General features: G+C 71.4%; 187 protein-coding genes, 4 tRNA genes and 10 pseudogenes (1 of these 201 only partly in view). 109 read left to right on the top strand and 92 right to left on the bottom strand.

Annotation, left to right across the window (positions count from 1 at the left end):
• From IPT68_RS13590 to IPT68_RS13580, 3 genes are all read left to right on the top strand, one after another.
• A protein-coding gene (locus IPT68_RS13590) for a LamG domain-containing protein (RefSeq protein WP_308438785.1) crosses the window boundary here: on the top strand, positions 1-842 show its end. The gene continues 2,812 nt to the left of window position 1, outside the view; 842 of the gene's 3,654 nt are visible here — the last part of the coding sequence; the start codon falls outside the window, past its left edge; the stop codon is at positions 840-842.
• Positions 843-939: 97 nt separating this feature from the next.
• The gene (locus tag IPT68_RS13585) at positions 940-7,434 is read left to right on the top strand and encodes an RHS repeat-associated core domain-containing protein (RefSeq protein ID WP_228040542.1); all 6,495 of its coding nucleotides are present in this window, start codon (positions 940-942) and stop codon (positions 7,432-7,434) included.
• A 44-nt stretch (positions 7,435-7,478) separates the two neighbouring features.
• On the top strand, positions 7,479-8,324 hold the full coding sequence (locus tag IPT68_RS13580) for a hypothetical protein (RefSeq protein WP_189699026.1): 846 nt from the start codon (positions 7,479-7,481) through the stop codon (positions 8,322-8,324).
• 16 nt (positions 8,325-8,340) lie between these two features.
• On the opposite strand, the gene IPT68_RS13575 is transcribed toward IPT68_RS13580, so the two are convergent.
• From IPT68_RS13575 to IPT68_RS13560, 4 genes are read right to left on the bottom strand one after another with little or no spacing between them, the layout of a single operon-like run.
• Positions 8,341-9,501 carry an acyl-CoA dehydrogenase family protein gene (locus tag IPT68_RS13575; RefSeq protein ID WP_189699025.1) on the bottom strand — a complete coding sequence of 387 codons (1,161 nt, stop codon included), beginning with the start codon at positions 9,499-9,501 and terminating at the stop codon, positions 8,341-8,343.
• Between the two features lie 6 nt (positions 9,502-9,507).
• Complete coding sequence (locus tag IPT68_RS13570; protein WP_189699024.1) at positions 9,508-10,455, bottom strand: hydroxymethylglutaryl-CoA lyase; 948 nt, start codon at positions 10,453-10,455, stop codon at positions 9,508-9,510.
• Positions 10,452-12,455: an ATP-binding protein gene (locus IPT68_RS13565; protein WP_189699023.1), complete on the bottom strand. Its 2,004-nt coding sequence runs from the start codon at positions 12,453-12,455 to the stop codon at positions 10,452-10,454. Before IPT68_RS13565 ends, IPT68_RS13570 begins: the two co-directional genes overlap by 4 nt.
• 8 nt (positions 12,456-12,463) lie before the next feature.
• Positions 12,464-14,080, bottom strand: a complete 1,617-nt coding sequence (locus tag IPT68_RS13560) for a carboxyl transferase domain-containing protein (RefSeq protein WP_189699022.1) — start codon at positions 14,078-14,080, stop codon at positions 12,464-12,466.
• An 86-nt stretch (positions 14,081-14,166) separates the two neighbouring features.
• On the opposite strand from IPT68_RS13560, the gene IPT68_RS13555 reads away from it, so the two are divergent.
• From IPT68_RS13555 to IPT68_RS13540, 4 genes are all read left to right on the top strand, one after another.
• Positions 14,167-14,757 (top strand): SACE_7040 family transcriptional regulator, encoded by a 591-nt coding sequence (locus tag IPT68_RS13555; protein WP_189699021.1) that lies wholly within the window; start codon positions 14,167-14,169, stop codon positions 14,755-14,757.
• A gap of 123 nt (positions 14,758-14,880) precedes the next feature.
• Positions 14,881-15,582 carry a CPBP family intramembrane glutamic endopeptidase gene (locus IPT68_RS13550; RefSeq protein WP_189699020.1) on the top strand — a complete coding sequence of 234 codons (702 nt, stop codon included), beginning with the start codon at positions 14,881-14,883 and terminating at the stop codon, positions 15,580-15,582.
• A 108-nt stretch (positions 15,583-15,690) separates the two neighbouring features.
• Positions 15,691-16,848 carry an acyl-CoA dehydrogenase family protein gene (locus tag IPT68_RS13545; RefSeq protein WP_189699019.1) on the top strand — a complete coding sequence of 386 codons (1,158 nt, stop codon included), beginning with the start codon at positions 15,691-15,693 and terminating at the stop codon, positions 16,846-16,848.
• Between the two features lie 35 nt (positions 16,849-16,883).
• On the top strand, positions 16,884-17,762 hold the full coding sequence (locus IPT68_RS13540) for an acyl-CoA thioesterase (protein ID WP_189699018.1): 879 nt from the start codon (positions 16,884-16,886) through the stop codon (positions 17,760-17,762).
• Here IPT68_RS13540 and IPT68_RS13535 read toward each other — a convergent pair.
• The gene (locus IPT68_RS13535; RefSeq protein WP_189699017.1) at positions 17,759-18,547 is read right to left on the bottom strand and encodes a phosphatase; all 789 of its coding nucleotides are present in this window, start codon (positions 18,545-18,547) and stop codon (positions 17,759-17,761) included. The genes IPT68_RS13540 and IPT68_RS13535 overlap by 4 nt on opposite strands.
• An 86-nt stretch (positions 18,548-18,633) precedes the next feature.
• Positions 18,634-20,172 carry a PucR family transcriptional regulator gene (locus IPT68_RS13530; RefSeq protein WP_228040425.1) on the bottom strand — a complete coding sequence of 513 codons (1,539 nt, stop codon included), beginning with the start codon at positions 20,170-20,172 and terminating at the stop codon, positions 18,634-18,636.
• 216 nt (positions 20,173-20,388) lie between these two features.
• Between IPT68_RS13530 and IPT68_RS13525 the strand changes: the two genes are divergently transcribed.
• From IPT68_RS13525 to IPT68_RS13515, 3 genes are read left to right on the top strand one after another with little or no spacing between them, the layout of a single operon-like run.
• Positions 20,389-21,849: a sodium:solute symporter gene (locus IPT68_RS13525; RefSeq protein ID WP_189699015.1), complete on the top strand. Its 1,461-nt coding sequence runs from the start codon at positions 20,389-20,391 to the stop codon at positions 21,847-21,849.
• A 56-nt stretch (positions 21,850-21,905) separates the two neighbouring features.
• A complete protein-coding gene (gene speB, locus IPT68_RS13520; RefSeq protein ID WP_189699014.1) occupies positions 21,906-22,880 on the top strand; it encodes an agmatinase in 975 nt (324 codons plus the stop codon).
• Positions 22,877-24,562, top strand: coding sequence for a thiamine pyrophosphate-binding protein (locus IPT68_RS13515; RefSeq protein ID WP_189699013.1), 1,686 nt, complete (start codon positions 22,877-22,879; stop codon positions 24,560-24,562). Before speB ends, IPT68_RS13515 begins: the two co-directional genes overlap by 4 nt.
• A gap of 14 nt (positions 24,563-24,576) precedes the next feature.
• On the opposite strand, the gene IPT68_RS13510 is transcribed toward IPT68_RS13515, so the two are convergent.
• The 5 genes and pseudogenes from IPT68_RS13510 to IPT68_RS13490 all read right to left on the bottom strand — a co-directional run bounded on the left by IPT68_RS13510 (position 24,577) and on the right by IPT68_RS13490 (position 26,804).
• Complete coding sequence (locus IPT68_RS13510) at positions 24,577-24,936, bottom strand: peptidase inhibitor family I36 protein (protein WP_189699012.1); 360 nt, start codon at positions 24,934-24,936, stop codon at positions 24,577-24,579.
• Positions 24,937-25,083: 147 nt separating this feature from the next.
• Positions 25,084-25,233: a hypothetical protein gene (locus IPT68_RS13505; RefSeq protein ID WP_189699011.1), complete on the bottom strand. Its 150-nt coding sequence runs from the start codon at positions 25,231-25,233 to the stop codon at positions 25,084-25,086.
• 324 nt (positions 25,234-25,557) lie between these two features.
• A pseudogene (locus IPT68_RS13500) lies at positions 25,558-25,695 on the bottom strand (IS5/IS1182 family transposase); the annotation flags it as partial.
• A 100-nt stretch (positions 25,696-25,795) separates the two neighbouring features.
• Positions 25,796-26,017 (bottom strand): DUF397 domain-containing protein, encoded by a 222-nt coding sequence (locus tag IPT68_RS13495; RefSeq protein ID WP_189699010.1) that lies wholly within the window; start codon positions 26,015-26,017, stop codon positions 25,796-25,798.
• Complete coding sequence (locus IPT68_RS13490; RefSeq protein WP_189699009.1) at positions 26,010-26,804, bottom strand: helix-turn-helix domain-containing protein; 795 nt, start codon at positions 26,802-26,804, stop codon at positions 26,010-26,012. The genes IPT68_RS13495 and IPT68_RS13490 overlap by 8 nt, the downstream gene beginning before the upstream one ends.
• A 127-nt stretch (positions 26,805-26,931) precedes the next feature.
• Here IPT68_RS13490 and IPT68_RS13485 point away from each other — a divergent pair, with 127 nt between their 5' ends.
• On the top strand, positions 26,932-27,129 hold the full coding sequence (locus IPT68_RS13485; protein ID WP_194074085.1) for a hypothetical protein: 198 nt from the start codon (positions 26,932-26,934) through the stop codon (positions 27,127-27,129).
• Complete coding sequence (locus IPT68_RS13480) at positions 27,126-27,464, top strand: hypothetical protein (protein WP_189699008.1); 339 nt, start codon at positions 27,126-27,128, stop codon at positions 27,462-27,464. The genes IPT68_RS13485 and IPT68_RS13480 overlap by 4 nt, the downstream gene beginning before the upstream one ends.
• On the opposite strand, the gene IPT68_RS13475 is transcribed toward IPT68_RS13480, so the two are convergent.
• Complete coding sequence (locus tag IPT68_RS13475; protein ID WP_189699007.1) at positions 27,427-28,233, bottom strand: endonuclease I family protein; 807 nt, start codon at positions 28,231-28,233, stop codon at positions 27,427-27,429. The two genes, IPT68_RS13480 and IPT68_RS13475, sit on opposite strands and share 38 nt — an antisense overlap.
• Before the next feature lie 259 nt (positions 28,234-28,492).
• Positions 28,493-28,864 (bottom strand): hypothetical protein, encoded by a 372-nt coding sequence (locus tag IPT68_RS13470; RefSeq protein ID WP_189699006.1) that lies wholly within the window; start codon positions 28,862-28,864, stop codon positions 28,493-28,495.
• A gap of 272 nt (positions 28,865-29,136) precedes the next feature.
• Between IPT68_RS13470 and IPT68_RS13465 the strand changes: the two genes are divergently transcribed.
• The 3 genes from IPT68_RS13465 to IPT68_RS13455 all read left to right on the top strand — a co-directional run bounded on the left by IPT68_RS13465 (position 29,137) and on the right by IPT68_RS13455 (position 34,869).
• Positions 29,137-32,850: an ABC transporter ATP-binding protein gene (locus tag IPT68_RS13465; protein ID WP_189699005.1), complete on the top strand. Its 3,714-nt coding sequence runs from the start codon at positions 29,137-29,139 to the stop codon at positions 32,848-32,850.
• A 78-nt stretch (positions 32,851-32,928) separates the two neighbouring features.
• Positions 32,929-33,318, top strand: a complete 390-nt coding sequence (locus IPT68_RS13460; RefSeq protein ID WP_189699004.1) for a hypothetical protein — start codon at positions 32,929-32,931, stop codon at positions 33,316-33,318.
• Positions 33,319-33,450: 132 nt separating this feature from the next.
• Entirely contained in the window at positions 33,451-34,869 is a 1,419-nt protein-coding gene (locus IPT68_RS13455; RefSeq protein ID WP_189699003.1) for a S28 family serine protease, read from the top strand.
• A gap of 17 nt (positions 34,870-34,886) precedes the next feature.
• Here the strand turns inward: IPT68_RS13455 and IPT68_RS13450 are convergent, their stop codons facing one another.
• The 3 genes from IPT68_RS13450 to IPT68_RS13440 all read right to left on the bottom strand — a co-directional run bounded on the left by IPT68_RS13450 (position 34,887) and on the right by IPT68_RS13440 (position 37,659).
• Positions 34,887-35,084: a WD40 repeat domain-containing protein gene (locus IPT68_RS13450; protein WP_189699002.1), complete on the bottom strand. Its 198-nt coding sequence runs from the start codon at positions 35,082-35,084 to the stop codon at positions 34,887-34,889.
• Between the two features lie 2 nt (positions 35,085-35,086).
• Entirely contained in the window at positions 35,087-35,695 is a 609-nt protein-coding gene (locus IPT68_RS13445; protein WP_373300626.1) for a hypothetical protein, read from the bottom strand.
• 131 nt (positions 35,696-35,826) lie between these two features.
• Positions 35,827-37,659, bottom strand: coding sequence for a glycoside hydrolase family 3 protein (locus IPT68_RS13440; RefSeq protein ID WP_228040423.1), 1,833 nt, complete (start codon positions 37,657-37,659; stop codon positions 35,827-35,829).
• Positions 37,660-38,079: 420 nt separating this feature from the next.
• Between IPT68_RS13440 and IPT68_RS13435 the strand changes: the two are divergent.
• Positions 38,080-38,682, top strand: a pseudogene (locus IPT68_RS13435) (3-phosphoshikimate 1-carboxyvinyltransferase); the annotation flags it as partial.
• A 24-nt stretch (positions 38,683-38,706) separates the two neighbouring features.
• Here the strand turns inward: IPT68_RS13435 and IPT68_RS13430 are convergent.
• The 5 genes from IPT68_RS13430 to IPT68_RS13410 all read right to left on the bottom strand — a co-directional run bounded on the left by IPT68_RS13430 (position 38,707) and on the right by IPT68_RS13410 (position 42,931).
• Positions 38,707-39,507 (bottom strand): sugar phosphate isomerase/epimerase family protein, encoded by an 801-nt coding sequence (locus tag IPT68_RS13430; RefSeq protein ID WP_189698999.1) that lies wholly within the window; start codon positions 39,505-39,507, stop codon positions 38,707-38,709.
• A 48-nt stretch (positions 39,508-39,555) separates the two neighbouring features.
• On the bottom strand, positions 39,556-40,488 hold the full coding sequence (locus tag IPT68_RS13425) for a bifunctional helix-turn-helix transcriptional regulator/GNAT family N-acetyltransferase (protein WP_189698998.1): 933 nt from the start codon (positions 40,486-40,488) through the stop codon (positions 39,556-39,558).
• 88 nt (positions 40,489-40,576) lie between these two features.
• Positions 40,577-41,176, bottom strand: a complete 600-nt coding sequence (locus tag IPT68_RS13420) for a dihydrofolate reductase family protein (protein WP_189698997.1) — start codon at positions 41,174-41,176, stop codon at positions 40,577-40,579.
• Positions 41,177-41,279: 103 nt separating this feature from the next.
• A complete protein-coding gene (locus IPT68_RS13415) occupies positions 41,280-41,717 on the bottom strand; it encodes a nuclear transport factor 2 family protein (RefSeq protein ID WP_189698996.1) in 438 nt (145 codons plus the stop codon).
• 167 nt (positions 41,718-41,884) lie between these two features.
• The gene (locus tag IPT68_RS13410) at positions 41,885-42,931 is read right to left on the bottom strand and encodes a LacI family DNA-binding transcriptional regulator (protein ID WP_189698995.1); all 1,047 of its coding nucleotides are present in this window, start codon (positions 42,929-42,931) and stop codon (positions 41,885-41,887) included.
• Positions 42,932-43,122: 191 nt separating this feature from the next.
• On the opposite strand from IPT68_RS13410, the gene IPT68_RS13405 reads away from it, so the two are divergent.
• Genes IPT68_RS13405 through IPT68_RS13395 form a run of 3 tightly spaced genes read left to right on the top strand, consistent with a single transcriptional unit; the run spans position 43,123 to position 46,255 of the window.
• Positions 43,123-44,274, top strand: a complete 1,152-nt coding sequence (locus IPT68_RS13405) for a Gfo/Idh/MocA family protein (protein WP_189698994.1) — start codon at positions 43,123-43,125, stop codon at positions 44,272-44,274.
• Complete coding sequence (locus IPT68_RS13400) at positions 44,271-45,422, top strand: dihydrodipicolinate synthase family protein (protein ID WP_189698993.1); 1,152 nt, start codon at positions 44,271-44,273, stop codon at positions 45,420-45,422. Before IPT68_RS13405 ends, IPT68_RS13400 begins: the two co-directional genes overlap by 4 nt.
• 32 nt (positions 45,423-45,454) lie before the next feature.
• Positions 45,455-46,255 carry a sugar phosphate isomerase/epimerase family protein gene (locus IPT68_RS13395; RefSeq protein ID WP_189699197.1) on the top strand — a complete coding sequence of 267 codons (801 nt, stop codon included), beginning with the start codon at positions 45,455-45,457 and terminating at the stop codon, positions 46,253-46,255.
• A gap of 78 nt (positions 46,256-46,333) precedes the next feature.
• Here the strand turns inward: IPT68_RS13395 and IPT68_RS13390 are convergent, their stop codons facing one another.
• Entirely contained in the window at positions 46,334-46,819 is a 486-nt protein-coding gene (locus IPT68_RS13390; RefSeq protein ID WP_189698992.1) for a carboxymuconolactone decarboxylase family protein, read from the bottom strand.
• A gap of 173 nt (positions 46,820-46,992) precedes the next feature.
• Here IPT68_RS13390 and IPT68_RS13385 point away from each other — a divergent pair, with 173 nt between their 5' ends.
• Positions 46,993-47,928: an RNA polymerase sigma-70 factor gene (locus tag IPT68_RS13385; protein ID WP_189699196.1), complete on the top strand. Its 936-nt coding sequence runs from the start codon at positions 46,993-46,995 to the stop codon at positions 47,926-47,928.
• 29 nt (positions 47,929-47,957) lie between these two features.
• Here IPT68_RS13385 and IPT68_RS13380 read toward each other — a convergent pair whose 3' ends face one another.
• The 9 genes from IPT68_RS13380 to IPT68_RS13340 form a co-directional block, all read right to left on the bottom strand.
• A complete protein-coding gene (locus tag IPT68_RS13380; RefSeq protein WP_189698991.1) occupies positions 47,958-49,196 on the bottom strand; it encodes a cytochrome P450 in 1,239 nt (412 codons plus the stop codon).
• Positions 49,197-49,221: 25 nt separating this feature from the next.
• On the bottom strand, positions 49,222-50,613 hold the full coding sequence (locus IPT68_RS13375) for an NAD(P)/FAD-dependent oxidoreductase (protein ID WP_189698990.1): 1,392 nt from the start codon (positions 50,611-50,613) through the stop codon (positions 49,222-49,224).
• Positions 50,603-50,827 carry a ferredoxin gene (locus IPT68_RS13370; protein WP_189699195.1) on the bottom strand — a complete coding sequence of 75 codons (225 nt, stop codon included), beginning with the start codon at positions 50,825-50,827 and terminating at the stop codon, positions 50,603-50,605. The genes IPT68_RS13375 and IPT68_RS13370 overlap by 11 nt, the downstream gene beginning before the upstream one ends.
• Positions 50,828-51,243: 416 nt before the next feature.
• Positions 51,244-51,903, bottom strand: a complete 660-nt coding sequence (locus IPT68_RS13365) for a hypothetical protein (RefSeq protein ID WP_189701954.1) — start codon at positions 51,901-51,903, stop codon at positions 51,244-51,246.
• A gap of 276 nt (positions 51,904-52,179) precedes the next feature.
• Complete coding sequence (rbsD, locus tag IPT68_RS13360) at positions 52,180-52,569, bottom strand: D-ribose pyranase (RefSeq protein WP_189701955.1); 390 nt, start codon at positions 52,567-52,569, stop codon at positions 52,180-52,182.
• Positions 52,566-53,468 carry a ribokinase gene (locus IPT68_RS13355; RefSeq protein ID WP_189701956.1) on the bottom strand — a complete coding sequence of 301 codons (903 nt, stop codon included), beginning with the start codon at positions 53,466-53,468 and terminating at the stop codon, positions 52,566-52,568. The genes rbsD and IPT68_RS13355 overlap by 4 nt, the downstream gene beginning before the upstream one ends.
• 45 nt (positions 53,469-53,513) lie before the next feature.
• A complete protein-coding gene (locus tag IPT68_RS13350) occupies positions 53,514-55,466 on the bottom strand; it encodes an ABC transporter permease/substrate-binding protein (RefSeq protein WP_189701957.1) in 1,953 nt (650 codons plus the stop codon).
• On the bottom strand, positions 55,456-56,976 hold the full coding sequence (locus tag IPT68_RS13345) for a sugar ABC transporter ATP-binding protein (RefSeq protein ID WP_189701958.1): 1,521 nt from the start codon (positions 56,974-56,976) through the stop codon (positions 55,456-55,458). Before IPT68_RS13345 ends, IPT68_RS13350 begins: the two co-directional genes overlap by 11 nt.
• Entirely contained in the window at positions 56,973-58,010 is a 1,038-nt protein-coding gene (locus tag IPT68_RS13340) for a LacI family DNA-binding transcriptional regulator (RefSeq protein ID WP_189701959.1), read from the bottom strand. The genes IPT68_RS13345 and IPT68_RS13340 overlap by 4 nt, the downstream gene beginning before the upstream one ends.
• A gap of 297 nt (positions 58,011-58,307) precedes the next feature.
• On the opposite strand from IPT68_RS13340, the pseudogene IPT68_RS34015 reads away from it, so the two are divergent.
• From IPT68_RS34015 to IPT68_RS13330, 3 genes and pseudogenes are all read left to right on the top strand, one after another.
• A pseudogene (locus IPT68_RS34015) lies at positions 58,308-58,632 on the top strand (hypothetical protein).
• Positions 58,633-58,746: 114 nt separating this feature from the next.
• Positions 58,747-61,011 carry an SF1B family DNA helicase RecD2 gene (recD2, locus tag IPT68_RS13335; RefSeq protein ID WP_189701960.1) on the top strand — a complete coding sequence of 755 codons (2,265 nt, stop codon included), beginning with the start codon at positions 58,747-58,749 and terminating at the stop codon, positions 61,009-61,011.
• Positions 61,012-61,281: 270 nt separating this feature from the next.
• Positions 61,282-62,571, top strand: a complete 1,290-nt coding sequence (locus IPT68_RS13330; RefSeq protein WP_189701961.1) for a citrate synthase — start codon at positions 61,282-61,284, stop codon at positions 62,569-62,571.
• A gap of 645 nt (positions 62,572-63,216) precedes the next feature.
• On the opposite strand, the gene IPT68_RS13325 is transcribed toward IPT68_RS13330, so the two are convergent.
• Both IPT68_RS13325 and IPT68_RS13320 read right to left on the bottom strand, forming a co-directional pair.
• Positions 63,217-65,451: a heavy metal translocating P-type ATPase gene (locus IPT68_RS13325; protein ID WP_189701962.1), complete on the bottom strand. Its 2,235-nt coding sequence runs from the start codon at positions 65,449-65,451 to the stop codon at positions 63,217-63,219.
• A 127-nt stretch (positions 65,452-65,578) separates the two neighbouring features.
• Positions 65,579-65,818 (bottom strand): heavy-metal-associated domain-containing protein, encoded by a 240-nt coding sequence (locus tag IPT68_RS13320; protein ID WP_189701963.1) that lies wholly within the window; start codon positions 65,816-65,818, stop codon positions 65,579-65,581.
• A gap of 957 nt (positions 65,819-66,775) precedes the next feature.
• On the opposite strand from IPT68_RS13320, the gene IPT68_RS13315 reads away from it, so the two are divergent.
• Complete coding sequence (locus IPT68_RS13315; protein ID WP_189701964.1) at positions 66,776-67,819, top strand: zinc-dependent alcohol dehydrogenase family protein; 1,044 nt, start codon at positions 66,776-66,778, stop codon at positions 67,817-67,819.
• On the opposite strand, the gene IPT68_RS13310 is transcribed toward IPT68_RS13315, so the two are convergent.
• Complete coding sequence (locus IPT68_RS13310; RefSeq protein WP_189701965.1) at positions 67,800-68,399, bottom strand: GNAT family N-acetyltransferase; 600 nt, start codon at positions 68,397-68,399, stop codon at positions 67,800-67,802. The two genes, IPT68_RS13315 and IPT68_RS13310, sit on opposite strands and share 20 nt — an antisense overlap.
• Before the next feature lie 74 nt (positions 68,400-68,473).
• Positions 68,474-68,674 (bottom strand): helix-turn-helix transcriptional regulator, encoded by a 201-nt coding sequence (locus IPT68_RS13305; RefSeq protein WP_189701966.1) that lies wholly within the window; start codon positions 68,672-68,674, stop codon positions 68,474-68,476.
• A 393-nt stretch (positions 68,675-69,067) separates the two neighbouring features.
• Between IPT68_RS13305 and iolC the strand changes: the two genes are divergently transcribed.
• Genes iolC through mmsA form a run of 5 tightly spaced genes read left to right on the top strand, consistent with a single transcriptional unit; the run spans position 69,068 to position 75,152 of the window.
• Entirely contained in the window at positions 69,068-70,054 is a 987-nt protein-coding gene (gene iolC, locus IPT68_RS13300; protein ID WP_189701967.1) for a 5-dehydro-2-deoxygluconokinase, read from the top strand.
• Positions 70,051-70,932, top strand: a complete 882-nt coding sequence (locus tag IPT68_RS13295) for a Cgl0159 family (beta/alpha)8-fold protein (protein ID WP_189701968.1) — start codon at positions 70,051-70,053, stop codon at positions 70,930-70,932. The genes iolC and IPT68_RS13295 overlap by 4 nt, the downstream gene beginning before the upstream one ends.
• 7 nt (positions 70,933-70,939) lie before the next feature.
• Positions 70,940-71,761, top strand: coding sequence for a 5-deoxy-glucuronate isomerase (gene iolB / locus IPT68_RS13290; protein ID WP_189701969.1), 822 nt, complete (start codon positions 70,940-70,942; stop codon positions 71,759-71,761).
• The gene (gene iolD, locus IPT68_RS13285) at positions 71,758-73,635 is read left to right on the top strand and encodes a 3D-(3,5/4)-trihydroxycyclohexane-1,2-dione acylhydrolase (decyclizing) (protein ID WP_189701970.1); all 1,878 of its coding nucleotides are present in this window, start codon (positions 71,758-71,760) and stop codon (positions 73,633-73,635) included. The genes iolB and iolD overlap by 4 nt, the downstream gene beginning before the upstream one ends.
• A gap of 14 nt (positions 73,636-73,649) precedes the next feature.
• Positions 73,650-75,152, top strand: a complete 1,503-nt coding sequence (gene mmsA, locus IPT68_RS13280) for a CoA-acylating methylmalonate-semialdehyde dehydrogenase (RefSeq protein ID WP_189701971.1) — start codon at positions 73,650-73,652, stop codon at positions 75,150-75,152.
• A 63-nt stretch (positions 75,153-75,215) separates the two neighbouring features.
• Here mmsA and IPT68_RS13275 read toward each other — a convergent pair whose 3' ends face one another.
• Positions 75,216-75,674, bottom strand: coding sequence for a DinB family protein (locus tag IPT68_RS13275; protein ID WP_373300756.1), 459 nt, complete (start codon positions 75,672-75,674; stop codon positions 75,216-75,218).
• 241 nt (positions 75,675-75,915) lie between these two features.
• On the opposite strand from IPT68_RS13275, the gene IPT68_RS13270 reads away from it, so the two are divergent.
• The 4 genes from IPT68_RS13270 (at position 75,916) to IPT68_RS13255 (ending at position 83,183) form a co-directional block, all read left to right on the top strand.
• The gene (locus tag IPT68_RS13270; RefSeq protein WP_189701973.1) at positions 75,916-78,567 is read left to right on the top strand and encodes a CocE/NonD family hydrolase; all 2,652 of its coding nucleotides are present in this window, start codon (positions 75,916-75,918) and stop codon (positions 78,565-78,567) included.
• Positions 78,564-79,442, top strand: a complete 879-nt coding sequence (locus tag IPT68_RS13265; protein WP_189701974.1) for an ABC transporter permease — start codon at positions 78,564-78,566, stop codon at positions 79,440-79,442. The genes IPT68_RS13270 and IPT68_RS13265 overlap by 4 nt, the downstream gene beginning before the upstream one ends.
• 159 nt (positions 79,443-79,601) lie before the next feature.
• Positions 79,602-81,149: a vWA domain-containing protein gene (locus IPT68_RS13260; protein WP_189701975.1), complete on the top strand. Its 1,548-nt coding sequence runs from the start codon at positions 79,602-79,604 to the stop codon at positions 81,147-81,149.
• A 105-nt stretch (positions 81,150-81,254) separates the two neighbouring features.
• Entirely contained in the window at positions 81,255-83,183 is a 1,929-nt protein-coding gene (locus IPT68_RS13255; protein WP_189701976.1) for an AMP-dependent synthetase/ligase, read from the top strand.
• Positions 83,184-83,251: 68 nt separating this feature from the next.
• On the opposite strand, the gene IPT68_RS13250 is transcribed toward IPT68_RS13255, so the two are convergent.
• Positions 83,252-83,647, bottom strand: coding sequence for a rodlin (locus IPT68_RS13250; RefSeq protein WP_189701977.1), 396 nt, complete (start codon positions 83,645-83,647; stop codon positions 83,252-83,254).
• A gap of 246 nt (positions 83,648-83,893) precedes the next feature.
• On the opposite strand from IPT68_RS13250, the gene IPT68_RS13245 reads away from it, so the two are divergent.
• The 3 genes from IPT68_RS13245 to IPT68_RS34805 all read left to right on the top strand — a co-directional run bounded on the left by IPT68_RS13245 (position 83,894) and on the right by IPT68_RS34805 (position 85,777).
• On the top strand, positions 83,894-84,286 hold the full coding sequence (locus IPT68_RS13245; RefSeq protein WP_189701978.1) for a rodlin: 393 nt from the start codon (positions 83,894-83,896) through the stop codon (positions 84,284-84,286).
• Positions 84,287-84,519: 233 nt separating this feature from the next.
• Positions 84,520-84,747 carry a chaplin gene (locus IPT68_RS13240; protein WP_189701979.1) on the top strand — a complete coding sequence of 76 codons (228 nt, stop codon included), beginning with the start codon at positions 84,520-84,522 and terminating at the stop codon, positions 84,745-84,747.
• A gap of 106 nt (positions 84,748-84,853) precedes the next feature.
• Positions 84,854-85,777 carry a chaplin gene (locus IPT68_RS34805; RefSeq protein ID WP_228040421.1) on the top strand — a complete coding sequence of 308 codons (924 nt, stop codon included), beginning with the start codon at positions 84,854-84,856 and terminating at the stop codon, positions 85,775-85,777.
• A gap of 122 nt (positions 85,778-85,899) precedes the next feature.
• Here the strand turns inward: IPT68_RS34805 and IPT68_RS13230 are convergent, their stop codons facing one another.
• On the bottom strand, positions 85,900-87,228 hold the full coding sequence (locus IPT68_RS13230) for a carboxylate--amine ligase (RefSeq protein ID WP_189701980.1): 1,329 nt from the start codon (positions 87,226-87,228) through the stop codon (positions 85,900-85,902).
• Positions 87,229-87,432: 204 nt separating this feature from the next.
• Here IPT68_RS13230 and IPT68_RS13225 point away from each other — a divergent pair, with 204 nt between their 5' ends.
• Positions 87,433-88,725, top strand: a complete 1,293-nt coding sequence (locus IPT68_RS13225; protein WP_189701981.1) for a glycoside hydrolase family 26 protein — start codon at positions 87,433-87,435, stop codon at positions 88,723-88,725.
• Between the two features lie 32 nt (positions 88,726-88,757).
• Here IPT68_RS13225 and IPT68_RS13220 read toward each other — a convergent pair whose 3' ends face one another.
• The 8 genes from IPT68_RS13220 to IPT68_RS13185 form a co-directional block, all read right to left on the bottom strand.
• Positions 88,758-89,864 carry a GNAT family N-acetyltransferase gene (locus IPT68_RS13220; protein ID WP_228040419.1) on the bottom strand — a complete coding sequence of 369 codons (1,107 nt, stop codon included), beginning with the start codon at positions 89,862-89,864 and terminating at the stop codon, positions 88,758-88,760.
• A complete protein-coding gene (locus IPT68_RS13215) occupies positions 89,861-90,517 on the bottom strand; it encodes a YveK family protein (RefSeq protein ID WP_189701982.1) in 657 nt (218 codons plus the stop codon). Before IPT68_RS13215 ends, IPT68_RS13220 begins: the two co-directional genes overlap by 4 nt.
• Positions 90,517-91,680: a glycosyltransferase gene (locus IPT68_RS13210; protein WP_189701983.1), complete on the bottom strand. Its 1,164-nt coding sequence runs from the start codon at positions 91,678-91,680 to the stop codon at positions 90,517-90,519. Before IPT68_RS13210 ends, IPT68_RS13215 begins: the two co-directional genes overlap by 1 nt.
• Positions 91,680-92,435 (bottom strand): polysaccharide deacetylase family protein, encoded by a 756-nt coding sequence (locus tag IPT68_RS13205; protein ID WP_189701984.1) that lies wholly within the window; start codon positions 92,433-92,435, stop codon positions 91,680-91,682. The genes IPT68_RS13210 and IPT68_RS13205 overlap by 1 nt, the downstream gene beginning before the upstream one ends.
• Entirely contained in the window at positions 92,419-94,146 is a 1,728-nt protein-coding gene (gene murJ / locus IPT68_RS13200; RefSeq protein WP_189701985.1) for a murein biosynthesis integral membrane protein MurJ, read from the bottom strand. The genes IPT68_RS13205 and murJ overlap by 17 nt, the downstream gene beginning before the upstream one ends.
• Positions 94,147-94,267: 121 nt before the next feature.
• Positions 94,268-95,632 (bottom strand): O-antigen ligase family protein, encoded by a 1,365-nt coding sequence (locus IPT68_RS13195; RefSeq protein WP_189701986.1) that lies wholly within the window; start codon positions 95,630-95,632, stop codon positions 94,268-94,270.
• A gap of 6 nt (positions 95,633-95,638) precedes the next feature.
• The gene (locus tag IPT68_RS13190; RefSeq protein ID WP_189701987.1) at positions 95,639-97,057 is read right to left on the bottom strand and encodes an exopolysaccharide biosynthesis polyprenyl glycosylphosphotransferase; all 1,419 of its coding nucleotides are present in this window, start codon (positions 97,055-97,057) and stop codon (positions 95,639-95,641) included.
• Positions 97,054-98,220 (bottom strand): glycosyltransferase, encoded by a 1,167-nt coding sequence (locus IPT68_RS13185; RefSeq protein ID WP_189701988.1) that lies wholly within the window; start codon positions 98,218-98,220, stop codon positions 97,054-97,056. Before IPT68_RS13185 ends, IPT68_RS13190 begins: the two co-directional genes overlap by 4 nt.
• Before the next feature lie 404 nt (positions 98,221-98,624).
• On the opposite strand from IPT68_RS13185, the gene chpG reads away from it, so the two are divergent.
• The 8 genes and pseudogenes from chpG (at position 98,625) to IPT68_RS13140 (ending at position 103,259) form a co-directional block, all read left to right on the top strand.
• Positions 98,625-98,864, top strand: coding sequence for a chaplin ChpG (gene chpG, locus IPT68_RS13180; RefSeq protein ID WP_189701989.1), 240 nt, complete (start codon positions 98,625-98,627; stop codon positions 98,862-98,864).
• A 245-nt stretch (positions 98,865-99,109) separates the two neighbouring features.
• Positions 99,110-99,868: a hypothetical protein gene (locus IPT68_RS34010; protein ID WP_228040417.1), complete on the top strand. Its 759-nt coding sequence runs from the start codon at positions 99,110-99,112 to the stop codon at positions 99,866-99,868.
• A 146-nt stretch (positions 99,869-100,014) separates the two neighbouring features.
• The gene (locus tag IPT68_RS13165) at positions 100,015-100,296 is read left to right on the top strand and encodes a hypothetical protein (protein ID WP_189701992.1); all 282 of its coding nucleotides are present in this window, start codon (positions 100,015-100,017) and stop codon (positions 100,294-100,296) included.
• Between the two features lie 196 nt (positions 100,297-100,492).
• Complete coding sequence (locus IPT68_RS13160) at positions 100,493-100,993, top strand: DUF5949 family protein (protein WP_189701993.1); 501 nt, start codon at positions 100,493-100,495, stop codon at positions 100,991-100,993.
• A gap of 152 nt (positions 100,994-101,145) precedes the next feature.
• Positions 101,146-101,253, top strand: a pseudogene (locus IPT68_RS35205) (vitamin K epoxide reductase family protein); the annotation flags it as partial.
• A 110-nt stretch (positions 101,254-101,363) separates the two neighbouring features.
• Positions 101,364-101,876 (top strand): hypothetical protein, encoded by a 513-nt coding sequence (locus IPT68_RS13150; RefSeq protein WP_189701995.1) that lies wholly within the window; start codon positions 101,364-101,366, stop codon positions 101,874-101,876.
• 131 nt (positions 101,877-102,007) lie between these two features.
• Complete coding sequence (locus IPT68_RS13145) at positions 102,008-102,409, top strand: tyrosinase cofactor (protein ID WP_189701996.1); 402 nt, start codon at positions 102,008-102,010, stop codon at positions 102,407-102,409.
• Positions 102,393-103,259: a tyrosinase family protein gene (locus IPT68_RS13140; protein ID WP_189701997.1), complete on the top strand. Its 867-nt coding sequence runs from the start codon at positions 102,393-102,395 to the stop codon at positions 103,257-103,259. Before IPT68_RS13145 ends, IPT68_RS13140 begins: the two co-directional genes overlap by 17 nt.
• A 162-nt stretch (positions 103,260-103,421) precedes the next feature.
• Here IPT68_RS13140 and IPT68_RS13135 read toward each other — a convergent pair whose 3' ends face one another.
• The 4 genes from IPT68_RS13135 to IPT68_RS13120 all read right to left on the bottom strand — a co-directional run bounded on the left by IPT68_RS13135 (position 103,422) and on the right by IPT68_RS13120 (position 104,803).
• Complete coding sequence (locus IPT68_RS13135; protein ID WP_189701998.1) at positions 103,422-103,724, bottom strand: chaplin; 303 nt, start codon at positions 103,722-103,724, stop codon at positions 103,422-103,424.
• Positions 103,725-103,814: 90 nt separating this feature from the next.
• Complete coding sequence (locus IPT68_RS13130; protein WP_308438837.1) at positions 103,815-104,066, bottom strand: winged helix-turn-helix transcriptional regulator; 252 nt, start codon at positions 104,064-104,066, stop codon at positions 103,815-103,817.
• A gap of 160 nt (positions 104,067-104,226) precedes the next feature.
• A tRNA-Gly gene (locus IPT68_RS13125) sits at positions 104,227-104,311 on the bottom strand.
• 90 nt (positions 104,312-104,401) lie between these two features.
• A complete protein-coding gene (locus IPT68_RS13120) occupies positions 104,402-104,803 on the bottom strand; it encodes a hypothetical protein (RefSeq protein WP_189702000.1) in 402 nt (133 codons plus the stop codon).
• A gap of 196 nt (positions 104,804-104,999) precedes the next feature.
• On the opposite strand from IPT68_RS13120, the pseudogene IPT68_RS13115 reads away from it, so the two are divergent.
• Positions 105,000-105,491 (top strand): annotated as a pseudogene (locus IPT68_RS13115) (transposase); the annotation flags it as partial.
• Positions 105,492-105,499: 8 nt separating this feature from the next.
• Here IPT68_RS13115 and IPT68_RS13110 read toward each other — a convergent pair.
• The 7 genes and pseudogenes from IPT68_RS13110 to IPT68_RS13080 form a co-directional block, all read right to left on the bottom strand.
• Positions 105,500-106,690, bottom strand: coding sequence for an IS110 family RNA-guided transposase (locus tag IPT68_RS13110; protein ID WP_189702001.1), 1,191 nt, complete (start codon positions 106,688-106,690; stop codon positions 105,500-105,502).
• A gap of 379 nt (positions 106,691-107,069) precedes the next feature.
• Positions 107,070-107,354, bottom strand: a complete 285-nt coding sequence (locus IPT68_RS13105; RefSeq protein ID WP_228040416.1) for a hypothetical protein — start codon at positions 107,352-107,354, stop codon at positions 107,070-107,072.
• Positions 107,355-107,688: 334 nt separating this feature from the next.
• Positions 107,689-108,939: pseudogene (locus tag IPT68_RS13100) on the bottom strand (IS3 family transposase).
• 483 nt (positions 108,940-109,422) lie between these two features.
• Positions 109,423-109,704, bottom strand: coding sequence for a hypothetical protein (locus IPT68_RS13095; protein WP_194074083.1), 282 nt, complete (start codon positions 109,702-109,704; stop codon positions 109,423-109,425).
• 220 nt (positions 109,705-109,924) lie between these two features.
• Positions 109,925-110,317, bottom strand: coding sequence for a YcxB family protein (locus IPT68_RS13090; protein WP_189698493.1), 393 nt, complete (start codon positions 110,315-110,317; stop codon positions 109,925-109,927).
• A gap of 671 nt (positions 110,318-110,988) precedes the next feature.
• A complete protein-coding gene (locus IPT68_RS13085) occupies positions 110,989-111,630 on the bottom strand; it encodes a GntR family transcriptional regulator (protein WP_189698518.1) in 642 nt (213 codons plus the stop codon).
• A 106-nt stretch (positions 111,631-111,736) separates the two neighbouring features.
• Positions 111,737-111,812 (bottom strand) — tRNA-Arg (locus tag IPT68_RS13080).
• 322 nt (positions 111,813-112,134) lie between these two features.
• Here IPT68_RS13080 and IPT68_RS13075 point away from each other — a divergent pair.
• The 8 genes from IPT68_RS13075 (at position 112,135) to IPT68_RS13040 (ending at position 122,928) form a co-directional block, all read left to right on the top strand.
• Positions 112,135-113,742, top strand: a complete 1,608-nt coding sequence (locus IPT68_RS13075; RefSeq protein ID WP_189698492.1) for a dynamin family protein — start codon at positions 112,135-112,137, stop codon at positions 113,740-113,742.
• 942 nt (positions 113,743-114,684) lie between these two features.
• On the top strand, positions 114,685-116,670 hold the full coding sequence (locus IPT68_RS13070) for a YfjP family GTPase (RefSeq protein WP_228040415.1): 1,986 nt from the start codon (positions 114,685-114,687) through the stop codon (positions 116,668-116,670).
• Positions 116,671-117,112: 442 nt separating this feature from the next.
• Positions 117,113-117,601 carry a single-stranded DNA-binding protein gene (locus IPT68_RS13065; protein WP_189698490.1) on the top strand — a complete coding sequence of 163 codons (489 nt, stop codon included), beginning with the start codon at positions 117,113-117,115 and terminating at the stop codon, positions 117,599-117,601.
• A gap of 254 nt (positions 117,602-117,855) precedes the next feature.
• The gene (locus IPT68_RS13060) at positions 117,856-119,265 is read left to right on the top strand and encodes a Cys-Gln thioester bond-forming surface protein (protein ID WP_189698489.1); all 1,410 of its coding nucleotides are present in this window, start codon (positions 117,856-117,858) and stop codon (positions 119,263-119,265) included.
• Between the two features lie 237 nt (positions 119,266-119,502).
• Positions 119,503-119,823 carry a GYD domain-containing protein gene (locus IPT68_RS13055; RefSeq protein ID WP_189698488.1) on the top strand — a complete coding sequence of 107 codons (321 nt, stop codon included), beginning with the start codon at positions 119,503-119,505 and terminating at the stop codon, positions 119,821-119,823.
• Positions 119,824-120,176: 353 nt separating this feature from the next.
• Positions 120,177-121,841, top strand: coding sequence for an energy-dependent translational throttle protein EttA (gene ettA, locus IPT68_RS13050; protein ID WP_189698487.1), 1,665 nt, complete (start codon positions 120,177-120,179; stop codon positions 121,839-121,841).
• Between the two features lie 2 nt (positions 121,842-121,843).
• The gene (locus IPT68_RS13045) at positions 121,844-122,254 is read left to right on the top strand and encodes an acyl-CoA thioesterase (protein ID WP_189698486.1); all 411 of its coding nucleotides are present in this window, start codon (positions 121,844-121,846) and stop codon (positions 122,252-122,254) included.
• Positions 122,251-122,928, top strand: a complete 678-nt coding sequence (locus IPT68_RS13040; protein ID WP_189698485.1) for a hypothetical protein — start codon at positions 122,251-122,253, stop codon at positions 122,926-122,928. The genes IPT68_RS13045 and IPT68_RS13040 overlap by 4 nt, the downstream gene beginning before the upstream one ends.
• 24 nt (positions 122,929-122,952) lie before the next feature.
• Here the strand turns inward: IPT68_RS13040 and IPT68_RS13035 are convergent, their stop codons facing one another.
• Positions 122,953-123,357 carry a globin gene (locus IPT68_RS13035; RefSeq protein WP_189698484.1) on the bottom strand — a complete coding sequence of 135 codons (405 nt, stop codon included), beginning with the start codon at positions 123,355-123,357 and terminating at the stop codon, positions 122,953-122,955.
• A 107-nt stretch (positions 123,358-123,464) separates the two neighbouring features.
• Here IPT68_RS13035 and IPT68_RS13030 point away from each other — a divergent pair, with 107 nt between their 5' ends.
• The gene (locus IPT68_RS13030) at positions 123,465-124,451 is read left to right on the top strand and encodes a methyltransferase domain-containing protein (protein WP_189698483.1); all 987 of its coding nucleotides are present in this window, start codon (positions 123,465-123,467) and stop codon (positions 124,449-124,451) included.
• Between the two features lie 104 nt (positions 124,452-124,555).
• Here IPT68_RS13030 and IPT68_RS13025 read toward each other — a convergent pair whose 3' ends face one another.
• The gene (locus IPT68_RS13025) at positions 124,556-126,046 is read right to left on the bottom strand and encodes an FHA domain-containing protein (protein WP_456154426.1); all 1,491 of its coding nucleotides are present in this window, start codon (positions 126,044-126,046) and stop codon (positions 124,556-124,558) included.
• Here IPT68_RS13025 and IPT68_RS35200 point away from each other — a divergent pair.
• Positions 126,000-126,347, top strand: a complete 348-nt coding sequence (locus IPT68_RS35200) for a hypothetical protein (RefSeq protein WP_456154427.1) — start codon at positions 126,000-126,002, stop codon at positions 126,345-126,347. The two genes, IPT68_RS13025 and IPT68_RS35200, sit on opposite strands and share 47 nt — an antisense overlap.
• 202 nt (positions 126,348-126,549) lie before the next feature.
• Here IPT68_RS35200 and IPT68_RS13020 read toward each other — a convergent pair whose 3' ends face one another.
• The 11 genes and pseudogenes from IPT68_RS13020 to IPT68_RS12965 form a co-directional block, all read right to left on the bottom strand.
• Positions 126,550-127,896: a vWA domain-containing protein gene (locus tag IPT68_RS13020; protein WP_189698481.1), complete on the bottom strand. Its 1,347-nt coding sequence runs from the start codon at positions 127,894-127,896 to the stop codon at positions 126,550-126,552.
• A gap of 107 nt (positions 127,897-128,003) precedes the next feature.
• Positions 128,004-129,323: a PP2C family serine/threonine-protein phosphatase gene (locus IPT68_RS13015; RefSeq protein WP_228040414.1), complete on the bottom strand. Its 1,320-nt coding sequence runs from the start codon at positions 129,321-129,323 to the stop codon at positions 128,004-128,006.
• Complete coding sequence (locus tag IPT68_RS13010) at positions 129,324-131,858, bottom strand: serine/threonine-protein kinase (RefSeq protein WP_189698479.1); 2,535 nt, start codon at positions 131,856-131,858, stop codon at positions 129,324-129,326.
• A complete protein-coding gene (locus tag IPT68_RS13005; protein WP_189698478.1) occupies positions 131,855-133,198 on the bottom strand; it encodes a hypothetical protein in 1,344 nt (447 codons plus the stop codon). Before IPT68_RS13005 ends, IPT68_RS13010 begins: the two co-directional genes overlap by 4 nt.
• Positions 133,199-133,257: 59 nt before the next feature.
• A complete protein-coding gene (locus IPT68_RS13000) occupies positions 133,258-134,274 on the bottom strand; it encodes a glutamate ABC transporter substrate-binding protein (RefSeq protein ID WP_189698477.1) in 1,017 nt (338 codons plus the stop codon).
• Between the two features lie 14 nt (positions 134,275-134,288).
• Entirely contained in the window at positions 134,289-135,731 is a 1,443-nt protein-coding gene (locus IPT68_RS12995; protein ID WP_189698476.1) for a hypothetical protein, read from the bottom strand.
• Between the two features lie 388 nt (positions 135,732-136,119).
• Positions 136,120-137,094, bottom strand: coding sequence for an N-acetylglucosamine kinase (locus tag IPT68_RS12990; RefSeq protein ID WP_189698475.1), 975 nt, complete (start codon positions 137,092-137,094; stop codon positions 136,120-136,122).
• Positions 137,085-138,353 carry a 6-phospho-beta-glucosidase gene (locus IPT68_RS12985; RefSeq protein WP_189698474.1) on the bottom strand — a complete coding sequence of 423 codons (1,269 nt, stop codon included), beginning with the start codon at positions 138,351-138,353 and terminating at the stop codon, positions 137,085-137,087. The genes IPT68_RS12990 and IPT68_RS12985 overlap by 10 nt, the downstream gene beginning before the upstream one ends.
• An 8-nt stretch (positions 138,354-138,361) precedes the next feature.
• Positions 138,362-138,628: pseudogene (locus IPT68_RS12980) on the bottom strand (carbohydrate ABC transporter permease); the annotation flags it as partial.
• An 86-nt stretch (positions 138,629-138,714) separates the two neighbouring features.
• The gene (locus IPT68_RS34005; protein WP_228040413.1) at positions 138,715-140,145 is read right to left on the bottom strand and encodes an ROK family transcriptional regulator; all 1,431 of its coding nucleotides are present in this window, start codon (positions 140,143-140,145) and stop codon (positions 138,715-138,717) included.
• Between the two features lie 259 nt (positions 140,146-140,404).
• A complete protein-coding gene (locus IPT68_RS12965; protein ID WP_189698473.1) occupies positions 140,405-141,517 on the bottom strand; it encodes a mechanosensitive ion channel family protein in 1,113 nt (370 codons plus the stop codon).
• A 342-nt stretch (positions 141,518-141,859) separates the two neighbouring features.
• Here IPT68_RS12965 and IPT68_RS12960 point away from each other — a divergent pair, with 342 nt between their 5' ends.
• A complete protein-coding gene (locus tag IPT68_RS12960; protein WP_053763139.1) occupies positions 141,860-142,396 on the top strand; it encodes an HNH endonuclease in 537 nt (178 codons plus the stop codon).
• A 211-nt stretch (positions 142,397-142,607) separates the two neighbouring features.
• Here the strand turns inward: IPT68_RS12960 and IPT68_RS12955 are convergent, their stop codons facing one another.
• Genes IPT68_RS12955 through IPT68_RS12945 form a run of 3 tightly spaced genes read right to left on the bottom strand, consistent with a single transcriptional unit; the run spans position 142,608 to position 145,182 of the window.
• Entirely contained in the window at positions 142,608-143,969 is a 1,362-nt protein-coding gene (locus tag IPT68_RS12955) for an ABC transporter permease (protein WP_189698472.1), read from the bottom strand.
• Entirely contained in the window at positions 143,966-144,652 is a 687-nt protein-coding gene (locus tag IPT68_RS12950) for an ABC transporter ATP-binding protein (RefSeq protein WP_189698471.1), read from the bottom strand. The genes IPT68_RS12955 and IPT68_RS12950 overlap by 4 nt, the downstream gene beginning before the upstream one ends.
• Positions 144,649-145,182, bottom strand: coding sequence for a PadR family transcriptional regulator (locus IPT68_RS12945; protein WP_189698470.1), 534 nt, complete (start codon positions 145,180-145,182; stop codon positions 144,649-144,651). Before IPT68_RS12945 ends, IPT68_RS12950 begins: the two co-directional genes overlap by 4 nt.
• A 253-nt stretch (positions 145,183-145,435) precedes the next feature.
• On the opposite strand from IPT68_RS12945, the gene IPT68_RS12940 reads away from it, so the two are divergent.
• The 3 genes from IPT68_RS12940 to IPT68_RS12930 all read left to right on the top strand — a co-directional run bounded on the left by IPT68_RS12940 (position 145,436) and on the right by IPT68_RS12930 (position 148,397).
• Positions 145,436-145,762 (top strand): hypothetical protein, encoded by a 327-nt coding sequence (locus IPT68_RS12940; RefSeq protein ID WP_189698519.1) that lies wholly within the window; start codon positions 145,436-145,438, stop codon positions 145,760-145,762.
• A gap of 77 nt (positions 145,763-145,839) precedes the next feature.
• Positions 145,840-147,987: a 4-alpha-glucanotransferase gene (gene malQ / locus IPT68_RS12935; RefSeq protein WP_189698469.1), complete on the top strand. Its 2,148-nt coding sequence runs from the start codon at positions 145,840-145,842 to the stop codon at positions 147,985-147,987.
• A 134-nt stretch (positions 147,988-148,121) separates the two neighbouring features.
• The gene (locus IPT68_RS12930; protein ID WP_189698517.1) at positions 148,122-148,397 is read left to right on the top strand and encodes a hypothetical protein; all 276 of its coding nucleotides are present in this window, start codon (positions 148,122-148,124) and stop codon (positions 148,395-148,397) included.
• Between the two features lie 173 nt (positions 148,398-148,570).
• Here IPT68_RS12930 and IPT68_RS12925 read toward each other — a convergent pair whose 3' ends face one another.
• Positions 148,571-149,161, bottom strand: a complete 591-nt coding sequence (locus IPT68_RS12925; protein ID WP_189698468.1) for a TetR/AcrR family transcriptional regulator — start codon at positions 149,159-149,161, stop codon at positions 148,571-148,573.
• A 584-nt stretch (positions 149,162-149,745) separates the two neighbouring features.
• Here IPT68_RS12925 and IPT68_RS12920 point away from each other — a divergent pair.
• Complete coding sequence (locus tag IPT68_RS12920) at positions 149,746-151,242, top strand: FAD-dependent monooxygenase (RefSeq protein WP_189698516.1); 1,497 nt, start codon at positions 149,746-149,748, stop codon at positions 151,240-151,242.
• Positions 151,243-151,247: 5 nt separating this feature from the next.
• Here the strand turns inward: IPT68_RS12920 and IPT68_RS12915 are convergent.
• Both IPT68_RS12915 and pepN (IPT68_RS12910) read right to left on the bottom strand, forming a co-directional pair.
• Positions 151,248-151,406: pseudogene (locus IPT68_RS12915) on the bottom strand (MarR family transcriptional regulator); the annotation flags it as partial.
• 265 nt (positions 151,407-151,671) lie between these two features.
• On the bottom strand, positions 151,672-154,290 hold the full coding sequence (pepN, locus tag IPT68_RS12910) for an aminopeptidase N (RefSeq protein ID WP_189698467.1): 2,619 nt from the start codon (positions 154,288-154,290) through the stop codon (positions 151,672-151,674).
• Between the two features lie 112 nt (positions 154,291-154,402).
• On the opposite strand from pepN (IPT68_RS12910), the gene IPT68_RS12905 reads away from it, so the two are divergent.
• Positions 154,403-154,873, top strand: coding sequence for a DUF1203 domain-containing protein (locus IPT68_RS12905; protein WP_189698466.1), 471 nt, complete (start codon positions 154,403-154,405; stop codon positions 154,871-154,873).
• 78 nt (positions 154,874-154,951) lie between these two features.
• On the opposite strand, the gene IPT68_RS12900 is transcribed toward IPT68_RS12905, so the two are convergent.
• Positions 154,952-155,980: an aspartate-semialdehyde dehydrogenase gene (locus IPT68_RS12900; RefSeq protein ID WP_189698465.1), complete on the bottom strand. Its 1,029-nt coding sequence runs from the start codon at positions 155,978-155,980 to the stop codon at positions 154,952-154,954.
• Positions 155,981-156,218: 238 nt separating this feature from the next.
• On the opposite strand from IPT68_RS12900, the gene IPT68_RS12895 reads away from it, so the two are divergent.
• Together IPT68_RS12895 and IPT68_RS12890 are read left to right on the top strand one after the other, a co-directional pair.
• Complete coding sequence (locus IPT68_RS12895) at positions 156,219-156,764, top strand: RNA polymerase sigma factor (protein WP_373300587.1); 546 nt, start codon at positions 156,219-156,221, stop codon at positions 156,762-156,764.
• Between the two features lies 1 nt (position 156,765).
• Positions 156,766-157,482: a hypothetical protein gene (locus tag IPT68_RS12890; protein ID WP_228040411.1), complete on the top strand. Its 717-nt coding sequence runs from the start codon at positions 156,766-156,768 to the stop codon at positions 157,480-157,482.
• A gap of 52 nt (positions 157,483-157,534) precedes the next feature.
• On the opposite strand, the gene IPT68_RS12885 is transcribed toward IPT68_RS12890, so the two are convergent.
• On the bottom strand, positions 157,535-160,837 hold the full coding sequence (locus IPT68_RS12885; protein ID WP_189698463.1) for a S8 family serine peptidase: 3,303 nt from the start codon (positions 160,835-160,837) through the stop codon (positions 157,535-157,537).
• Positions 160,838-161,051: 214 nt separating this feature from the next.
• Between IPT68_RS12885 and IPT68_RS12880 the strand changes: the two genes are divergently transcribed.
• Both IPT68_RS12880 and IPT68_RS12875 read left to right on the top strand, forming a co-directional pair.
• Complete coding sequence (locus IPT68_RS12880; protein WP_189698462.1) at positions 161,052-161,507, top strand: NUDIX hydrolase; 456 nt, start codon at positions 161,052-161,054, stop codon at positions 161,505-161,507.
• A 296-nt stretch (positions 161,508-161,803) separates the two neighbouring features.
• Positions 161,804-162,943, top strand: a complete 1,140-nt coding sequence (locus tag IPT68_RS12875) for a serine hydrolase domain-containing protein (protein WP_189698461.1) — start codon at positions 161,804-161,806, stop codon at positions 162,941-162,943.
• Between the two features lie 88 nt (positions 162,944-163,031).
• Here the strand turns inward: IPT68_RS12875 and IPT68_RS12870 are convergent, their stop codons facing one another.
• Together IPT68_RS12870 and pepN (IPT68_RS12865) are read right to left on the bottom strand one after the other, a co-directional pair.
• Positions 163,032-164,081: a hypothetical protein gene (locus tag IPT68_RS12870; RefSeq protein ID WP_189698460.1), complete on the bottom strand. Its 1,050-nt coding sequence runs from the start codon at positions 164,079-164,081 to the stop codon at positions 163,032-163,034.
• A gap of 208 nt (positions 164,082-164,289) precedes the next feature.
• Entirely contained in the window at positions 164,290-166,896 is a 2,607-nt protein-coding gene (gene pepN / locus IPT68_RS12865) for an aminopeptidase N (protein WP_189698459.1), read from the bottom strand.
• A 150-nt stretch (positions 166,897-167,046) separates the two neighbouring features.
• Between pepN (IPT68_RS12865) and IPT68_RS12860 the strand changes: the two genes are divergently transcribed.
• A complete protein-coding gene (locus IPT68_RS12860; protein ID WP_189698458.1) occupies positions 167,047-167,685 on the top strand; it encodes a mycothiol-dependent nitroreductase Rv2466c family protein in 639 nt (212 codons plus the stop codon).
• Here IPT68_RS12860 and IPT68_RS12855 read toward each other — a convergent pair.
• From IPT68_RS12855 to IPT68_RS12845, 3 genes and pseudogenes are all read right to left on the bottom strand, one after another.
• A complete protein-coding gene (locus tag IPT68_RS12855) occupies positions 167,682-167,915 on the bottom strand; it encodes a hypothetical protein (protein WP_228040409.1) in 234 nt (77 codons plus the stop codon). The two genes, IPT68_RS12860 and IPT68_RS12855, sit on opposite strands and share 4 nt — an antisense overlap.
• A 251-nt stretch (positions 167,916-168,166) precedes the next feature.
• A pseudogene (locus IPT68_RS12850) lies at positions 168,167-168,358 on the bottom strand (Fe-Mn family superoxide dismutase); the annotation flags it as partial.
• Between the two features lie 126 nt (positions 168,359-168,484).
• A complete protein-coding gene (locus IPT68_RS12845; RefSeq protein ID WP_189698456.1) occupies positions 168,485-169,864 on the bottom strand; it encodes an amino acid permease in 1,380 nt (459 codons plus the stop codon).
• A 306-nt stretch (positions 169,865-170,170) separates the two neighbouring features.
• Between IPT68_RS12845 and IPT68_RS12840 the strand changes: the two genes are divergently transcribed.
• Positions 170,171-170,755 (top strand): biotin transporter BioY, encoded by a 585-nt coding sequence (locus IPT68_RS12840; protein ID WP_189698455.1) that lies wholly within the window; start codon positions 170,171-170,173, stop codon positions 170,753-170,755.
• Between the two features lie 230 nt (positions 170,756-170,985).
• Here IPT68_RS12840 and IPT68_RS12835 read toward each other — a convergent pair whose 3' ends face one another.
• Entirely contained in the window at positions 170,986-171,696 is a 711-nt protein-coding gene (locus tag IPT68_RS12835) for an LPXTG cell wall anchor domain-containing protein (RefSeq protein WP_189698454.1), read from the bottom strand.
• A 241-nt stretch (positions 171,697-171,937) separates the two neighbouring features.
• On the opposite strand from IPT68_RS12835, the gene IPT68_RS12830 reads away from it, so the two are divergent.
• The gene (locus tag IPT68_RS12830) at positions 171,938-173,533 is read left to right on the top strand and encodes a serine/threonine-protein kinase (RefSeq protein ID WP_229818424.1); all 1,596 of its coding nucleotides are present in this window, start codon (positions 171,938-171,940) and stop codon (positions 173,531-173,533) included.
• Between the two features lie 34 nt (positions 173,534-173,567).
• On the opposite strand, the gene IPT68_RS12825 is transcribed toward IPT68_RS12830, so the two are convergent.
• Positions 173,568-175,034, bottom strand: a complete 1,467-nt coding sequence (locus IPT68_RS12825) for an amino acid permease (protein ID WP_189698452.1) — start codon at positions 175,032-175,034, stop codon at positions 173,568-173,570.
• Positions 175,035-175,240: 206 nt separating this feature from the next.
• Here IPT68_RS12825 and IPT68_RS12820 point away from each other — a divergent pair, with 206 nt between their 5' ends.
• Together IPT68_RS12820 and IPT68_RS12815 are read left to right on the top strand one after the other, a co-directional pair.
• Positions 175,241-175,726 carry a ribose-5-phosphate isomerase gene (locus tag IPT68_RS12820; RefSeq protein WP_189698451.1) on the top strand — a complete coding sequence of 162 codons (486 nt, stop codon included), beginning with the start codon at positions 175,241-175,243 and terminating at the stop codon, positions 175,724-175,726.
• 154 nt (positions 175,727-175,880) lie between these two features.
• A complete protein-coding gene (locus IPT68_RS12815; protein WP_189698450.1) occupies positions 175,881-176,699 on the top strand; it encodes an Fpg/Nei family DNA glycosylase in 819 nt (272 codons plus the stop codon).
• A 19-nt stretch (positions 176,700-176,718) separates the two neighbouring features.
• Here IPT68_RS12815 and IPT68_RS12810 read toward each other — a convergent pair whose 3' ends face one another.
• Positions 176,719-177,972: a GNAT family N-acetyltransferase gene (locus IPT68_RS12810; RefSeq protein ID WP_189698449.1), complete on the bottom strand. Its 1,254-nt coding sequence runs from the start codon at positions 177,970-177,972 to the stop codon at positions 176,719-176,721.
• 174 nt (positions 177,973-178,146) lie between these two features.
• Between IPT68_RS12810 and IPT68_RS12805 the strand changes: the two genes are divergently transcribed.
• The 16 genes and pseudogenes from IPT68_RS12805 to IPT68_RS33990 all read left to right on the top strand — a co-directional run bounded on the left by IPT68_RS12805 (position 178,147) and on the right by IPT68_RS33990 (position 195,009).
• The gene (locus IPT68_RS12805; RefSeq protein WP_189698448.1) at positions 178,147-179,328 is read left to right on the top strand and encodes a PP2C family protein-serine/threonine phosphatase; all 1,182 of its coding nucleotides are present in this window, start codon (positions 178,147-178,149) and stop codon (positions 179,326-179,328) included.
• A 153-nt stretch (positions 179,329-179,481) separates the two neighbouring features.
• Positions 179,482-179,808: a hypothetical protein gene (locus IPT68_RS12800; protein ID WP_189698446.1), complete on the top strand. Its 327-nt coding sequence runs from the start codon at positions 179,482-179,484 to the stop codon at positions 179,806-179,808.
• Positions 179,809-179,858: 50 nt separating this feature from the next.
• Entirely contained in the window at positions 179,859-180,173 is a 315-nt protein-coding gene (locus tag IPT68_RS12795; protein WP_189698445.1) for a pore-forming ESAT-6 family protein, read from the top strand.
• Between the two features lie 35 nt (positions 180,174-180,208).
• Entirely contained in the window at positions 180,209-180,595 is a 387-nt protein-coding gene (locus IPT68_RS12790) for a DUF6507 family protein (RefSeq protein WP_189698514.1), read from the top strand.
• A gap of 50 nt (positions 180,596-180,645) precedes the next feature.
• A complete protein-coding gene (locus tag IPT68_RS12785) occupies positions 180,646-180,849 on the top strand; it encodes a hypothetical protein (RefSeq protein WP_189698447.1) in 204 nt (67 codons plus the stop codon).
• A gap of 231 nt (positions 180,850-181,080) precedes the next feature.
• Positions 181,081-181,407: a hypothetical protein gene (locus IPT68_RS12780; RefSeq protein WP_189698446.1), complete on the top strand. Its 327-nt coding sequence runs from the start codon at positions 181,081-181,083 to the stop codon at positions 181,405-181,407.
• Between the two features lie 58 nt (positions 181,408-181,465).
• Positions 181,466-181,780: a pore-forming ESAT-6 family protein gene (locus IPT68_RS12775; protein WP_189698445.1), complete on the top strand. Its 315-nt coding sequence runs from the start codon at positions 181,466-181,468 to the stop codon at positions 181,778-181,780.
• Positions 181,781-181,963: 183 nt separating this feature from the next.
• Positions 181,964-184,483, top strand: coding sequence for an ADP-ribosyltransferase (locus tag IPT68_RS12770; protein WP_194074081.1), 2,520 nt, complete (start codon positions 181,964-181,966; stop codon positions 184,481-184,483).
• A gap of 67 nt (positions 184,484-184,550) precedes the next feature.
• Positions 184,551-184,949, top strand: a complete 399-nt coding sequence (locus IPT68_RS12765; RefSeq protein ID WP_189698443.1) for a hypothetical protein — start codon at positions 184,551-184,553, stop codon at positions 184,947-184,949.
• A gap of 6 nt (positions 184,950-184,955) precedes the next feature.
• Entirely contained in the window at positions 184,956-185,780 is an 825-nt protein-coding gene (locus IPT68_RS34000; RefSeq protein WP_228040406.1) for a hypothetical protein, read from the top strand.
• An 85-nt stretch (positions 185,781-185,865) separates the two neighbouring features.
• Positions 185,866-186,330: an HD domain-containing protein gene (locus IPT68_RS12755; protein WP_189698442.1), complete on the top strand. Its 465-nt coding sequence runs from the start codon at positions 185,866-185,868 to the stop codon at positions 186,328-186,330.
• 76 nt (positions 186,331-186,406) lie between these two features.
• Entirely contained in the window at positions 186,407-186,706 is a 300-nt protein-coding gene (locus tag IPT68_RS12750; RefSeq protein WP_189698441.1) for a hypothetical protein, read from the top strand.
• 76 nt (positions 186,707-186,782) lie between these two features.
• Positions 186,783-188,138 carry a type VII secretion integral membrane protein EccD gene (gene eccD / locus IPT68_RS12745; RefSeq protein ID WP_189698440.1) on the top strand — a complete coding sequence of 452 codons (1,356 nt, stop codon included), beginning with the start codon at positions 186,783-186,785 and terminating at the stop codon, positions 188,136-188,138.
• Positions 188,139-188,228: 90 nt separating this feature from the next.
• Positions 188,229-189,692, top strand: coding sequence for a MinD/ParA family ATP-binding protein (locus tag IPT68_RS33995; protein WP_228040405.1), 1,464 nt, complete (start codon positions 188,229-188,231; stop codon positions 189,690-189,692).
• A gap of 34 nt (positions 189,693-189,726) precedes the next feature.
• Positions 189,727-193,584 (top strand): annotated as a pseudogene (gene eccCa / locus IPT68_RS12735) (type VII secretion protein EccCa); the annotation flags it as partial.
• Entirely contained in the window at positions 193,573-195,009 is a 1,437-nt protein-coding gene (locus IPT68_RS33990; protein WP_322734603.1) for a DUF6177 family protein, read from the top strand. The pseudogene eccCa and the gene IPT68_RS33990, both read left to right, overlap by 12 nt.
• Before the next feature lie 111 nt (positions 195,010-195,120).
• Here the strand turns inward: IPT68_RS33990 and IPT68_RS12730 are convergent, their stop codons facing one another.
• Positions 195,121-196,218 carry an acyltransferase family protein gene (locus tag IPT68_RS12730; protein ID WP_189698437.1) on the bottom strand — a complete coding sequence of 366 codons (1,098 nt, stop codon included), beginning with the start codon at positions 196,216-196,218 and terminating at the stop codon, positions 195,121-195,123.
• A gap of 397 nt (positions 196,219-196,615) precedes the next feature.
• Here IPT68_RS12730 and IPT68_RS12725 point away from each other — a divergent pair, with 397 nt between their 5' ends.
• A complete protein-coding gene (locus IPT68_RS12725) occupies positions 196,616-196,810 on the top strand; it encodes a hypothetical protein (protein WP_189698436.1) in 195 nt (64 codons plus the stop codon).
• A 93-nt stretch (positions 196,811-196,903) separates the two neighbouring features.
• On the opposite strand, the gene IPT68_RS12720 is transcribed toward IPT68_RS12725, so the two are convergent.
• Positions 196,904-196,974, bottom strand: a tRNA-Gly gene (locus IPT68_RS12720).
• A gap of 175 nt (positions 196,975-197,149) precedes the next feature.
• Here IPT68_RS12720 and IPT68_RS12715 point away from each other — a divergent pair.
• The 5 genes from IPT68_RS12715 to clpX all read left to right on the top strand — a co-directional run bounded on the left by IPT68_RS12715 (position 197,150) and on the right by clpX (position 201,829).
• A tRNA-Pro gene (locus IPT68_RS12715) sits at positions 197,150-197,226 on the top strand.
• A gap of 169 nt (positions 197,227-197,395) precedes the next feature.
• Positions 197,396-198,778 (top strand): trigger factor, encoded by a 1,383-nt coding sequence (gene tig / locus IPT68_RS12710; protein ID WP_189698435.1) that lies wholly within the window; start codon positions 197,396-197,398, stop codon positions 198,776-198,778.
• 207 nt (positions 198,779-198,985) lie between these two features.
• On the top strand, positions 198,986-199,597 hold the full coding sequence (locus IPT68_RS12705; protein ID WP_189698511.1) for an ATP-dependent Clp protease proteolytic subunit: 612 nt from the start codon (positions 198,986-198,988) through the stop codon (positions 199,595-199,597).
• 77 nt (positions 199,598-199,674) lie between these two features.
• A complete protein-coding gene (locus IPT68_RS12700; protein ID WP_308438773.1) occupies positions 199,675-200,355 on the top strand; it encodes an ATP-dependent Clp protease proteolytic subunit in 681 nt (226 codons plus the stop codon).
• A 187-nt stretch (positions 200,356-200,542) separates the two neighbouring features.
• Positions 200,543-201,829 (top strand): ATP-dependent Clp protease ATP-binding subunit ClpX, encoded by a 1,287-nt coding sequence (gene clpX, locus IPT68_RS12695; RefSeq protein WP_189698434.1) that lies wholly within the window; start codon positions 200,543-200,545, stop codon positions 201,827-201,829.
• A 69-nt stretch (positions 201,830-201,898) separates the two neighbouring features.
• Here the strand turns inward: clpX and IPT68_RS12690 are convergent, their stop codons facing one another.
• Positions 201,899-202,858, bottom strand: a complete 960-nt coding sequence (locus tag IPT68_RS12690; RefSeq protein WP_189698433.1) for a hypothetical protein — start codon at positions 202,856-202,858, stop codon at positions 201,899-201,901.
• Positions 202,859-202,993: 135 nt separating this feature from the next.
• Between IPT68_RS12690 and IPT68_RS12685 the strand changes: the two genes are divergently transcribed.
• The 11 genes from IPT68_RS12685 to IPT68_RS12635 all read left to right on the top strand — a co-directional run bounded on the left by IPT68_RS12685 (position 202,994) and on the right by IPT68_RS12635 (position 218,674).
• A complete protein-coding gene (locus IPT68_RS12685; protein WP_189698432.1) occupies positions 202,994-205,618 on the top strand; it encodes a valine--tRNA ligase in 2,625 nt (874 codons plus the stop codon).
• A 229-nt stretch (positions 205,619-205,847) separates the two neighbouring features.
• The gene (folC, locus tag IPT68_RS12680; protein WP_189698431.1) at positions 205,848-207,380 is read left to right on the top strand and encodes a bifunctional tetrahydrofolate synthase/dihydrofolate synthase; all 1,533 of its coding nucleotides are present in this window, start codon (positions 205,848-205,850) and stop codon (positions 207,378-207,380) included.
• Between the two features lie 6 nt (positions 207,381-207,386).
• Positions 207,387-207,728: a DUF4233 domain-containing protein gene (locus IPT68_RS12675; protein ID WP_189698430.1), complete on the top strand. Its 342-nt coding sequence runs from the start codon at positions 207,387-207,389 to the stop codon at positions 207,726-207,728.
• A gap of 68 nt (positions 207,729-207,796) precedes the next feature.
• On the top strand, positions 207,797-208,210 hold the full coding sequence (gene ndk, locus IPT68_RS12670; RefSeq protein WP_189698429.1) for a nucleoside-diphosphate kinase: 414 nt from the start codon (positions 207,797-207,799) through the stop codon (positions 208,208-208,210).
• Positions 208,211-208,533: 323 nt separating this feature from the next.
• Complete coding sequence (locus tag IPT68_RS12665; protein ID WP_006133575.1) at positions 208,534-209,553, top strand: rod shape-determining protein; 1,020 nt, start codon at positions 208,534-208,536, stop codon at positions 209,551-209,553.
• 166 nt (positions 209,554-209,719) lie between these two features.
• Entirely contained in the window at positions 209,720-210,703 is a 984-nt protein-coding gene (gene mreC, locus IPT68_RS12660; RefSeq protein ID WP_189698428.1) for a rod shape-determining protein MreC, read from the top strand.
• Positions 210,704-210,717: 14 nt separating this feature from the next.
• The gene (mreD, locus tag IPT68_RS12655) at positions 210,718-211,392 is read left to right on the top strand and encodes a rod shape-determining protein MreD (protein ID WP_189698427.1); all 675 of its coding nucleotides are present in this window, start codon (positions 210,718-210,720) and stop codon (positions 211,390-211,392) included.
• A gap of 175 nt (positions 211,393-211,567) precedes the next feature.
• A complete protein-coding gene (gene mrdA, locus IPT68_RS12650; RefSeq protein ID WP_189698426.1) occupies positions 211,568-213,850 on the top strand; it encodes a penicillin-binding protein 2 in 2,283 nt (760 codons plus the stop codon).
• Positions 213,847-215,046, top strand: coding sequence for a rod shape-determining protein RodA (rodA, locus tag IPT68_RS12645; RefSeq protein ID WP_189698425.1), 1,200 nt, complete (start codon positions 213,847-213,849; stop codon positions 215,044-215,046). Before mrdA ends, rodA begins: the two co-directional genes overlap by 4 nt.
• 66 nt (positions 215,047-215,112) lie before the next feature.
• Positions 215,113-216,615, top strand: coding sequence for a CYTH and CHAD domain-containing protein (locus IPT68_RS12640; RefSeq protein WP_189698424.1), 1,503 nt, complete (start codon positions 215,113-215,115; stop codon positions 216,613-216,615).
• A 97-nt stretch (positions 216,616-216,712) separates the two neighbouring features.
• The gene (locus IPT68_RS12635) at positions 216,713-218,674 is read left to right on the top strand and encodes a TIGR03960 family B12-binding radical SAM protein (RefSeq protein ID WP_189698423.1); all 1,962 of its coding nucleotides are present in this window, start codon (positions 216,713-216,715) and stop codon (positions 218,672-218,674) included.
• A gap of 205 nt (positions 218,675-218,879) precedes the next feature.
• Here the strand turns inward: IPT68_RS12635 and IPT68_RS12630 are convergent, their stop codons facing one another.
• Positions 218,880-219,572: a hypothetical protein gene (locus IPT68_RS12630; RefSeq protein WP_228040401.1), complete on the bottom strand. Its 693-nt coding sequence runs from the start codon at positions 219,570-219,572 to the stop codon at positions 218,880-218,882.
• 238 nt (positions 219,573-219,810) lie between these two features.
• On the opposite strand from IPT68_RS12630, the gene IPT68_RS12625 reads away from it, so the two are divergent.
• The 4 genes from IPT68_RS12625 to IPT68_RS12610 all read left to right on the top strand — a co-directional run bounded on the left by IPT68_RS12625 (position 219,811) and on the right by IPT68_RS12610 (position 227,535).
• A complete protein-coding gene (locus IPT68_RS12625; protein WP_189698422.1) occupies positions 219,811-223,386 on the top strand; it encodes a DEAD/DEAH box helicase family protein in 3,576 nt (1,191 codons plus the stop codon).
• Positions 223,383-224,882, top strand: a complete 1,500-nt coding sequence (locus IPT68_RS12620) for a restriction endonuclease subunit S (RefSeq protein WP_189698421.1) — start codon at positions 223,383-223,385, stop codon at positions 224,880-224,882. Before IPT68_RS12625 ends, IPT68_RS12620 begins: the two co-directional genes overlap by 4 nt.
• A complete protein-coding gene (locus IPT68_RS12615) occupies positions 224,879-226,462 on the top strand; it encodes a class I SAM-dependent DNA methyltransferase (RefSeq protein ID WP_228040394.1) in 1,584 nt (527 codons plus the stop codon). Before IPT68_RS12620 ends, IPT68_RS12615 begins: the two co-directional genes overlap by 4 nt.
• Before the next feature lie 236 nt (positions 226,463-226,698).
• Positions 226,699-227,535, top strand: a complete 837-nt coding sequence (locus tag IPT68_RS12610) for a DUF2510 domain-containing protein (protein ID WP_189698420.1) — start codon at positions 226,699-226,701, stop codon at positions 227,533-227,535.
• A 131-nt stretch (positions 227,536-227,666) separates the two neighbouring features.
• On the opposite strand, the gene IPT68_RS12605 is transcribed toward IPT68_RS12610, so the two are convergent.
• Positions 227,667-227,957, bottom strand: coding sequence for a hypothetical protein (locus IPT68_RS12605; RefSeq protein WP_143655869.1), 291 nt, complete (start codon positions 227,955-227,957; stop codon positions 227,667-227,669).
• Positions 227,958-228,295: 338 nt separating this feature from the next.
• On the opposite strand from IPT68_RS12605, the gene IPT68_RS12600 reads away from it, so the two are divergent.
• Entirely contained in the window at positions 228,296-229,210 is a 915-nt protein-coding gene (locus IPT68_RS12600) for a phosphotransferase enzyme family protein (protein ID WP_189698419.1), read from the top strand.
• A 3-nt stretch (positions 229,211-229,213) separates the two neighbouring features.
• Here the strand turns inward: IPT68_RS12600 and IPT68_RS12595 are convergent, their stop codons facing one another.
• The gene (locus tag IPT68_RS12595) at positions 229,214-230,590 is read right to left on the bottom strand and encodes a sporulation protein (protein ID WP_189698418.1); all 1,377 of its coding nucleotides are present in this window, start codon (positions 230,588-230,590) and stop codon (positions 229,214-229,216) included.
• Between the last annotated feature and the right edge of the window lie 96 nt (positions 230,591-230,686).

Raw genomic sequence — 230,686 nt, 5'->3', positions numbered from 1 at the left:
TGCAGTTCGGCCGGGCGAGCTATGTCCACGGCGACTACACGCAGTACTGGCGTGGGCGTCTCGACGAGGTCGCCGTCTTCCAGGAGGCGCTCACCCCGGCCGGGGTCGCAAAAGAAGCCAGGCTCCTGGACTCCACCGACACCGCGACGGCCACCGAGATGGTCGCCTCCTGGAACCCGGAGGGCGCGAGCGGCACCACGCTCACCGACACCCTCACCGGGTACGGCAGGGCGCTGACGCTGACCGGCGGTGCCGCGCTGGACGGTGAGGCGATCGTGCTGGACGGCACCGACGACGCGGCCACCACCACCGGACCGGTCGTCGACGACACCGGCTCCTTCACCGTCACCACCGAGGTCGAACTCGACCAGGCCGCATTGAACGCCAAGGGCAACGGCTTCATCGGCCAGGTACTCGGCCAGCGCACCGCGGACGGCTCGGCCTGGGGCCTGTGGTACGAGACGACCGGCACGAAGACCCTGTTCGACGACAACGACAACCCATACGAAGTACCCGTCGGTTTCTGGCGGTTCGGCCGTCTTGGCGCCGATGGCACATTCACCGCCGTCGACTCCGACAGTGAGGCGGTCGTCGGAAGCCGGGTCCGGCTCACCGGGGTGTACGACGCGCAGGCCGGCACCATCGCCCTGTACCTCGACTCGACCCAGAACGACACGGACACCCCGTACACGGCCGTCCTCGGCTCGGGTGAACTGGCGGCGGGCAAGGGCTATGTGAAGAGCGCCTGGGGTCACTACCTGCCCTCCCGGATCTCCGACATCCGGATCTGGACGGGCGCGGCGGCCGACGGCACCCAGGTCGACACCATGATCGGCGGCTGACCACCGATTTCCTTCCCGTCCTTCGACTCCTTATCCCTCCCTGGCCGCGTGCGCGGCCGTGCCTTGACAGGGGTGTGTCGTGAACACCGGTACGCGAATGGTCCGTCGGCTGCGCGGCAGGCGCGCCTGGATCGTGGTGACGCTGGCCGTGGCGCTGGCCACCGGGGCGCTGCCCGCGGGGGGTCCGGCCGAGGCCGCGACGGGTGGCCTCGGCCGGCCCGAGGTGCCCAAGCAGCGGGACAGCGACGTCCGGGCCCTCACCGGACTCGGCGCGGCGAAGGCGCGTGCCGCCGTCGCCGCCGCTCGGCGGGAGAACGCTGCCCAGGCCGACCGCGCCGCGTCGCAGCAGCACGCCGTCTGGCCCAAGCCGGACCGGGCCACGGTCACCGTGCCCGGCAGCCGCTCGGGCCACGCGACGACAACGGCCGGCGGGCTGTCGGTCACCCTCGCCCCGGGCAGCGTCGGGAACGCGGCCGCCGGCGAGGCGACCGTTCGGGTCCTCGACCGCCGGACCACCACGGCGGCCGGCATCAAGGGCGTCCTGCTCACCGCGACCGCCACGGAACCCGGCCGGGCCCACCTCACGCTGGACTACGCGAAGTTCGCCTCGGCTTACGGCGGCGGCTGGGCTGGGCGGCTGGGCCTCGTACGGCTGCCCGGCTGTGCGCTGACCACACCCGAGAAGGCGGAGTGCCGCAAGGGCACCCCGCTGGCCTCGCACAACGATGTAGGCGAGCAGACGGTCTCCGCCGACGTGCCCGTGACCACGAGCGGCACGCAGGCCACCGTTCTCGCCCTCGCCGCCACGTCCATGACCTCCGCCTCCGGCGCCGGCACCTATACCGCGACCCCCCTGTCCTCCTCCTCGACCTGGGAGGCGGGCGGCAGCGCCGGCTCGTTCAGCTGGTCGTACCCGATGAGCGTGCCGCCCGCCGCCGCGGGCCCCGCGCCGTCGCTGCGGCTGTCGTACGACTCTGGGAGCATCGACGGCCGTACGGCCTCCACGAACAACCAGACCACCCAGGTCGGCGAGGGCTTCGACCTGTCGACGACCTCCTACGTCGAGCGGTCGTACGGCAGTTGCGACAAGGACGGCCAGACCGACAAGCACGACCTGTGCTGGAAGTACGACAACGCCTCACTCGTCCTCGACGGCAAGTCCAGCGAGCTGGTCAAGGACGACACCACCGGCGTCTGGCGGCTGGCCAAAGACGACGCGTCCACCGTCACCCACTCCACCGGAGCCGACAACGGCGACGGCAACGGCGAGCACTGGACGGTGACGACCGGCGACGGCACCAAGTACGTCTTCGGCCTGAACAAGCTCCCCGGCGCCGGCACCGAACGCACCAACTCGGTGTGGACCGTCCCCGTCTACGGTGACGACTCGGGCGAACCCGGCTACGACCAGGGCCTTGCCTTCGCCGACCGCGTGGTCAGCCAAGCCTGGCGTTGGAACCTGGACTACGTCGTGGACGCCAGCGGCAACGCGGCCAGCTACTGGTACACCGCGGAGACCAACGCCTACGGCAAGAACGGCGCCGAAACCGCCACCACCGAGTACACCCGCGGCGGCTACCTCACCAAGATCCTCTACGGCCAGAACAAGGACACCCTGTTCACCGGTGTCACCTCCGACAAGGTCACCTTCGCCTACGAGGAGCGCTGCACCGCCTCCGACTGCTCCGAGCTGACCGATTCCACCGCCCCCAAGTGGCCCGACGTCCCCTACGACGCAATCTGCAAGAAGGACGCCGACTGCGACGCGCACAGCCCGGCCTTCTTCACCCGCAAGCGGCTCACCCAGATCGACACCTGGGCCTGGTCGGCGAGCGCGAGCGACTTCACGCCCGTCGACTCCTGGGCGTTCACCCAGGAGTACCTGGACGGCGGCGACATCGGTGACAGCACCGACCAGACGCTCACCCTGAAGAGCATCGGGCGGACCGGCAAGAACGGCACCGCGATCTCCCTCGACCCGATCACCTTCACCTACCAGATGCGGGAGAACCGGGTCGACGCCACCGACGACATCCTCCCGCTGAGCCGCCCCCGCATCGAGAGCGTCACCTCGGAGACCGGCTCCATCACTCGCGTCACCCTTTCCCAGCCGGAGTGCGTGCGCGGCTCGAACATGCCGGCCGCCGAGGACGACAACGCCAAGTCCTGCTACCCGCAGTATTGGGGCATCAATGGCGCGAGCGAGTCGAGCATCGACTGGTTCCACAAGTACCGCGTCCTCGCCGTCACCGTCTCCGACCCGACCGGCCAGAACGACGCGGTGGAGACCTCCTACAGCTACGCCGACCCGGCCTGGCACTACAACGAGAACCCGCTGGTCGACGCCGACGAGCGCACCTGGTCCGTCTGGCGCGGCTACGGGAAGGTGACCACCACCAAGGGGGTCGGCAGCTCGGCCGTCAAGACGGTCTCGGTGTACCAGCAGGGCATGAACGGCGACCGGCTACTCGGCGCCGACGGCAAACTCGACGCCGACTCCCGCCGCACCGCGACCGTCCAGGGCGTCGACTTCACCGGCCTCGACGTACCCGACCTGACCGACAGCGAACAGTACGCCGGCATGCTGCGCGAGCAGATCTCCTACAACGGTGCCACCCCGGTGACCGTCACCGTCAACGATCCCTGGTCGAAGCGGACCGCCACCCAGCACAAGTCCTACGCCGACAGCGAGGCCTACTACGTCCGCACCGCCAAGACGTACATCCACACCTTCCTGACGGCCACCTCGGGCTGGCGCACCCGCACCACCGCCACCACCTACGACGACTACGGCATGGCCGCCGCCGTCGACGACGCCGGCGACATCGCCAAGAGCGGCGACGAGAGCTGCACGCGCACCTGGTACGCCCGCAACGACTCCGCCGGCATCAACTCCCTGGTCTCCCGCACCCGAACGGTCGCCCGTACCTGCTCGGTCGCCGAGACCTCGCTGTCCCTGCCGGCCGCGTCCATGACCCGCGGCGACGTGCTGTCGGACACGGCGACGTACTACGACAACACCTCCGCGACCGCGTGGAGCGCGAGCCAGACCCCCACCAAGGGCCTGGCCACCTGGGCCGGCCGTGCCGCCGCCTACCCGGCCACGGCGACGGGCGGCGAGCGCCACCCCACCTCCTGGCAGACCACCGGCACCAGCACCTTCGACAGCCTGGGCCGCGTGGTGAGCACCACCGACGCCGGCAACAACGCCACCACCATCGCCTACACGCCTACCACGGCCGGCCCGCTGACCCGGATGGTGGTGACCAACCCCAAGACGCAGAAGTCGTACACCTACCACGACCCGGCCAGCGGCCAGATCACCAAGGTCTACGACGTCAACACCAAGCTGACCGAGACGTCGTACGACGCACTCGGCCGCACCACCGCCGTGTGGCTGCCGGGCCGCTCCCACTCCAGCGGCCAGAGCCCCAACTACGTCTATGACTACTCGGTCACCAGCGGCAAGCCGTCCTGGACGTCGACCGGCACGCTCAAGGCGGACGGCGACACCTACAACACCGCCTACACCGTCTACGACTCGCTGCTGCGCACCCTGCAGGTTCAGGCGCCCACCGCGCTCGGCGGCCGTCTGCTGACCGACACCCGCTACGACAGCCGGGGTCTGGCCTACGAGACGTACGCGGACATCTTCGACCAGGACCACACGCCGACCGGCACCTACACCCGCGCTGAGTACGGCGAGGCCCCCAAGCAGACGGAGACCGCCTTCGACGCGGCGGGCCGCCCCACCACCAACACCCTCTACGTCTACGGCGTCAAGCGCTGGTCGACCACGACCAGCTACACCGGTGACTCCACCGCGGTCACCGCCCTGTCCGGCGGCTCCGCGACCCGCGACATCACCGACGCGCTGGGCCGTACCGTCGAACGCCGCGAGTACGCCGGCACCGCCACCTCCGACACCGACTACGGCGCGAGCACCGGCGCCCCCTACACCAGCACCCGCTTCACCTACACCCTCGACGGCAAGCAGGCCACGGTCATCGGCCCCGACAAGACCAAGTGGAGCTACGTCTACGACCTCTTCGGCCGGCAGGTCTCTGCCACCGACCCCGACAAGGGCACGACGGCCACCGAATACACGGCCCTCGACCAGGTCGCCAAGGTCACCGACTCGCGTGGCGCGTCCCTGCTCTACGAGTACGACGTCCTCGGCCGTAGGACCGGCGAGTGGTCCGGTACGAAGACGGACGCGAACAAGCTGACCGCCTGGGCCTACGACACCCTCGCCAAGGGCCAGCTCGACTCCACGACCCGCTACGTCGGCGGGGCCGGCGGGACGGCGTACACCAAGAAGGTCACCGCCTATGACGCCAACTATCGGGCGACTGGCACGCAGTTGGTGCTGCCGGCGGGCGACGCGCTGGTCACCTCCGGCGCGGTGAAGGCCACGCTGGACTTCTCGACGTACTACAACATCGACGGCACCCAGCAGTACATCAACGAGCCGGCCGCCGGTGGTCTCGCCGCCGAGAAGGTCACCTCCGAGTACAACGGACTCGGCCTGCCCACCAGCCTCTCAGGCGCCAGCGGCTACGTCCTCGGCGTCACCCACTCCGCCCTGGGCCAGACCGAACAGCTCACCCTGGGCACCTCGGCCGCGACCGGCACCAAGAAGGCGTACCTCACCAACACCTACGAGGAGGGCACGGGCCGGCTCACCCAGGCGGTGCTCACCGACCAGACCCACCCGTACGAACTCCAGGAGCTCAACTACGCCTACGACGACACCGGCAACGTCACCTCCATCAAGGACCCGACGACCCTGGGCGGCACCTCGGCGGCCGACAACCAGTGCTTCGCCTACGACGGCCACCGCCGACTGACCGAGGCCTGGACCCCGGTCGACGGCAACTGCCCGGCGAGCCGGACCACGTCCGCACTGGGCGGCCCGAGTCCGTACTGGACGTCGTACACCTACACGGACACCGGCCTGCGTGCGACGGAGACCACGCACACGACGACCGCGACCACGACGAAGACCTACTGCTACAGCGCCACCCAGCCGCACGCCCTCACCGCGACCACCACCGCCGCTTCCTGCACCGGAGTGACACCCGTCTACGCCTACGACACCGCGGGCAACACCACCAGTCGTCCCGACGGCACCGCCACCCAGTCCCTCGTCTGGTCGCCCGAGGGCAAGCTCGCCGAGCTGAAGGAGGGTGCCGCCACCACCGGTTACGTCTACGACGCCGACGGCAACCTGCTCATCCGTCGCAACGCCTCCGGCGAGACCGTCCTCTACCTGGGCACGACCGAGGTCCACCTGGACAAGACCACCGGCAAGTACTGGGCCCAGCGCTACTACGGCTTCGACGGCAACGCGGTAGCCCTGCGCAGCAACAAGACCGGCACCGACGCCCTGTGCTGGCTCGCCGCCGACCAGCACGGCACGGCGAGTGTCGCCCTCGACGCCTCGACCCAGGCCGTCACCAAGCGCTACACCACGCCCTTCGGCGCGACCCGCTCCGGAGGAAGCGGCAGCTGGCCCGACGACAAGGCGTTCCTCGGCAAGACGGCGGACGCGAGCACCGGCCTCACCCATATCGGCGCCCGCGAGTACGACCCGTCGACGGGCCGCTTCATCAGCCCCGACCCGCTCCTGGAGACCGACAAGCCGCAGACCCTGAACGGCTACACCTACGCCGCCAACAACCCGACCTCCTTCTCCGACCCGAGCGGCGAGGCGCTCATGGAGTGCATGACGGGGGAGATCGAGTGCCGGGGCGGCATGCCGGTCAGCAACGGCAAGAAGCCCAGCTCCTCGGACACCGGCGGGAGCGGCAAGAGTGGCAAGACGGTCGTCCGCAACGGCGGCAAGAGCAACGTCGGGTCCGCCTGCGCCCTGACCTTCCACATGAGCGGTCACGACGCTGCCGTCTGCCAGTCCGGCTACGCGGCACAGGTGTGGGCCATGGAGATGAAGGTCGAGGGCTACGTCACGGTGGACATCGGCGACGGCGGCACGACCGCCAACTCCATCCCTGGCGCAAGCGGCAACGACACCGGCAACGCGGGCGCCGCCGACGTCATCCTGTGGACGAAGGACAGGGTGTACATCTGGGAGGTCAAGCCGGGGAACGAGTACGGCATGACGGACGGCCCCAATGATCTGACCAGGTATGTCGAAGGCATGGAGGTTTACCTGGACAGCCAGGGCGACAACCGGGAGGTCGAGCGGGGCCACGGCCTGCTGTCTGGCCGGGCGGCATCCCGGGAGGGCATTGTGAACGTCTGGTCCAAGGCCACAGAGTACCCCGGCATGCGCTTCTACGGACGCAAGAACCGGGACAAGCCCACGCCCAAGCCCGGCCCCAGCCCCACCCCGAAGCCCACCGCGAGCACCGCGGCACCGGTCGAGGAACCCGCGCCGGGAACGGTCGACGCCCCGGTTCTGGAACCCGCGCCGGGCCCGACCGGGGTGGCGTCGGCCGGCGGGCCGGCGGGGGGATTCCAGATCTCTCCAGAAGCGCAGAAGGTCGGAGCGGGTGCGGTCGTCTTCACCGGCGTGCTGTTCACAGTCGGCTTCATCTTCAACGGCCTGACCGGCGGGGCTTTCGCCTAGCGAGGGCAAGTAGGCTCGGGGAACGACAGGAGAAGGAGGCGGCCGTGACGGAGAACGAGGCCCCTGGCATGGACGTGCACATTGAGGTCACCCTCGACGAACGGCCGGCCGTGTCCCGCGGCGACGTCCTGGCCCGCTGGTTCAGGGGCGCGGTCGACTCCTTCTTCCCCGATCCGTCCGCGTACGCGGAGGCTCACGTACTCGTGGACCACTCGTTCGAGAGAGGCGGGGAAAAATTCCGCACCAAGGGGTTTGAGGAGAGCTGGCCGTCGCTGGAGGAGAGGCTGCGCCGCTATCCTTTCTACGCCTCGGTCAACTTCTTCGTGCCGGTGGACCACCCCTACGAAACGGTGGGCAGCTTCGGGCGCGTGACCGCCTCATATCTGCGGAGTGACGGCAGCTACGCGGCACTGGCCGTCGGGCTGCAGGCCGCGGAACGGACGGCCGACCCGCGGCTGTGCGCCCGAATCTGGGATTTCCTGGCCACCGCCCTGGACGGCTCGGACCCCGCCTTCGCACGCGTGGAGCACCGGGACTTCCACGACACGACCCACTTGGAGGCTGCCCTGCGCAGACCCCGGCGCAAGTCGCTGCGCGAGTCCCGCACCTACCTGCGCGGCTATTCCTGGGTCACCGGTGTGCCCGGCGAGGTCGCCGCCCGCCTCGGGGGCGCCTCGCGCCTCGCGGCCACCGGCGCCTTCCACGCCGTACGGGAGCTGCGCGGCGGCGGGCTGCTGTTGCAGGCGACCGAGACGCTCGCCGGGTACGACGACCGGGCGATGCGCGAGGTGTTCCGCGCGCTGGCGCCGGTGCTGCCGCCGGGCATTCCGCAGGACGACCCCGCCCGCGAGCACCTCCGGGTGGTGTTCGAGGACGCGAGCGGGGTCTGAGGCGGCGGCGTCCGGGTCAGCCCGCCAGGCCCAACTCCCGGGCGATCAGCATCCGCTGGACCTCGCTGGTGCCCTCGCCGATCTCCAGGATCTTCGAGTCGCGCCACATCCGGGCCACCGGGTACTCGTTCATGAAGCCGTAGCCGCCGTGGATCTGGGTGGCGTCGCGGGCGTTGTCGACGGCGATCGTGGAGGAGTACAGCTTGGCCAGGGCCGCCTCCTTCTTGAAGGGTTCGCCGGCGACCAGGCGGGAGGCCGCGTCGCGCCACGCGAGGCGGGCCGTGTGGGCCTTCATCTCCATGTCGGCGATCTTGAACTGGATGGCCTGGTTGGCGCCGATCGGCCGGCCGAAGGCGTGACGTTCCTTCGCGTACTTGACCGACTCGTCCACGCAGCCCTGCGCCAGCCCGGTGGCCAGGGCCGCGATGGCGACGCGGCCCTCGTCCAGGATGCGCAGGAACTGGGCGTACCCGCGGCCCTCCTCGCCCAGCAGGTTCGCCGCCGGGACCCGGACGTCGTCGAAGGACAGCTCCCGGGTGTCGGAGGCGTTCCAGCCGACCTTTGAGTACTGCGGCGCGACCGTGAAGCCCGGCGTGCCGGACGGGACGATGATCGCGGAGATCAGCGGCTTGCCGTCGGGCTTGCGGCCCGTGACGGCGGTGACCGTGACCAGGCCCGTGATGTCGGTGCCGGAGTTGGTGATGAAGCACTTGGTGCCGTTGATCACCCACTCGTCCGTGTCGGGGTCGAGCCGGGCCGTCGTGCGGGTCGCGCCCGCGTCCGAGCCGCCGTCGGGCTCGGTCAGGCCGAAGGCGCCGAGGATCTCGCCCGAGCACAGCCGGGGGAGCCACTCCCGCTTCTGCTCCTCGGTGCCGAACAGGTGGATCGGCATGGCGCCCAGCGAGACGCCCGCCTCCAGCGTGATGGCCACCGAGGAATCCACGCGGGCCAGTTCCTCCAGGGCGATGCCCAGGGCGAGATAGTCGCCGCCCATACCGCCGTACTCCTCCGGGAACGGCAGCCCGAACAGGCCCATCCGGCCCATCTCGCGGACGATCTCGTACGGGAACTCGTGCCGCTCGTAGTAGTCGCCGATCTTGGGTGCGACGACGTCGTGCGCGAACTCCTCGACCGTGCGGCGGAGTTCTTCCAGCTCGGGGGTGAGGCGGTGGTCCATGATGCGTCACTGCTCCTGGTGGGAGAGGGCTCTTACGGTGCGGGACGGGCTGGGTCGGCCCAGGTGGCCGGCCATCCACACGCTGGTGGCGGTGAGACGGCCGAGGTCGACGCCGGTGTCGATGCCGAGGCCGTGCAGCATCCACACGAGGTCCTCGGTGGCGAGGTTGCCGGTGGCGCTCTTGGCGTACGGGCAGCCGCCGAGGCCGCCCGCCGAGGCGTCGACCGTCGTGACGCCGTGCTGGAGCGCGGCCAGGGTGTTGGCCAGGGCCTGGCCGTAGGTGTCGTGGAAGTGCACGCCGAGGGCGGTCGCGGGAACGCGGTCGGCGTCGAGCGCGGTGAGGAGTTCGGCGACGTGACCCGGCGTGGCCACGCCGATCGTGTCGCCCAGGCTCAGCTCGTCGCAGCCCATGTCCATCAGGGCCTTGCAGACGCGGACCACCTGGTGGACCGGCACGGGGCCCTCCCAGGGGTCGCCGAAGCACATGGACAGATAGCCGCGGACATGGACCCCCTCGGCCTTGGCCCGGGCCACCACCGGCTCGAACATGGCCAGCGCCTCGTCGACCGTGCGGTTGAGGTTGGCCTTGGCGAAGGACTCGGTGGCGCTGGCGAAGACGGCGATGCGGGTGGCGCCCAGGGACAGCGCCCGGTCCAGGCCCCGGTCGTTGGGGACGAGGACCGGGAGCGCGACCGGGAGAGCGCTGACGAGCGGGAACAGCTGCTCGGCGTCGGCCAGTTGGGGCACCCACTTGGGGTGGACGAAGCTGGTTGCCTCGACCGTCGTCAGGCCCGCGTCGGCCAGCCGGCGGATGAACTCCGCCTTCACCTCGGTCGGGACCTGCCCCTTCTCGTTCTGCAGGCCGTCGCGGGGGCCGACCTCGTGGATCCGGACCCGGGCGGGCAGGCCCGGGGCCGGTACGACCATCGGGAGGCCGGATTCGGGGGCGCTCATGCCTGCTCCTCCTCGGTCGGCGTGATGACCGCGAGGACCTGGTCCATGGCGACCGTGCTGCCCGGGCTCACGTCCAGCTCGGCGACCGTGCCGGCGTGCGGCGCGGAGATGACGTGCTCCATCTTCATCGCTTCCACCACCAGCAGGCTCTGACCGGCGCTCACCTCGTCGCCGACGGCGACCTTCACGACCGTCACCGTGCCCGGCATGGGCGCGGTGAGCGAGTCCGCGCCGGAGTGGGCGGTGCGGGAGAGGGACGCCTCCACCGGGTCGTGGTCGCGCACCTGCCAGGCGTCGCCGTCGCGGCCCAGCCAGGTACCCGACGGCAGGGCGGCGAAGGTGTGGGCGACGCCGTCGAGCCGGAAGGTGAACCGGCGGTCCGCCCCGGACGGGGCCGGGCCCGCGGACGCCCGGGCCGGGGCCTCGGCGCCGTCGAGCAGCAGCTCGAACCCGTCGTCCGCCGTGTCCCGCAGGCGGACGGTCACCGGGTCGTGCCCCGGCACCCGCAGGTGGTGCGATGTCCAGGCGCGCTCACCGCCCAGGCGCCAGCCCTGCGGGACGGAGAACGGATCGACCCAACCGGTGCCCCGGGCGGGGGCGGCCAGCGCGGCCTGGCGCAGCAGGGCCGCCGCCGCGTAGACCTCCGTCGGGACCTCGTCCGTCACGAGGCCCGCCACCTCGCGTTCGACGAGCCCGGTGTCCAGGTCGCCCTCGACGACCGCCGGATGGGCGAGCAGCCGCCGCAGGAACCCGGCGTTCGTCGGCACGCCGAGCACGACCGTCCCGGCGAGGGCGGCGCGCAGCCTGCGCAGGGCGGTGGCGCGGTCGGGGCCGTACGCGACGACCTTCGACAGCATCGGGTCGTACAGGCTGCCGACCTCGGTGCCCTCGCTGAGGCCGGAGTCGGTGCGGACGCCGTCGCCCTGGGGTTCGTGCAGGGCGAGCACCGTGCCGCCGGAGGGCAGGAAGCCCCGGGTGGGGTCCTCGGCGCAGACGCGGGCCTCCACCGCGTGCCCGGTGAGGGCGATGTCGTCCTGGGTGAAGGGCAGGCGTTCGCCCGCAGCGACCCGCAGCTGCCACTCCACCAGGTCGAGGCCGGTGACGAGTTCCGTGACGGGGTGCTCCACCTGCAGGCGGGTGTTCATCTCCATGAAGCAGTACGCGGCCGGGTCGCCGCCGGGGACGATGAACTCGACCGTGCCCGCCCCGACGTACCCGCAGGAGCGGGCCGCCTGCACCGCCGCCTCGCCCATGGCCGCCCGGGTGGCGTCGTCCAGCAGGACGCTGGGCGCCTCTTCGATGATCTTCTGGTGGCGGCGCTGGAGGGAGCACTCGCGCTCGCCCAGGTGGACGACGTTGCCGTGGCCGTCGGCCAGGACCTGGATCTCGATGTGGCGGGGCCGGTCGATCCACCGCTCCACGAGGAGCGTGTCGTCGCCGAAGGAGGCGGCGGCCTCGCGCCGGGCGGCGGCGATCTCGTCGTCGAGCCGGCTCAGGTCCCGTACCAGGCGCATGCCCTTGCCGCCGCCGCCCGCGGAGGGCTTGAGCAGCACGGGGGCGCCCAGTTCGCGGGCGGCCCGCGCGAGGTCGGGGTCCCGGCCGCCGGGGACGACGGGGACCTTGGCCGCCGAGACGGTCTCCTTGGCGCGGATCTTGTCGCCCATCAGGGCGATGGCGTCGGCGGGCGGCCCGACGAAGACGAGTCCGGCGTCGGCGCACGCGCGCGCGAAGCCGGCGTTCTCGGCGAGGAAGCCGTAGCCCGGGTGGACGGCCTGGGCGTTCGTGGCGGCCGCCGCCTGAAGGATCCGCTCGACGGACAGATAGCTCTCGACGGCCGGCGCGGGCCCGATCCGTACCGCCGTGTCGGCCTCGCGCACATGCCGGGCGTCGGCGTCCGCGTCGGAGAAGACGGCCACCGAGCGGACGCCCAGCGAGCGCAGCGTGCGGATGACGCGGACGGCGATCTCGCCGCGGTTGGCCACAAGAACGGTGTCGAACATCGGTCCCCTCACATCCGGAAGACGCCGAACTGGGGGTCACCCAGGGGCGCGTTGGCGCACGCGGTCAGGGCCAGGCCGACCACCTGACGGGTCTCCAGGGGGTCGATCACCCCGTCGTCCCAGAGGCGGGCGGTCGCGTAGTAGGCGTTCCCCTGACGCTCGTACTGCGCGCGGATCGGCGCCTTGAACGCCTCTTCCTCCTCGGCGGGCCAGTCCTCGCCGCGGCCCTCGATCTGGTCCCGCTTGACGGTGGCGAGGACGGAGGCGGCCTGCTCGCCGCCCATGACGGAGATCTTGGCGTTGGGCCACATCCACAGGAAGCGCGGCGAGTACGCCCGGCCGCACATGGAGTAGTTCCCCGCGCCGTACGAGCCGCCGACCACGACCGTCAGCTTCGGTACGCGCGTGGTGGCGACGGCGGTGACCATCTTCGCCCCGTGCTTGGCGATGCCGCCGGCCTCGTAGTCCCGGCCGACCATGAACCCGGAGATGTTCTGCAGGAACAGCAGCGGGATGCCGCGCTGGTCGCACAGCTCGATGAAGTGGGCGCCCTTCTGGGCGGACTCCGAGAAGAGGATGCCGTTGTTGGCGACGACGCCGACCGGGTGACCGTGGATCCGGGCGAATCCGGTGACGAGGGTCTGCCCGAACTCGGCCTTGAACTCGGCGAAGCGGGAGCCGTCGACCACGCGCGCGATGATTTCCCGCACGTCGTAGGGGGTGCGGGAATCGACCGGCACCGCCCCGTACAGCCCGTACGGGTCGGCCTTGGGCTCGACCGCGGGCCGCACCTCCCAGGGCAGCGCCCCGCGCGCGGGGAGCGTCGCGACGATGTTCCGCACGGTGCGCAGTGCGTGGGCGTCGTCCTCCGCGAGGTGGTCGGTGACACCGGACACGCGCGCGTGCACCTCGCCGCCGCCGAGCTCCTCGGCGGTGACGACCTCGCCCGTTGCCGCCTTCACCAGCGGGGGGCCGCCGAGGAAGATCGTCCCCTGGTTCCGCACGATGACGGCCTCGTCGCTCATCGCCGGGACGTACGCCCCGCCGGCGGTGCAGGAGCCGAGGACCGCGGCGATCTGGGGGATGCGGGCGGCGGACATCCGGGCCTGGTTGTAGAAGATCCGCCCGAAGTGCTCACGGTCCGGGAAGACCTCGTCCTGCATGGGCAGGAAGGCGCCGCCGGAGTCGACGAGGTAGAGACAGGGCAGCCGGTTCTCCAGGGCGACTTCCTGGGCGCGCAGGTGCTTCTTCACCGTCATCGGGTAGTACGTCCCGCCCTTGACGGTCGCGTCGTTGGCGACGACGACGCACTCCCGCCCGCTCACCCGCCCGATGCCGGCGATGACGCCGGCGGCGGGGGCCTGGCCGTCGTACATCCCGTCGGCCGCGAGCGGGGCCAGCTCCAGGAAGGGCGAGCCGGGGTCGAGAAGGGTGTCGACCCGGTCGCGCGGCAGCAGCTTGCCGCGCGCGGTGTGCCGGGCGCGCGCCTTCTCACCCCCGCCCAGCCGGGCGGTGGCGAGCTTGGCGCGCAGCTCCTCCACGAGCGCGAGATGCGCTGCCTCGTTGGCCTGCCAGGCCTCCGACGCGGGGTCCGCCGCGCCGTGCAGCTCCGGTGCCTGGTCCATCCTGCGGTCCCCTCACCTTGTTAATGAGCGTTAACGCATTTCCTCCAGGTTAACGACCGCTAACCTCGCTGTCTAGAATTACTTCCATGGCCACGAGAACCGACGCTCCCACCCGCCGCGAGCAGATCCTCAAGGAGGCCGCGCGACTGTTCGCCGAGCGCGGCTTCCACGGCGTCGGGGTGGACGAGATAGGCGCGGCGGTCGGGATCAGCGGTCCCGGCCTCTACCGCCACTTCCCGGGCAAGGACGCGATGCTCGCCGAGCTGCTGGTCGGCATCAGTGGCCAGCTCCTGACCGGCGGGAAGCGCCGGGTGGCGGAGGCGGACGGAGATCCCGAGGGGGTCCTCGACTCGCTCATCGAGGGCCATATCGACTTCGCGCTCGACGACCGCCCGCTCATCACCCTGCACGACCGCGAGCTGGACCGCCTCCGGGACAGCGACCGCAAGCTCGTGCGCCAGCTCCAGCGCCAGTACGTCGAACTGTGGGTGGAGGTGGTCCGCCAGGTCTACCCGGGGCTGTCCGAGCCGACGGCCCGCTCCGCCGTCCACTCGGTCTTCGGGCTGCTGAACTCGACGCCGCACCTGGGCCGCCCGGGCTCACTGCCGGGGCGGGGCGCCACGGCGGAGCTGCTGCACCGGATGGCGAAGGGGGCGTTCGCGGCGGCGGGGGAGTAGAGCTCCGCGGGGGGAACGCGGTGCGGTGCGGCGCCGTCGTGGCGCGTCGCGCCCACCCGGCGGAGCCGGACACCGAGTCGGCCCCGCGCCCCCACAGGGCGTTGCCGAACAGCGGGAGGCGGCATGTCGATCGTCTGTGCCATCGCCGTCCTGGTCGCCGCGAACCTGGTCAACAACCGGCTCGCGCGCGGCCCGCTCACCTATGTCCTCACCTGCGTCGCCGCGACGGCCGTCCTGCTGCTGATCGCCCGCCGGGACGGGCTGACCCGGGCCGATCTGGGGATCGACGCGGCGGGCCTGCGCCGCGGACTGCGGTGGGCGCCCGTACTGGCCGGCGCCGTCCTGGTCGTCTGCCTGCTGCTGCTCGCCGTTCCGGCCGGCCGGGAGGTGTTCCGGGATGCCCGGGCCACGGATCTGTCCGCCGGGCAGCTGCTGTGGAACGTCCTGGTGCGCGTGCCGCTCGGCACCGTGCTGCTGGAGGAGACCGCCTTCCGGGGGGTGCTGTGGGCCATGCTCCGGCGCCGGTGGGGCACGGCCCGGGCGACGGCCGGCTCGTCCGCGCTCTTCGGCCTGTGGCACGTGCTGCCCTCCCGCGGCCTCAACCGGTCCAACGCCGCCGTGGGGACGGCGTTCGGGAGCGGCTCCGCGGACGCGGCGGCGACCGTCGCGGCGGCCGTCGTCGTCACGGCCGTCGCCGGCGCGTTCCTGTGTGAGCTGCGCCGCCGCTCCGGCAGCCTCCTGGCGCCCGCGGCCCTGCACTGGGCCGTCAACGGCTTCGGCTACGCGCTTGCCTGGGCGGCGCCCCGCTGGTGGCTCCCCGGCTGAGTCACGGGCGTGACGAGGGTTACGCGCGGCCCGGTCTTGTCGGCACTTCGTACTCGCCGGTACGGTAAGTGAGCAAGCGCTTAGACATGTACCCGTGGAGGTGGCGGCGTGCGCCGTACGGTGTTCAACGAGGATCACGAGGCGTTCCGGGAGACCCTTCGGGCCTTCATCGAGGCCGAGGTCGTCCCGGTGTACGACGAGTGGTTCGCCGCCGGCCAGGCGCCGCGCGAGTTCTACTACAAGCTCGGCGAGCTGGGGATCTTCGGCATCAACGTGCCGGAGGAGTACGGCGGCGCCGGCATGGACAGCCACAAGTTCGAGGCCGTCCTCTACGAGGAGACGGCCCGTGCGGGCGTCCAGTTCGGCGGCTCCGGCGTGCACGTGCTGCTCGCCCTGCCCTACATCAAGATGCTGGCCACCGACGAGCAGAAGAAGCGGTACCTGCCGACGTTCGTCACCGGCGAGGAGATGTGGGCCATCGCGATGACCGAGCCGGGCACCGGCTCCGACCTCGCGGGCATGAAGACCACCGCCAAGCTCTCCGAGGACGGCACGCACTACGTCCTCAACGGCGCCAAGACCTTCATCACCGGCGGCGTGCACGCCGACCGGGTGATCGTCTGCGCCCGCACCTCGGCCCCGCGCGAGGACGACCGCCGCTTCGGCATCTCCCTGTTCGCCGTGGACACCAAGTCCGAGGGCTACTCCGTCGGCCGCAAGCTGGACAAGCTGGGCCTGCGCACGTCCGACACCGCCGAACTCGCGTTCGTCGACGTCAAGGTGCCCGCCGAGGACCTGCTCGGCGAGGAGAACCAGGGCTTCTCCTACCTCGGCCACAACCTGGCCTCCGAGCGCTGGGGCATCGCCTTCGGCGCCTACGCGCAGGCCAAGGCCGCCGTCCGGTTCGCCAAGCAGTACGTGCAGGAGCGCACCGTCTTCGGCAAGCCGGTCGCCCACTTCCAGAACACCAAGTTCGAGCTGGCCGCCTGCCAGGCCGAGGTGGACGCCGCCGAGGCCGTGGCCGACCGCGCGACCGAGGCACTGGACGCCGGTGAGCTGACGCCCGCCGAGGCCGCCTCCGCCAAGCTGTTCTGCACCGAGGTCGCGCACCGCGTCATCGACCGCTGCCTGCAGCTGCACGGCGGCTACGGCTACATGAACGAGTACCCGATCGCCCGCCTGTACGCGGACAACCGCGTGAACAGGATCTACGGCGGGACCAGCGAGATCATGAAGTCGATCATCGCCAAGGACATGGGCCTGTAAGGTTCCGGAAATTACCGGCCAATAGAACAGTGGCCATGAGTCAGGCACTACAGGATCTCCTCGACCTGCTCGACCTGGAGCAGATCGAGGAGAACATCTTCCGCGGCCGGTCCAGGTCCGCCGTCGTCCCGCGCGTCTTCGGCGGACAGGTCGCGGCCCAGGCGCTCGTCGCCGCCGGGCGCACGGTCCCCGAGGACCGGCCCCCGCACTCCCTGCACGCGTACTTCCTGCGCATCGGGGACCCCGGCGCGCCCATCGTCTACACGGTCGACCGCCTCCGCGACGGCCGCTCCTTCACCACCCGGCGGGTCGTCGCGGTCCAGCACGGCCAGCCGATCTTCGGCATGTCCGTCTCCTTCCAGACGTACGAGGAAGGGATGGACCACCAGACGCCGATGCCGCCCGCGCCCGACCCGGCGACATTGCCGACGTCCGAGGAACGGCTGAGCGGCTACGGCCATCTCCCCCCGCAGGTGGTCGAAAGGTTCCTGGAGGCACGGGCCGCCGTCGATCTGCGCTACGTCGACGAGCCTCCGTACGGCAGGTTCGGCGAGCCCCGCGCGCCGCACTCGCAGGTGTGGTTCCGCACCAACGGCAAACTCGCCGACGACCCCCTCCAGCACATCGTCCTCGCGACGTACGTCTCCGACATGACCCTGCTCGACTCGGTGCTCCTCGCGCACGGCCGGGGCGGCTGGGCCGTCGGTGACGTCGTCGGGGCCTCGCTGGACCACGCGATGTGGTTCCACCGCCCGTTCCGCGCCGACGAGTGGCTCCTGTACGACCAGGAGTCCCCTTCGGCGTACGGCGGACGCGGCCTCGGCCAGGCCCGCATCTACACGCAGGACGGGCGCCTGGCCATCACCGTGATCCAGGAGGGCGTCGTCCGCATCCCCCGGACCGAGGCGCCCTAGGCCAGCCCGGCCTCCGACAGCAGGTACGCCGTCATCGGGTCGTAGTGGCGGGGGCTGACCACGTGGTCGTCGAGCGGGACCGTCACCTGGACGGTCCCCTCGGCCTCCGCGATGAACAGGGCCGGATCGTTGCAGTCGGCGTAGCCGACCGAGTCGACGCCGTGCTGCCCCGCGTAGCCCGCCCAGCCGTGGTCGGCGACGACCAGGTCGGGCAGCGGGCGGCCCTCGCGCTCCAGGGTGGTGAGGATCGCCTTCATCGGTTCGCCCGAGTGGGTGTGCCAGAGGGTCGCGCCGTGCTCCAGCACCGCCACGTCCGCGAACTGCATGACGTAGCCCTCGTCCGTCTGCAGCCCCTCCGGGATCACCACGATCTCGCAGCCCGCGGCGCGCAGCGCGGCGGCCGTGGCGCGGTGCACGTCGAGCAGGCCGCCGGGGTGGCCGGTGGCGAAGAGCACCCGCTGCTCGCTGTCCGCCGCCTTGCGCAGCCGGGCGGCGAGGCGCTCCAGCGCGGCGACCGTCAGCTCGGGGTCGATGGTGTCCTGGCCGTGCCGGTACTCCGGATCGTCGTTCACGCCGACCCGCTCCGCCATCACCGCGAGCACGTCCTGCTCGTCGGTCCAGCGGTCGCCGAGCTCCAGACCGAGCCAGAAGTTGCGCACACCGTTCGACAGTTGGCGGTAGTGGGAGAGGTTGTTCTCGCGCGGGGTGGCGACGTCGCCCGCGATACGGGTCTTCACGAGGTGCTCGACGAGCTCGGCGCGGCTGGGTGTCCCGGATATCGGCATGGCTCTTATTGTGCGGCAAGCGCCCGGACCCGTCCCCGACGTCCCGCACGCTGGGACGTGGGTCACGTACCCGAGGTCACCCGGCGTCACAGGCGCCGCAGCGCGAACCACAGCTCCATCCGTACGTCCGGATCGTCCAGGTCGGTGCCGAGGAGCGCCGCGCACCGGGCGATGCGCTGGCGGACGGTGTTGCGGTGCACGGCCAGGGCGACGGCGGTGCGGTCCCAACTGCCGTGCAGGGACAGCCAGGTGCGCAGGGTCTCGGCGAGGGCGGGGTTCGTGGCGACGGGGGCGAGCAGGGCGGCGGCGTGGGCCTCCGCCTCGGCCGCCGGGAGCAGGTCGGCGAGGCCGGGGCGACCGGCGCCGTGGTGGGCCACGGGAGTGCGGGTGGCGCGGGCCCGGGCCAGCGCGCGGGCCGCCTGGGTGTCCGCCGCCGGCCACTCCCGCGGGCCGGCGGGGGCGCTGACCCCCAGGGTCCAGCCGGGTTGCGGGGCCGGTGCGCGGTCCGCGGGCAGCAGGACGCGTACGACGTCCCCGGCGAGGTCCACCAGCGGCGACCCCAGCGCCGCGCCGAGCGCCGAGGCGGCGACCGGGTCCGGGGCCTGGGCGTCGGGCCGCGCGCGCACCACCAGCCACCGTTCCGCGCCGAGCAGCGGGGTCACGGCCTCGGGCTCGGCCCCCAGCAGCAGCCGCACCAGCGCGCTGGAGCGGGCCGCGCCGGTGCCGCTCCGGTGCTCGCCGGTGAGCAGCGAGAGCAGGACGGCTGCGACGGAGGCGATGGCGTGGTCGGCGGGCTCACGGCGCGGTGCGGCGACACCGAGCACGAAGCCCTGGCCCACGGTGAGGGCGTAGGCGGACAGATGGGTGCCGCCGACGGTGTCGGTGGCGGAGGAGGGGGTGGGGGACGGGGCGGCGGCGGGCGTGGAGGCGGCGGGCGTGGCGGGGCGTACCACCCCGGCCAGTGCCGCCAGCGCCCCTAGCACCTCGTCCGTCGGTGTCCTGCCCGCCGTGGCGACCTCCGCGCCGTCCGCCCCGTACAGCACCGCGCGGCCGCCCACCCGCTGGGCCAGCTGCCGCAGGACCGAGGGCACCGGGTCGGGGCGGGCGGCGGCAGCGGCCAGGCTCTGCTGGGCCTCCGTCACGCGGCGGAGTTCGGCGTGCCGGGCCCGGGCCATCAGCTGCCAGACCGCGCGGGCCACGCCGGAGAAGGTGGTCCGGGGCGGGACCTCCAGCAGCGGCAGGGCGTACGCCTCGCACGCCGCGACCAGCGCGTGCGGCACCGTGTCGTGCACCGGCGCCAGCCCGAAGCCGAGGGCCGCGCCGCCCGCCGCGACGATCCGGGAGACGTAGTCGTCGAAGTAGTCCCCCAAGTTCTCGGCCGCGCTCGAGCGGAGGGCGCCCCCGTCCGAACCCGCCGCCTCCGGGATGTGCACGCCGGCCGTGAGCAGCAGCTCACCGCCCAGCAGGTACGGGTACGGGTCGGACATCTCCGAGGTGTGCGCCCCGTGAATCACGACGTCCGGGCCGGACGGTCCGGCGATCTGACGCAGGGCGAGGTCCTCCCTGGCCAGCAGGGCGGAGAGCGGCACCGGAGGGGTCGGCGGGGTGGCGGGAGCCTCGGACATGGTGTGCGTTCCCTCCAGTCCGTTCGACGTGAATGGATGAAACGTACACTTCGCAGTCGCTTTCCAGCCACCTATGGTCGGTCCAGCCGGCAGCCGCGATGGGGGTCCCCCGCGCGAGGGCATTCGAGCGTGGGGGAGGGCGGATGTCCCCGCGTCGACAGGCCGGACCATCCCATTTGCACGACACGTCACCGAAAGTGCGCGAAGGAGGGCCCCATGGCCGTCGACTACATAGTGATCGTCGTCTATCTGGCCGGCATGCTGGCCATGGGCTGGTGGGGCATGCGCCGCGCCAGGTCCAAGAGCGAGTTCCTGGTCGCGGGCCGCCGCCTCGGCCCGGCCATGTACTCCGGCACCATGGCGGCGATCGTCCTCGGCGGCGCGTCCACCATCGGCGGCGTGGGCCTCGGCTACCAGTACGGCCTGTCCGGCGCCTGGATGGTCTTCACCATCGGCCTCGGCCTGCTGGCCCTGTCGGTCTTCTTCTCCGCCCGCATCGCCCGCCTGAAGGTCTACACCGTCTCCGAGATGCTGGACCTCCGCTACGGCGGCCGGGCGGGCGTCATCTCGGGCGTGGTCATGTGGGCGTACACCCTCATGCTCGCGGTGACGTCGACGATCGCGTACGCGACGATCTTCGACGTGCTGTTCGACATCAACCGCACCCTCGCGATCGTGCTCGGCGGCTCCATCGTCGTCGCGTACTCGACGCTGGGCGGCATGTGGTCGATCACGCTGACCGACATGGTGCAGTTCGTGGTCAAGACGATCGGCGTGCTGCTGCTCCTGCTGCCCATCGCCGTCGTCAAGGCGGGCGGCTTCAGCGAGATGAAGGCCCAGCTGCCGACCGAGTACTTCGACCCGCTGGGCATCGGCGGCGAGACGATCTTCACCTACGTGCTGATCTACACGTTCGGCATGCTGATCGGCCAGGACATCTGGCAGCGCGTGTTCACCGCCCGCAGCGACAGCACGGCGAAGTGGGGCGGCACGGTCGCCGGCACCTATTGCCTGGCCTACGCGCTGGCCGGTGCCGTCATCGGTACGGCGGCCAAGGTGCTCTACCCGAACCTGGCCAGCGCGGACGACGCCTTCGCCACCATCGTCAAGGACGAACTGCCGGTCGGCGTGCGGGGCCTGGTGCTGGCCGCCGCGCTCGCCGCCGTGATGTCCACCTCGTCCGGCGCGCTGATCGCCTGCGCGACCGTCGCCAACAACGACATCTGGTCGCGGCTGCGCGGCGTCGTACGGCCCGGCGGCGACGAGCACGACGAGGTCAAGGGCAACCGGACCTTCATCCTGGTCATGGGTCTCGCCGTGATCGGCACGGCGATCGCGCTCAACGACGTCGTCGAGGCGCTGACGGTGGCGTACAACCTGCTGGTCGGCGGGCTGCTGGTGCCGATCCTCGGCGGGCTGCTGTGGAAGCGCGGCACCGCGCAGGGCGCACTGGCCGCCGTCGCCGTCGGCGGCGTCGCGGTGATCGGACTCATGGCGACGTACGGCATCCTCGCCAACGAGCCCGTCTACTACGGCCTGCTGGCCTCGCTGGCCGCCTACCTGGTCGTCTCGCTGGCCACGCCCGCCACCGACGCCGCCGTCCTCGCCGCCTGGCGCGAACGCCTCGCCGGGCGGGCCCCCGAACCGGTGTCCGAGCGGGTCCCGGCTCCCCAGTAGAGTCGTCACACAAGCAGTACATACGCGATGAAGCGTGAGAAAGAAGGCACTTCCCGATGAGCAGCAACGAGACGCCCACCCCCCGCGGCCCCGTCGACTCGTCCCGCGTCCCGCGGTACGCCGGCCCCGCGACCTTCGCCCGGCTGCCCCGCCTCGACGAGGTGGGCACCGCCGACGTCGCCGTCGTGGGCGTGCCGTTCGACTCGGGCGTCTCGTACCGGCCGGGCGCCCGCTTCGGCGGCAACGCGATCCGCGAGGCGTCCCGGCTGCTGCGGCCGTACAACCCGGCGCAGGACGCCTCGCCGTTCGCCCTCGCCCAGGTGGCGGACGGCGGCGACATCGCCGTGAACCCGTTCAACATCAACGAGGCCGTGGAGACGGTCGAGGCGGCGGCCGACGAACTGCTCGGCACCGGCGCCCGCCTGATGACCCTCGGCGGCGACCACACCATCGCGCTGCCGCTGCTGCGCTCGGTGGCCAAGAAGCACGGCCCGGTCGCCCTGCTGCACTTCGACGCCCACCTCGACACCTGGGACACGTACTTCGGCGCCGAGTACACGCACGGCACGCCGTTCCGCCGCGCGGTGGAGGAGGGCATCCTCGACACCTCGGCGCTCTCCCACGTCGGCACGCGCGGCCCGCTGTACGGCAAGCAGGACCTGACCGACGACGAGAAGATGGGCTTCGGCATCGTCACCTCCGCGGACGTCTACCGCCGCGGCGCCGACGAGGTCGCCGACCAGCTGCGCCGGCGCATCGGCGACCGCCCGCTGTACATCTCCATCGACATCGACTGCCTCGACCCGGCGCACGCGCCCGGCACGGGCACCCCCGAGGCGGGCGGCATGACCTCCCGCGAGCTGCTGGAGATCCTGCGCGGCCTGGCCTCCTGCAACCTGGTGTCGGCCGACGTCGTCGAGGTGGCCCCCGCGTACGACCACGCGGAGATCACGTCGGTGGCGGCCTCCCACACGGCATACGAACTGACCACGATCATGTCCCGACAGATTGCCGAGGCACGGGCGAAGTGACGCACGACCACGACCTGGTACTCCGCCCGACGCCCGCCCAGACGGAGGCCGCCCTCAACCCTCCCGCCGGCCGCAACGGCGGAGACCTGGTCATGGAGACGCTGGCCGGGCTCGGCGCGACGACGGTCTTCGGCCTGCCCGGTCAGCACGCGCTCGGCATGTTCGACGCGCTGCGCCGCTCGCACCTGCGCTACATCGGTCTGCGGGTGGAGAACAACGCCGGCTTCGCGGCGGACGCGTACGGCCGGATCACCGGCGAGGCGGCGCCGCTGCTGCTGTCGACGGGCCCCGGGGCGCTGACCTCGCTGGCCGCGCTCCAGGAGGCGGCGGCGGCCTCGGCGCCCGTGCTGGCCATCAGCAGCCAGGTCCCGACGGCGGGCCTCGGCGGCGGCCGCCACGGCTACCTGCATGAACTCCCCGACCAGGCGGCCTCCTTCAGGGGTGTCGTCAAGTCCGTCCACACCGTGCGCACCCAGTCCCAGATCCCCTCCGCCGTCGAGGCGGCCTGGAAGTCGGCGCTGACCGCCCCGCACGGGCCGGTGTGGGTGGAGATCCCGCAGGACGTGCTGCTGGCCGAGACGTCGATCCCGGTGGTGACGGGCGGCGACGCCTTCCCCGAGGAACTGCCGCCGCGCCCCGAACTCACGGCTGTCGCGGCCGACCTGCTGTCGAAGGCGGCCCGCCCGGCGATCATCGCCGGCGGGGGAGTGGTCCGTGCGGACGCCTCGAAGAAGCTCCGTCAGCTGGCGGAGGCGCTCCAGGCGCCGGTCGTCACGACCCCCGGTGGCAAGGGCGCGTTCCCCTGGGAGCACCCACTGTCGCTCCAGTCGTGGATCGAGGACCGGCACACCACGGACTTCCTCGAGGACGCGGACGTACTCCTCGTCGTCGGCTCGGGGCTCGGCGAACTCTCTTCCAACTACCACACGTTCAAACCGCGCGGCCGGGTCGTCCAGATCGAGGCGGACCTCGGCAAGCTGGAGTCCAACCACCCGGCGCTGGGCATCCACGCCGATGCGCGGCTGGCGTTGCAGGCGCTGCTGGAGACGGTGACGGAACGCAAGGACCCGTCGGCGCCGGAGCGCGTACGCGAGGTCCTCGCGAGGGTCGCCGAGCGCATTGCCGCCCAGGAACTCACCCTGGAACAGGACGTGCTGGCGTCCGTCCGCGGGGCGCTCCCCGCCGACTCCCCGTCCTTCTGGGACATGACGATCCTGGCGTACTGGGCCTGGTCGGCCTTCGACGCCAAGGGCCCCAACACCATGCACTCCGCCCAGGGCGCGGGCGGCCTCGGCTACGGCTTCCCGGCGGCGCTGGGCGCGGCGGCCGCCGACCCGACCCGCCCGGTGCTGGCGGTGTCCGGGGACGGCGGCGCGCTGTACTCGATCGCCGAGCTGGCGACGGCCCGGCAGTACGACCTGAACGTCACCTGGCTGATCGTGGACGACGGCGGCTACGGCATCCTGCGCGAGTACATGACCGACGCCTTCGGCCAGGCCACGGCGACGGAGCTGACCCGCCCCGACTACGTGGCGCTGGCCGAGTCCTTCGGCGTCCCGGGAGTCCGGACGACCCCCGGGACGCTGGAGCAGGACCTGGCGAAGGCCCTGAGGTCACCGGGACCGTCGGTGGTCGTGCTCCCGGCGGTCCTGCGGATGTTCGCGCCTACGCATCTCGGCTAGTCCAGGCGGCAGGATCAGCAGGCACCCGGGCCGACCCCGTCGATGCGGCCGCCGAAGTCGCCGAGGTAGCGCGAGCGCCAGTCGCCGTTGAAGACGTCGCGCTTCTCGACCGGGCTCCAGTTGATGAAGCAGGCGCGGGTGCTCGCGACGACCGAGCCGACGTGGTCGTGCAGGCGGGGCGGCATGTCGCGGTAGCCGCTGCGTGCCGTCCACTCCCAGTAGTCGCCGCCGAAGCCCTCACCGCTCCAGAAGCACACCGACCCGTCCGGGCAGGCGGGCGGGGCGGCGGCTTCGGCTGCGGTGGCACCGTGGGCCGGCAGGACGAGGGCGGTCAGGGCGAGCGCGGCGGCGACGGACCAGGAACGCAGTTTCATGAGGCTCCTTCGATGACTCGCGGTACGCCCCGGCACGGTCGCCGAGGCGCCTACATCGTCCCGAGGGGGTGCGGCGGCATGCCCCGCTGCCGGGGCCGTACACCACCTCTTGGAGGGAACCGGAAGCGCTTTCCGGGGAGCGCGTTCCTACCAGATCGCCTCGACCCACTCCGGGTGGTCGATGAACGGGTTGCGGTCGCACTCGAAGGAGCTGGAGTCGGTGAGGCTGCCGCCGCTGTTGGTGAAGCCGCTACCGGAGCCTGGGCTGCGCGGCGGACGCTCGGTCCCCAGTCGCACCGGGGAAGCGGGGCACGATGGGAAGGCGGGCCTGGCTCGACGCGGCCCCGGTCCCAGGTCAGAAGGTCGCGCTCGGCACGCGGCCAGGGACATCGGTGTCGGACGGTGCGTCGGACGGTGTCGGCGGCTGACCCGGTCTGCCCCAGGCTCCGGGCGTGCAGCCCGCGACTTCACGATCCCTCCCGGTGAGGAAGACTGGGGAACCGGCACACACGCCTCCTCGCCCTCAGCGCCCTCGTGGCCGCCCCACTCGTCGCTGCCCCGACCGCCCTCGCAGCGGTCCCGCGGCTCTCGCCGGCCGTCGTTCTGAAGGGTGTCGGCGGATTACGGCCGGAGCCAAAGGCGAATCGCAGCCACGGAGACGGTGCCGTGGAAGACGTAGGCCCTCTTGTCGTAGCGGAGGGCGACGGCCCGGGAGTCCTTGAGGCGGTTGATCGCCCGCTCCACCTCGTTGCGGCGCTGGTGGATGGGGCCTGTCCGCGAGTGGTGGACACCTCTGACTCCGGGCCCGGCAGGAGCCGGGTGGGAGGCACGCCATCGCCCGGGCTGCTGCCGAGCCTGTTCAGGCTGGGAGACGGTCGGTCTTGAGCGCAGTGATGAACGACGACCAGCCGGGGGCTGAGAAGAGCACCGCTGGTCCGTGCGGGTTCTTGGAGTCGCGGACGGGGATGCCGGAGGGATGGTTGTCGAGGACTTCGAGGCAGCTGCCGGCGTTGGCGTCGCTGTACGACGACTTGCGCCAGCCGCTCAGTATCGCTGCGTTCCGGACGGCTCGGTCAGTCACGATCCCGGTACTCCTTAGCGATGGCCCTGAGCAGGGCGAGTGACTCCTTCAGCGGCATTGCGTCGCTCAGCGCGAGTTCGTAGCGACTCTGCAACTGGCGGACCCTGGAAGGGGAGTCGTGCAGCTTCCCGTTCCACATGCCCTCACCGTACGCCAGGGGCGGCTGGTCCTCGAACCACATCAACGTGAGCATGCTGTCCATCAGCGGATGAAGGCCCGCGCCGAACGGCATCACATGGACGCGGATGCGCCCGGTCTCGGCGAGACGGACGACGTGCATGATCTGCTCCGCCATGACGTCACCGTCGGCCTCAGGGCGCCGCAGTACCGCCTCGTCCAATAGCGCCCACACCACCGGCGTCACCGCATCTTCGAGAATCCTGGCGCGCTCAAGGCGTGTGACAACGCGCTTGTCACGTTCCTCTTCACTCACCGGAGGGAAGGCCGAGCTCAGTACCGCACGTGCGTACCTTTCCGTCTGGAGGATGCCCGGAAAGTACGCCAGAGCGAACTCCCGGATCATCACCGCCTGTTGTTCGAGTACGCGGACGGCCTCGAAGTAGTCGGCCGTCGCCGCATCGTCCTGCGGCAGAAAGCTGCTCAGCACATTCCCCGTGCCCAGAGCCCTGTCCAGCCGCCGCGCGTCCTCCCTCGACGGCATCCGACGTCCGGCCTCGATGTGCGCGATGTGCGAACGCGTCATGAACGCCATGTCGGCCAACTGCTGTTGTGTCAGGCCCGCCGCCTCGCGCTGCTCCCTGAGCCAGTCGCCGTAGATGGTGCCCATCCGATCAACCCCTTGTGACAAGAGCTCTGTCACCTGCTCCCGCCTGGCGAGCCCAGCCCGAGCGGTCCCACTCTGTGAGTGGATCGCTACACAGCGCCATGCCCCCGAGTCACAAGGAGTTGCCGAAATGCGTCGCCGTATCGCTCGTCTCGTCGAACCGTTGCGTCTCCTGCTGCGTCGACCGCGCCCGCGGGCCGACGTGAGCGGGCCGGCCGTCCGCCACCACGGCTCTCAACCTCCGTCCGCGGCAGACCTCGTCCCCGTCCCGGGCATCGGTCTCGGCTCGCTCGGCATGCCCCGGGTGGACGAGGAGGGCGCGAGGTGACGGGCCGTGGAACCCACGTGCGGCTCCTTCCCTGGGCCGGGGCGGACGGCAAGCACTGTCTGCTGGTGACCGACGGGACCGGCGTTCTCTCCCGGCCGGCCGACGCCGTCGAGCACGTCCAGCTGGAGATGGCCGCCGGGCTCCTCGATCACGCGGCCGACATGCTCGCCGACACCCGGGCGACCCCGGCACAACTGCGCTTCCTCCTCGCCCGCATGCACGAGGCGCTGACCGACGTGCACCGGATCGCCGACAGCCGGGGCGCCGGTGCCGGGGCCGGTGGCGGGCCCGCGGCGGCTACCAGATCGCCTCGACCCACTCCGGGTGGTCGATGAACGGGTTGCGGTTGCGCTGGTAGGAGTTGTAGATGACGTCGTTGCGGCGCTCCTCGAAGGCGCTCGGCGGGTCCTGCTCGTGCCACTGCTTCAGCACCGAGAGGCGGCCGTGGTACGGGACGCTGCCGTTGGTGGTGGAGTCGTTGGGCTCCAGGTCGGGCCAGCTGTCGCCGCCCTCGTAGCGGACGGCCATGTAGAGGATCATGCGGGCCACGTCGCCCTTGACGGCGTCGCGCGGCTCGAAGGAGTTGGAGTCGGTGAGGCTGCCGCCGCTGTTGGTGAAGCTGCTGCCGCCGTTGTCGAAGTCCTTGTTGCCGCGGATGGAGTTGACCTGGACGTCCTCGGGGCGCAGGTGGTGCAGGTCGGTGCCGGGGCCGGCGGACGTGCCGAAGTCGCCGTGCGACTGGGCCCAGACGTGCTCGCGGTTCCAGTCGCCCAGGTCGCCCCCGTTGAGGGACTTGCTGCGGGAGATGCCCGAGTACAGCAGGATCACGTTGCTGCTGTTGTTCGGGTCCTGGTCGGTGACCTTCAGCGCTTCCCAGACGGCGGAGTAGGAAAGCTTCGTCTGGCTGCTGATGATCGTGTGCAGCGAGGACTTGAGGCCGGTACCCGTCTTGCCGATCGCGTTCTTGTAGTACGTCGAGTCGTACGCGGTCGTCGTGGCCGCCGCCGGGGTCGCGGTCAGCGTCGGTGCGATGAGGCCGGCCAGCACGGCGGAGGTGGCGAGCGCCACGGTCTTCCAGCGGCGGCGAATCTGCGTCGCGGGCATGGGGTGTCCGTTCTACGCGGATTGAACGAGCGGGACACCGGGAGGGTGGCATGGACATGCATACTTTGGCGTGAACGGAATGTGTCAGGTGTGTGTCGGTACCTGCCGGACGAGCCCCGACCGAGCCGGTCGGCCCCCACGAGTTGGCGACCGTGAGGGGCTCTCCCCGCGTTGGCCGTGCTGGGGCGCCCGCCGCGAAGGAACCCGGCCGCCGCCTCCCGGGAACCTGCCGCGCGCCGTCAAGGGTCCTGCGGGCGCGTCACTTCAGCGCGTCGCCGAACCGTTCCTCGTGGTCCGCGCGCAGCGCGCGGTACCCGTCGGCGAAGGCGTTCTGCTCGGGCGGGCTCATGGTGCCGGTCGGTATCCGTCCGTTCGCCGGAAGGAGGTCCGGCAGTTCACGGAAGACGGCGACCGCCGCCTCCGCGCGGGCGTTGCCCCTGCCTTTCGCCTGGCAGAGGAGGTTGACGACGGCTGCCATGTTGTTTTTCAGGAGGTCCGACGGCTGGTCTTTCTTGGCGTACTGCTCCGGCGTCGGCGGTGTCTGCCCGGGTACGGCGAGCAGGCGCAGGGTCCACAGTGCCGCGTGCAGCTGCCCGCACGCGAAGTGCTGGGGATGTCTCTGGTTCGGCATGCTCGATGTCTGCCCAGGACACGCCGTCGTCATGAACGCGCCCGCGCCGCCACACGCTGCACGAGGACGCCGCCCCTCCGCCACCGGCCCCGCCTACGGTGACGCCCGTGCGCCTGAGAACCGTACGCACCGCACTCGCCACCGTCACGACCCGCTTCCACTCCCTGCGCGTGCGTCTTTGATCACTGACTCCGAGTGGTCCGGCGGGATGAAATCCGCCCCGCTCCGCGTTGGTGCCTTCCGGTAGATCAGGACGATCGGAGGGCACCGGCGTGGTAGCGCAGCGGGGATGGGCACGACGACTGTGGGGCTACGCCTGGCGCCATCCCAAGGACGTCGTCCTGGCCCTCGGCTCGTCGCTCGGCGGCATGGCCGTCATGGCCCTGGTCCCCCTGATCACCAAGGTGATCATCGACGACGTGGTTGCCGACAGGACCCGTGCCATGGCCCCCTGGGCCTCCCTCCTCGTCGCCGCCGCCGCCCTCGTCTACGTCATGACCTACATCCGCCGCTTCTACGGCGGCCGGCTCGCCCTCGACGTCCAGCACGACCTGCGGACGGAGATGTACGGGACGATCACCCGGCTCGACGGCCGCAGGCAGGACGAGCTGTCCACCGGCCAGGTCGTCGGCCGGGCCACCAGCGATCTCCAGCTGATCCAGGGCCTGCTCTTCATGCTCCCGATGACCATTGGGAACCTGCTGCTCTTCGTGATCTCCCTGGTGATCATGGCGTGGCTGTCGCTGCCGCTGACCTTCGTGGCCCTGGCCGTCGCGCCCGCCCTGTGGTTCATCGCCAAGCGCAGCCGCAGCAGGCTGCACCCCGCCACCTGGTACGCCCAGGCCCAGGCCGCCGCCGTCGCGGGCGTCGTCGACGGCGCCGTCACCGGCGTCCGCGTCGTGAAGGGGTTCGGGCAGGAGGACCAGGAGACCGGCAAGCTCCGGGAGGTCGGCAGGAAGCTGTACGCCGGGCGCCTGCGCACCATCCGGCTGAACAGCAAGTTCACCCCCGCCCTCCAGGCGGTCCCCGCCCTCGGCCAGGTCGCGATGCTCGCCCTCGGCGGCTGGCTGGCCGTGCGCGGCCACATCACGCTCGGCACGTTCGTCGCCTTCTCCACCTACCTCGCCCAGCTCGTCGGCCCGGTCCGCATGCTCGCCGTCGTCCTCACGGTCGCCCAGCAGGCCCGCGCGGGCACCGAACGCGTCCTGGAGCTGATCGACACCGAGCCGTCGCTGAACGACGGGCTCCACGACCTGCCCGCCGACGCGCCCGCCACCGTCGAGTTCGACGACGTCTCCTTCGGCTACGACCGCAGCAAGCCCGTCCTCGACGGCCTCACCTTCGAGATCCGCCCCGGCGAGACCCTCGCCGTCGTCGGCTCCTCCGGTTCCGGCAAGTCGACGGTCTCCCTGCTCCTGCCACGGCTCTACGACGTCACCCACGGCGCCGTCCTCGTCGGCGGCCACGACGTCCGCGAGCTCACCCTCGCCTCGCTGCGCGCCGCGATCGGCCTGGTCCCCGAGGACTCGTTCCTCTTCTCCGACACGGTCCGCAACAACATCGCCTACGGTCACCCCAAGGCCACCGACGAACAGATCGAGGCCGCCGCCCGCGCCGCCCAGGCCGACCGTTTCGTCCGGGAGCTCCCCGACGGCTACGACACCAAGGTCGGCGAGCACGGCCTGACCCTCTCCGGCGGCCAGCGCCAGCGCATCGCCCTCGCCCGCGCGCTGCTCACCGACCCGCGCCTGCTCGTCCTCGACGACGCCACCTCCGCCGTGGACGCCCGCGTCGAGCACGAGATCCACGAGGCCCTCCGGCACGTCATGCGGGGCCGCACCACCCTGCTCATCGCCCACCGGCGCTCCACGCTCAACCTCGCCGACCGCATCGCCGTCCTGGACGCCGGCCGGCTCGCCGACATCGGCACCCACGAGGAGCTCCAGAAACGCTCCGCCCTCTACCGCCGCCTGCTCACCGACCCCGACGAACTCGGCGCCGTCTCCCCGGGCCACGCCCAGCCCGCCGTCCCGCGGGAGGACACCTCCGTCCGGGACGAACTGGACGCCGAGTTCGACGCCGAACGCGGGGTCACGCCCCGGCTGTGGACCGGTGACCGCGAGCCCAAGGACACCGCCCTCGTGGGCACCCCGGCCACCCCGGAGCTGCTCGCCCAGGTCGACGCCCTGCCCCCGGCCACCGACACCCCCGACGTCGACGAGGCCCGCGCCGTGCGGCCGGAGGAGTCGTACGGGCTGCGGCGGCTGCTGCGCGGGTTCGGGCTGCCCCTGCTGGTCAGTCTCGGCCTCGTCGCCGTCGACGCGGGGATGGGGCTGCTGCTTCCCGTGCTGATCCGGCACGGCATCGACAGCGGTGTCACCAACGCCGCCCTCGGCGCCGTCTGGGCCGCCTCGCTGCTCGGTCTGCTCGCCGTCCTCGCCCAGTGGGCGGCGCAGATCGGCGAGACCCGGATGACCGGCCGTACCGGCGAACGCGTGCTGTACGCCCTGCGCCTGAAGATCTTCGCCCAGCTCCAGCGGCTGGGGCTCGACTACTACGAGCGGGAGCTCACGGGCCGGATCATGACCCGGATGACGACGGACGTGGACGCGCTGTCGACGTTCCTCCAGACGGGCCTGGTGACCGCCTTCGTCTCCGTCGTCACCTTCTTCGGGATCATGGTCGCCCTGCTGGTGATCGACGTCCAGCTCGCGCTCGTCGTGTTCGCCACCCTCCCGCCGCTGATCATCGCCACCTACTTCTTCCGCAGGGCGAGCGTGAAGGCGTACGAACTGGCGCGCGAGCGGGTGTCGACGGTCAACGCCGACCTCCAGGAGACCGTGTCCGGGCTGCGCATCGTGCAGGCCTTCCGGCGCGAGCGGGACGGCGGACGGCGGTTCGCGGAGCGCAGCGACAGCTACCGGCAGGCCCGCATCCGCGGTCAGTGGCTGATCTCCGTCTACTTCCCCTTCGTGCAGTTCCTGTCGTCCGCCGCCGCGGCTGCGGTGCTCGTCGCGGGCGCCGGGCGGGTGCAGGCGGGCACGCTCACCACGGGTGCGCTGGTCGCCTACCTCCTCTACATCGACCTGTTCTTCGCGCCCGTCCAGCAGCTCTCCCAGGTCTTCGACGGCTACCAGCAGGCGTCCGTCTCGCTCGGCCGCATCCAGGAACTGCTGCGGGAGCCGACGTCGACGAAGTCCGCCGACGCACCCCGCGACGTGCTCTCCCTGCGGGGCGCCGTCGCCTTCGAGGACGTCCACTTCCGTTACGGGGACGACGAGGAGGCCCTGACCGGCATCGATCTGACCGTCCCCGCCGGGCAGACCGTCGCCTTCGTCGGCGAGACCGGCGCGGGCAAGTCGACGCTGGTGAAGCTGGTGGCGCGGTTCTACGACCCCACCGGGGGACGGGTCACCGTCGACGGCGCCGACGTGCGCGACCTCGACCTCACCTCCTACCGGCACCGGCTGGGCGTCGTACCGCAGGAGGCGTACCTCTTCCCCGGCACCGTCCGCGACGCCATCGCCTACGGCCGTCCCGACGCCACCGACGCCGAGGTCGAGGCCGCGGCCCGCGCGGTCGGCGCGCACGAGATGATCGCGACGCTGGAGGGCGGTTACCTCCACGAGGTCGCCGAGCGCGGCCGCAACCTCTCCGCCGGGCAACGGCAGCTGATCGCGCTGGCCCGCGCCGAACTCGTCGACCCTGACATCCTGCTCCTCGACGAGGCGACGGCCGCGCTGGACCTGGCCACCGAGGCACAGGTCAACCAGGCGACGGACCGGCTGACCGGCCGCCGCACCACCCTCGTGGTCGCCCACCGCCTGACCACCGCAGCCCGCGCGGACCGGGTCGTCGTGATGGACCACGGCCGGGTCGTGGAGGACGGCACGCACGAGGAACTGCTGGCGCGCGGCGGGCGGTACGCGCGGCTGTGGCGGACGTTCATCGGGGCGCCGGAAGAGGAGAAGACCGTAGGCGTCTGAGCCCGTGCAACCATCGGGCGTACGTCGTGCGTCCGTACATCCGTACGTCGATCCGAGGGGCGCGCGGAGGGGACGACTGTGGACACGGGTGCGATACGACGTCGGACGGCGCTCGGCGTGGCCGTGCTGACCGCGTCCGGGCTGCTGGCGCTCACCGCGCCGGCGGAGGCGCACGCGGCGGCGTCGAACTGCGCCGGACGCAAGGTCAGGACGCTGCCGTTCTCCACCGGAGCCGTGCACGTCTACAAGCGCGGCGGGTACGTCTGCGCCGTCACCCTCCCGAAGAACCCCGGCCCGAAGCGGCCGATGATGGTCAGCGTGCAGGCGCGCGGCAACCGCCCCGTCGTCGACGAGGGCCGGTACGCGCACCGCGCGGGACCGGTGACCGTGCACGCCGGGCAGCGCTGCGTGTGGGTGAAGGGCGCGGTGGGGAGAGGCTCGGTCAGCTCCGGCTGGATCCTCTGCTGACCTGCTGACCTGCTGACCTGCTGACCTGCTGACCTGCTGACCTGCTGACCTGCTGGTTCGTCAACCGCCCTGGTGCACAGGTGTGTTGCTCCGATAGCTTCCGGCGCACATCTGTTCTCACAGGGAGGGTGCATGCGCAAGGCGCTCAGATGGCTGCTCGCGCTCACCGTGTTCATAGGCACGCTGAGCACGGCGGGGGCGGCCACCGCGGCCCAGCCGGAGGCCACCGACATCAAGGATCGGTTGCTCTCCATACCCGGCATGAGCCTGATCGAGGAGAAGCCGTACCCCGGCTACCGCTTCTTCGTCCTCAACTACACCCAGCCGGTCGACCACCGCGCGCCCGCCAAGGGCACGTTCCAGCAGCGGATCACGGTGCTGCACAAGGACGTCTCGCGGCCGACGGTCTTCCACACCAGCGGCTACAACGTCTCCACCAACCCCAGCCGCCGTGAGCCGACCCAGATCGTCGACGGCAACCAGGTCTCCATGGAGTACCGCTTCTTCACGCCGTCCCGGCCCAGCCCGGCCGACTGGACGAAGCTGGACATCTGGCAGGCCGCCAGCGACCAGCACCGCATCTTCACGGCGCTGAAACCCCTCTACACCAAGAACTGGATCTCCACCGGCGGTTCGAAGGGCGGCATGACCGCCACCTACTACGAGCGCTTCTACCCGCGCGACATGGACGGCGTCGTCGCCTACGTCGCCCCCAACGACGTGGTGAACAACGAGGACTCGGCCTACGACCGCTTCTTCGCCACCGTCGGCACCCAGGAGTGCCGCGACCGGCTGAACGGCGTGCAGCGCGAGGCGCTGGTGCGCCGGGAGCCGCTGGAGGCGCGGTACCAGGCGTACGCGGCCGAGAACGGCTACACCTTCGACACCGTCGGCAGCCTCGACAAGGCCTACGAGGCGACCGTCCTCGACTACGTCTGGGGCTTCTGGCAGTACGGCCTGCTGTCCGACTGCGACACCATCCCGGCGGACGCGAAGGACGCGACCGACGAGGAGATCTGGAACTCCATCGACACGGTCGCCGGGTTCTCCTTCTACACCGACCAGGGCCTGGCGCCGTACACGCCGTACTACTACCAGGCGGGCACGCAGCTGGGCGCGCCGACGATCGTCTTCCCGCACATCGAGAAGCAGTACATCCGCTACGGCTACCTGCCGCCCCGGTACTTCGTGCCGCGGTCGATCCCGATGAAGTTCCAGCCGAGCGCGATGAAGGACGTCGACGTCTGGGTCCGGAACAACGCGCGGCACATGCTCTTCGTCTACGGCGAGAACGACCCGTGGGGCGCCGAGCCGTTCCGCCTCGGCAAGGGCGCGCGTGACTCCTACGTCTTCACCGCCCCCGGCGCCAACCACGGCGCCAACGTGGCGGGCCTTCCGGAGCAGCAGAAGGCGCTGGCCACGGCGAAGATCCTGACGTGGGCGGGCGTGGCCTCCACGGCCGTCGCGGACGACCCGGCCGCCGCCAGGCCGCTGGCCGAGTACGACGCCCGCCTCGACAAGCGCGGCGCGGAGCGCACACTGCGGCCGTAGGGCCCGTTTCCGGCACGTCAGCCCGCCGGGCAGACGTGCCCCGTCTCGCGACCCGAGAGGTATGCCGTCCGTTCGTCCTGGGTGAGATCCCGGACGACGCGACGGCATACCGCCCGGATCGCCTCGGCCGGGTCGAGCAGGCCGGTGGTCCACAGCCGGGCGGTCATGCCGGCGCTGCCGGTGGCGAGGGTGCGGCCGTCGGGGCTGAAGGCCACCGTCACCCCGTCCTGCGGGCGCAGCCCACCGGGTTCTCGCCGCCCAGGTGAACGTACAGCGCCGTGGTGGCCGGGCAGTCGACGCGGGCGGGGACCGCCTCCGTCACCTGGTACTCGGGCCGGCCGCGACCGGTGCTGTCGCACGCCGTCTCCCGCACCTGCCCGTCCCCGGCGTCGTACAGACAGTCCCCGACGATGGTGCGCGGGCCCCCGCCGCCGCCCGGGTCGCCGGGGTGCGGGGGCTGGAGGGAGCGCATGCAGGCGTAGCCCCGCGGGACGACGCCGTCGCCGTCCTCGTCGTGGGAGGGGCGCCGTTCGCTGATGTGCAGCACGAAGTCCGTGGTCGCCGGGCACGGCGGTCCGTCGCCGGCCCTGCCGTCGTGGCGTGCCACGACCCGCGCCGCCGCGCGCTCACCGGAGCAGGGCACCTCGGTGAAGCTCGTCGTACCGAACGAACTGCACTCGTCGACCGCCAGGAACACGGCCCCGAACCCCGAGGACCGGGCCGGCGTCGGTGACGGGCCGGGCCCCGGGCCGTGCTCCGCCGCCTCGCTCTGACAGGCCATCAGCAGGGCCGCCAGCACCACCCCCGCACACCGTCCGCCACGCATGGTCATTCCCCCCACCCCGTCCAGCGTGACCCGCCACAGCGGGCCCACGCCAGACACGCGGCGCGCTTTGCGCCAGTTTGGGGGTGGTACGCCGGGAGCGCGGCGTACCGCACACTACGTCCGTTCGCCGCCTAGTACGACAACCCGTGCCCGAGCGGATACAGCACCCGCGCCGGATCGTCCGCCCGCTGCACCGGCACCGGCAGCTTGCCGCGCGGCCGGACCTGACCGGCGATGACCCGGGCCGCCGCCCGCAGCTCCACGTCCGTCCAGGAGTAGGACGCCAGGTAGCCGCGTACGCCCGGCAGCTGGGCCACGTCGTACGGATTGCGGACGGCCACCGCGACCACCGGCTTCCCGGTCGCCAGCAACCGCTCGACCAGCGTCTTCTGCGAGCTGGTCGCCGTGACGTTGTACGTCCCCACGACCACCGCGTCCGCGTCCTGGGCCGCGGCGACGGCGCGGTCGACGGTCGCCGCGGACGGCGCGGTGCCGGTGGACAACGCGGTCGCCGTGAAGCCGAGTTCGGTCAGCGCGGCCGCGAGGACGCCGGTGGGCGGGCCCGTCGTGCCGGACGGCGAGGCCGGGTCGGCGCCGACCACCAGCAGCCTGGGGTGCTCACGCGGGGACAGGGGCAGCAGTCCGCCCTCGTTGACGAGCAGGGTCGTCGTGCGTTCGGCGACCCGGTCGGCGGCGGCGAGGTGCGCCTCGGTGCCGACGGCGCGGTCGACGCCCCGCGCGCTGACGTACGGCTCCGCGAACAGCCCCAGCTTCGACTTCAGCCGCAGCACCCGCAGGATCGATTCGTCGAGCCGTTCCTCGGTGAGCTCGCCGTCCTGCACGGCCTTCAGGACCGCGTTCCAGGCGACGTCGAGCTTGGGCGGGTTGAGCAGCTGGTCCACGCCCGCCTTCAGCGCCAGCACCGGCACCCGGTCGTCGCCGTACTTCGTACGCACGCCCTCCATGCCGAGGGAGTCGGTGACCACGACCCCGTCGTAGCCCAGCTCCTCGCGCAGGATGCCGGTGAGGATCGGGCGGGAGAGCGTGGCCGGGTCGCCGGAGGCGTCCAGCGCCGGGACCATGATGTGGGCGGTCATGATCGAGTCGATGCCGGCCTTGATCGCCGCCCGGAACGGGGGAGCGTCGATCGTCCCCCACTGCTCCCGGGTGTGCTCGATGACGGGGAAGCCGTAGTGGCTGTCGACCTCGGTGTCGCCGTGACCCGGGAAGTGCTTGGCGGTCGCCGCGACCTTCGAGCGCTGGTACCCGGCGACCTCCGCCGCGACCAGCCCGGCGACCGCGTCCGGGTCGGAGCCGAAGGAGCGGACGCCGATGACCGGGTTGGCGGGGTTGACGTTGACGTCGGCGACGGGGGCGTAGTCCTGCCGGATGCCCATCGCGCGCAGTTCCTCGCCGGCGATCCGGCCGAGGGTGCGGGCGTCGGCGCGCGAGCCGCCGGCGCCGACGGCCATCGCGCCGGGGAACAGCGTCGCCGGCTTGCCCACGCGGGCCACTATCCCGTGTTCCTGGTCCGTGGAGATCAGCACGGGCAGGCCGCGCGGGAGGTCGAGGGAGGCCTTCTGGATGCCGTTCGACAGGTCCGCGATCTGGTGCGGGGCGCGGGTGTTGTGCGCCCACGCGAAGTAGATGATGCCGCCGAGACGGTACTTGGCGAGCAGTTCGGCGGCCGTGCGCACGCCGAGTTCCCTCAGGTTGGCGTCGATGTCGGCCTGGTCGGGGGCGGTGGCGGAGTGGCCGTAGACCCGGGAGACGAACAGCTGGCCGACCTTCTCCTCCAGGCTCATCCGGGAGATGAGCCCCCGAAGGCGTCGGTCGTCGTCGGCGTGGGCGCTGCCCTGACCGATCGTCAGGGCCGCGGTGACGCCCGCGGTGGCGGCGAGGACGGTACGTCTGGAGGGGGTGGCAGAGGTGTTTCCTGCGCTAGGCGTGCTGGCGTGGTGCACGTGCGCTCCTTCCGGAGGAGATCGCTGAAGGAAACTTCCAAAGGGCCACCAATATCCGGGAAGTTTCTGCCGGTCAAGGGGACGCACAGCCCCGGCCGGACGAGGGGCCGCCATCGGCGCATGGAGGGGGGCGCGCCGATGGCGGCGGACCGCCGGCCGCGGTACGGCGGAGAGGGTGGCCGGCCCTCGCAGCCGGCGGCGAGGGCCGACACCGCAACGCGGAGACTCATCCGGCAGCCGCGCATTGGACGAGCGGAACCCGACTCGGGTTCCCGCCACCGCGGACCGGGTGCCCGAGGGACGACGGCAGGGCCGAGCAGTGGCGGCATGGAGAGTGCGACGAGGAGGGTGGTGCGCCGTCAGGAGGGAGACGCCGGGCGCGGGACGGAGTCGCGGGCGCGGTCCGCGGACGCGTCGGGCGGCGGCTACCGCGCCACGACGTAGGCGATCGAACCGGACGCCTCCACCGCCGGCTCCTTCTTCACGGCCGCCGCGCTGACCGGCGGCGAGGTGACCCTCCCCGGACTCGGCGAGGGCGCGCTGCAAGGCGATCTGGCCTTCGTGGACGTACTGCGCAGGATGGGCGCGCACGTGGAGGTGGCCGCGGACCGCACCACGGTCCGGGGCACGGGCCGCCTGGACGGCCTCACGGTCACCATGCGCGACATCTCCGACACCATGCCGACCTTGGCCGCGACCGCGCCCTTCGCCTCCGGCCCGGTCCGCATCGAGGACGTGGCCCACACGCGCGTGAAGGAGTGCGAGCGCCTGGAGGCGTGCGCGGAAAACCTGCGGCGGCTGGGCGTGGCCGTGTCCACCGGCCCCGACTGGATCGAGATCCGGCCGGGCCGGCCCGTGGCCGCCGACATCAAGACCTACGGCGACCACCGCATCGTGATGTCCTTCGCGGTGACCGGCCTGCGGACGCCGGGGATCACGTACGACGACCCGGGCCGCGTACGGAAGACCTTCCCCGGCTTCCACGAGGCGCTCGCCGAGCTGCGCGGCCGTCCGCCCTGCTGACCGGCCCGCCGGCGCCGTACGGGATCAGGCCGAGTCGTTGAGCAGACGCGCCAGATGGTCGCGGCCCGCGCCCAGCAGGTCGGGCAGCGGCACCGCGTCCTCGTACCAGCGCTTCTCGTACTCCCAGCACAGCCAGCCGTCCCAGCCGTGCCGGGAGAGCAGCTCCACGGTCTCGGCGAGCGGGAGCACGCCGGCGCCGAGGGGGAGCGGAGCCCTGTCGTCGGCCGAGGCGATGTCCTTGACCTGGACGTAGCCGAGGTAGGGGGAGAGGGCCGCGTACGTCTCCGAGGGCTGCTCGCCGCCCAGCCAGGTGTGCATCAGGTCCCACAGCGCGCCGACCCGACGGTGGCCGACCAGCCCCAGCACCCGCATCGCGTCGGCGCCGGTGCGGTGCGAGTCGTGGGTTTCGAGCAGGATGCGCACATCCGCGTCGCCGGCGTACTCGGCGGCCGTGCCGAGGCGGCGGGCCGCGATCGCGTCGGCCTCCCCGGCCTCCTGCTCCGCCGTACCGCCGGGGAAGACCCGGACGTACGGCGCGCCCAGGTCGCCGGCCAGGTCGATCAGGGCGCGCAGTTCGGCGAGCACGGGCTCGTCGTCGCCCGGAGCCGCCACGCGCGTGTACCCGGCGACACCGAGCAGCTCGACGCCGGACGCCTTGAACTCGGCGGCGACGTCCGCCCGTTCGGCGGCCCCGATGCCGGGGTGCACCGGCTCTTCGGGGTGCGCACGCAGTTCCACGCCGTGGTAGCCGTGCTCGGTCGCGAGTCGGAGGACGTCCGGCAGGGGAAGGCCGGGGACACCGAGGGTGGAGAACGCCAGCTTCATGTACCCAGCTTCATATACGCGGGGCCCTCCCGTCACTTCGGTGCCGTGTCATTCCGGGCGCGGGCGCAGCTCCAGCCGCCAGTCCTGGCCCACCAGGTCCCTGCCGAACGAGCGGTGCGGCCGCTCGGCGACCAGGGCGAAACCGTGCCGCTGGTAGAGCCGGCGGGCGGCGGTGAGCACGTCGTTCGTCCACAGCACGAGTTCGCGGTGGCCGGCCCCGCGCGCGAAGTCGACGACCGACCGCACCAGCCGGTCGCCGATGCCGAGACCCCGCGCGTCCGGTTCGACCAGCAGCAGCCGCAGCCGGGCGGTGGCCGGCGCCTCGTCCCGTACGCACATCACGCACCCCACCGGACGCCCGTCCAGCTCGGCGATCCAGACCCGCTCCAGGCGCGGATCGTGCCCCTGTGCGAAGTCCGCGACGATCCGGGCGACCAGCCCCTCGTAGTCGCTGTTCCAGCCGTACTCGGCGGCGTACAGCGCGGCGTTGCGCTGCACGATCCAGCCCAGGTCGCCGGGGCCCGGCTCGCGCAGCACCACGTCCCCGGGGCCCGGGGTCCGATCGCCGCCCAAGACCGTCCGTACCGTCCGCAGCGCCTCGGCGAGCCGCCCCCGCTCCATGGGCGGCACGGTGGCCAGCAGCTCCTCGACGGCCCGATGCGCCCGCTCGTCCAGCAGGCCGGCGGTCTCCCGGCCCCGCGCGGTCAGGGTGATCCGCCGTCGGCGCGTGTCCCGCTCGGAGGGCGTCCGCTCGATCAGCCCGTCCTGCTCGAACCTGTTCAGGATGCGGCTCAGATATCCGGCGTCCAGGTGCAGCTCGACACGCAGGTCGGCGGCGTCCGTGCGCGGCGAGTGGGCGAGCTCGTACAGGACACGGGACTCGGTGAGGGTGTACGGGGCGTACAGGTGGCGGCCGTAGTCGAGGGCGCCGATGAGGTGGGTGTAGAAGCGGTTGAAGGAGCGGATGTCCTGCACGGTCATGATCGGCCCCACTCCGGATGGTTGACTCAGTCAGAGATCCTGTGGGGTCGAGCCTAGGCCGCCATCCGCTCCTCGTCCACGCCCCGGTCTACTGGGGGGTGGCCCGCCGGTAGACGCAGACCTGGGCGCCCGTGTCCGAGGCGGTCGTCGAGACCAGTTCGAAGGCGGCCTTCGTGCCGTCGTCCGGGAAGATCGACTTGCCGCCGCCCAGCATCACCGGCATCACGATCAGCCGCAGCTCGTCCACCAGACCCTCGCCCAGCAGAGTGCGGGCGAGGGTCGGGCTGCCCATCACCAGCAGGACCCCGCCCTCGGCGGCGGCCAGTTCGCGCAGCTCGGCGACGGCGTCGGCGGCCGGGACGCGGGTGGTGTTGTCCCACGCCTTGGTGTCGTCGTCCCCGAGGGTGCCGGTGACGACGTACTTGCGGATGGAGTTCATCCGGTCGGCGAACGGGTCGCCGGCCCGCTCGGGCCACGCCCCGGCCATCGTCTGCCAGGTCCGCCGCCCGAACAGCAGGGCCTCGGCCTCCTCCAGCGCGGCGTTGAAGGCCCCGCCGACGACCTCCGGGTCGAAGAAGGGGTGCGACCAGCCTCCGTGGGCGAATCCGCCGTCGGTGTCCTCCTGGGGCCCGCCGGGGGCCTGGACGACGCCGTCGAGGCTGATGAACTCGCTGATGACGATACGCATGAGAAGGCTCCTGCTGTCCGGTCCGGTCGACTGTGCCGCAACTGCACTGATGGGTAAGTGCATTGAACTCAACTGCACTGAAGACCGCGACCCCGCCCGGAAGTCATCGCTCGGCGGGCGACCGATCCACCGCCGGCGGCCGTCCCTGCGTCCACACCGGCCGCACCGCCATCCGGCTGAACCGCCAGCCGTCCCGTGTCAGCCGCACCTCGGCGTCGAAACGCCCGCCGACGGTGAACAGGGTCTCGTCCTCGTGCACATGGGTCATGTGGGCGTTCCAGGAGACGTCGGCCCGCTCGCCGTCGACGTCGACGAGGATCCCGGACGCCAGGTGCTGCGTCCGCACGAACCGCCCGACGGCCTCCTGCGAGAGCCGGCCGACCGCCTCGGCGCCCTCGGCCGCGCCGACCGGCGTCTCCATCCGTACGTCCTCGGTGACGAGGTCGCGCATCCAGGCCGGGGAGGAGTCGCGGGCGTCGAGGCCGCGGAAGAGACGGTGGACGAGGATGTGGATGTCCAGGGACACGGTGTGATCGCTCATGGGGTGAGCGTCGTACGTCAACCGCGCTTGAGGTCAAGGCGAGCCGGCCGAACCCCGCCCAGGAGTACGCGGGCTGTGAGGTGGGGGAGCCGGAGTCCCGCCCCCGGGACGCGGCACCCGCCTCGGACCCCGCCCGTCCGACCGGAGACGCAGGGACCGCCCGTCCCTCACCCTCGCGGCGTCCCCGTGGACCCGCGGACCATCAGCTCCCCCCGGACCGTGGCGATCCCGCCCGGCGGTGGCTCCTCGCGGCCCATGGCGATCCGCCCGGCCCGCGCCCCCGCCTCCGCGAGCGGCAGCCGCACCGTCGTGAGCGCGGGCACCGCGTCGATGCTGAACGGCAGATCGTCGAACCCGGCGACCGAGACGTCCTCCGGGATCCGCCGCCCCGACTCCCGCAGTGCGGCGCAGGCACCCAGGGCGACCGAGTCGTTCGCGGCGACCACGGCCGTGAGGGACGGATCGCGGCGCAGCAGCTCCAGCGTGGCCTCGTAGCCGGACCGGCGGTCGTAGCGGCCGTGCACCGTCCAGGCCGGGTCCTGCGGTATCCCCGCCGCCTCCAGCGCGGCCCGGTGCCCCTCCAGGCGGTGCCGGGTCGTGGTCCGCTCCTCGGGTCCGGCGATGTAGCCGAGCCGTCGGTGCCCCAGCCCGATCAGGTGCTCCGTCAACCGCCGTCCGCCGCCGCGGTTGTCGAAGGTCAGCGCCACCGCCTGGGTCTCCGGCGCGGGCGGCCGCCCGCACAGCACCACCCGGGTCCCCGCCTCGGTCAGCTTCCGCAGCTTCGCCGACACCGCCGCCACGTGCGCGGCGTTCTCCACGGCGCCACCGGTCAGCACGACCGCCGCGGCGCGCTGCCGCTGCAACAGGGTCAGGTACGTCAGCTCGCGCTCGGGGGAGCCGCCGGTGTTGCAGACGACCGCGAGCCGCTCGCCGCCCGCTCTGCCGCCGGGACCGCCGATCTCCGACTGGATCGCGCTCGCCATGATCCCGAAGAAGGGGTCGGCGATGTCGTTCACCAGGATGCCGACCAGGTCGGAGGTGGCCGCGGCGAGCGCGCTCGCCGGGCCGTTGAGGACGTAGTCCAGCTCGTCGACGGCCTTGAGCACCCGCTCGCGGGTGGAGGCGGCGACCGGGTAGTTGCCGTTCAGCACGCGCGACACCGTCGCGGGCGAGACCTGGGCGCGGGCAGCCACGTCCGCCAGGGTCACCGTCATCTCGTCGTCCTCCGGTAGCGCATCCTGTTTTTCTCCGCGTTGACCATAAGGCCACCCACCCCGGTTGTTCGCCCCCTCGAACAACTCGAGACGGTCACGCCCTTGTCCGTACCCCTGCTCAGAGGCTAGCTTCTCACTGTAGAAAGCGCTTGCTGCAATGCTCGTCCACCAGCCACCGCGAGAGGACCCACGTGAACCGCAAGACGGTGCGTATCGCCATGAACGGCGTGACCGGGCGCATGGGCTACCGCCAGCACCTCGTCCGCTCCATCCTGGCCCTCCGGGAACAGGGCGGCCTCGACCTCGGCGACGGCACCGTGCTGTGGCCCGAGCCCGTCCTCGTCGGCCGCCGTGAGCACGCCCTGCGGGCGCTCGCCGAGCGGCACGGCCTGGAGCACGTCTCCACCGACGTCGACGCGGTCCTCGCCGACCCGGCCGTCGACATCTACTTCGACGCCCAGGTCACCTCCGCCCGCGAGGAGGCCGTCAGGAAGGCCATCGCGGCCGGCAAGCACGTCTACACCGAGAAGCCCACGGCCACGGGACTCGAAGCCGCCCTGGAACTGGCCCGCCTCGCGCGGGACGCCGGCATCAAGCACGGCGTCGTCCAGGACAAGCTGTTCCTGCCCGGCCTGCTGAAGCTGAAGCGGCTCATCGACGGTGGCTTCTTCGGCCGCGTGCTGTCCGTGCGCGGCGAGTTCGGCTACTGGGTCTTCGAGGGCGACTGGCAGCCCGCCCAGCGCCCGTCGTGGAACTACCGCGCCGAGGACGGCGGCGGCATCGTGGTCGACATGTTCCCGCACTGGGAGTACGTCCTGCACGAGCTGTTCGGCCGGGTGAAGTCCGTCCAGGCCGTCGCCACCACCCACATCCCGCGGCGCTGGGACGAGAACGGCAAGCCCTACGACGCCACCGCCGACGACGCCGCGTACGGCATCTTCGAACTCGACGGCGGCGCCGTCGCGCAGATCAACTCCTCCTGGGCCGTGCGCGTCAACCGCGACGAGCTGGTCGAGTTCCAGGTGGACGGCACGGAGGGCTCGGCGGTCGCGGGCCTGCGCACCTGCCGCGTCCAGCACCGCAGCGCCACCCCCAAGCCGGTGTGGAACCCGGACGTCCCGGCCACCTACGCCTTCCGCGACCAGTGGCAGGAGGTGCCGGACAACGCCGAGTTCGACAACGGCTTCAAGGCCCAGTGGGAACTGTTCCTGCGGCACGTCCACGCCGACGCCCCCTACCACTGGGACCTGCTCGCCGGCGCCCGCGGTGTCCAGCTCGCCGAACTGGGCCTCAAGTCCTCCGCCGAGGGCCGCCGTGTCGACGTCCCGGAGATCGCGCTGTGACCATCCGGCTCCCCGACGCGCACGGCACCCTGCGGACCTACGAGCCCCGCGCGGAACCCCTGACCGTCACCCCCGGCGCGGGCTTCTCCTGCCGTACGGTCTTCTCCGCGGCGCACGTCGTCGCCGACCCGTTCGCCGACGTCACCCCCGACGCGCCCGCCGCGATCGACTGGGACGCGACCCTCGCCTTCCGCCGCCACCTGTGGTCGCACGGGCTCGGCGTCGCCGAGGCGATGGACACCGCCCAGCGGGGCATGGGCCTGGACTGGGCGGGCGCGGCGGAGCTGATCCGGCGCAGCGCCGCCGAGGCGCGGGCGACCGGGGGCCGTATCGCCTGCGGCGTGGGCACGGACCAGATCGCCTCCGGCACCCTCGCGGAGGTCCGCGCGGCCTACGAGGAGCAGCTGGCGCTGGTCGAGCAGTCCGGCGCCGAGGCGATCCTCATGGCCTCCCGGGCGCTCGCGGCCGCCGCGACCGGCCCCGAGGACTACCTGGAGGTCTACGGCCACCTGCTCCGCCAGGCCTCCGACCCGGTCGTCCTGCACTGGCTCGGGCCGATGTTCGATCCCGCGCTGGAGGGCTACTGGGGCTCGGCGGACCTCGACGCGGCCACCGACACCTTCCTGGACGTCATCGCCGCCCACCCCGACAAGGTCGACGGCGTGAAGATCTCCCTGCTGGACGCCCGGCGCGAGATCGAGCTGCGCCGCCGGCTCCCCAAGGGCGTCCGCTGCTACACCGGGGACGACTTCCACTACCCCGAGCTGATCGCGGGCGACGACCAGGGCTTCAGCCACGCCCTGCTCGGCGTCTTCGACCCGCTGGGGCCGTTGGCGGCGGAGGCGGTACGGGTCCTGGACACGGGGGACGCGGACGGTTTCCGCGCCCTGCTCGACCCCACCGTCGAACTGTCCCGCCACCTCTTCGAGACCCCGACCCGCTTCTACAAGACGGGCGTGGTCCTCCTGGCCTGGCTGGCCGGTCACCAGACGCACTTCACGATGGTCGGCGGCCTCCAGTCGGCCCGGTCTCTGCCGCACTTCGCCCGCGCCTACGAACTCGCCGACGCTCTGGGCCTGTTCCCCGACCCGAAGCTGGCGGAGGAGCGGATGAAGACGCTGCTCGCGCTGTACGGGGTGACGCAGTGACCACCTCACTGGAGCGCTTCAGCATCAACCAGATGACCGTGAAGCAGCTGAGCATGCCCGACCTGGTCGACGCGTGCGTCCAGTTGGACATCGGCCACGTGGGGCTGTGGCGCGAGCCGGTCCGGGCGTACGGCCTGGAGGCGACGGCCAAGCTGGTCCGGGACGCGGGCCTGACGGTGACGACGCTGTGCCGCGGCGGCTTCCTCACGGCGATCGACCCGGCGGAACGGGCCGGTGCCCTGGCCGACAACCGCCGCGCGATCGACGAGGCGGCGACGCTGGGCACGGACACCCTCGTCCTGGTCTCCGGCGGCCTGCCGCCGGGCTCGAAGGACCTGCGCGGCGCGCGGGAACGCATCGCGGACGCGCTCGCGGAGCTGGGCCCGTACGCGGAGCGGCACGGCGTACGCCTCGCCATCGAGCCGCTCCACCCGATGTACGCCGCCGACCGCTGCGTGGTCTCCACCCTGACGCAGGCCCTCGACCTCGCGGAACGCTTCCCCGCGCACCAGGTCGGCGTCACGGTGGACACGTACCACCTCTGGTGGGACGACCAGGCCCCGCCGCAGATCGCCCGGGCGGGCGCCGCCGGCCGCATCCACATCTTCCAACTCGCCGACTGGACGACGCCGTTGCCGGAGGGCGTCCTCGACGGCCGCGGCCAGATCGGTGACGGCTCGATCGACATGCGGGAGTGGAAGGGGTACGTCGAGGCGGCCGGGTACACCGGGCCGATCGAGGTGGAACTGTTCAACGAGGGCCTGTGGGCGCGGGACGGGCGGGAGGTGCTGGCCGAGACGGCACGCAGGTTCGTGCGGCACGTGATCGCCTGAACGACGGACCCCGAGCCCGGGCGCCGTGCGCGGACCCGGCCCGGGTGGTCCCGGCGCCGGGCCCTGTCCGTCGGCCGGTCAGTCGAGCGCGGCGGCGAACATCCCGGCCCGGTAGGAGCCGCCGCGTTGGCGCACGATCACGTTGAGCCGGTTGGCCGCGTTGATCAGGGCGACCAGTGAGACCAGCGCGCCGATCTGGTCGTCGTCGTAGTGCTTGCGCACCCTTGCCCAGGTCTCGTCGGACACGCCGGCTCCGGTGTCGGCGAGGCGGGTGCCCTCTTCGGCGAGCGCCAGCGCGGCCTGCTCCGCCTCGGTGAACACGGTCGACTCGCGCCAGGCGGCGACCAGGTGGAGCCGGACGTCGCTCTCCCCGGCGGCCGCGGCCTCCTTGGTGTGCATGTCGACGCACAGGCCGCAGCCGTTGATCTGGCTGGCGCGCAGCGACACCAGTTCCTGCGTGGACCGCGGCAGCGACGACTGGTGGATCACCAGGCCGGCGTTGGCGAACCGCTTGGCGAACCTGGCGGCGACCTCGTTCTCGTACAGGTTGAATCGGGCGTCCATGACGTCGTCCTCACTCGTGGTCTCGTACCGGACGACCACGAGATGCCGGCGGCCCGGACCCTGTGACGGGGCGGCGCTGTGACGTGTGCCACCGCTCACGGATGTCACAGCGCGGTGAGGACCGGCGTCCTGTGGGCGTGGCACCTTCGACGGCGAAGAGGCGGGAGCAGCTGATGAGGAGCGCGGGCAACGAGGGCACGAAGGACGCGGCCGGGCAGGCCGGTGAACGCACGGACCCCGCGACGGAGGCGTTCGTCGCCCACCGGAACCTGCTGTTCACCGTCGCCTACGAGATGCTCGGCTCGGCCGCCGACGCGGAGGACGTGTTGCAGGAGACCTGGATGCGGTGGGCTGCGGTCGATCTCGGCACGGTCCGGGACCGGCGGGCGTACCTGGTCCGGATCACCACGCGCCAGTCGCTGAGCCGCCTGCGCACGCTCGGCCGGCGCAAGGAGTCCTACGTCGGTTCCTGGCTGCCGGAGCCCCTGCTGACCGCCCCGGACGTGGCCGAGGACGTCGAGCTGGCCGACAGCGTCTCGATGGCGATGCTGCTGGTGCTGGAGACGCTCACGCCCACCGAGCGGGCGGTGTTCGTGCTGCGCGAGGTGTTCGACCTCGGGTACGACGAGATCGCCGCGGCCGTGGACAAGAACCCGGTCGCGGTCCGCCAGATCGCGCACCGGGCACGCGCCCACGTCGCGGCGCGCCGGCCGCGCGGGACCGCGTCCCCGACCGAGACCCGGGAGGCGCTCGAGGCGTTCCAGCGGGCGGTCGAGACGGGCGATCTGCAGACCCTGCTCGACATCCTGGCCCCGGACGTCGTCCTCCTGGGGGACGGCGGCGGCATCAGGCAGGCCGTCCTGCGGCCCGTCGTCGGGGCCGACAAGGTGGCCCGCCTCCTGGCCGCCGGGCTGGGCAGGGTGACCGGCACGACCTCGCTGCGGCCCGCCCAGGTCAACGGCCACCCGGCACTGGTCTTCCGGCTCGACGACGAGCTCGACACCGTCGTGGCGGTACGCGTCGACGACGGCCTCATCACCGGGCTGTACGCCGTCCGCAACCCCGAGAAGCTGTCCCGCATGCACCGCGAGACGGCCCTGCGCCGCTGAGCGCCGCGGCAGCGACCCGTCCCGGACGGCTACGGACGGATCCCGTCGCAGGCGATGGGCAGATGCCGTGGCCCGCGCAGCACGGCGTTCTGCCGGTACGGGGGCGGATCCTCCAGCAGGCGCGGGTTCTCCAGCCTGCGCGCCAGTTCCGACAGGGCGAGCTGGGCCTCCAGGCGGGCGAGCGGCGCGCCGAAGCAGCTGTGGATGCCGCTGCCGAACCCCAGGTGCTGGACGTCGCGGCGGTCGGGGTCGAAGCGGTCCGGGTTCTGGAACCGCTTCGGGTCACGGTTGCCGGACGCCAGGACCAGCCACACCGAGGCGCCCTTGGGGATGGTGACGCCGTGGATCCGGATGCCGGTGAGGGGGGTGCGCTGCGGCAGCAGCTGCACCGGCGGCTCGAAGCGCAGCAACTCCTCCACCACGGGCACGGCGAGCCGGGGCTCCGCCCGCAGCCGCCGCAGGACGTCCGGGTTGCGCAGCAGCGTCAGCATGCCGTTGGTGACGAGGTTGACGGTGGTCTCGTGCCCCGCGATCAGCAGCAGCGCCGCGGTGCTGAGCAGTTCCATCGTGGTCATCGCGCCGTCCGGGCCCTCGGCCGTCGCCAGCGCGGACAGCATGTCGTCCCGGGGCTGCTTGCGGCGCTCCTCGATCAGTCCGGCCAGGTACATGCCCAGCTGCATACGGGCGTCGTGCGCCCCCTTGCCCCGCTCGGCGGGATCCGCGTCCGGATCGGGGTCCAGGCTCGCCGCGATGGTGTCCGCCCAGCCGTGGAAGCGGGCCTCGTCCTCGCGCGGCACCCCGAGAAGCCGGCAGATCACGGTCACCGGGAACGGGTACGAGAACTGGTCCACCAGGTCGATCCGCCCGGTGTCGCCGATGCCGTCGATGAGGCCGGAGACGATGTCGTGCAGCTCCTGGCGCATCCCGTCGACCGTGTGCGGGGAGTGCGGCGGGCCGAAGGGCCGGTTCGCCATGCGCCGCAGTCGGTCGTGCTCGGGCGGGTCGAGCCGCAGGAAGCTCGGCGGCAGGACGGTCTGCTCCTCCTGGCCGGACTCCGCCAGCGGATCGTGGGCGGCCGAGGCGAGATGGCGGACGTCGGAGCTGAGGCGGGGGTCGTGCAGGAGGCTGCGGATCTCGTGGTAGGTGCTGATGACGTACGGTCCGTCGGCCTCGTGGTGGACCGGCGTCTTGCGCAGCTCGGCGTAGATCGGGTACGGGTCGGGGCGGTTGGCGTGGTCCAGGATCTGATGCAGCGGCGATTGCGTCATCGTGTGGTCCTCGGGGCCGTGCGGGTCAGTGCGCGGGGGTGAACGTCATCCGGCGGTCGGCCGGCGAGTATCCGCTGAGGGTCACCGTCGGGCCGTGGGTGGGCACCGACGGGTCGGGGAAGTCCGCGTCCACCGGCCGCTGCCCGCCCGGGCTCCGGCCGACCATGGGGAACGCCGGTGGGAACGGCGCGGTCGTCTCGATCAGCTCCTGGTAGAACGGCAGCCACCGGGCGTGGTCGAAGGCGACCGCGCCGATGACGCGCCCCTGGTAGCCGTAGACCCCGACGAACCGGCGATCCATGAGCGAGCCCTGCGAGACCAGGATCTCGGTGCCCATCGACGGCACCCCGACCGACTTGATGTTCACACCGAACTGCGCCGACCAGAAGGCCGGCACCCACATGTGGGGGAGCCGGTCGGCGCTCTCGCTGAGCATGTTGTGCGCCGCGATCTCTGCCTGGCAGACGGCGTTGCCCCAGTGCTCCAGCGACAGGAACTGGTAGCCGAACAAGGGGTGCGGCGAGCGGGCGACATCGCCCGCCACGTAGATGTCGTCCGTCACGATCCCGCGGATGTCGAAGGCCCGGCAGCCGGCGTCGCACGCGATGCCGCGGGGGCCGGCACCGAGCCCGGACCCGGCGAGCCACTCGGTGTTGCGGGTGGCGCCCAGCGAGACGACCACCACGTCGGTCTCGACGGTGGAGCCGTCGGACAGGTGCGCGGCCCGCACCCGTCCCGAGGCATCGCCCTCCAGGGCGGTCACCATGACCCCGCACCGCAGGTCCACGCCGTGCTCGCGCTGGAGTTCGGCGGCGACCGCGCCGACCACCCCGCCGAGCGCGCCGACCAGGGGCGCCGCGCCGCGCTCGGCGACGGTGACGGCGAGGCCGCGCTCACGGCACGCCGAGGCGATCTCCGAGCCGGTGAACCCGGCGCCGATGACGAAGACCCGCCGGGGGCCCTCGGCCAGCCGCCGCCCCAGCGCGGCGGCGTCGTCCAGGGTCCGCAGCACGAAGACGCCGTCGAGCCCGGCCTCCTCCTCGCGCGGCCACGGTCGTGCCCGCACACCGGTGGCGATCAGCAGCCGGTCGTACGGCACCTCGTCGCCGTCGGCCAGCCGCACCCGTCGCGCGGCCATGTCCAGGCCGGTGGCCCGCACGCCGAGCCGCCACGTCGCGTCGAGGGCGCGGCGCCTGGGCAGCGCGGTGCCGTCGGCGGTGGCCGCCCCCAGCAGCACCTGCTTGGACAGCGGCGGCCGGTCGTACGGCTCGTGGGGCTCGTCGCCGATCATCGTCAGCGAACCGGTGAAGCCCTTCTCGCGCAGGGTCTCCGCGGCCCGCAGCCCGGCCAGCGAGGCGCCGACGACGACGATGCGGCCCTCGCGTCTGAGCCGGTCCAGCGCTCCGTCACCGTTCACCGGACGCCGCCTCGGCCGGTGCGTCCACCGCGTCGACGACGATGGCCTGGACGGGGCAGGCGGCGGCGGCCTGAGCCAGTCTCCCGCGCTGCGCCTCGTCGGCCTCCGGCCGATACAGCAGCGCCTCCTCGCCGTGCATGGCGAAGACGTCCGGCGCGAGGAACGCACACTGTGCGTATCCCTGACAACGGTTCAGGTCGACGACAAGCCTCACCACGGGAAGAGTCCTCTCCGATGACCGGCCCCCTGCGGCCATCCTGCGAGACCCGAGGGGAGGCGGCGACGAGGAAAGCCCGTTGGAGTGAACGCCGGCCCGCTCAGCCGCCCCCGGCACCGGTCCGGCTCGGCGCACGTCGTCGGCCGGGCTGAGTGCCGCACTGGTCCGGCTCGGCGCACGTCGTCGGCCGGGCTGAGTGCCGCACTGGTCCGGCTCGGCGCACGTCGTCGGCCGGGCTGAGTGCCGCACTGGTCCGGCTCGGCGCACGTCGTCGGCCGGGCTGAGTGCCGCACTGGTCCGGCTCGGCGCACGTCGTCGGCCGGGCTGAGTGCCGCACTGGTCCGGCTCGGCGCACGTCGTCGGCCGGGCTGAGTGCCGCACTGGTCCGGCTCGGCGCACGCCGTCGGCCAGGCTCAGTGCCGCACCGGCCCGGCTCGGCGTACGCCGTCGGCGCGTGGTTCGGCCGGACGCCGGCCCCGCAGGATGCTCAGGCCGACGACCAGCGCCCACGCCGGGAAGACCAGCTCCGACCAGGGCACATCCGCCCCCACCACGAGCAGCGTCAGGCCCGTGAGGTACCCGAGGACGACGAGGGGCCCGGGGAACGCGCCGATGCGGTGACCGATGGCCGAGGTGGCGAAGACGAACACCGCCGCCATCCGCAGCCCGTACGTCGTCAGCAGGGCATGGGCGAAGTGACGGCCGAACGGCGAATCCTGCTGCCCCTCGCCGAGCACGGTCCCCGCCGCCGCGGCACCGGCGAACAGGGTGGCGACGAAGACCAGACCGCTGCCCAGGAACACGGTGGACACGAACCGGTCCTCCCCCTCACCGGCCTGTTGACGCAGGGCTCCCATGAACCACAGGAAGGCGATCCCGGCGAACGGGAGGAGCTCCAGCGCCGTCCGCACGGCGCCGCGCTGCGCGGCGTCGACGGCGACTTCCGTCCCGTCGACCCCGCCGGGCAGCGCGACGCGCATCAGGACGATCGCCGCCGCCATCAGCAGCGCGAACACCACCCCGGCGATCCCGGCGGCCCGTGGTGTCCCGAGCCGCTGGTGCCGATGCCCCATGGTTCCGCCTCGCTTCCCGCCCCGCTCGCTGTCCGCACGTCTGCAGTCCAGACAGCAACAACTCGCGGACGCGCGCCACCGGGGCGGCTCCCGTCGCACGGAATTTCTTGCCGACCGGTGCAACCCTTTCCGGCCCCGACGGGTCGTACTGGGAGTCAGGGCTTCCACAGGGGGGATCCGGGGGGATCACGGGGGGTTCTGACGGGAGGGGAGAGCCGAGGGGGCCGGTCCGTCGACCGGCCCCCTCCATCGCGTCCGGGTCCGGGTCCGGGTCCGCTAGAAGAACACCCCGCAGCGCAGCAGCACATTCGCGTACGGCGACGCCTCCCCGGTGCGCACGACCAACCGCGCGCCGGCCGACAGCTCCTTGAGCCGTTCGTGCGGTACGAGACGGAGCTGCGGGAAGCGCCCGTCCAGCAGCGCCGCCGCCGCCGGATTGGCCCGCCGTATCTCCGTCGCCGCGGTCGCGCCTTCCACGACCAGCTCGGCCAGCAGCCCGTCCAGCACCTCGGCGAACGACGGCACTCCGGCCCGGAAGGCCAGGTCGACGACGCGCGGCCCGTGCGGGACGGGCATCCCGGCGTCGCACACCAGCACCCCGTCGCCGTGCCCCAGCTCGGCCAGCGCCCCCGAGAGGTGACGGTTGAGAATCCCGGCCTTCTTCACAGCGCGGCGACCTCGTCCGGCGTCGGGTACGACTCCTGCGCCCCCGCCTTCGTCACCGCCGCGGCCCCGACCCGCGCCGCGTACGCCGCCGCCTGCGCGAGCGCGTCGCCCTGGCCCAGCCGCCAGGCCAGCGCCGCGGTGAAGGCGTCGCCCGCGCCGGTGGTGTCGACGGCGTCCACCCGCACCGAGGGCACCCGCGCCACCCCCTCCGCGGACGCCACCAGCGCGCCGTCCGCGCCCAGCGTCACGACCACCGAACGCGGCCCGCGCGCCAGCAGGACCCGCGCCCAGTCGGCGGGGTCGTCCCCGGCCGGCGCGTCCCCGAGGATCACCTTCGCCTCGTGCTCGTTCACGATCAGCGGGTCGCACGCCGCCAGCACCTCCGTCGGCAGGGGCCGCGGCGGCGACGGGTTCAGCACGAACCGGCTGCCGGGCGCCAGGCTCCGCACCGCCTCCACGACCGTCTCCAGCGGGATCTCCAACTGCGTCGAGACGACCCGGGAGGCCTGGAAGAGGCTCCCCGACGCCCGCACGTCGTCCGGCGTGAGCCTCCCGTTCGCGCCCGGCGACACCACGATGCTGTTGTCGCCGGACGGGTCCACGGTGATCAGCGCGACGCCGGTCGGCGCACCGCCGACCAGCACGCCCACCGTGTCCACCCCGGCGGCCTTCTGCGAGTCGAGCAGCAGCCGGCCGTACGCGTCGTCACCGACCCGGGCCAGCAAGGCCGTTCGGGCGCCCAGCCGGGCGGCGGCGACGGCCTGGTTGGCGCCCTTGCCGCCCGGATGGACCGCCAGGTCGGACCCCAGCACCGTCTCCCCGGCGCCCGGCCGCCGCTCGACCCCGATCACCAGATCGGCGTTGGCCGACCCGATGACCAGGAGGTCGTAGTCGTACATGAAACGTCTCCCTGCTAGCCGTATCTGGACCCCGGCGGTCGGCCGTCAGCCGCCGAAGCCGGCCACGTTCTCCTTCGTGACCACCTTCACCGGCACCTTCACCGTCGCACTCACCTTCTCGCCCTCGGCCGCCCGCAGGGCGTTGTCCACGGCGATCCGGCCGAGTTCCTTCGGCTGCTGGGCCACCGAGGCGAACAGTGTCCCGTTCTCGACCGCCTTCAGCCCGTCCGGCGTGCCGTCGAAACCGACGACCTGGACCGACTTGCCGGCCTTCGAACCCAGCGCCTTGATCGCGCCGAGCGCCATCTCGTCGTTCTCCGCGAAGACGCCGTCGATGTCGGGGTGCGCCTGGAGGAGGTTCGTCATCACGTCGAGGCCCTTGGTGCGGTCGAAGTCGGCCGGCTGCTTGGCGACCACCTTGATGCCCGGGTAGTCCTTCAGCCCCTCGGCGAAGCCCGCACCGCGTTCTCGGCTCGCGGAGGTGCCGGCCTGGCCCTGGAGGATCACGATCGTGCCGTTGCCGCCGAGCTTCTCGGCGAGTGCCTTGGCGCCCAGCTGACCGCCCTCGACGTTGTCGGACGCCACGAGGGCCGCCGTCTTCGCCTTGTTGACGCCCCGGTCGACGGCGACGACGGGGATGTCGGCCTTGTTGGCGGCCCGCACCGACGGGCCGGCCGCGTCCGAGTCCACCGGGTTGACGACGATCGAGGACACACCCTCGCTGGTGAAGTTCTGCAACTGGTTGGCCTGTTGCGAGGCGTCGTTCTGCGCGTCGGTGACGGTGAGGTCGACCCCGAGTCTCTTCGCCTCGGCCTCGGCGCCCGCCCGGATCTGCACGAAGAAGGGGTTGTTGAGCGTGGACAGCGACAGCCCGACCTTCTTCTGCGTTCCGGAAGACCCGGTGTGCAGCAGCGAGGTCGCCGCGACCACCGCCACCGCGATCACCGCGGCCAGCAGATAGGTGATCGCCTGCTTGCGCTTGTCGCCGCCACCACCGGCACCGACCGGCGTCGAGCCCGCCTTGCGCCGCACGGTGTCGAGCAGCACGGCCAGCGCGATCACCACACCGATGACGACCTGCTGCCAGAAGGCCGACACGGACAGCAGGTTGAGGCCGTTGCGCAGCACCGCGAGGATCAGCGCGCCGATCAGCGTGCCGGACGCCTTGCCGGTACCGCCCGCGAGCGAGGCGCCACCGATGACGACGGCCGCGATGGCGTCCAGCTCGTAGCCCTGCGCGGCCTGCGGCTGCGCGGAGGACAGCCGGGAGGCGAGCACGATGCCCGCCGCGGCCGCGAACAGGCCGGACAGCGCGTAGATGGCGAGCTTCTGCTTCTTCACCCGCAGCCCCGACAGCCGGGCCGCCTCCTCGTTGCCGCCGATCGCGTACATCGACCGCCCGAGGTACGTCCGGGCGAGCACGAACGCCGTGATCAGACCCATGACGATCATCACCAGTACGGGCACCGGCAGCCAGCCGCCGAGCGTGTCACCGAGGTGCGAGATCGAGTCCGGGAACGCGATGGGCGAACCCTGCGAGATGACCAGCGACAGACCGCGCGCCACCGACAGCATGGCGAGCGTCGCGATGAACGGCGGCAGTTTGCCGTACGAGATGAGGAAGCCGTTGACGAGACCGCAGGCGATGCCGGTGGCCACGGCGAGCAGCACCGCCAGCACGACCGGCACACCCTCACTGGTGGCGCTCCACGCCAGCACGGTGGCCGACAGCGCCGCCACCGAACCCACCGACAGGTCGATGCCCGCCGAGACGATCACGAACGTGACGCCGAAGGCGAGGATCGCGGTGACGGCGGCCTGGACGCCGATGTTGAGCAGGTTGTCGGCGGTCAGGAAGTCCCCGGACAGCGCCGACAGCGCGATGACGAGGACGATGAGCGCGGTGAGCGCCCCGTTGTCGAGCAGCAGCCGGCGCAGTCCGCCGGGGCCGGAGGCGCCACCCGCGCCCGCGGAGCTCTTGAGCGTGTCAGTGGCCACGGGAGGCCTCCGTTTCCGTAGAGGGATTGCTGACGGCGAGCGCCATCACGGCGTCCTGGGTCGCCTGGGCGGCGGGCAGTTCGCCCGCGATCCGGCCCTGCGCCATCACCAGCACCCGGTCGCTCATACCGAGCACCTCGGGCAGATCGCTGGAGATCATCAGGACGGCGGCGCCGGCGGCCGTCAGTTCGTTGATGAGCTGGTAGATCTCGACCTTGGCGCCGACGTCGATGCCACGCGTCGGCTCGTCGAGGATCAGCACCCTGGTGTCGGCGAGCAGCCACTTGCCGATGACGACCTTCTGCTGATTGCCGCCGGACAGGGTCCGCACATGCTGACCGAGCCCGGCCATCCGCACCCCGAGCTGCCCCGCGATCCGCGCGGCGGCCGCACGCTGCCCCGCGAGGTCGACCAGCCCGCCGCGGGTGGCGGACCGCAGGGTCACGAGCCCCAGGTTCTCCTCGACGGACGCGTCGAGCACGAGTCCCTGCCCCTTGCGGTCCTCGGGCACGAGCCCGATCCCGGCGGCCATGGCGGCATTGACGTCATGGCCGCGCACGGCCGCGCCGTCGACCTTCACGGACCCCTTGTCGTACGGATCGGCCCCGAACACGGCCCGTACGACCTCCGTACGGCCCGCCCCGACGAGCCCCGCGAGGCCGACGACCTCACCGGCCCGCACCTCGAAGCTCACGTCGTGGAAGACCCCGTCGCGCGTGAGGCCCTCGACGGTCAGCAGCGCGGACCCGGCATCGGCCCGTTCCCGCGGGTACTGCTGCTCGATCGACCGGCCCACCATCAGCCGGACGAGCTCCTCCTCAGCGGTGGAGGCGGGCACCTGCCCGACGCTTTTGCCGTCGCGGATGACGGTCACGCGGTCCCCGAGGGCGGCGATCTCCTCCAGGTGATGCGTGATGAACACGACGCCGACCCCGTCCGCGCGCAGCTGCCGCACGATGGCGAACAGCCTCTCCACTTCCTCGGTGGTGAGCACGGCGGTCGGCTCGTCCATGATGAGCACCCGCGCGTCGAGACTGAGCGCCTTGGCGATCTCGACCATCTGCAGCCGGGCGATGCCGAGTTCACGCACGCGCGCGCGGGGCGACACCCGCACTCCGACGCGCGCGAGCAGCGCTTCGGCGTCGGCCTCCATCCGCTTCCGGTCGATCATCCCGAACCGCCGCGGCTGCCGCCCGAGGAAGATGTTCTCGGCGACGGACAGGTCGGGGACGAGGTTGAACTCCTGGTAGATGGTGGCGATCCCGAGCCGTTCGGAGTCCTGCGCACCGTTGATGCGCACCTCCTCACCGCCCACCAGGATCCGCCCGGCGTCGGGCGTGTAGGCGCCGGAGAGCATCTTGATGAGCGTGCTCTTGCCGGCTCCGTTCTCGCCGAGCAGCACATGCACCTCCCCCCGGCGCAGATCGAAGTCCACGCCGTCGAGCGCGACCACGCCGGGGAAGGTCTTGCGGATGCCCTCGATGCGCAGCAACTCTTCCGGGTCGCTCACGACGTACTCCTTCGTACGGGGGACAGGGGCGGTACGGCTGAAAGGGGCTCGCCGCACGAGCGACGTACGACGAGACGGGCGGGAAGGGTGACGGACTCGCCGGGCAGCCCCTCGATCCGGGCGACCAGCGCGCGCACGGCGGCGCGCCCCAGCTCGCCGGTCGGCTGGGCGACGGCGGTGATCGGCGGATCGGTGTGCACGAACCACGGGATGTCGTCGAAGGCCGCGAGCGCGATGTCGTCGGGCACCCGCAGCCCACGCGCGCGTACGGCGTCCAGCGCGCCGAGAGCCATCAGGTTGTCGGCCGCGAAGACGACCTCGGGCGGCTCGGGCAGATCGAGGAAGCCCTCGGTGACCCGGCGCCCGCTGTCGGCCTGGAAGTCGCCCTGACCCGTGTAGACGTCGGGAAGGTCGAGGCCGTACGCGCCGAGCGCCTCCCTGAAGGCCTCCACGCGTTCCCGTCCGGTCGTGGTGGCCGCCGGCCCCGCGATGATCGCGAGCCGCCGGTGCCCGAGGCCGTGGAGATGGGCGACAAGATCCCGTACGGCCGCCTGTCCGTCCGCCCGTACCACGGGCACGTCCATGCCCGGGATCCACCGGTCCACGAACACCATCGGCGTCCCCGCGCGCGCGGCGTCCAGCATCAGCGGCGAGCCGCCGTCGGTGGGGGAGACGAGGAGGCCGTCGATACGGCGGTCCAGCAGGTTGCGTACGTGGTGGTCCTGGAGTTCGGGCCGCTCGTCGGCGTTGCCGATGATCACGCTGTAGCCGAGCGCACGGGCCTCTTCCTCGACGGAGCGGGCCAGCTCGGTGAAGTACGGGTTCAGCACGTCGCTGATGACCAGGCCGAGGGTGTGGGTCTGATCGGTGCGCAGGGAACGGGCGACGGCGTTCGGGCGGTAGCCCAGCGCCTCCACGGCGGCCAGCACGCGCGTGCGTGCGTCCGCGCTGACCGACGGATGGCCGTTCAGAACACGCGAGACCGTGGCGACGGAAACGCCCGCCTCGGCGGCGACGTCCTTGATGCTTGCCATCGCCGGTCCACCTCCTCGTGGAATGTCATGCAGTCGTGGAATCGATTACATCGGTGTGCGTAGAGGGATTGGAATCGATTACACGGGGGGATGGCAAGGGGTGGAGGGGAGGTCGAGACCGGATTGTGACCTTCCGGTCGAGTGTCCGATTCGGGAACGCAAAAGGGTCCCAGGGGTCGGCCGTATAGCCGGGTTGTGGCGGAACGCGGTTGCAGGTGCGATCGGTGTTGGTGAACATGGTGGGCGTGCTGAAACGCGCAGTGGCGCCAACAAGCAACAGGGGGAGGCGAGTTCGGCATGAAGTTCGACATGGGTGCGAGACGCTGTCGACGCTGATGCGTGATTCGCGGGATCCGAGTGATGATCTCGGCACGTTGATCCGGCAGTTGGTGCAGGCGGCGCAGCCGTTGGAGGGGAAGTTCAACGGTACGGGTCGGGCGATGTTCGACCAGTTCAAGGCGCGGGCGGATGAGATCACGGCGGAGCTGAACGGGTCGCTGTCGGCGATTCCGGATGGTCAGTCGGGTATGGAGTCGGCGTTCAGTTCGGGTGATCAGGAGCAGGGTGACAACGCGCGGCAGCAGATGCTGCGGCGAACTTCGACGCGGCGCGGTTCCGTTAGGCCTGCGTCTGGAAGAAGGTCACTAAAAAGATCTTCGCCAGCCATGCCGGAAGTCCAGGTCCGCAGAAGACAGGGCCTGCCCCCACTGTCACCCCCCACCGGTACCGTCGGATCATGCCCACCCAGCCCGCACCGGCCCCCGGCGAACGCCGACTCGCCGTCCTCGAAGGCGTCCTCGAGCGGATCACGTACGCCAACGAGGAGAACGGTTACACGGTCGCCCGCGTCGACGCCGGCCGAGGCGGCGGCGACCTGCTCACCGTCGTCGGCGCGCTGCTCGGCGCGCAGGTGGGGGAGTCGCTGCGGATGGAGGGGAGATGGGGCTCCCACCCGCAGTACGGCAAGCAGTTCACCGTCGAGAACTACACGACCGTCCTCCCGGCCACCGTCCAGGGCATCCGCCGCTACCTCGGCTCCGGGCTGGTCAAGGGCATCGGACCGGTCTTCGCCGACCGCATCACCCAGCACTTCGGCCTGGACACCCTGAAGATCATCGAGGAGGAGCCCAAGCGGCTGATCGAGGTCCCCGGTCTCGGCCCCAAGCGGACCAAGAAGATCGCCGACGCCTGGGAGGAGCAGAAGGCGATCAAGGAGGTCATGCTCTTCCTCCAGACCGTCGAGGTGTCCACCTCCATCGCCGTGCGCATCTACAAGAAGTACGGCGACGCCTCCATCTCCGTCGTGCGGAACCAGCCGTACCGCCTCGCGGCCGACGTCTGGGGCATCGGCTTCCTCACCGCCGACAAGATCGCCCAGTCCGTCGGCATCCCGCACGACAGCCCCGAGCGCGTCAAGGCGGGCCTGCAGTACGCCCTGTCGCAGTCCACGGACCAAGGGCACTGTTTCCTGCCCGAGGAGCGGCTCATCGCCGACGCCGTCAAGCTCCTCCAGGTCGACACGGGCCTCGTCATCGAGTGCCTCGCCGAGCTCGCCGCGCCCCCCGAGGACGGCGAGGACCCCGGAGTCGTACGGGAGACCGTGCCCGGACCCGACGGCGGCGAGCCCGTCACCGCCGTCTACCTCGTCCCCTTCCACCGCGCCGAGCTCTCCCTCTCCGCCCAGCTGCTGCGCCTGCTGCGCACCGACCAGGACCGCATGCCCGGCTTCCACGACGTCGCCTGGGACAAGGCGCTGACGTGGCTGAAGGACCGTACCGGCGCCGACCTGGCCCCCGAGCAGGAGGCCGCCGTCAGGCTGGCGCTGACGAAGAAGGTCGCCGTCCTCACCGGCGGCCCCGGCTGCGGCAAGTCCTTCACGGTGCGCTCGATCGTGGAGCTGGCCCGCGCCAAGAAGGCCAAGGTCGTCCTCGCCGCGCCCACGGGCCGGGCCGCCAAACGGCTCGCGGAGCTGACCGGCGCCGAGGCCTCCACCGTCCACCGGCTGCTCGAACTCAAGCCCGGCGGTGACGCCGCCTACGACAAGGACCGCCCTCTCGACGCCGACCTGGTGGTCGTCGACGAGGCCTCGATGCTGGACCTCCTCCTCGCCAACAAGCTCGTCAAGGCGGTACCGCCCGGCGCCCACCTCCTCTTCGTCGGCGACGTCGACCAGCTCCCCAGCGTCGGCGCCGGCGAGGTGCTGCGGGACCTGCTCGCCGACGGCAGCCCCGTCCCCGCCGTGCGTCTCACCCGTGTCTTCCGGCAGGCCCAGCAGTCCGGCGTGGTCACCAACGCCCACCGGATCAACGCCGGGCAGCACCCGGTCACCGACGGCATGAAGGACTTCTTCCTCTTCGTCGAGGACGACACGGAGGCCGCGGGCAGGCTCACCGTGGACATCGCGGCCCGTCGTATCCCGGCCAGGTTCGGGCTCGACCCCCGACGGGACGTCCAGGTGCTCGCCCCGATGCACCGCGGGCCCGCCGGCGCCGGCACCCTCAACGGGCTCCTTCAGCAGGCCATCACTCCGGGCCGTCCCGACGTGTCGGAGAAGCGGTTCGGCGGCAGGGTGTTCCGCGTCGGCGACAAGGTCACCCAAATTCGTAACAATTACGAGAAAGGGAAGAACGGTGTCTTCAACGGCACCGTGGGCGTGGTCACCTCGCTCGACCCGGTCGACCAGCGCCTCACGGTGCTGACGGACGAGGACGAGGAGGTGCCGTACGAGTTCGACGAACTGGACGAACTGGCACACGCCTACGCGGTGACCATCCACCGTTCGCAGGGGAGCGAATACCCGGCGGTGGTCATCCCGGTGACCACGGGCGCCTGGATGATGCTCCAACGCAACCTGCTCTACACGGCGGTCACCCGGGCCAAGCGGCTGGTCGTCCTCGTCGGCTCCCGCAAGGCGATCGGCCAGGCGGTCCGCACGGTCTCGGCGGGACGCCGCTGCACGGCGCTGGACTTCCGGCTCGCGCCCCGCCCCATGGAGCGCTGACCCAGGCCCCAGGCCCCAGGCCCGACCCGGACCCAGCCGGCGCGCGGCCACGGACCCGTCCCTGGCGAAAATGATCGATCAAATGAGTCGCAAAGGTCACAGAGCACTTCCGGTTGGCGAATCAACCGGGCAGGATGACAGGTTGGCGGCACTGAGTGCCGCAGATAAGCCCAATGGTCGACCCCGAGTGCACTCTCCTGAGCCAAATGGGGGATGGTAGAGACAGTCAGGGCACCTCGAAGATGAGGCACTACGTCGGTGAGGGAAGACGTGAGCGACAACTCTGTAGTACTGCGGTACGACGGCAGCGAGTACACCTACCCGGTGATCGACAGCACCGTCGGGGACAAGGGCTTCGACATCGGAAAGCTCCGGACCCAGACCGGTCTCGTGACCCTGGACAGCGGTTACGGCAACACCGCCGCATACAAATCCGCCATCACCTATCTGGACGGCGAGGCGGGCATCCTCCGCTACCGCGGTTACCCGATCGAGCAGCTGGCCGAACGCTCCACCTTCCTGGAGGTCGCCTACCTGCTGATCAACGGCGAGCTGCCGACCGTCGACGAGCTCACCGGCTTCAAGGACGAGATCACGCGGCACACCCTGCTGCACGAGGACGTCAAGAACTTCTACAAGGGCTTTCCCCGCGACGCCCACCCGATGGCCATGCTGTCGTCGGTGGTCTCGGCGCTGTCCACCTTCTACCAGGACAGCCACAACCCGTTCGACGAGCAGCAGCGCAACCTCTCCACCATCCGCCTGCTCGCCAAGCTGCCGACGATCGCCGCGTACGCGTACAAGAAGTCCGTCGGCCACCCGTTCGTCTACCCGCGCAACGACCTCGGTTACGTGGAGAACTTCCTCCGCATGACCTTCTCGGTCCCGGCGCAGGAATACGAGCTGGACCCGATCGTGGTCGCCGCGCTCGACAAGCTGCTGATCCTGCACGCCGACCACGAGCAGAACTGCTCGACCTCCACGGTCCGCCTGGTCGGCTCCTCGCAGGCGAACATGTTCGCCTCGATCTCCGCCGGCATCAACGCCCTGTGGGGCCCGCTGCACGGCGGTGCCAACCAGTCGGTGCTGGAGATGCTGGAGGGCATCCGCGACTCCGGCGGTGACGTCGACTCCTTCATCCGCAAGGTGAAGAACAAGGAGGACGGCGTCCGTCTGATGGGCTTCGGCCACCGGGTCTACAAGAACTTCGACCCGCGCGCCAAGATCATCAAGGCCGCCGCGCACGACGTGCTGTCCGCGCTCGGCAAGTCCGACGAGCTGCTGGACATCGCGCTGAAGCTGGAGGAGCACGCGCTCTCCGACGACTACTTCGTCTCGCGCAGCCTCTACCCGAACGTCGACTTCTACACCGGCCTGATCTACCGGGCCATGGGCTTCCCGACCGAGATGTTCACGGTCCTGTTCGCCCTCGGCCGGCTGCCGGGCTGGATCGCCCAGTGGCACGAGATGATCAAGGAGCCGGGCTCCCGCATCGGCCGCCCGCGCCAGATCTACACGGGCGTCGTCGAGCGCGACTTCGTCCCGGTCGAGGAGCGCTGATCCGCCGCGGCCGCCTGACGCACAGCAGGCGGCCGCACTCAGCTGGGCGGCTCGGCTGCTCCGCGGAAACAGCCGAAGCGTCAAAGCGCGGCTGAGCAGCACTGGGCAGAGCAGAGGCACAGCAGAAGGCGCCCCGGCACGCCGGTCCCCCCACGGGCCGACGACCAGGGCGCCTTCCCATGTCCCGGTGCGGATTCCCCCCACGGGATCCGGCCGGGCGTCTGTGAGAACCAGCGCCTGAATCGCTGTTACTGCGTGACCGAGTCACTGCGTCACTCGGCTACTTCCGTGCTTCGGCTGCGGCCTGCCGGGACAGCGCACGCTGGGAGGGCCGCTCAAAGCTTCCCGGTGTACGTGTCCCGGCAACGCATCTCTGAGGAAGTCCCCCAAGACATCCCCAGATGCCAGGAGGCGCCCCCCAAGACGCCGTCTGACATCGCCAACTTAGACCTTCGAACCCCTTCGATGGTTACGTTCACATCACTGTGATCTGCGTCTCTTGCATATGTCCCCATAGATACGCAAGAGGCCCGATACGACGAACGGGGCTCAAGCGTAAGGATGATGCGCGAGCCTTGTGAAGAGCTTATGTGAGGCTCGCGTCGTACTGAAGGGGGATCCCGCGTTTCGCTGGAAGGCCCTGGCTCAGCGGAACGCCCGCAGTCGCAAACTGTTCGTCACCACGAACACGGACGACAGCGCCATCGCCGCCCCCGCGATCATCGGGTTCAGCAGGCCCGCGGCGGCCAGGGGGAGGGCGGCCACGTTGTAGCCGAACGCCCACAGCAGGTTGCCCTTGATGGTCGAGAGGGTCCGGCGGGACAGCCGGATCGCGTCCGCCGCCACCCGGAGATCTCCGCGCACGAGGGTCAGGTCGCCCGCCTCGATCGCCGCGTCGGTGCCCGTGCCCATCGCGAGCCCCAGATCCGCGGTGGCGAGCGCGGCGGCGTCGTTGACGCCGTCGCCCACCATGGCGACCGTGCGCCCCTCGGCCTGCAGCCGCCGTACGACGTCGACCTTGTCCTCGGGCAGCACCTCGGCGATCACCTGGTCGATCCCGACGGTCTCCGCCACCGCCTCGGCCACGCGCCGGTTGTCCCCGGTCAGCAGCACCGGCGTGAGCCCCAGCGCGCGCAACTCCCGTACGGCCTGCGCGCTGGTGTCCTTCACGGCGTCCGCGACCGCGAGCACCCCCCGCGCGACCCCGTCCCAGCCGACCACGACGGCCGTACGACCGCTGCTCTCGGCCTTGTCACGGGCACGGGCCACGTCGTTCGGCAGCTCCTCGAAGAGGCGTCCCGCGGCCACCTCACGGCCCGCCACGCGCCCGCGTACGCCCCGCCCGGGCACGCTTTCGAACCGCTCGACCGCCGGCAACTCGCCGACCCGCTCCTCGGCGCCGACGGCCACGGCCCGCCCGACCGGGTGTTCGGAGGCGTGTTCCAGGGCGCCCGCGAGAAGCAGCAGCTCCCGCTCGTTCGTGCCTTCGGCGACGTACACCTCCTGGAGGGTCATCCGGCCGGTGGTCACCGTCCCGGTCTTGTCCAGGACGACGGTGTCGACGCGGCGGGTTGACTCCAGTACCTCGGGACCCTTGATCAGGATGCCGAGCTGGGCGCCGCGGCCCGTGCCGACCATCAGCGCGGTGGGGGTGGCCAGGCCCAGGGCGCACGGGCAGGCGATGATCAGTACGGCGACGGCCGCGGTGAACGCGGCGACGGTGTCACCGGTCGCGCCGAGCCACACCCCGAACGTGGCGATCGCGAGCAGCAGGACGATGGGTACGAACACCCCCGCGACCTGGTCCGCGAGCCGCTGCACCTGCGCCTTGCCGTTCTGCGCCTCCTCGACCAGCCGCGCCATCCGTGCGAGCCGGGTGTCGGCGCCCACCCGGGTGGCCTCGACGACCAGCCGGCCCCCGGCGTTCACGGTCGCCCCGGCCACCGTGTCCCCGACCGTGGCGTCCACCGGCGCGGACTCGCCCGTCAGCATCGAGACGTCCACGGCCGAGGCGCCCTCCACGACCGTTCCGTCGGTGGCTATCTTCTCGCCGGGGCGTACGACGAACCGGTCGCCGACGGCCAGGTCGGCGACCGGCACGCGAACCTCGCGACCGTCGCGCAGTACCGCCACGTCCTTCGCGCCGAGCTCCATCAGGGCCCGCAGCGCGGCGCCCGCGCGGCGCTTGGAGCGGGCCTCCAGATAGCGGCCGAGCAGGATGAAGGCGGTGACTCCGGCGGCCACCTCGAGGTAGATCGTCGAGGCGCCGTTCGTACGGGAGACGGCGAGCTCGAAGGGGTGCCGCATGCCCGGCATGCCCGCGTCCCCGAGGAACAGTGCCCACAGGGACCAGCCGAACGCGGCCAGCGTGCCCACCGAGACGAGGGTGTCCATGGTGGCCGCGGCGTGCCGGGCGTTGGTCCAGGCGGCCTTGTGGAAGGGCAGACCGCCCCAGACGACGACGGGGGCCGCGAGGGTGAGGGAAAGCCACTGCCAGTAGTCGAACTGGAGGGCGGGGACCATCGCGATGAGGACCACGGGGACGGAGAGGAGCACGGAGACGACCAGGCGCTGCCGCAACGGGGTCGTCGGCTCTTGGTCCTGCGGTGACTGCTCCGGCTCGGGTCGCGGCGGCGCGGGCTCCTCGGCCGTGTAGCCCGTCTTCACCACCGTGGCTATCAGGTCGGCGACCTGGATCCCGGCCGGGTAGCTGACGCGCGCCTTCTCCGTGGCGTAGTTGACCGTCGCGCTGACGCCGTCCATCCGGTTGAGCTTCTTCTCGACGCGGGCCGCGCAGGAGGCGCAGGTCATCCCGCCGATCAGCAGTTCGACCTCGGAGACCGGCGTGGCTATGGAGGTCTGTGTGGTGGTGCTGGTCATGTCCGACTCCAACTGCGACTCCAACTGCGACTGCGACTGCGACTGCGACTCCGGACGACGGACCGGACCGTACCGGGCCGATCTGGGAGTCGGTCCTCCGGTACGGTCCGGTGCGGGGACGTGTGCCTCAGGCGCGGCCGGCCAGCTCGAAGCCGGCCTCGTCGACGGCCGCGCGCACGGCCTCCTCGTCCAGCTCGGCCGCGGAGACGACCGTGACCTCGCCGCTGGCCGCGACGGCCTTCACCGAGCTGACGCCTGGCAGCTGGGAGATCTCGCCGGAGACGGCGCCCTCACAGTGTCCGCAGCTCATCCCGCTCACCTTGTAGACGGCGGTGACGGAGCCCGTGGTGTCGGTCTGCGCGGTCATGTCGTTCTCCTCGTCGAGGCAGGTGGGGCCGACGGGACCCAGGAGGGTCCCCGTACATATGTACAGTATACCCCTAGGGGGTACCAGTCCAGGAGTGTTCGCGGTGGGCCGGCGACCCGCGCCGAGGCCCTCCCGGGCGACGCCTCCGCGAACCCCGATGCCCGCGGCCGGACGGCGGTGCGGTGGCCTGGAGTCCCCCGGGGGTGTGCGGCAGGGCGACTCCGAGACGCGGCCCGGCGACCGGGCCGACGCGACGGAGGCGTCCGTTCGGGTGGCGACGGGCGAGCGGGGTGCCGCCGACGGTCGCCGTCCGGAGGCCGGCCCGAAGGGGGCGGGTACCCCGTGCGGGCCCCCTGTTGCCGGCGCTTCCGAGGCGAGACCGGCGCCGGCGACCGTCGGCGCCCCGCACCTCGGGCGTCCCGCCCGTCGGGAAGCACCCCGGCGTCACGGCGACGGCCGGGTCGGGTGGGTGGCGGGATGGGTCACGGCGGGTCCCTCGTGCTCCGGTGGCGCTCCTGCGGAGGCGATTCGTCCGAACCCTACGCGGGTGCGGCCGGTACCGCAGTCCGGCGACCGGCGTCGGCGTGAGGGCGGGGCAGGTTCCCGGACGGGGTGGGCGGTCAAAGCTGCGTGACGCTCACGTCGTGCGGGCAGGCGGCCAGGGCGGATGTGCTCCGGCGAGCGGGCTGGCGGCCAGGGCCCGTGATCCGCACGGCATGCGGGTCGGCGGCCGAGGATGTGACGCTCGCGACATGCGCTTGGCCCCGGGCCCGTTGCGCCGGCTGCACGCCCGGTTTCGGACCGAGCGAGGGGCGAGTCGGCCGCTGCGGTGACCCGAAGCGGGCGGGACGCGGAGGAGCGGCGGCCGTGCGACAAGGTGGCGGCCGGAGGTTAGCGTTCCGCCGGGTGCGCGGTGTGCGCCCGGGGCGTGGACGACACGGAGACGAGGGGCGACGGATGCGGGCTGTGGTGTTCGAGCGGTTCGGGGAGCCCGCCGAGGTGCGGGAGGTGGCCGACCCGAGACCCGCGGAGCACGGGGTGGTGGTGCGGGTCGAGGCCACCGGGCTGTGCCGCAGCGACTGGCACGGATGGCAGGGCCACGACCCGGACATCACGCTGCCCCATGTGCCCGGTCATGAACTCGCCGGTGTCGTCGAGGCGGTGGGCGCCCGGGTGACCGGCTGGCGGCCCGGCGACCGGGTCACCGTGCCGTTCGTGTGCGCCTGCGGCACCTGCCCCTCCTGCGCGGCCGGCGATCAGCAGGTGTGCGAGCGCCAGACACAGCCCGGCTTCACGCACTGGGGCTCCTTCGCCCAGTACGTGGCGCTGGACCACGCCGACGTGAACCTCGTCGCCGTCCCGGACGGCCTGACCTTCACGACGGCCGCCTCGCTCGGGTGCCGGTTCGCCACGGCGTTCCGCGCGGTGGTGCAGCAGGGCCGGGTGGCGGCGGGCGAGTGGGTGGCGGTGCACGGGTGCGGGGGAGTGGGCCTGTCGGCGGTGATGATCGCGGCGGCGTCGGGAGCGAGGGTGGTCGCCGCCGACGTCTCGCCGGGGGCCCTCGACCTGGCGCGCGCGTTCGGGGCAGCGGAGTGCGTCGACGCCTCGCGCACCGAGGACACGGCTGCCGCGATCCGCGACCTCACCGGCGGCGGCGCCCACCTCTCCCTCGACGCCCTCGGGTCCCCCGCCACCTGCGCCGCCTCCGTCGACGGTCTGCGCCGCCGAGGCCGGCACGTCCAGGTCGGCCTGCTGCCCTCACCGACCGGAACGACGCCCGTCCCCATGGCCCGCGCCGTCGCCCTGGAACTGGAACTGCTCGGCAGCCACGGCATGGCGGCCCACACCTACCCGCCGATGCTGGCGTCGGTCCGGGCGGGCGTCCTGCGCCCCGACCTGCTGGTGACCGCGTCCATCCCCCTGGACGCCGCCCCGGCCGCGCTCGCCGCGCTGGGCAGCGCCCCGGGCGCGGGGGTCACGGTCATCGAGCCGTGGAGCTGACCCCGATGTCCGAGGGGACCTCGACGTGGCCGCGGTGGACGGCCCACTCCCGGTCGAGGACGGCCATCAGTACCTCGTCCACCCAGTCGCCGTCCCGCCGGGCCGACTCCCGTCGTACGCCCTCGACCACGAAACCGGCCTTCCGGTAGACCCGCAGGGCGCGGTGGTTGTCGCCGTACGCCTCCAAGTGGACGCGGTGCAGCCCCAGTCGCTCGAAGCCGTGGCCGACGATGAGCCGGGTGGCCTCCGTGCCGAGGCCACGGCCGCGGCCGCCCGGGCCGATGAGGGTGCGGAAGTTGCAGCTGCGGGTGTGGGGGTCCCACTCGTTGAGGACGACCTCGCCGACGATTTCGCCGGTGTCACGGTCGGTCACGGCGAGGTCGAGCCGGTCGGGCTGTGCGGACCGGGAGCCGTACCAGGAACGCAGGCCCTCCAGGGTGATCTCGGTGGACGGGGCGAAGGTGAAGCGGACGACCTCGGGGTCGCTCAGGATCTCCCCCATCGTCTCGGCGTCGGCCTCCGTGAACGGCCGCAGCACGGTCCTGTCACCGGTGAGCACCGGCTTGTCGGAGAAGCTCATGCGCACGACTGTGCCTCACGGGGGACCTGGGGCACCACGGAATTCCGCCCGGGGGACACCGCGCCGGCGTTCGGTCAGTCCGTCCGCCGGCCCCGGTTGCCGGGCCGGGAGGCGACCCAGGCGCGGACGGTGTCCGCGTACCAGTAGGGCTTGCCGCCCTCCACGTGGTCGGGCGGGGGCAGCAGCCCGTGCTTGCGGTACGACCGCACGGTGTCCGGCTGCACCTTGATGTGCGCCGCGATCTCCTTGTACGACCAGAGCCTTCGGTCGGTCATGAGGGCACCTCCTCGCGCATGCCGCGGCGGCGGCCGGGGGCGGCCGTCCGGGGGAGCCGGGCGCTGCGCCGGCGATCAATCACCACGTCTGTGCCCCGCCAACGACGGAGAGTGACGGCACGAAAGCGCCTGTGAACCGGATGTGGCGCGCGGCCCGCGTACACCGGACATCCGTGACACGGCAGTGGTCTTTGTGACAGAGGTGAAGCAAAGGCGTGCGCCGGTGTGTCGAGCGGGGCGCGTTGACATCGAAGGGCCGGCCGGGTTCCGTCTCGCACATCAACCGCACTGGTCCGAATGTCTGGACAAACTATTGACAGGCCTCCCGCCCGGAGACTAGAAACCGGAGAGGAGCCGCCGACGGAGGCGTGACGGGAACGCGAAGGGATCTCGATGGCGTACGACCTGATCACCATGGGGCGGATCGGCGTTGACCTCTACCCGCTGCAGACCGGCGTCCCGCTCCCACAGGTGACGTCCTTCGGCAAGTTCCTCGGCGGCTCCGCGGCCAACGTCGCCGTCGCCGCCGCCCGCCTTGGCCGCCGCACCGCGGTGATCACCCGCACCGGCGACGACCCGTTCGGCACCTATCTGCACGAGGCGTTGCGCGCCTTCGGCGTCGACGACAGCTGGGTCACCCCGGTGCCCGGACTGCCGACCCCGGTCACCTTCTGCGAGGTCTTCCCGCCGGACGACTTCCCGCTGTACTTCTACCGCCGGCCCAAGGCCCCCGACCTGGAGATCGACTCCGGCGAGCTCGACCTCGACGCCATCCGGGCGGCCCGCGTCTTCTGGGTCACCGGCACCGGCCTGAGCGAGGAGCCCAGCCGCACGGCGACCCTCGCGGCCCTCGCCCACCGCGGCAGGTCCGGCACCACGATCTTCGACCTCGACTGGCGCCCTATGTTCTGGCAGGACCCGGACGCGGCCCGCCCCTTCTACGCCGAGGCCCTCCAGCACGCCACCGTCGCCGTCGGCAACCTCGACGAGGTGGAGGTCGCCACCGGCGTCCGCGAACCGCACGCTGCGGCGGCGGCGCTCCTCGGGGCCGGTGTGTCCGTGGCCGTCGTCAAGCAGGGCCCCAAGGGAGTCCTCGCCGTCAGCGGCGCGGGCGAGTCCGTCGAGGTCCCCCCGCTGCCGGTCGACGTGCTCAACGGCCTCGGCGCCGGCGACGCCTTCGGCGGCTCTCTCTGCCACGGCCTCCTGGCCGGCTGGGACCTGGAGAAGACCATGCGGCACGCCAACGCCGCCGGCGCCATCGTCGCCTCCCGCCTGGAGTGCTCCTCCGCGATGCCCACCCAGGCGGAGGTGGAGGCGGCCCTCAGCGCGGGCGCCGTGCGCGCCGCGGCCCCCGCCCACTCCACGGGAGCCACCCAGTGACCGTCGACGTCGCGGAGCTCGTCCACACCCGCATCCGCCACCCCGAGGCGATCGCCGAGGCCGCCGCCCGCCGCGTCCGCCGCCCGCTGCTCGGCGCGGCCGGCCGCCTCATGATCGTCGCCGCCGACCACCCGGCCCGCGGCGCGCTCGGGGTCGGCGCCCGCAAGATGGCCATGGCCAACCGCGCCGACCTGCTGGAACGCCTCTGCCTCGCGCTCGGCCGCCCCGGTGTCGACGGCGTCCTCGCCACCGCCGACATACTCGACGACCTGCTGCTGCTCGGCGTCCTGGACGACAAGGTCGTCATGGGCTCGATGAACCGCGGTGGCCTCCAGGGCGCCCGCTTCGAGCTCGACGACCGCTTCACCGGCCACCGCCCGGAGGACATCGAGCGCCTGGGCTTCGACGCCGGCAAGCTGCTGCTGCGCATCGACTACGACGACCCGGGCTCCCTGACCACCCTGGAGTCCACCGCCCGCGTCATCGACGCCATGGCGGCGCGCCGGCTGCCCGTCTTCGTCGAGCCGTTCATCAGCCGCCGGGACGCCGAGGGGCGGCTGCGCAACGACCTGTCCGCCGACGCCGTGACCCGGTCCATCGCCATCGCCTCGGGCCTGGGCGGCAGCTCGGCGTACACCTGGCTCAAGGTCCCCGTCACCGACAACCCCGACGACATGGCCCGGGTCATGCAGACCACGACCCTGCCGGCGGTGCTGCTCGGCGGCGAGGTCGGCGACGATCAGGACAGCGCGTACGAGAAGTGGCGCGGCGCCCTCCAGCTCCCCACGGTGCGGGGGCTGGTGGTCGGCCGGTCGCTGCTGTACCCGGCGGACGGCGATGTGGCCGCCGCCGTGGACACCGCCGTAGGACTGCTGTGAGGGCCGCATGAGCAACGAGTTGTACGTCCCGAGGGGCGCCACCGCCGACCCGTACTACGCGCTCGACATCGACCCCGAGCTGGCCGGCTGGACCCACAGCAGTCTGCGGATCGTCGAGCTGGCCGCGGGCGGCACGCACACCTTCACCACCGGGGACAGCGAGTGGATCGTGCTGCCCCTGCAGGGCGGTTGCCGCGTGCGGGTGGCCGACGACATGTTCGAGCTGCTGGGCCGGGAGAGCGTCTTCGCCGGGGTCTCCGACTTCGCGTACGTGCCCCGTGACGCCCAGGCACAGATCACCTCCGGCGCGGGAGGCCGCTTCGCCCTGGCAGGAGCGAAGTGCGGGCGACGACTCCCCGCCCGCTACGGCCCCGCGCCGGAGGTGCCCGTCGAGGAGCGCGGCAGCGGCACGTGCGCCCGGCGGGTGCGCAACTTCGCCTCCGCCGACGCCTTCGCGTGCGACAGGCTCATCGCCGTCGAGGTGATCACCCCCGGCGGCAACTGGTCCTCGTACCCGCCGCACAAGCACGACGAGCACCGGCCGGGCGAGGAGTCCCGGCTCGAGGAGATCTACTACTTCGAGATCGACGGGCCGGACGGCTTCGGCTACCAGCGCGTGTTCCCCTCCCGGGAGGGCGGCGCCGACGTGCTCGCCGAGGTCCGCACCGGCGACGCCGTCCTCGTCCCGGACGGCTGGCACGGACCGTCCATCGCCCAGCCCGGCCACGACATGTACTACCTGAACGTCATGGCGGGCCCGGGCGAGACCCGGGAGTGGCGGATCTGCTTCCACCCGGCCCACGTCGACAGCACAGGGGTGTACCGATGACCACCAGGCTCACCGTCGCACAGGCGCTCGTCCGCTTCCTGACCGCCCAGTACACCGAACGGGACGGCGTACGGCAGCGGCTCATCGGCGCCACCTGGGGCATCTTCGGCCACGGCAACGTCGCCGGGATCGGCCAGGCGCTGGTCGAGTACGCGGACGAGATGCCGTACCTGCAGGGCCGCAACGAGCAGGCGATGGTGCACGCGGCGGTCGGCTACGCCCGCCAGTCGGGCCGCCTGTCCACGCACGCCGTGACCACCTCCATCGGCCCGGGCGCCACGAACCTGGTCACCGGCGCCGCCCTCGCGACCATCAACCACCTGCCCGTCCTGCTCCTGCCCGGCGACGTCTTCGCCGCCCGCCCGGCCGACCCGGTCCTGCAGCAGCTCGAAGTGCCGTACGCGGGTGACGTGTCGGTCAACGACAGCCTGCGCCCGGTCTCCCGGTACTTCGACCGCGTCACCCGCCCGGAGGCCCTGATCCCGGCCGCGCTGCAGGCCATGCGGGTGCTCACCGACCCGGTGGAGACGGGCGCGGTCACGCTGGCGCTGCCGCAGGACGTGCAGGCCGAGGCGTACGACTGGCCGGAGGACTTCTTCGCCGAGCGCACCTGGGTGGTACGCCGCCCGGGCGCCGACCCCACCGAACTCGCCGAGGCCGTGACCACGGTCAGGGCCGCCCGGCGACCGCTGCTGATCGCCGGCGGCGGCGTCCACCACAGCCGCGCCGAGGATGCCCTCGCCGAGTTCGCCGAGGCCACCGGCATCCCGGTCGCCTCCACCCAGGCCGGCAAGGGCTCGCTGCCCCACGACCACCCCCAGGACGTCGGCGCCGTCGGCCACACCGGCACCGCGACCGCCGACGCACTCGCCCGCACGGCCGACCTGGTGATCGGCGTCGGCACCCGCTTCACCGACTTCACCACCGCGTCCGGCACGCTCTTCGCCCACCCGGACGTCCGTTTCCTCAACCTGAACATCGCCGCGTACGACGGCCACAAGCTCGCCGGCTCGCCGCTGATCGCCGACGCGCGCAGCGGCCTGGCGGAGCTGACCGAGGCGCTGGTGCTGCACGGCCACCGGGTGGCGGACGCGTACGTCACCGGCTACACCGAGGACAAGGCCCGCTGGGAGCGGCGCGTCGACGCCGCCTACGCGGCCGCCGAGCCGGACCGACGGCCGACGCAGCCGCAGGTGCTGGGCGCGCTGGACGCCCTGGTGGACGAGACGGACGTGATCATCAACGCGGCCGGTTCGATGCCCGGCGACCTGCACAAACTGTGGCGGGCCCGGTCCTTCGACCAGTACCACGTGGAGTACGGCTACTCCTGCATGGGCTACGAGATCCCGGCCGCGATCGGCGTGAAGCTGGCCGCACCCGACCGGCCGGTGTGGGCGCTCGTCGGCGACGGCACCTACCTGATGATGCCGACGGAGATCGTGACCGCCGTGCAGGAGGGCATCGCGATCAAGGTGTTGCTGGTGCAGAACCACGGGTACGCGTCCATCGGCGGGCTCTCCGAGGAGACCGGCGCGGAGCGTTACGGCACCGCCTACCGCTACCGCGCGGGCGACGGCAGGTTCTCCGGCGCCCCGCTCCCCGTCGACCTCGCCGCCAACGCCGAGAGCCTCGGCATGCGGGTGCTGCGCGCCCGCACCGTACGTGACCTGCGCGCGGCCCTCGCCGAGGCGCGGGCCGCCGACACTCCCACATGTGTCTACGTCGAGACCGAAACGGCAGACACAGTGTCGGGCGCGCCCGAGGCGCAGGCCTGGTGGGATGTACCCGTGGCCGAGACCGCGACCCGACCGTCCGCGATCAAGGCCCGTGAGCTGTACGAACGGCACGTCTCGACCCGACGCCGCCATCTGTGAAGGAGTAACCGGTCATGACGAAGATCGTCAACCACTGGATCGGCGGCCGGACCGTCGACGGCGCGTCGGGCACGTTCGGCCCGGTCACGGACCCGGCGACCGGCGCGGTCACCACGAAGGTCGCGTTCGCCTCGGTCGACGAGGTGGACGCGGCGGTCGCGGCCGCGAAGGAGGCGTTCGCGAGCTGGGGCCAGTCCTCGCTGGCCCAGCGCACCGCCATCCTGTTCAGGTTCCGCGCGCTGCTGGACGCGCACCGCGACGAGATCGCCGAGCTGATCACCGCGGAGCACGGCAAGGTGCACTCCGACGCCCTCGGCGAGGTGGCCCGCGGCCTGGAGATCGTCGACCTGGCCTGCGGCATCAACGTGCAACTGAAGGGCGAGCTCTCGACGCAGGTGGCGAACCGCGTCGACGTGGCCGGGATCCGCCAGCCGCTCGGCGTGGTCGCCGGCATCACGCCGTTCAACTTCCCGGCGATGGTGCCGATGTGGATGTTCCCGATCGCGATCGCGTGCGGCAACACCTTCGTGCTGAAGCCGAGCGAGAAGGACCCCTCGGCGTCGGTCAGGCTCGCCGAGCTGCTGGCGGAGGCCGGTCTGCCCGACGGCGTGTTCAACGTCGTGCACGGCGACAAGGTGGCCGTCGACCGCCTCCTGGAGCACCCCGACGTCAAGGCGGTGTCCTTCGTCGGCTCCACCCCGATCGCCCGCTACATCCACACCACGGCCTCCGCCAACGGCAAGCGCGTCCAGGCCCTCGGCGGCGCCAAGAACCACATGCTGGTCCTCCCGGACGCCGACCTGGACGCGGCGGCCGACGCGGCGGTGAGCGCGGCCTACGGCTCGGCGGGCGAACGCTGCATGGCGATCTCGGCGGTCGTCGCGGTGGGCTCCATCGGCGACGAACTGGTGGAGAAGATCCGCGAGCGCGCCGAGAAGATCAAGATCGGCCCGGGCAACGACCCGACCTCCGAGATGGGCCCGCTGATCACCAGGGCCCACCGCGACAAGGTGGCGTCCTACGTAGAGGGCGCGGCGGCCGAGGGCTGCGAGGTCGTGCTCGACGGGACCGGCTACACCGTCGACGGCCTCGAGGACGGCCACTGGATCGGCATCTCGCTGCTCGACAAGGTGCCGACCGGCGCGAAGGCCTACCAGGACGAGATCTTCGGCCCGGTGCTGTGCGTGCTGCGCGCGGAGACCTACGAGGACGGCCTGGCGCTGATCAACGCCTCGCCGTTCGGCAACGGCACCGCGATCTTCACCCGGGACGGCGGCGCCGCCCGCCGCTTCCAGCTGGAGGTCGAGGCCGGCATGGTCGGCGTGAACGTCCCGATCCCGGTCCCCGTCGGCTACCACTCCTTCGGCGGCTGGAAGGACTCCCTCTTCGGCGACCACCACATCTACGGCAACGACGGCACGCACTTCTACACCCGCGGCAAGGTCGTCACCACTCGCTGGCCCGACCCGGCGGACGCTCCCGCAGGCGTGGACCTGGGCTTCCCGCGCAACCACTGATCACTCGGCAGCACAGCTGTGCCGCCCCACCGCCTCGCCGGCGGAGCGGCACAGCTGGCCTTGTCAGGCGCCGACGGTCCCGTCGACGCCCTCCCGCAGAAAGTCCGCATGCCCGTTGTGACGGCCGTACTCCAGAAGCACGTGCAGCATCACCATCCGCAGTGACACCTCCTCGCCCCACCTTGGCTGGTGGCCGGCCTGGTCCAGGGACTCGGCCGCCCGCTCGACGCGGCGCGAGTTCTCCACCTCGGCCTCCCAGGCCGCGAACGCCTCTTGCCTGGTCGACGCGCTTGCGTCGTACGCCGCCTGAAAATCGATCTTGTCGGACCAGATCATGGGCGCGTCGTTGTCCTCGAACACACGACGGAACCAAGCACGCTCCACCTCTGCCATGTGCCGCACCAGGCCGAGCAGCGAAAGCGTCGACGGAGGCATCGACTGCTTGCGCAACTCCTCGTCGGTGAGCCCTTCGCATTTCATGGCGAGGGTCGCGCGGTGGTAGTCGAGGAAGGCCCGGAGCATGTCGCGTTCGCTGCCGAAGCTGGGCGGTCCTGTGCGACTGTCGCTGCTCACTGGCGCTCCTCGTCCGGCCTGCAATCGGGACCAGTATCCATTCCCCCGGCTGCCTTCGGATGACGCCCGTCCGCACGTACGCCGTACCGCGAGCGCGGTACGCGGCCCGGCCCCGTACTCCCCTGGGAGGGCACGGGGTTCAGCCCGTGAGCTGTCAATGACCGACAGGTTCGCCGCGTACCGTTGACGCATGGATCTTCGACTGCGCGGACCGCGAGGGCTGCTGCGGCGGCCGCGACGGCTGGCCGCCGCCGCGGCCGCCGTCGTCGTGCTCGCCGGTGCCGGTACGTGGACGGCCGTCGCCGACGACGACGCGCCCGCGGTGCGCCGCGCCGACCGGGTGCTGACCCTGGGTGACGGCGTGCGCGTCGACACCTCGTACTTCACCTCCGGAGCCGGCGGCCGCCGCCCCGCCGTGCTGCTCGGACACGGCTTCGGCGGCAGCAAGGACGACGTACGGCAGCAGGCGGAGGACCTGGCCCGCGACGGCTACGCCGTGCTGACCTGGTCGGCGCGCGGCTTCGGCGGGTCGACCGGCAAGATCGGGCTGAACGACCCCGAGGGCGAGGTCGCCGACGTCTCCCGGCTGATCGACTGGCTGGCACGGCAGCCGCAGGTCGAGCTGGACGGGTCCGGCGACCCCCGCGTGGGCATGGCCGGCGGGTCCTACGGCGGCGCGATAGCGCTGCTGGCCGCGGGGTACGACGACCGCGTGGACGCCATCGCCCCGTCGATCACCTACTGGAACCTGGCCGACGCCCTCTTCCCGGGCGGCGTCTTCAAGAAGCTGTGGGCGGGCGTCTTCGTCAGCTCCGGCGGCGGCTGCGCCCGCTTCGAGCCCCGGCTGTGCGAGATGTACGAGCGGGTCGCCGAGCGGGGCGCCCCGGACCCCGAGGCACGCGAACTGCTTCAGGAGCGCTCGCCGTCGGCCGTGGGCGACCGCATCGACGTGCCCACCCTGCTGGTGCAGGGCCAGTCCGACTCCCTGTTCCCGCTGGACCACGCCGATGCCGCCGCGCGGGCCATCCGCGCCAACGGCGCCCCCGTGCAGGTCGACTGGATCGCCGGCGGCCACGACGGCGGCGACATGGAGACGAGCCGGATCCAGCAGCGTGTCACCGCCTGGTTCGACCGGTACCTCAAGGCCGACAAGGGCGCCGACACCGGCCCCGCCTTCCGCGTCACCCGCACCGGAGGCGTCGACTCCACCGACGGCGAGGCCCTGCTGCGGGGCGCGAGCGCGGACGCGTACCCCGGCCTGGAGAGCGGACAGCGGTCGGTGGCCCTCACCGGACGCGAGCAGACCTTCGACAACCCGCCCGGCGCCGGCCCGCCCGCCGTCTCCGCCCTGCCCGGCCTCGGCGCCGGCGGCGGACTCGCCCAGCTCTCCGCGCTCGGCGTCGGCATCTCGCTGGACTTCCCCGGCCAGTACGCGCGGTTCGAGTCGGCGCCGACGACCCAGGACCTGCGCGTCACCGGCTCCCCGACGGCCACCGTCCACGTGCGGTCCAGCAGCGAGGACGCCGTCCTGTTCGCCAAGGTGTACGACGTCGGCCCCGACGGCCGTCAGCAGGTGCTGCCCTCCCAGCTGGTGACGCCCGTCCGCGTCGAGGGCGCGAAGTCCGGCAAGGACGTCACGCTCACCCTGCCCGCCGTCGACTACGAGGTCGGCAAGGGCCATCGGCTGCGCCTGGTCCTCGCCTCCACCGACCTGGCGTACGCCTCCCCGGCCGCCCCGGCGACGTACACCGTCTCCCTGAAGGGCGGCCTCACGGTGCCGACGGCCCCGGGTGTGACCGCCGCGGCCACGCCGCTGCCCGCCTGGGTGTGGTGGCTGCCGCTGACCGGTGCCGCGGTCGCCCTGGCCCTGCTGCTCTCCGCCCGCCGCCGTACCGCCACACCGGCACCGGACCCCGCGTTGGCCGGCGTCCCGCTGCAGATCACCGGCCTGAGCAAGCGGTACGCGAAGTCGGCGGACCGGTACGCGGTCAGGGACCTGTCGTTCCGCGTGGAGAAGGGCCAGGTCCTCGGCCTGCTGGGACCGAACGGCGCGGGCAAGACCACGACCCTGCGCATGCTGATGGGCCTGATCGGGCCGGACGGCGGCGAGATCCGCGTCTTCGGCCACGCCATCCGCCCCGGCGCGCCCGTGCTGTCCCGGGTCGGCGCCTTCGTGGAGGGCGCGGGCTTCCTGCCGCACCTGTCGGGCCGGGAGAACCTGGAGCTGTACTGGCGGGCGACGGGCCGTCCGGCCGAGGACGCCCACCTCGACGAGGCACTTCAGATCGCGGGTCTCGGTGACGCGCTCGCCCGCGCGGTGCGCACGTACTCGCAGGGCATGCGCCAGCGGCTCGCCATCGCGCAGGCCATGGTCGGCCTTCCGGACCTGCTCATCCTCGACGAACCGACCAACGGCCTCGACCCGCCCCAGATCCGCGAGATGCGCGAGGTGATGATCCGGTACGCGGCCGCCGGCCGCACGGTCATCGTCTCCAGCCACCTCCTGTCGGAGGTCGAGCAGTCCTGCACGCACCTCGTGGTGATGGACCGGGGCAGGCTCGTGCAGGCGGGCCCCGTGGGCGAGATCGTCGGCTCCGGCGACACCCTCCTCGTCGGCACGGGCACCCCCGTGGACGAGCCGGTCGTCGAGAAGATCGCCGCCCTGCCGGGCGTCGCCTCGGCCGTCGTCACCGGTGACGGACTGCTGGTCCGGCTGGACGCCGGCGGCAGCGCCTCACGCCTGGTCGCCGACCTGGTCCGGCTGGAGGTGCCGGTCGCCTCGGTCGGCCCGCACCGCCGCCTGGAGGACGCATTCCTCACCCTGATCGGAGGTTCCGCATGAGCGGCAGCACGCTCGCCGACCGCACGGACGCCCACGAGAGCGCGTCCGGCTACCGGGCGGGCCGTACCCTGCCCCTGCGGGTGGAGCTGGTCCGCCAGCTCAAGCGGCGCCGCACGCTCGTCATGTACGGCATCCTCGCCGTCCTGCCCTTCGTGCTGGTCGTCGCCTTCGCGATCGGCGGCGAGCCGGACGGCCGCGGCGACCGCATCACGCTGATGGACACGGCCACCGCGTCGGCGGCCAACTTCGCCGCGGTGAACCTGTTCGTGTCGGCGGGCTTCCTGCTGGTCATCCCGGTCGCCCTGTTCTGCGGGGACACCGTCGCCTCCGAGGCCGGCTGGTCCTCCCTGCGCTATCTGCTGGCCGCTCCGGTGCCCCGGGCGAGGCTGCTGTGGTCCAAGCTCGTCGTCGGACTCGGCCTCAGCCTGGCCGCCATGGTGCTGCTGCCCGTCGTCGCGCTGGCCGTCGGCGTCGCCGCCTACGGCTGGGGCCCGCTGCAGATCCCCACCGGCGGCGCGCTCGACGCGGGCACGGCGGCGCAGCGGCTGGTGGTGGTCGTGGCGTACGTGTTCGTGTCCCAGCTGGTCACCGCCGGTCTGGCGTTCTGGCTGTCGACGCGGACGGACGCGCCGCTCGGCGCGGTGGGCGGAGCTGTCGGCCTGACCATCGTCGGCAACGTCCTCGACGCGGTCACCGCCCTCGGCGACTGGCGGCACTTCCTGCCCGCCCACTGGCAGTTCGCCTGGGCGGACGCCGTACAGCCCGAACCGCAGTGGACGGGCATGATCCAGGGCACCGCGATCTCCGTGACGTACGCCCTGGTGCTGTTCGCGCTGGCCTTCAGGGGTTTCGCCCGCAAGGACGTCGTGTCGTAGGTCTCGGGAAGATCACCCACCGGTCTCGGCGGGCCCTCTCCGTGGCCCCTTCGAGACGTAAGCGCAACGCTTCGTCACGCACGTTTCCGCCCCGTGTGCCGTCACAGTCACTGACGTCGGCGTTCGACGGCACGTCAACGAACACAGGGGGCACGCGAGATGAAGCGGAACCGGACACGACGGCTCGCCGGCGCGCTGCTGGCGCTCACCACGGCGAGCGGCCTGCTGCTGACCGGATGCTCCGGGAGCGGCACCGGCGAGGGCAGCCGCGCGGACGGCGCGGAACGGGCCGACGGCTTCCCGGCCCCGGCCCCGCCCGCCCCCGACTCGGGAGAGGCGAGCGGCGAGCAGCGGCAGGACGGCACGGACGGCGAGTTCGCGCCGGAGCCCGACTACCTCTCCACCTTCGCGCTCGACGTCGACACCGCCTCGTACGGCTACGCCCGCCGCACCCTCGCCGAGGGCGGCCGTCCGCACCCGTCGACGATCCGCCCCGAGGAGTTCGTCAACAGCTTCCGCCAGGACTACGAACGCCCCGACGGGAACGGCTTCACGGTGACCGTCGACGGCGCCCGCACCAGCGAGGCGGACTGGTCCCTGGTCCGCGTCGGCCTCGCCACCCGTCCGGCCGAGAGCGACGGCGAACGCCCGCCCGCCGCACTCACCTTCGTCCTCGACGTCTCCGGCTCGATGGCCGAGCCCGGGCGGCTGGACCTCGCCAAGGAGTCCCTCGGCGTGATGACCGACCGGCTGCGCGACGACGACTCGGTCGCGCTGGTCACCTTCAGCGACGAGGCCGAGACGATCCTGCCGATGACCCGGCTCGGCGGCAACCGCGGCAGGGTCCACGACGCCGTCGCGGGCCTGGAGGTCCAGCAGTCCACCAACCTCGGCGCGGGCGTCGAGACCGGTTACGCGACGGCCGTCGAGGGCCTGCGCGAGGGCGCCACCAACCGGGTCGTCCTGGTGTCCGACGCCCTCGCCAACACCGGCGACACCGACGCCGACACCATCCTGGAGAAGATCGCCGGCGCCCGCCGCGAACACGGCATCACCCTCTTCGGCGTCGGCGTCGGCAGCGATTACGGCGACGAGCTCATGGAACGCCTCGCCGACCGGGGCGACGGCCACACCACGTACGTCTCGACCTCCGAGGAGGCGCGCGAGGTCTTCTGCGAGGAACTCCCGCGGCACGTCGACCTCACCGCCCGCGACGCCAAGGCACAGGTCGCCTTCGACCCGGAGACGGTCGACCGGTTCCGCCTGATCGGCTACGAGAACCGCCAGGTCGCCGACGAGGACTTCCGCGACGACCGCGTCGACGGCGGCGAGGTCGGCCCCGGCCACACGGTCACCGCCCTGTACGCCGTCCGCACCAGGCCCGGCGCCGACGGCCACCTCGCCACGGCCACCGTCCGCTGGCTCGACCCCGGCACCCGCGCCCCGCACGAGGAGTCCGGCCAGGTGGAGACGGCGGACCTGGGCGAGTCCGTCCGCAGTGCCTCCGCCCGCTTCCAGGTCGCGGTGGTGGCCGCCTGGTTCGCCGACGCCCTGCGCCGCGAGGACACCCGCTTCGCGCCCCTGCCCGGCGCACCCGGCCTGGACCAACTCGCCCGGCACGCCGAGGACCTGGCCGACCGCACCGAGGACGACGCGGTACGGCAGCTGGCCACCACCATCGACCGGGCCAGGGACATCGCGTACTGACGCGGGGCGCGGGGAGGGTTCGCGCACGACCCATTGACCTTTCCTTACTTACGGGTAAGTTGACCTTGCGTCAACACGTGCACCGGCAACCCGGGAGCCGCCGCCATGGGCGTACGCAGGGATCTGAAACGGGCCGAGCAGCGCACCGACCTGTCGGCCCGCGGCCGGATCGAGCTGATCAGGGACGAGACGGGCACCGTGCGCGAGGCGCACGCCCAGCCGATGGTCGAGCGCCCCGCCACCGGCAGCATCGCCGACATCCCGTACATCAACGCGGACGAGGCGCCCGGCGCCGTCGTGCTGCGGCGCAGGACGGCGGAGGGCGCCTGGGAACCGGTGACCGCCGCCGCCTTCGCCCAGGAGGTCACCGCCGTCGCCAAGGGCCTGATCGCCGCCGGCCTCGAACCCGGCGGCCGGGTCGCCGTCATGTCCCGCACCCGCTACGAGTGGACGGTCCTGGACTTCGCCGTCTGGGCCGCCGGCGGCCGGACCGTCCCCGTCTACCCCACCTCCTCCGCCCCCCAGGTGGAATGGATCGTCCGCGACTCGGGCGCCCGGCACGTCATCGCCGAGACCGCCGGGAACGCCGCCACCGTCACCACCGGCACGGCCGGCCACACCCGCCCGCCCCGCGTCTGGCAACTCGACGCGGACGCCCTCACCGACCTCATCACCCTCGGCGAGAGGCTTCCCGACGAGGAGGTCACCAAGCGCCGCACCGCCCTCACCCCCGACACCGTCGCCACCATCTGCTACACCTCCGGCACCACCGGACAGCCCAAGGGCTGCGTCCTCACCCACGCCAACCTGCACGCGGAGGCCGCGAACACCGTCGAACTGCTCCACCCCGTCTTCCAGGCGGTCACCCGGCAAGCCGCCTCCACCCTGCTGTTCCTGCCGCTCGCCCACATCCTCGGCCGCACCCTGCAGATCGCGTGCCTGCTGGCCCGCATCGAGACCGGCCACTGCCCGAGCGTGAAACCCGACGAACTGCGCCCCATGCTCAAGGAGTTCCGGCCCACCTTCCTGGTCGGCGTTCCCTACCTGTTCGAGAAGATCCACGACACCGGCCGCGCCACCGCCGAGAAGATCGGCCGGGGCGCCTCCTTCGACCGCGCGGACCGGATCGCCGTCCGCTTCGGCGAGGCACACCTGCGCCGGTCGCTCGGCACCGGCAAGGGCCCCGGCCCGGTCCTCCACGCCGCCCGCGCGCTGTACGACCTGCTGGTCTACCGCCGTATCCGCAAGGAACTCGGTGGCCGGCTGCGCTACGCCATCAGCGGCGGCTCCCCGCTCGACCGCGACCTCAGCCTCTTCTTCCGCACCGCCGGGATCGTCGTCTACGAGGGCTACGGCCTGACCGAGACCACGGCCGCGGCCACGATCGTCCCGCCCCTGAGGCCCCGCCCCGGCACGGTCGGCCTGCCCGTCCCCGGCACCGGCGTCCGCATCGCCGACGACGGCGAGGTGCTGATCAGGGGCGGCATCGTCTTCGACGGCTACTGGAACAACCCGGAAGCCACCGACGCCGTCCTCACCGACGGCTGGTTCGCCACCGGCGACCTGGGCGCCCTGGACCAGGACGGCTGTCTCACCATCACCGGCCGCAAGAAGGACATCCTCGTCACCTCCGGCGGCAAGAACGTCTCCCCGGCCATCCTGGAGGACCGACTGCGCAGCCGCTCACCGATCGGACAGTGCCTGGTCGTCGGCGACAACCGCCCCTTCGTCGGCGCCCTCGTCACCCTCGACCCCGACGCGGTCGCGCACTGGCTGGCCGTCCACAAGCTGCCCCCCGGCACCCCCGTGTCCACCGTGGGCCGGGACCCGCGCCTGCGCGCCGCCGTGCAAAGGGCCGTCGACTACGCCAACGAGGCCGTTTCCCGCGCCGAGTCGATCCGCGCCTTCACCCTCGTCGAGGGCGAGTTCACCGAGGAGAACGGCATGCTGACCCCGTCCCTGAAGGTCAAACGGCATGCGGTGACGACGGCGTACGCGAAGGAGATCGAGGCGCTGTACGCGTCCGGCCGCTGAGCCACCGGGTCCGGATATGCGAAAGGGCGGGCCGCCGGAAGACCGGCGGCCCGCCCCGGGCCGCGACGTCACTCGCTGTTGGCCGACAGGACCGACACGTCCTCCAGCAGGTGAGCCAGCGCACCGTCGCGCTTGGTGTTGGTGGAGTTCTCGGCGCACTGCTGCTGCGTGTGGTCCGACAGGATCGGGATGTCCTGGACCGGGACGCCGACCACGGCGCCGACACCGACCGGGAGGTCGTTCACGGCGAGGCACGGCTTGTTGAAGGATCCCTGGATCAGCGCCATCTGCGGGCTCATGGTCCCGTACGTGGACGAGTTGCCGAAGCTCTGCAGCGCGCCGTTGCCGTTCGCGGTGGTGGGGCCGCTGTCGTCACCGACCGCCAGGGCCTGCGGGGCCGCGGCAGCGGAGACACCCACGACGGAAGCGGCGATCGCAGCGGTGGCAATAACCTTCTTGATCACTGGCCAGTCCTTTCTGAGGAAACCCCGTCCCCGGAGCGTTCTGGTCAACTGCACGGCCATTGAGCGGTTTCTCCCCGTCACCCTGTCGGCCGACATCCCGGTGCTTTGTGTGTTCGTCGTTCCCGGTGATGATCGGGCGGTCGTACGGAATGCCCGGGCCAACCGGGTGAACCTCCGCAACCAATCATTGCGGGCCGGGTTGATGTGGCCGTAGGACACGTGTCGCTACGAAGAAAGGAAAGCGAAGTGCTCAAGAAGGCAATGGTCGCCGCGGCGGCCGCCGCTTCCGTCATCGGTATGTCGGTGGCGGCCGCTCCCCAGGCGCTTGCCGTCGGGGACGACTCAGGGCCGTCCGTGGCCAACGGCAACGGTGCGTCGTCGTCGTTCGGCAACTCGGCGACCAAGGGCGACATGAGCCCTCAGCTCTCGCTGGTCGACGGGTCGCTCAACAAGCCGTGCCTCGCGGTGCAGGACATCCCGGTCGCTGTCGACGTCGCGGCCGTTACGGTCCAGGACATCCCGGTCCTGTCCGACCACACGCAGCAGCAGTGCGCGGACAACTCCACGAACACCAAGCGGGACGGTGCGCTCACCCACATCCTGGAGGACCTGTCGGTCCTGTCGGCGAACAGCGACTGAGCTGTCCTTCGCGCACTTCCCGGGCGGTCCGCCGATTTCTGCGGGCCGCCCGTTGGCGTACAAGGGGGGGAGTTTCTCGGGCGATCGAGTGAATTTCTCCGTGGGACATGTTCCGTGGTTTCTCCGGCGTCAATTTCTCGTTCACAGGCTGCAGGTCATGGTGCGAGCCGTCCAGGCTGTGCTCGCTCGGTTTCGGCCGTCCACAAGGCATGACCGCAGAGAAGGGAAAGTTCATGAAGAAGACCGCTGCTGTCGTCGCGGGCGCGATCATGGCTCTCGGGATGGCCACCCCGGCCTTCGCCGACTCCGGCGCCGGAGCTGCCGCCGTCGGCTCCCCGGGTGTCGTGTCCGGCAACGTGGTTCAGGTCCCCGTGCACGTTCCGATCAACGTGTGCGGCAACACCGTGAACTTCATCGCGGCGCTGAACCCGGCGTTCGGCAACGTGTGCATCAACGACTGACGACGTAACGCACCGACCCGCTCGCTGCGCCACGGCCGGCCTTGGACGACTCCGCTTCTCTCCAAGGCTGGCCTTCTCCACCTCTCCGAGCAGGAAGACAACGAGATTGCGACAGACCCTGAGGAAGGGAGTCGTCGCGGCGGCCGCCGCGACGAGCATGCTGTCCCTGTGCGGCGGCGCCGCCCTCGCCGACTCGACGGCGGGCGGGGCGGCCAAGGGATCGCCCGGCGTGGCGTCGGGCAGCACCGTGGAGGCTCCGCTCGGCGTTCCGGTGAACGCCTGCGGCGACACGGCCGACGCCCTCGCCGGCCTGAACTCGGCCTTCGGCGCCTCCTGCGACGAGGGAAGATACTCGTCCGGGGGCCTCGACGAGGTCGACGCCATCGATGATGCAGGGTCCTCCGAGGACCTTCATGACGACGGCTCCGGCGATGTCCCCGCCGATGCCTCTGCCGATGCCTCTGCCGAAGTCCCTGCCGAAGTCCCTGTCGATGTCCCTGCCGACGTCGACGACGGTGTCCCGGCGGACGAGGCCGAAGCCGGGGACACCTCGCGGACGGGCGCCGCCGACGACACGTCGGGCGCCTACGGGGACACCGCCGAGGGCCTCCCGGGCGGCTATGGCGACGACTCCGGAACCGGCTACGGCGGTTACGGCGAGGACAGCGGTTACGGCGAGGACAGCGGTTACGGCGAGGACAGCGGTTACGGCGACGCCCCCACGCCCACGCCCACGCCGACCCCGTCGAACCCGCCCACGCCCACTTCGCCCCCCAGCACGCCGCCGCCCCCGCCGCCTTCGACCCCCTCGGCACCGCCGACATCGCCTCCCGGCGACGACAACCCGCCCTCGCCTCCGGTGGAGCAGCCGCCCACCGACACACCTCCCACCGGCGGTGACGGCAAGAACCCGCCCTCCCTTCCCGACACCGGCACCGAGGCCGTACTCGCCGCCTCGGGCGCGAGCGCCGCTCTGATCCTGAGCGGTTCCCTGTTGTACTGGCGGGGACGAACCACGCTCCGCAGATGACGTACCCGGTGCCGGAGACCCCCGCACCAGGTCCGTGACAACGACGCGCCCCGGGTGACGAACCACCGTCACACGGGGCGCCGTCACGACCGCACCGGCGGTGCCCACCGGCGGGCCGTGCGTCAGCGACTGCTCGCCCTCTCCACGTCGGAGGAGCCCGAAGCGGTGGGAGAACCCGAGAGGTCGGACAGGCCGGGCGCGCCCGTGAGGCCGGACTCCACAGGTCCCGTCGCCTGCCGGACCAGCGGCACCCGCGGCCGGACCTCCACCGTCGGCCCGGGCCGCAGCCGCCCGCGCAGCCGGCGCAGCACGTGCCGGGTCCACAGGGCGCTCATCGCGAGGCCGGGGGCGAGGTCGTCGCGCGCGTGCCACGCCAGTTCACGGCCACCGAGGGCCGGGCGGAGCGCGGTCAGCGGGGCGTAGTTCTCCACCACGAACGCCCGGCCGGGCCGGGGTGCGCCGTCCGGCAGCGGACGGTGGGTCAGGTCCAGGTGCAGTGCGCGCACGACGTCCAGTCCGGCGGTGTCGGTGAACAGCCGGAACTGCGCTCCCGGGCGCGGGTTGAAGTCGAGCAGGTGGTACCGCCCCGTCGTGCCGCAGCGGCGGAAGTCGAGGTCCAGGATGCCGTGGTAGCCGAGCTCGCCCACGAGCCGTTCGGCGAGCGACCGCACCTCGGGGTTGGGGGACCACTCGCCGACCGCCGTCAGGCCCGCGGCGCGCGGCCAGGCGTGCAGTTTGCGGCCGGGGCCGCCCGCGCGGAGGGTCCCGGAGCGGTCGGCGTACCCGTGGAAGAACCAGTCGCGGTCCGGACCCGGCGGCAGGAACTCCTGCAGCAGCAGCCGGCTGCCCGCCTCCTCGGAGCGCGCGTACAGCTCCCGCGCCTCCTGCGTGGAGCGCACGAGCCTGGTGCTGCGCAGGCCGGTTTCGGTGGGCAGCAGCCAGGGGCGGCTCCACTTCGCCACTACCGGCAGCCCGAGGCGCCAGGCGGCTCCGGCGGCCTCGTCGGTGCTGTCGGGGACCAGCGTGCGTGGGTGTGGCAGGTCCGAGGCCGCGCAGACGGAGGCCAGTTCGGCCTTGTCGGCGACGCGTTCGGGCAGGTCGCACGGGATCGCGGGGAGCAGGTACGCGGCCGCGAGGACGTCGCGCAGGCGGCCCACCGCGATGGCGCTCGCGTCGTCCATCGGGATCAGCACGGCGGGCCGGGCGATCCCGGCAGCGACCCGGAGGAGGACCTCGGCGATGTCGTCGCGGGACGCGTTCGGACCGGGCGGCGGATGCAGTTGCCGGACGTATCGGGACGTACGGACCGGGCTGGCCGCGCAGTCGGCGACCACGTGCACGTCCACCCCCGCTCGGCCGAGCGAACGCACGGCTCCCAGGGTTCCGTGGTGAAAGGGATTCCGGTCGATCCGCAGCAGAACGGCGGGGACGCGGGTGTCGAACAGCGACACGGTGGTTTCCTTCGGTCGTTTCACCCGTGCGGGGGGTGTGGCGCACTCGTACGTCGCACGCGCACTGGCGGAATTCATACTGATGTGACTGAGTGTCAGTAGCTGGACCGGAAAGCCTTCGGACAAGCCGTCACCGTCACCGCCCGTCGAAGAGAACGCCGATCGCCGGACAGGACAAGCGCGAAAGTGCGGAAAGGAGCAGACATGGCCGCACAGCACCGCCGGGTCAGGCCCTGTCGGCTGGCGTGCCTCGCGGCGACGGTCGTCGCGTCGGCAGCCCTGGCCACCGGCCCCGTATTCGCCTTGGGACTGGGGGTGACGGCGACCCCCGACCTGCCGGCCCCCGCGCCCACGACACCCGCGACACCCGCTCCCCCCACGACACCGGCGAGTCCCGCGGTCCCCGGCACTTCGGCGAGTCCCGCGGCGCCCGCGACACCCCAGAGCCCCAAGCCGCCCGCGAAGCAGTTCCCCGCCTTCGGGGCCTACCTCCACTACGGGGAACGCGGCGTTGCGCGGATCGCCCAGCTCAGCCGCTGGCTCGACGGTGCCGAACTGCGCGTCGGGCACACATATCTGCCGGGCGACCGGTGGAGCAACATCGAGGGCGCGCCCGATTTCCTCGAGGCGTGGGCGGACTGGCGCAACGCCGAGGACGACCGGATGTTCGTCCTGAACGTGCCCATGCTGGAGCGCAACGAGGAAGGGCTCTCCGACGCCACGGTCCGGGCGCTGCTGAGGCGTGGTGCGGCCGGGCAGTTCGATCACCACTTCCGGGCGCTTGCCGAGCGACTGGTCGCGTTGAAGGCACCGGACACGGTGATCGTGCTCGGCTGGGAGATGAACGGCATCACGTACACCCATCGCTGCGGGCCGGACCCGCGGGCCTGGAAGCGGTACTGGAACAGGATCGTCACCACCATGCGTTCGGTGCCGGGCCAGGAATTCCGGTTCGACTTCACCCCGACACGCGGCCGGGACGCCATTCCCTGGACGCAGTGCTATCCGGGGGACGACACGGTCGACATCATCGGAATGGACGCGTACGACCAGCCGGCCGGACTGTCCTTCGACAAACAGGTGAAAGAGCCGTACGGACTTCAGGACCACGTGGAATTCGCGAAAGCTCACGGCAAGCAGATTTCCTATCCCGAATGGGGACTGTTCCGCAACGGTGACAACCCGGAATATATGCGCCGAATGCTCGCCTGGATGGATGAGCACAAACCGCTCTACAACACCCTGACCGACTACTGCCCGCACGGCGTCTGGCAGTGCGACGACAATCCGAAGTCCGCCGCCGTGTACCGGACGCTACTCTCCGGCCGCACCGACGCCCCGGCCCCGCAGCCCACGCAGCCGACGCCGCCCGCTCCGACCACGCCGCCCGAGACACCCCCGGCCCACTGCTCGCCGCTGGACCTGGGCGACTGGGTCGAGTACTGGCTCGGCGGGAAGCTGTGCACGCGGTTCGACTGGTGGTCGCGCGCCCGGTGACCCGGCGCGCCGCCGACGGCGGCAGGCCCAGTTCAGGACCTGCCGCCGCCGTCACGCCCTTTCCGCAGGCGCGCCAGCTCCCTGCCCCGGCGTCGCGCTCCGGCAGCGCACACCGCCGCAGCCAGCAGCGGTGCGGTGCGCCGCCGTGCCAGGAGCAGCCGTTGGTTGACGACGGTCGTGGGCCGCCAGTGGTGCTTGTACGGCTCGTCGCCGCGCAGCAGGCTCAGCGTGCCGATCCCTGCGGTGCTGACCTGCTCGGTGCAGGCCTGAAGGAGCATCGCCGCCACGTCCGCCCTGTGCTCCCGCAGCCGCGGGTGGGCGCCGTACAGATAGCCGCCGATCAGCCGCCGCGACATCAGCGTCAGATCGACGACCACCACCTCGCGGTCCAGCCGGAACTCGGTGACCAGCGCGTCCCCGGTGCGCACCATCTCCGCCGCCGCTCGCACCAGATGGTCACGGAACCTCGGCCGCAGGTGCTCCGACGTCACCTTCCGCCCCTGCCACTGCAACCGGTGCAGTTCCAGCAGCCGCGCCAGCGCCCCCTCCACGTCGTCGGGTTTGACGACGCTCGGCTCGATGCCCAGCGTGTGCAGCCGGCGCAGTTTGGCGCGCGCCCGCTGCTGGGACTTCGACGGCAGCCGGGCGATCAGATCCGGCATCGGTACGGCCGGCAGCTCCAGGCACAGCGAGTCGCTCACCCGGTGGCGCGGCCCGCGCCACCGCTCGTACACCTGCTCGGCCGCGCCGCCAGGACGGACCTCCCGCAGGTCGATCAGCGCGGTGCGCGCCGCCGCCGCGAGCCCCTCGGTGAGCGCGGACAGCGCCGACTCCCCGTGCTCGGCGTCCACCAGGACGTCCCCGTAGTCGGAGATCGCCCCACCGAGCGGTACCAGCGACGGCAGGGGACGGGTCACCCGCATCAGCGGAGCCGCCGCGACGAGTTCGTCGCCCGCGCGCACCAGCACCAGCCGCAGCCGCCCGGGCCTGCCGTACGACAGCCACCACGAGTGCAGCCAGGCGTGGCTCTGGAACGGCGTCGCGGTCGCGGACCGCCCGTACAGGCGACCCCAGACGGGGCCGAGTTCGGCGAAGGCGGGCTCGTCGGTGACGACCTCGGTGCGGTACGACGGCTTCACAGCGTTCCGTGCGCGTCGACGGCGACGGCCGGTCCCGGCACGGCGGCGGTCCGCCCGGAGTCGTCCGTGCTTCGCCGGGGCCGTACGAGCAGGGCGAGTCCGCCGAGCAGCCCGCCCGCGCTCGCCCCGACCAGGCCGGTGACCGTGCTGGAGGCGGAGGACGGCTGGGCGGGTTTCGTGGCGCGGGCGAACTGCTGGAGCTCGACGTTGGTGGCGCCCGCGATGTCACCGGCGTGCCGGGTCAGCGCGCGGGCCACGGCGTTGGCCATGTCGGCGGCGAGGTCGGGCCGGGAGGAGGTGGCGGTGACGGCGAGCATCGGCGCGTCCGGCGAGGTCGCCGTTCGCACGCTGTCCCGCAGCGTCCTCACCGGCACGCCCGACCAGACCTGTGCGTCCCCGAGGACCGCGACCTGCGTGGCGATCCGGCCGTAGGCCTGTGCGAAGCCCAGCGCGGTGGCCGGGTCGGACTTCTCGGTCGGTACGGCGACGACGTAACTGGTGGCCGTGTACGTCGGCGTCTTCAGCATGCCGTAGGCGCCGCCGAGCAGTCCGCCGGCGACCGCGCCGGCCGCGAGCAGGGTCCAGGGCGGGAGTGTCCTGACGCGGGCGGGCAGGCCGGCCCGGCGGTGCTGTCCGGTGGGGTTCTCGGTCATCAGGTGCTGGCTCCCTGGGGTGACGGTGACGAGGGCGCCGCCTCACGCGGGGCGGCGAACGCGGTCGCGTAGACGTCCATGAGTCGGGCGGCGTTGCGGGTGATGCAGTAGTGCTGGGCGGCCTCGGGGGCCGTGCGGAGCAGGGGACCGGCCGCGCGGGCCTCGGCGACGGCGCGGGCGAACTCCGGGGCGCCGCCGGTCACCCGGCGGGCGGTGGGCGCGGTGTGCGGGGGCAGGTCCTCGATCGCCGGGCAGGAGGCGTACACGACGGGCAGCCCGGCCGCGAGCGCCTCGACCACCGCGAGCCCGAAAGCCTCCTCCGGGGACGGGGAGACCAGCAGGTCCATCGCGGCCGTGAGGGACGGCAGATCAGGGCCCGGGGAGCCGTCCGCCACGTAGGGGCGTTCGCCGGTGAACAGGACGCGGTCGGCGACACCTGCCTCGTGCGCGGTGCGGCGCAGCACGTTCGCCTCGGGGCCGCCGCCGACCAGCAACAGCCGGTATGCGCCTGGGAGGTGGGCAAGGGCCCGGATGGCGAGATCGAAGCGCTTGCCGGCGGTGAGGCGTCCGACGGCCCCGACGACGTACGCGGTCTCCGGCAGGCCGAATCGCTGCCGGGTGCGCTGCCGCCGGGCCGGGTCGAAGCGGAACCGGGCCAGGTCGATGCCGTTGGGGACGACCGCGATCCGGGCGGCTGGGACACCCCAGCGCTCCAGCCGGGCGGCGACCGTGGGGGAGACGGCGACCGTTCGGCGGCCGAGGCGTTCACTGGCGAGATACAGCGCGCGGACGCCGGCGGTCAGCCGACGGCCCTCCATCTGGGACTCGCCCAGAGAGTGCTCGGTGGCGACGACGGCCCTTATCCCGGCGAGACGGGCGGCGAGACGGCCGTAGACGCAGGCGCGGTAGAGGTGGGTGTGCACCAGGTCGTAGTCGCCGGCGCGGATGTGGCGGGTGAGGCGGGGCAGGACGCCGAGGTCCCGGTTGCCGGCCATACCCACGTGGGTGACGCGGACGCCGTCGGCGATCAGGCCGTCGGCGACCGGGCCCGGGTCGGTGAGCGTCACGACATCGCAGTCGACGGGCAGGTGCCGCAGCAGCAGCCGCAGTTGCTGTTCGGCGCCGCCGACACCGAGGCCGGTGATGATGTGCAGGGCCTTCATCACACCCCCTCCACCGGGCGGCGGCGCAGCCGGTGCAGCTTGTACTTCAGCAGCAGGCGTACGGCGGTGTCGTGCTGCCCGATGTGCAGCCGGGGCAGCGCGTGCGGGCCGGTGAGCGGGCCGGGGTCGATGGCGCAGGCGTACGCGTACCCGGCGTCCCGAACGGCGTCGACGGCCCGCCGGTCCACCGTGCCGTACGGGTAGCAGAACCCGGCGACCGGAGTACCGGTCAGCTCGGCGAGGGCCACTCTGCTTTCGACGACCTCGGCCTTGAGAGTGATGTCGTCGGCCTTCGTCAGATCCAGGTGCGTCAGACCGTGCGAGCCGATCTCGACGCCCTGCCCGGCCGCGGCCCGGATGCCGTCGGCGGTCAGCAGCGGCTTGCGCGGACCCAGCGGATCCCACGCGTTGTGTCCGCCGAGCCGGCCCGGCAGGACGAAGAGGGTGGCGCCGCAGTCGTGACGGCGCAGCACCGGAAGGGCGGCGTCGACGAAGTCGCCGTACCCGTCGTCGAACGTCAGCCCCACCAGACCCCGGTCCTCGCCCCGTTCGCGTGCGGCGAGCAACTCGGCCACGGACACGCCGCGCAGCCCCCGCCGACGCATCCAGGCCAGCTGCCGGTCCAGGCGGTCCGGGGTGACGGTGATGCGGTAGGGGTCGTCCGAGCAGTCGCCCACGGAGTGGTACATCGCCACCCACGGGACCGGGGCCGGGGAGCGTACGGCACGCGTGCCGCTGTCAACGGGAACGGACATACGGAAGCCTTCTGGTCACGGAACGTACGGAACGGAGTGCGGATGCGACGCCCTGCTCGCCCAGCGCGACGCCGAGCAGGACGAAGACGACGGCCACGGCCGCAACGCCCATGAGCAGGCCGGGCAGGGGTGCCTCGAACCGGCTCGCGGCGAAGGCGCCCGAGGCGGTGGCGCCGAAGGCGGCGCCCAGCGGTCGGCCGAGGTGCGTGAGGACATGGCGGAGGCGAAGGGGGACGACGTTGCGGGCGGTGGGGGTGCCGCCGACGCCGGTGCCGGAGTCGTCGGCGAGCCCGCTCCGGCGAGAGCTCTTTGCTCGTGCCCCGCCGAGCAGCAGCCCCGCGGTCAGGGTGATTCCGGCCGCGTTCGCCGCGGCGAGGCCGCTCACCCCCCACGGCCCCACCGTGCCCGCCCCGACAGCGGCGGTCGCGGTGATGCCCGCGGTCATCGCGGCCAGCGGATACCAGTTGGGGCGGCCGTCGCAGAAGTACGTGCGGAGCAGACCGCCGACCAGGGTCTGGCCGAGCAGGCCGAGGGCGTACACCCGCATCACGTCGGCCGTGGCCGCCGTGTCCTGGGCGGTGAACGCTCCTCGCTGGAAGAGGAGTTCGATGATCTGCGGGGCGCACGCGATGACCGTCGCCGCGCCGAGCAGCACGATGCACGCCGCCAGGGCCAGATCCCGCTCCACCCGGTCGCGGGCCCGCTCGGTGTCGCCGTCGGCGAGGGCGCGCGCGACCACCGGGAAGGTGACCGTGACGAGCATCAGCGACAGCGTCATCGGGATCTGCGCGACCTTCTGGGCGTAGTTCAGGTGCGAGATGGCTCCGGGGTCCAGGTGCGAGGCGATGAACCGTTCGACGAGGACCTGGGACTGACGGCACAGCGCGAACAGCAGCACCGCGCAGACCAGCGCGAGCCCCACCGGACGCGGCGTCTCCCCGGCGTCCGCCGGCACACCGGCGCTCTTCCTTCGCAACTGCCGCAACAGCGCGGGAAGTTGGATCGCCACCATGAGGCATCCGCCCGCCGCGACCCCGACCGCCGCCGAGCGCACCCCCCACTGCCCGCCGAGCACGAGCATCGTGGCGATGATGCCGGTGTTGTAGGCGACGTAGATCGCCGCCGGAGCCAGGAAGCGCCGGTGCGCCCGCAGCGCCGCGCTGCAGTACCCGGCGAGCCCGAAGCTCAGCACGCAGGTCGCGGTGAGCCGGGTGCAGTCGACGGCGAGGGCGTGGTCGGGCAGGCCGGGCGCGAGAGCGTCGACCAGGAAGGGGGTGCCGACGACGACCAGCCCTCCGGAGGTGACCAGGGCGAGCGACAGCCGGGGCAGGGTCGTGGCGACCAGCGCACGGACCGGGTCGCCGGGCGCGCCCTGCGCACGCCGGGACAGCGCCAGGCTGAACGCCGGGATCAGCACGAGGGCCAGCCCGTCCTCGATGAGCAGCGTGGCCGCGAACTCCGGCACCGTCCAGGCGACCAGGAAGGCGTCCGTCTCACGGCCCGCCCCGAACAGCCGGGCCAGCGCCTGATCCCGCGCGAGCCCCAGCGACGCCCCGGCGACCGAGAGCGCCGCGGTGAGCAGGGCGGCCTTGGCGAGGAAGCCGCGGGACTCGGAGGGCGGCTCGGCACCGTCCCCGGCGGGCGGCGCGGGCCGCGCGGAGGGCACGGTCGGCCGGACGGACCGCGGGGTCCGAGGAGGCGTCATGTTCATCGCGCCGGTGCCTCCTCGGGGCGCCTTCCGGCCGACGCCCACCACGCCGCACGGCCGAGACCGAGGGCGGTGAGCAGGGTCGAGGATCCGCCGGCGCCGGCGGACACGAGGTCGGTCGGCCTCATCGAGCCGCTGCCTCCTCGGGACGCCGCCCCGCCCGTGTCCGCCCGGCGCCCGCCGCATGCTGCTCCACGGGCCGCCCGCCGATCAGCGCCCACCACGCCCCGAGGCCGAGGCACAGAGCGGTCAGCACGGTCGACGGCCCCCCGATGTCGGCGTACACGAAGTCGGTCAGCTGCCACACCAGCAGGCCGCAGGCAACCAGCGCGCAGTCCAGCCCCGGCCCGGCGTCCGTCCGCCGCGCCCGTACCAACCCCAGCACCGCACACACCAGCACCGCCAGCCAGCTTCCGGCGAGTGCCAGCAGCCCGATGAGCCCCTGCTCGCTGAGCACCAGCAGGTACATGTTGTGCGGGGACAGCAGGGGCTGCCTGCGGAAGGCCGCGCCCGCGCCCTCCGTGTCACTGGCCGCGGACAGCGCGAGGGAGGCGTGAGCGTCGCGGTACTCGGGGAAGCCCTTCAGGCCCACGCCGGTCAACGGCTGTTCGCGCCACATGTCGGTCGCCGCCGCCCACATGGTGTACCGGTCGGTGACCGACTGGTCGGGCGCGTCGGTGACCTGCGTGATGCTCGCGAGCCGCTCCTGCAACAACGCCGTGCCGACCCCGAAGCCGCCGACCAGGACCACCCCGGCCGCGACCGCCGCCGCGCCCACCCGCAGCGCGCGCCGCATCCCGGCGAGCGCCAGTTGCGCCACGCAGGTCACTGCGGTCGCGATCCAGGCGCCCCGGCTGAAGGACAGCGCGAGCGGCACCAGCAGCGCCAGCGCACAGCCGGCGGCGGCGACCCGCTGCCGTACGGGTGCCCGACCGAGCGCCAGCCCGACCGCGCACACCACTCCGAACGACGCCACGCTCGCCATTCCCATGACGTCCTGCGGCCCGAAGGTGCCCACGGCCCGGATCGGCTGCCCCTGGTACGACGCACCGGTCCCGGTCACGTACTGGTGCACGCCGACCGCTCCCTGCCACCCGGCGAGCGCCACCAACGACCAGGCGAGCAGCCGGAAGTCCCCCCGGTCCCGGATCAGCAGCACCACGGCGGCCGGCACCAGCACGAACACCTGCAGATAGCGGCCCATCCCGCTGAGCCCCGTCCCTGGCGAAGCCGCCCCCATGGCCGCCACGGCGAGTCCCACGACGGGCAGCCCGAGGATCACGGCGGCGGTACGGGACAGGGGGCGCCGCCGCTGCCGCAGCAGCCGTACCACGCAGAAGCCGACCACCAGCGCCGAGGCCGCGTCGGCCGGGGTCGCACCCCCGTCGCCGCCCGGCGCGACCGGCAGCCCGAGCAGGGCGACCACGGCCACCACGGGCAGGACGGGGGAGAGGATGCGCGTGCGCGCGGCGGGCACAGCGAAGCTCATCGGCGCTCAGCTCCCCGTCGGACGCACGAGCGCGACCGCCGTGCGCAGCATGATGCACACGTCCTGCCACAGCGACCAGTTGTCGATGTACGCGTTGTCGAACCGGGCTCGGTCCTCGATCGAGGTGTCGCCGCGCAGCCCGTTGACCTGGGCGAGCCCGGTGATGCCGACCGGCATACGGTGGCGGGCCGCGTAGCCGGGGTGGGCCTGGCTGAAACGGTCGACGAAGTAGGGCCGTTCGGGGCGCGGCCCGACCAGGCTCATGTCGCCGCGGAAGACGTTCCACAGCTGGAGCAGCTCGTCCAGCGAGGTGCGGCGCAGGAAGCGGCAGAACCACGGCATGTCGTGCTCGTTCGCCACGCTCCACCGGGTCGCCGACTCGCGCTCGTCGGCCGGGCGGTGGGTACGCAGCTTCAGCAGGGTGAAGGGACGGCCGTCCTGCCCGATCCGCTCCTGCCGGAACACCACGCCCGGTCCTTCGCTGATCCGCAGCACCAGCGCGCAGGCCAGCAGCAGCGGGCTGACCCCCAGCAGCAGCGCCCCCGACACGACCACGTCCAGCACCCGCTTGCCGGGGTCGGCGCGCCGCCCGGGCCCGAGGTCCAGCCGCCGGCACGCGTACCCGGCGAGCTGTTCGCGGGCCTCGTACGACGGCGAGTCCGCATCGAGCTCCCACACCGCGCACCCCGACGCGGCGAGCGTCCGCAGCAGCGGCCCGTGCTCGGTGCGCACGGCGGGATGGACGACCAGCACGTCGCGGACGCCGTTCTGGATGAGCGCCCGGTGGACCTCCTCACCGGTCGTCAGCACCGGCAGCACCTCGGTGCCGTCCGGGTGGTCGGCGACGATTCCCACCGGCCGCACCCCGCAGCGCGGATGACGCAGGACGGCGGCGGCCACCCGCCGCGCGGTGTCGGCGGGCCCGACGACCAGCGCGGCCCGCGGCTGCCGCAGCAGCGTCACCCGCCGCCGCCAGTGCACCAGCCCGCGTCCCGCGCAGCCCGCCGTGGCGTGCGCGGCGAAACCGAGGGCCAGGGCGCCGGCCGGCAGCGCGTGCCGGGGGTCGTACGCGGCGGCCAGTGCGGCGAGCGTCAGCCAGACGATCGCGATCCGGCCCCAGACGGCGGGCAGTTCGTCCAGCATCCCCTGCCCACGCCGGGGAGACCGCCGGGGGCGCAGCAGCACCGCCCCGGCGACCAGCAGGGCCATCAGGGCGGGCCGGCTCAGCGTCAGCGCCCCCAGCACGGCCGCGCCGAGGTCGGCGCCGAGCAACGGCACCGACGCGAGCCGGTCCGTGGGACGCCGAACCGGGAGACGGAGCTCGGCGCTCCTCCCGGGGGCGGGCACGACCGTGACGGCCGCGAATCCGTGGTCCCGTGGCGGGGTGCCGGGGGCCGTAGTTTCCGCAGTACGTTCCGCAGTCACGAGTGGATGGACTCCCTGTACTCGGTGGGCGCGGCGGGCGCCGCGATCCCGGTGCCGAGGAGCGCGCGGTACACGTCCGCCATCGCCTCGGCGGCGTGCCGTACGTCGTGTGCGGCCAGCACGTGCTCGCGGCCCCGGTGGCCGAGCGAGGCCCGTAGGCGCGGGTCGAGCAGCAGCGCGGTGACGGCGTCGGCCAGCGCGGCCGGATCCTCCGGCGGCACCAGGCAGTGCGGCACGAGCGCGGGCGGCAGGCTCTCCCGGGCACCGTCCACGTCCGTCGTCACCACGGCCCTGCCGCAGGCCATCGCCTCCAGCGGGGCCAGCGCCATGCCCTCCCAGCGCGACGGCAGCACCACCAGGTCGGCCGCCTGGTACCAGGGCACGGGGTCGGCGACCGCCCCGGCGAACAGCACCTGTTGCGGCCCGCGCAGCCGCTCCCGGCCGGGCCCGTCGCCGACCAGCACCAGCCGCGCCCCCGGCACCCGCCGGGTCACCGCGGGCCACGCGGCCAGCAGTACGTCCTGCCCCTTCTGCCGGCACAGCCGCGCCACACAGACCACCAGGGGCGCCGCCGGATCGACGTCCGTCCCGAGCGAGGCCCGTACGGCGCCGGCGGCGGGACGGAAACGCCCGGTGTCGATCCCGTTCGGAACGACCGCCCACCGGGCGTCGATCCCGGCCCGCAGCCCCCTCAGCCGTTCCGCCTCGCTCACGCACACCGTGCGGTGCGCCCAGCGCGCCCCGAACCGCTCCCACGTCAGCGCCAGCGCCGCGGTCGGCCCCGTGACCGCCTCGAACGACCAGGCGTGCGGCTGGAACACCGTGGGGACGCTTCCCCGTACGGCGATCCGCCCGGCCAGCCCGGCCTTCGCGCTGTGCGCGTGCACCAGATCGGGCCGCACGTCGTCGAGCAGCCGTGCCAGTCGGCGTACCTCGCCGACGAGCGACGGTCCCGGCGCACGCGTGGCGTGCCAGTGCCGTACGTCGGCCCCCAGCCGCCGGAGTAACGCGCTCAGCCCGCTGTCCGGGCAGGCGACCGTGACCCGCAGGCCGACCGCGAGCTGGGCTCGGGTCAGGTCCGCCACTACACGGGCGACCCCGCCCTCGACGGACTGTGTGAGGTGGAGGACCCGTGGCCGAGGGTCGGTGGCTGACTGGTGCATCGCGCGGTTTCCTCGCTCACGGGTGACGCTGGACGGGCGGGTACGCGCCTCACGGCCGTATGTCGGCGGCGACGAACAGCACACCGGCCCGGGCCGCGTCCCGGTGGGAAACGAGCCGGAGGGCCGACTGGTTATCGTTTGATCGGAAACCCGCGGAAAGATCGAACATGTACGAGTAGTAACCCGTGTGTTCGAAAGGCGTGTTTCAGGGTGAGTCGGACGGTCGGAGACTCTAGCCGATATCGATACGAACCATTCGAAACCAGACAAGAGTGTCGTCATGGTGAACACCGACCCCAGGCCGGATCACCCCATTGGCGGCACAACTCCCGCGCGCTCCACGCGTTGACACAGCGCCGGGCGTCCGCCCGGATGTTTGCGTCAACCCCAAGGAGCACCTCTCCATGTCGCGTATCGCGAAGGGTCTGGTCCTGACCTCCGTCGCCGCCGCCACGGCGGCGGGCACCGCCGGCCTCGCCGCCGCCGACAGTGGCGCCCAGGCCGCCGCCGCGCACTCACCCGGTGTGCTGTCCGGCAACGTCATCCAGGTTCCCCTGCACATCCCGGTCAACGTCTGCGGCAACACGGTCGACGGCCTCGCCCTGCTGAACCCGGCGTTCGGCAACCAGTGCGAGAACGACTGACGCCGCCTCACCTCCTCGGCCGGCCGCTCTCCCAGGTGGGAGGGCGGCCGGATCGCTCTGCCGTGCCTCGAATGGGGCACGGGTGCGATGGGTCGGCGTGCGACGCCTGACGTGCCGTCCCATCAGCGATGACGGCGTTGACGCGGGCGGATTGGCGGTCGCTCGGGGTGAGGTAGCGGTTGCGGTGGGTAAGGGTCACTCGCACGGTGGACGCGAGACCCGACGCACCATCGAAAGGAACGCTCATGCGTGGTCAGCCCGTACGGCGTATCGCGTCCTCGGCACTCTGCGCCACCTTCCTCCTCGGCATCGCGGCCCCCGCTGCCGTGGCGGCCGACCACGCCTCGGCCCGGTCGCGCGCCTCCACCCCCGTCCCCGGCGCGGACGAACTGCTCCTGCAGCTCGAGTACCTGGACAACCTCGACACCGCGCTCACGCCGGTGACCGATGTACTCGACACCGTCCTCACGGACGAGGACGGTCAACTGACCGAGGAGCAGGCGAGCGAACTGGGGGACGCGGTGCGGGAGGCGATCGCGGAGATCCTGGCGGGGATGCCGGTGCTGTCGCCTTCGGTGGCGTCGCCGTCCGTGGTCCTTCCGTCTGCCCCGTCGGTTCCGGCCGCTCCGTCGACGCCTGCGGCGCCCGTGGTGCCGGCTGCTTCCGCGACGCCTGCGGCGCCGTCGTCCCCTGCGGCCCCGTCGGCTCCCGCCGCTCCGTCGACGCCCGCCGCCCCCGAGAGCCCTGCCGCTCCGGCGGCGACCACCCTGCCGGCCGCCGTCGAGGACGAGTCCGAGGCGGTGGCCGCCGACATTCCCCAGGACGCGCTCGCCGAGCTCGAGAAGGTGGTCGCCGACCTGCTGGAGGCGGCCACCTCCGGTGTGGTGACCCAGGTGGTCCCGGCGGCCACGAACGTCCTGACCGACCTGGTCGACGTCCTCACCGTCGCGCTGGGCGGCGCGCTGCCCGAGCCGAGCCGGTCGGCGCGGACGCCCGCTCCCTGAGAAAGCCCGGACAACGGCCGGACACCGGTGGTGGTATCCCGCTGTTATATGAGGAAGCGGAACGCCGTTTCCGCTCCCTGCGGGACTCGTTGGGCACGGCGTCAGATTTCCCTGCGGCGGCGGAAGTCGCCGACGAAAGGAACACGATGAAGTCCCTGAAGGCTGTCGCCGTCGTTGCCGGATCCCTGGTCGCTGCGGGTGTCGCCACGCCCGCGTTCGCCGCCTACGACCCCGCCGACATGACGCCCACCAGCCTCAACGGCGCCGTGAACACGATCACCAAGGGCCCCATCGACGTCTCGCCGCTGAAGCACCAGTCGCATGCGCTCGACACCGAGAACAAGGACTCGGTGCTCGCCACGGTGAAGGAAACCACCACCACGCTGAACGAGAGCAAGCTGCTGGGGGGCCGGCCGAAGAAGCGCTGAGAGGGTCCTCCCCAGTGTTCCCGCAGGGCCGTGCGCCACGAGGGCCGATTCCGTTCCCCGCCGGAGTCGGCCCTTTCGGCCCCTCGCGCGCGACTCCCGGGACGTACCCCTCGTACGGGTGGACCCGCGCGAGGCTCTGGTCCGTTCGGGTGAGCACTCGGCCGGCCCCGTTCCGGTCCGTGGGTAGGGTCGCGCGGTGACCACAACCCCCAGTGAAGCCCGCCCGTTCCACCCCGCCGACCTGGGCACGCTCGTCATCATGCCGTGGACCGGAAAGGTCGGGGACGGCAACGACATGCCCTATCTCCTCGTCTGCTCCCGGGGGGACGCCCCCGATGGTCCGGACGCCGCGAGCGCCGCGGTCGAGAGACTGCTCAACGACATCGGTCTGTCGCTCGGCGAGGACCTGATCGACGGTGCCGCCCGGCCCGGCCTCCCGGTCAGCCTGCTCGTCGTGGCCGGCCAGGCCGTCGTCACCATGCCTCGCCTCACGTCCCAGTGCGCGGTCCCTCCGGCCTGGCTGACGGCCGCGGCCAAGCGGGGTTGCGCCTACTTCCTGTTCGCGACGCGCCCCTGGCCCGATCCCCGGGTCGGCCGGACCGTCACCGCCGATGCGCTGCGCGAGTTCGTCACCGCCGAGGAGACCGTACAAACCTCCACGCATCTGCTTCTGCCGGCGCGCAGCCTCCGGCGATGAGGGCGCGCCCTGCCGGGCAGCACACGGGCCGGGCCGTGGGCGCGGGGACCGGCCGGGCCTTCGCCCTCCTGCTGGTGGTCACGGGAGCGGCGGCACTGCTCGTCTGCCGGCCGGCGCGGCCTTGCCCGCTGGTACTGGCTGACCTTCGGCGCGGGCGGCTGCGGACGTTCTTCGCCCGACGCACACGGTTGACGGTGCTGCATCTGGGATTTTTCGGCCTGTTCATCCTGACGCGATGGTGGGACTTCTGGACGAGCTGAACCTCGTATTACTGCGGCAGTCGGGCGAATTGTGCGCTGGCGGTGTTTTCCGGCTCGTTACTCGGTACGCACCCACAGCTCGCTGAATTCCGAAAGGGACCGCATCCCAGATGAAGTCGACCACCCGAGGAACCCTCGCCGCAGTGCTCACATGTGTGGCGGTCGCCGCGACAGGTGCCGCCACGGCCTCGCCCGCCGCCGCGGTTCCCATCCCTGTGCCTCTGGAGGGCGCCGAGAACGCCCTCGGTATGGAGCTGCCTCAGATCGGTGCCGAGATGCCGACGCCGAGGCCGGGGGTGCCCCAGACGCCGCGGTACGTCGAGGGCCGTCTCCTCCCCGAGCGGACGCTCCCCCGTCTGCCGGTCAACGGGGGTCTGCCCGGCGCGGGCGTGCGCGCGCCGCTGCCGCGGGCTCTCGGTGACGAGTTCGACCACGTGGCGCTGTCCGCGCCCGCCTCCGACCTGCGCACCCTCACCCCGGGCCTCGACGTGGACGCCCCCCTCACCGCCCCCAGCCCCGGCAAGGCCGGCCTGCCCGAGCCGAAGCTGCCCGAACTCGGCCTCCTGGCACCGGAGTTGCAAACGGTCCCGGGCGCGAACCTGATGATGGGCCCCGGGCTGTAGGACGTTCCAGGGCTCGGGCGGCGGCGCCCGGGCCTTTGGGCTGTCCGGGCCGTGACGGTGACCGGGTGCGGCATCGCGCGGTTACTCCGGTACGACAACCGAACCGGAGGAACCGGAGGAGGAGCACACATATGGTCTTCAGGGCGGGAACGGCGGTGGACGCGGCGGGCGGCGGAGGGGCAGCGAGAGCGGGACGGGGGTTCGGAGGGGGTGCGCGGCGGGATGTCGTACGTGGTCTGCTCGGGTCGTTCGCCGCCCTCCTGGCGGCCCCTGCGTGCCGCCCCACCGGCAGTGGCGCGGCGTTCGACGAGACATACCGCGGCCGTCGGATCCGGGGCTCCGGGAGCCAGGTCACCGTGGACGGCCGCCCGCTGCATCTGATGCGCCGTGCCGACGGCACCTGGCTGAGCATGGTCGACCACTACTGCTCGTACCCCACCCCGCTCGAAGCGGCCCGCGCGGCCGTCGACGAGCTGGGCCCGGCAGAGCTGCTGCCGCTGACGGAGGGTGGTCTTCATGGCGTACACGCGTAAGGACGTCAGCACGCTGACCGCCAGTGAGAAGCGCCGGTTCGTCAACGCGCTGCTGACGCTGAAACGGCGGGGCGAGTACGACGAGTTCGTGCGGCTGCACATCGAGCACTACGTCGCCGACGGCGAGAACGGTCTGCGTACGGCCCACATGGCGCCGTCCTTCCTGCCCTGGCACCGCCAGTTCCTGCTGGAGCTGGAGCGGGCGTTGCAGCGGGTGGATCCGTCGGTGACGGTGCCGTACTGGGACTGGACCCGCGACCGCGGGGTGACGTCGGTGCCGTGGACGACGGACCTGTTGGGCGGCAACGGGCGGCGGTCGGACCGGCAGGTGACGACCGGGCCGTTCGCGTACGCGGAGGGCAACTGGAGGCTCAACGAGAACGTGACGGACGTGCGGTTCCTGACCCGGGACCTCGGCCGGGCCCGGGACCCGATCCGGCTGCCCACGAAGAGCGACGTGGAGTGGGCGCTGCAGGACCCGGTGTACGACGTCTGGCCGTGGGACTCGACGGTCGGAAAGGGATTCCGCAACAAGCTGGAGGGATGGGGCGCCGGGCGGGGCAGCGTCTCCTGGAGGAACCACAACCGGGTGCACCGGTGGGTCGGCGGAGCCATGGTCGGCGGTGCCTCCGTCAACGACCCGGTCTTCTGGCTGCACCACGCCTTCGTCGACCTGCTGTGGTCGCGCTGGCAGCGACGGCACCGCGCGCACCGGTATCTGCCGGCCGGGCCGCCCGCGCGGGACGATCCGCAGCGCGGGCGTGTCGTGGCACGGCACCAGCCGTTGCGGCCGTGGGACGTGACGCCAAATCAGCTGGAGGACCACGAGAGGTTCTACCGCTACGGGTGAGCAGGTAGGTCGCGCGGACAGGCGGAGAGGCGGACAGGCGGAGAGGCGGACAGGCGGAGAGGCGGACAGGCGGAGAGGCGGACAGGGGAGAGCCCCGGCGCTCGAGGGTGCCGGGGCTCATCGAGGTACGGGGAGGTACCTCGGGGGTACTGACGGGGGCGCTCAGTTCCCGTAGGCGACGGTCGCCTTCTTCTCGGCGGCCTTGTTCTTGTCCTTGTCCTTGCCGCCGTTGTTCTCGCAGCGGTTGCCGAAGGCCGGGTTCAGCAGCCCGCCCACGTTGACGGTGTTCCCGCACACGTTGATCGGGATGTGGATCGGGATCTGGACGACGTTGCCGGACAGCACGCCGGGCGAGCCGATGGCCGCCCCCTCGGCCTCCGCGTCCGCCATGGCCAGACCGGCCCCGCTGAGGACCATGGCGCCCGCGCCGAGGGCGACACCGGCTGCCTTCGCGATGCGTGACATCACGTTCTCCTTATTGACTCGGTGAGCGCGGCAGCAGGAGGTGCCGCCGACTCCCCGTTCAACGCGGGCAGCCGGACAGGGTCACGGTGATCATCTGGGGATCACCCTTTTTGAACTGGGGATTCGCCGTCGAACGATCCGCCGGGCTTGCCGGTCTCCGGGCAGGTTCTCGGCGGACCGGCGGGCGAGCGCGGTGAAGATCGACGCGAGTCTGCGGCCGAGGTCGCCGATCTCGTGCTCCACCCGGGGTGGCACGTCCGGGTGGCGGGCACTGATCACCGGGCCGTCGCGCTCCATCCGGCGCCGCCGCCGGGTGAGGACCTCGGTCCACCGGCTGAACACGATGTCCAGCGCGGGAGACACTGGACGGGCCAGGGGTGCCAAAGATCATTCCAGAGGTGCTGAGGATCACCCCGGGGGTGCTGAGGATCACCGAACCTCCGCGCTCTGATTCCGATGGCCTGCCCGAACAGCAAAAGCCCTCCGGAGGGAGGGCGGAGACTGGCGCCCCCGGCAGGACTCGAACCTGCGGCCAAGCGCTTGGAAGGCGCGCTGTCTATTCGTTGCATGGTTGCCGCTGACCTGGCCCTACGTGCTGCTTGACCGTGCCTTGCCTGCCAACTTCGACACGCATTCGACACTGTCGCTGCTGGGCGTGCGGGCTGCGGTACGTGCGGCTACAGGTCTTTAAAGGCGTCTTCGCCGGGTCGCCAGGTCATCCAGGAGTGATCAACGAAACCGTTGAGCGTCGCGATCTCTGGACCGACGAGTTCGCTCTCGGCGGGGTGCAGCTCGATGGAGCCGGTCACGAAGTCGACCGCGACCCCAATGCCGGTCTCCTCGTGAGTGGCGGTCACAATCTGAGAGATGAGTCCTCGTAGCGCGTCGGTCCAGCCGGCCTCCGTCGGTGAGAACCGTTGTCCCGACAATTTGACCGTGGGCAGTACGTCGCATGTGAGCACGGGCATGTCGTCGGTCGGGCCGTCGAACCGTAGTTGGACATAGTCCAAGACGAATTGCACCGAGTACAGTCGGAAGCCGACGAGTCGGGTAAGTAGGAAGTTCAGCTCATATGCCACTGCAGGGAGTCTAGGGGGAAGGCAGGGATACGCGGCCCGCTGTGACAGCAGTGTGGGGTAACCATGGTGCGCAGGTCGCCGGCGTATCTCGACTGCGGTGAAGCGTGGTTGAGCGCCCCGTCGGCAACGGCAATGGTACGCGACCTCTTCTTCCCGAAGCAACTCGGGCGGGGGGCTCTGCCTTGGCCTGGCGTGATTCTGCGCCAGCCACAGCCGCTTCTTCTGGGGCCTGCGCCTGCACCTGGTGTGCACTCTGCAGGGCCTGCCGATCGCCTTCGCCCTGACAGGGGCCAAGGCCGACGAACGCGAGACCCTGCTGGACCTGCTCGCCGCCGAACCGGACCTGATCGCCGCACGGCCCGGACAGACGCTGATCGGCGACAAGAACTACTTCGGCCGCGACTTCGAGCACCAGTTGGCCGAGCAGGACGTCCGGCTGCTGCGGCCGGCCCGCAAGGGCGAGCTGGAACGGCCTGGCGCCCCGCTGTTCAAGCCGTTGCGGCAGGTCATCGAGTCGGTCAACGAGACCTTCAAGGGCCAGCTCAACCTCGAACAGCACCGTGGTCGCACACCGGGCGGCGTGATCGCCCGTGTCATGCAGCGCATCCTCGTGCTGACCGCCGCGATCTGGCACAACGATCACACCGGCCAGCCCGTCACGCGGGCATTGACCGTCTACGATTCCTAATCTCTTTGTCAAGCAGCGTTCGTGACGGGGGGTATGGGTTCGTAGCACCGTCCGTCGCGCAACAGGGCCCACAGGACGTTGACCCGGCGGCGGGCAAGGGCGAGGACGGCTTGGGTGTGCCGCTTGCCTTCGGCGCGTTTGCGGTCGTAGAAGCGGCGGGACTCGTCACAGCAGCGGATGCTAATCAGCGCGGAGGTGTAGAAGACGCGCTGGAGCCGCCGACTGTAACGCCTGGGCCGGTGCAGATTGCCACTGATCTTGCCCGAGTCGCGCGGAGCCGGGGCGACGCCGGCGAACCCGGCGAGGCGGTCCGGGCTCTCGAAAGCCATCATGTCGCCGCCGGTGGCGGCGAGGAACTCAGCGCCGAGCAGGGGCCCGATGCCGGGCATGCTCACGATCACCTTGGCGTGCTTGTGCTCGCGAAACCGCGCCTCGATGAGCTTGTCGATTTCGGCGATCTGCTCGTTGAGGCGCATCACCTCCTTGGCGAGCGTGTGCACGAGCTGGGCCGTCGGCTTCTCCCCGGTCACGCTGGTGTGTTGGCTCTCGGCGGCTGCCAGGGCTTTCTCGGCAAGCTCGGCAGCACTGCGGACTTTCCTGTTGCGCAGCCAGGTCTCCAGCCTCCGGGCCCCGGTCCTGCGGATGGCGGCTGGGGTCTGGTAGCCGGTCAGCAGGATCAGCGGGCCGGCATTCGTTAGGTCCAGAGCCCGATCCAGAGCGGGAAAGATGCTGGTGAGGTGGTTGTGGAGCCGGTTGATCACGCGGGTGCGGTCGTCTGTGAGGTCGCGGCGATGGCCAGTGTGGACCTTGATCTCGGCGACCAGTTCGTCACCGGGCCGCACGGGTTGCAGGTCCCGGCGGATCCGGGCCTGGTCGGCGATGATCGCGGCGTCCTTGGCGTCGGTCTTGCCTTCGCCCCAGTAGCCCTCGGAGGCGCGGCTGACGGCCCGGCCGGGGATATAGAGCGTGTGCTGTCCGTGGTTGAGCAGCAGATCGATCAGCAGGGCGGCGCCGCCATCAGCCAGGTCGATGCCCCAGGTGACCTCATCGCCCAGGGCTAGGACGTCGGCCAGGAGCTTCAGCAACTCCGTCTCGTCGTTGGCCACTCGCCGCGACAGCAGCCGCTTGCCAGTGTCGTCGATCACCACGCAGTGGTGATGGGTCCGGCCGGCATCGATGCCGGCCCAAATCGCTGTCACGCGCTCTCCACGGGTCGCTTGCTTACCTGCACCACAGACGACCTCGCTGGCGAGTCCCTACTCAGCGATCGGATGCAATTCCTAATCAGCAGCCGAGTCGTCGGGGGTGTCGGGCGGCGAATCGTAGGAAGCCACGGACGGCAGACCACTGAAAGCCACACCCGACACCCCTGGGTGAGCCAACCCTACGAATGGCTCGCTCATCCCGATCAACAAGGTAGGGATCACTGACCCCTTGGAATAGATCATCTAGGGCTTGCCGTGCCTGTCACCTGCGCTGATGGTCCGCTGACGTCCGTGGTTGTTCGCGGTTGTGCGTCGTGGTTGTCACGCAGTTAGACACTCAGGGCGCCTCGCGTCCGGGGCCGTGGCGCAAGTTCTAGAGGCCGCGTAGTGCCTCGTACAGGTCACCGTATGCGGCCCAACAGTCGATGCTGCCGTCGTCGTACAGGCTGCCCATGTACCAGTCGTCGTCATCGACGGGCTTCACGAGGCACAGACCGTGGAACCCAAGAACGATCTCTGGGCGCAGGGCCTCGTGGGCTCCGGGGCCAGCCACCCAGTTCACCGTCCGTTCGGTGTCCAGGACGACAGCCTCTTGATCCCCGGACACGTCACGGATCCGCTGAAGGGTCCACTGCGCGGGCAGTTGAGCGTGTGTCACTCCCAGATGGTCTCACCAGCCATCTGCACCACCGCTTTAGGAGAGAGGCGGGGGCGCTCAGCCGGTGACCTGCGGCTTCTTGGGTTGAGCTAGCGGGCACGGATGCCCCCGCTCGTCCCCACTGTTGACCGTGGCTGACCCCTGCATCTGGCACGACTGTGGCACGCGACCTCTTCGTCCCGAAGCAACTTGGGTGGGGCTGAGCCTTGGGCGGCTCCACCTCTCACCCTGTGCTGATGGTCCGCAGGCGTTCGCGCTCGTCCGCCGCTGTTCGTCAGCGTTGTCACGCAGTTAGAAGCCGTATCTCTGAACCGCCCCGGGTTCGGTAGAGATCTCAGATTGTGGTTGTGACCTGGGGTTTCGTGAGTTCCGTGTAGTAGTTGGCTTCGTACTCGACGGGCGGGATATGGCCTATCTCACCGTGGAGTCGGCGGTGGTTGTACCAGTCGACCCATTCGGCGGTGGCCAGCTCGACCTGGGAAAGTGTCTTCCAGGGCCGCTGGGGCTTGATCAACTCGGTTTTATACAGGCCGATCGCCGATTCCATCAGGGCGTTGTCGTAGGCGTCGCCGACCGAGCCGATGGACGCGGCTATGCCGGCGGCGTCCAGATGCTCGGCGAGCCTGAACGACGTGTACTGCGACCCTGCATCCGAGTGATGGATCAACTCGCCTGGTCGGCTGGGTCGTTGCTCGCGGTCGCGTTGCCAGATCGCCATCTCCAGGGCGTCCAGGACGAAGACGGTCTCCTTGACGGTGGCCGCCGACCAGCCGACGATCCGGCGGGAGAAGGTGTCTACGACGAACGCGACGTAGACGGTCGCCGACCAGGTCTTCACGTGGGTGAAGTCCGCCACCCAGCAGCGGTTGGGGGCGGCGGCGACGAAGTCGCGGTCGAGACGGTCGGGAGCTCGTTCGACCTGCCCGCCGGGAAGCGTGGTGATCACACGCTTGCCGCGGACCGCCCCCTGGATGCCCATCTCACGCATCAGGCGTTCGACGGTGCACCGGGCCACGACGCGTCCCTGCCGGTTCAGCTCACGCCAGACCTTTCTCGCCCCAGACACGGTAGTTGGCGGTGTGGACCTGGCTGATCAGCTCCTTGAGCTGAGCGTCCCGCACCGATCGTGCGGATGGGGCGGCCAGTCGTTTCTTGTGGGCATAGTAGGTGGAAGGGGCGATCTTGCAGTCGTACTCGGTGAGCGTCCTGCAGATCGGCTCGACACCGCCGAAGCGGTCCCGGTGCTCGTCGATGAACGCTACGAGCGCGTGTGTGGCCGGTCGAGCTCGGCCGCGAAGAAACTTGCCGCGGCCTTGAGGATCTCGTTGGCCCGCTTGAGTTCGGCGTTCTCCTTCTTCAGCGCCTTGAGCTGGGCAGATTCCTCCGTCGTCGTCCCCGGGCGCTGGCCCGCGTCGATCTCGTGTTGCTTCACCCAGTTCCGCAGCGTTTCGCGGGAGCCGATGCCGAGCTTCTCCGTCACCGCTTGCAAGGCGGCCGTCTCGTTCGGGTAGTCGTCGCGCACCTCGGCGACCATGCGCACCGCACGGCGGCGGAGCTCAAGCGGGTAACGGGAAGGTCGTGCCATGACTCGATCCTTTCATGAAATCGAGTCTCTATTCGAACCGGGGCGGTTCACTTTGTGAGCTGAGTCTTCGCTGGTCAGGAACGGTGGGCTCGTGCGCTTGGTGATCGTCGTTTGTCGTCATTGACCACTGCCGAGCGGCCTCGGACGGTCCAAGGACGGCCCAGCCTCGGCGCACTCCGCTGACGGCCGGCACTTCGATATGACCCGTCTGAAGCTCAGCCGACGACAGTCAGTCACGATGGCGGGCGCGTCGACCGACCACACACGCGTATGCCTCGCTGCACCCCACCGCCTCAGCCAGACTGCCGCTGGCGTCGACCACAGCACGCCAGGACGGCCAGCCCGTGACGACGCTTCCTGAACCCTCAGCCTGGGAAGCTGCCTGCGTTTGCGGCCGGTTCGGGCAATGACCTGGGCGAACGTCGCGGGCGTGGCGTCGTCGGGCGCGGCGGATTTCACCGTGATTCCCGGCTACTCCCCGCTCTATCTGGTGCGCTTGTGGTGCGGCGGGTCCACTGCACTGTCGTCTGGAGCCGGCTCAATGACGTCGGCCCAGAGCAGATCGCCCCACGGGTTTCCCTCCACGCCGAGGCGTTCCGCGACGACATCATCGAGGAACCTCGCGTGAGCCACCTCAACCGCTTCGCCCGGCCACCACAACGAGTCGCACTCGGTGCACAGCGAGAAGGGTGCCCCATCGGCCTTGAAGCGGTACGGGTGCACCCAGTCCTGCCCGCAGCGCGGACAGACTCGTTTGACTGGCATGACTTTCACGGTATCCCAGCGGGGACGCACTCTTTCCAACTGTGTTGGCGGTGTGGTGCGCTGTGTGCTGGGGCGTTCATCTGGGTTCATCCAAGGCTGACCGCCAACGTGAGTCGGCCTCGTGATCTCTGTTGAACGGCTGTGAACGCAGCTGAATGAGACGGAAACTGAGACGGTCCCCAGCAGGAGGTACCTCCCGTGCGGGCTCACAGACCTTCGTCTAGAGCCGCTTCAGGTTCCGGTCCAGGATCGCCCGGAGCCGGTCAACGTCCGCAGGGTCCTGGGCGCCCCGCTTGGGCAGTACCGCGACGCCGGCCGCGCGGTCGCCACCCAGCAGTACGAAGAGCCCGGGCGTCTCCAGATACTCCCGGAACACCGTCCACTCCACGGTGAAGGACACCCGCTCGCCGGTGCTGACCGCGCCGCGGTCGTCGGCCACCATGCGGCACTGCCCGTACGGATCCACGATGCTGAACAGGCGGCGGGCCATGGTGCGCAGCCCTCGCACAGTGGCCCAGAACGCGATTGGCACGGTGAGCACCAGCGAGATGATCCACACGGGCAGTGGGGCATCCTGGAGAACCGAGAAGACGCTCACAGCGATGGCTGCCACGAGCGGCGCCATGAGTGCCTGGGCCCGCCCCGACGGTGATCGACGGGCTCGCGCACGGAGCGCCTCTTCGAAGTCCGCTGCCGTTGGCCTGTAGACGAACTCCACGGCCGTACCGGAGTCCGTGTGCTGATGTGAGGGATCCCCGCCCTTGCTGTCCATGGGCAGGGATCGTAGCGAGGAGCTGTGAGGCGGATCCGACCAGCTGGGCCAAGGTCCACCGTGCCCTTGGCTATCGCCGGGCGACGAGTGGGCACTCAGCTTGGGAAGCTGCGGTCATTTAGGGCTGACTCGGGCGTTTACCTGGGCGGACGCTGGGCTGCAGCCTCCTCGGCGTCGATGGTTTTCACCGTGGTTCCCCGCTGTTCCCCGCTCGATCTGGTGCGCTTGTGGTGCAGCGGTGTTGTCAGCGCTCGCCCGTACCCTACGAAGCATTGGGTCGGTCTGCTACCGCTGTACGGCGAGAGCGCGACCAAGGGGGGTGGCTCAGAAGAGGTCCCCGAGCCACGTCGGTCCGGGACTTCGTGAAGCTCCGACACCACCCCCCTCCCAAGCCTCCGGGGACGTGCGCGCTTTCCGACTGTGTTGGTGCCCCACGGGACCGCGTACAGGGTCGTGGTTGTTCCCCGCTCGATCGGGCGCGCGAGGGGCACGGAAGGGGCACGCGCGGACGGCTATCGAGAGATCGGAATCTCGTAGACGATCTCGCAGAGCGCGGCGGGTACCACGATGTCCGCGGTCTCTACAGGTCGCCCGTCGTCGCTGTAGTACGTCCGCCGAATGTGTGTGACGAGCGCGCCCTTCTGGATGCCGAGGAGTGAGGCCTCCTCGGTGGTCGCCTGCCTTGGCTCCGGCTGCTCCACGGCGTGGGTGACGGTGACGCCGATCTCCGCCATGCGGTTCACGACCCCTGCCCCGGCGTGCGGCCCTCCTTCAGGGAGGACGACGAGTGTGCCGGCGGTGAGGTCGTACGGCTCCCAGCTCGTCGACAGCTGCACAGGCCTGCCGTCGGCGAGGAACTCGTACGCCGTCCGCACGCACAGCTCACCTTCGGCGATACCGAGACGCGTGGCGATCTCGGCCGGTGCCGGAACCTTGGCCTCGGTCCGGCTCTCCCAGTCGCCCTGCCTGCCCACGGCCTTCATGTCCGCCCGGAACGGGGAGCCGTCGGGCTGCTCGCGCGCCGATGACCGGACCACCCGTACGCGCTGCCGTGGCTCGGCGACGTAGGTGCCGGAACCGGCGCGACCTTCCAACACACCTTGGGAGATCAGCAGCTCCTGCGCTCGGCGCACCACGTTGTCGCCGACGCACAGCCCCGGAGTCTGCCCTTGATCACGGAGAGGGCTTCCGGGGCTGACGCGTGTCGCGCTTCACCCGCTCTGACCAGCAAAAATGCCCTCCCGGAGGGAGGGCGGAGACTGGCGCCCCCGGCAGGACTCGAACCTGCGGCCAAGCGCTTAGAAGGCGCCTGCTCTATCCACTGAGCTACGGGGGCCGGGTGTGTGGCCTCTGTCGTGGGTGCCCGGGTGTGGGCCGATCCGTGACGTTGCCGGGGACAAGGATAGGGGCTCCCGCATCCTGGACCCTGCTGCTTCGCCTCCGTGGCTCCATGTGGAGGTTCGGTGAAGCGGTCCTGATAATCGCAGGCAGGTACGAATCGTGCATCGCTTTTGACGCCTCACGTGCCGGGTGTTGTGCACTCGTTATGCCTCCACTGTGTCCGTGTCCCGGTCACCCCTTCCGTCCCTTGTGTTCCGTCGGCGCGCAGACATGCTCATATGCTTCAGATATCCCGTAAAATTGGGCATTCTTCGCATGTGGTGACCTTGGACGTACGGCCTCAGCTGCTCGACGCACTTTCCGCGCTACGCGACCGCGTCGCCGCCGCACGCTTCCCGCTACCCCTGGCGGGCGCCCCACGCGCGCGTGCCAACCGCGACGAACTGCTCGCCCAGCTCGACGACTACTTGGTGCCCCGCCTGAGAGAGCCCGAAGCGCCCTTGCTGGCCGTCGTGGGAGGCTCCACGGGCGCCGGCAAGTCGACGCTCGTGAACTCGCTCGTCGGCCGCAGAGTGAGCGAGGCCGGCGTCCTGCGACCGACCACCCGGACGCCCGTACTGGTCTGCCACCCGGAGGACCATCACTGGTTCAGCGGCATGCGCGTCCTGCCCGACCTCACGCGCGTGTGGGTGCCCCACCACGAGTCCGACGACGATCTGCTGGTTCCCGGCCAGAACCCCGCACGCGTCCTGCGGATCGAGACCGCCGAGACCCTGCCCCGTGGCCTCGCCCTCCTCGACGCGCCCGACATCGACTCCCTGGTCGCCGACAACCGCACCCTCGCCGCCGAGCTCATCTGCGCCGCCGACATCTGGATCATGGTCACGACGGCCGCCCGGTACGCCGACGCCGTCCCCTGGCACCTGCTGCGCACCGCCAAGGAGTACGACGCCTCCCTGATCACCGTCCTCGACCGGGTCCCCCACCAGGTGGTCGCCGAGGTCTCCCGGCAGTACGCCGCCCTGCTCACCAAGGCCGGTCTCGGCGAGGTCCCCCGCTTCACCGTGCCGGAGCTGCCCGAGTCCGCCTGGGGCGGCGGCCTGCTCCCGGCCACCGCCGTGGCGCCGTTGCGCACCTGGCTCGTCCAGCAGGTCCAGGACCCCGCCTCCCGCCGGCAGGTCATGGCCCGTACGGCGTACGGCGTCCTCGCCTCGCTCAAGTCCCGGATGCCCGAACTGGCCGGCGCCGCCGCCGCACAGTACGCCGCCGCCCTCCGCCTCACCTCCGCCGTCGACCTCGCCTACGACAGCGAGCACGCGCGCGTACGGCAGCGGCTGCAGTCCGGCGCCGTGCTCGCCGGGGACGCCCTGAAGCGCTGGCGGGCCTTTCCGCTCGACTGCACCGCCGGTGAGCTGCTCGACGCCCTCGTGGAGAGCCTCGGCGCGCTCCTGCTGTGCGCCGTCACGGCCGCCGACGAGCGTGCCGACGAGTCCTGGCGGCGCGAGCCCGCGGCCCGCGCCCCGGAGCTCGTGGACCACGAAGAGTCCCCGGAGAAGGCCGAGCACCGGATCGGGATGGCGGTACGGCGGTGGCGGCGCGAGCTGGAGGAGTACGCCGAGGACGAGGTGCGCGACCTCGACCGCGGCGTCGCGCCGGATCCCGAGGTGATCGCGGCCTTGGCGGTCACCGCGCTGCTGGGCGGCCGCCGGGCACGCTCGGCGGGCGAGGGGCTCGCCGAGCGGATCGGCGCCCACGGGGCGCTGCGGCTGCGAGACCGGGGCGGACGGCTCCTCATGGAGTGCGTGGACCGGGTCATGCACAACGAACGCGAGCGCCGCCTCTCGCCCCTCGACGCCCTCGACGTCCATCCCGAGCCGCAGGCCGAACTCATCGCCGCCTTGTCCGTACTGCAGAAGGAGAGGTGACCGGTGACTGCCGTCACTGACCAGGACCACACGGCATACGCCGATCCCGAGCAACCGGAAGGGCCCGAAGTGTCGGAAGGGTTCGAGCACGTGGAAGGACCCGAGCGGGTGGAAGTTCCGGACCAGGTGGGAGCTCCCCGAGAGGTGGGAGTTCCACGAGAGGTGGAAGCTCCGCAAGAGGGTGAAGCTCCGCAAGAGGTGGGAGTTCCACGAGACATGGAAGCTCCGCAAGAGGTGGCAGCTTCGCAGGAGGTGGAACGGGCCGCTGTGGAGGGAGAGCAGCGCGAGGACGGACGCGAGGACCGACGCGAGGACGCGCGCGTGGAGGAGGGTGACTCCGAGGCGCGTGACTCCGACGCCCGTGACTCCGAGGGGACTGCCTCTGAGGATCGTGCTCATGACGGCCGTAGCCCTGAGGGTCGTACCCCGGAGGCCCCGGAGGCCCCGGAGGCCCCGGAGGCCCCGGAGGCCCCGGAGGGCCGTACCCCGGAGGAGGATGCCTCCGGTGGGGGTGACGTCGAGGACCCAGGCCCCGGGGAGAGCGATTCCGAAAAGGGTGCCGACGGGGATGATTCAGTAAAGGCCTCCGTCGAAGGGGACCATTCCGAAAAGGGTCCTTCCGAGGAGCGCGTCGATTCCGGAAACGAAGCAAAGGGCTCCTCGGAGGACGGCGACTCGGAAAAGGCCGCCTCCGCCGCCGGAAATGGCTCTCCTCGGCGGGCGGATTGGGCAAGCGGCGCCTTTAGGCGCCCTTGGAGGGTGTTGCGCAAGACGGGGGAATCCGGGGGCGGAGAGCAGCGGGGAGCAGCGTCGGGGGAGAGCGAGGGCGACAGTGGCAGCGACAGCGAGGGGCACGCGCGCGTGGGGAACGGCTCCCGCCGTGGCGGCGTCTTCCGGCGTGAGGACAGCTCTCGCCGTGGAGACAGCCCGCCCAGTGAGGGCATGGCGCTGCGCCCCTCAAGCGGCGAGGACGCCTCAGGCCGCAAAGACACCCGTAGCCGCAAACGCAAGTCCGGCAGCGATGGCACACCGCGCCGCACTGAGTCCTCCGATCGCGCTGCCACCTCAGGTCGCGGCAACACCTCCAGCCGCAACGGCATCCACGCCCGCGTCATCCCCTCGGGCCGCGAAGTCCCTTCCGGTCGCGATCGCCCCACCCGAGACGTCCCCTCCCGCCGCAGGGAGGCAGAAGACGCCTGGGACGACGGGCTGATCGCGCGCCGGGTGACCGAGGCAAGCGGCGGTGAGCAGGCCGCCGTGGTGGAGACCAGGCCGAGCGGGTCGCAGAACGTGACGCCGCTGTCGTACGACGGGCCGTTGCGGTCGCGGCTGGACGCGATGCGCGAGCTGGTGGGGCTGTCGCGCACGAGGCTCGACAGCAAGACCCTCGCCGAGGCGGGCCGGGTGCTCGACGAGGCGGCGGCGCGGCGCCAGCTCTCCGGACAGCACACCGTCGTCGGTATCGCGGGCGCGACCGGCAGCGGCAAGTCGCAGCTGTTCAACGCGCTCGCCGGGGTGGCGATCTCGGAGACGGGCGTACGCCGGCCCACGACGGCCGCGCCCATCGCGTGCAGCTGGAGTGACGGCGCGGCGACCCTCATCGACCGGCTCGGCATCCCGGGGCGGCTGCGCCGCCGCCCGTTGCAGAGCCCGGAGGCGGAGGAACAGCTGCGCGGGCTGGTCCTGGTGGACCTGCCCGACCTCGACTCCGCCGCCGTACAGCATCGGGAACAGGCCGAGCGGGTGCTCGCCCTCGTGGACGCCATCATCTGGGTGGTGGATCCGGAGAAGTACGCGGACGCCGTCCTCCATGAGCGCTATCTGCGGCCGATGGCCGGGCACGCGGAGGTCATGTTCGTGGTCCTCAACCAGGTCGACCGGCTCCCCGGGGAAGCGGCCGACCAGGTGCTCGACGATCTGCGGCGGCTGCTCGACGAGGACGGGGTCGCCCTGGGGGAGTACGGCGAACCGGGCGCGACCGTGCTTGCACTGTCCGCGCTCACCGGGGAGGGGATCGCGGAACTGCGGGAGATGCTGGGCGAGTTCGTGGCGGAACGTGGGGCGGCGGCCCGTCGTATCTCCGCCGACCTCGATGCCGCCGCGTCGGGGCTGTGGCCCGTCTACGCCACCCGGCGGCGCACGGGACTCAGTGAGCAGGCGCGCGACGAGTTCTCCGCGCGGCTGGCGGACGCCGTGGGCGCCACCGCCGCAGGTGAGGCGGCCGAGCGAGCCTGGCTGCGCAACGCCAACCGTGCGTGCGGTACGCCCTGGCTGCGACTGTGGCGGTGGTACCAGGACCGGAGTGAACCGCCCACGGGGCGCATGACGTTGCGCACGCAGGCCGACGAGCAGGCCACCGCGCGGCAGCGGGTCGAGCAGGCGGTGCGTACGGTGGCCGACCGGGCGTCGGCCGGACTGCCCGCGCCCTGGGCGCAGGCAGTGCGCGAGGCAGCCGCTCGCGGGTCGCAGGGATTGCCCGAGGCGCTGGACGAACTGGCGTCGCGAACCGGGCTGCCGCCGGGACGGCCGCCCCGGCCGGGCTGGTGGCCCGCGGCCGTGATGGTGCAGGCCGCCATGACGCTCCTTCAGGTCGTGGGCGGCCTGTGGCTGGTGGGGCAGATCGTCGGCGTGATGTCGCCGAATCTCGGGGTGCCGGTGCTGCTGATGGTGTCCGGGATCATCGGCGGCCCGCTCGTGGAGTGGAGCTGCAAGATGGCGGCCAAGGGGCCGGCCCGGCGGTACGGGCTGGAGGCGGAGCGCAGTCTGCGGGAGGCCGCGGCCGGATGCGGGAGGGCGAGAGTCCTCGACCCGGTGGCGGCCGAGCTGCTGCGGTACCGGGAGGTCCGGGAGCAGTACGGGCGGGTTCTGACGACGGGGACCGGGGCGGGGACCGGGGCAGGGGCGGGAGCGGGGGCGAGGACGAGGTAGGGCGTCGGCCCCGGTGCGCCGGCCGTGCACCCGGCCGTTCAGGTGTGCGTAGCCGCCGGCTGGACGGCGACCGCCTGTCCCTTCGTCCGACTGCCTGCTCGTCTGCTCGCCCGCCCGTGCGTCGCCTCCCTCCCGTCCGCCCGTCGTCCGGTTGTCCGTTGTCCGTTGTCCGTCGTCCGGTTGTCCCTTGTCCGTCGTCCGGTTGTCCCTCGATCGGGTTACGGAGTTTTCCACAGGCCCAGGGGCCGTCCACAGCGCTCAGCGGGCCTGCCCCCGGCGGAGGCAGTCTGGCTTCGCGGCGAACGCGGACGGACGCGGTCGTCGCGGTGGTGGCGGTACGCGGACGATCGCGGCCGTCATCGGCAGACGCAGCCGTACGGGACGGGCCCGTACGCGTGTCCGCCCGGTACGAACGGACGGGCGGGGGAGGGGTACGACGACCATGAACGAGACGATGGTGTGCGCGGTGGGGAACGTGGCGACGCAGCCGGTCTACCGGGAGCTGGCGACGGGACCGTCGGCCCGGTTCCGGCTGGCGGTGACCTCCCGGTACTGGGACCGGGACAAGAACGTCTGGACCGACGGGCACACCAACTTCTTCACGGTGTGGGCCAACCGGCAGCTCGCCACCAACGCGGCGGCCTCCCTGGGCGTGGGCGATCCCGTCATCGTGCAGGGCCGCTTGAAGGTACGTACGGATGTGCGCGAGGGGCAGAGCTGGACCTCGGCCGACATCGACGCCGTGGCGATCGGTCACGATCTGGCCCGGGGCACCTCCGCGTTCCGACGCGGGAACGCCAAGGGCGAGCCCACGGTGACCGGTTCACCGTCGCAGCCGGAGCCGGTGTGGGAGACACCCGCCGACGACTCCGAGCCCCAAGCTGCCGAGACCGAGTCTCAACAGCGGCCAGGAGAAGCTGTGTTGACGTGAGACCGACCAAGACTGCCTGAACTGCGCCTTATCGGCACGCGCGTCCCCTGACGACCTCGGTGGATTTGTCGATGAGCCCTGTTCGGAGAGGGTCTCGGCGATAACGATTGCGAGTCGGATCTCCGGTCCGACGGGATCCCCGCGAAGGCTGGTGCGCGCGCGTCCCTAGGATGCCGAGCGTGGCTCTTGTGGCTTGAGATTCTGCTGGTGGGACCGTCCCCCACATCAACGGGTCCTGCTCGAAGGGGAATTCTGTGTTTTCTTCGTTCTCCGTACTGTCCGTGTGCAGGCGAGGGGTTACCCGTCTCGCCGCCGTGACGTTGGCGTCCGGCCTCGCTGCCGGCGGCGCCCTGGTGACGGCAGGACCCGCGGTCGCCGGCACCGCGCCGGCACCCGCCCAGGGCGGAGCGACCGCCACCATAGGCGGCCTGAAGACGTACGGCACGGCGGTTGTGCGCAGCCCCGAGGGCGACCTGGAGATCTCGGCCGGCTTGTTCGAGATGTCCGTCGAGGGCGGCGGCATGCTGCAGACGTACTGCGTGGATATCTACAACCCGACGCAGAAGGACGCCACGTACCACGAGACGCCTTGGAGCGGCACCTCCCTGGGCGGCAACGACGACGCCGGCCGCATCCGCTGGATCCTGCAGCACTCCTACCCGCAGGTCAACGACCTGGCCTCGCTGGCGAGAAAGGCAGGCATACGGGGTGGTCTCAGCGAGCAGGACGCGGCGGCCGGTACGCAGGTGGCCATCTGGCGCTACTCGGACGCGGTGGACGTCGACGCCGTCGACCCGGAGGCCGAGAAGCTCGCGGACTACCTGCACAAGAGTGCCCGTGACATGGCGGAACCCCAGGCGTCGCTGACCCTCGACCCGCCCGCGCTGTCCGGCCACCCCGGTGGGCTGCTCGGCCCGGTGACTGTGCACACCAACGCGGAGAGCGTCACGGTGACCGCGCCGGCGGACGCGGCGACGAGCGGGGTCTGGGTCGTCGGCGAGGACGGCGAGGAGGTCACCACCGCGCGGAACGGCAGCCGGCTGTACTTCCAGGTGCCGGAGGACACCGCGGACGGCTCGGCCGAGGTGACCGTGCAAGCGTCGACCACCGTGCCGGTCGGCCGTGCCTTCGCCTCCGAGACCAGGAGCCAGACGCAGATCCTGGCCGGTTCCAGCGAGTCAACGGTCACCGCGACGGCGAGCGCGAACTGGGCGGAGAAGGGTGCGATACCCGCGCTGTCGGCGGCGGAGAACTGTGCCGAGGGCGGTGTGGACATCACCGTGGCCAACGAGGGCGACGAGGCGTTCACCTTCGAGCTGATGGGCACCGAGTACAGCATCGCGCCCAGTGAGACCCGCACGGTCACCATCCCGCTCCAGGAGGACCAGGCCTACGACTTCACGATCACCGGCCCCGGCGGCTACGAGGAGCGCTTCACCGGCGTCCTCGACTGCCGCACGCAGGCCGGCGTGGCCTCCGAGGCCGGCGAGTCCACCCAGACCCTCACCCGGCCGAGCCCGGCCACGGTCGGCAGCACCTCGGCCGACGTGAACCTCGCCGCGACCGGCAGCTCCGACGCCACACCGGCGATCGCGGGCACGGCGATCGGCCTGGTGGTGATCGGCGGCGCGGCCCTGATCCTGCTCCGCAAGAGGAAGTCGTAACGCCGGAGGAGCGGCGGGGGGCCGGGAAATCGCCGGGCAACGGGCAGCCGGGTCATAGGGGCTCCTGCCGCGGACTCGGACTCCGATCCGGCCTGACTCGGCAGTCGTACTGCAGGGAGGAGCACCGGGACACGTCCGGGTTCCAACGAGTGAATCCGGGCGTTGGGTGAGTGGCAGCCCGCGTGGCAGTGGGAAGGCCATCCTGCGTACCGGACCAGCGCTGGCAGGAGCATCCCGATGCCGAAGTTCCTCATCCAGGCCACCTACACGCCCGAGGGCACGAAGGGCCTCCTCGGCGAGGGTGCGAGTGGCCGCCGTGCCGCCGTCGACCAGGTCGTCACCGGCCTCGGCGGGACGGTCGAGGCCATGTACTTCGCCTTCGGGCAGGACGACATCGTGCTCATCGTCGACTCCCCCGACGCGGTCTCGATGGCCGCCGTCAGCCTCACCGTCAAGGCCAGCGGCGCCCTCCACACCCGGGCCACCCCGCTCCTCACCGTCGAGGAGATCGACGAAGCCACCCGCCGCCCGGTCACCTTCCGCGGCCCCGGCGCTTGAGCCGCGCCATCGCGGCTGGCCGTCAGCACGGTGGCCGCGGCCGATCAGCCGGCCGTCCACGAAGCAGTCGGTGACCACCCGGCCGAACTTCAGGACGACGAGCTCCCGAGCTGAGAGGCCTCGGCTGGTTCTCGGCCGTCCGCGGCCCCGCGACCGCCGGAGGTTTGCCCCAGGCCTCCGCGATCCCTGAGACCGACCGACAGCGATGCGCAGGGGCGGACAGTCACCGCGATCAAGGAAGAACACGCAGGTCAGGGCCACCCGGCCATACGCGTTTCCGCACAGGGGTGGCGGTACGGCAAGATGGGGTGTATCTGCCCACTGCCAGATTTCAAGCTGCCGGACGGTTTCTCTTGGCTGAGTTCATTTACACCATGCGCAAGGCGCGCAAGGCGCACGGCGACAAGGTGATTCTCGACGACGTCACCCTGAGCTTTCTTCCGGGTGCCAAGATCGGCGTCGTCGGTCCGAACGGCGCCGGTAAGTCCACCGTCCTCAAGATCATGGCCGGTCTTGAGCAGCCGTCGAACGGTGACGCGTTCCTGTCGCCGGGGTACAGCGTCGGCATCCTGCTCCAGGAGCCGCCGCTGAACGAGGAGAAGACGGTCCTGGAGAACGTCCAGGAGGGCGTCGCCGAGATCAAGGGCAAGCTCGACCGGTTCAACGAGATCGCCGAGCAGATGGCCACCGACTACTCGGACGCGCTGCTCGACGAGATGGGCAAGCTTCAGGAGGAGCTGGACCACGCCAACGCGTGGGACCTCGACGCCCAGCTGGAGCAGGCCATGGACGCCCTGGGCTGCCCGCCCGGCGACTGGCCCGTCACCAATCTCTCCGGTGGCGAGAAGCGCCGCGTCGCGCTGTGCAAGCTGCTGCTGGAGCAGCCCGACCTGCTGCTCCTCGACGAGCCCACCAACCACCTCGACGCCGAGTCCGTCAACTGGCTGGAGCAGCACCTCGCCAAGTACCCGGGCACCGTCGTGGCGATCACCCACGACCGGTACTTCCTCGACAACGTCGCCGAGTGGATCCTGGAGCTCGACCGCGGGCGTGCCTACCCGTACGAGGGCAACTACTCCACGTACCTGGAGACCAAGGCCACCCGTCTGAAGGTCGAGGGCCAGAAGGACGCCAAGCGGCAGAAGCGCCTGAAGGAAGAGCTGGAGTGGGTGCGGTCCAACGCCAAGGGGCGTCAGGCCAAGTCCAAGGCGCGTTTGGCCCGCTATGAGGAGATGGCCGCCGAGGCCGAGAAGATGCGGAAGCTGGACTTCGAGGAGATCCAGATCCCGCCGGGGCCGCGGCTCGGCAACGTCGTCGTGGAGATCAGCAACCTGAGCAAGGCCTTCGGTGAGAAGGTCCTCATCGACGACCTCTCCTTCACGCTGCCGCGCAACGGCATCGTCGGCGTGATCGGCCCGAACGGCGCCGGCAAGACCACCCTGTTCAAGATGATCCAGGGTTTCGAGCAGCCCGACTCCGGCACGATCAAGGTCGGCGAGACCGTCAAGATCTCGTACGTCGACCAGAGCCGCGAGAACATCGACCCGAAGAAGACGCTGTGGGCCGTCGTCTCCGACGAGCTGGACTACATCAACGTGGGGCAGGTCGAGATGCCGTCCCGCGCGTACGTCTCCGCCTTCGGGTTCAAGGGGCCGGACCAGCAGAAGCCCGCCGGTGTGCTCTCCGGCGGTGAGCGCAACCGCCTCAACCTCGCGCTCACCCTCAAGCAGGGCGGCAACCTGCTGCTCCTCGACGAGCCGACCAACGACCTCGACGTCGAGACGCTCTCCAGCCTGGAGAACGCGCTGCTGGAGTTCCCCGGCTGCGCCGTGGTCGTCTCCCACGACCGGTGGTTCCTCGACCGTGTCGCGACGCACATCCTCGCCTACGAGGGCGAGTCGAAGTGGTTCTGGTTCGAGGGCAACTTCGAGTCGTACGAGAAGAACAAGATCGAGCGGCTGGGGCCGGACGCCGCACGTCCGCACCGCGCCACCTACAAGAAGCTGACCCGGGGCTGATCTTGCGGCACATCTACCGCTGCCCGCTGCGCTGGGCGGACATGGACGCGTACGGTCACGTCAACAACGTGGTCTTCCTCCGGTACCTGGAGGAAGCCCGTATCGACTTCCTGTTCCGCCCGGACAAGGAGTTCAAGCAGGGGTCCGTGGTGGCGCGCCATGAGATCGACTACAAGCGTCAGCTCGTCCACCGGCACGCGCCGGTGGACATCGAGCTGTGGGTCACGGAGATCAGGGCCGCCTCCTTCACCCTCACCTACGAGGTGAAGGACGGCGACCAGATCTACGTCCGGGCTTCCACGGTCATCGTGCCGTTCGACTTCGAGGCGCAGCGGCCACGGCGGATCACCGCGGAGGAACGCGAGTTCCTCGAGAGCTACACGGACGACGAGGAGGAGGCCGTCGCCGCATGACGGTCCTCCACCTCGCCGACGAGGGGGAGGCGGCGGACCTCGCGGCCTTCCTCTCCCGGCTGCTCCACTACGACCGCTCAGCCGCGGTGCGGCTGCAGGCGGCGGGCACCGCACTCGCCGTCTTCGGCCGGCCGCCGTCCTTCGAGGTGCTGGCGATCCGGGCGGTACGGCTGGCCAAGCCGTACGAGGACGGGCTGGACGTCACCCTCGACGTGACCGTGTCCGCCGGTGAGCTGCTGGAGTCCGTGGACGAGACGGCGGCCACGGCGGCCGTGCCGGAAGCGGTGACCGGCCCGCCGTGGGCCGGGGTGCTGCCGCCGCGCGGGGGCTGGCGGCCGGAGCGGGGACTGCCGGGAGCGGCGAACCTGCGGACGACGGTCGCCGCCGCGGTGTCCGAGTTCCGGTCCCGTACGGAGGAGCTGCCGCCGCAGGCCCGTACGCGGGTCGAACTGGACCGGATCGGCCGCGAGATCTGGTCCCGGCCGGTCGGGGACACCCACCTTCCGGTACGCGCTGTGCACGCGGCGCAGTCCCTCGGGTTCCTGCGGCCGGCCGCGGGCGCGCAGGAGCCGGGGCTGTTCTCGTCGGGTGCCTGGCTGCGGCTGCGCACGCCGTACGGGTCGATCGCCGTACGGCTCGCAGGACTCGGGGCGCTGGGCGTCAGCGTGCGCTGACGCCCGCCACCGGTGCGCCGAACCTCAGCCCGCCGTGTTCACCATCGAGGCCGCCGCGTACGTCAGGTAGTTCCACAGCGTGCGCTCGTGTTCCTCGGACAGACCCAGGTCGTCGACGGCGTCCCGCATGTGCTTCAGCCACGCGTCGTGCGCGGCGCGGTCGACGGTGAACGGGGCGTGGCGCATGCGCAGGCGGGGGTGGCCGCGGTTCTTGCTGTACGTCGTCGGGCCGCCCCAGTACTGGATCAGGAACAGCGTGAAGCGCTCCTCGGCCGGCCCCAGGTCCTCCTCGGGGTACATCGGCCGCAGGATCGGGTCCTGGGCCACTCCCTCGTAAAAACGGTGGACCAGGCGGCGGAAGGTCTCCTCCCCGCCGACCTGCTCGTAGAAGGTCTGCTCCTGAAGCGTGCCGCGCCGAATCTCATTCACGCATCCATGGTCTCAGACGCGGCGAACCAGGACTTGAGGCCTAGGACCACGCGGCCGCCGGGCCCGGGGTACTCGCCTCGCCCTGTGATGCGCAGCACAGTGGAGGTATGGGCGCGCATGCACTCGACAAGGAGCTGGAGGCCGTCGCCGCCTCGGCGCGGGCCGCACTGGTGCGGGAGATCGACGCGAGCGGGGCGTGGGCCGCGGACCCCGTGTGGCGGGACGTGTTCGCGACTGTCCCCCGGCACCTCTTCGTGCCGTACTACTACGTCGGCGTCGTCGGCGGCTACGAGCGGCGCTGGGGGCAGAGCCCCGACCCGGAGGCGCGCGAGCGCTGGGTGCGTGGCGCCTACGCCGACACCCCCCTGGCGACCCGGTTGCGGGACGGGGAACTGCTGTCCTCCAGCAGCCAGCCGTCGCTGATGGCGATGATGCTGACCGAGCTGGGGGTCGAGGACGGCGACCGGGTCCTGGAGATCGGCGCCGGCACCGGTTACAACGCGGCGCTGCTCGCGCACCGGCTCCGCGACGACGACCTCGTCACCACCGTCGATCTGGAGCCGGAGATCACCGAGTCGGCACGTCGGCACCTGGAGGACGCCGGGTACCACCCGGTCGTGGTCACCGGGGACGGGGCGCGCGGGGTGCCCGAGCGCGCCCCGTTCGACCGGATCATCGCGACCTGCACCCTGGCCTCGATCCCGCCCGCCTGGCTCGCCCAGTGCCGTCCCGGCGGCCGGATCCTGACGCCCGTCGCCACCGGGCTGGTCGCGCTGACCGTGCGGGACGCCGGGTACGCCGAGGGGAGCTTCCTGAGCACGCCCGCGTACTTCGTGCCGCTGCGGGGCACGGGGCGGCCGGGGCCGGAACCGTCTGCGCTGGGCGCCGTGCCGCGGCGGGGGCGGGAGCACGACCTGTTCCGGTTCCTGCTCGCCCTCACCCGGGGCAGCGTCGACCCGCAGGAGGCGTACGCGCTGTGGGAGCGCGAGGGGCGTCCCGGGCGGGAGCGGTACGGCATCACCGTCGGCGCCGGCAGCGAGTGGGCGTGGCTGGACGACCCGGAGGGGCCGTACACCTGGCCCCTCCCTGCCTGAACCTTCCGGTTCCGAGCCGCCGGTCCGCCCGAGCCGCCGGTCGACCCGAGCCGCCGGTCGACCCGAGCCGCCGGTCCGCCCGAGCTGCCGGTTCGCCGGTCCGCTCAGCCGCGGCGGATCGTGATCGTCGTCCAGGCGCCCACGTGCACCCGGTCGCCGTCCCGGAGTTGCACCGGCACGAAGGGCTGGATCGGTTCCTCCGAGCCGTTCACCGTCGTACCGTTCGTCGAGTTCTGGTCGACGACCGCCCAGCTGCCGTCCGGCTGCTGCACCAGCACCGCGTGCTGGTGGGAGACGCCCGGGTCCTCCGGCGGCACCGACAGGTCGATGTCGGGGGTGTCGCCGGTGGAGTGCCGGCGGCGGCCGATCGTGACCTGGTTGCCGGTGAGCGTGCGCTGCTGCTCCGGGGAGTACGCGGGCAGGTTCAGGCCCGCGGCCTCGGGGCCGGAGCGCTGCATCATCGACATGAAGTACTCGCGGTCCGGACCGATGGTCGCCGTCCAGGTCGCCGGCCGCTGCGGGGCGGCGGGACCGGGCGGTGGCCCGGAACGGGCACCGGGGTGCGGGTAGCCGTAGCCCCCCGGCTGACCGGGGCCACCGGGCTGTCCCGGGCCGCCGGGGCCGGTGGACGACGGCGGGGAGAGCACCCAGTCGTCGTCACCGCCGCCGAAGGACGGGCCGCCGGGCTGCGGCCGACCGGTCTCCTGCGGGAACGCGGGCGGAGCGGCCGGGGCCGACTGCTGGAAGGCCTGTGGGGCCCCCGGGTGCGTACCGGGGCCGGGGCCGACAGGGCTGTGGCCGGGGCCACCGGGGCCGGGACCGGACGGACCGCCGGCGGTACCGGGGCCGCCGGTTCCGCCAGGACCGCCCGGGCCACCCGGACCGGCGTTGGGCGTCGGCCCGGGCGGACCGGACCGCTCACCGCCGAAGTGCGGCGGGCCGGAGACGCTGGGGCGCTCCCCGAAGCTCGGCGGACCGGAGGGACCGGGGCCGGAGGGACCGGAAGCGCCGGGCTGCTCGCCGAAGGCGGGAGGGCCGGAGGGGCCGGGGCGCTCACCGAAGGCGGAAGGACCGGAAGGACCGGGGCGCTCGCCGAAGGCCGGAGGACCCGAGGGACCGGGGCGCTCGCCGAAACTGGGCGGGCCCGAAGGACCGGGGCGCTCGCCGAAGCTCGGCGGGCCGGAAGGACCGGGACCACCCGGCCGTTCACCACCGAACGCGGACGGCCCGGAGGGACCCGAGGGACCGCCGCCACCCGGCCGCTCGCCGAAGGCAGAGGGCCCGGAGGGACCCGACGGTCCACCGCCACCCGGCCGTTCACCGAACGCGGACGGCCCGGAGGGACCCGAGGGACCGCCGCCACCCGGCCGCTCGCCGAACGCAGAAGGATGGGAAGGACCCGAAGGACCAGTAGGCCCGGAAGCCCCCGACGCCCCGGGAACCCGAGCACCAGCCCCGGGAGCCCCACCGGCCCCCGGTCGCTCCCCGCCGAAGCCCTCGCCGAAGCCTCCACCGGGTCCGGACGCCCCGGAGGGACCCCCGGTCTCGTTGCCGAACGGCGGTCCCGGCGGGATCGGCTCGGCCGGACGGTTCATCTGCGACGGACGCGAGCTCTGGTACTCGTACGCGTCACCGCTCCCGAAGGACGGCGGCGGCCCGGACGGCCGCTGGAACTGCGGGGCCGGCGGGCGCGGTGCCGCCGGGGTGTACGAGGTCGCGGTGTTGGTGAGGAAGTTCCACCGGCACTCCTCGCAGAACGGCGCACCGCCCTCCCGGGGCGTGCGGCACTGCGGGCACAGCTCGGGTGCCGCGTCCGGTGCCGGGCGTCCGCCGGGTTGGCTGGCGTTCGGTCCGCCGGACGGGCCGGGACCGCCGGGCGGCGGCGGGAAGCCGTAGCCGCCGCCTGCCGGGGGCGGAGGCGGAGGGGGGGGAGGTACGGCACCCGCCATGCGGTGACCGCAGACCTCGCACCAGTCGTCGGAACCCGACTGGTGTCCGTTCGGGCAGGTCGGCATGTCGGCGCTTCCCCCTCTCCTTTTCCGGCCGTTTTCGACCGGATTTCTCCAACCCCAGAGGGTCGGGCTCGATTTATTTCAGGTCACTTCTTTACACGAACAGTCTTTGTCGACCGAGTTTCGAGCGTCATCTCGTCGGCCTCCGCGACCTTCGCCTTCAGTCGCACAGTACCTGTCGACGCGTCGACCACGTCCACCACCTTCGCAAGCAGTTTCGCAGTATCCGCGTTCCCCGAGGCACTGGCGAGCTGAACGGCCCGGCCCAGTTTGGCCGTTGCTCCATCCAAGTCTCCTGATTTGCGCAGATCCAGCCCCTGTTGGATGACCTGCGCCAGTTCGGCCTGGCCGGTGTAGTGGGCGACCTGAGGGTTGATCGACGTCGAGGCGACCATATCGTCGGTCCACACGGCCCGTACCAGGCCCTGGGCGCCGAGGTTCTGGGCGGTGCCGTCGGGGCGCGGGACCACCAGGGAGACGCGGGCGGCGAGCATCTCCTGGCCGATGTGTGCGGCCGGCACCTCGACGCAGAGGTGGTAGTCGCGGGACTCGTCCCCCCAGGAACCGGTGGGGTAGTCCCCGGCGCGCGGTCCCACCTCGGTGCGGCGGCCGGTCAAGTCCTCCACGGTGGGAGCGACTTGCTTGACGAACCTGATCGTCGTGCCGACCGGGGTCCACAGCCGCAGGGCGACGTCCGCGACCTCCTTGCCCATCGCCGTCTCCATCATCCGCGTGAAGTCGGCGGCGAGGCCCGCCGGGTCGGCGACGATGTCGGCGGTGCCGAGCAGGGCGGAGGCGATGCCTGTGACTTCTTTCACTTCCCAGTCGGTGCCCACGCCCCGCGCGTCACAGGTGAAGCGTCCGGCGCAGGCGTCCAGCGAGGCCCTGAGGTCCTGCGGCGACTCGTGCTCGTTGCGGCCGTCGGTGAGCAGGATGCCGTGCCGGATGGCGACGTCCGCCGAGGACAGCAGGCGGTCGGCGAGCCGCAGCCAGGTCCCGATCGCCGTGCCGCCGCCGGCGCTGAGCCTGCGCAGGGCGTGCTTGGCCTGGTCGCGGGTGGTGGCGTCGGCGACGGCGAGCCGGCCGCCGCCCGGGTAGACCTCCTTCGCCACGTGCGTGCCGCCGATCACCGCGAAGTGCACGCCGTCGCGCAGGGTGTCGACGGCGGCGGCCGTGGCGTCCCGGGCGTTGCGCATCTTGGTCGGTGGGTAGTCCATCGACCCGGAGCAGTCGACCATGATCGCCACGGCCGCGGAGGGGGCCTGCCCCGGCGAGTAGAGGTGGGGTGCCGCGACGGCGCTTCCGATCGTGCCGCCGCCGGTCGCGGTCACCGTGACGATCGCGTTGACCTCCCGGCCGCCCTCCGGGAGGTACTCGTTCTGGTACACGTCCACCGAGAACTGCGGCACGTTCGACTTCGAGAAATTGGCCATACGCTCTCAAATCCCCCTTGAGCGCCCCGCGGAAGGGCGGGGCGACGACGGAAGGCGGACCGGTCCCCTCCGGTCCGCCCAGCCTTCCCAGGCCTTCCCGTGCGGCCTCAGGCGGATCCTGCCCCCTGCGGCGGGGCAGGGAACGGCACGACGGCCACTGTTACGTTGTCGTGGCCCCCGCCGTCCAGGGCGTGTCCGACCAGGACGCGCGCGCTGTGCAGCGGACGCACGGCGGCGTCCGGCGGGAGGACCCCGGCCATCTCCTCGGCCGCCTCCGCGTAGTTCCACAGGCCGTCCGTGCACACCACCACCACACCCGGCCGGTCCGGCTTGAAGGAAGCCGTGTGCGGCTCCAGTTCGTACGCGTCCGCGCCGAGCCAGCCGGTGATCGCGTGGGCGCGTTCGTCGGCGTACGCCTCGGCCTCGTTCATCAGGCCCGCGGCGACCATCTGGGCGGCCCAGGAGTCGTCCTCGGTGAGCCGGGCGGCCGGGGCGCCGCGGTCGACCGGGACCCAGTAGGCACGGCTGTCGCCGACCCAGCCGACCACCAGCAGGCCGGCCGTGACCACGGCGCCGACCAGGGTGCAGGCGGGCGCGTTCTGGTGCGGCTGGTGCTCACGAGCCGTGGCGGGCTCCTGGGCCAGGGCGTTGACCGCGTGCGAGGCGGCGACGATCGCCTCGTGCATCGCCTGCTGCGGGTGGGTGCCGAGCGGCAGGGCCGCCAGCAGCGACTCGCTGGCCGCGCGGGAGGCGGCGAGGGAGGCGTCGTCCGGGCGGGTCGCCGAGGACACCCCGTCGCAGACGATCGCGACGAGCGCACCGGAGCCGTCGGGCAGGGTGGTGCGGCCGATGCCGAACGCGTCCTCGTTGCGGTGGTGGCGCAGACCCCGGTCGCTGACGGCGGCCATGGGGCCGGACTCCTGCTCCATGTGGTCGCGTTCGCGCGGCTGGGCGTGCCCGCAGTTCTCGCAGTAGCCGTCGTGGTCGACACGGCCCGCGCGGCAGGCCACGCACACCGTGGCCGTGTCCGGCTGCGCGGCCGGGTCGGCGGCGACGCGCGGGTCCGGGGCCTGCAGGGGGTACTCCTCGGGCTCCCGGGGCCGGTCGAAGCGCACGCCCGTGGCCGAGTGGTCCGGGGCGGCCGGGGACAGATGGTCCGGAGGCAGGGGGGAGCCGCCCGGGTCCGTGCCCGGCGGATGCCCCGCGCGAGGCGCGCCGAGGCCGCCCGGGTCGGCCGCGCCGGGCGGCCCGGCGGTCGGGGCGGCCGGCGGGGCCCCCGAGCCGTTCATGGCGAGGGTCGGGCTGTCGTCCGGCCGTCGCGGTACGGCGGACAGGTCGTATCCGCACGCACCGCAGAAACGGTCACCCGACTCGAGCGGTTCCTCGCAGCTCGGGCAGGCGGACAGCTGGGGCATCTGCGACATCAACTACACCCATGTCCGGGGGCGGTAACGGTTGGCACGTTCCACCAGGTCGATCCTCTCCTCGCCGCCCCGCGCCAGGCGGGCCAGCGTGCGGTACGAACGCTCCAGGCCGAAGCGCAGGCCCCGTTCGTCCAGGCCACTGCCGAGCAGTGTCCGTCCTCCGGCGGCGGGCGGGACGGAACCCTGGCCACCGGAGAGTATCCAGTCCAGGGCGCTGCCGAGCACTTCCGTGGCCAACCGCTCCCGCCGGGTCGGGTCCAGACCGTACGCGTCCAGCGCCTCGACCTGCCCGGCGGCGGCGGTCAGATCCTCAAGGAAGGGTACGTCGCCGGCGGCGGCCGTGCGCTGCCGCAGCCGGGCCCGCACGGCGGCGACGCGGGCGGCCGTGTAGTGGATGGACGACTCCGGTACCGACTCCAGGGTGCGTACGGCGCCGCGCCGGTCGCCGGTGGCGAGCTGGACGCGGGCCAGGCCGAAGGCCGCGCTCACGTAGCTGGGGTCGGTCGCCCACACCAGGCGGTAGTACTCGGCGGCGTTGTCCAGTTGGCCGAGCACCTCTGCGCACAGGCCGAGGGCCAGCTTGGGCGCGGTCTCGCCGGGGAAGGCGTCGTAGATCGCGTCGAAGGCGAGGGCGCCGCCCTCGTGGTCGCCGGTGACCAGCGCGGCCACCCCGCGGTACCAAACGACCCGCCAGTCGTCGGGCCGGTCCTCCTCCAGCGAGCGCAGGGCGTTCAGCGCGGCCGGCGCGTCGCCGTTCTCCAGCCAGGCCCGGATCTGCCTGAGCCGCGTCTCCACCGAGGGTGCGGACGCGGCGGCGAGCGCGCCGAGCAGCTCGGCCGGGGCAGTGGCCATCAGGCCGGCCAGGAAACCGGCGTGGGGATCGGTGGGGTCGACCCGGGGCACGGGCAGGGCGAGGGCGGCGGCAGCGGTGTCGACCTGTTTGACGAGGCCGGTACCGCCGGCGAGGGAGCGCGGAGCCCCACCGGCCGGGAGCGGCGCGGTCGCGGCCCCGGCACCGGGCACGGACCGGCGTGCGGGCACCACCCGCGCTCCCAGCCGGGACACCTCTCCCTCCAGGCGCGGGAACAACTCCGTTTCCGTCAGTCGCAGTTCGGGTCCGAACAACGTCGACAGCGCCGGTCGCGCCCGCCCCGTCTGCAGGGACACGACCTCCCGCAGCACGCCCGTGAGCTGCTCCGACATCTCCTGCGCGGAGGCGAACCGCCGGGCCGGGTCGGGATCGGTGGAGCGGACCAGGAGCCGGTAGAAGGACTCGTACTGGCGGAAGACCTCGATGTGGTCGGGGTCGGGCAGGGAGTCGACGTAGACGTTGGTGTAGCCCTGGAAGTCGAAGGTCAGCACGGCCAGCGTGCGGCCCACCGTGTAGAGGTCCGACGCCACCGACGGGCCCACCTCCGCCACCTCCGGCGCCTGGTAGCCCACCGTGCCGTAGATCGCCGACTCGTCGTCGTCCAGGCGGCGCACGGCGCCCATGTCGATCAGCTTGAGCTGGTCCTCGGTCTGGATGGCGTTGTCGACCTTGAAGTCGCAGTAGAGCAGGTTGCGGCTGTGCAGGTGGCCGAGGGCCTCCAGCGCCTCGATGCCGTACGCGCACGCCTGCTCCACCGGCAGCGGGTCGCGTCGCCCCTCGGGGGTGCGGCGGGCGTTGGCGATCTCCTTGAGGGACTTGCCGCCGACGTACTCCATGACGATGTACCCGTCGAGGGAGCCCGTGCGCTGGTCGAGGTGTTCCACGAAGTTGTAGATCCGCACGATGTTGGCGTGCTCGATCTCCGCGAGGAACCGTCGCTCGGAGATCGCCGCGGCCATCGCGTCCTGGTCGCCGGTGTCCAGCAGGCCCTTGAGCACCACCCACCGGTCCGAGACCGCGCGGTCGACGGCGAGGTAGATCCAGCCCAGCCCGCCGTGCGCGAGGCAGCCAGCGATCTCGTACTGGCCGTGCACGATGTCGCCGGACCTCAGCTTCGGCACGAACGAGTACGGGTGCCCGCACTTGGTGCAGAAGCCCTCCGTGCGCCCCGGACGGTCACCGCGGGCACGGCCCACCGGAGCCCCGCAGTCCGAGCGCGAGCAGAATCGCTTCCGCTCCGGCACCTCCGGGTTGTCCAGCACCATCGCGCGCGGGTCGGGCCGCGGCACCTGCGGCACCTGCACCAGGCCCGCGCCCAGCCGGCCCCGGGAGGAGGAACCGGCGGTGGAGCCGGAGCTGCGCACCGACACCGAGCGGTTGGAGGAACGGCCCGACAGCGAGCGGGACAGCCGTCCCGACACTGAGCGCCGGGACTTCGACGACTGCGACGACGTGCGGGAAGTGCCGCGGGAGCCGGAACGGGAACTGCCGCTGCCCGCCGAGCCCTTGCCGCCGCCGGTGACTCCGGTGGGCGGGGAGCCGACCATGCCGTTCGCCGCCACCACCGGCGCGAGGCCGCAGGTGTCGCAGTAGAGCTCGCCACCGCCGACGTCCTCGTAGGCGCCCTCGCAGCCCGGCCGCTGGCAGCTCCGCTGTGCCTCACTCATGACGACGACTCCCCCCGACGATCCCGGACCTCCGGCGGAACGCCCTGCCGCGGCACCCGCGGGGCGGTACCGAGCAGTTCGGCCGCCGCGTGCTGGTAGCGCAGCACGGCCTGTTCGGCGACCCGCAGATCGCAGGGCGCGCTCCACAGCATGCGGCGGGCCGCGTCGTACCGCTCGACCAGCAGTGGGTCCTCGCCCAGGCCGTGCCGGGCGACCTTCGCCTTGTAGGCGTCGAGCCGGCCGCGCAGCTCGGCGCGGACCGCGAGCGGCGCGGTGACCGCGGTCAACGACTCCCGGGCGCGCAGCAGTTCGTCCTCCGCCTTCTGCTCCAGGGACTCCAGCAGCGGGGACAGGCGGTGCCACTGGGCCCGCCTGCGGTACTCGGCGGCCGTCGCCAGCTGCTCCTGCAAGGCGGTCGGCGGACCGCTGACCACCGGCACCTCCGTGGCGGCGATCTTCGCCAGCACCTCCCCGCGCGCGGTCCGCGCCTCGGCGAGCGTGCGGTCGGCGCGCGAGAGCACGTCCCGCAGCTTGACCAGCCGCTGCTCGGCGTCCTTGCGGACGGCGAGCACCGCGTCGATCTCCCGGCGCACCTCCTCCAGGGCGCGCGCCTCCCGGTCGTACACCGTGGTGTCCGGCCTGCCGCCGCCGGGGGCCGAACTGCCCTCGGCGCGCTGCCAGAACCCCAGCGGGTCGGACACCACCTGCTCGCGCAGCCGCGTCAGCGTGCGCGTGATGCGCTCCAGGTCGTCGCCCGCCGGGTGCTCGCCGGGGCGTACCCCCACGGAGTGCGCCAGCCGGCGGGTGCGCTGGAGTTCGGCGGCCAGTAAGTCGATCCGGGCGGGCAGCGCCGACCAGACCGCGTCGGCGGCGACGACCATGTCCAGCGACCCGGCGTACAGCTCGTTCATCCGGTCCACGAGCGCGGCCAGGGTGAACCGCTCGCTCAGCTTGCCCGTGCCGTGCAGCGTCGGCGCGTTCGCCGTCGCGGCGGCACCGCCGGCGACCGTGACCGACTCGCCGCGCAGCAGCTCGGTCAGCTCCACCAGGTCCTCACGGCTGGACCAGCGGCGCCGGGCGCGGATCTCACGGGCGGTGCGCAACGCGCCGGTGTACGCCTCGAAGTAGGCCCACAGCAGCGAGATCGACGCCTCCGTGGCCGCCCAGCGCTCCTTGGTCGTGCCGGTGAGCTCGGCGCCTTCGAGGAGGCGGCGGCCCGCGTGGTCCTGGAGGGCGAACAGCGAGGTCTCGATCGCCTCGTGCTCCGCGCCGAGCCGCGCCAGCGCACGGTCCACCTCGTCCCGGTCCATCACCGGACCGGAGGCTCCCGTGACGCCCATCGATCACCTCTCGTGTGCTGGTCTGTACTGGTCTGTGCTGTCGGTGCGCTGCCGGCCGGTCACCTGTAGCGCGGAGTCGGCGGGGTCGCCGACTCCGAGTCCCTACCCAGCGTCGGGGAGAGCCACTTGTCGTACGAGGCCTTCCAGCCGCCGTCCGCGCGGTAGTCCGCCAGTATGCGGTTGACCCGGCGTACCAGATCGTCGGCGTCCTTCTTCATCGCCACGCCGTAGTACTCCGTGGTGAAGCGGTCGCCCTTCAGTTCCACCGTCGGGTCCTGCGCGGCCTGGCTGGCGGCGAGCGCGCCGTCCGTCACCACCGCGTCCACCTCGCCCAGTTGCAGCCTGACCAGGCAGTCGAGCTGGTTCGGGACGGTGGTGGAGATGTCGGTGGAGGCGGGCAGCCTGCCGGACTTCCTGTCCGCCGCCAGGTTGTCGTAGGCCGTCGAGCCCACCGCCGAGCAGATCCGCTTGCCCGCGAGGGTTTTGTCGTAGCCCGTGATCGTGGAGGTGTTGGGTGCGAGGACCTGTTGGCCGGTCAGGAAGTACGGGGCGGAGAAGGCGACGTCCTCCAGCCGGGTGCAGGTGATGGTCATGGTGCGCACCACCATGTCGACCTGGCCGCTCTGGATCGCGGGGACGCGCTGGTTGGTGGGGATGGCCTTGAAGCGGATCCGGTCCGGGTCGCCGAGCAGCTCCTGGGCTATCCGGCGGGCCAGGTCGATGTCGAATCCCTCCAGCTCGACCGTCTCGTCGGTGCTGTTGGGGTCGCGGTAGCCCCAGCGGTAGCTGTTCTGGTCGACGCCGACCGCGACGTAGCCGCGCTGCTTGATGGCCTCGATCGTGGCGCCGTCGGCGTTCGACGGGGGCAGGCTCTGGTCCTGGGGGTCCTCGCACGCCTCGGCCCTGGCCTGCCGGCCGTCGGCCACGCCCGGGCCGCCGAGTCCCGTGCTGCCGTCGCCCCGCGGCTGGGTGTGCGGCAGCAGCAGCACGAAGGCCACGGCGAGGGCACAGACGACCGCCATCGCGCCCACGCCGCCCCAGCCCCTCAGGCTGGCCCGCAAGCGTCGTGCATGCATCCTCACGCCCCCTTTCACCGGTACTCCGAAAGCCTGCGGCCGATGCCCAGCACCGCGCCCGCCGCGCCCAGCACCGCGAGGGCGGCCGCGCCGGCCGGCAGGCCGGTCATCGCGTCCCGGCCGTCGCCCGCGGCCTGCTCGAACTCCAGCGTCTCGTGCTCCAGTGCGATCTCCAGGCTGCGGTCGACGTTGTCGAAGCACTCGCCGGTCGGCTCGTCGCTCCGGGAGCCGATGATCTTGCTGAGCGCCGCCTGGTAGTCACCCGCGTCGTCGGCGTCGCGGGCCTGCTGGTGCCGCTGCTTCCACACGTCCATGCTCTCGGCGGCCGTCCGCACGGGCCGCGTGCCCGCCTGGTCGTCGGCGAGCTCCTCGGCGGCGTCGAGACCGGCGGCGAGGTCCCTCATCGACGCCTGGTGGGCCACGTCGAACTTGTCCTTGAACTTGCCGCCCACCTCGACCGTTTCCGCGCCCCGGCTGACCAGCGTGAGGTTCTCGTTGCCGCGTGCCTTGAGGGAGGCGATGCGTGCGTCGTGCAGGACCGTCAGGGAGCGGACGCCGTGGTCGTAGGAGTCGTTCAGGCCGGCGCGGGCCAGGCTGTGGCCGACGACCAGCCACAGCAGGACCACCGTCGTGGCGGCCGTGGCGGCGACCAGGCCGTGGTTCAGGACGCGGTTGGTCCGCAGGTAGGTGCGGTGCTGCGCCCAGGCCAGGGCGGCCAGGGCGAGCACGCCGAGGGCGATCGCCGTCCACGGGTACGGCGTGGCGTCCGCGTAGTCGCCGCGCAGCCGCTCGTTCTCCGTCGTGTAGAGGTCCTCCGCCGCCGGGAGCATCTTCGTCTGCATCGTGTCGTTCGCGTACCGCAGGTAGGCGCCGCCGAGCGGGAAGCCCTGGCGGTTGTTGGCGCGGGCGCGCTCGATGAGGCCCTTGTACTGCGGCAGGAGCCGGTTGAGCTCGGTGATCGTCTCGGCGGAACGGGAGCCCGGCTCGGAGTTGTTGGCCGCGAGGACGAGCTTCTCGGCGGCTGTGCGGATGTCCTTCTCGTAGCGTTCGCGGGACGCCTTCGTCTCCTGGCCGCCGGCCAGGAAGCCGCTGGAGGCGGCGGTGTTGGCGTCGGCCAGGGAGCGGTAGATGTCGGCCGCGGCGGAGCTGAGGGGCTGGCTGTTGTTCAGCACGTCGTCGGCGGCGGCCGCCCGGTCGGTGGCCTGCCAGGCGGTGACGGCGCCGAAGGCCACGACCAGCAGGGCGATGAGCGCGCCGATGATGCGCAGCCGTCCCGGCTCGGTGGTCGCGGCGGCCCGCAACCGGTCCACGCCCTCGGCGAACGCCGTACGGCGCGGCGGGGCGACGGCGGGCGGTGCCGGCCCCGAGGCGGGGGGTGCGGGACGGGACTGCTGAGGCGGCACGGTGGGCGCGCCCGCTACCGGTGGTGCCGCGCTGCCCTTCGGCGGTTGTGTCACTCCTGACCTCCCCCATGGTCATCCGTCGCCGCAAGTATCGCCGCAGGGACCGACATCCGCACCGGCCTTGCCTGGATCTTGCTCGGATCGCAGCGCGGCGACACGCGTCCTCCCGGCGACGCGAGGCGCCCGCACCACCCCCTTCCCATGAATACGCCGGTGGAATCGGTTCGGTTCCCGGGTGACGGGCGCGCGCCCCGACCACGGCCGGCGGAACGAGCCGCCGGCCCCCGGCAGCTCACACGGCCGCCGGAGCCGGGCGTACCGCCCACGGAGCAGGGGTACGCCCGGTGAGCGAACCGCCGAGCCGGCCGCACGGCCGCGCAGTCCTCGAGGCAGGCGGTACGCCCGGTGAGCGAACCGCACGCCGCCTGCGCCGCACGCCGGCTCAGCCCTCGAAGTGGCCGCGCACCCGCTCCCGTACCCCCGCCTCCACCAGTCCCAGCCGGTCCAGCCCCAGCAGCGCCGCTCCCAGCACCGGAGGAGCCGTCACCACTTGAGGCACCGCCTTCGGGGCGCGTGCCGCCAGCAGGTCCCGTACGCGATCGTCGAGCTGGGGGTGCCGCGCCGCGAGGACGCTGCCCCCGAGCAGCACCGGCGTCTCCTCGTCGAGCAGGTCCAGCCGGGTCAGGGCGACCGTCGCCATGACGACGACCTCCTCGGCGAGCCGGTCGACCAGCGTGCGGGCCACCGGGTCGCCGTCGGCGGCCGTGGCGAACAGCACCGGCGCCAGTTCGTGCCGCCGGTGCCGCGGGAACCGCTCCAGGTGCAGTGCCTCGATCAGCGCGTACATCGAGTCGAGCCCGAAGTGCGCGGGCAGGGTCCGCGCCAGCTCCGTCGGCCCGCCGCGCCCGTCCTCCGCGCGGGCCGCGTGGTAGAGCGCCTCCTCGGCCAGCCCCCAACCGCCGCCCCAGTCACCGGACATGCGCCCGATCGCCGGGAAACGCGCGGTGCGCCCGTCGGGCCGCATCCCGACGCAGTTGATGCCCGCCCCGCAGACCACCGCGACGCCGCGCGGCTCGGTCACCCCGGCCCGCAGGATCGCGAAGGTGTCGTTGCGGACCTCGACGGTGGCCCCCCACGCACGCGCGTGCAGCGCGTCGGTCAGCTGTTCCTCCTCCACCGGGAAGTCGGCGTTGGCGAGACAGGCCGAGACGTGCGTGACGGAGGTGACGCCGGCCGCGGCGAAGGCCCGCTCCACCGCCTCGGCGAGGACGTCCGTCGCCGCCTCGACCCCCACGGCCGGCGGCCGGAACCCGCCGCCGCGCGCGGCGGCGAGCACGCTCCCGTCGGCCGCCACCACCGCGACGTCCGTCTTGCTGTTGCCCGCGTCGACGGCGAGGACACGTGTGGTCAGGCCCACGCCAGGTGCTCCCGGTTGTGTGCGATCAGCTGGTCGGTGAGGGTATCGGCGTACGCGTACTGCCCGATGAGGGGATGCGCGAGCAGGGCCCTGAACACCCGCTCCCGCCCGCCGCGCAGGGCCGCGTCCAGTGCCAGGTCCTCGTAGGCCGTCACGTTCGCCATCAGGCCCGCGTACAGCGGGTCCACCGCGGCGACCGGCAGCGGTCGCGGATCGCCCGTCGCGCCCACCGCCGCCTGCACCTCGATCACCGCGTCGTCCGGCAGGAACGGCAACGTGCCCCTGTTGTACGTGTTCACCACCTGGTACGGGCTTCCCGCACCGCCCAGCAGCGCCGCCGCCAGGTCCACGGCCGCCTCCGAGTAGTAGGCGCCGCCCCGCTTGGCCAGCAGCTCCGGCTTCTCGTCGAGCGCCGGATCGCCGTACATCCGCAGCAGCTCCTTCTCCATGGCCGCCACTTCCTCGGCCCGCGAGGGCCTGCCGCGCTGATCGCGGACGACCTCGTCGTGCGCGTAGTAGTAGCGCAGGTAGTACGACGGGACCACGCCGAGGCGGTCCAGCAGCTCGCGCGGCAGGCGCAGGTCCGCGGCGATCGTGTCGCCGTGCTCCTCGAGCAGCTTGGGCAGGACGTCCTCGCCCTCGGGACCGCCCACGCGGACGCCCGTCTCCCATGAGAGATGGTTCAGGCCCACGTGGTCGAGGTGGACGTCGGCCGGGGCGACACCGAGCAGCGCCGCGAACCTGCGCTGCAGGCCGATCGCCACGTTGCACAGCCCGACCGCCCGGTGCCCGGCCTGCAGCAGGGCGCGGGTGACGATGCCGACGGGGTTGGTGAAGTCGATGATCCAGGCGTCCGGACTGGTACGCCGTACCCGCTCGGCGATGTCCAGGACCACCGGCACCGTGCGCAGCGCCTTCGCCAGGCCACCCGCGCCGGTCGTCTCCTGCCCGACGCAGCCGCAGTCCAGGGGCCAGGTCTCGTCCTGCTGCCGGGCCGCCTGCCCGCCGACGCGCAGCTGGAGCAGCACCGCGTCGGCGCCCTCGACACCGGCGTCCAGGTCGGACGTCGTCACCACCCGGCCGCCGTGTCCCTGCCGGGCGAGGATCCGCCGGGCCAGGCCGCCCACCAGCTCCAGGCGGTCGGCCGCCGGATCGACGAGGACCAGCTCCTCGACGGGCAGTGTGTCCCTCAAACGGGCGAAGCCGTCGACGAGTTCGGGGGTGTAGGTCGAGCCGCCGCCGACCACGGTGAGTTTCATACGTCCAGTCAACCCTTCACTTCGGTGAGTGTGACGCCCTCGACGAACGCCTTCTGGGTGAAGAAGAACACGAGGATGACGGGGGCCATGACCAGCACGGTCGCGGCCATGGTGAGGTTCCAGTCGGTGTGGTGCGCGCCCTTGAACGACTCCAGACCGTAGGACAGCGTCCAGGCGCCCGGGTTCTCGGAGGCGTGGATCTGCGGGCCGAAGTAGTCGTTCCACGCGTAGAAGAACTGGAAAAGGGCCACGGCGGCCACGCCCGGCTTCGCCACGGCCGCTTTTCGGGGCGTTCCGGGCATGGCGAGACCTCCCAGGGCAGGGGCGGGGACGGGAACGAGGGCGGTGTGCGGACTGCTGCTCAGCGCGAGGTGTCGAAGACCTCGTCGCGGGTGGTGACCAGGGCGCTCTCCAACGCGCCGCGCAGGACGGGGTGTTCGCGTACGTCACCGATGACGAGCCGGGGCCGGGCCGCCGCCAGTTCCCCCAACTCGGCCTGTACGAGCGCCCGCAGCGTCTCGCCGCCGGAGGTGAGGGAGGTGCCGCTGAGGACGACGAGTTCGGGGTCGAGCACGGAGACGAGCGAGGCGAGACCGGTGGCGAGGCGTGTGGCGTACGTGTGGAGGAGGTGGCGGTGGGGGTCGCCGCCGGCCCGGGGGGTGGCCGGGTCGACGGCGGGGCCAGGGTCGGAGGGGGAACCGGGGCCAGGGCCGGAGGGGGAACCGGGGCCGGCGTCGGAGGGGGAACCGGGGCCGGAGGCCTCACCGGAGCCTGCGAGGGCGTCGGAGGCCGTGCCGGTGTCGGCGGGGGCCGTGCGGCGGCCCGACGTGCCGTCGGCTCGGTAGTCGCGGCGTCCCGCGTCGTCGTACGCCTCCGCCGCGCGGGCCAGCAGTGCGGCGGCCACCTCGGTGTAGGGGCCCGAGGGGATGTCCGGGACGCCGAGGTCGCGGGCCAGTGCGGGGACGGCCTGGGAGCCGGCCAGCTCCTGGTAGCCGCCGCTGTTGGCCTTGGTGACCTGGCGGACCAGCGGCGCGCCGGGGACGGGCAGGAAGCCGACCTCGCCCGCCCCGCCGGTCCAGCCGCGGTGCAGCCGCCCGCCGAGGACCAGGGCGGCGCCGAGGCCGCCCTCGTTCCACAGCAGCACGAAGTCGTCGTGCCCGCGCGCCGCGCCCAGCCGCTGCTCGGCGAGGGCGACGAGGTTGACGTCGTTCTCGTACTCCACCGGCATCGGCAGCGCGGCGGCGAGTTCGTCCAGGAGGGTGGGGGAGTGCCAGCCCGGCAGATGCGAGGCGTAGCGCAGCCGGCCGGTGTTGGGGTCGAAGGCGCCGGGCGTGCCGATGACGAGCCGCCGGATGTCGTCCCTGGTCAGCCCGGCCGCCTTCACCGCCCCGTCGAGGGCGTCGGTGACCTGGCGCACGACGGGCTGGGCCGGGCGTCTGCCGGGGGTGCGGACCTCGTACGTGCCGACGGTGCGGCCGGTGATGTCGGCGACGGCGGCGAGGACCCGCTCGGGGGTGACGTCGAGGCCGGCGGCGTGGGCGGCGGCCGGGTTCAGGGCGTAGAGCTGGGCGTTCGGCCCGGGGCGTCCCTCGCTGGTCCCGGTCACCAGCACGAGCCCGGCGGCCTCGAGGCGGGCCAGCAGCTGGGATGCGGTCGGCTTGGACAGGCCGGTGAGCTTGCCGATCCGGGTGCGGGACAGGGGACCGTGCTCCAGCAGCAGGTCGAGGGCGGCGCGGTCGTTCATGGCGCGCAGGACGCGCGGAGTGCCCGGGGTGCCTGCGGTTCCTGCCATGCGTTCTCCACCCGCCTTTCGCCCGCTCAGCCTGGCAGTGGGCCGGAAGCCACGTCCATCCCGACCGCTGTTAGGAAGGTTTCCTGTCGGCTGGCAGGAACGTAGGCCCGACGGGAAGCGGGCGTCAAGAGCGAACGCCCCCGCGGCGACGGAGTCGTCGGGCGCGGGGGCGGAGTCGTCGGGCGCGGGGGTGGCCGGTCAGGGGACGTCGGTCGTCCGGAGAAGGGCTCCCGCCTCACGGGCGCGCGGAGCCGTTCCGCTACTTCGTGGTGCTCGTCGGGGGCGCGAGCGGCGACGCGGCGGCCGCCTGCGGGGACGCGGTGTTCGAGTACACCGAGGGCGCCGCCATCCCCGCCGTCGGGTCGGCGGGCTCCTGCTCGTGCTGGATCGGCAGCCCGCCGACGATGCGGATGCCCTCCTGGTCGAAGCGGCGCTTGATGCGCCAGCGGAGTTCGCGTTCGATCGTGAGGGCCTTGCCCGGCATCGTCCTGGCGGAGACGCGGACGACCATGGAGTCCAGCAGGACGCTGTCGAGGCCGAGGGTCTCGATCGGGCCCCAGAGCATCTCGTTCCAGGGCTCCTCCCTGCTCATCGCGTCGCCGACCTCGGTGAGCACGGCCTTGACGTGGTCGAGGTCCTCGGAGGGGCGCACGGTGACGTCGACGCCGGCCGTGGCCCAGCCCTGGGAGAGGTTGCCGACGCGCTTGACCTCGCCGTTGCGGACGTACCAGATCTCGCCGTTGTCGCCGCGCAGCTTGGTGACGCGCAGGCCGACCTCGATGACCTCGCCGGACGCCACGCCGACGTCGATCGAGTCGCCGACGCCGTACTGGTCCTCGAGGATCATGAACACGCCGGACAGGAAGTCCGTGACGAGGTTGCGGGCGCCGAAACCGATCGCCACGCCCGCCACACCGGCCGACGCGAGGAGCGGCGCCAGGTTGATCTGGAAGGTGGCCAGGATCATCAGGGCGGCCGTGCCGAGAATGACGAAGCTCGCCACCGAGCGCAGCACCGAGCCGATCGCCTGGGAGCGCTGGCGGCGGCGCTCCACGTTCACCAGCAGGCCGCCGATCGCCGTGCCGTCCACCGCCTGCACGGTGCGGTTCATGCGGTCTATCAGCTTGGTGATCGCCCGCCGCACCACCACCCGCAGCACCGCCGCGATCACCACGATCAGCAGCACGCGCAGCCCGATCGCCAGCCACGTCGACCAGTTCTCCTCCACCCAGCCGGCGGCGTTCGTGGCGCTCTGCTGGGCGTCCTGGAACGTGGGCACGGACGGGGTCGTCTCCGACGGGGACGGGGACGGCGACGGTCCGGCGGCCGGCGGGACGAGCAAGGACGACACGACGGGTACCTCCAGGTGCAACGGCCCGCCCCCGGCGCGGCGGTCAGGTGCGAGGTCACGAACAGGTCACCGGACGGGCGGAGCAACCACACTATCGGGGCATCGTGTGGGGATCGTTGCGATGTTCGAGGGAGAGACGGTGTCCGCCGGGGGATGTACAGATCAGACGAACAGCAGGTGAGACGAACAGTCCGACGAGGAGGGGGAGGAAGTGGTCGGGAGCCTGGGGAGGAAGCCGATGTGGTCGAAAACACTCCCAGCCCGTTACCGGGACATGGTGGCGCTTTCACCAGGCATGAGGGGAGACTGACTGCAGATCGTCCCGGCGCGAGCCACGCGCCGCCGGCGTACAAGGAGGCATCCGTGCCGCATGTCCTGGTCCTCAACGCGTCGTACGAGCCGCTCGGCGTCGTACCGCTCCGCCGCGCGCTCGTCCTCGTCCTCGAGAACAAGGCCGTATGCCTCGAGGAGTCCGGCGCCTATCTGCACAGCGCGACCGTCACAGTCCCCGCACCCAGCGTGGTCCGGCTCAAGCGTTTCGTCCGGGTTCCCTATCGGGGGCCCGTTCCTCTGACCCGCCGGGCGCTGTTCGCCCGTGACGGGGGCCGGTGCATGTACTGCGGTGGCGTCGCAACCAGCGTCGACCACGTCATCCCGCGCTCGCGCGGGGGCAAGCACGTCTGGGACAACGTGGTGGCGTCCTGCCGCCGCTGCAACCATGTGAAGGCCGACCGTCATCTCGGTGAGATCGGCTGGCGACTGCGCCACAAACCCGCCCCACCCACCGGCCTGGCCTGGCGCATCATCGGGACCGGCCATAGGGACCCGCGCTGGTTGCCGTACTTGCAGCCGTACGGCGCGGACGACGCCTTGGCCCGGATCGACGGCATTTCCGCCTGACGATCCGGGCTTTTGCATGTCCCGCTCATCCCGTGGGGAGGGCGTGTCCGGCCCCGAGGGAGGCGCGTGCCTCCCGAGGGGCGTTCGCCCGCACGGGACCGGGGAGACCCCGTCCACTCCGGTCCCTCGGACCCGCGTGCCCCGACGCGTACCTCAGCTCGGCCGGCCGCACGGAACCGGGAGACCCCGTCCACCCCGGTCCCGCGTGCCCTTACGCGTACCTCAGCTCGGCCGGCCGCACCGACCGGCGCAGCAGCGGCAGCGAAGTGGCCGCCGCCAGCAGGCACGCGCCGTACACCCCGGCCGGGACCAGCAGCGCCGCCCACGGCGGTGAGCCGCCGCCGGCCAGGCCGGCGTATCCGGTGCCGACGACCATGCCGCCGATGCCCGCCGCAAGCATCGCCGACGCCAGCGGCAGGGCGGTCTCCAGCAGCAGTGCCCGGCCCAGCACCGCCTGCGGCACCCCGGTGGCGGTCTGCGCGGCCAGGCCGCGGCGCCGGGCGGCGAGCGACTCGGCGGTGCCGACGGCGAGCGCCGACAGCGCGATGAACAGGGCCACGGCGATCGCGGCGGCGGTCAGGTCGAGACCGGTGGTGTAGAAGGCGCGGTGCGCGGCCAGGTGCTGCCGGTGGTCGAGCACCGCGAGCAGCACCTGCCGGACGCCCATGAACGCCGTACCGACGATCGTCACCAGCAGCACGGCGGCATGCGTACGGGCCGCCGCCCAGGGGTCGTCGCGCAGGCGCTCCGCCGCGATCAGCACCGCCGGCCGGTCGGTCCGGGAGGCGAGAAAGGCACCCGTGAGCCGGGCCGAGGCGCCGGACAGCCAGATCGCACCCACCCCGGTGAGCAGGACGGCGAAGAACACCGCCGACGGCATCTGCGCCGGTCCCAAGGGCTCGCTCTCTGCCGAGGCCACAGCGGCGAGCAGCAGCAGCGCGAGCGCCGGAACCGCCACCAGGAACACGCGCCCCGGCCGGGGCGTGGTCCGCACCCGGCGCACCCGGCCCAGCGGCGAGGCGATCACCCGCCGCAACGCCGACGCGCTCACCAGCGCCCCCAGCGCCGGCACGGCCGTCGCGGCCACGGCGAACCCGGCCCAGACGGTGACCGGCGGCCGCTGCCACACCCCCAGCAGAACCACGACGGAGGTCAGTGTCGCCGCCACCGACCCGGCCAGACAGGCGAGCCCCGCCTCCAGCGCCGCGATCCGCCGCACCTGCCCCGGTGCGGCCCCCGCGAGGCGCAGCCCGGCCAGCCTGCGGTCCCGGTGCACGGCTCCGACCCGGGAGCACTGCCCGAGGAACCCGAGCACGGGGATCAGCAGCATCACCAGCGCGACGACGACCCCCGCCCGTTCCTCGGGCTGGTTCAGCAGGCCGCCGCCGAAGCCGACGGAGTACTGCCCCTCCAGCGCCGCGACGGCCACGGCGGTCAGTGCGAAGCCGGTGGCCTGCGCAGCGCCGGCCACGGTGAGCCCGACCCGCCACCACTCCCGCCGGTCGGAACCACGGGTGAGCAGCCAGGCCAGCCGCAGGTCGGACCTCGGGCCGCCGGTGTCCGTCCTCCTCACGCCGTCACCCCCACCGGTGCCACGGCCCCGTCGCTCAGCCGGACCTCGCGGTCGGCATACGCCGCGACCTGGGCGTCGTGCGTGATCAGCAGGACGGACGTGCCGGTCGCGCGGGCCGTGTGCGCGAGCGCCGACATCACCTGTTCGCTCGCCAGCGAGTCCAGCGCGCCCGTCGGCTCGTCCGCGAAGACCACCCTGGGCCCGGTGACCAGCGCACGCGCCAGCGACGCCCGCTGGGCCTGCCCGCCGCTCAGCTCGCCCGGCCGCAGCTCCCCCTGCGCGCGCGCCCCGAACCGCTCCAGCCACTCCCCGGCCCGCTCCCGCGCCTCCTTCCGCCCGGCCCCGCCGAGCATCAGCGGCAGGGCCACGTTGTCGAGGGCGGTCAGCTCGGGAATCAGCTGCCCGAACTGGAACACCACCCCGAACTCCGTCCGTCTCAGCTCGCTCAGCCGCCGCTCCGGCAGCCGGTCGACGCGTTCGCCGCCGTACGACACCGAACCCCCGTCGGGCCGGACGATCCCCGCCAGGCAGTGCAGCAGCGTCGACTTCCCGCTGCCGCTGGCGCCGGTCACGGCGAGGATCTCGCCGGAGCGCAGCTGGACCGAGGCGCCCCGCAGGGCCTCGGTCCTGCCGTGCGCCTTGGTGAGGTCACGGGCCGCGAGCAGCGGCTCTGGGTTGCTCATGCTGAGTCGACCTCCGCGGTCAGGGTGGTGAGCCGGGCCGCCGTGGTCGTCATCCAGCGGAGGTCGGCGTCGAGGTGGTTGAGGGCGTAGTCCGCCGAGAGCACGGTCGTCAGATCCGCGCCGGGGCCGGTCTTGACCGCCGTGAGCTGCCGCATGCGCTCCATGTGGGCGGCCCGCTGGGCGCGCAGATACGCCTCCGGATCACCGCCGGTCAGGATCGAGACGACGACCTTGGCGAAGATCTCGTTGGTCACGAAGGGCGCGGGCGGCGCGATCTCGCCCGCCCAGCGCGCCAGTTCTTGTGTCCCGTCCGCCGTGCTGCGGTACAGCGTGCGCTCGGGACCCCCGTCGGCGTCGGTGCCGTCGACCTCGGCCAGTCCGTCGCGGACCAGTCGTTGCAGGGTCGTGTACACCTGCCCGTAGGCCAGCGGACGGGCCTGCGGGAAGCGTTCGTCGTGCCGTCGCTTGAGGTCGTAGCCGTGGCTGGGACCGGCAGCGAGCAGCCCGAGCAGGATGTGGCGGGTGCTCATGCGGATCATTATGTACTCAGTACATGTACTGAGTGAATAGCTGTCAGGGGATGGAGCCCGCCGTCCATGGAAGGGAGTGCCAACGAGAGTGGCCGCTGCGCGCCGTTTCGCCGCAACCCGGAGAGAGCGTGTGCGGACGGAATGTGACGAGAAGGACCTTCTTCGCCGTGTGGGCGTCTGGCCCGGCGCTCACTGGGTAGGGCTGCGATGACCACGCGACTCGACGCGACCTCGACTCGACAAGGAGGCTCCCGTGGCCGCATCGGCACACCTTCTGCTGTCCGCCCTCGCCGACGACACGCCCCGCTCCGAGGCAGCCCGCTCCAAACGCCCGTCCCCGCCCGGGGACACGGCCCGCTCCAAACGGACGCCGTTCCCGCGGCAGGCGAAGGCGTCCGCCGACCGGGACGCGGCCGGGGCGGATCCGGCCGACCCGGATCTCGCGCACGTGTGTGTCTTCAGCGCGGAAGGCGCCTGTACGGAGGCCCCGCTGACCAGCGAACCGCCACTGCCCGACGCCGAACCCCTCACCAGCGAGCCACCGCTCGCCGCCCCGGACGCCGACTCCACGCGGCCCTAAATGACCGCACCCCGGCCGCCGATCCTGCGAGGCCGTGGCTGACCGTGCCCCTGGACACCGATCCCGCGAGGTCGTAGATGACCGCACCCCGGCCGGGTGAAGCTCCCGGCGAAGACCTGTGCCGGCTCGCCGAGTCGTACGGCGTCGCCCCCTCCTACAGCCCCTCCCCGGACCGTACGATCGCCGCCTCGGCCGCCGCGCTCGTCCGGACCCTGGCCGCACTCGGCGTCGACGCGAGCACGCCCGAGGCCACGCGCGCCGCGCTCGCCGCCCGCCGCGCGGAACTGCGGGAGCGACTGCTGCCGCCGACCCTCGTGTGCTGGGGCGGCACCGCTCCGGCCGCCCTCGCCGCCCTGCCCGAGGGCACCCGGCTGCGTATCGAGACCGAGCAGGGCGAGACCCGCGACCGTGCCGAGGACCTCCCGCCCGGTGTGCACCGCCTCGCCGTCACCGCACCCGACGGCCGGAGCGCCGACGCCCACCTGATCGCCGCGCCGCCCCGGCTGCCGACGCCGGCGGCACGCTCGTACGGACTCCTGGTCCAGCTCTATTCCCTCCTGTCCCGACGCTCCTGGGGCATGGGCGACCTCGGCGACCTCGACGACCTCACCGCCTGGGCGGGCCGCTCCCTCGGCGCCGGATTCATCCAGGTCAACCCGTTGCACGCGGCCGTGCCCGGCGTCCCCACCGACCCCTCCCCGTACCGTCCTTCCTCCCGCCGCTTCCCCGATCCGGTGCACCTGCGCGTCGAGGCCGTCCCCGAGTACGCCTACGCCGACGACCGCGAGCGGGTGCGCGCACTGGCCGAGCGGGCCGACCGGCTGCGGGAGTCGGTGCTGGAGAAGGGCGCGCTGATCGACCGGGACGCGGTGTGGGAGCTGAAGCGGGAAGCGCTGGAACTCCTGGCGGAGGTCCCCCTGGGCCCCGGCAGACGCGCCGCCTACTGCGACTACCTCGCCGAACAGGGCGAGGCGCTGGAGGACCACGCCACCTGGTGCGCGCTGGCCGAGGTGCACGGCTCCGACTGGCACCTTTGGCCCGAGGGTCTGCGGGACCCGCGGTCGGCCGAGACCGCCCGTGCCCGGCGCGAGCTGATGGACCGCGTCGACTTCCACTCCCGTCTCGCCTGGCTGACCGATGCCCAGCTCACCGCCGCGCAGCGCACCGCACGGGAGGCCGGGATGCCGGTCGGGATCGTGCACGACCTCGCCGTCGGCGTGCATCCGCGAGGCGCCGACGCGTGGGCGCAGCAGCGGTACTTCGCCGCCGGGATGTCCGTCGGCGCCCCGCCGGACGCCTTCAACGCACGCGGCCAGGACTGGGGTCTGCCGCCGTGGCGCCCGGACCGGCTGGCCGAGTCGGGGTACGCGCCCTTCCGGGGGCTGCTGCGCGGCCTGTTCCGCTACGCGGGCGCGCTGCGCATCGACCATGTGATGGGCCTGTTCCGGCTCTGGTGGGTGCCGCTGGGGCTGCCGCCGACGGAGGGGACGTACGTCCGGTACGACGCCCAGGCCATGCTCGCCGTGCTGGTGCTGGAGGCCTCCCGGGCCGGGGCGATGGTGATCGGCGAGGACCTGGGGACCGTGGAGCCGGGGGTACGGGAGGCGCTGCGCGAGCGGGGGGTGTTCGGCACGTCGGTGCTGTGGTTCGAGCGGGACTGGGACGGCGACGGCCGCCCCCTGCCGCCCGACCGGTGGCGCTCCGACTGCCTCGCCACGGCAACCACCCACGACCTGCCGCCCACCGCGGCCCGGCTGACCGGCGAGCACGTCGAACTCCGCGACCGGCTCGGCCTGCTCACCAGGCCCTTGGACGCGGAACGCACCGAAGCCGCCGCCGACACGGGCGAATGGCTGACCCTCCTGGCCCGGCTCGGCCTGCTGCGCGGCACGGGTGGCGGCCTCGGCGCGGGGGAGGAGGAGGCCGAGGTGCAGGCCGTCCACCGCTACCTGCTGCGCACGCCGGCCCGGATGATCGGTGTGTGGCTGCCGGACGGGGTGGGGGACCGTCGGCCCCAGAACCTGCCGGGGACGTGGGACGAGTACCCGAACTGGCGCTTGCCGATCGCGGACGCCGCCGGGCGGCCGGTGACGCTTGAGGGGCTGGCGGCTTCCGTGCGGTTGCGGCGGCTGGTGGAGGTGTTGCGGGAGGACGGGGCTGGGGGCGGGGGCGATGGCGGCGGTGGCGATGGCGGCGGCGGTCGCGAGGGGGCGAGGCGTAGGTGAGGTCGGGGGTCCGCACCCTTCACGGCACCCCGGACACCCTTTACGGCACCCCGGACACCCTTTACGGCACCCCGGACACCCTTTACGGCACCCCGGACACGCGACGCCACCCGGCGTTCGGTACTTTTGGCACCGTGGACAAGAAGAACGCCCTGCGCGCCGGCGCCCTGGCTGCCGGTACGACGCTGATGATGCTGCTCATGTCGTCCCCCGCGCTCGCGCTGACGCGTGACGACGGCGACGACCCCGGCACGGGCCTGAGCGTCATCGAGACGCTGGGTTGGTTCGTGATTGCCCCGATCGCGATCTTCGCGGTGATCGCGGGCCTGGTGATGGTGCTGGACAAGTCCCACAAGGAGAAGGACACGACCACCTCCAACATCAGGACCGAGGCCGACGCGAAGGCCTGACGCCTTCCGCCCGAGCTCACCGCGCACCTGTGAGGGCGCCGTTCCCGTCGTACGTCGACGGGGCCGGCGCCTTCGGCATGTCCGGGCGACGGCGACGGCGACGGCAGCGACGGTGAGGGAGCCGGGGCCGGGGTTCGATTGGGGTTGGGTTCGGTGTCGGGCTCGGCCGGGCGTCAAGGGCTCGGTGCGGTGAGGTAACGCTGGAGGGTGGGCGCCAGCCACGCCACGATCTCCTGACGGACGAGCGCCGTCGTGGGCGGGAACCGCAGCACGTAACGGGTGAGCGCCATCCCCAGCACCTGCGTCGCACAGAGCGCGGCCCGCGTCGGCACCTGCTCGGGATCGGGACAGACCTTCTGGGCGATCGGCAGCAACTGGTTCCGGAAGATCTGCTGCATCCGCTCGGCCCCGGCCTGATTGGTCGCGCCGACCCGCAGCAGGGCGGTCAGCACCTCGTTGTCCTCCCACATGTCGAGGAAGTGCGAGACGAGGGCACGGCCAACCTCGGCGCGGGGGACGGCGTCCAGGTCGGGGAGCTTCAGATCCACGGCGACGGCGGCCGCGAAGAGGCCCTCCTTGTTGCCGTAGTAGCGCATGACCATCGACGGGTCGATGTTCGCGTCCTTGGCGATCGCCCGGATGGTGGCGCGCTCGTATCCGTCGGTGGCGAAGCGCTCGCGGGCCGCGTCGAGGATCGCGGTGCGGGTGGCGTCGGAGCGGCGGGGGGCGGGGGAAGCCGTGGGGGTGGGGGAGGCGTCTGACATGCCAACGAGTGTAGGCCAACGACTGTAGGCGAACCAGTGCCGGTCAACGGCTATGCGTAATCCGGGCCGGTCGGGTGGTTGGCGGGAGGGCCGACCGGGTGACTGGTCGGGGAGCTGGGGTCGATGATGCGCGCCAGCGCTCCCGCTCCGGCGCCCCGCCGCCGAAGCAGGCCTACATGCGTCGGTCAATGCCTGTTGGCCTACATCCGTCGGCCAACAGGCATCGGCCATGAGCTGCCGACCAATACGTGTCGGTCAACATGCGTAGGCCCAGTGCGCCGCTGGCCAACAGATGTTGGCCAGCGGCTGTTGGCCAACAGGCGTTGGTCAATAGGCGTCGGCCAGCGAGCGTCGGTCAACGGGCGTCGGTCAGCGAGCGTCGGTCAACGGGCGGCGGCCGGCACTCGCCGACCAGCAGGCGTGTGCCGCCACCTGTGGACCAGTGGCGCGTCGTCACACCCCCCACGCCGATCAACCCATGCAAGCCAACAGCTGTAGGCCAACACCCGTTGACGCCCCACCTCCTCCGTGCCTACCATTGCCAACAAGCGTTGACCAACGTCCGTTGGCACCAGGAGGCCACCATGAACGGCACCGGCAACACCCCCGACGCCCCCCGCACCTCCGACGCCCCCCGCACCTCCGCATCCCCCCGCTCCGTCATCGTCGTCGGCTCCGGCCCCACAGGCCTGCTCCTGGCCGGTGACCTCGCCCACGCCGGCGTCCCCGTCACCCTCCTGGAGAGGCGCCCGTACGGCATCAGCAACCTCTCCCGCGCCTTTGGCGTCCACGCCCGCACCCTGGAGCAGCTCGACGCCCGCGGCCTCGCCGACCCGCTCATCGCCACCGGCGGCACCCTCACCGAACTGCGCCTCTTCCGCCGCCTCTCGCTGGACCTGACCACGCTTCCCTCCCGCTTCCCGTTCCTGCTGATCACCCCGCAGTACGAGGTGGAGCGCCTGCTGGAGCGGCGGGCGCGTGAACTCGGTGTGGAGTTCGCGTACGAGAGCGAGGTCGTCGGCCTGCGCCAGGACCGCACTGGCGTCGATGTCGACGTCCGGAGCGCCGACGGTACGGTCGTCACCCGCCGCGCGGCGTACGTCGTCGGAGCGGACGGTCACCGCAGCGCCGTCCGGCAGGCGGTCGGCCTGCCCTTCCCCGGCGTCTCCGTCATCAAGTCGCTCTTCCTCGCGGACGTCCGGCTCGCCGAGAAGCCCGAGACCGTGCTCACCGTCAACGGCGCGGGCGACGCCTTCGCGATGATCGCGAGCTTCGGCGACGGCTGGTACCGCGTCATGGGCTGGAACCGCCGTCACGAGGTCGCCGACGACGCCCCGCTCGACCTCGACGAGGTCAAGGAGGTCACCCGCCGCGCCCTGGGCACCGACTACGGCATGCACGACGCCCGCTGGCTGTCCCGCTTCCACAGCGACGAGCGTCAGGCGCCGCGGTACCGGGTCGGCCGGGTCTTCCTCGCCGGCGACGCCGCGCACATCCACTCGCCGGCCGGCGGTCAGGGAATGAACACCGGGCTTCAGGACGCGGCCAATCTCGGCTGGAAGCTCGCCGCCGCCGTGCAGGGCTGGGCGCCCGAGGGCCTGCTGGACACCTACGAGGCCGAGCGCCACCCGGTCGGCAAGGCGGTCCTGCGCAGCAGTGGGGGACTGGTCCGTCTGGCCCGGGCGCAGAGCCCCGTCCTGCGCGCCGTCCGCGCCGTGTTCTCGGCCTTCGTCGACGCGGTCGGCCCCGCCCGTCGCAAGGCCATCGCCCAGGTCACCGGTATCGGCTACCGCTACCCGGCACCTCGTGGCTCCCACCGCCTCACCGGCACCCGCGCCCTCGACGCCTCCCTCGACACCGGGCGTCTCTACGAGTCCCTCCGCTCCGGGCGCCACCTGCTGATCACCCCGGACTCCCACGAGCCCCCGGCCACGCCCCGCGCCGACCGCCTGACGGTGGCCCACTGGACGACGCCCCGCCGCACCACCGTCCTCGTGCGCCCCGACGGCTACATCGCCTGGGCCGCCGACGCCGCCACGCCCGAGACGATCGAGGCGGCCCTGTCGGCCCACCTGGGATGAGCGTCCTACGCCTGCCCCTCGTGCGCCCCCGTCAGCAACGCCCTCAACAGGTCGGCCAGTTGGTCGGCCTGTTGGGCCGTGAGGGCGGAGAGGGCCTCGGTCTGGACCGCCAGGCCGGCGCCCACTGCCTCCTCGATGAGGCGCAGGCCCTGGTCGGTGAGTGATGCGATGGACCTGACGGGTGCACCGCTGGAACGGTAGATCCGACGGGGTGATCAGCGACCAGCGAAGGGACCTCCGTGGCCGAAGCCCCCGACGGACTCTCCAGCACCACGGCCCGCAGCTCGGCCACCGCCTCGACGTCCGCCCCCGACGCCGGCCGAAGCTCTCAGTCGCCCATGATCGCCACGCTGTCGCGCGCTCCATGCGAAGGGGCGCCCCCCGAGCCGAGCTCGTCGGGCGCCCCTGGCGGTGGGCGGACAGGTGGTCCTATCCCTGGGCCCCCGCCGCCGCGTCCGCGGCCTGTGCGCGCAGCGCGCGCTCGATGCCGGCGCGTGACTCCGACACCAGCCGCCGCAGCGCCGCGTTCGGCTCGGCGGCCGACAGCCAGGCGTCCGTCTTGGCCAGGGTCTCCTCGGAGACCTGCACCGTCGGGTACAGCCCGACCGCGATCTGCTGGGCCATCTCGTGCGAGCGGGAGTCCCAGACGGTCTTCACCGACTCGAAGTACTTGTCGGTGTACGGCGCGAGCAGCTCCCGCTGGTCCGTCTGGACGAAGCCACCGATGACCGCCTCCTGGACGGCGTTCGGAAGCTTGTCGGACTCGACCACCGAGGCCCAGGCCTCCGCCTTGGCCTCCGGTGTCGGGCGGGCGGCGCGGGCGGTGGCGGCGTGGCGTTCGCCGGCCGCCGTCTTGTCGCGCTCGTACTCGCTCGCGATCTCCGCCTCGTCGAACCGGCCCACGGCCGCGAGCCGCTGGACGAACGCCCAGCGCAGCTCGGTGTCCACCACCAGCCCCTGCACCGTCTGCGAGCCGTCGAGCAGCGCCTCCAGCAGATCCAGCTGCTCCGGCGTACGGGCGGTGGCCACGAAGGCCCGCGCCCAGGCCAGCTGGTGGTCGCCGCCCGGCTCGGCGGAGCGCAGGTGCGCCAGCGTGGCGTCCGTCCAGCGGGTCAGCAGCGTCTCGCGGGCGGCCGGGTCGGCGTACAGGTCGATCGCCAGCTTCACCTGCCGCTGGAGCGACTGCACCAGGCCGATGTCCGACTCCTTGCCGATGCCGGACAGCACGAGGGACAGGTAGTCACGGGTGGCGAGTTCCGCGTCGCGCGTCATGTCCCACGCCGACGCCCAGCACAGCGCGCGCGGCAGCGACGACTCGAAGTCGCCGAGGTGGTCGGTGACGAAGGCCAGCGACTGCTCGTCGAGGCGGACCTTCGCGTACGACAGGTCGTCGTCGTTGAGCAGGACGACGTTCGGACGCTGCCGCCCGACCAGCTGCGGTACGGCCGTCAGCTCGCCGTCGACGTCGAGCTCGACGCGTTCCTCGCGCACCAGCTTCCCGGCGTCGTGGTCCATCTCGTACAGCCCGACCGCGATCCGGTGCGGCCGCAGCGTCGGCTCGCCCTTCGCGCCCGTCGGCAGCGCCGGCGCCTCCTGCCGGATCGCGAAGGAGGTGATGACGCCGTCCGCGTCCGTCTCGATCTCCGGGCGCAGGATGTTGATCCCGGCCGTCTCCAGCCACAGCTGCGACCAGGTCCTCAGGTCCCGCCCGGAGGTCTCCTCCAGTGCGGTCAGCAGGTCGATCAGCCGGGTGTTGCCGTACGCGTGCCGCTTGAAGTAGGTCTGCACGCCGCGGAAGAACTCGTCCTCCCCGACGTAGGCGACGAGCTGCTTCAGCACGGACGCGCCCTTGGCGTAGGTGATGCCGTCGAAGTTGACCAGCACGTCGTCCAGGTCGCGGATCTCCGCCATGATCGGGTGCGTGGACGGCAGCTGGTCCTGGCGGTACGCCCAGGTCTTCATGGAGTTCGCGAACGTCGTCCACGCGTGCGGCCAGCGCGACGCGGGGGCCGCGGCCTGGCAGGCGATGGACGTGTACGTGGCGAACGACTCGTTCAGCCACAGGTCGTTCCACCACTCCATGGTGACGAGGTCGCCGAACCACATGTGGGCCAGCTCGTGCAGGATGGTCTCGGCGCGCATCTCGTACGCGGCGTCCGTCACCTTCGAGCGGAAGACGTACTGGTCGCGGATGGTCACCGCACCCGCGTTCTCCATCGCGCCCGCGTTGAACTCCGGCACGAACAGCTGGTCGTACTTCTCGAAGGGGTACGCGTAGTCGAACTTCTCCTGGAACCAGTCGAAGCCCTGCCGGGTCACCTCGAAGATGGCGTCCGAGTCGAGGTACTCCGCGAGGGACGGACGGCAGTAGATGCCGAGCGGGACGGACCGCCCGTCCTTCTCGTAGACGCTGTGCACGCTGTGGTACGGGCCGACGATCAGGGCCGTGATGTACGTCGAGATGCGCGGCGTCGGCTCGAAGACCCAGACGTTGTCCTGCGGCTCGGGCGTGGGCGAGTTGGAGATGACGGTCCAGCCCTCGGGGGCCCGCACGGTGAACTGGAAGGTCGCCTTCAGGTCCGGCTGCTCGAACGAGGCGAACACGCGGCGGGCGTCCGGCACCTCGAACTGGGTGTACAGGTAGGCCTGGTCGTCGACCGGGTCGACGAACTTGTGCAGGCCCTCGCCGGTGTTGGTGTACGCGCAGTCGGCGGCCACCCGCAGCACGTTCCGGCCCTCCAAAAGGCCGTGCAGGGCGATCCGCGAGTCCTTGAAGACCGCCGCGGGGTCGAGCGGGTCGCCGTTGAGCGTGATCTCGTGAACCGCCGGCGCCACCAGGTCGATGAAGGACTCGGCGCCTCCCCCACTCCCGGCTTCGCTCGAGCGGGAGGGGCCCCCGTCCGCGACGTCGAAGCGCACCGTCGTCACGGACCGGAAGGTGTCGCCCTCCTGCGCCCCGGAGAGGTCGAGCTCGACCTCGTAGGAGTCAACGGTGAGCAGCTTCGCCCGCTGCTGCGCCTCTTCGCGAGTCAGGTTTGTGCCAGGCACGCGGTCATCTCCTCGTCATGTGTCAGTTCCGCCATCCTTCCACGGGACCAGCACCGAACGCGATGTCCGTTCACCGCCGGTGGACGGGGCGGTCACGCGCGAGTCTGGGTGCATGACGAGGTACTGCGCACGAGCCGTCGAACCGACGGTCCTGAAGGAGCTGCGTTCGGCCGACGACGCGGGACGGGAGACGGTTCCCGTGACGGACGAGGAGGGCGGGGCGCCGCTGCGCTGCTGCCTGCGCCGCAGCCGGCCGGGCGAGCGGATCGCGCTCGTCTCCTACGCCCCCCTGCGGCGCTGGGCGGCGGAGACGGGGGCGGACCCGGGGGCCTACGACGAACAGGGCCCGGTCTTCATCCATGCGGGGGAGTGCCCGGGGCCGCGAGGGGGCGGCCTGCCCTTCACCGACTCGCACCGCACGCTGCGCCGCTACTCGGCCGAGGGACGCATCCTGGGCGGACGGCTGGTGGAGGCGGGCTTCGAGGCGGTGCTCGCGGACGCCTTCGACGACCCGGAGGTGGCGCTCGTCCACGTCCGGGCCGTCGAGTACGGCTGCTTCCTCTACGAGGTGCGCAGGCCCTGACGACAGGCCCGGACGTCAGGCCTGTAGTCAGACCGCGCAGTCAGGCCCTGACCTGCGCCCCGATCCGAACGGCAGTCCCTAGCCGGCGGCCTTGGCCGACAGCTCCGCCGCCACCAGCTCGGCGATCTGCACCGCGTTCAGCGCCGCGCCCTTGCGCAGGTTGTCGTTGGAGACGAACAGCGCCAGGCCGTTGTCCACCGTCTCGTCGCGGCGGATGCGGCCGACGTACGACGGGTCCTGACCGGCCGCCTGCAGCGGGGTAGGGACGTCGGTCAGGGCCACGCCGGGGGCGCCCGCCAGCAGCTCCTTGGCCCGCTCGACGCTGATCGGACGGGCGAAACGGGCGTTGACCTGGAGCGAGTGGCCGGTGAAGACCGGGACGCGGACACAGGTGCCGGAGACCTTCAGCTCGGGGATGTCCAGGATCTTGCGGGACTCGTTGCGGAGCTTCTGCTCCTCGTCGGTCTCGTTCAGGCCGTCGTCGACGATCGAGCCGGCCAGTGGCAGCACGTTGTACGCGATCGGCGCGACGTACTTGCTCGGGGCCGGGAACTCCGCCGCCGAGCCGTCGTGCGTCAGCTTCGGCGCGTCCTCGCCGACCTTCTTGACCTGCTCGAACAGCTCGTCGACGCCTGCGAGGCCGGAGCCGGACACCGCCTGGTAGGTGGCGACGACGAGGGCTTCGAGCCCCGCCTCCTCGTGCAGCGGCTTCAGCACCGGCATCGCGGCCATCGTCGTGCAGTTCGGGTTGGCGATGATGCCCTTGGGGCGGCTCGCGATCGCGTGCGGGTTGACCTCCGACACCACGAGGGGCACGTCCGGGTCCCGACGCCACGCGGAGGAATTGTCGATCACGACCGCGCCCTGCCCGGCGACCTTCTCGGCCAGCGCCTTGGAGGTCGCGCCGCCCGCGGAGAACAGCACGATGTCCAGGCCGGTGTAGTCGGCCGTGGCCGCGTCCTCCACCGTCACGCCGTCCAGGACCGTCCCCGCCGAACGGGCCGAGGCGAACAGCCGCAGCTCCGTCACCGGGAAGTCGCGCTCCGTGAGGATCCTGCGCATGACCGTGCCGACCTGACCGGTGGCTCCGACGATTCCGACCCTCACGACGACTCCTTTGCGTGGCTTGCGGCGCGCCCCTTCCCTGACCGGGGCATTTCCATCATGCGGGGCACCGGGGCCCCTGTGTCCAATCCTTTGGGCTTGTGCCCGCCTGGTGGGACGGGACCGCTAGGACGTATGCCACTGACGGCGGCCCCTGAAGCGGGTCGAACGTTTCCGGCCCGGACGGGCCGAACGTTTCGGCCCGTCCGGGCGTCATAGGGGAAACGCGGCGAGGAGAGGGGTGGCTGTGCTGCGCAGAAAGGCGCACCGCGGCCAGGGGGGCGACGGACACCGTGATGTCGCGGATCCCCTGGACGCGGCCCAGGAGCGCCGGGTGCGGGCGGTGCTCGCGCTCGGCGGAGTGCCGCAGGCGGACCTGCCGGACGGGGTGCAGCAGGTCCGTCTGCGGCTGCTGGAACGGGCGGCCGGCGGCCGGGAGGCCCCGCGGGACGTCTCCGCGTGGGCGGCGGTCGTCGCCTCCAACCTCGCCATGGACTGGCACCGCGCCAAACGCCGGCAGGAGCGCCTCGGCGAGCGCCTGGCCGCGCTCCACCAGCCCGCCCACGCCTCCGGCGAGGACACCAGCCTGCTGTCCCTCGCGGTCGCCCAGGGCCTGGACGAGCTGCCCGACGCCCAGCGTCAGGTCCTCGTCCTGCGGTTCTACGCCGATCTGCCGGTGCGTTCCATAGCCGAGGAGCTCGGCGTCCCGGAGGGCACGGTCAAGAGCAGGCTGCACACGGCGGTACGGGCTCTGCGGGCCCGCCTGCACGAGGACGAGGTGGTGTGAGGTGACCGTCGACCGTGACGGGCGGGGTGGCTTCGACCGCGACCCGCTGATGGCCGCCGTCACCGGCGAGCCGCTGCCCGAGGCGGCTCGCGCCGACGCCGTCCTGCTGGCCGAATACCGGTCCGCCGAGACCGATGTCGCCGTGCTGCGCAAGCAACTGGAGATCATCGCGGACGCCTTGGCCGACCCCGCTCCCCACCCGGCCCCGGCGCCGCCGCGGCCCCGGTCCCGGTACCGGCCGCTGCGCCTCGCCCTGAACGGCCTCGCCGCCGCCGTTGCCGGCACCGTGCTGGTGGGCCTGGGTTGGCTGGTCGTCCGGGCCACGGACGGCGCGGCGGACATCACCGCTGGGACGGGGGCCGACAAAGCCCAGCAGGATGCCAAGGCCGGCGGCCCCTTCGGCTCCCCCGACTTCCTGGCCTGCGCGCGCCTGGTGGCCGAGGGCGAGGTGACCGGCACCCGGCCCGTCCCCGGCACCGGCCAGGAACGCGTCACGCTGCAGGTGAGCCGCTCCTACATCCCCGCGAGGAGCGAGGCCGAGGTCACGTTCGTGATCCCCGCCGCGGCCGGCCTCGACGAGGGACAGCGGGCACTCGTCGCGATCCGCCGGGGCAGCGCGTCGCCCGAGGAGTGGCTCGTCGGCGAGGAGGCCATCGCCGCCGAGCGCCCGCTGCTTCTGCAGACGTTGCCGCGGGCGCGCACCACACCCTGCCCATGAGGAAGGGGCGGGCGCCCGCACGGACGCCCGCCCCCACTGCCGTACCGCTGACTTACGGCGTGACCTTCTCGATCTTCACGTTGCCGACGCCCGCGACCGTGCCGCGCGCGTTGACCAGCTGCACCTGGCCGAAGAACTCCCGTCCCTCGGGTGCGGCCGCGGCGGCGGTGACGGTGCCGGACACCGTCGCCGTGTCGCCCGTGCCGAGCTTCACCGGCGTCGAGCCGTCGACGCTCACGCTGCCGAGGGCGGCGGAGAAGAAGACGTCCCGGTAGTCGTACGCGGTGGAGCCGGCCGGCACGCCGTAGCCGAAGACCTCGATGGTGTAGGTCCCGGCCTTCGGGGAGGCGAGCGTCACCCGCTCCTCGGAGTCGCCGTCGGCGGAGCTGCCGACCTCGGCGCCGGAGGCGTCCTTCACGACCAGGTCGAGGTCGGCGGAGGCGTCGGAGACGTTGCCGATCACGACGTCGAGCGACGTCGCGCCCTCGGGCACCTGGACCGTGCTGGTCTGGGTCTCACCCTGCTGGATCGTCGGGCGCGTGGTCCGGGACGAGCCGAGCGGCCCGCCGACCACCTTGCCGTCGATCGCGGCGTAGGCGTTGGTCACCTTCCAGGAGGCCGCGGCCGGGGTGCCGACCTTGGCCTCGGGCACGGTCACGGTCTCCGGGTCGAAGGCCACGCCGAGGACGGTGACGTCCAGCTTGTACGGATTGTCGAGCAGCGGCGACGTACGGCGCGACTCGACCTCGATCTCCCAGACGCCGGCCTGCGGGTCGGCGTAGGAACGCACGTCCGGGCGGCAGGTGTTGGCCGGGTTGGTGTAGTTCGGGTAGCAGTTGATCGTCGACGTCGGGTCGGCCGGGACGCCGTACGGGTGGATGGCGATGAACCGGGTCTGGCTCTTGTCCTTCAGCCCGCCGAGCGCGACCTCCAGCGACGTGGCGCCCTCGGGCACGGTCACGAAGTACGACGTCGTGCTGTTGCGCTGCACCGAACCGGAGGCGCTGTAGGTGTACTTCAGCGGCTGCGAGACGACGACCGTGGTGAGGACCTGCTTGTCGATGCCCTCGGTGTACGGGTCGTCGACCTCCAGGATCGCGCTCTTCAGCCCGGCGGACCTCGGCGCGGCCTGCACCTTGACGGTGACCGGCTGGTTCAGCGGGAGCCGCACCTCGTCGGAGCCGACGATCCGGAAGGTGTCGCCCGCGTTGTTCTCGAAGTGCAGCTCGTGCCGGATCGCCCGGTCGGCGCCGGACGTACGGGTGATCGTGACGTCGTACGTCTTCTTCTGGCTGGCCTTCAGACCGCCCTCGCGGTCGTACAGGCCGGTGCCGTGGCCCGGGGTCTTCAGAAACTGGTCGATCGCGGTGTCGACCGGCGCCTTGACCGCGTAGGTGTGCGCGGTGGCCCCGTCGCGGATCGCGTCCCACGCGTCCTCGATGTTGACCAGGCCCGCGCCCTCCTCGTACGCCTGCACACCACGGATGTGGTCGGCGGTCGAGGTGAGCGCCGTGCGCAGGGTCGCCGGGGTGAGCTCGAAGCCCCTCTGCTTCGCGGCGGACAGCAGCAACGCGGCCGCGCCGGTCGCCTGCGGGGAGGCCATCGAGGTGCCCTGGAGCATGGAGTAGCCGGGCGGCAGGCTGTAGCCGGCCTCGGCGACCGGGCCGCCGGGCGACCAGGTCTGCGTGGTGTTGATCGCGGCGCCGGGCGCGGACAGCGTCGGCGTGAACCCGCCGTCCTCACGCGGGCCGCGCGAGGAGAACGGCATCATCGCGTACCGCTTCTCCACCTGGGAGCCGTAGTTGGCGGCCCACGTCTCCTTGGAGATGGTCGCGCCGACCGAGATGACCTTGTCGGCCAGCGACGGGTCGCCGATGGTGTTGGCGCCGGGGCCGGAGTTACCCGCGGAGATCACCAACTGGACGCCGTACTCGTCGATCAGGCGGGTGTACAGCTCGGCGCGCGCGTTGTTGCCGTCGTTCAGGGCGGGCAGACCGCCGATCGACATGTTGACGATGTCGACGCCCCGGTTGACGACGAGGTCGATCATGCCTTCGGTGAGCGCCACGTTGGTGCAGCCGCCGGACCAGGTGCAGGCCCGGGAGGAGACCAGCTTGGCGCCGGGCGCGGCACCGTTCATCTCGCCGCCGAACAGGCCGTTGGCGGCGGTGATGCCGGCCACGTGCGTGCCGTGCGAGCCCTCGATGACGCCGATGCTGACGTAGTCGGCCTTGGCGCCGGCCGCGTTGTAGACGACGTCCTTGCGGATCTCGACCACGAACGGGATGCGCTCGGCGATCGCGGTCGCCGGGTCGTCCGTGCCGAAGTAGCCGATCTGGAAGCCGTCCTTGTACGGCTTCATCACGGTGTCGTCGGTGAAGTCCAGGTCGTCGTCGAGGTCGACGCGCGCGGTGCCCGAGGCGGCGTCGTACAGCACGCCCCAGACGTCGCTCGTGTCGCCGTCGCGGTTGAGGTCGCCGGCCATGTCGCCACCGGTGGTGGCGGACTCGGCGAAGTAGTTGAACTTGTACGAGCCCTCGGGCGCCTTGAACGTCTCGGTGCCGAGCGCGGTCGTGGTGATGGCGAAGGTCGGGCCGCTGACCGAGGTGGTCATCCGGCGCCAGGTGCCGTCGCCGTCGACGACCGGGTCGGTCGCGGTCACCCAGTCGACGATCTTCCGCTCGCCGGTGGTGGTCTTCCGCAGCGCCGGGTGGCCCAGGTCCACACCCGAGTCGAGGATGCCGATGGTGATGCCCCGACCGTCCGCCTTCGGGTGGTCCTCGACGAAGTCGACGGCACCGGTCTCGAAGGACGGGTTGTACGGGTTCTCGGCGGGGGTGTCCTTGCCGGGCGCGGGGTAGCTGCCGGCGGCCTCGGCGCCCCGCGTGGTGCCCGCGTTGGGCCGCGGGTCGTCCAGCGGGATCTCCTCCCGCAGGTCGATGCCGTGCACGGTGGACAGCTTGGCGGCGGCGGCGATGGCCGCGTCCGCCTTGCCGGTGGGCACGGTGGCCCGGACGTAGCCGAGCTTGTCGTACGTGCGGCCGACCATGCCGCCGTCCACCGAGTCGAGCTGCTCGGCGACCTGCTCGGTCCTGCCGGGCGCGGTGGCGACCATCATGGTCACGCTCTTGTCGCCCTCGGCCTTGGCCTCGGCGAGCAGCTCGGCGTCGTCGGAACCGAGCTTGTCGTGCGCGGACTTCAGGCCGGGGTCGGCCGCCGCGGGTGCCTGGTCCGCGGCGAGCGCCACGGGTATCGGCCCGGCCGCGGCCAGCGCGGCGACGAGACCGGCTGCCACGGCGATCCGAGCCACGCGTCTCGCGCCCGGTGTCGCATCGCTCTGGGGGGTGATTGTCATCGGCATCCCTTGTTGGTTAAGGAACGAGACAGTCCGGAATACGGTCCCGGACGACCGCTCAGCCTTACGCAACGGCGGGATGTTTGGCGAGGGTTGACCGAATCGAAATGGACGGATGGGGAAAACCCGCGATGGGCATTGCGGGGCAGGGAGGGTGAGCGGCACATTTCGGGTGCCGGGTGGCATTCCCGTTGTGACGGGTTACCGTCCCCTCGTGCGCAGAAAGTTGAGGGTGGCGGCCTACGCCATATGCGTCCGCGACGGACAGGTGCTGCTGGCCCGCTCCCCGGCATCCGACGGCACTCCCGAGTGGGTGCTGCCCGGTGGTGGCATGGAGCACGGCGAGGATCCGTACGACACCGTCCGCCGGGAGGTGCGGGAGGAGACCGGCTACCGGATCGAGGTCACCGGCATCCTCGGCGTCCACTCCTTCCACCGCGTCTTCCCGCGCCGCCGGCTGAACCCGGCGACCGACCACCACGGCGTGCGTCTGGTGTACGAGGGGACCGTGATCGGCGGCGAACTGCGCCACGAGATCGGCGGCTCCACCGACATGGCCGCCTGGCACGAACTCGACGCCGTACCCGCCCTCCGACGCATCGCGCTGGTCGACCTGGGCCTGCGACTGTGGCGGGAACGCCCGGCCGCGGGGCGCGTCGACCGCGCGTAGGAAGGGGGGTACTCCGCCGGACGAACGGCTGGTGACGCCGCGTCGGCCGTTCGGCGAGCGGCCGCCGGCGCGCGGGACCGGCCTCCCTCTACCGCGAGCTGTCCTTCAACGCCCCGGGGCCCGTACGGACCTGGCCGGGGCCTCGCGTGACCGCGACACCGAGCCGGTCCTCGAGAAGGGCTGAAACCGGCTCAACCGGTACCGGCCCCGAACAACCTCCACGCGGTGCTCACGGTTTCTTCCCCTGTCCGTACTGTGATCCGAAAACGATCCAAGAGGATCGGATGGGGGAAGAGATGAGCGTACGAGTGACCCTCCTGGCGGCGACCGCCGTGGCACTGTCGGCCGCCGTGGCCGTCCCGGCCCTCGCGGCGCCCACCGGGGGCGGCCACGCCGCGACCCGTGAGGCACTGCGCGCCGCCGTGAAGGACGGGGTGCCCGGCGTCACCGCGACGGCGAAGGACGCGCACGGCACCTGGCGGGCGACCGAGGGCGTGGCCGATCTGCGCACGGGCGAGCGGCGTTCGCCGGCCGACCGGTACCGGGTGGGCAGCATCACCAAGACGTTCGTGGCGACGGTGCTGCTCCAACTGGAGGCGGAGGGCAGGCTGTCGCTGGACGACACGGTGGAGGAGTGGCTGCCGGGCGTGGTGCGGGGCAACGGCCACGACGGCCGGCGGATCACCCTGCGCCGGCTGCTCAACCACACCAGCGGCGTCTACGACTACACCTCCGACGAGGAGTTCGTCCGCACGTACTTCCTCGAGGACGGCTTCTTCGAGCACCGCTACGACACCAAGAGGCCGGCCGAGCTGGTCGCGGTCGCGATGGCGCACCGGCCGTACTTCGCGCCGGGCACGTCCTGGAGCTACTCCAACACCAACTACGTCCTCGCCGGCATGGTGATCCAGGAGGCGACGGGCCGGCCGTACGGCGCCGAGATTCGCGACCGCATCATCGAGCCCCTGCATCTGCGCGCCACCTCGGTGCCCGGCACGCGGGTCACCGTGCCGCAGCCCAGCAGCCGCGCGTACGGCAAGCTGGCGCAGACGACGACGGGGCCGACGTACGACGTCACCGCGCTCAACCCGTCCCTGGCGTACGCGGCCGGCGAGATGATCTCCGACTCGGCCGACCTCAACCGCTTCTACCGGGCGCTGCTGGGCGGCAGGCTGCTGCCCGAGCGGCAGCTGAAGGCGATGAAGACGACGGTGGCCATCGACGGCGCCCCGAACGCCGGCTACGGACTGGGCCTGCTGGACCGGAAGCTGTCCTGCGGCGTCCACGTCTGGGGACACGGCGGCGGCATACACGGCTCCTCGTCCGAGGCGGTCACCACCGCCGACGCCCGCCACTCCCTCGCCTTCAACTTCAACGGCGACTGGGCGGGCGAGGGGGAGGCCGTCATCGAGGCGGAGTTCTGCGGCGACCGCTAGCCCGCGAACGCCGGTACGAGGAGGGGCCGCCCGGCGTCGGCCCGGACGGCCCCTCCTCTCCCCTCCTGATGCCGGCCCCGGTCCGTCACTACCGGGGGAGCACCACCACGTACGCCGCCGGATCACGGTTCGCCGACGCCATCAGCGCCGTGCGCAGGACGGTCGCCTGCTGCTCCATCGCGTCCCGCAGCTTCTTCGGCGTGATGTACACGACCGTGATGCCCAGCCGCTCCAGGTGCTCACGCTTGCGGGCGTACTCCGACCACAGCGCGTCGTCCTCCTGCCGATGGCCGTGGCGGGGTGCGCGGGTGTCCAGCTCCACCGCCACCGCGTGCTCCGGCCAGTAGGCGTCCAGGCCCCCGAGGTGCGGGCCGCCGGGCAGGCGCAGGTCGACGTTCCACACCGGGTCGGGCAGGCCGAACTCCCGGACCATGCGGTACAGGCGGTCCTCGGCGATCGCCCGCCCCTCGGCCAGCAGCGAGTCCACCGCGTCCACGACATGCGGCCGGCTCAGCAACCGGGCCTGGTTCAACTCCCGCACGATCGACGCCGGTTCGCAGTGCCCGCCGCGCACCGCCTCGGTGAGCAGCCGCCGTACCGCGCCCGCGTCCCGCAGGCCCGCCACCGCGTCGGCCAGGGCGCGCGGCACGGGTGCGACCGGCAGCCCCGTGCGCTGCTCCGGCGTTGGCAGGGCGGGGGTGCGCACCACGTGGGCGCAGCCCGTCGAGCGGAGCCGGCGCATCCGGGGAACCAGGACGTCGATGTGGTCCAGGGCGGGCAGCGGGGGGACGGCGGCGAAGCCGTGCAGGTTCAGGGCGGCGAGGCCGGTGATCATCGCCTCCGGATACGGCGGGCGGTGCTCCTCCTCGGCGCCGGGCTGGGCGGGGACCGCGGGGGAGGTCTCCCGGGCCGCGTACATCAGCACCGCGTGCAGCCGCTCCTCGCTGGTCGGCGGGCCGGGGTGGAGCAGGTACACGCCCGGCAGGATCTGCTGCCAGGGGCCGCCGGACTTGCACTGCCCGTCGGTCTCGGCGGGCGACACTCCGTGCGCCCGCAGCTGAGCGGCGGTCATGACCCGGCGCAGGCCGTCGGACAGGTGGTGCAGGGGGCGGGGGGAGAGCGGGGTGTTGTGGTTCATGACCCGGAGATTCCCGTGTCCGATCAGCCCTTTAACCGTTGTTACACGCTCGTCGACAAACCAGGACAAGCTCGCCCTAAAGGACGCATGTTCGGGTGCCGAAAACCCCTGGTCCGTTCGGGTGCGGACCAGGGGTTACGGTTCGGATTACCTGTATTCAGTAACGGATCGGTTCCGCGGCGCCGGAGGCCGCGGAACCGCGCACGCCTCAGGCAGCGCCCGCCGCCGCGTCGCACGCCTGTCCCCGCAGGGCCCGCGCCAGGTCGTCCCGGGCCTCCAGCACCAGCCGGCGCAGTGCCGGTGCGGCCTCCTCGTGGGCCGCCAGCCACGCGTCCGCCGCCGCCAGCGTCCCAGGCGAGTCCTGCAACGCCGGGAACAGCCCGCGTACGACGACCATGCCGATCTGGATCGACCGATCCGTCCACACCCGCTCGATCGCGGTGAAGTACTTCTCGGCGTACGGCGCGAGGAGTTCGCGCTGCGAGGCCTGCGTGAAGCCCGCGATCGTCGCCTCGACCAGCGCGTTGGACAGCGCGTCGGACTCCACGACCTGCGCCCACGCCTGCGCCTTGACCGCCTCCGACGGGCGGGCGGCCAGGCAGCGCACCTGGTGGCGCTTGCCGGAGGCGGTGTCGTCCCGGGCCAGTTCCTCGGCCAGCGCCTTCTCGTCCGCGACCCCGTGCGCGGCCAGCGGCTCCAGGAACGCCCAGCGCAGCTCCTGGTCCACCTCCAGGCCCGGCAGGGTCACCGTGCCGTCCAGCAACGAGGTCAGCAGCTCGAACGCGGCCGGCACATCGGCCACCCGTGCGAAGAACCGCGCCCACGCCAGCTGGTGCTCGCTGCCCGGTTCGGCGGAGTACAGCTGGACCGAGGCGCTCTGGCAGAGCTCCCGCCCGGCCTCCTCCCGCCGCTCCGGCGCGGTGTAGTGCACCGCCGCCGACTCCGCCCATGCGTGGAGCATCTGCAGCACGCCGATGTCGGTCTCCTGGCCCGCGAACTTCACCACCAGGCCGATGAACTCCCGGGCCGGCAGCAGCGCGTCCCGCGTCATGTTCCACAGTGCCGACCAGCACAGGGCCCGCGCCAGCGGGTCGGTCATGTACCCCAGATTCCGCCGCAGCGCCGCCAGCGAGGTCTCGTCGAAGCGCGTCTTGCAGTACGTCAGGTCGTCGTCGTTGACCAGCACCAGGTCCGGCGCCTCGGCGCCCGCCAGCTCCGTCACGACCGTCCGCGCCCCCTCGACGTCCGTCTCCACCCGCGCGTACCGCTCCAGCGCCGGGTGGCCCTCCGCGTTCTCGGTCCGCCGGTACAGGCCGATCGCCACCCGGTGCGGCCGCAGTTCGGGGTGCGACTCGGGCGCCTCCTGCACCACCGCCAGCTCGTCGATCCGGCCGTCCGTGGTCAGCAGCACCTGCGGCGTCAGCGAGTTGACCCCGGCCGTCTGCAGCCAGGACCGCGCCCACGCGCCCATGTCGCGCCCGCTGGTCTCCTCCAGCACCGACAGCAGGTCACCCAGGCGGGTGTTGCCGTACGCGTTGCGCTTGAAGTAGCGCCGCGCGCCCTCCAGGAACGCGTCCTGACCGACGTACGCCACCAGCTGCTTGAGCACCGAGGCGCCCTTGGCGTAGGTGATGCCGTCGAAGTTCAGCTTGGCGTCCTGCAGGTCGCGGACGTCCGCCGTGATCGGGTGCGTGGAGGGCAGCTGGTCCGCCCGGTAGGCCCAGGCCTTGCGGCGGTTGGCGAAGGTGATCCAGGCGTCCTTGAAGCGGGTCGCGCCGACGTTGGCGAACGTGCCCATGAAGTCCGCGAAGGACTCCTTCAGCCAGAGGTCGTCCCACCACTCCATGGTGACCAGGTCGCCGAACCACATGTGCGCCATCTCGTGCAGGATGACGTTCGCCCGGCCCTCGTACGACGCCTGCGTCACCTTCCCGCGGAAGATGTACTCCTCCCGGAAGGTGACCATCCCCGGGTTCTCCATCGCGCCGAGGTTGTACTCGGGCACGAACGCCTGGTCGTACTTCCCGAAGGGGTACGGGTAGTCGAAGTGGTCGTGGAAGAAGTCCAGGCCCTGCTTGGTGACCAGGAAGACGTCGTCGGCGTCGAAGTAGGGGGCGAGGCCCTTGCGGCACATCGCGCCGAGCGGGATCTCCAGCCGTGTACCGTCGTCGAACGTGCGGCTGTAGGAGTCCGTCACGTAGTGGTACGGGCCCGCCACCACGCAGGTGATGTACGTCGAGATCGGCTTCGTCTCCGCGAACCGCCACACGCCGTCCGCCTGCCGCCCCTCCCCGTTGCTCCACACCGTCCAGCCCTCGGGTGCGCGCACCTCGAACCGGAAGGGGGCCTTGATGTCGGGCTGCTCGAAGCCCGCGAACACCCGCCGGGAGTCGGCCGGCTCGTACTGCGTGTAGAGGTACACCTCGCCGTCCTCGGGGTCGACGAACCGGTGCAGGCCCTCGCCGGTGCGGGAGTAGGCGCACTGGGCGTCGACGATCAGCTCGTTGTCGGCGGCGAGGTCCTCCAGCAGGATCCGGGAGCCGTCGAAGACCTCGCTGGGGTCGAGGTCGCGGCCGTTGAGGGAGACGGCGGTGACGTGCGGGGCGATCAGGTCCGCGAAGCTCGCCGCGCCCGGCTCGGCGCAGCGGAACCGGATCGTGGTCACCGAGCGGAAGGTCCGCGGCCCGTCGCCGGACCCCTCGCCGGCTGCCTCGCCGACGGCGGAGCGCACGTCGAGGGACACGTCGTACCCGTCGACGGACAGCAGGGCGGCCCGCTCCCGGGCCTCGTCGCGGGACAGATTCTCACCGGGCACGGGCGGCACTTCCTCGGGTTCGTCGGACACTGCTGATCAGGACCGATCCTGCCATGTGCTGCTGACCGGGGTCAGCCGGGAATGGTGGGGCGCGTCGCGGTGTTCCCGCCGACGTTATCCCGGGACAACCACTTCCTCATGAGGAGAGACATGTCGGACAAGACCCCCGTCGACTTCTGGTTCGACCCGCTGTGCCCCTGGGCCTGGATGACCTCCCGCTGGGTGCTGGAGGTGGAGAAGGTCCGTGACATCGACGTCCGCTGGCATGTGATGAGCCTCGCGGTGCTGAACGAGGACAGGCTCGACGAACTCCCCGAGGAGTACCGCGAGATGCTCTCCACCAAGGCGTGGGGCCCGGTACGGGTCGTCGTCGCGGCGCAGCAGGAGCACGGCGCGGAGGTGCTCGGCGACCTCTACACCGCGCTCGGCACCCGCATCCACAACCAGGGTGAGGGCCCGGAGAAGGAGACGGTCGCCGCCGCCCTGAAGGACGCCGGCCTGCCCGACTCCCTCATGGAGCACTGGGACGCCACCCCCTACGAGCCCCAGCTGCGCGCCTCCCACCAGGAGGGCATCGACAAGGTCGGCCAGGAGGTCGGCACGCCGGTCATCGCGGTGCCCGGCCCCGGCGGCGAGGAGGTCGCCTTCTTCGGCCCGGTCGTCACCCCCGCTCCCCAGGGTGAGGAGGCCGCCCGCCTGTGGGACGGCACCCTCGCGGTGGCCTCGGTCCCGGGCTTCTACGAGATCAAGCGCACCCGCACCAAGGGACCGGACTTCAGCAACCTCTAGGACGGCTCGGACGGCTCGGTCTCGGGCGGCATCTTCCGCGGTGGGTGCAACGGCCTCCACGAGTGGCCGGTGCGGATGTTGCGGCAGTCCCGCTCGGTGGTGACGCAGATCCAGTACTCGTCCACGTACGCACGCGGACCGAGCCCCTTCAGCTCACGGATCACGTTCCGCTCGCGGTCGTCCTTGACCTGCCGGTGCGGTTCGTCCGTCCCGCACGTGTAGCAGGGCATGGTCCTCTCCATCGGCATCCCGCCACGATGCCCGGGAACGCCGCCCACCGACAGTCCCCGCGAGCACATGGCGGGGGTGCGCCGGGGCGCGCGCCGGTCCACCGTGAGCCGGTGCCCGCCTCCCCGTCGGCAGCCGGGGCGCCGTGGACCGGAAGGCCCCCGCGAGTCACGTCCTCGCGGGGGCCTTCCTCTTTCCGCCTGCCCGGTGAAGGGTGAGAAGACGATCACGAGGCAGGACGATCAGGACGCGCTCAGGGCGCGAGCAGCAGCACGTCGGCGCGGGACCCGGCGGCCTCGTGGCGCCGCGCCACGTCCTGCCAGTCGACGACCTGCCACATGGCCTCGATGAAGTCGACCTTCTGGTCGCGGTACTGGAGGTAGAAGGCGTGCTCCCAGGCGTCGAAGACGAGGATCGGCGTGGCGCCCTGCCCGACGTTGCCCTGACGGGCATGCGGGGTCCCTCCGAGCTCTTATTGCAATTGGCTTGCAACTACAATCTAGCAAGAAGAAGGCCCCCACGCGTGAACGTGGGGGCGATTCGGTGAGGGCCCGGGTGAGGCTTCGCGGGGTCAGCGCCCGGCGCGCGCCCGCTGCCAGGCGTAGCCGACGGCCGCCAGGACCAGGGTCATCGCGCCGGTGGAGTACAGCTGCACGCGCGTGTCCGGCTCCCGCGCCATCAGCACGAAGATCGCCGCCATGCCCGCGAGCGCCACCCAGGTCAGCACCGGGAACGCCCACATCCGCACGACCAGCTTCTGCGGCGCCTCCCGCTCCAGCCGGCGGCGCAGCCGCAGCTGCGACACGGCGATGAAGATCCAGACGACCAGGATGACCGCGCCGATCATGTTCAGCAGCCAGGGGAAGACGTCGTCCGGCCGCCAGTAGCTGAGCGCCACGCACACGAAGCCGAAGAAGCTGGACGCGGCCACCGCGGTCCGCGGCACCCCACCGGACACCCGGCCCAGGGCCTTGGGTCCCTGGCCGCGCCGCACCAGCGAGTAGCCGATGCGCGAGGCGCCGTAGATGTTCGCGTTCATCGCGCTCAGCAGCGCGACCAGCACGACCACGTTCATCAGCTGACCGGCGCCCGGGATGCCGAGGTGGTCGAGGGCGGCGACGTACGGGCCGCTCTCGACCACCTCCGGCGAGTCCCAGGGGACGAGGGTGACGACGACCGCCATGGATCCGACGTAGAACAGCGCGATGCGCCACATCGCCGTACGGACCGCGCTCGCCACGCCCCGCACCGGGTCCTCCGACTCGGCCGCCGCGATGGTGACGGTCTCGAGACCGCCGTAGGCGAAGATCGAGGCGAGCAGGCCGATCACCAGGCCCTCACCGCCGCCGGGCAGGAAGTCGGTCAGATTGCTCGCGCCGGGGGAGTCGGTGCCGGGCAAGACGCCCGCGATCGCCAGCACGCCGAGCACCAGGAACAGCGTGATCGCGCCGACCTTCAGCGCGGCGAACCAGAACTCGAACTCACCGAAGTTCTTCACCGCGGCGAGGTTCGCGCCGCAGAACACCAGCATGAACAGCGCCACCCACGCCCACTCGGGCGTCCCCGGCAGCCAGCCGCTGACGATCTTCGCGGCGCCGATGCCCTCCAGCCCGACGGCCGTGCACAGCAGCACCCAGAACGCCCAGCCCACGGTGAACCCGGCCCACGGCCCGATCGCCCGCTCGGCGTGCGCGGAAAAGGACCCCGACGACGGATACGCGGCCGACATCTCGCCCAGCATCCGCATCACCAGCATGACCAGCAGACCGGAGAGGACATAGGCGAGGACGATCGACGGCCCGGCGGCGGCGATGCCCGCGCCGGAGCCGACGAACAACCCCGCGCCGATCACGCCACCGAGGGCGATCATCGACAGGTGGCGCTGCTTCAGCCCGTGGGACAGGGACGCGTCCGCCTCGGGCGGGGCCTCTACGGGGGTGGTGCGGGACATGCGTGGCTCGTCCAGTACGTGAGGGGATAAGAGGGACAATCGTACGGAGTGTAGAGGCCGGGACGACGAAACCCGCTGCCCGCCCGATTGGCGAGACTCTACAGAGCCCTTCTCGCCCCGGCGTCGCGAGCCATACGTCTTCACCTCAGTGACCGGTATCACGCCCGTTCACGTGTAACCGCCACTCTTTGTCAGGAGCCAACCACCGCCATGCTTGCGCCTTTGTCGGGCGGTGACGGTGGTCGGCCCCGGTGCCCTGGGTTAGCGTCACGGTGTCCCGAACCGCCCTCACTTCGCGGAGTCCCCATGAGCACCGCTACCGCCGCCCCCGCCCGCCCGGGCCAGGTCCTCGCCGACCTGCTTCCGGCCTCCCGCGTCCGCGACGTCGCGCTCGTCGTCGGCGGCGCCGTGCTCACCGGCCTCGCGGCCCAGCTCGCCGTGCCGGTCCCGGGCACCCCGGTGCCGGTGACCGGCCAGACCTTCGCCGCGCTGCTCGTCGGCACCGCCCTCGGCGCCGGGCGCGGCTTCCTCTCGCTCGCGCTGTACGCGCTCGCCGGTGCCGCCGGCGTGCCGTGGTTCGCGGAGGGCGCTTCCGGCGCCGCCGCCCCGTCCTTCGGCTACGTCATCGGCCTGCTGCTCGCCGCCACCGCCGTCGGCGCGCTGGCCCGCCGGGGCGCCGACCGCTCGCCGTGGCGGACGGCGGGCGCCATGCTCCTGGGCGAGGCGATCATCTACGCCGCCGGCGTCCCGTACCTGGCCCTGGCCACCGGCATGTCCGCCTCCGCCGCGATCGCGGCCGGCCTCACGCCGTTCCTGATCGGGGACGCGCTGAAGGCGGCGCTGGCGATGGGCCTGCTGCCGGCGGCGTGGAAGCTGGTCGGCAGGCGCTGACCGAGGCTCGGACGTCGGAGGGCCGGGACGGCGCGACGCCGCCCCGGCCCTCCTGCTTTTCCGCCGCCGTCACGCCGGCCGACGCCGCGCCGTCACGCCGGCCGACGCCGCGCCGTCACGCCGGCCGACGCCGCGCCGTCACGCCGGCCGACGCCGGGCCGTCACGCCGGCCGGCGCCGGGCCGTCACGCCGGCCGTCGCCGGGCCGTCACGCCGGCCGGCGCCGGGCCGTCACGCCGGCCGTCGGCGCGACCACCACAGCCCCGCCGCCCCCGCCGCGACCAGCGCCGCGCCGGCCGCGCCGAGCGGCAGGACGTCGCGGCCGAGGCCGGTCTTGGGCAGTTCGTCGCCGCCGGGTGCCACCGGCTTGTTGTCGGTGCCGAGCAGCAGGGGGGTGGCGGGGGCGTTCGGGGACGGGTTCGTCGTACCGAACGGGACCGGGCCCTGCTGCCAGAACGTCGTGCTCCCGTCGCTGCTCTGGACGGGCAGACAGATCTTTCCGGTCGTGCTCAGGTCGTAGGTCGCGTCGACGTCGTACGCCTTCGACGCACCCGCCGCCAGATTGTCCAGCGGGCAGGCGAAACCGCTGTTCGAACCCTCCGGCAGATCGCCTTCGGGTATCGCGGAGCAGCCCTCGACATTCGTGACCGTCAGCCCGTCGAAACCGACGACCAGAAGCCTGACCGGACCGCTGTCCTGCGCGCCTTCGTTCTTCACCGTGGCGGTAATCGCCGTTTTCTTCGAATTGTTGTCGACCGAGATCTTCTCCGGTAGCAGTGTGGTCAGCTCCACCCCCGCCGGTGCCTGGTCGACCGCCTTTCCCCCCTTGTCGCTGCCCGGCCCCCGGTCCTCTGCCCCGGCGGTGCCGGAAAGGATCAGCACGGCCGAGAAAGATGCCGCCACCAGCGATCCGCCGATGGTCGTTGTACGAAGTGAACGCATGTTCGTCCCCCTTGCCTGCGCCTGAATTCGCAGTACTTGAAGAGGTACCACAAGATTTCTCCGCACTATGCTGGTACGGCCCGACGTGTGGCCATTGTGTTTCCATGCGTTCCGGCGCGCGTCATTCGGGGTGTCGTCGAGGGGGTGCAGCGAATTGCCGGGGAATACGCGAAGTGCCGGTGTTCCAGGGTTACTGGTGGCAGGGCGCTATCGGTTGGCCGAAAGTATTGGGCAGGGGGGAATGGGGCGGGTGTGGCGAGCCGCCGACGAAATGCTCGACCGGCCGGTCGCCGTCAAGGAAATGCGCATCGACGGCCTGGACGCGGAGGACGCCCGCACCCGCCGTGAACGCGCCCTGCGCGAGGCCCGGGCCACCGCGCGGATCGACCATCCGCACGTCGTACGCGTCTACGACGTGGTGGACGAGGGTGAACGCCTCTGGATCGTCATGGAGCTGGTGACCGGGCGCTCGCTGGAACGGATCATGGCCGAGGACGGGCCGCTCGGGCCCGGCGAGGCGGCCCGGATCGGGCTGGGGCTGGTGGAGGCGCTGCGCGAGGTGCACGCGCGCGGCGTGCTGCACCGGGACATCAAGCCCGGGAACGTGCTGGTCGAAGGGTCGGGCCGACGGGTCGTGCTCACCGACTTCGGCATCGCGGCGATCCAGGACGCCAAGGCGCTGACCATGGTGGGGATGCTGGTCGGCTCGCCCGACTACATGGCGCCCGAGCGGATCTCGGGACGCCCGCAGGGGCCGCCGTCGGACGTCTGGTCGCTCGGGGCGACGCTCTCGGCGGCGCTGGCCGGGCAGTCCCCGTTCTCCCGCGGCACGACGCTGGCGACGCTGCACGCCGTGCTGTACGAGGAGCCGGAACTCCCGCCCGCGGCGGGATCCTTGCGCGACGTGCTGGAGGCGTTGCTGCGCAAGGAGCCCGAAGGGCGGCCGGGGCTGGAGGAGCTGGAGGGCGCGCTGCGGGGGGTGGCGTTCCCGGGACCCACTCCGACCCTGACGGTGGCCGAGCCGGGGCGGGCGACGGAGCAGCCGACGACGGTTCTCGTGAAGCCCGCGCCCGTGGAACGGACGCGGCCGGGAGGCGGTGTCCCACTGGTGCGCGCCCAGGCGGTGACCGAGCGGTGTCCGGTGCCGGACGCGGGTGGGACACCGCGGGGGAGCGGCCTGCCCGGCCCGGCGATCCCGGGCGGGACGCCGCCCCGGTCCCGCCGTACGGCGGTGGTCGCCGCGGCCGGTGTGCTGACGGCCGCCGCGGTGGCCGGGATCGCCTTCGTGGCGACGGCGCGTGCGCCGGACGACACACGGGCGGACGGTACGCCCCCGGCGTCGTCGTCTGCCGGGACCGCCGCCCCTACCGCCTCCGCCTCGCCCACGGTCGCGGGAACCTCCCGGCCGCCCAGCCTGCCACCGGGCGCTCGCGAGGAGGCCGGCGGCTACGCGTGGGTGACGCCCGAGGGATGGCGGCGGGACGTGCGGACCGGTTCGGAGGTGCACTACACCTCACCCGACGGCACCCAGGAACTGGCCGCGAAGTCATCCCTGGCCCGGGGCGACCTCATGGACAGCTGGCGGACCTCGGAACGCAACGCCCGCCAGGGGCGGGACTACCGCAAGATCCGCCTGGAGGAGACGACGTTCCGGGGCCATCCGGCGGTGGTCTGGGAGTACACGTTCACCCTGGACGGCGTCCCGTGGCACGCCCGGCTGCTGGGCTTCGACGCGCGGGGGAAGTCGTACCAGATCAACACGTGGTACCAGCCGGCGGGCGAGGACGCGGCACTGGAGATCTACGGCAACGTGAAGGAGAGCTTCACGCCGCTGTGAGGGTATGCGGCGTGAAGCTCTCCCGGGGCCTTGCCTAGTCCCGCGCCTTCGCGGGCCGCGCGTCGGCCTGCGGGGCGTCGCGCCTGCCGGTCCGCTGCCGGACCACGGCGACCGCGAGCACCAGGGCCGCGACGAGCAGCGACAGCAACACGGTCTTGCGCCCGTCGTGCTCGGTGTCGGTGAGCATGTAGCCGAGGACGAAGACGATCAGCGCGGCCGTCGCCCAGGTCAGGTACGGATACAGCCACATCTTCACGACCAGCTTCTCCGGCGCCTCGGCCTGGATGATCTTCCGCATCCGCAGCTGCGAGAAGCAGATCACCAGCCAGACGAACAGGGCGACCGCACCGGAGGAGTTGACCAGGAAGAGGAAGACGGAGTCCGGGAACTTGTAGTTGAAGAACACGGCCACGAAGCCGAACGCGACGGACGCGAGGATCGCCGTGCGCGGCACGCCGTTGCCGGTCGTCCGGGCGAAGGCCTTCGGCGCGTCCCCGCGCCGGCCGAGCGAGAAGGCCATGCGGGAGGCGGTGTAGAGGCCGGAGTTCAGACAGGACAGCACCGAGGTCAGCACGATGAAGTTCATGATCTGACCGGCGTGCGGGATGCCCAGGGAGTCGAGCGCGGCGACGTACGAGCCCTTGTCGGCGATGGACTCGCTGTCCCACGGCAGCAGGGACACCACGACGAAGATCGAGCCGAGGTAGAAGACCGCGACACGCCAGATGATGCTGTTGGTCGCCTTGGTGACCGCACGCTGCGGGTCCTCGGACTCACCGGCCGCGAGGGTGGCGATCTCGCTGCCCATGAAGGAGAAGACGACGAGCAGCACACCGGTGAGGATCGCGCCCGGTCCGTTCGGCAGGAAGCCGCCGTGCTCGGTGAGGTTGCTCAGTCCGGCCTGCTCGCTGTCGACACCCGGCAGCAGCCCGAACACGGCCAGCCCGCCGATGACGATGAACGCGGCGATCGCGACGACCTTGATGCCGGCGAACCAGAACTCGAACTCGCCGTAGGAGCCGACGGAGACGAGGTTGGTGGCGGTCAGGACGACCATCACGATCAGGGCCCAGGCCCACTGCGGGACGGCCGGGATCCAGCCCTCCAGGATCACCGCGCCGGCGGTCGCCTCGACCGCCAGCACGACCACCCAGAAGAACCAGTAGAGCCAGCCGATGGAGAAGCCGGCCCAGCTCCCGAGCGCCCGGTCGGCGTGGGCGGAGAAGGAGCCGGACGTGGGGTTGGCGGCGGACATCTCACCCAGCATGCGCATCACCAGCACCACGAGCGTGCCGACGAGAGCGTAGGAGAGGAGGATGCCGGGGCCGGCGGTGGCGATGCCGGAGGAGGACCCGACGAAGAGTCCGGCGCCGATGACACCACCGATGGCGATCATCGACAGATGGCGGTTCTTGAGTCCTGCCTGAAGACCTGATCCGGAACCGGGATCGCCGGTTCCACCGTGGCCTCCGGGCTTCGTCAGGGTCGGCTGCGAAGTCATGGGACGGAATTTCCTTTGCGCCGTGGTGCAGTTTCCCGTACGAGCGGCGTACGAGTCGGACCAGTGAATCTGAGGCGAATAGATTCTTGAACCTTTGATTCCATATTGTTACTTGAGGTTTCCCTGAGGTTCGGTGGCGTTGCTCACATTTTTGGGCGCGGCCACCCGGCCCTGCTGCCCCGCCCGGCCCATGTCACACTCGTCCCATGCGCGTGTACCTCGGCTCCGACCATGCCGGCTACGAACTGAAGAACCACCTCGTCGAGTGGCTCAAGTCGGCCGGCCACGACCCCGTCGACTGCGGCCCCCACATCTACGACGCCCAGGACGACTACCCGCCCTTCTGCCTCCGCGCCGCCGAGCGCACCGCCGCCGACCCCGGCTCCCTCGGCATCGTGATCGGCGGCTCCGGCAACGGCGAGCAGATCGCCGCGAACAAGGTCAAGGGCGTCCGCGCGGCGCTGGCCTGGAGCGAGGAGACGGCGTCGCTCGGCCGTCAGCACAACAACGCCAACGTGGTCGCGATCGGCGCCCGCATGCACTCGCAGGACGAGGCGACGAAGTTCGCGGAGACGTTCCTGAACACGCCGTTCACGGACGAGGAGCGCCACGTCCGCCGCATCGAGATGCTGTCGGCGTACGAGACGACGGGCGACCTGCCGCCGATCCCGGCGCACCACCCGCAGCAGTAGGGCAGCGGGAAACAGCCGGGGAGCAACGCAGGAGCAGCAGCGAAGCGGGGGACGCGGTCCCCGCCGGGGCCCGGGCACAGCACCGGGCCCCGCTCCGCCCCTGCCCGACGGCCACGGCCGAGAGGACGGGCGACAGGAGGGAAGGAAGCCGCACATGCCCGAGGGGCACACGATCCACCGGCTGGCGCGGGACTACGCCGCCCGGTTCGCCGGCCGGGGACCGGTGACCGTCACCAGCCCGCAGGGCAAGTTCTCCGACGCCGCGGCCCTCCTCGACGGCTCACCCCTGCACACCGCCGACGCCCACGGCAAGCACCTCTTCCTCGGCTTCCGGCCCACCGAGTGGGTCCACATCCACCTCGGCCTGTTCGGCAAGGTCACCTTCGGCGACGCCCCCGCGCCCCCGCCCACCGACACCGTCCGCCTGCGCCTCGAAAACCCGGCCGCCCACGTCGACCTCCGCGGCCCCACCACCTGCGCCCTGATCACGGACGCCGAGAAGCGGGCCGTACACGACCGCCTCGGCCCGGACCCCCTGCGCACGGACCACCACGGCGACCCTGCCGCGGCCTACGCCCGCATCAGCCGCAGCCGCACCACGATCGCCGCCCTCCTGATGGACCAGAAGGTCGTCGCCGGCGTCGGCAACGTCTACCGGGCGGAAGTCCTCTTCCGGCACCGCATCGACCCGTACCGCCCGGGCAAGGACATCACGCCCGCCGAGTGGGACTCGATCTGGGCCGACCTCGTCGACCTCATGCGCCAGGGCGTGCGCGACAACCGCATCGACACGGTCCGCCCCGAACACACCCCCGAGGCCATGGGCCGCCCGCCCCGCGTCGACGACCACGGCGGCGAGGTCTACGTCTACCGCCGGGCCGGCCGGCCCTGCCACGTCTGCGGCGGCGAGATCCGCACCGCCGGCCTCGCCGCCCGCAACCTCTTCTGGTGCCCCACCTGCCAGCGCGCCTGACCCCGGCCCGGCCCGCCCGTCAGAACCCGTGCGGCATCCAGGGCGCCACGGCACTCCCGAACCCCACCGCCGCCTCGGCCAGCGCCCCGGCCCGGACCTCCCGCACCCGCCCGGCCGCCGCCAGCGCCTTCAGGCTCACCCCGCCGAGATACGCCGCCCCCAGCTCCCGCACCGACAGCGCGAGATCGGCCGCGTCGGACGTACGCGAACAGGACGCCCCCTTCGCGTCCCCCGACAGCCGCCAACGCCCCGCGTTCCACGGACAGAAGTCGTCCTCCACCTCGAACACGACGTCCACCGGCGCCTGGTACGTACGGGCCTGGAGCGCGGCCCCGACGTCCACCAGCCGCAGGTACAGCGCGTCCCGCAACCGCGCCCGGCACCGCCGGATGTCGGACACCTGGTACTGCCACATGTCGTCGGCCGGCCGCCCCCGCACGATCAGCGTCGTCGTCAGGTCGATCCCGAACAGGAAACGCCACAGCGCCCCCTCCGTCGCCGGATCGAGGGCCGCCAGATCGACCAGGACCACGGTGCCGTCGTGCCCGGTCTCCCCCCACCCGAGCTTGACCCGGAACCGCGCGTACCCCGCGACCTCGCCGTCCCGCTCGGCGACGACGCACTGCAACGGCGACGCCCCGTCCCGATCGCTCTCCGGATCGAGCAGCCCCACCCGTTCCCACCCGGGCCGCCGTGCCAGCATCCCGGGCCGCGACGGCACCAGCCGGGCGTACACGTCCTCACACACGTCGAGGACATCGGCGGGCGCCGCGTACCGCAGCCGTACGTCATCGGCGCCGGCCGGCACCGACAGCCGCACCCGACTCGTGTCGATCTCGCCGCGCAGCCCGAAGGTCGCGGCGGCGTACCCGAACCGGCCGTAGATCGCCGGCTCGGACGCGGTGAGCACCGCCAGCGGCTCACCCCAGGACCGTACGTCGTCCAACTGCCGCCGCATCATGGACGTCAGCACCCCGCGCCGACGGTGCGTGCCCGCCACCCCGACCATCGTCACGCCCGCCGCGGGCACCGAGGCTCCGCCCGGCACCGTCAGCCGGAACGTGAACGCCCCGGCCGTGCCGACGCACGCGCCGTCCTCCCACACCCCCAGCGAACGGTCCACCTCGGTGAGCGCGTTCCACAGCTCCCGCTCCTTGGTGGACTCCGGCAGCCCGCCGAAGGCGCGGATCAGGGTGTCGTACCACGCGTCCCAGTCGTCCGGTCGCAGCACCCGCAACTCGGCACCCGGGCCGGTCAGGAAGTCAGTCGCCATGGGGCCCATGCCTACCAGGGCCTCGCCGGACGAGCGAGGGAATTTCCCACCGCCCTCCGGGGGACGGCGGCGGGCCGGCCTCCCCGGGAGGCGCCGCTGCGTCGAGCCTCGGACGAGCGACAAGTGGCACCTCCCGTGCCAAGCAACCGGTCCGATGGATAGGGTCCCGGACTAATGGCAGCAGGACGAGGGCGGCGCGCGGCGGCCGAGAGGTTCACGGCCCGGTTGAAGATGAGGTGGCACCGGGTCCGCGTCGGCCTGCGCAGAAGCGCCGTCGACTACTTCCGCGGCGACGGCTCCGACTGGGTCGCCCTGGCCGGCCTGCTGCTGACCATTCCCCTGATCACCGCCGGTACGCTCGCCAACTCGGTGTGGTGCTCCCCGGCCGTACTGGTCCTGCCGATCGTGGCGGGCGGTCTGCTGCTGCGCCCGGCCAGCCTGCTCGGCCTGTACGCGGCGGCCGCCACCGCCCTGATCCTGGAGTCGATACAGCTCGGCCCCTACACGCAGGGCCCGTCGCGGGTGACGCCGGGCGTGGTGCTGGTCGTTGCCGCGTGCGGCTTCTTCGGGCTGCTGATCGCCCAGTTCCGCAGCCGCGTCGGTGTGCCCTGGCGGCGCGGCGGCACCATGCTCTTCGACCTGCGCGAACGCATCCGCGTGCAGAGCAAGCTGCCGAAGCTGCCGCAGGGCTGGCACCACGAGATGGCGCTGCGGCCGGCGGGCGGCCAGTCCTTCTCGGGCGACTTCGTGGTCGCGGCCCGCACCAACGGCGGGCGCACCCTGGAGGTCGTCCTCACGGACGTCTCCGGCAAGGGCATGGACGCCGGCTCGCGCGCCCTGCTCCTGTCCGGCGCCTTCGGCGGCCTCCTGGGCAGCCTGCCCCCGCACGCCTTCCTCCCCGCCGCCAACGGCTACCTGCTCCGCCAGGACTGGCAGGAGGGCTTCGCGACCTCCATCCACCTCGTCCTCGACCTCGACACCGGCGACTACGAGCTGTACTCCGCGGGCCACCCGCCCGGGCTGCAACTGAGCGCGGGCAGCGGCCGCTGGGAGGAGAAGGCGGCGGAGGGCCCGCTCCTGGGTGTGTACGACGGCGCCCAGTTCGACCCCGTGAAGGGCTCTCTGCGCCCGGGTGACGTGTTGATGCTGTTCACGGACGGCCTGGTCGAAACGTCCGACCGGGACATCGTCGAGGGCATCGACCGCCTCACCGGCGAGGCCGACCGTTATGTCGCCGGCGGCTTCCAGGGCGCCGCCTGGCATCTCATCGAGGCGGTCGCCAAGGACGTCAACGACGACCGGGCCCTGCTCCTGATCTGCCGCGAAGGCCCGACGGCCCAGTTCACCGCTCGCTGATCCCCGGCGCGGTCGTGACTTTGTGCCGCCTCTGTAACTGCCGCCGCCTCTCGATTGCGTGAGCGATCGGGGGGTTGGTAGAGATGAGATGCGTACGATGGGACGACCACAACACGAGATGCCAGGACGCGAGATGGGGGAGGCGAGTTCTGCATGAAGTTCGACATGGGTGCGCAGACGCTGTCGACGCTGATGCGTGATTCGCGGGGTTCGAGTGATGATCTCGGCACGCTGATCCGGCAGTTGGTGCAGGCGGCGCAGCCGTTGGAGGGGAAGTTCAACGGTACGGGTCGGGCGATGTTCGACCAGTTCAAGGCGCGGGCTGATGAGATCACGGCGGAGCTGAACGGGTCGCTGTCGGCGATTCTGGGCGGTCAGTCGGGTATGGAGTCGGCGTTCAGTTCGGGTGACCAGGAGCAGGGTGACAACGCGCGGCAGCAGATGGCTGCGGCGAACTTCGACGCGGCGCGGTTCCGTTAGGCCTGTGTGGGCTCGGTCGGTGTGTTCTTCGTGACGGGGAGTGGTGTGTGATGGCGGGTGCTGGTGCGGATCGTCGGTCGTACGACACGGGTGCGTCGACGGATGCTCAGGCGAACATCCAGACGGTGATCGGCCGGCTGGAGGAGGTCATCGGTCAGCGTGATCGTCAGGTGAAGGCGGCGATGGCGGACTTCACGGCTGATGGTGTGGCGGATGAGTACCACGGCAAGGAGCAGCGGTGGAACAGCGCCTCGCAGGAGGTGCGGAACATCATCCAGCTGCTGAAGACGACGTTGGAGAAGAACGACGGGACGGCGCAGTCGACGTTGCAGCGGGCCAAGGCCGCCGTCGACAACATCGGCTGAGCCGATCACTGGGTACTGGTTGCCGGGGGTTTGTGATGACCGGGTGGGATCTGAAGCCGCAGGGCATCTCGAGTGTGCTCAAGACGACGGGTGAGACGGCGTCGAACTTCGAGAAGTACGGCAAGTCGTTCGGCGAGAATCTGACGTCGGCGGCGACGAGTGCCGGCACCATTTCCGCCGAAGGCGGCGGTGGGGGCGGCGAGAAGGCGCAGGGCGGTCTGGTGGCTCTGGCGTTGTCGCAGTACGCGGAGCGGGCGGCGAAGGACCTGCAGTTCGTGGCGGCCCGGGCGGGCAAGTCGTTGCAGGGTGTGGTGGACGCGACGACGGCGTACCTGAACGGTGATCAGGAGATGGCGGCGGAGGCGCAGCGCAATGCGTTGAAGGCGCCGAAGCTGGACATGCCGGGCGCCGGAAAGGCTTAAGCGACCGGGTGACGAGCGTTTCCCGGTGGGGCGCGGTTCGTTAGGTGGGCATGATCAAGAAGCTCGCCTGCGCCGCCGTCATGGCCTCCGCCCTTCTGGCCTCCGCTCCTGCCGCCCACGCCGCGCCGCACCCCCAGCCGTCCACGGCGGTTCCCGGAGGTGCCCTTCTCAACGGCCTCCTGGGTTCGCTGGAAATCGGACATCCGGTCACCTCCCTCCGGACGATCCTGCCCAGCGGCGTCTCCGGCCGCTGAAGCACCACCGAGGCCGTTCGCAGGGGTTCCCGTCAGGGGCCCTCGCGGACGGCCTCTTCGACTACGCGGTGCACTGGGCTGCCTCGGGGCGGTAGCCGAAGTGTGGTGCTTCTGTGAGTGCCGGGACACCTCGATTGCAGAGGCAACCAAAGGGTTGATAGAGATGACGGGGAATCATGGGGCCCGTCAGGAGCGGGCGCCCAGCAGCCCCAGGGGGAAGGCGGGTTCGGCATGAAGTTCGACATGGGTGCGCAGACGCTGTCGACGCTGATGCGTGATTCGCGGGGTTCGAGTGATGATCTCGGCACGCTGATCCGGCAGTTGGTGCAGGCGGCGCAGCCGTTGGAGGGGAAGTTCAACGGTACGGGTCGGGCGATGTTCGACCAGTTCAAGGCGCGGGCTGATGAGATCACGGCGGAGCTGAACGGGTCGCTGTCGGCGATTCTGGGCGGTCAGTCGGGTATGGAGTCGGCGTTCAGTTCGGGTGACCAGGAGCAGGGTGACAACGCGCGGCAGCAGATGGCTGCGGCGAACTTCGACGCGGCGCGGTTCCGTTAGGCCGGCGTCTGGTGGGTGCGGTCGGTTCTTTGGTTCTTCTCACGGGGAGTGGTGTGTGATGGCGGGTGCTGGTGCGGATCGTCGGTCGTACGACACGGGTGCGTCGACGGATGCTCAGGCGAACATCCAGACGGTGATCGGCCGGCTGGAGGAGGTCATCGGTCAGCGTGATCGTCAGGTGAAGGCGGCGATGGCGGACTTCACGGCTGATGGTGTGGCGGATGAGTACCACGGCAAGGAGCAGCGGTGGAACAGCGCCTCGCAGGAGGTGCGGAACATCATCCAGCTGCTGAAGACGACGTTGGAGAAGAACGACGGGACGGCGCAGTCGACGTTGCAGCGGGCGAAGGCCGCGGTCGACAACATCGGCTGAGGCCGGTCTCTGGTCTGCGAGGCCGGCCTCTGGTGTCTGGTTGCTGGTGACTTTCTGGTTGTGGTGACGGGGGTTTGTGGTGCCCGGGTGGAATCTGAGGCCGCAGGGTATTTCGGGTGTGCTGAAGACGGCGGGTGAGACGGCGTCGAACTTCGAGCGGGACATGCCGGGGGTGGGTGGGGCGTGATCAAGCCGGAGCAGATTCCGCAGTTCACTGGTGACTTGGCCCAGTTGGAGGCGGATTACGCGGCGTTGAAGACGGACGCGGGCCATGTCCGTGACGCGGGCGCCGATGTGCATTCCCGGTTCCAGGGGTTGTCGGCGTATTACCGGGCGCCGGAGGCCGAGCAGTTGTTCGCGACGACGAAGCCGGTCAAGGACCGGGCGGACGGGTTCGCCGACGACTTGGAGAAGGTGTCGGGCGCGTTGTCGTCGTACGCGACGGAGATCCGTCCGCTGGTGGACCGGCTGAAGCAGCTGAAGGCGGAGGCGACGGCCTTCGTCGCGTCGGTGAAGGACGACGACGAGTGGGAGTACGACGAGGACAAGGTCGGCGAGCACAACCAGCTGCGCGACGACATCACCGCGACGGTCGCGGCGTTCTGGGCGGCGGAGCGCACGTGCCACAACAGGATCACCGCGTTGTGGGGCGGCACGCAGATGGTCGCCGGGGACGGCTCGGACCGTAAGGACCAGTACGGGTTCTCCGCGCAGGACATGAAGAACGCGAAGCTTCCCTGGGGTGACCCGGTGGAGGAGAAGCATCACTGGTACGAGGTCGGCCACTGGGTGAAGTCGTTCGTGTGGGACGGCCTGATCGTGGACGGTATCTGGGGCACGATCAAGGGCTTGGGCACGCTGGTCGGGTTCGGGGGCTGGGAGGCGATGGGCCAGGCCTGGAAGGGCCTGGCGCAGCTGGCCACGGGCCTGGTCCTGTCATCGCTGCCGGGGGTGAGCGCGGCGTTCTGGCTGCTGCCCGACGACAAGCTGCCGTCCTGGATCCGTGACTCGCGCACCGCGATGAAGGAGACCGGCAAGGCGCTGGTGGCGTGGGACCAGTGGGGCAAGAACCCCGCCCGCGCCGCCGGAGCCGTCACCTTCAACGTGCTGACGACCGTGTTCACCGGCGGTGCGGGAGGCGCGGCGGCGGGTGCGGGCAAGGCCGGCGCGGTGGCGAAGGTGCTGGGCACGACGGCGAAGGTCATCGACCCGATGACGTACATCGCCAAGGGCGCCGGCGCCGGTTTGTCGAAGATCGGCGACATCGCGACCAGCCTCAAGGGTGTCGGCACCATCGACATCCCCACCCTCCCGGACGGCTCCGTCCAGCTGCCCGACGGTCGTCTGATGGATCCGAACGGCAACCTCGTCGCGCCCAACGGCGTCATCGACACGACGCCCGTTCCCCACGAGACGGGCCCGACGGTCCCGCACGGCACCAACACGCCGACGCTTCCGGCCCACTGGACGGTCCAGGGCGCCCAGCAGCCGGTGTACGCGGGCGTGCACGCGGGCGACGGCGCGGCGCACACGGTCGACGACGCGGGCGGCGCCGGCGGCGGCCACGTCCCGGGCGGGTCCTTCGACGCGACGCCGACGGCGACACCGTACGGCCACACGCCCTCTCCGTCCGGCTACGACTACGGCCCGTCGCCGTCCGCCTATGACCAGGCGCCGTCGCCGTCCTCGTACGACCAGACGGCGGCCACCGCACCGCACACCGGCGGCACGACGCCCTGGTACCACCAGACCACGGGGGCCAACCCGGCGCACGACCTCCCGACCACGCCGCACACCGGCGGTCCGGACGTACCCGGCACCGGCGGTCACACCCCGGACGCCCCGCACGGCCACGACGCGCCCGGCGCCGGCCACGCCGACGACGCCTCGCACGGCACCGGGCACACGGACGACGCGGCGCACGCCGGCGACCACACGGACGTCGGCGACCACACGGACGTCGGTGATGCCGCCGCGCACCACGGCACGGATGCTCCGGTCGCCCCGGGGCACCAGGGCACGGACGTGCCGGGGACCGGCGGGGTCGGGGAGCCGTTCGAGTACCAGCCGCTCATGTCGGCGGACGACTTCGACAATCTGGCCACTGACGCGGAGCGGCACGCGGTGGCCACGGCGGAGCTGGAGCGGGGAACGAACCCCTATCCCAGCTCCAGCAACCGTGCTGGGCAGGCCTACGGCGACGCCTACTGGAACGACTACATCGACCAGCTCGACCCGGCCGCGAAGGACGCGCTCAACAAGTACAGCGACTTCTACTACACGCAGATCAACGGCCAGCTGCGGGACGGCACCGTGCGGCCCCCGATCACGGACATCGTCGCCAACATGGACCGGGTGATGGACACCCGCGCGGTGCCCGAGGACATCATGATCGTGCGCGGGACCGCGATCGACCACCTCGACCTGGACTCGCCGCTCGACATGGAGGGCAGGACCTTCGGGGACGACGGTTACACTTCCACGTCGCTCGGCAAGGACCCGGCCTTCGAACACAAGCCGGTGGTCATGCACTGGAGGGTGCCGAAGGGCACCCCCGCTCTCTGGATCGACCACATTTCGGCGAACAAGGGAGAGCGGGAGCTGTTGCTCGCTCGCGGCACCCAGTACAGGGTTACGCGCGTCTTCATGGACTCGGCGGGCAAGTGGCACGCATACGGGGAGGTCCTGCCGAGGTCGCAGTGAGCGGGACCTGACGGTCAAGGGAAGGCCGTCGTTGCGGACCGGGCAGACGTACAGGAATGTGGACTTCATGAGCGACGAACAACCACTCAACTCGCGCTTCGCGGAAGACCTGCAGATGAAGCAGGTGGCAGGTCCCGCGACGTACAGCCGTGAAACTGACGGGCCGGTCGCGTACCTGAGCGTCGCCGACCGGACCGGCACGGTCATCGGGTACGTGTGGGCGAACGACAAGGACGACGCGGCGGGATGGGTGGTGCCCGCGGGCCTCTCGGCCGACGCCGTCAACGCCGGTGGGAGGTGGCTGCGCGCACTGCGCGGCGGCAAGGCCCGGGAGATCGCTCCGACGACCCTGCTCGCGGAGCTGGCGCGAGGCGCGAACGACACCGACCTGAGCCATGCTGTTCCGGGTTCGCTCACGGAGGCGCCGACGCTTGCCTCGCTCAAGGAACTGGCTGCCGGAGGCTGAATCACGGTGGCCGAGAAGGAGGCCGGGGCAGGTCCCGTCCACTACGTCACCGTCCCCACCCCCGACGGCGAACCCGCCGGCTACCTCTGGGCCGATGCCACCACCATCGGCTGGGTTCACCGGGGGGTGGGCGGCAGCGGCACCTGCCAGGCGGGGTCGGACTGGTACGACCGGGCCCGCGAGCTGCACGGACGGGGCCTCGCCCCGCGCGGTGTGCTCAACCTGCTCAGCCGTGAACCCGGCGTCGGCCCCCTCACCGACGCCCCCGGCATCGCCGCGATCGAGGAACTCGCCCGTGTCGTGGCGCCGGACGACGACCGGCGCCTGTTGAAGGAACTCGACCGGGACGACGCGGAAGCCTGGCGGGAACTCGACGCCGCCTACGACGCGCTCCGGTACGCCGAGCAGTCGGACACCCCCGCGATCCCGCAACCCGCCCTCCTCATGTGCAGGTTCTGCGGAGGTTCCCCCGCCGCGGACGTCACCTTCCGCGCCCATCGCGGCCTCGTGATCCTCATGGGGTTCAGGAAGACGGACGGGCCCATGTGCTTCACCTGCGGGCTGGCCGTGTACCGGGCCTACACCACCCACACCCTCAGCCAGGGCTGGTGGAGCCCTCTCTCGCTGTTCCTCTTCGCACCGTTGACGCTGGTCCGCAACCTCCTCGCCGTACGCCGAGTGCGGCGGCTCCCCGCCCCGGGGCCGGGGACGCTCGGGCCGCGCTACGACCCGGGCCTGCCCGTACACCGGCGGCCGCGCGCCTATGTCGCCCTCGTCCCGGTGCTCTGGCTGCTGTTCATGATCGTGACGGGGCTCTCGGGAGGGGCGTGAAAAGCCGCGAGGGACTGCCGCACTCCGGCTGTACGCATGGCGCGTGCATGTCTTATGTTGCGGAAGCCGAGTCAGGGGGTTCCGCATGCCACAGGAGATGAGTCTCACCGAGGTGGAGGCCGTCGCCCGCGCCGCGCACGCCGGACAGACGGACAAGGCCGGACGCCCGTACGCCGAGCATCTGTCGGCCGTCGCCGAGGGGGTGCGCGCGCGGGGCGGCGGAGACGAACTCGTCGCCGCCGCCTGGCTGCACGACGCCGTCGAGGACGGAGTGCTGAGCGACGCGTGGCTGGCGCGGGCCGCGCTGCCGCGGCGCACCAAGGACGTCGTACGGGCCGTGACCAAGCGGGCGGGGGAGGAGCCGGAGGCGTACGCGCGCCGCATCCTGGCCACGCCGGGGGCCCGGCTGGTGAAGGCCGCCGACCTCGCGCACAACGCCGACCCGCGCCGGCTGGCCGAACTCGCCGCGCTGGACGAGCCCACCGCCCGGCGGCTGACTCGGAAGTACGCGACGATGCGTGGCCTCCTCGGCCTCACCCCCGACGACTGACCGACGACCGAACGGCGACCGACCGGCGACACGAGCACGATCCACGACGACCTCTACGGCACAGGACGACGACTGAATGGCACGGGACTACGACAGCCAACTGCTGGAGTCGGTGGCGGTGCGCCGACGCCGGATGCGCGACGCGCTGCTGTTCGGCGCGCAGCGCGCCCGGCGCACGGCCGACGAGCGGCTCGGCAAGATGTTCGCGGGGATCGCGATCGCCGCCGTACTGTGCGCCGGCTGCATCGGCTGGTCCTTCGTCCAGGCCACCCTCGCCAAGCAGCGGGCCGAGCAGGAGAAGCAGCGCCAGCAGCAGGAGCAGCTGTACAACCCGTCGCCCAGCGGATCCGCCGACGACGGCGGGGAGGAGCAGTGAACGCGGTGTGCGTGACTGACGTGAGCACGTCGCCCGGCGCCGAGCGCCGGAACGACGCGATGATAGGTTCCGGTGAGTGGTGAGCACATCAACGACGTCCCGGACTCAACTGAGCCGTGTCACCCTGGTCGGTGAGCGCCGGCGCGCCGACATCGTCCTGCCCTCGGACACGCCGATCGGCCAGCTGCTCCCCGACATACTGCAGTTGCTGGACGACCGCGCCGCCACCCGGCCGACCACCCGGCAACTCATCAGCACCGACGGCTCAGTTCTCCCGCACGAGGCCACGCTGTCGTCGGCGGAGGTGCCCGACGGCGCCGTACTGCGCCTGGTGCGCGCCCACGCCGCGCCGCCCGCGCCCGTCGTGCACGACGTCACCGACCAGGTCGCCGACGACCTCGATCTGCACGCCTGGCGCTGGCGTCCGGCCGCGCGCCGGATCAGCGCCGGCGTCGCCACCTTCGGCTTCGCCGTCGCGGCGGCCGTACTGGCCCGGCGGGAGTTCGCGCTGGAGTCCGTCGCGACCGCGCTGCTGGCCGCGACCCTCGTCTTCCTGATCGCCGGCGCCGTCGTGGCGAAGACCGGCGGCGGCAACCTCGGCCTCGCCACCGCGACCCTGCTCGCCTCCGGCGGCCTCGGCGTGCTCGCCGCGTGGACCGCGGCCGACGCCTACGACTGGTCCGGCACCGCCCGGCTGGCCGGTGTCGTCGCCGCGTTGGTGCTCACCCTCGTGCTGCTCGCCTTCTTCTCACCACTCGGCCGCGGCGGACTCGTCGGGGCCGGGTCGCTCGCCGTCGTCACCGTGGTGTGGGAGGCCGTCGCCGCCGTGCAGGACCGGCCGGAGCGGCTCGGCGCCGTGATGGCGGTCCTCTCCGTGGTGCTGCTCGGGCTGTTGCCGCGTTTCGCGCTGATGGCCTCGGGTCTCACCGGGCTCGACGACCGGCGCTCGTCGGGCACTTCGGTGAGCCGGCACGAGGTCGGCAACGCGCTCGCCGCCACCCACCGAGGCCTCGCCCTCGCCACCGTGGTCACCGCCGCCTCGGCCGCCGCCGGCGGCTGGCTGCTGATCACGGGGGAGAATCCGGCCTGGTGGTCGGTGGTGCTGGCCTCGCTCACCGCGGTCGTCCTGCTGTCCCGGGCGCGGGCCTTCCCGCTGGTCGCCGAGGTCGTGGCGCTGTTCGGGGCGGCGGCCCTGCTCCTCGTACGGCTCGCGGTGCTGTGGCTGGACCACGCCGGCGGGGTCGGCGCGCTGGTCCTGCTGGCCGTCGCCGCGCTGCTGCCGCTGCTGGTCCTCGCGATCGAGCCGCCGGAGCACGTCCGGGTGCGGCTGCGCCGGCTGGCCGACCTGATCGAGTCCCTCGGAGTGATCGGGCTCTTCCCGCTCGCCGTCGGGGTGTTCGGCATCTACGGGCAACTGCTCAACAAGTTCTGAGGCTTCGAATACGGACGCCGACGCGCGTCGCTCCGGGCGGGACGACGAGGCAGGAGCGTGGCGGGAGAGAAGCGGGAGAGAAAGGGCGACATGCCGAGCGGGGACAACTGGCAGGGCGACGTGCTGCGCGACCTGAGGGCCGGCGCGGCCGGACAGCGTGCCGCACAGCCGGGCGCCCAGCCCGGGGAACGGTCCGGGGAACAGCCCGGGGAACGGTCCGGCGTGCCGGAACAGGCGCAGCCACAGCCGCAGCAGGGACACCAGCAGCCGCAGCCACAGCAGGAACAGCAGCAGCCGCAGGGACACCAGCCGCCGCAGCAGCACGCGGGCCGGCCGGCACCGCAGCACGGCCCGGACCCGGCGTACGGCTACCCGCAGGCCCAACCGTCCGGCCCCGGCCCCGCGGCTGCCTACGGCTACCCGCCGCAGCAGCAGACCCCTTACGGCCACCCCCAGCAGCAAGCCCCCTACGGCCACCCCCAGCAGGCGTACGCCGACCCGGGCCGGCCCCAAGCCGCCCAGCCCCAGCCCCACGCCGAGCAGAACCCGGCCCAGGCGCCCGCCCACCCCCAGCAGCAGGCGGCGCCCACGCCCCGGCCCGCCCCGGCCCGCCGCGCCCCCGCCTCCCGCACCACCCCCGACTCCCGGCCGGCCGTCGACAAGCGGATCGCGGACGCCGGGCTCAAGCCGCGCCGCGGCGAGCCGTTCGCCGCCCGTGCCCTGCGCGCCGTACGCCGCACCGTCTCCTCCTCGGCCGCCCGCGAGGTCGCCGAGACCACCGCCACCGCCGAGGTGCTGCAGCAGGCCGTCACCACCGGCCGGCAGATCGCGGTGACGTCCATCCGCGGCGGCTCCGGCAAGACGACGGTCGCCGCCCTGCTCGGCACCGCCTACGCCCACTACCGGCAGGACCCGGTCCTGGTCGTCGAGGCCGACCCGGCGCTCGGCTCGCTGCCGCTGCGGCTCGGCGCGGAGAACCTGCGCTGGACCACCGGCGACCTCGCCGACGTCGTCGAGCCGCAGATGTCGCTGCTCGACGTCACCGGCTACCTGGTCCAACTGCCGGACAACGCCTGGCTGTTGCCCGGCAGCCAGGGCCAGGTCGGCGCCATGCTCGACACCAAGGCCTACGAGCGCGTGATGGTGTCGCTGCGCCGCTACTTCGGGGTGACCGTCGTCGACTGCGAGACGCTGCCCGCCGAGGTGGCCCGTACCGCGCTGTCCGCCGCCCAGGCGCGGGTGCTGACCGTGCCCGCCACGCTGGAGGGCGTCGCCAGCACGCACGCGGTGCTCCAGTGGATGCGCGGACTGCCCCGCGACATCACGACGTCGACGGTCGTCGTGCTCACCGAGACGGTCCCGCACACCGGCGTCGACCTCGCCAAGGCCGCCGAGCCGCTGAAGGCGACCGGCGCGAGCGTGCGCATCCTGCCGTACGACCGGCATCTCGCGGCCGGCGGCACCATCCGCACCGACCTGCTCGCGCGGCCCACCCGGCAGGCCGCCGCGGGCTTGGCCGCGGAGGTCTTCCAGCTGTCCCAGCGGCGCCGTTGAGCTCCCCGGAAGGGAACCCCCAGAGGCAAGGACGATGAGCACCCGACTGATCCACCGCCCGGCCCGGACCACCCGTCCCCCGGCCGCCCCCGCGCCGCGCACCATCGAGGCCCCGCCCAACCTGCCCGACGGCAAGACGGGTTCGGTCGCGACCTCGCTGCTGCCCGTCGCCGGTGTGATGTCGTCCGTCGTGATGATGACGGTCGTGCGCAACAGCCAGTTCGCGGCGCTGGGCGCGATCATCCTCGTCGTCACCATCGTCGGCTCACTGATCCTGGTCTTCTCCCAGCGCGGCAAGGCCCAGCGCACCCGCCGCACCCAGCGGGAGGCCTATCTCGCCTATCTGGAGGACCTGCGCGAGGAACTGTCGACGGAGGAACGCGAGCGCCGGGAACGCGCCCAGGTGCTCAACCCGCCGCCGGACGCGCTCTACGACATCGTGCGCGACCCCGCCCGGCTGTGGGAGCGGCGCCGCATGGACGGCGACTTCCTGCGGGTGCGCGTCGGCACCGGCGAGATGCCGGTCCGTGACCTGAAGGTCGGCGATCAGGGCTCCTCCGTGCTCACCCCGCCCGACCAGTTCATGCTGAACGAGGCCTCCGCGCTGGTCGCCCGCTTCGGCACCGGCACCGAACTGCCGCTCACCGTCCCGCTGGACCGGGTCGGCAACGTCAGCGTCATCGGCCGCCGCGAGGACACCCTCCGCGTCGCCCGCGCCCTGCTGGTGCAGGCCGCCGCCACCCACGCCCCCGACGACGTGGCGATGGCGCTGGCCGCGCCCGGCGACCGGGTCGCCGACTGGGAGTGGGCCAAGTGGCTGCCCCACCTGCTCGACGGCGAGCAGTTCGACGGGCCCGTCGCCGCCCGCCGCATCGCCCCCTCCATGCCCCAACTGGCCCGGCAAGCAGGCCCCGAGCTGCGCCGCCGCGCCTCCTACGCGGCCGAGGTGCGGCGCGGCCTGTCCGGCCGGGACGCCCTCGCCATGAGCTCCCGGCTGATCGTCGTCGCCGACGCGCACGGCGACGACGCCGTGGACCTGCCGCGCCCCGACGACGCGGTCGGCCTGCGTGACATGGGCGTCAGCGTGCTCCACCTGCTCGACGAGCGGGTGCAGGAACCGGGCAGCGTCGGCGTGCGCATCACCGTCGACGGCGAGCGCGTCGTCATCGAGGACCTGCGCGAGAGCGAGCCGATCAGCGCCCACGGCACCGTCGACGAGGTCGGCACCGCCTTCGCCGAGGGCCTCGCCCGCATGCTGGCCCCGCTCAGGCTGTCCGCCGACTCCATGGGCGCCGACGCTCCGCTGACCGGCCCCGTCGACTTCGCCGAGATGCTCGGCATCGACGACGTCGCCCGCCTCGAGCTGGACCGGCTGTGGGCGCCGCGCGGTGAGCGGGCGTTCCTGCGCGTGCCGATCGGCGTCAGCGACTCCCGCGAGCCCGTCCTGCTCGACCTGAAGGAGTCCTCCGAACTCGGCATGGGCCCGCACGGCCTGTGCGTCGGCGCCACCGGCTCCGGCAAGTCCGAGCTGCTGCGCACCCTCGTCCTCGCCCTGGTCGCCACCCACCCGCCGGAGGACCTCGCCCTGGTCCTCGTCGACTACAAGGGCGGCGCCACCTTCGCCCCGTTCGCCGACCTGCCGCACGTCGCCGGTGTGATCACCAACCTGGAGAACCAGGCGGGCCTGGTCGAACGCGTGCACTCCTCCCTGGCCGGCGAGGTCAAGCGCCGCCAGCAGGTGCTCAAGAGCGCCGGCAACGTCGCCGACATCGGCCACTACGCCGCGCTGCGCGCCGAGAAGCGCCCCGACCTGGAGCCGCTGCCGCACCTGTTCGTGGTGATCGACGAGTTCGGCGAACTCCTCACCGCCAAGCCGGACTTCATCGACCTGTTCCTGTCCATCGGCCGCATCGGCCGGTCCATCGGCGTGCACCTGCTGCTGTCCAGCCAGCGCATCGAGGGCGGCAAGCTCAAGGGCCTGGACACCTACCTGTCGTACCGGCTGGGCCTGCGCACCTTCTCCGCCGACGAGTCCCGGACCGTGCTGGACACCACGGACGCCTTCCACCTGCCGCCGCTGCCCGGCTTCGGCTACCTCAAGGTCGACACCAGCCACTACGAGCGGTTCAAGGCGAGCTACGTCTCCGGCGCCTACAGCGGCCCCGTGCAGCGCGACACCGAGGAAACCGGCCCGCTGGCCCTGCCCTACGAGGCGTACAACACGCTCGGCGAGGACTCGGGCGCGGCGAGCGAGGAGCAGCCGAAGATGCGGCGCCGCGAGACCGGGCCCACCGAGATGGGCGTGATGATCGAGCAGATCGAGGGCTTCGGCGCCCGCCCGGTGCGGCAGATCTGGCTGCCCCCGCTGCCCGCCGCCGTCGCCCTGGACAAGGTCGCCGGCCCCGTGGAGGTCGGGCCGCGCGGCATGCAACTGGCCAAGCGGAGCGGCCCGCTGCGGGTGCCGCTCGGCGTCCTCGACGACCCCACCAAGCAGTGGCAGGGCCAGTGGTACCTGGACCTGACCCTGGCCGGCGGCCACGCGGCCGTCATCGGTGGCCCGCAGTCCGGCAAGACGACCCTGCTGCGCAGCCTCGCCCTGTCCCTGTCGCTGACGCACACCCCGCAGGAGGTGGGGATCTACGGCCTCGACCTGGTCGGCGGCGGCCTCCAGGCGCTGTCCGGACTGCCGCACGTCGGCGGCGTCGCCGGCCGCGCCGACCGGGAACGGGCCGCGCGCACGATCGACTCGGTGCGGGCCATGCTCGACCAGCGCGAGGAGCTCTTCCGCATCCACTCGATCGACTCGCTGGAACAGCTGCGCACCCTGCGCGCCGCGGGCCGCGTCACCGAGCTGGCCTCCACGGAGATCGTGCTGCTCATCGACGGCTTCGGCGCGCTGCGCGACGACTTCGAGGAACTGGACGACGCGGTCGCGGACATCCTCAAGCGCGGCAGCGGCTACGGCATCCACGTCGTCGCGGGCATGCTGCGCTGGAACGACGTGCGCATCGCCACCCAGTCCCAGTTCGGCACCCGCGTCGAGCTGCGCCTGAACGACCCGAGCGAGTCCAGCATCGACCGCAAGCTCGCCCAGACCCTCTCGCCGGAGGAGAAGGGCCGCGTCCTCACCGACGGCAAGCTGTTCGCGCAGGTCGCGCTGCCCCGCACCGACGGCGTCGCCGACACCGCCGACCTCGGGGCGGTCCTGGAGCGCACCGCCCGCACGGTCCGGGCCACCTGGACCGGTGACGTCGCCCAGCCGGTGCGGGTGCTGCCGCACGTCCTGGAGCCGCGGCAGCTGCCGACGCCGGCCGCCGAACCGCGCCGCGTCCCCATCGGCCTGGACCAGACCCAGCTCGCCCCGGTCCTGCTCGACCTGTTCCGGCACGACCAGCACATGCTGATCATGGGCGACAGCGAGTGCGGCAAGACCAACCTGCTCAAGGTGATCGTCCAGGGTCTGATCGAGCGCTACGGCGACGACGAGCTCGTCTTCGGCGTCTTCGACCCGCGCCGCGGACTGCGCGGCGCCGTCCCCGAGGAGTACCGGGGCGGCTACGCCTACAACGCCAAGCTGTGCGCCGGCCTCGCCGCCGGGATCGCCTCGGAGCTGGAGAAGCGGCTGCCCGACGAGGGCGCCGACGGCGAGGACCTGGAGCCGGGCAGCTTCTCCGGCCCGCGCATCGTGATCCTGGTCGACGACTACGACGTTCTGACCACCGCGGGCCAGCAGCCGCTCGCGCCCTTCGTGCCGTACATCCCCTCCGCCGTCGACATCGGCCTGCACTTCGTCCTGACCCGACGCGTCGCGGGCGCCTCCCGCGGCCTGTACGAGCCGCTGCTGCAGAGCCTGCGCGAGTCGGGTGCGACGGCGCTGGTGATGGCCGGCGAACCCATGACCAAGGACGTCATCGCCCTCACCAAGAAGATGCCCGACCCGCTGAGCGTGCTCGCGGGCCTGCTCTCCGGCGGCCCCGACAAGCTGGTGGGCGCCGAGGGCGACGGAGCCGTGGTGCGGCTGTGCGACGAACAGGGCCGCCCCCTCGTCTCCATCGAGGCCCCGCTGCTCGTGCAGGTCCGCGGCGAGGCCCAGCGGTTGCTCGGAGCGCGCGAGCCGCAGACGCCGTACTGGTGGACCGAGGCCCGCGCCACCACCGGCGTGAAGGAGGCCGAGGAACTCGCCGGGACGTTCGCCGCCCGGCTGGCCACGCTCGTCGGCGGCACCGCCTGGCCGCGCGAGGCCGCGCGCTCGATGGCCGTGGTCAGGACGGACGGCGTCAGCGTCGTGCCCGCCCCGGCCGCCGCCCAGCCCGCCGTCGACGTCCTCACCGACAAGGTCGCCGTCGTCATCCAGGACCGCCCGGTCGTCGCGATGACCGCCTGGCTCGCGGACGCCTTCCGCGCCGCAGCGGCGGCCGAACGCGGCCTGCAGATCGTCACCCCGGCGGGCACCCGCATGTCCCCGGCCGTCCGCAACGCCCTGCCGGGCTGGCCCTCGCGCTGGGTCGTGCAGGACGAGCGGGACGGCTACTACGACGGCCTGTCCGGCGCCGTCCTGCGCTGGGACAACGGCCTCTTCGTGACCGTGGAGTCCCCGGAGGCGACCCCGGAGGACCCGCGCACCCCGGCCGCCCGCACCTTCGGCGAGAACATCGCCGACACCGGCGAACGCCAGCTCGCGCTCTCCTTCCGCACCGTCCACCCGGCAGACGACCGCCTCGTGCTCGGCGGCGCCGTGGAGGCCGTCTGGCGGGAGATCACCGGGGACCCGCCGGCCGGCTGGGGCACCGAGGAGCCCGCCAACCTGCCCTGGTCGCTGCGGCAGCTGACCGACGTGGCCCACGAGCGCACTCCCGAGGCGACCTGGCTGGTGGTCGTCGGCACTCCCGAACGCCCCGGGCTCGCGACGGTGCGCATCACCCGGACCAAGGCGGGCGTGGAGGAGGACGTCACCCTGGCGTTCGGCTACGGCCCCGGCGAGGAGGTACCGGCCGACGCCGTGCCCGCCGCGGCGGAGGCCCTCGCCACCAGGCACGACCTGCAGTCGATGCTGGTCCAGATCCGCCGGGCCCGCCGCGACCTGTCCGTACCGCCCCGCTTCGAGGGCCCGGGCGTGCCGTACGCGTTCGTGCTGGGCGCCGAGGAGGTCCGCACGATGCCCGGCGACCGGGCCCGGCGCACCCCGCTGTCCGAGCCCCCGCGCGAACTCGGCCCGCGCACCCGCCCGGCGCTGTACTACCCGCTGCCGGGCGACCCGTCGGACCTGTCCGGCTGGCAGGACTTCGAGCGCCTGATGAGACACCTCAAGGGGGACTGACTCCCCCGTGTGGCGGGGCCGTATCGAAGTGCGGCCCCGCCGCGTGGGCGCGAGAGACCACGGACGGCCCACACCCGCGCGAGAGCAGTCCGCGCCACCCGGAAGGCGCGGTCAGCCCACCGAGGCCTTCTCCGCGGCCCTCTCCGGGGCCCGCCCGGTCGTCTTCCCGCGCTCCCGCTCCCGCGCCCCCTGGGCCGCGTCCTGCCGGAACGCCCACGCCATCTTCGGCTCCACCGCGAACCGGAACACCCGCTGTACGGGCTTGGTGCACAGCAGCGTGACGGCGACGGCCGCGAGGCCGCTCACGAGGACCTGGCCGAGCGGCCGGTGCAGCCAGTCCTGCTCGAACCAGCCGCGGTAGTCACCGGCCTTCACCAGGAAGCCGTGCAGCAGATAGCCGTACAGGGTGCCCGCGCCCAGTGCGGTGAACCACGCGTGCCGGCCGGGCACCCAGGCGAAGAAGCAGGCGGTCAGCAGCAGCGAGCAGCCGAACATCGCGAGCACCATCACCGGCCCGGCCCACCAGGGCGCGCCCAGCTGCTGCGCGGCGTCCCGGTGGAAGAACCACGCGGTGTCCATGCGCGGCACCGTCCACCAGCCGAACGCCGACGCGGCCGCGCACACGGGCACCGCCAGGATCCGCACCGACCGCCGGCGCACCAGGTGGAAGTGCTCCGGTTTCATGCACAGGCCCAGCACGAAGTACGGCAGGAACTGCAGCACCCGCTGAAGGTCCAGGTCGTCCCCGATCTGCGGCGAGACGGACGCCAGCATGGCGACGGCGAGCGCGACAGGCAGCGGCCGACGCACCAGTTTCCAGACGGGGGTGGTGAGTCGCCAGATGAACAGCGCGCACAGGAACCAGGTCAGATACCAGGGGTCCAGCAGACTGATCTCCTGGCTCGGATCATCGGCGACGACACGCGTGAAGAGCGGATAAGCGGTCTCGAAGACGATGTACGGCACCGCGACGCCGGTGATCAGTCGCTTCAGCCGGTCGGGACGCATGTCGAAACTGCGTGAGAAGTAGCCGGAGATGACGATGAAAGCCGGCATGTGGAACGCGTACACGACTCTGTACACGCTCTCCAGGATCCGGCTGTCCCCCTTCAACGGCTCCCACGAGTGCGCCACCGCCACCAGGACGATCGCCAGGTACTTGGCGTTGTCGAAGAAGGCATCGCGCTGCTTGACCTGTGCCTGAGACATCTGCGGCACCCTAGCCCCGGCTGCGGCCTGTCGTAAAACCCTCCTCGTCATTCCGCGTTCAGCTGTCCACCATCTCGCTTTGGATAGCGAGAAACCTCGGAAAGCCGAGAAAACGGGCAATTGGAAATACCGGCATGCAGGTTGTGTGCGTCGATGTGTGGGTGTGGAAACGATCGCGTCGAATTCCCGAGGCGACTGACCGTCAATTCCCCTGCGAAGCGCACGCGGTGGGCGTGCGGAACCCGGCCGAACACGCCGGGGTGCGGCGCGGGTGTGGTCGGCGTTACGTCACGCGCCGCATACGGCGGGCCTGTTGGTGGCACGATGGTTCTGGCGGGGGTGTGCGGGCTCGTGTCCCCCGGCCGGGAGAGCGGACCGACCGAGGGTGTGATCAGTTGTGGCCATTTCACTGTCAGTGGTGCTGCTGTTGGCGATCATCCTGGTGGTGATGATGCGAGGGGGCTCGATCAAGGCGGGTCCCGCCGTCGTGGCGATCCTCTTCGGCTTCTTCCTCGCCTCGACCGGCATGGCGCCGTCGATCAACCGCTTCCTCGATTCGATAGCCGAAACGATCAACTCGATCAGCTTCTGACGGTCCCCGGTGCGGTCCGGAAACGCTGCCGCCCGGAAACGCCTCAGGGCCCGAACAGGAGATCGAACCTCCTGCCGGGCCCTGAGCGGGCAGAGCGGGCGACGGGAATCGAACCCGCGTAGCCAGTTTGGAAGACTGGGGCTCTACCATTGAGCTACGCCCGCACACGACGCGCCGCAGGTCAGTCGCCCGCGGCACTGCAGGCATCGTAGCGGGTCGGCCCCCCTCACCGCACACCCCGTTCCGTCCGGAGGCCGGCGGCGGGCCGACATCGCGTGGCCCTCGGGAAATGCGGCAGCCCCGCTGCCTGCGGGCATGTACCCTACGTGTCGCACCAGACGGGGTGTGGCGCAGCTTGGTAGCGCGTCCGCTTTGGGAGCGGAAGGCCGTGGGTTCAAATCCCGCCACCCCGACCAGTCACCCGATCACCACGCGTGATCGCCTTTTGGGCCGTGTACCCGCTGCCGTTACTATGCAAGCTGCACGCCCGTGTGTCTCATCACTGAAGTCCTCCGGGCGGCCACATCCGCCGGACCCGTCGGGTCCCGGCAGAACCCCAGAAGTCAGCCACAAGGAGACCGAACCGTGAAGAGCGCCGTGGAGAACCTGAACCCGACCCGGGTTCGGCTCACTGTCGAGGTGCCCTTCGAGGAGCTCAAGGACAGCCTCGACGCGGCGTACAAGAAGATCAACCAGCAGGTCACGGTGAAGGGCTTCCGCAAGGGCAAGATCCCGGCCCGGGTGATCGACCAGCGGTTCGGCCGTGGCGCCGTACTGGAGGAGGCCGTCAACGACGCGCTGCCGAAGTTCTACACGGAGGCCGTCAACGAGGCCGAGCTCAACGTCCTGGGCCAGCCCGAGGTCGACATCACCGAGCTGAAGGACAACGAGCTGCTGGCCTTCACCGCCGAGGTCGACGTCCGCCCGGTCATCGAGATCCCGGACTACTCCGGCATCGAGGTCGAGGTCGACGCGGTCGAGGTCACCGACGAGGACATCGACAAGTCGGTCGAGCAGCTCCGTGAGCGCTTCGCCTCCACCACGCCGGTCGAGCGCGCCGCCGAGGACGGCGACGTCGTCACGATCGACCTGGAGGCCAAGGTCGACGGCGAGGTCCTCGAGGACGGCGTCGCGAGCGGCGTCTCCTACACCATCGGCTCCGGTGAGCTGCTGGACGGCATCGACGACGCCGTGAAGGGTCTGGCGGCCAACGAGGAGGCCACCTTCACCTCCGAGCTCAAGGGCGGCTCCGCGGCCGGCCGTGAGGCCGAGGTCACCGTCAAGGTCACCCAGGTCGCCAAGCGGGAACTGCCCGAGCTGGACGACGACTTCGCGCAGCTCGCCTCCGAGTTCGACACGCTGGACGAGCTGAAGGCCGACAGCCGCAAGCGGCTGGCGAACATGAAGCAGTTCGACCAGGCCACGCAGGCCCAGGAGCGCGTCCTGGAGAAGCTGCTGGAGCTCGTCGAGGTGCCCGTCCCCGAGAAGCTCCTCGAGGACGAGATCAACACCCGCAAGCACAACCTGGAGCACCACCAGCTCGGCCAGATGGGTCTGACCCTCGACAAGTACCTGGAGATCCAGGGCAAGACCGCCGAGGAGTTCGAGACCGAGACCCGCGAGGCGGCGGTCAAGGGCATCAAGACCCAGTTCGTCCTCGACGAGCTGGTCAAGCAGGAGAAGCTCAACGTCAACCAGGACGAGCTGACCGAGCACCTCATGCGGCGCGCGGCCTCCTCCGGCATGTCCCCCGACCAGTTCGCCCAGGCCGTCGTCGAGCAGGGCCAGGTCCCGCTCCTGGTCGGCGAGGTCGCCCGCGGCAAGGCCCTCGCGGTCGTCGTCGAGGCCGCCACGGTCAAGGACACCAACGGCGAGATCGTCGACCTCGAGGACGAGGACGAGGACGAGGCCGAGACCGAGCAGTCCGCCGAGGTCACCGAGGGTGACAAGAAGGACGACGAGGCGTAGACAGCCGTAGGAAGGGCCCCGGGAGAGCATCACGCCCGGGGCCCTTTTGCTTACGGCCGGGCAACCGGCCGGCGACCCTGCGCTCACAGCGAACAGTCACCTCTCCGGGATTCCCCGAAGGGACCCGCGCGTTAGGGTCCATGAATACGACACGTGAGACGGCCGCGCGCCGTCGCAAGACGAGCAGGTGGATACGTGACGAATCTGATGCCCTCCGCCGCCGGCGAGCCTTCCATCGGTGGTGGCCTCGGCGACCAGGTCTACAACCGGCTGCTCAACGAGCGGATCATCTTCCTCGGCCAGCCGGTCGACGACGACATCGCGAACAAGATCACCGCGCAGCTGCTGCTCCTTGCCGCGGACCCGGACAAGGACATCTACCTGTACATCAACAGCCCCGGCGGCTCGATCACGGCCGGCATGGCGATCTACGACACCATGCAGTTCATCAAGAACGACGTGGTGACGATCGCCATGGGCCTCGCCGCCTCCATGGGCCAGTTCCTGCTCAGCGCCGGCACCCCCGGCAAGCGCTTCGCGCTGCCGAACGCCGAGATCCTGATCCACCAGCCCTCCGCCGGTCTGGCGGGGTCGGCCTCGGACATCAAGATCCACGCCGAGCGGCTGCTGCACACCAAGAAGCGCATGGCTGAGCTGACCTCCCAGCACACGGGCCAGTCGGTGGAGCAGATCACCCGCGACTCCGACCGTGACCGCTGGTTCGACGCCTTCGAGGCCAAGGAGTACGGCCTCATCGACGACGTCATTCCCACGGCTGCCGGCATGCCGGGCGGCGGCGGCACCGGGGCGGCCTCCTAGGGGCGTACGGCCCCTTCAGGGTCCCGTATGCCGCCCAGCGCCCCCAGCCACCGCCCCAGCCCCTTTCAGGAGACACCGTGAACGACTTCCCCGGCAGCGGCATCTACGACCGTGTGCGCGCCGAGTACACCGGCCCGCAGGCCGAGTCCCGCTACGTCATCCCGCGCTTCGTGGAGCGCACCTCCCAGGGCATCCGCGAGTACGACCCGTACGCGAAGCTCTTCGAGGAGCGCGTGATCTTCCTCGGCGTCCAGATCGACGACGCCTCCGCCAACGACGTCATGGCGCAGCTGCTGTGCCTGGAGTCGATGGACCCCGACCGGGACATCTCGGTCTACATCAACAGCCCCGGCGGATCCTTCACCGCGCTGACGGCGATCTACGACACGATGCAGTTCGTCAAGCCGGACATCCAGACGGTCTGCATGGGCCAGGCGGCCTCCGCCGCGGCCGTGCTGCTGGCCGCCGGTACGCCCGGCAAGCGCATGGCGCTGCCGAACGCGCGCGTGCTGATCCACCAGCCGTACAGCGAGACCGGGCGTGGCCAGGTCTCCGACCTGGAGATCGCCGCGAACGAGATCCTGCGGATGCGCTCGCAGCTGGAGGAGATGCTCGCCAAGCACTCCACCCAGTCGATCGAGAAGATCCGCGAGGACATCGAGCGCGACAAGATCCTCACCGCCGAGGACGCGCTGGAGTACGGCCTGATCGACCAGATCATCTCGACGCGCAAGATGAACAACGCATCGGTCCGCTGACGCGGATCCTGTAATGTACGCCGCTCCTTGGCACGGTGTGACACTGTGCGTGGCAAGGTGCACGTCAAAGTGAACCGTGCCAAGGGGGGCCCGAACGGGGGGCTCGGCAAGGTACCGTCGGACATAAGGCAGCACCAGGAGCCGCTGGACCAGTCCAGTCGTCTCCCAGGCGAAGGGGAAGCACACCGTGGCACGCATCGGTGACGGCGGCGATCTGCTCAAGTGCTCGTTCTGCGGCAAGAGCCAGAAGCAGGTCAAGAAGCTCATCGCAGGCCCCGGTGTGTACATCTGCGACGAGTGCATCGATCTCTGCAACGAGATCATCGAGGAAGAGCTCGCGGAGACCAGCGAGGTGCGCTGGGAGGAGCTGCCCAAGCCGCGCGAGATCTACGAGTTCCTCGAGGGCTACGTGGTCGGCCAGGAGGCGGCGAAGAAGGCCCTCTCCGTCGCCGTCTACAACCACTACAAGCGCGTCCAGGCCGGGGAGAACGGCGGCGCGCAAGGCCGCGACGACGCCATCGAGTTGGCGAAGTCCAACATTCTGCTGCTGGGCCCCACGGGCTCCGGCAAGACCCTCCTGGCGCAGACCCTCGCGCGCATGCTCAACGTCCCGTTCGCGATCGCCGACGCGACGGCGCTGACGGAGGCGGGCTACGTCGGCGAGGACGTCGAGAACATCCTGCTGAAGCTGATCCAGGCGGCCGACTACGACGTCAAGAAGGCCGAGACCGGGATCATCTACATCGACGAGATCGACAAGGTCGCGCGGAAGAGTGAAAACCCCTCCATCACACGCGATGTCAGCGGCGAGGGCGTGCAGCAGGCCCTGCTGAAGATCCTGGAGGGCACCACGGCCTCCGTGCCGCCGCAGGGCGGCCGCAAGCACCCGCACCAGGAGTTCATCCAGATCGACACGACGAACGTGCTGTTCATCGTGGGCGGCGCCTTCGCCGGGCTGGAGAAGATCATCGAGTCCCGGGCGGGCGCGAAGGGCATCGGCTTCGGCGCGACGATCCGCTCCAAGCGCGAGCTGGAGGCCAAGGACCAGTTCCAGGACGTCATGCCGGAGGACCTGGTCAAGTTCGGCATGATCCCGGAGTTCATCGGCCGCCTGCCGGTGATCACGTCCGTGCACAACCTCGACCGTGAGGCGCTGCTGCAGATCCTGGTCGAGCCGCGCAACGCCCTGGTGAAGCAGTACCAGCGCCTGTTCGAACTCGACGGCGTGGAGCTGGACTTCGAACGCGAGGCGCTCGAGGCCATCGCCGACCAGGCCATCCTCCGCCAGACCGGCGCCCGCGGCCTGCGCGCCATCATGGAGGAGGTGCTGATGTCCGTGATGTACGAGGTCCCGTCCCGCAAGGACGTCGCCCGCGTCGTCATCACCGCGGACGTCGTCCACTCCAACGTCAACCCGACTTTGATCCCGCGGGACGCGCGGGGGCGGGGGCCGGGCGAGCAGAAGTCCGCGTGACAGCTGACGCCGCGTGACGAGAAGGGGCCCCGGTCGGTCGACCGGGGCCCCTTCTCGGCTGAGGTGGCGTCAGGCCTTGACGCGGACTTCCTTGCGCAGCTTGGCGGTGATCTCGGCCGCCTCTTCTGCGTCCGTGCTCTTGCCCGCGGCGACGTCGGACAACTCCATGGGCAGGACGAAGCCGACGGTGCTGTGGTCACCCCAGACGCAGTAGGTCATCTTCATCTCGGTGGGTTCGCCCGCCGAGGCCTCGGTGTTCTTCATGTTGGCCACCTGACACTTGAGGATGGCACCGTCGAGGCCCTCGGGGGTGTACGCCTTCGGCTCACCCTCGAACGTGACGTCCTCGCCCGCGGCGTCCTTCTTCATGTAGGCGAAGAGCGCGTCGACCACCTTCTCGGGGTCTTCGATCTCGCCGTAGACGCCGCCGAACGAGAGGAGCTTCCCGGCCAACGGGTTACTTCCGTCCGCCCCCGCCTGGTAGTTCGCGTTCACATCCTTGGGGTTCTTGACGCCCCACTTCTCGGCATCCTTCAGGTCGGACTCGCTCATCGCGGCGTCCGAGCTGTCGCCGCTGCCCTTCTTGTACTCGCCGAGCACCGTCGCCGGCGTCGTGAGCTTGTGCGGGCCGTCGTCCGCGATGTCTGAGCCGTTGCCACCGCCCCCGCCGAGCACGAAGTACGCGCCGACCGCGATCGCCGCCACGACCGCCACCGCGCCGATGACGAGCCCGGTCTTCTTCTTGCCGCCGCCCGGCGCCGGGGGCATCGGACCGGATCCGTACGGAGCCTGGCCGTAGGGCGGCTGCTGGTCGTACGGGGGCTGCTGGCCGTACGGGGGCTGCTGGGGCGGGACGCCCTGCGGAGCCTGCTGCGGGTAGCCGTACCCCGGCTGCGGCTGGCCTGGCTGCTGGGGGTAGCCGTAGCCGGGCTGGGGCGCCTGCGGCTGCTGGCCGTACGGACCCGGCTGGCCGTACGGTCCGGGCTGCTGGGGCTGCCCGCCGTACGGGCCCGGCTGGTTGTAACTCATTCCTGGCTTCCCCTCCAGATGCTTATGTGTTCACGACATCCTGGCGCAGTCACAGGAATCGCACCGCATCGGGGTGGGAGCCGTTACAAAGAATCGTGTTTCGGGACCACCCCGTGACACCCCTAAACTGAGCGGGTGACCGAGAACGCTCAGCAGCAGCCACCAGCGCCCGACACCGAACTGCCGACCCAGTACGCGCCGGCCGACGTAGAGGGGCCGCTGTACGAGCGCTGGGTGGAGCGGGGTTACTTCGAGGCGGACGCGAAGAGCGACAAGCCGCCGTACACCATCGTCATCCCGCCGCCGAACGTCACCGGCAGCCTGCACCTCGGGCACGCCTTCGAGCACACGCTCATCGACGCCCTCGTCCGCCGCAAGCGGATGCAGGGGTACGAGGCGCTGTGGCAGCCCGGCATGGACCACGCCGGCATCGCCACGCAGAACGTCGTCGAGCGGGAGCTGGCCAAGGAGGGCAAGTCCCGCCACGACCTCGGCCGCGAGGCCTTCGTCGAGCGGGTCTGGCGGTGGAAGGCCGAGTCCGGCGGGCAGATCTCCGGCCAGATGCGGCGCCTGGGTGACGGCGTCGCCTGGTCGCGTGAGCGGTTCACGATGGACGAGGGCCTGTCCAAGGCCGTCCAGACCATCTTCAAGCGGCTCCACGACGACGAGCTGATCTACCGCGCCGAGCGCATCATCAACTGGTGCCCCCGCTGTCTGACCGCCATCTCGGACATCGAGGTCGAGTACCAGGACGACGACGGCGAGCTCGTCTCCATGAAGTACGGCGACGGGGACGACACCATCGTCGTCGCCACCACCCGTGCCGAGACCATGCTCGGTGACACCGCCGTCGCCGTTCACCCCGAGGACGAGCGGTACAGGCACCTCGTCGGCAAGCTCATCAAGCTGCCGCTGACCGACCGTTCCATCCCGGTCGTCGCGGACGAGCACGTCGACCCCGAGTTCGGCACGGGCGCCGTCAAGGTGACCCCGGCGCACGACCCGAACGACTTCGAGATCGGCCAGCGCCACGACCTGCCCGCCATCACGGTCATGGACGAGCACGCGGTCATCACCGCCCACGGCCCCTTCCAGGGCCTGGACCGGCTGGAGGCCCGCTCCGCCATCGTCGCCGCGCTGCGCGCCGAGGGCCGGATCGTCGCCGAGAAGCGGCCCTACGTCCACTCCGTCGGCCACTGCTCGCGCTGCAAGACCACCATCGAGCCGCGCCTGTCCATGCAGTGGTGGGTCAAGGTCGGCCCGCTCGCCAAGGCCGCCGGCGACGCGGTCCGCGAGGGCAAGGTCGCCATCCACCCGCAGGAGATGGAGAAGCGGTACTTCGACTGGGTCGACAACCTCCACGACTGGTGCATCTCGCGGCAGTTGTGGTGGGGCCACCGCATCCCGGTCTGGTACGGCCCGCAGGGCGAGGTCGTCTGCGTCGGCCCCGACGAGGAGCCGCCGAGCGGTGAGGGCTGGCGCCAGGACTCCGACGTCCTCGACACCTGGTTCTCGTCCGGCCTGTGGCCGTTCTCCACGCTGGGCTGGCCCGAGGAGACCGAGTCGCTCGCGAAGTTCTACCCGAACTCCGTCCTGGTCACCGGCTACGACATCCTCTTCTTCTGGGTCGCCCGGATGATGATGTTCGGGCTGTACGCGATGGACGGCACCCCGCCGTTCCACACCATCGCGCTGCACGGCATGGTCCGTGACCAGAACGGCAAGAAGATGTCCAAGTCCTTCGGCAACGTCGTCAACCCGCTGGACTGGATGGACAAGTACGGCTCCGACGCCCTGCGCTTCACGCTCGCGCGCGGCGCCAACCCCGGCGTCGACGTCCCGATCGGCGAGGACTGGGTCCAGGGCTCCCGCAACTTCGCCAACAAGATCTGGAACGCCACCCGCTTCGCGCTGATGAACGGCGCGACGGTGGACGGCCCGCTGCCGGACCCGGCGAGGATGTCCTCGACGGACCGCTGGATCCTCTCGCGCCTGAACTCGGTGGTCGCCGAGGTCGACGCGTTCTACGAGGACTACCAGTTCGCGAAGCTGTCGGACGCGCTGTTCCACTTCGCGTGGGACGAGGTGTTCGACTGGTACGTCGAGCTGTCCAAGACCACCTTCCAGGCGGGCGGCGAGGCCGCCGAGGTCAGCAAGCGGGTCCTGGGCGAGGTCCTGGACGTCACCCTGCGCCTGCTGCACCCGGTGGTCCCCTTCGTCACGGAGACGCTGTGGACCACGCTGACCGGTGGGGAGTCGGTCGTCATCGCCCAGTGGCCGACTGATTCCGGCTTCCGGGACGCGGACGCCGAGCGGGAGATCGGCACGCTCCAGTCGGTCATCACCGAGGTCCGCCGCTTCCGCGCCGACCAGGGCCTGCAGCCCGGCCAGCGGGTCCCGGCCCGGCTGACCCTCCACGGCACGGCGCTGGCCGGGCACGAGGCCGCCATCCGCCAGCTGCTGCGGCTCCAGCCCGAGGGCGAGGGCTTCGCGGCGACGGCGACGCTGCCGGTGGCGGGCGTCGAGGTCGCGCTGGACCTGTCCGGCGTGATCGACGTCGCGGCGGAGCGCAAGCGGCTCGCCAAGGACCTCGCGGCCGCCGAGAAGGAGAAGGCGCAGGCCACGGCCAAGCTCGGCAACGAGGCGTTCCTGGCCAAGGCCCCGGACCACGTCGTCGACAAGATCCGCACCCGCCTCGCCAAGGCGGACGAGGACATCGCACGCATCCAGGCCCAGCTGGAGCGCCTGCCGCAGGCGTGAGTGTCGTCACGAGGGTGAGGGTCCCCGGTGCCCGGTAGGCGCCGGGGACCCTCACGCCCCTCAAGGGCGCGGTGCCATGTCACCGCCGGGCCCTGGACGCCCTCAGGGGCACGGGGCTGTATCGAGGTGCGGCTCCGCCGCGCGGGCGCGACCAGCCCCCTCGACCCGCAGCCGAACGACGGGACAGCCACCCCCGACCTTTGTCAGCCCCGCTCCGTAGACTGACCTCGTGAGCGACATCCCCGGCAGCAACGACCAGCCCGACCCCCTCGACCCCCTCGACCCCTTCGAGTCCTTCGAGGACATCGTCGAGGCGGAAACCTCCCGCGACCCGGACCTCGCGGTGATCGAGGCCGGCAGCCGCACCCTGCGGACGCAGGGCGGCCCCCAGCAGGCCGACGCGCCGGCGCGCCCCACGGACCCCGAGGTCGACAAGGCGGTGCGGGAGGTCGAGGCGGAGCTCGCGACGCGCTGGGGCGAGACCAAGCTGGAGCCGTCCGTCACCCGCATCTCCGCGCTGATGGACGTGCTCGGCGATCCGCAGCGGTCGTACCCCTCGATCCACCTCACGGGCACCAACGGCAAGACCTCCACCGCCCGCATGATCGAGGCCCTGCTGGGCGCCTTCGACCTGCGGACCGGGCGGTACACCTCGCCCCACGTGCAGTCCATCACCGAGCGGATCAGCCTGGACGGGGCGCCGATCTCCGCCGAGCGGTTCGTCGAGACGTACCAGGACGTCAAGCCCTACGTCGAGATGGTGGACGCCCAGCAGGAGTACCGGCTGTCCTTCTTCGAGGTGCTGACCGGGATGGCGTACGCCGCCTTCGCCGACGCGCCGGTCGACGTCGCCGTCGTCGAGGTGGGCATGGGCGGGAGCTGGGACGCCACGAACGTCATCGACGGTGACGTGGCCGTCGTGACGCCGATCGACCTCGACCACACCGACCGGCTCGGCGGGACGCCCGGCGAGATCGCCGGGGAGAAGTCCGGGATCATCAAGGCCGGCGCCACAGTGATCATGGCCCAGCAGCCGGTGGACGCGGCCCAGGTGCTGCTGAAGAAGGCCGTGGACGTGGATGCGACCGTGGCCCGCGAGGGCCTGGAGTTCGGGGTGGTGGCGCGGCAGGTCGCCGTCGGCGGGCAGCTGCTGACGCTGCGCGGGCTCGGCGGTGAGTACACGGAGGTGTACCTCCCGCTGCACGGCGCCCACCAGGCGCACAACGCCGCCGTCGCGCTGGCCGCCGTGGAGGCGTTCTTCGGCGTGGGCGCGCAGCGGCCCGAGCCGCTGGACATCGACACCGTGCGCAAGGCCTTCGCCGCCGTCGCCTCGCCGGGGCGGCTGGAGGTCGTACGGCGGTCGCCCACCGTCGTCCTCGACGCCGCGCACAACCCGGCGGGCGCCCGGGCCGCCGCCGAGGCGGTCGGCGAGGCCTTCCAGTTCAGCCGGCTCATCGGGGTCGTCGGGGCCAGCGGCGACAAGAACGTGCGCGGGCTGCTGGAGGCCTTCGAGCCGGTCTTCGCGGAGGTCGTCGTCACCCAGAACTCCAGCCACCGCGCGATGGACGCGGATGAGCTGGCGGGCATCGCCGTCGAGGTCTTCGGCGAGGAACGGGTCCAGGTGGAGCCGAGGCTGCCGGACGCGCTGGAGGCGGCGATCACGCTGGCCGAGGAGGAGGGCGAGTTCGCGGGCGGCGGCGTGCTCGTCACCGGATCCGTCATCACCGTCGGCGAGGCCCGACTGCTCCTGGGGAGGGGCTGATCCCCCATGCGTACGCTCTGTGCTTCGACCCTGATCGGCGAGTTCTTCGTCATCGGCTTCGCCGGTCTGGTCGCGATGAAGGACCCCGACCTGTCGATGTCGACGGTCTGGACGGTCAGCGGCATCGCCATGTTCCTGTGCCTGGTGCTGTGCGGCCTGGCGACCCGGCCGGGCGGCGTGGTGATGGGCTGGGCGCTCCAGATCGGACTCATCGCTTCCGGTTTCGTCGTCCCCACGATGTTCTTCCTCGGGGTGATGTTCGCCGCGCTGTGGTGGGCCTCCGTCCACTACGGCAGGAAGATCGACGAGGCCAAGGCCCGGTTCGCCGCGCAGGCTGACACTGCGTGACGAACGCCGGGGCGTGCCCTGTAGCCTCATCACCCCGCACACCGCGTGAACCGAGAAGGAGCCCCGTCGTGACCCAGCGCACCCTCGTCCTCCTCAAGCCCGACGCCGTCCGTCGTGGCCTGACCGGCGAGATCATCAGCCGCATCGAGCGCAAGGCCGGCTGGCAGATCACCGCGCTGGAGCTGCGCACCCTGGACCAGGAGACCCTGGAGCAGCACTACGGCGAGCACAAGGGCAAGCCCTTCTACGAGCCGCTGGTGGAGTTCATGTCCTCCGGCCCGGTCGTCGCGATGATCGTCGAGGGCGAGCGGGTCATCGAGGGCGTGCGCGCGCTGGCCGGTCCCACCGACCCGATCGCCGCCGCACCCGGCTCTATTCGCGGTGACTACGGCGTGATCGTCCGCGAGAACCTGATCCACGCCTCCGACTCGGAGGAGTCGGCCGACCGTGAGGTGAAGATCTTCTTCCCCGGCCGCGCCTGACGCGTCGCCGAAGAAGCGGAACGCATTCACCACGCGTCCTTCTGAAGGGCCGTCAGTTCCTCCTACCGCCTGACCTGGGACGGCCGTGCATTTCCGGCCGTCCCGTGGTATATCCGTGCCGATCGGGGGAACGACTGCCCCCGATGGCCCGTCTCCACAAGCGAGGCCGTGCGCCATCTGATGACAATGGCGAAGACCCTCGCGCAGTGTTCGCGAAGGCGCGTCTACGATGGAAGCCTTCACGTCACAGCACCCACCTCGCCGACCTGAAAAGCCCTCAAAGGCTCCGCGGGAAGGCCAGACGAATCCTGATGGGGAACTCAATGTCGTTCATCGGCCGTGACATGGCTGTCGACCTCGGGACCGCCAACACGCTGGTGTACGTCAGGGGTCGCGGGATCGTACTCAACGAGCCGTCCGTCGTCGCGATCAACACCAACACCGGTGGCATCCTCGCGGTCGGTGCCGAAGCGAAGAAGATGATCGGGCGCACGCCCGGCAACATCGTTGCCGTACGTCCGCTGAAGGACGGCGTGATCGCCGACTTCGAGATCACCGAGCGGATGCTCCGCTACTTCATCCTGAAGATCCACAAGCGGCGGTATCTGGCTCGTCCGCGGGTCGTCGTCTGTGTGCCCTCGGGCATCACGGGTGTCGAGCGCCGTGCCGTCATCGAGGCGTCGTCCCAGGCCGGCGCCCGTCAGGTGCACATCATCGAGGAGCCCATGGCGGCCGCCATCGGCTCCGGCCTGCCGGTCCACGAGGCCACGGGCAACATGGTGGTGGACATCGGCGGCGGCACCACGGAGGTCGCGGTCATCTCCCTCGGCGGCATCGTCACCGCCCAGTCCATCCGCGTCGCGGGCGACGAACTGGACAACGCGATCATCCAGCACATCAAGAAGGAGTACTCGCTCCTGCTGGGTGAGCGCACGGCCGAGCAGATCAAGATCACGATCGGTTCGGCGTACGACCTCGACACCGACGAACACACCGAAATCCGCGGGCGGGACCTGGTCTCCGGGCTGCCCAAGACCGTCGTCATCTCGGCCGCCGAAGTGCGCAAGGCGATCGAGGAGCCCGTCAACGCGATCGTGGACGCGGTGAAGACGACGCTCGACAAGTGCCCACCGGAGCTGTCCGGCGACATCATGGACCGCGGAATCGTTCTGACCGGCGGCGGAGCGCTGCTGCGCGGTCTGGACGAGCGACTGCGCCGCGAGACCGGCATGCCGATCCACATCGCCGAGGACCCGCTGGACAGCGTGGCGCTCGGATCCGGCAAGTGCGTCGAGGAGTTCGAGGCGCTCCAGCAGGTACTGGACGCCCAGCCGCGCAGATGACGTAACTCTTCGATTCCGCCGTACGGGACCATCGCCTCTCGTACGGCGGATCGTTGATGTAGAGGCATAAGCTGCCACGAACAGCCCGCGGGACTCCGTCGTCCGGACTCCCTTCGGGCCCACCCGATTTCCCGGATTCCTACGAGGAAGGGCACGGCCGCCGCACGTGAGGGACACACGAGAGAGCCGGCTGCTTCTGGTGCTGCTGGTCGCCATCGCGTTCGCGCTGATCACGGTGGACATTCGCGGCGGGGAGGACTCACCGGTCGACGGTGCCCGCGGGGCCGCGGCCGCCGTCTTCGGCCCGATCGAGAACGGGGTCTCCTCGGCGGTCGACCCGGTGGGCAACGCGGTCGCCGCGGTTCGTGACTCCGGCGACCGGCACGACCGGCTGGCCGAGTTGGAGCGGGAGAACGCGGCCCTGAAGGCGAAGCTCGGCAGCGACGACCGCAGCCGCAGCCGGCTGAGGCAGCTCGACACGATGCTGAAGATCGCCGGCGAAGGCCAGTACGGCATCAAGGGCGCCGAGGTCATCGCCATAGGAGCCGCCCAGGGCTTCTCCTGGACCATCACCATCGACATCGGTGCCAACGACGGCATCAAGCGCGACATGACCGTCCTCAACGGCGACGGCCTGGTCGGCCGCGTCACCACCGTCGGCCCCAACACCGCGACCGTCCTGCTCGCCAGCGACCCCGACTTCACTGTCGGCACCCGCATGGAAGGCAGCGACGAACTCGGCTTCGCGTCCGGACAGGGCGACCGCCCGCTGCGGGTCGAACTCCTCAACGGCAAGGCCCAGATCAAGAAGGGCGACCGCCTGGTCACCTTCGGCTCGCAGGCCGACAAGCCGTTCGTGCCCGGCGTCCCCGTCGGCGTGGTCTCCCGCGTCGACCCCTCCGGCGGCGGCCTGACCCGCACGCTGTACGTCACGCCGTTCGTCGCCTTCAGCAAGCTCGACATCGTCGGCGTCGTCGTCCAGACGCCCGAGCGGGACCCGCGCGACACGGTGCTGCCGGACAAGCCCAGGCCCACGCCGACGCCCACCGTGACGGTGACCGTGACGCCGGGCGCCGAGGACGCCGACACACCCACCGACGGCGAGTCCCAGCCCGCGGACGGCGAGTCCCAGCAAGAGGAAGACCAGTAGGGGGAGCTGCACCCATGCGTTTCAACCGGATCCTGCTCTCCTCCACCCTGGTGGTCGTCGCCCTGGTACTCCAGGTGAGCGTCCTCGCCCGGCTGCACCTCCCGGGCGCCGTCCCCGACCTGGTGCTCCTCACGGTGCTCGCCTTCGCCCTGGTCTACGGCCACGTCGGCGGGGCCCTGATCGGCTTCGGCGCCGGACTCCTCGCCGACCTCGCCCCACCCGCCGACCACGCCGCCGGCCGCTACGCGCTGGTGCTGTGCGTCATCGGCTACCTCGCGGGCCTGGTCAAGCCGGAGAACGGCCGGCTGAAGTCGGCCACCGGCACGATGGCCGTGGTGGTCGCCGCCGCGATCGGCAGCACGCTGCTGTACGCCGGGGTCGGCGCCCTCGTCGGCGACACCGCCGCCCGCCATGTCGGCCTGTCCGGCCTGCTGTTCACGGCCGCCCTGTACGACCTGCTGCTCGCCCCCTTCGTCGTCCCCGGCCTGATGGCGCTCGCCCGGCGCGCGGACAACGACCCGCTGGATGCGGGCGCTTCGGCGAGGGCGACCGACATCTCCTCCGGCTGGCTCTCCGGCACCGGACTGCGCATCGGCGGCCAGCGCGGCGGACTCGGCGGTCTGAAGGTGAAGGCGGCCAGAGCGCGGGTGACCCGGGCCGGGCGCATCAAGGGGGTCAAGCGCCTGTGAACACAGGTCAGTTCACCCGAACGGGGGAGCTCGGGCGGAACCCGGCCTCGCGGGCCGGGCGTTCATCACACGTACCACCGGCACACGCGTTCGCGCTCTGAGAGGGGGAGGCAGCAGCAGTGACCAACGCCCACCCGTCTCCCACCACCACCCTTCCCACGAATGGGCTGCGCCCATGACCAATATCCCCGAGACCGGAAGGACCCCACGGGTCCAGACCAGGCTCGTCGTCATCCAGGTCCTCGTCCTCTCCCTGCTGGCCACCCTCGGCGGCCGGCTGTGGTATCTCCAGATCCGCGAGGGCGACGCCTACGCCAAGGAGGCCTCCGGCAACCACGTCCAGCAGGTCGTCCAGCCCGCCGTGCGCGGCTCGATCCTGGACGCGCGCGGAGTGGCGCTCGCCGACAACGAGACACGGCTGGTGGTGTCCGCCTCCCGGACCGAGCTGCTGAAGATGAAGGACGACGGCAAGGGCGTCCTCACCAAGCTCGCGGGCGTGCTGGGCATGACGCCCAAGGAGGTCATGGAGAAGGTCCGGCTGTGCGACGCCGAGACGCCGCAGCCCTGCTGGAACGGCTCGCCGTACCAGCCGATCCCCATCACCGACGAGGCCACCCCGCGCCAGGCCCTGCAGATCCGTGAGCGCGCCGAGGACTTCCCCGGCATCACCGCCGAGCCGCAGGCCGTCCGCCGCTACCCCGCCCCGGGCCAGGCCAACACCGCCCAGGTACTGGGCTACCTCTCCCCGGTCACCGACCAGGAGATCCAGCAGGCCCAGGACAGCGACTCGCCCTACCTGCGCTCCGACCAGGTCGGCCGCAGCGGCCTGGAGCGCCAGTACGACAAGGAACTGCGCGGCAAGGCCGGCGTCACCCGCTACGAGGTGGACAACCTCGGCCGGGTCATCGGCCGGGCCGAGGCGGACGCCGCCGAGCCCGGCTCCAACCTCGTCACCAGCATCGACGCGCGCGTGCAGCGCGTCGCCGAGTTCGAGCTCAACGAGGCGATGAAGACCGCCCGCAAGGAGTGGGACCGCAACACCAACGAGCGGTACAAGGCCGACTCCGGCGCGGTGGTGGTGATGGAGGCCAGGACGGGCCGGATCGTCGCCATGGCGTCCAACCCGACGTACGACCCCAACGCCTGGGTCGGCGGCATCTCGGCCAAGGACTACGCCCGGCTCACCGGCAAGAACTCCAACTACCCCCTGCTCAACCGCGCCATACAGGGTCAGGCGGCCCCCGGCTCGATCTTCAAGGTGGTCTCCACCGCGGCCGCCGTCCAGGCGGGCTACGCGTTCGACGGCCGGTACAACTGCTCCAGCGCGTACTCGGTCGGCGGCCAGGTCTTCAAGAACTTCGAGTCCCAGAACCACGGCCCGATCGACCTCGGCCGCGCCTTGGAGGTCTCCTGCGACACCGTCTACTACGCGCTCGCACACAGCGAGTGGAAGAAGGACGGCGGCATCAACCCCAAGGGCAAGCCCAAGGACCACTTCTTCAAGGCCGCCCACCAGTTCGGCCTCGGCAAGGAGACCGGCATCGACCTGCCCAACGAGGTCACCGGCCGCGTCCCCGACCGCGAGTGGAAGCAGCAGTACTGGGAGGCCAACAAGGACGCCTGGTGCAAGACGGGCAAGAAGGACGGGGACTACGTCCAGCGGATCTCCTACGAGAACTGCCTCGAGGGCAACAAGATGCGCGCCGGTGACGAGATCAACTACTCCATCGGCCAGGGCGACACGCTGGTGACGCCCATTCAGATGGCCACGATCTACGCCGCCATCTCCAACGGCGGCACGCTCTACGACCCCACCGTCGGCAAGGCGATCATCAGCGCCGACGGCAAGCAGGTCACCGAGATCGAACCCGAGGCGCACGGCAAGCTGCCGGTCACGCAGCAGACGCTGGCCCAGATGGACGAGGCGCTGGAGGGCGTCGCCACCCGGGGTACGGCGGCCTGGCGGTTCGGCGGCTGGCCGCAGGACAAGATCGCGATGCACGCCAAGACGGGTACGGCGGAGGTCTACGGCAAGCAGACCACCTCCTGGTTCGCGACCTACACCGACGACTACGCGATCGTGATGACGATCTCCCAGGGTGGTACGGGCTCCGGAGCCTCGGGTCCGGCCGTGCGCAACATCTACGACGCGCTGTACGGCGTCTCCGACGACGGCACGATCGACAGGAAGAACGCCCTGCTGCCCACCCCGCTGAAGAGCCTGCCGAAGATCCAGGCCGACGGCTCGATCATCGCGCCGAAGATCTCCAAGGACCCGGCGAAGGAACAGCAGGCCAGCCAGAAGGCCCCCGAGGACGCGAGCGGGCAGGTGCAGACGGCGGCGACCGTGCAGGCGTCGCCGGAAGCCAACCGGGACACGCGCCGACGGCAGCGCCGCCGGGGCCACCGGGGCCACGGCGCTCGCCGCGGGTCGCTCAGCCGAAGGATGCTCACATGACGGGCGCGAACAGCTTCCAGGTCTCCGGATACGGTCCCGAACGCGCGGGCTGGACCCGGCTGTTCGCCCGCGACTCGCTGGCCCGCCGGCTCGACTGGCCGATACTGCTGGCCGCGCTGACGCTCTCCATGATCGGCGCCGTGCTGGTGTACTCGGCGACCCGCAACCGCACCGAGATCAACCAGGGCGATCCGTACTACTTCCTGGTACGGCACCTGCTGAACACCGGCATCGGCTTCGCGCTGATGATCGGCACGGTCTGGCTCGGCCACCGCACCCTGCGCGGCGCGGTGCCGGTCCTGTACGGCGCGTCGGTCTTCCTGGTGCTGCTGGTCCTGACCCCGCTCGGCACCACGGTCAACGGCGCCCACTCGTGGATCGCGGTGGGCGGCGGGTTCTCGCTCCAGCCGTCGGAGTTCGTCAAGGTCACGATCATCCTCGGCATGGCGATGCTGCTGGCGGCCCGGGTGGACGCCGGCGACAAGCAGTACCCGGACCACCGCACGGTCGTGCAGGCGCTCGGCCTCGCCACGGTTCCGATGCTGATCGTGATGCTCATGCCCGACCTCGGGTCGGTCATGGTGATGGTCGTGATCGTGCTGGGCGTGCTGCTCGCGTCCGGCGCGTCCAACCGGTGGGTGTTCGGGCTGCTGGGCGCCGGCACCCTGGGGGCCGTCGCCGTCTGGCAGCTGCACATCCTCGACGAGTACCAGATCAACCGCTTCGCCGCGTTCGCCAACCCGGACCTCGACCCGGCGGGCGTCGGCTACAACACCAACCAGGCGCGCATCGCGATCGGTTCGGGCGGGCTGACCGGGTCGGGCCTGTTCCAGGGCTCGCAGACCACCGGGCAGTTCGTGCCGGAGCAGCAGACGGACTTCGTGTTCACCGTCGCGGGCGAGGAACTCGGCTTCATCGGTGGCGGACTGATAATCCTCCTGCTGGGCGTGGTGCTGTGGCGGGCCTGCCGGATCGCACTGGAGACGACCGAGCTGTACGGCACGATCGTCGCGGCCGGAATCGTGGCCTGGTTCGCCTTCCAGGCCTTCGAGAACATCGGGATGACCCTGGGAATCATGCCGGTCACCGGTCTGCCGCTGCCGTTCGTGTCCTACGGCGGATCGTCGATGTTCGCGGTCTGGGTCGCGGTGGGGCTGCTGCAGTCGATCCGGGTGCAAAGACCCATGTCGGCGTGAGGTCCGCCCGGCATTCACCTGCTGGGCGCCCTGCCGTCGCGCGTCCGTAACCACTAGATTCGGTTCATGGCGGATACGAAGCGTGAGATCGAGCGCAAGTACGAGTCCGACGACAGCGGGCTGCCCGACCTGACCGGCGTCGCCGGAGTGGCGGCCGTCCTCGACCAGGGCGTCGCCGACCTGGACGCCACCTACTACGACACCGCCGACGAGCGCCTGGCGGCCTCCTCGATCACGCTGCGCCGCCGCACCGGCGGCTCCGACGCGGGATGGCACCTGAAGTTCCCGGTGGAGAGCGGGGTGCGGGACGAGATCCACGCGCCGCTGTCCGACCACGTGCCGTCCACGCTGGGCGCCCTCGTCCGGTCCCGGGTGCGCGACGACGAGCTGGCGCCCGTCGTGCGGCTGCGGTCCACCCGCGACGTGCGCCACCTGGTGGACGTCGACGGGCACCTGCTCGCCGAGGTCAGCGTGGACGCCGTGCGGGCCGAGCGACTCACCGGGGGAGGCGGGAAGGCCGAGTGGACCGAGATCGAGGTGGAGCTCGCCGACGGCGGTGACCCGGCGTTCCTCGACAAGGTCGACAAGCGGCTGCGCAAGGCCGGGGTCCGGCCCGCCGACTTCCCCTCGAAGCTGGCGCGGGCACTGGCCGAGACCGGCGGGAAGGGCAGGAGCCGCAAGGAGGACCGGGCCGAGCCGGTCACCGCCGGTGACCACGTGCTGGCGTACGTGCGCACCCAGCGGGACGAGATCGTCGACCTCGATCCGGCCGTGCGCCGGGACCTGGAGGACTCGGTGCACCGCATGCGGGTCGCCACCCGCCGGATGCGCGCCACCTTCAGGTCGTACCGCAAGGTCCTCGACCGGGCCGTCACCGACCCGGTCGGCGTCGAGCTGAAGTGGCTGGCGGGCGAGCTCGGCGCGAGCCGCGACCACGAGGTGCTGGCCGAGCGGATCAGCGACGCCGTCGAGGGCCTGCCGCCCGGCCTGGTCACCGGTCCCGTCCGCAACCGGCTGCGCACCTGGTCGAAGGCGAAGGGCGGGGACACGCGACGGCAGATCATCGACGTACTGAACGGACCGCGCTATCTCGCGCTGCTCACCTCGCTCGATGCCCTGCTCGCCGACCCGCCGCTGCGGGCGGCGGCGGCCGGGAAGCCGTCGAAGGTGCTGGCCGAGGCCGTTGACGGGGCCTACGACACGCTGGCCGGGCTGGTCGAGCAGGCCCTCGGCACCCCACCCGGGCGCGACCGCGACGTGGCGCTGCACGAGGCGCGCAAGAAGGCCAAGCGGGCACGGTACGCGGCGGAGACGGCCGCGCCGGCGCTCGGGAAGCCGGCGTCGAAGCTGGTGTCGTCGCTGAAGGACCTGCAGAAGCTGCTCGGCGAGCACCAGGACAGCGTGATGTGCCGGCAGGCGCTGAGGGAGCTGGCCGAGCAGGCGCATGCCGCAGGGGAGAACGCGTTCACGTACGGCGTGCTGCACGCGCGCGAGGAGCGGCGGGCGGCCGAGGTGGAGGAGGAGCTGCCGGGGGTGTGGAAGGGCATGAGGGGCGGGACCGGGCTCTGAGCGTACGGAAGGGGGCTCCGGCCGCGTTACGCTAGATGGTCACCCGCCCCCAGCCTCCGGCCGGGGGTACCCCCAGTCAGCTCACGAAAGTCCCGCGATGTCTGTCGAGTCGGTTTTCCCGCAGCTCGAAGCCCTGCTCCCGCATGTGCAGAAGCCGATCCAGTACGTCGGTGGAGAGCTCAACTCCACCGTCAAGGACTGGGACGCCTGTGATGTCCGTTGGGCGCTCATGTACCCGGACGCGTACGAGGTGGGGCTGCCCAACCAGGGCGTCATGATCCTCTACGAGGTCCTCAACGAGCGTGAGGGGGTCCTCGCCGAGCGGACGTACAGCGTGTGGCCGGACCTGGAAGAGCTGATGCGGGAGCACGGCGTCCCGCAGTTCACCGTGGACGGCCACCGCCCGGTGAAGGCGTTCGACGTGTTCGGGGTGAGCTTCTCGACGGAGCTCGGCTACACGAACCTGCTGACGGCGCTGGACCTGTCGGGCATCCCGCTCCAGGCCAGGGACCGGACCGTCGACGACCCGATCGTCATGGCCGGCGGCCATGCGGCCTTCAACCCCGAGCCGATCGCCGACTTCATCGACTGCGCGGTGATCGGCGACGGCGAGCAGGCGGTCCTGGAGGTCACCGACATCATCCGCGCCTGGAAGGCGGAGGGCCGCCCGGGCGGCCGCGAGGAACTGCTCTTCCGGCTGGCCAGGACGGGCGGGGTGTACGTCCCCGGCTTCTACGACGTCGAGTACCTGCCCGACGGGCGCATCGGGCGTGTCGTACCGAACAGGTCGGGTGTGCCGTGGCGGGTGTCCAAGCACACCGTCATGGACCTCGACGAGTGGCCGTACCCCAAGCAGCCGCTGGTGCCGCTGGCGGAGACGGTCCACGAGCGGATGTCCGTCGAGATCTTCCGCGGCTGCACGCGCGGCTGCCGCTTCTGCCAGGCCGGCATGATCACCCGCCCGGTGCGCGAGCGGTCGATCACCGGCATCGGCGACATGGTCGACAAGGGTCTGAAGGCCACCGGCTTCGAGGAGGTCGGCCTGCTGTCGCTGTCCTCGGCCGACCACTCGGAGATCGGCGACATCGCCAAGGGCCTGGCCGACCGCTACGAGGACGACAAGATCGGCCTGTCGCTGCCGTCGACCCGCGTGGACGCCTTCAACATCGACCTGGCCAACGAGCTGACCAGGAACGGCCGCCGGTCCGGCCTGACGTTCGCGCCCGAGGGCGGTTCCGAGCGCATCCGCAAGGTCATCAACAAGATGGTCTCGGAGGAGGACCTGATCCGCACGGTCGCGACGGCGTACGGCAACGGCTGGCGGCAGGTGAAGCTGTACTTCATGTGCGGTCTGCCGACCGAGACCGACGACGACGTGCTCCAGATCGCCGACATGGCCACGCGCGTCATCCAGAAGGGCCGCGAGGTCTCCGGTTCGAACGACATCCGCTGCACGGTGTCGATCGGCGGGTTCGTGCCCAAGCCGCACACGCCGTTCCAGTGGGCCCCGCAGCTGTCCGCCGAGGAGACGGACGCCCGTCTGGCCAAGCTGCGGGACAAGATCCGCGGCGACAAGAAGTACGGCCGCTCCATCGGCTTCCGCTACCACGACGGCAAGCCCGGCATCGTCGAGGGCCTGCTCTCCCGCGGTGACCGCCGGATCGGCGCGGTCATCCGCGCGGTGTACGAGGACGGCGGCCGCTTCGACGGCTGGCGCGAGCACTTCTCGTACGACCGCTGGATGAACTGCGCGGAGAAGGCGCTGGCCCCGTTCGGTGTGGACGTCGACTGGTACACCACCCGCGAGCGGGCGTACGAGGAGGTCCTGCCCTGGGACCACCTCGACTCCGGCCTCGACAAGGACTGGCTGTGGGAGGACTGGCAGGACGCCCTCGACGAAACGGAGGTCGAGGACTGCCGCTGGACGCCGTGCTTCGACTGCGGGGTGTGCCCGCAGATGGATACGGCCATACAAATCGGCCCGACCGGCAAGAAGTTGCTGCCTCTGACGGTCAAAAACGCAGGTCCGACGCCGGCTTCGAGTGGTCACTCGCACTGACGTGAGCGAGGCACTCGATCGGGTGATGGGGGCGCTGGCGGGGGTGAGTGAGGAGGAGGTGGCGGATGTGCTGGCTGCGGTCGGCGCTTCGGCCCCTCGCCCGTCGGCGCCGTTGGCGTCCTCCCGGACTCCGCTGCCGAGCCCAAGGAGCGCCTCGCGGATCGTCTCCGAGGTGGAGTGGGTCTGAGGAATCGGCGCCCACCAATTACGCGTCTGTGTCGTCGTCGGCTGCGGTAGCCGATGGATCGACGAACACCGCCAGGTAGCGGAACTCACTGCCTGCTCCGCCCTGCTCGGAGTACATCTCCCATTCGAGGGGGTAGGTGCCTTGCAGACTGCATGTGTTCGGTTCGTAGGTCCCCTCGGCCCAGAGCAGAGTCCCGGCGAGTTCCCGTCCCTGGTGTATCCGGAAGGCATGATCCCGAGTACGCCGGCGGCTCGGACCCGGCGGGGTCCACAAGGACGCCTCGTTGGTCAGGATGAGGGCAAGGCCGTTCTGGCCGGGCTGACGACAGAAGCGCTCCAGCCTCGCTATGTCCCGAACAAAGTGCAGGCGGGCGAGGTCAGTGGCGCCATGCGCCTTCAAGGCGTAGTCCTCGACCGGAACGCCGACCTTGCCTGTCCAAGCTCGGGTGAAGTACTTGAATTCGATCGCAGTGCGGTCCCCAGGGCCGAGGCACTGAAGGTCTAGGTACTCGGTCTTGCCCAACCCGCGCTGCGGCACCTCGAGCCTGGAGTGCACATCTGGCGCCAACTCCCAGAGCACCCGGGCGAAACTGTGCTGAAGGTCAGCCTCGGAGTGGAAGACCGGCCTGTGCCGACACAGCTTCGCCATGACGTCGTCGAGTGAGACCCGTCCAGCAATGATTCTCTTGCGGTCTATCGGTGTCGTGGTCACGGCGCCATTGAAATCGCCCTGCGTCTCAACTCTCAAGCCCTATCGGCCCCATGTGACCCATTGGAAGGGCTCGTAGGTGTGCCGTGGCATGCAGGGGCGCCGTTGGATCGGGATGGCCCCCGGGGCAGGCGCCCGCTCATGCACAGTCGTCAAGACTTGCGGATGGGCTCAAGTAGTGGAATCCTGAAAGGCTTTGATCATCAAGCGCGGCCCTGGGGGGAGCTACATGATGGCGTCGATGGCCAACGCCGGACAGGACGATGAAAAGAAGGTCGCCTGGCTGGCGGCACGTTCGTCCAACTTCGGTCACCTGATCGGGTACGAGCCCTTGCTGGTGACGCTCGGCTGTGCCGCGGAGTCATACGTCCACACCGATCCCCACGCCGCCATGGTGAAGGCCCGTCTCTATGGCGAGGTCATGACCCGGCACTTGGTCACGCTTCTCGGCATCACCGTGCCGGGGCCCCGGCAGGTGGACCGGATCAACGCCCTCACCAAGGCGGGCGTCCTTGTCCCGCAGGTGCGGGCCTGGTTCGAGGCGATCCGCACCACGGGCAACCGGGCCGTCCACGAGTACTACGCCAACGTCCGTGAAGCACTTCAGTCCGTGGAGATGTGCTTCCGTCTCGGCGACTGGCTGCACCGTTCCCTCGACCAGTCCGACACCACCCACCGGGTCTTCCTTGCGCCCGCGCCGCCCTCCGCCGCGCCCGCGCCCGCGACCATCGCCGACCAGCACGAGCTGGAGCAGCTGCGCGCCGAGCTTGACGCCTACCGCCGTCGGCTGGAGGAGGCCCGGCTCCGTTACGACGGCAAGCAGAGCCGCCTGGAGCGCGAGCGGGCCGCCCGCGAGCAGGCCGAGGCGGAACTGGCCCGTGCGGAGGCCGAGCGGGCCGCGCTGCACGACCTGATCGCCGAACTGAGTGAGAAGATCACCGAACTGACGACTCCGGCCCTGGAGTCCCGTTCGGCCGCTCGCCCGCTGGACGGGGCCTCCCAGCGTGACGAGTTTATCGCGCACGCCCAGAAGGCCGCCCGTCCGCCCATGAGCGAGGCACAGGTACGTGCCGAGCTCGACTGCATCCTGGAGAAGGCGGGCTGGACTGTCCAGGACGAGAAGGCCAAGAACCTCTTCGCGGGCCGTGGCGTCGCCGTCCGGGAGGTCTCCACTGCCGTCGGCCGCGCCGACTACCTTCTCTACGTCGACCAGCGACTGGTCGGCGTCATAGAGGCCAAGCGGGAGGGCGCCGACCTGGAGGCCGCTATGCAGCAGGCCGCCCGCTACGCCACCGGGCTTACCCGCAGCCAGCAGCTCAGCGCCTGGCGCGCCAGCCTGCCCTTTCGGTACGTCGCCGACGGCAACACCGTCCGCTTCCACAATGACCTCGACCCCTCGCCGCGTACCCGTGACGTCTTCGCCGTGCACCGCCCGGACACGATCGCGCGCTGGGTCGAGGAGGCCGACGCCGATCCCGCTGCACCGACCCTGCGGGCCCGGATGCGCCGTCTGCCGCAGACCTTTCTCGATCCGGAGGATCTGCGCCCGGCCCAGGTGACGGCGATCAAGGGTTTGGAGCGGTCCCTGGCCAAGGACGACCCCCGTGCCCTGATCCAGATGGCGACCGGCGCTGGCAAGACCTACACCGTGGTCAGCGAAAGCTACCGGCTGCTCAAGCACGCCAGCGCCAAGCGCGTCCTCTTCCTTGTCGACCGCAACAACCTCGGCAGCCAGGCTGCCACCGAGTTCGAGAACTTTGACACCCCGGACGACGGCCGCAAGTTCACCGAGCTGTACGTCGTGCAGCGCCTCGCGGGCGACACCGTCCTCGGCTCCGCGCACGTCGTGGTGTCCACGGTGCAGCGGCTGTGGCTAGCCCTGACGGGCCAGGCGGTGCCGAGCGCCGACGACGACAACGAGGCCCTGGACCGCTACGACCTCGTCGACGAGCCCGTGACGGTCAGTTACAACCCGGCCCTGCCACCGGAGTCCTTCGATCTGATCGTCGTCGACGAGTGCCACCGCTCCATCTACGGCAAGTGGCGCGCGGTCCTGGAGTACTTCGACGCCCACCTGGTCGGCCTCACCGCCACCCCGGTCAAGCAGACCTTCGGCTTCTTCTTCCAGAACCTGGTGAGCGAGTACCCCTACGAGCAGGCCGTCGCCGACGGCGTCAACGTCGACTTCGACGTCTTCCGCATCCGTACGGAACTGGGCGAGAACGGCAGCACGATCCCCGCCGAGACGGTCGTGCCGATGCGAGAGCGGAAGACCCGGAGGGAGCGTTACCAGGAGCTTGAGGAGGACCTGGAGTGGAAGGCGTCCCAGCTGGGCCGCCAGGTCATCAGCAGGGGGCAGCTGAAACTCGTCATTGAGACCTTCCGCAAGCACCTGTTCACCGACATCTTCCCGCCGGTCGGGGAGGGCGACGTACAGCGGGCTCGCACGCATGTGCCTAAGACCCTGATCTTCGCTGTGGACGACAACCACGCCGACGAGATCGTCCAGACCGTGCGGCAGGTCTTCGGCGAGGGTGACGACTTCTGCATGAAGATCACACACGCGGCGAAGCGGCCGGCGGAACTGATCAAGGCATTCCGCAACAGCCCCGAGCTGCGGATCGCGGTCACCGTGGACATGATCGCTACCGGGACCGACATCCCGCCACTGGAGTGCGTGTTCTTCCTGCGGGACGTCAAGAGCTGGGCCTACTTCGAGCAGATGAAGGGGCGCGGTTCGCGCACCGTGGACCCGGCGGAGTTCCAGGCGGTCACGCCGGACGCCGAGGTCAAGGAACGGTTCGTGATCGTCGACGCGGTCGGCGTCACGGACTCGCCCCGCGTGGACGCGCGCCCGCTCAACCGCGTCTCCGAGCGGAAGATCCCGCTGGAGCGGCTGATGGCCAAGACGGCCGGTCTGGCAATGACGGAGGACGAGGTCGCCACCCTGGCTGGCCGCCTCGCCCGCCTCGACCGGCAGCTCACCCCCGAGGAGCGCGAGGAGGTCGAGGAGCTGGCCGGGCAGCCGCTCCGGGAGATCGTCGGCGGCCTGGTCCGCTCCGTTGACCCCGACCAGCAGGAGCGGGCCCGGCGCATCGGCGGCGAGAAGCAGGTCCGGCAGGACATGCTCGACGCGCTGAAACCGATCGCCTCCAACGGCGAGCTGCGCGACCGCCTGCTGTCGATGCGCCGCGCCCACGACATCGTCATCGACGAGGTCAGCGTGGACGAGGTGAAGGAGGCGCGCGGCATCACGGCGGAGGAGCTGGCCATCCGCCGCGTGTCGTCCTGGCAGCAGTACCTAAAGGACCACCGTGACGAGATCGCCGCGCTCAGCCTCGCCTTCGGCGAGCGACGCGACCCGAAGGAGGTCTACCGGCGCCTGCGCGACCTGGCACGGAAGATCGAACGCCCCCCGTTCCAGTGGACCCCGGCCCGGCTTTACGACGCGTACGTGCAGCTGGGCAAGGCGTCCCGGCACCCGCGAGGAGCGGCCGGCGTGGTGGACCTGATCGGCCTGCTCCGCTTCGAGTTGGGGCTGGACCAGGAGGTACGGCCGTATCGGGCGCTGGTCGAGGAACGGTACGCGGCCTGGCGGGCCCGGCAGGAGCAGGCGGGGGCGGTGTTCACCCCGGACCAGGCGTGGTGGCTCGACAGGATCGTCGACGTGATAGCGACGGATGCGGCGATCGAGCCCGAGCACCTGAAGGACGTACCCTTCATCGAGCGCGGGGGCGTGGACGGATTCCTGCGGGACTTCGGGGCCGACCGGGGGGCTGAAATTCTAAACGAATTGGGACGGGAGTTGGGCGCGTGAGCGAGGGCGGTATTCCTTCGGGGGTTCCGAAGGGGTGGGTCCGGGTTCGGCTGGATGAGGTCGCTGAGGTGCGGCTCGGTCGACAGCGGTCGCCCAAGAATCACTCCGGCACGCAAATGCGGCCGTATCTGCGGGCTGCGAATGTGGACTGGAATGGGCTCAAGCTTGACGACGTGAAGGAAATGAACTTCACGGATGACGAGGTTGCTGTCTACGGTTTGAAGAAGGGGGACATCGTACTGAGTGAGGCATCTGGTAGCGCCTCCGAGGTCGGTAAGCCCGCTATCTGGAACGATCAAATCCCCAACTGCTGCTTGCAGAACACGCTGATCAGGGTCCGGAGCTACGGTGTCGATCCGCAGTATCTGCTGCATTTTTTGCGCAGCGAGGCGATGCGCGGAGCCTTCGTTGAACACTCACGCGGCGTGGGCATCCACCACATCGGAGCCGCGAGGCTTGCGGCATGGCAGGTGCCGGTGCCTCCGCTGAAGGAGCAGCGGCGCATCGTTGCCGCGCTCGAAGAGCAACTGTCGCGGCTCGACGCGGCAGCAGGTAGTGCTGCCCAGGTGCGCAGTAAATTGCTGGCGTACAAGGCGAGTCGCGAACGTGAGATTGTGCCGTCCCCGCAAGCTGGTGCGGCAGAGCAGCCGCTTCCAGGCGAATGGCGAATGGTGCGGCTCAGTGACATCTCGCACTCATCCGGTTACGGCACATCCACGAAGTGCGGTTACGATGGCGCAGGCGGCGCAGTTTTGCGTATTCCCAATATTCAGAGTGGAACCATCAACACCGCAGACCTGAAGTATGCGCTGGATGCAGACCTTGACCTAGACGCGTACAAGGTAAGTGCTGGGGACTTGCTCGTTGTTCGTACAAACGGAAGCAGAGACCTGATCGGACGCGTGGCGGTATCGCGTGAGGATACTGACTACGCCTTTGCATCTTATTTGATCCGCTTTAAGATCAAGACGGATGATGCTTTCCCTGATTGGGTTTCCAGGATTCTTTCCACCCGCCCTTGGCGGCAGCTCATCGAGTCAGCAGCGGCTTCAACAGCGGGACAGTACAACCTCAACTTGAAGAAGTTGGGCTCGCTGCCGATTCCGTTGCCCCCGCTTGAAGAACAGCGTTCGCTCACTGTCGCGCTGGATGAGATCGACGCATCAGTTCGGCGCCTTACCAGTGCAGTCGACGACGCTTCGCTGAAAGGCGAGGCGCTCCGCCGCTCTCTCCTTGCCGAAGCATTCGCCGGCCGCCTCATCCCCCAGGACCCCGCCGACGAGCCCGCCGACGCCCTGCTCGACCGCATCCGCGCCGAGTGTGAGGCGGCCGGAGCGACCAAGTCCCGGCGCCGAAGCCCTCGCCGGGCGCCCGCCCAGCGCAAGCGCACGCCGGACACCGCACCCGTACCGGACGCACCTCCGCCGCCCCCGGCCGACGCTCCCGCCCTCGCCACCGCCACCCAGCCCACCCTTGACCTGGAGATCCCCTCGTGACCACCACCGAGGCCCGTCGGCTCGTCGACAAGCTCTGGAGCTACTGCCACGTCCTGCGTGACGACGGCGTATCCACCATCGACTACGTCGAGCAGTTGACGCTTCTCGTGTTCCTCAAGATGGCGCACGAGGCACAGTCCCGCCCCCCGATGTTTCGCGAGCAGATCATGCCCGAGGGCTCGGTCTGGGAGGGCCGTGGCTGGCCCGAGCTGCTGAAGAACGACGGTGCCGCCCTCGAAACCGCCTACGCCGAACTCCTCGAAGACCTCGGCAACCAGCGCAAGGACACCACCTTCCACCTGATCTTCAACGGGGCCCGTAACCGCATCCACGACCCCGCCAAGCTCAAGCGCTTGGTCAAGGACCTGATCGACAAGGAGAGCTGGTCGGGTCAGAAGACCGACATCAAGGGCGACGCCTACGAGGAACTGCTGTCCCGTGGCGCGGAGGACATCAAGTCCGGCGCGGGCCAGTACTTCACCCCGCGGGCGCTGATCCAGGCCATCATCGACTGCGTCCGTCCGACCCCAGACGACAAGATCACCGACCCCGCCTGCGGAACCGGCGGCTTCCTGCTGGCCGCCGCCGAGTACATCCTCCACGAGTACGGCAACCAGCTCACCCCCGAGCAGCGCAAGCACCTCAGTAGCGGCGGCATCTGGGGCACTGAGCTGGTCCGGAACACTGCGCGCCTCGCCGCGATGAACCTCTTCCTGCACGGTATCGGCCACCCCACCGGACCGGCCCTGGTCCGCACCCGGGACGCCCTCGCCGCCCCGCCAGACAAGCGCGCGAGTCTGGTACTGGCCAACCCGCCCTTCGGTAAGAAGTCGTCCATCACCGTCTACGGCGACGACGGTTCCGCCGCCCGCGAGGCGATCGCCTACGAGCGCCGCGACTTCTGGGTCACCACGACCAACAAACAGCTCAACTTCGTGCAGCACATCGCCTCGCTGCTGGAGATCCACGGCCGCGCTGCGGTCGTCGTCCCCGACAATGTCCTCTTCGAGGGCGGCGCGGGCGAGACCATCCGCCGGCGCCTGCTGAACGAGTACGACGTCCACACCCTGCTCCGCCTGCCCACCGGCATCTTCTACGCGGGCGGCGTCAAGGCCAACGTGCTGTTCTTCGAGCGCAAGCCGGCCCGCCCGAACCAACCGTGGACGGAGAAGCTGTGGGTTTACGACTTCCGTACGGCCCAGCACTTCACGCTCAAGCAGAACCCGCTCACGCGGGCCCACCTCGAAGACTTCGTACAGTGCTTCCAGCCTGACGACCGCTCCAAGCGGGTGGAGTCGGAACGCTTCAAGGCGTTCACGTACGAGGAACTGGTCGCCCGCGACAAGGCGAACCTCGACATCACCTGGCTCCGTGACCCGAGCCTCGACGACGCCGACAACCTCCCCGCGCCGGAGATCCTGGCTGCCGAGATCGTCGAAGACCTCCAGGCCGCCCTGGAGGAGTTCGCTGCAATTGCAGACACGCTCCAACAGGTGCGGAGTAACGGAATGCCTGTACCGAACGCATCCGGAGACCCGAACCTGACTCACACTCCTCCCTCCGAGGGGCCGACCAATTAGTGCCCAATGTCGTTCCAGTGGCTTAGGCATGCTCCCCGATCTCCTCGGGGGCGAAGGGGCTGACGGCGACGAGGTGGCCTCACCTCAACTATGGCGTTACTGACGCAACATGGGAAGAACTCACAGCACTCTTGGGGCGCCACATGTCTCATACCGACAACGAGAACATTGAGGGGCCCGGCCCCAGCCACGAGGACCGAACGACCAAAGCCGCTCCCGCAAGCTCAGGGCGGCGAATGGCTAGAAAAAAGGTCTGGATTACATATCCAGACGAAGCCCAGCTTGGGCGATCAAGAGACGATGATGGAGCACAGAGCCCAAATCTTTATGTTCCTGGATCGAAAGGGGTCAAGGGGCAGGTCAAGATTTATGACGTGAATGAACCCTCGATAGTCACCCAGATTGCCACTGACGTGCTTTCTCATGTCATTGAGAGGGCTGTTGACAGGGCCATCGATGAGGTTTGGCTGCACGCCAAGAGTTGGTGGAACGATAGAAAGTCGAAGCGGAAGAGTGCCGCCCCATCGAAATCGAGGGTAAGGGGGTTGTTCGAACCGGCCCCGGCGGCACCGGCTGGCTGGTACGTCGACAGATTCGATGCGACACAGCTGCGCTACTGGGATGGGGTCGCGTGGACCAACCGCTTCGCGCCGACACGTAGAACTGCGGCCACGCCCGCGCCGGTAGCAACGACTTCCCACGCGCCAGCAACGCAGCCGCTCGAAGAGTCCAGAATCATTATGAGCAGCGCAGAGTGGCAGGAGCTTGTCCTTGCGTGGCTGAAGGCTGGGGCAATCGGGGAAGAGTTGTGGAGGCGCATATCCACTGCTTGCATCAAAGATGCCGACGCTGCGACTCTGGAATCTCAGCGTAAGATGGAGAAGCTCACGGCTCGGCAAGGTGCGGATCGAATCAGGTTGATGCTGGAATCAAATTCTTCTTTGCGTGACGAAGGTGCACTAGCGGAGTTCATGAAGCTCTTTGGTAGCGGTCGAAACGCTGATTTCGAGGATGCGCGGTTGCGAAACGCGGAGATGAAAGAGGCGCCACGCTTGACTGAGGGTGAGTTATAGCAACGGCTACTCTCAGGTGGGGTTGACGACCAGGGTCTCGGAATAGTCGCTATGTGGCTGATGTGCGCGCTCTGGGAGACGCCCACGAAAAGTGATGCCAGCGATGGCCTGGGCCGATACAGCGTAGGGTTTCAATCAAGATCGACGCCCAAGATTTCCGCGAGGCGGGAAAGCCCCTCAATGGACCGTTCCATGTGTTCAGGGATGATTCTGTCTCGCGCTTCTTTGGGGAGGTGCTGGTCCGCCTCCTGCATGAGCGTGGCGTACTCCTGAAAAACTTGCACGCAAAGATTCGTGAGCTGCGCCGCCTGACGGCGAGTCGGATCGTCCGCGTTGAGGTCCGCCTCAAACAGCGCCAAGGCATCTTCCAGGACGGAGTGGCGATTGGGTGCCAGTGCACCGGGCGTTGGTCGGTCATCCACAGACCCAGTCTGACGAATCGCACAGTGACCAGGGAAGTCTGTTGGGCTCCCCGATTCACTACATGCCTGTGTCAGACGCGTGCCAGATCGGGCGCGGAGCCACAGGGAAGAGTGGGGACCAGGCAGCCAGTCAGACAGACCTCTTCGCCGTTCCACCGCAGGTCAACCCAATAGTCGGCCGTGGAGGACCCAAGCTTCCTTCCCAGGTTGATAGCTCCCGCTCTCGCTGAGCCACCGTGCCCCTGGGTACCGTCGTGGTCGTGTGTCTGGTGCGCGCCGGGTTGGTCACCCATAGCCGTGCCGGTTGATCGCGTGCGACTAGGGGAGCTGGTACGGGCATGGCGGTTGACGCTGCTCGATCGGAAGAGGGGTTCACGTCGGCTAGGGCTACGCGTGTGATGAGTGCCGCGTGCCGGGCTGCGGGACTCGATGACAGAGGCGCTGAGCTGATCCGACTGGGAGAGAACGCGCTGTTCCGACTGGCCGCGGCGCCGGTGATCGTTCGAGTGGCTCGGGGCGAACCGTGGTTGCCGAAGGCCCGTGTCGAGGTGGCTGTTGCCAGGTGGCTAGCTGCAGAGGGGTTTCCGGCGTCCCGACCTGTTGATGGCCTGGAGCAGCCCTTCCTGATCGACGGACACCCGGTGACCTTCTGGCGCCTCATCGTCGAGGGCGACCGCAAGGCCACCTACGGCGAACTGGGCGGCATCCTGAGGGACCTGCACTCCATGAGGGTGCCCGCAGGCCTTGAATTGCCTGCCTTCGATCCCTTCGACAAGCAAGAGCTGCGGATCAGTAAGGCGCCGATTCCGGACGATGACCGGGTCTTCCTCCGCAAGCGCTGGCAGGAGCTGCGCGGCCAGTTCGAGGAGTTGAGGTTCGAGACCCCAAAAGGGCCGGTGCACGGTGATGCCCACGTGCAGAACCTCATGGTGAACGATCGGGATGAGGTGATCCTGATCGACTTCGAGGCCTTCTGCTTCGATCATCCGGAGTGGGACCTGATGGTCACTGCGGTCGAGCATCACAGCCTTGGGTGGCAGACCGATGAGCAGTACGCGGACTTCGTGCGGGCGTACGGGCGGGACCTGTACGACTGGCACGGCTACGACACGCTCCGGCGGCTTCAGGAGTTCGGCATGACGACGTGGCTCATGCAGAACGTGCAGGAGAGCGAGGAGACGGCTGCTGAGTACCGTCGGCGCATCGCCGGCTTGCGCGACGACGATGCGCCGCGTGATTGGCGTCCTTGGTAGTTGTTACTCGTCCTCGTCGTCCAGGCGGGCGAGAGCTTCGCTGACCTGCTCGTTGAAGGCGATGACGGTGGGGTGAGTGGCGTGTGCGCTGACCTCGGCCTGGAAGTCGGTGACGTAGCGCTGGAAGCGGGAGGACTGGAGGGAGTCGCCGCCGTCCACGGCAAGACTCGCAGTGGTGACGGCGGCTTCCAGTTCTCCGTTCAACAGCTGGCTCTGAGCGAGCACCATGCGGCAGAAGCCCAGCGTGCGGGCGTACTGCGGATCGGTGCTGTCGACGGCGCGCTGTGCATGCTCGACTGCTTCCCGGCGCATCTTGAGGTCCCGGAAGCAGTGGCAGAACTCGCCCAAGAGTTCGGCGTCATCGAAGTAGCTGAGCCATGCCGGGTCGTCGGCGCTGTCGGCCCGCTCGAAGTGTCCTTCTGCTTGCTTCATCGCCTCGGCTGCCCCTGGCCGGTCGCCGGCGTTGGAGAGGGCGCGGGCTTCCATGGCCCAGTAGTTCGCCATGGCTCGGGGGGTGGCTCGGCCTTTGGCGCCCTCGACGGCTGCGCGGGCAAGCTGGATGGCGTGGGTGTGGTTGCTCAAATAGTTGGCTTGGTGGCTCAGGTTGCCCAGGATGCGCGACCCGAACATGCGGTCATCGATGACTTGAGACAGCCGCAGTGTGGACGTGAGGTAGCGGTGAGCGAGCCGGTGGTTGCCGACGTCGTAGGCGGTCCATGCGAGTAACTGGGAGACCTCGGCGGCGGCCCCGAACAGCGCCATGCCCACCTTCTCGCTGTAGCTCGCGTTCAGTAAGGGAAGGACCTCGTGGCGGAAGTAGTGGCGTAATGCCTTGTGACCGTGGCCGCCGCCGTACTTGAAGTCGAGCTGCATGAACATCGAAGCGGCGTCCCTGATCGCGCGGACGTCGCGCATGCCGACTCGTTGGTGTGCGGGCCTGTCGGCCTGGACGCCGTCGGGTCGGGCGATCATCCATGACAGGACGGCAGAGCTGAGGTCGGTGTCCGCAATGTTCAGTGGGTCTGAGGCCGTGACGTCGGCGCGCTCCTGGGCAAGGCCGTCCAGCATCGACAGGGCCTCGGGGACGGTGCTCGGGTAGCCGATCGGCTCTGGGATCGTCGGCCGGGTTTGGTCGAAGAAGCCAAGATCACCCGGCGTGACACGGCGGTCCAGGTTGGCGCTCAGAACGTCGGCCATGATCGCTGCCGTCTCCGGCTTGATGCCGGCGCCGTCTCGCCAGCGTTGCACAGCGACGTGTGTGGTCCCGAGACTGATCCCTCGCCGGGCGGCATCGTCTTTCATCCGCTTGGCCAGCCCTTTGTTGGAGACCTTCGCTTCGTCCATGACCGCGATCAACTGGGCGTTCGGTTCTCGGCTCATGCTCTCCTGCCAACCCGAGAATTACGGCGAGTGCTCATCGTGTCACAGCAGTATCGCGGTGGGGGGTTCATTGATGAACCCCCTTGCGTTTGCTGG

Origin of the sequence: Streptomyces chromofuscus (assembly GCF_015160875.1) — a bacterium.
Classification (GTDB): Bacteria; Actinomycetota; Actinomycetes; order Streptomycetales; family Streptomycetaceae; genus Streptomyces; species Streptomyces chromofuscus.
This window is presented reverse-complemented; position numbering and strand designations above follow the sequence as displayed.

Bases quoted from the DNA above. Each gene is read 5' to 3' on its own strand.
- iolB (WP_189701969.1), top strand. From the start codon at position 70,940: ATGAGCAACGAGTTGTACGTCCCGAGGGGCGCCACCGCCGACCCGTAC.
- IPT68_RS12640 (WP_189698424.1), top strand. From the start codon at position 215,113: ATGGCGGATACGAAGCGTGAGATCGAGCGCAAGTACGAGTCCGACGAC.
- IPT68_RS12830 (WP_229818424.1), top strand. From the start codon at position 171,938: ATGGGGCGGGTGTGGCGAGCCGCCGACGAAATGCTCGACCGGCCGGTC.
- IPT68_RS13430 (WP_189698999.1), bottom strand. From the start codon at position 39,507: ATGAAGCTGGCGTTCTCCACCCTCGGTGTCCCCGGCCTTCCCCTGCCG.
- IPT68_RS12795 (WP_189698445.1), top strand. From the start codon at position 179,859: ATGGCGGGTGCTGGTGCGGATCGTCGGTCGTACGACACGGGTGCGTCG.
- IPT68_RS13445 (WP_373300626.1), bottom strand. From the start codon at position 35,695: ATGCGTGGCGGACGGTGTGCGGGGGTGGTGCTGGCGGCCCTGCTGATG.
- IPT68_RS12945 (WP_189698470.1), bottom strand. From the start codon at position 145,182: ATGAGCACCCGCCACATCCTGCTCGGGCTGCTCGCTGCCGGTCCCAGC.
- IPT68_RS13355 (WP_189701956.1), bottom strand. From the start codon at position 53,468: ATGTACGACTACGACCTCCTGGTCATCGGGTCGGCCAACGCCGATCTG.
- IPT68_RS13415 (WP_189698996.1), bottom strand. From the start codon at position 41,717: ATGAGCGATCACACCGTGTCCCTGGACATCCACATCCTCGTCCACCGT.
- IPT68_RS12835 (WP_189698454.1), bottom strand. From the start codon at position 171,696: ATGCGTTCACTTCGTACAACGACCATCGGCGGATCGCTGGTGGCGGCA.
- IPT68_RS13510 (WP_189699012.1), bottom strand. From the start codon at position 24,936: ATGAAACTGCGTTCCTGGTCCGTCGCCGCCGCGCTCGCCCTGACCGCC.
- IPT68_RS13185 (WP_189701988.1), bottom strand. From the start codon at position 98,220: ATGCACCAGTCAGCCACCGACCCTCGGCCACGGGTCCTCCACCTCACA.
- IPT68_RS13485 (WP_194074085.1), top strand. From the start codon at position 26,932: ATGCGTCGCCGTATCGCTCGTCTCGTCGAACCGTTGCGTCTCCTGCTG.
- IPT68_RS12985 (WP_189698474.1), bottom strand. From the start codon at position 138,353: ATGAAACTCACCGTGGTCGGCGGCGGCTCGACCTACACCCCCGAACTC.
- IPT68_RS13145 (WP_189701996.1), top strand. From the start codon at position 102,008: ATGGTCTTCAGGGCGGGAACGGCGGTGGACGCGGCGGGCGGCGGAGGG.
- iolC (WP_189701967.1), top strand. From the start codon at position 69,068: ATGGCGTACGACCTGATCACCATGGGGCGGATCGGCGTTGACCTCTAC.
- IPT68_RS12780 (WP_189698446.1), top strand. From the start codon at position 181,081: ATGAAGTTCGACATGGGTGCGCAGACGCTGTCGACGCTGATGCGTGAT.
- IPT68_RS13140 (WP_189701997.1), top strand. From the start codon at position 102,393: ATGGCGTACACGCGTAAGGACGTCAGCACGCTGACCGCCAGTGAGAAG.
- IPT68_RS13385 (WP_189699196.1), top strand. From the start codon at position 46,993: ATGAGGAGCGCGGGCAACGAGGGCACGAAGGACGCGGCCGGGCAGGCC.
- IPT68_RS12765 (WP_189698443.1), top strand. From the start codon at position 184,551: ATGAGCGACGAACAACCACTCAACTCGCGCTTCGCGGAAGACCTGCAG.
- mmsA (WP_189701971.1), top strand. From the start codon at position 73,650: ATGACGAAGATCGTCAACCACTGGATCGGCGGCCGGACCGTCGACGGC.
- IPT68_RS13205 (WP_189701984.1), bottom strand. From the start codon at position 92,435: ATGTCCGTTCCCGTTGACAGCGGCACGCGTGCCGTACGCTCCCCGGCC.
- IPT68_RS34010 (WP_228040417.1), top strand. From the start codon at position 99,110: ATGCGTGGTCAGCCCGTACGGCGTATCGCGTCCTCGGCACTCTGCGCC.
- IPT68_RS13040 (WP_189698485.1), top strand. From the start codon at position 122,251: ATGACGGTCCTCCACCTCGCCGACGAGGGGGAGGCGGCGGACCTCGCG.
- IPT68_RS13565 (WP_189699023.1), bottom strand. From the start codon at position 12,455: ATGTTCGACACCGTTCTTGTGGCCAACCGCGGCGAGATCGCCGTCCGC.
- IPT68_RS13340 (WP_189701959.1), bottom strand. From the start codon at position 58,010: ATGGCAAGCATCAAGGACGTCGCCGCCGAGGCGGGCGTTTCCGTCGCC.
- IPT68_RS33990 (WP_322734603.1), top strand. From the start codon at position 193,573: ATGGCCGGCGAACCCATGACCAAGGACGTCATCGCCCTCACCAAGAAG.
- IPT68_RS33995 (WP_228040405.1), top strand. From the start codon at position 188,229: ATGCCGAGCGGGGACAACTGGCAGGGCGACGTGCTGCGCGACCTGAGG.
- IPT68_RS13570 (WP_189699024.1), bottom strand. From the start codon at position 10,455: ATGAGCGCCCCCGAATCCGGCCTCCCGATGGTCGTACCGGCCCCGGGC.
- IPT68_RS12860 (WP_189698458.1), top strand. From the start codon at position 167,047: ATGTCGGACAAGACCCCCGTCGACTTCTGGTTCGACCCGCTGTGCCCC.
- IPT68_RS13005 (WP_189698478.1), bottom strand. From the start codon at position 133,198: ATGGGCGTCACGGGAGCCTCCGGTCCGGTGATGGACCGGGACGAGGTG.
- IPT68_RS12840 (WP_189698455.1), top strand. From the start codon at position 170,171: ATGAGCACCGCTACCGCCGCCCCCGCCCGCCCGGGCCAGGTCCTCGCC.
- iolD (WP_189701970.1), top strand. From the start codon at position 71,758: ATGACCACCAGGCTCACCGTCGCACAGGCGCTCGTCCGCTTCCTGACC.
- IPT68_RS13365 (WP_189701954.1), bottom strand. From the start codon at position 51,903: ATGGGGCATCGGCACCAGCGGCTCGGGACACCACGGGCCGCCGGGATC.
- IPT68_RS13325 (WP_189701962.1), bottom strand. From the start codon at position 65,451: ATGACCAGCACCACCACACAGACCTCCATAGCCACGCCGGTCTCCGAG.
- IPT68_RS13275 (WP_373300756.1), bottom strand. From the start codon at position 75,674: ATGCTCCGGGCCTTCCTCGACTACCACCGCGCGACCCTCGCCATGAAA.
- IPT68_RS13530 (WP_228040425.1), bottom strand. From the start codon at position 20,172: ATGTCCGAGGCTCCCGCCACCCCGCCGACCCCTCCGGTGCCGCTCTCC.
- IPT68_RS12755 (WP_189698442.1), top strand. From the start codon at position 185,866: ATGCCACAGGAGATGAGTCTCACCGAGGTGGAGGCCGTCGCCCGCGCC.
- IPT68_RS13410 (WP_189698995.1), bottom strand. From the start codon at position 42,931: ATGACGGTGACCCTGGCGGACGTGGCTGCCCGCGCCCAGGTCTCGCCC.
- IPT68_RS12785 (WP_189698447.1), top strand. From the start codon at position 180,646: ATGATCAAGAAGCTCGCCTGCGCCGCCGTCATGGCCTCCGCCCTTCTG.
- IPT68_RS13305 (WP_189701966.1), bottom strand. From the start codon at position 68,674: ATGACCGACCGAAGGCTCTGGTCGTACAAGGAGATCGCGGCGCACATC.
- IPT68_RS13555 (WP_189699021.1), top strand. From the start codon at position 14,167: ATGGCCACGAGAACCGACGCTCCCACCCGCCGCGAGCAGATCCTCAAG.
- IPT68_RS13165 (WP_189701992.1), top strand. From the start codon at position 100,015: ATGAAGTCCCTGAAGGCTGTCGCCGTCGTTGCCGGATCCCTGGTCGCT.
- IPT68_RS34005 (WP_228040413.1), bottom strand. From the start codon at position 140,145: ATGGCAGGAACCGCAGGCACCCCGGGCACTCCGCGCGTCCTGCGCGCC.
- IPT68_RS13425 (WP_189698998.1), bottom strand. From the start codon at position 40,488: ATGACCGTGCAGGACATCCGCTCCTTCAACCGCTTCTACACCCACCTC.
- IPT68_RS12595 (WP_189698418.1), bottom strand. From the start codon at position 230,590: ATGAGCCGAGAACCGAACGCCCAGTTGATCGCGGTCATGGACGAAGCG.
- IPT68_RS12845 (WP_189698456.1), bottom strand. From the start codon at position 169,864: ATGTCCCGCACCACCCCCGTAGAGGCCCCGCCCGAGGCGGACGCGTCC.
- rodA (WP_189698425.1), top strand. From the start codon at position 213,847: ATGACGGGCGCGAACAGCTTCCAGGTCTCCGGATACGGTCCCGAACGC.
- IPT68_RS13225 (WP_189701981.1), top strand. From the start codon at position 87,433: ATGGCCGCACAGCACCGCCGGGTCAGGCCCTGTCGGCTGGCGTGCCTC.
- IPT68_RS12815 (WP_189698450.1), top strand. From the start codon at position 175,881: ATGCCCGAGGGGCACACGATCCACCGGCTGGCGCGGGACTACGCCGCC.
- IPT68_RS13265 (WP_189701974.1), top strand. From the start codon at position 78,564: ATGAGCGGCAGCACGCTCGCCGACCGCACGGACGCCCACGAGAGCGCG.
- IPT68_RS13490 (WP_189699009.1), bottom strand. From the start codon at position 26,804: ATGGGCACCATCTACGGCGACTGGCTCAGGGAGCAGCGCGAGGCGGCG.
- IPT68_RS13560 (WP_189699022.1), bottom strand. From the start codon at position 14,080: ATGGACCAGGCACCGGAGCTGCACGGCGCGGCGGACCCCGCGTCGGAG.
- chpG (WP_189701989.1), top strand. From the start codon at position 98,625: ATGTCGCGTATCGCGAAGGGTCTGGTCCTGACCTCCGTCGCCGCCGCC.
- IPT68_RS12905 (WP_189698466.1), top strand. From the start codon at position 154,403: ATGACGAGGTACTGCGCACGAGCCGTCGAACCGACGGTCCTGAAGGAG.
- mrdA (WP_189698426.1), top strand. From the start codon at position 211,568: ATGACCAATATCCCCGAGACCGGAAGGACCCCACGGGTCCAGACCAGG.
- IPT68_RS12750 (WP_189698441.1), top strand. From the start codon at position 186,407: ATGGCACGGGACTACGACAGCCAACTGCTGGAGTCGGTGGCGGTGCGC.
- IPT68_RS13525 (WP_189699015.1), top strand. From the start codon at position 20,389: ATGGCCGTCGACTACATAGTGATCGTCGTCTATCTGGCCGGCATGCTG.
- IPT68_RS12870 (WP_189698460.1), bottom strand. From the start codon at position 164,081: ATGAACCACAACACCCCGCTCTCCCCCCGCCCCCTGCACCACCTGTCC.
- IPT68_RS13420 (WP_189698997.1), bottom strand. From the start codon at position 41,176: ATGCGTATCGTCATCAGCGAGTTCATCAGCCTCGACGGCGTCGTCCAG.
- IPT68_RS13065 (WP_189698490.1), top strand. From the start codon at position 117,113: ATGAACGAGACGATGGTGTGCGCGGTGGGGAACGTGGCGACGCAGCCG.
- IPT68_RS13395 (WP_189699197.1), top strand. From the start codon at position 45,455: ATGACCGTGAAGCAGCTGAGCATGCCCGACCTGGTCGACGCGTGCGTC.
- IPT68_RS12875 (WP_189698461.1), top strand. From the start codon at position 161,804: ATGAGCGTACGAGTGACCCTCCTGGCGGCGACCGCCGTGGCACTGTCG.
- IPT68_RS13315 (WP_189701964.1), top strand. From the start codon at position 66,776: ATGCGGGCTGTGGTGTTCGAGCGGTTCGGGGAGCCCGCCGAGGTGCGG.
- IPT68_RS12775 (WP_189698445.1), top strand. From the start codon at position 181,466: ATGGCGGGTGCTGGTGCGGATCGTCGGTCGTACGACACGGGTGCGTCG.
- recD2 (WP_189701960.1), top strand. From the start codon at position 58,747: ATGCCCACCCAGCCCGCACCGGCCCCCGGCGAACGCCGACTCGCCGTC.
- IPT68_RS12925 (WP_189698468.1), bottom strand. From the start codon at position 149,161: ATGTCAGACGCCTCCCCCACCCCCACGGCTTCCCCCGCCCCCCGCCGC.
- IPT68_RS12600 (WP_189698419.1), top strand. From the start codon at position 228,296: ATGGCGGTTGACGCTGCTCGATCGGAAGAGGGGTTCACGTCGGCTAGG.
- IPT68_RS12790 (WP_189698514.1), top strand. From the start codon at position 180,209: ATGACCGGGTGGGATCTGAAGCCGCAGGGCATCTCGAGTGTGCTCAAG.
- IPT68_RS12730 (WP_189698437.1), bottom strand. From the start codon at position 196,218: ATGTCTCAGGCACAGGTCAAGCAGCGCGATGCCTTCTTCGACAACGCC.
- mreD (WP_189698427.1), top strand. From the start codon at position 210,718: ATGCGTTTCAACCGGATCCTGCTCTCCTCCACCCTGGTGGTCGTCGCC.
- IPT68_RS12805 (WP_189698448.1), top strand. From the start codon at position 178,147: ATGGCAGCAGGACGAGGGCGGCGCGCGGCGGCCGAGAGGTTCACGGCC.
- IPT68_RS13540 (WP_189699018.1), top strand. From the start codon at position 16,884: ATGAGTCAGGCACTACAGGATCTCCTCGACCTGCTCGACCTGGAGCAG.
- murJ (WP_189701985.1), bottom strand. From the start codon at position 94,146: ATGAACATGACGCCTCCTCGGACCCCGCGGTCCGTCCGGCCGACCGTG.
- IPT68_RS12810 (WP_189698449.1), bottom strand. From the start codon at position 177,972: ATGGCGACTGACTTCCTGACCGGCCCGGGTGCCGAGTTGCGGGTGCTG.
- IPT68_RS13135 (WP_189701998.1), bottom strand. From the start codon at position 103,724: ATGTCACGCATCGCGAAGGCAGCCGGTGTCGCCCTCGGCGCGGGCGCC.
- IPT68_RS13475 (WP_189699007.1), bottom strand. From the start codon at position 28,233: ATGCCCGCGACGCAGATTCGCCGCCGCTGGAAGACCGTGGCGCTCGCC.
- IPT68_RS13390 (WP_189698992.1), bottom strand. From the start codon at position 46,819: ATGGACGCCCGATTCAACCTGTACGAGAACGAGGTCGCCGCCAGGTTC.
- IPT68_RS12705 (WP_189698511.1), top strand. From the start codon at position 198,986: ATGCCCTCCGCCGCCGGCGAGCCTTCCATCGGTGGTGGCCTCGGCGAC.
- IPT68_RS13455 (WP_189699003.1), top strand. From the start codon at position 33,451: ATGCGCAAGGCGCTCAGATGGCTGCTCGCGCTCACCGTGTTCATAGGC.
- IPT68_RS13585 (WP_228040542.1), top strand. From the start codon at position 940: ATGGTCCGTCGGCTGCGCGGCAGGCGCGCCTGGATCGTGGTGACGCTG.
- IPT68_RS13070 (WP_228040415.1), top strand. From the start codon at position 114,685: ATGGCGCTGCGCCCCTCAAGCGGCGAGGACGCCTCAGGCCGCAAAGAC.
- IPT68_RS12820 (WP_189698451.1), top strand. From the start codon at position 175,241: ATGCGCGTGTACCTCGGCTCCGACCATGCCGGCTACGAACTGAAGAAC.
- IPT68_RS12950 (WP_189698471.1), bottom strand. From the start codon at position 144,652: ATGAGCAACCCAGAGCCGCTGCTCGCGGCCCGTGACCTCACCAAGGCG.
- IPT68_RS13380 (WP_189698991.1), bottom strand. From the start codon at position 49,196: ATGACGCAATCGCCGCTGCATCAGATCCTGGACCACGCCAACCGCCCC.
- IPT68_RS13255 (WP_189701976.1), top strand. From the start codon at position 81,255: ATGGGCGTACGCAGGGATCTGAAACGGGCCGAGCAGCGCACCGACCTG.
- IPT68_RS12855 (WP_228040409.1), bottom strand. From the start codon at position 167,915: ATGCCCTGCTACACGTGCGGGACGGACGAACCGCACCGGCAGGTCAAG.
- IPT68_RS13000 (WP_189698477.1), bottom strand. From the start codon at position 134,274: ATGCATGCACGACGCTTGCGGGCCAGCCTGAGGGGCTGGGGCGGCGTG.
- IPT68_RS13210 (WP_189701983.1), bottom strand. From the start codon at position 91,680: ATGAAGGCCCTGCACATCATCACCGGCCTCGGTGTCGGCGGCGCCGAA.
- IPT68_RS13010 (WP_189698479.1), bottom strand. From the start codon at position 131,858: ATGAGTGAGGCACAGCGGAGCTGCCAGCGGCCGGGCTGCGAGGGCGCC.
- IPT68_RS13575 (WP_189699025.1), bottom strand. From the start codon at position 9,501: ATGGACCACCGCCTCACCCCCGAGCTGGAAGAACTCCGCCGCACGGTC.
- IPT68_RS13055 (WP_189698488.1), top strand. From the start codon at position 119,503: ATGCCGAAGTTCCTCATCCAGGCCACCTACACGCCCGAGGGCACGAAG.
- IPT68_RS12625 (WP_189698422.1), top strand. From the start codon at position 219,811: ATGGCCAACGCCGGACAGGACGATGAAAAGAAGGTCGCCTGGCTGGCG.
- IPT68_RS13260 (WP_189701975.1), top strand. From the start codon at position 79,602: ATGAAGCGGAACCGGACACGACGGCTCGCCGGCGCGCTGCTGGCGCTC.
- IPT68_RS13020 (WP_189698481.1), bottom strand. From the start codon at position 127,896: ATGGCCAATTTCTCGAAGTCGAACGTGCCGCAGTTCTCGGTGGACGTG.
- IPT68_RS13550 (WP_189699020.1), top strand. From the start codon at position 14,881: ATGTCGATCGTCTGTGCCATCGCCGTCCTGGTCGCCGCGAACCTGGTC.
- IPT68_RS13215 (WP_189701982.1), bottom strand. From the start codon at position 90,517: ATGACCGAGAACCCCACCGGACAGCACCGCCGGGCCGGCCTGCCCGCC.
- IPT68_RS12825 (WP_189698452.1), bottom strand. From the start codon at position 175,034: ATGACTTCGCAGCCGACCCTGACGAAGCCCGGAGGCCACGGTGGAACC.
- IPT68_RS13310 (WP_189701965.1), bottom strand. From the start codon at position 68,399: ATGAGCTTCTCCGACAAGCCGGTGCTCACCGGTGACAGGACCGTGCTG.
- speB (WP_189699014.1), top strand. From the start codon at position 21,906: ATGAGCAGCAACGAGACGCCCACCCCCCGCGGCCCCGTCGACTCGTCC.
- IPT68_RS12800 (WP_189698446.1), top strand. From the start codon at position 179,482: ATGAAGTTCGACATGGGTGCGCAGACGCTGTCGACGCTGATGCGTGAT.
- IPT68_RS13270 (WP_189701973.1), top strand. From the start codon at position 75,916: ATGGATCTTCGACTGCGCGGACCGCGAGGGCTGCTGCGGCGGCCGCGA.
- IPT68_RS12610 (WP_189698420.1), top strand. From the start codon at position 226,699: ATGGCTAGAAAAAAGGTCTGGATTACATATCCAGACGAAGCCCAGCTT.
- IPT68_RS12635 (WP_189698423.1), top strand. From the start codon at position 216,713: ATGTCTGTCGAGTCGGTTTTCCCGCAGCTCGAAGCCCTGCTCCCGCAT.
- IPT68_RS13470 (WP_189699006.1), bottom strand. From the start codon at position 28,864: ATGCCGAACCAGAGACATCCCCAGCACTTCGCGTGCGGGCAGCTGCAC.
- IPT68_RS12665 (WP_006133575.1), top strand. From the start codon at position 208,534: ATGTCGTTCATCGGCCGTGACATGGCTGTCGACCTCGGGACCGCCAAC.
- IPT68_RS13150 (WP_189701995.1), top strand. From the start codon at position 101,364: ATGAAGTCGACCACCCGAGGAACCCTCGCCGCAGTGCTCACATGTGTG.
- IPT68_RS12885 (WP_189698463.1), bottom strand. From the start codon at position 160,837: ATGACAATCACCCCCCAGAGCGATGCGACACCGGGCGCGAGACGCGTG.
- IPT68_RS13095 (WP_194074083.1), bottom strand. From the start codon at position 109,704: ATGCCAGTCAAACGAGTCTGTCCGCGCTGCGGGCAGGACTGGGTGCAC.
- malQ (WP_189698469.1), top strand. From the start codon at position 145,840: ATGACCGCACCCCGGCCGGGTGAAGCTCCCGGCGAAGACCTGTGCCGG.
- IPT68_RS12675 (WP_189698430.1), top strand. From the start codon at position 207,387: ATGCGTACGCTCTGTGCTTCGACCCTGATCGGCGAGTTCTTCGTCATC.
- IPT68_RS13025 (WP_456154426.1), bottom strand. From the start codon at position 126,046: ATGAACCGTCCGGCCGAGCCGATCCCGCCGGGACCGCCGTTCGGCAAC.
- IPT68_RS12690 (WP_189698433.1), bottom strand. From the start codon at position 202,858: ATGAGTTACAACCAGCCGGGCCCGTACGGCGGGCAGCCCCAGCAGCCC.
- IPT68_RS13240 (WP_189701979.1), top strand. From the start codon at position 84,520: ATGAAGAAGACCGCTGCTGTCGTCGCGGGCGCGATCATGGCTCTCGGG.
- IPT68_RS13030 (WP_189698483.1), top strand. From the start codon at position 123,465: ATGGGCGCGCATGCACTCGACAAGGAGCTGGAGGCCGTCGCCGCCTCG.
- IPT68_RS13535 (WP_189699017.1), bottom strand. From the start codon at position 18,547: ATGCCGATATCCGGGACACCCAGCCGCGCCGAGCTCGTCGAGCACCTC.
- IPT68_RS13195 (WP_189701986.1), bottom strand. From the start codon at position 95,632: ATGAGCTTCGCTGTGCCCGCCGCGCGCACGCGCATCCTCTCCCCCGTC.
- IPT68_RS12920 (WP_189698516.1), top strand. From the start codon at position 149,746: ATGAACGGCACCGGCAACACCCCCGACGCCCCCCGCACCTCCGACGCC.
- IPT68_RS13320 (WP_189701963.1), bottom strand. From the start codon at position 65,818: ATGACCGCGCAGACCGACACCACGGGCTCCGTCACCGCCGTCTACAAG.